Genomic DNA, 206,596 nt, shown 5'->3' with positions numbered 1-206,596 from the left:
GAAACGCCCGGTCCCATTCCGAACCCGGAAGCTAAGACCCACAGCGCCGATGGTACTGCACCCGGGAGGGTGTGGGAGAGTAGGTCACCGCCGGACATAAATTACGAGCAGGGCCCTGACAAACGACGTCAGGGCCCTGCCGCATTTAACAAACAAAACAACCACCACGGCACCCTCTCTCACATAACGCGGGCTTTTCACGATCGCTCTCTCACTTGATGTGTTCTCAAACCCAACGTTCTCTCGCCCGTCCATGAGCTAGGCCCAGCGGCAGCATCCCAACCAGCCGTCGTCGTCCGCCCTCGCATGGAAGAGCAACACATGGAACACAGCGCCAGCTGAGAGAGCGTCACCCAAAGACCGCATCAAGTGAGAGAGCGTCACCCAAAGACCGCATCAAGTGAGAGAGCGTCCTGGGGAGTGTGAAGATTGCCACGATGCTGTTGGCCGGCCCCTGCCCGGTCCTGCCTTGTTGGGCAACTCCACTAGAATTGATGAAGATGTACGGACTTCGAAGCGCTTGATTTCGGGTTGCGTAGGAAAACGAAACACGGATACGAGCGGCTGCAGTTGCGCCAGTGGTCGGCTCACAACAGGAGGAATCCACATGGCTGAGCACAACGGCGGCAACCGCGGCGGAAATGACCGCGGCGGGTTCCGCGGTAACAACAATTCGGGCGGTGATCCCCGCGGATTCCGCTCCCGGACCAATCGTGACAACGCAGGTTCCGACCGGTCAGCCGGCGGGGGAGAGCGTAAGCCTTTTGGCGACCGCGATAAGAAACCGTTCGGGGACCGCCCGCGCCGTGATGGTGAGGGGGACCGTCGCGGTGCCGCTGAGCGTAAACCCTTCAGTGGTGGTGAGCGTAAGCCGTTCGGCGACCGGGATCGCAAGCCTTTTGGCGACCGCGACAAGAAGCCGCTTGGTGACCGCCCGCGCCGGGATGGCGAGGGTGACCGCCGCAGCTTCGGGGGCGGCGAGCGTAAGCCGTTCGGTGACCGCGACCGCAAGCCCTACGGTGACCGCGACAACCGTCCCTTCAATGACCGCCCGCGCCGCGACGGTGAAGGCGACCGCCCGCGCCGGGATGGCGAGGGTGACCGCCGCAGCTTTGGCGGCGGCGAGCGTAAGCCGTTCGGCGACCGCGACCGCAAGCCCTACGGTGACCGCGACAACCGTTCCTTCAGCGACCGTCCGCGCCGCGACGGCGAAGGTGACCGCCGGGGGTTTGCCGGAGGAGAGAACAGGAAGCCCTTTGGCGACCGAAGCGACCGCCCCAGCCGCGGGGGTGAGCGCCAGGACCGGGGACCCCGCACCTTCGACCGGGACTCCAGCCGTGCCGCCGGTCCCCGCAGCTTCGACCGCGACGCCGGTCCCCGCACCTTTGGCCGGGACCGTCAGGAAGAGCGTCCGGCCCGCGTCCCGAATATGCGTGACCTTCGCAGCGCCAACCGCCCTGACCGTGAACGATCGCCTCAGATCGACGAGGATGTCACGGGCAAGGAATTGGACCGCGCCACTCAGCACCAGATCAAGACGCTTGAGGCTAACAGCGCCGAGTGGGTGGCACGCCACCTGGTGATGGCCGGCCGCTTGATCGACGACGAGCCTGAACTGGCCTTCCAGCACGCCCTGGCAGCCAGCCGGCGCGGCGGCCGGCTGGCGGCCGTCCGGGAAGCGGTGGGGCTCACAGCCTATGCTGCCGGCCACTACGGCGAAGCGCTCAGGGAATTCCGGACGTACCGCCGGATCAGCGGCTCCAATGTGCACCTGCCGGTGATGGCAGACTGCGAGCGTGGGCTTGGCCGTCCCGACCGCGCACTCGATGTGGTCCGGTCCGAGGAAGCCCAGGACCTGGACGCGCCAGGCAAAGCTGAACTCGCCATCGTGGCCGCCGGCGCTCGTGCCGACCTCGGCCAGCTCGACGCCGCCGTGGCGGAACTGGAGATCCCTCAGCTGGACATCAACCGGGCGTTCTCCTACAGCCCGCGCCTTTTCCGCGCCTACGCCGACGCACTCGCCGCCGTCGGCCGCACGGCTGAGTCGGAGAAATGGCAAAAGCAGGCCGTCGTGGCGGAAAATGCGCTGGGCCTTGGCGTTGACGAAGAACCCGACATCATCGACTTGGGCTGGGACGAGGAAGAGGAAGCCCGCGAAGAAAAAGAACGCCGCCGCCTCCTGGAGCGGGCATCCACCGCTTCGGGTGCTGCCGCTGAAGCATCTCCGGCAGCAGCAACGAACGCTGCCAGCACATCCACCGCAGCCGGCACGTCCACCGCTGCCAGCGAGGAGACGCCCGCTGGTTCCGGCGAGGCCGTCGAGGCCAGCATCGACGACCAGGAGCCGGATTACTTCGTATCCGACGACGCTGAGTCCGACGAGGACTCCGTAGAGACCGACGAATTGGACCACAACGGGGAGGACCTGCCGGACAGCACAACTCCGGAGGACCACCAGGATCGCCGGGAAGACTAAAGCGGATGACTGAAGCCACCCTGATTTCCCTGTTTGATGCACTGCTCGCGGATCTGGACGGAGTGGTCTATGCGGGCCCGCACGCCATTCCGGGTGCTGTGGAATCACTGCAGCAGCTGGAAGGCCTCGGAGTTGGCCTGGGCTACGTGACGAACAATGCGTCGCGCACCCCTGCCGACGTCGCAGCCCACCTCCGTGAGCTCGGCGCGCCGGCGGCTGACAACCAGGTGGTCAGCTCCTCCCAGGCCGCTGCGGAGCTGCTCGCCTCAGAGCTGCCCCCGGGTTCGAGGGTGCTGATCACCGGGAGCCCGGCGCTTGCGCAGGAGATCGAATTGGTTGGCCTGGTACCCGTGTACGGGCAGGACGAGGACCCGGTGGCAGTGGTGCAGGGCTTCAACCCGGCCATTGGCTGGAAGGAACTCGCCGAGGCAGCCTACGTGGTGTCCGCCGGGGCCGTTTGGGTGGCAACCAACACCGACATGTCCATCCCGCAGGCCCGTGGCATCGCGCCGGGCAACGGCACCCTCGTTGCCGCAGTCACCGCAGCCACTGGCCAAACGCCCCGCGTCGCCGGCAAGCCGGAAGCGCCGCTTTTCCACTCGGCCGCCAAGCGCCTCGCCGCCGAGCGCCCCCTCGTGGTCGGCGACCGGCTGGACACCGACATCCTGGGCGGCAACAACGCAGGATTCGCAACGGTGGCGGTACTGACCGGCGTCGACACCCGGGAATCCATCCTGGCTGCCAAGGCCGCCGAACGGCCGGACTACATTATCAGCTCCCTTCCGGACCTGTACCGCCCTTACCCGGCCGTCACGCAAGCCGACGGGACCTACACGTGTGGCGAGGCGACGGCGCGGGTGGCCAACGGTGCCGTGGGCATCATTGGCAGCCAGGACAACCTGGACTCCTGGCGGGCAGCGTGCGCAGCCTGGTGGGCGGCCACTCCGGACGCGTCCACGGCGCAGGCGCCGCAGCTCGTCTGGCTGGATCACTAGACTGGTTGAATGACTGAGCTGAGCACCCCTGACGAGTCCGCAGCAGCCCAGCCTTCCTTGGACTGGCCGCGGATAAACCACGACGAGGTGCCGGATGACCTGGTGCAACAGTCCCTGGCGCGTCTGGACGTTGTGCCCGGGACACCGGTTGCAGACCACGAAGCGGCCTACAGTGAACTCCACGACGAACTGCGCGCTGCACTGGACGCCGGCCCGGCTGAGCAAACCCGCCCGCGCCCTAACCTCCCGAAGAGTGGCGCCTGATGCCGTTGCGCCTTGACCAGGCATTGGTTGCGCGCGGCCTTGCCAGGTCCCGCACCCATGCCGCTACGCTCATCGCTGAAGGAAAAGTAAGTTCGGCCGGCCAGGTCCTCAGCAAGGCATCCCACCAGGTCCCGGAGGACAAGGACCTGGTGGTCCAGCATGATGAGCAGGACACCTACGTAAGCCGGGCGGGCCACAAGCTGGCCGGGGCCCTGGACGCCTTTCCCGACGTTTCGCCGGGCGGGAAAAGGTGCCTCGACGCCGGCGCCTCCACCGGCGGCTTCACTGATGTCCTGCTCCGGCGCGGCGCCGCCCACGTGGTGGCGGTCGACGTCGGGCACGGCCAGCTGGTGCCCCAGCTGCGGGAAGATCCCCGCGTGGAAGTCCATGAGGGGCTCAACGTCCGGTACATGTCGCCCGAAGACATCGGCGGCCCCGCAGCGCTCACGGTGGCTGACCTGTCCTTCATCTCCCTGACGCTGGTGGTCCGGCCCCTGGCCCTGTGCACCGAGCCGGGCGGTGACCTGGTACTGATGGTGAAGCCACAATTCGAAATCGGCAAGGACCGGCTGGGACGGACCGGCGTGGTCAATTCCGAACGGGAGCGCCGGATGGCAGTGGAAAAAGTGGCCCGGGCAGCCTTCGAGGCCGGCCTGGACCTCCGCGGCCTCGCGCAGAGCCCGCTTCCCGGCCAGGACGGAAACGTCGAATACTTCCTGTGGATAAAGCGCAGGATCAGCCAAGAGTTGCCTAAGATCGAAGAGCGAGACGCAGCCACCGCTGCCTTGCTCGGACGTATCTGGCACAACCACTAGAAGGCGGAACCTGATGAGCAGGCGTGTACTGGTCCTCGCCCACACCGGCCGTGAGGAATCGCTGAAGGCCGCCTGGGAGGCCTGCGCCCAGCTGCATGCCTCCGGCATTGTCCCGGTGATGCAGGAGTCGGAGCTGGATGACATGGAACGGTTCTTCGGGCACCTGTCCCAGCCGGTGGAAGTGCTCCACGACCACGTCCAGCTCCCCGACGTTGAACTGGTAATGGTTCTCGGCGGCGACGGCACCATCCTCCGCGCGGCCGAGCTGGTCCGGGAAGTGGACGTGCCGCTGCTGGGCGTGAACCTGGGCCATGTGGGCTTCCTGGCCGAGAGCGAGCGGGCGGACCTGGCCCAGACCGTTGAATGGATCGCCAGCCGGGACTACACGGTGGAAGAGCGGATGACCATCGACGTACAGGTGTGGGTCCGGGGACAGAAGATCTGGCACACCTGGGCCCTGAACGAGGCTGCGATCGAGAAGGCCAACCGGGAGCGCATGCTGGAAGTGGTCACCGAGGTGGACGAGCGTCCGCTCACCACCTTCGGCTGCGACGGCATTGTGCTGGCGACCCCCACGGGTTCCACAGCCTACGCGTTCTCCGCAGGGGGCCCGGTGGTATGGCCGGAGGTGGAGGCCCTGGTCATTGTCCCCATCAGTGCCCATGCGCTGTTCGCCAAGCCGCTGGTGGTATCGCCGCGCTCACGCCTCGCCGTCGAAGTCCTGGGCAGGACAGATGCACAGGGCGTGCTGTGGTGTGATGGCCGGCGTTCCGTGGACCTCCCGCCGGGTGCCCGGGTGGAGGTCACGAAGTCAGCCACCCCTGTACGGCTGGCACGGACCCATCAGACCCCGTTCTCGGCCCGGCTGGTGCGGAAATTCGAACTGCCCATCCACGGCTGGCGGGGGCCAGTCCCCAAGGCTGATGCCATCCACACCGGCCCCATCCCCATCGTCCGGACACCGCGGCCCATGCCGCCGCTTCAGCTGCCGCACACCGGGCAGCCGGACGTCGATCCCGATCCCTCAACCGCAAAGTGAACCATGCTTGAAGAACTGAGAATCCGTGATCTGGGCGTCATTACCGACGCAACACTGCCGCTGGGCCCCGGGCTGAGCGTGGTGACCGGTGAGACCGGCGCGGGCAAAACGATGGTGGTCACCGCCGTCGGCCTCCTCCTCGGAGCCCGTTCGGATGCCGGTGCCGTCCGGAGCGGCGCCAAGAGCGCAACTGCCGAGGCAGTACTGAAGCTCGACGCCGGGCACCCCGCCATCGCGCGCGCACTGGAGGCAGGCGCCGAGGCGGAAGAGTTCGACGGCGGAGCTGAGCTTATCCTCGCCCGCCGCCTGGGTGCGGACGGCCGCAGCCGTGCTTTCCTGGGCGGGCGGGCGGCTCCGGTCGGCGTCCTCGCCGAAATCGGCGAAACGCTGGTTGTGGTCCATGGCCAGTCGGACCAGATCCGGCTCAAGGGTGCGGTAGCCCAACGGGGCGCGCTGGACAAGTTCGCCGGGGAAACGCTGGCCGGGCCCCTCGCCGGATACCAGGACCTGTACCACCACTGGAAATCCATCCAGTCGGAGCTGGATGCCCTCCGCAGTGCCGCCCGGGACCGGCTTCGCGAAGCTGAATCGCTCGAGGCAGCACTGGCCGAGATCGACGACGTGGACCCGCAGCCCGGCGAAGATGAACTCCTCAAGGCGGAGGCAGTAAAGCTTGCCAATGTTGAGGAACTGCGGATTGCGGCGAGCACCGCCCACCAGGCTTTGATCGCCGAGGACTTCGGCGAAGCCGGTGACGCCACCACCCTGGTGGACGCAGCGAAGCGGACCCTCGAGCACGTGGCGGAGCACGACGCCGAACTCGGTTCCGCAGCAGCGCGCCTGGCCGAGGTGGGCTTCCTGCTGAACGACATCGCCACCGAACTGGCCAGCTACCAGGCCGGATTGGACAGCGAAGGACCGGAACGGCTGGCCGAAATCGAGGACCGGCGTGCCGTCCTGGCCAAGCTGATCCGAAAGTATGCCCCGTCCATCGACGAAGTGCTCCAGTGGGCTGAAAAAGCCCGCGTGCGCTTTGACGAACTGCAGGACGATTCAACCCGCATCGAAGCGCTGGACGCGGAAGTGGTGAGGGCCGAGGTTGACCTGCAGAAGCAGGCCGCTGCCATCACCAAGATCCGGACCAAAGCCGCCAAGGAGCTCTCCTCCCGCGTCAGCGCCGAACTGAAGGCCCTGGCCATGGCAGATGCGACCCTGGTGATCAACCTCGAGCCGACCGGCCAGTTGGGTCCGCACGGCGCAGACGAGATCAGTTTCCTGCTGCAGCCACACTCAGGGGCTCCGGCGCGACCCCTGGGCAAAGGGGCGTCCGGAGGCGAACTCTCCCGGGTCATGCTGGCCATCGAAGTGGTGCTGGCCGCCGTCGACCCCGTTCCCACGTTCGTCTTCGACGAGGTGGACGCCGGAGTGGGCGGACGCGCCGCCGTCGAAATCGGGCGCAGGCTGGCCATGCTGGCACGGCACGTCCAAGTGCTGGTGGTCACGCACCTGCCGCAGGTGGCGGCGTTCGCGGACCAGCACATCACTGTCACCAAAACCTCCGTCCGGGGAGCCGACGGCAAGACAGCCACCGGGTTCACTTCAAGTGATGTCCGCCTCCTTGACGGCCCCGAGCGGGTCCGAGAACTGGCACGGATGCTGGCCGGCCAGGAGGACTCGGAGTCCGCGCAGGCGCACGCCCAGGAGTTGCTGGACGACGCCAAACTGCTGCCACAGCGGGCGTAACCGCGCCCCACGTGGGGATTGTGCAACCGGGCCGCCCTTGCTGACGGGACGCCCGGACGGGCAGACTGGATCATTTGGGGAAGCAGTTCCCGACCCGTGGAAGGCTCATTTGATGATAGGCTCGAATTCCGTGGTGCAGCGATCAAATTCCCGTATAAATTCCCGGTTCCCGGGCTCGTCCAAGACGACCAAACACATCTTCGTAACCGGTGGTGTGGCGTCCTCGCTCGGTAAGGGACTGACGGCATCAAGCCTCGGTCATCTCCTGCGGGCACGCGGCTTGTCTGTAACTATGCAGAAGCTCGATCCCTACCTGAACGTGGATCCGGGCACGATGAACCCCTTCCAGCACGGCGAAGTCTTCGTCACCGACGACGGCGCCGAGACGGACCTGGACATCGGACACTACGAGCGCTTCCTCGACGAAAACCTTGAGGGCTCCGCCAACGTGACCACAGGCCAGGTGTACTCCACCGTCATCGCCAAGGAACGCCGCGGTGAGTACCTCGGCGACACCGTGCAGGTCATCCCGCACATCACCGATGAGATCAAGCGCCGGATGAGGCTGCCGGCCGAGGGCAAGAACGCTCCGGACGTCATCATCACCGAAATCGGCGGCACGGTGGGCGACATCGAATCCCAGCCGTTCCTCGAATCGGCCCGCCAGGTCCGCCAGGACATCGGCCGCACCAACGTCTTCTTCCTGCACGTCTCGCTGGTCCCGTACATCGGACCGTCCCAGGAACTGAAGACCAAGCCCACCCAGCACTCCGTCGCAGCCCTGCGCTCCATCGGCATCCAGCCCGAAGCGATCGTCATCCGCTCTGACCGCGAAGTGCCGGACGCCATGCGCGAAAAAATCGGCCGGATGTGCGACGTCGACATTGACGCCGTGGTGAACGCCGCCGATGCGCCCAGCATCTACGACATCCCCAAGACCCTGCACTCCCAGGGGCTGGACTCCTACATCGTGCGCGCCCTGGACCTTCCGTTCAAGGACGTGGACTGGACCAGCTGGGACAAGCTGCTCGAAGCCGTCCACAACCCCAAGCACCACGTGGAAATCGCCCTCGTCGGCAAGTACATCGACCTTCCGGACGCCTATCTGTCCGTCACCGAGGCCCTGCGGGCCGGTGGCTTCGCCAACGACACCAAGGTCAAGATCCGCTGGGTCCCCTCGGACGAGTGCGAAACCCGGGAAGGCGCCATTCAGGCACTGGACGGCGTCAACGCCATCTGCGTCCCGGGCGGCTTCGGCATCCGCGGCCTGGAAGGCAAGCTCGGTGCGCTGAAATTCGCCCGCGAGACCAAGCTGCCCGTCCTGGGACTTTGCCTGGGCCTGCAGTGCATGGTCATCGAGTACGCCCGCAACGTGGTGGGACTGGAGGGTGCGTCCTCCAGCGAGTTCGAGCCGGATTCGAAGTACCCGGTCATCGCCACCATGGAAGAGCAGCTCGACATTGTCGAGGGCAAGGGCGACCTTGGCGGCACCATGCGCCTTGGCCTGTACGAAGCCAAGCTCGACGCCGGTTCCGTGATCGCCGGTACGTACGGCAAGACCACCGTCAGCGAACGCCACCGCCACCGCTACGAGGTCAACAACAAGTACCGCGACCAGATCGCAGCCGAAGGGCTGGTCTTCTCCGGCACGTCCCCGGACGGCAAGCTCGTGGAGTTCGTTGAGCTTCCCGCCGACGTCCACCCGTACTACGTGGCCACCCAGGCGCACCCTGAGCTGAGCTCGCGCCCCACCCGGCCGCACCCGCTGTTCGCCGGGCTCGTGAAGGCAGCCCTGGACCACCAGGAGGGCTCCGACACGGCCGCCGGCCTGGATGCTGTTGCCCCCGAAGCCGAGCAGTCGGGTACGGTAGCCGCTAAGTAGTTCCGCACGACAAAAAGGACGGCGCGATGCCCGGTACACCTGAAGCCACCCCTGCAGTAAAGGTTTCGGATGCACCGAGCCCGCGCCGTCTTTTGTCTACAGAGAAGGTCTACGAAGGCCGGATCTGGGACGTGGTCAGCGATAGCTTCCAGCTGCAGGAAACGGGCGAGGCCCTCACCCGGGACTACATTGAACACCCGGGTGCCGTGGCCGTCCTGCCCATGAACGACGACGGCGAGATCCTCCTCCTCAAGCAGTACCGGCACCCCGTGGGCATGGACCTCTGGGAGATCCCCGCCGGGCTGCTCGATATCGAAGGCGAGGACTTCGTGGTGGGCGCGGCGCGTGAACTCGCCGAGGAAGCAGACCTTGCCGCCGGCACCTGGAACGTCCTGGCCGACTTCTTCAACTCGCCCGGTTCCTCCAGTGAGGCCATCAGGATCTACCTGGCTCGGAACCTCACCGAAGTCCCGCACCATGAACGCCATCTGCGGACGGACGAGGAAGCCGAGATCGAGTTTCACTGGATCAAGCTTGACGACGCCGTGGAGTCGGTGCTGGCCGGAAGGCTCCACAACCCGTCCGCCGTCGTCGGGATCCTTGCAGCCGCAGCCGCCCGCGCCGGGGGATATGCCAACCTCCGCCCCGCGGACGCGCCCTGGCCCGCGCACCCCAGCCAGCGCTGATGGTCCCTGGTCCCTCTGCTGAAGCGGCTCCCGCTGGGTTAGCTCCGGCTGAACTGGCTCCGGCGGGACCGGCAGCGCCAGGACCGGCCGCGTCAGGAGAGATACGTGACACCCCGACGCCGGCTTCCCCGCCAACAGCCATCGAGCGCGGCATCACCGACTACCTCCAGCACATGGGCGTGGAACGCGGTGTTGCCGCCAATACGCTGGCGGCCTACCGCAGGGACCTGGCCCGCTACTCCCGCTACCTGGCAGCAGCCGGATGCAGCCGCCCCGAGGACATCACCCGCCATCACGTAACCGGTTACGTCCGGGCGCTGACGGACGGTTCCGACGGCGGTTCGGCCCTTGGTGTGCGGTCGGCGGCGAGGACTGTGGTCGCCGTCAGGGGGCTGCACAAGTTCTGGGCCCTGGAAGGGTTCACGCCAACCGACCCCGCCAGCGACGTCCATCCCCCCATGCCCGGAAAACGGCTGCCGAAGGCCATCAGCGTGGACGAAGTAACCAGGATCCTGGAGGCAGCCGGCACCGACACGGCAACGGGCCTGCGCGACCGCGCCCTGTTGGAGTTCCTGTACTCCACCGGAGCGCGGATCAGCGAGGCCGTAGGCCTGGACGTGGATGATATTTCCCTGCAGGAGGCGGAAACCGGGCCAGCCATCGTACGGCTCTTTGGCAAGGGCTCCAAGGAGCGGCTGGTGCCGCTGGGGTCCTACGGCGCCCGCGCCCTCGACGCCTACCTGGTCCGGGGCCGCCCGCTGCTCGCGGCCAAGGGAAAGGGCACCCCCGCTTTGTTCCTGAATGCCCGCGGCGGCCGGATCAGCCGCCAGAGCGCCTGGACCATCCTGAAGGCCGCAGCCGAGAGAGCGAACATCACCAAGGACGTCTCACCGCACACCCTTCGGCACTCCTTCGCCACCCACCTGCTCGAAGGCGGTGCCGACGTCCGCGTAGTCCAGGAACTGCTGGGCCATGCGTCGGTGACCACCACCCAGGTTTATACCCTGGTGACGGCGGATACCCTGCGTGAGATCTACGCGGCAGCACACCCGCGGGCCCTCGGCTGAGCTTGCCCAAGCACGGCCCCGGCCGGCGCAGATGTACTGCCCGGGAACACCTAGAGCAGCGCCTCGATGGTCAGTTCCACCGGACCCAGCAGGAACGCCAGCGCCGACGTGCCCATCCCCGCGAGCAACATCAGTCCCGGATGCGCCAGGCCGAGCACCACCCGGCGCAGGCGCGGGCGGCCGCGGAGGAACGACTTCGGCACCCGCGAGAACGTGGGAACCTGCCGCCAGCCGCGAAGCCTCCGAAGGAACCACGCGCACCGGGCAACAAACGCCAGCCACAGGACGGCCACCACAACCGGGAACAGGGCTGCCATCAGCTGGAACCCCAGAGCTGTCACCTCACGCTCGGAATCTCCCGCCACGGCTTGGATGGTGGTGGAGATGGACGCACTTAGCACCACCGATATGGCCCACACGATGAATGCCGCAACGAGTGCGAGGAAACGCACGAAGAACAGGCCCAAAACCGATTCCCGGGCGGCTTTCACTTGCTGCCGGGGAGTCACGTGCAGCACGGCCAGGGTGCTGAGCAGTGTGGGCAGTGCAGCCGTGGCCACCAGCAAATACCACGTCCAGCCTGCCAGGTCCACGAATTCATCCCCGACAATCAGCACCGTCCAGAAACAGGCCCAGGCCCAGCCCCAGTACAAAGGGTTGCGCACCAGCCACTCCGGCAGGCGGGCGTCAATGGTCGAAATACGGGCCGGCCGTATCCCGGGTGCAGTTTCGGGAGCCACACGTAGAGCTTGGCATATTCAGCGCCCCGTGGCGCTTCCTCGCCGGCAACTCGCCAACCCCATAGGCTTGAACGCATGACTGCCGCAAGGGTGACTCTCTGCTTCCTGCTCCGTGACGGGGATTCGGGCCCGGAGGTGCTGCTGGGCCTCAAACGGACAGGCTTCGGCACCGGAAAGATCGTGGGTATCGGAGGACACGTCGAACCGGGGGAGAGCGAGGCCGAAGCCGTTGTCCGTGAAGTCAGGGAAGAAACCGGCGTGACGGTGCGCCAGGAAGACCTGGCGGACGCCGGCGTCGTGCAGTTCGTGTTCCCGGCCAAGCCGGCCTGGGACATGCACACCCGCCTCTTCACCGCCCGGCGATGGCTGGGGGAGCCGGAAGAAAGCGACGAGATCATGCCGCAGTGGTTCCAGACCGGCATCCTGCCGGTGGACCGTATGTGGCAGGATGCCGATCACTGGCTTCCAGTGGTGCTCGAAGGCGGCAGGGTCAATGTGGTGGTCACGCTGAACAGCGACAACGAAACCGTCGCGTCGTCCGTGAGCCTCCTGCCCTAGGCGTTAATGACCGACGGCGGGATGTCCACCTGCGTGGCCGCCCCCGCCGTCGTCCGCTCCGCCCTTCAGCCTACGGAACGTGCCGTTCCTCAGGACCGACGTATTCGCTCAACGGGCGGATCAGGGAGTTTGAATCCAACTGCTCCATGATGTGCGCCGTCCACCCGGTGATGCGGCTGGCGACGAACAGGGGAGTGAACGTGGCGGTGTCGAATCCCATCAGGTGGTATGTGGGGCCGGCGGGATAGTCGAGGTTGGGTTTGATGGCCTTGGCTTCGTCCATGGCCTTCTCCAGGCCCTGGTAGAGGCCCAGCAGCTCGGGCCGGCCGTAGTGGGCCACCATCTTGTCCAGGGCAGCCTTCATGGTGGGCACCCGCGAGTCGCCGTGCTTGTACACACGGTGCCCGAAGCCCATAACCTTCTTCTTCTGGGCCAGGGCGTTCTCCATCCACGTCTTGGCCCGGGCAGCCGCTTCCTCCAGGGACTCCTGCGGGCGGATGCCGATTTCATCGAAGGTGTGCATCACGGCCTCGTTGGCACCGCCGTGCAGCGGTCCCTTCAAAGCGCCGATGGCCCCCGTGACGGCCGAGTGCAGGTCCGCCAGCGTCGAAGTGATCACCCTGGCCGTGAAGGTGGAGGCGTTGAAGGAGTGCTCTGCGTAGAGGATCATCGAGACGTTAAACGCCTCAACAACTTCCGGTACCTGCTCCTCCCCAAGGGTCATCCACAGGAAGTTGGCCGAATAGCCCAGGTCGTCGCGTGGCTCAATGACATCCTGCCCGTGGCGGCGGCGCTGGTCATAGGCCACTACGCCCGGCATGGCCGAGAACAAGTCGATGGCTTTGGCCATGTTGGCCTCGCGGGAGGAGTCTTCCGCCAGCGGGTGCCGGGCGCCCATCACGGAGGCAGCGGTCCGGCAAACATCCATGGGATGGGAGCTCTCCGGCAGGGCATCGATCACCTGCTTGACCACCGGATCCAGGGCCCGGCCGGCGCGCTCCCGTGCAGTGAACTCCACCAGCTCCTGTTCCGTGGGAAGTTCACCGTTCCAGAGCAGGTAGGCCACCTCCTCGAAGCTGCACCTCGCGGCGAGCTCCTGAACCGGGTAGCCCCGGTACAACAGGGAATTGGTATCCGGGTTGACCTTCGAGACGGACGTGTAATCCACCACGACGCCGGCAAGACCTTTTTTGATGTCCTCTTCAGCCATGCTGAAACTCCTTCGTTCCTGTCGCCTGTTGTGCCGGCCGGAGCCGGCGCGGTTTTCCCTACTCCCCGGGGACCCGGAAATTGAACACTCCGCTGTCGAAGCGGTTGTAGCCTTCATAGTCAACAAGATCGTATAAGCGTGCGCGGGTGAGCATGCTGCCCACCTGCGCCTCCTGCGTGCCCTCAGCCTTGATCGCTTCCAGCGTACGCTCGGCAGCACCCATGGCACTACGGAGGAGGGTGACAGGATAGATCACCATGTTCACCCCGACGCCCTGGAGCTGGTCCACGGTGAACAGTTCGCTCTTGCCGAACTCTGTCATGTTGGCCAGGATCGGGACGTCGACGGCGTCGCGGATGGCCTGGAATTCAGTCAGGTCCTTCATGGCCTCCGGGAAGATGGCGTCCGCTCCTGCTTCCACGAGCGCCCGGGCCCGGTCCTGGGCTGCTTGGAGTCCGTCGGTGGCGCGGATGTCGGTGCGGGCCATAATGAGGAAGTTCGGGTCGCGGCGGGCGTCGGCGGCGGCCCGAATGCGCTTGGTTGCCGTCTCCAAATCCACCACGTTCTTGCCGTCGAGGTGGCCGCAGCGCTTGGGGTTGAACTGGTCTTCGATGTGCAGGCCCGCCAGTCCGGCGTTCTCAAGTTCCTGGACAGTGCGGGCCACGTTCATGGGTTCACCGAAGCCGGTGTCGGCGTCCACGATCGCGGGCAGGTCCGTCATCCGGGCGATCTGCCCGGCCCGGGTGGCGACTTCTGTGAGGGTGGTCAGCCCGATGTCCGGCAAACCAAGATCGTTGGCCAGGACCGCACCGGAAATGTAGACCCCGGGGAAGCCCTTCTCCTCGATCAGCCGGGCCGAGAGCGGGTTGAAGGCGCCGGGAAACTGCTGGATGGTCCCGGATGCCAAAAGCTCCCGGAACCGGAGACGCTTCTGCTCCGGCGTGACCTTGGAATACAGCATCAGAAAAGTCCTTTCGGTGCAGCACTCAAGTCGATCACGCCCGGTGCTGCCGTGATGTTCAGCTGGTCGAGTTCACCTGCCGCCAGTTCCGGCAGGCGTTCGACGGCGGCGAGGAACCGTTCGATTTCGGCTTCCTCCACGAGGCCGGCGGCCAGGGTGCGGAACTTGTTGATGTACTGCTCGCGGCCGAAGGGGCGGGCACCCAGGGGGTGGGCATCGGCCACGGCGATTTCCTCCCTGATCACAGTGCCGCCAGCCAGGGTGATCTCCACGGAGCCGCCGAAGGCCTTCTCGGCAATGTCCAGTGAGTGGTAGCGCCGGGTCCACTCGGGATCTTCCTCGGTGGTGACTTTCTGCCAAAGGTCCACCGTGTCCGGCCGGGCTGCGCGTTCGGGGGAGTAGGAGTCCACGTGGTGCCAGGCGCCGTCCTGCAGAGCCACGGTGAAGATGTACGGGATGGAGTGGTCCAGGGTTTCCCGGGAGGCGGTGGGGCTGTATTTCTGGGGATCGTTCGCCCCGGACCCGATGACGTAGTGGGTGTGGTGGCTGGTCCTGATCAGCACGGATTTCACATTCGCCGGATCAGTGGCCTCCGGGTGCTCGCGGTTCAGTTTCCGGGCCAGGTCGATCCAGGCCTGTGCCTGGTACTCGGCGGAGTGTTCCTTGGTGTAGGTGTCCAGGATGGCACGCTTGGCTTCCCCGGCTTCGGGCAGGGGCACCAGGTAGGAGGCGTCGGGACCGTCCAGCAGCCAGGCGATCACCCCGTCCTCGCCTTCGTAGATCGGCACGGGCGAGGTCTGACCGCGCATAGCCCGGTCTGCCGCCTCGACGGCCATCTTGCCCGCAAAGGCCGGCGCGTGCGCCTTCCAGGTGGAGATCTCGCCCTTACGGGACTGGCGTGTCGCCGTCGTCGTGTGCAGGGCCTGCCCCACGGACTGGAAGATGGTCTCGACGTCAAGCCCCAGCAGGGTGCCAATGCCGGCAGCTGCGGACGGGCCAAGGTGGGCTACGTGGTCGATCTTGTGCTTGTGCAGGCAGATCGCCTTCACCAGGTTCACCTGGATCTCATATCCCGTGGCGATGGCCCGCACCAGGTCCCGGCCGCTTGAGCCCACGTGCTGGCCCACAGCGAGGATCGGCGGAATGTTGTCGCCAGGGTGGGAGTAGTCGGCAGCCAGGAAGGTGTCGTGGTAATCCAGCTCCCGCACCGCCACGCCGTTGGCCCACGCCGCCCATTCCGGTGAGATGCGCTCGCCGATACCGAAGACCTTGGCGCCCTTTCCACTGGAGCTGGGACCATGAGCGAGGGCCTGCGCCCGGGCTGCCACGATCGGTGCCCGGTTGAGCGAAGCCACGGCCACCGAAGCATTGTCGATCACCCTGTTGATGACCATGTCGGTGACGTCGGCGGGCACCTCCACGGGGTCGGCGGCAACCCGGGCGATTTTGTGCGCAAGCTGTTCCTCGCGGGGCAGGTTTTCTTCGCTCTTGTAGACGCGGACGTGGTGTTCCTTGACCATGGTGCTCCTTTAGCGGGATGGATGGGTGGCTTTGATGTGGGACAGGCTGCGGTGCAGGTGGAGGGTGGTGGCTGCCTGCGCCAGGCGGGGGTTGCGGATGGCAATGGCCTCGGCGATGGCTGCATGTTCGGCTGCTGCGGCCGTGAGCCGTGCTGCGTCGTCTGCTGCGAGGCGGCGGATACGGACCAGGTGCACCCGGAGGCTGCGCATGGCCTGGGCGAGGTAGGAGTTGGAAATTGCGGCATCAACGGCGGAGTCCAGCCGGTCCACCAGCAGGTAATAGTCCTGAAGTGCGGGTGCGGGCCCGGTAATGAGTGACGGCGCTGCCCGGAATTCCGCCTCAAGCCTGCGGAACGTTTCCGGATCGCCCCGCTCGGCGGCCAGGGCCGCGGCCTTTCCCTCCAGCGTCTCGCGGAGCTCGAACAGTTCGTCGATATCCGCCAACGAGATGCCGGTGACGACGACGCCGCGGCCGCCTGCCGCCGTCGTCAGTCCTTCTGCCGTGAGCCGGCCCAGCGCCTCCCGGAGGGGCGTGCGGGAGACCCCCAGCCGTTCTGCCTGTTCCACCTCGGCAAGCAGGGCTCCGGGCTGGAGCCGCCACTGGACGATGTCATCGCGGAGTGCGGCATAGGCACGGTCGCTGGCTCGCACTGGCTGTCCCTTCGCTGGCATTGATCCCAGTGTATACACGGGAGGGGCTTTTGCGGCAGAAGTCGGCTCATATCCTTGATACATACGGCTCCTTGTATACACCTGGCTAGACGCCTACGAGATTCGGACAAGCTCAGGAATTACTGCCCGGTTAGCGGCCGCCCCAACGGTATTCGTTTTCCGGCCGCCCAGGGGTGCCGTAACGGGCGGTCCTGGACACCGTTCCGGCGTCCGCCAGATACTCAAGGTAGCGGCGCGCCGTGACCCGCGACATGCCGAGCGCATCCATGACCTCGGTTGCGGACACGGCGCCCTTCTGCAGCTTCATGAACTCCTGGACGGAGGCCAGCGTTGAAACTGAAAGGCCCTTGGGCAAGGGTAGCTCGGAGGGTGCACGCAGGCTGGCGAAGGCCTGGTCCACGTCGGTCTGGGAGGCTCCAGCCTTCCCGGACCCGCCCTGCGGGCCCGCCAGTTGCTGCCGGAACTGCTGATAGCTTGCCAGCTTGTCCGCGAAGGTCGCGTAGGTGAACGGCTTGATCAGGTACTGGACAACGCCGATGGCAACTGCGCTGCGTACGATGGCCAGCTCACGGACGGCCGTGATGGCGATGATGTCCGCCAGTATTCCCGCCGCCCTCATCCGCCGCGCGATGTCCAGGCCGTGAAGGTCGGGCAGGTTCATGTCCAGCAGGACAAGTTCCACCGGGTTTCCTGCCGCAGCAAACTCGTTGAGGAGCCGCAGGGCAGACTGGCCGTCCGGGGCGGTGCCGGCCAGTTCGAAGCCCGGCAGCCGCCCCACGTACGCTGCATGCGCGGCGGCCGCGATGGCTTCGTCCTCGACGACGAGGACCCGGATGTTGCTCACTGTTCGTGCTCCTTCTGTGCCGGCACCGCTGCGGGGAGGAACACTTCGAATTTGGCGCCGCGCCGTCCGTTGATGGTCAGGCTACCTCCCAGGCGCTGTACCGCCTGCCGCACCAGGGCGAGCCCGATGCCCCGCCCGCCGGGGCCCGCCGGCTTTGTACTGTATCCGTGGCGGAAGATGTTCCCGGCAACGGATGGATCAAGCGGCGCTCCGGAGTCGTGGACAGAGATGTCGAGGCCTTCCTCATCGGACTCCACCGTCAATTCCACCCGTCGTGGAGCGGGACCCTCCGCCGCGGCATCGATCGCGTTGTCCAGCAGGTTCCCCAGGATAGTGACCAGGTCCTGCACGGCTATGCCTGCCGCCGTACCCGGTCCCAGGGTGGCGACATCCAGCTGGACGCCCCGCTCATGGGCTTCGGCTACCTTGCCCATAACCAGCGCGCCCAGAACCGGCTCGTCCACTGAGCTGACCATGTCATCCGTTAGCTGCTGGCTGAGTTCAAGGTCCTTGGTGGCGAAGTCCAAGGCCTCTTGGGTGCGCCCAAGCTCCAGTAGTGAAACCATCGTATGGAGCCGGTTTGCATGCTCGTGGGTCTGCGCCCGCAACGCGTCGGAGAGGGTCCGCATGGTTGCCAGCTCGTTTCCCAGCGCCTCGATCTCGGTCCGGTCCCGCAGCGTGGCCACCGTGCCGTACACAGGGGTCCTGCCACGGCTGCCGGCGGTTTCCGGCCCCTTGGCAGGGGCCTGGTTCACCACCAGGACCCGGGATCCGGCCAGGACGATCTCGTCCTTGGCTGTGCGGCCGGACTCGAACAGGCCGCGGAGTTCATCATCGAGGGGAAGGTCGGCCAGCGATGGCGGTCGGGTGGGATCCCTGGTGCCGGCTTCATCAAGGCCCAGCAGTTCGGCTGCCTGGTCGTTGTACATAACAACACTGCCTTTGGTGTCGATAAGGATCAGGCCCTCACGCACCGAGTGCAGCACGGACTCGTAGTAGGCAAACAACTGCGCCAGTTGCTCCGGCCCCCAGCCCCGTGTGACACGGCGCAGATACCGGCCCAACAGCCAGGATGCCACGGAGCCGCCCACCAGCAGGGCGAGGCCGATGGCCAACAGGGCTGGCAGGCGGGCGGCGAAGGCAACATCCACGGTTCCCACAGTCACCCCGGCGGCCACCAATGCCCTGACCACACCGCCGGCATCCTTGACCGGAACGATGGTCCTTACGGACGGCCCAAGGGTGCCGGCGGTGACCTCGGTGAAGGTTTCACCCTTGAGTGCTGCGTCAACGGAGCCGATGTAGCTGCGCCCTATTTCCTCGTCACGCGGATGGGTCCAGCGGGTACGGTCCGGTGCCATGATGGTGATGAAGTCGACGTCGGCCGCGGCCATAACGTCACGCGTATAGGGCTGCAGGAGGGCCGTGGGGTCCGGAGCCGCAGCCGCTTCCAGAACCAGCGGATTTGCCGCCACCGAGGCCGCGATTCCTGCCATCCGCCGGCCGGCCTCGTCATAGGTACGGTCACGGGCGTCCACGTATGTGGCCGACCCAACGATGGCGATAAACGCCACCACAATCAGCAGGTTCGCCACGAAGAGCCGTCGGGCGATACTCCAGCGGTGGATCATCTGTACCTCCCAGCATCTTCCGCACAAATATGTGCTCCACGACCAATATGAACGCAACGGTGAGCTGGGTCACCACCTGCCCAATGATGGATATCACACCGGAGGACGCGTTCAGCCCAGAGATTGTGCCGCAGCGTCTATCAGATTATCCAAAGGAGACACATCATGGCTTCTCAACGAGGAGAGTCGCTTGACACCGTGACGACGCGGCGCAAGGGCATCGACAAATCGCACTACCTCTACATCGCTGTTATCGCCGCCGTCATCCTCGGCGCGTTGGTGGGACTGATGTTCCCTGAAGTGGGCAAGTCCATGAAGCCGCTCGGCGATGGCTTCATCAAACTCATCAAGATGATGATCGCTCCGGTCATCTTCTGCACCATCGTCCTGGGCATCGGCTCGATCGCGAAGGCTGCCACCGTAGGCAAGGTAGGCGGCCTGGCGCTGGGCTACTTCGTCCTGATGTCGACGTTCGCGCTCGCCATCGGCCTGGTGGTCGGCAACTTGATCCACCCGGGCGAGGGACTGAAGCTTGCCCCCTACGACCCCAACAAGAAGGCGGAAGTAGACAGCACCGTTGCCTTCCTCCTTGGCATCATTCCAGGAGATATTCCCGTTCTCCCCACCCTTTTTGCCGCAATCCTCGTAGGGTTTGCCCTCCAGAAGATGGGCCCGCAGGGCGCTCCCACCCTCAAGGCAATCGGCCACGGCCAGGTCCTCGTATTCCGCATCCTGATCATGATCATGTGGCTTGCCCCCGTAGGCGCCTTCGGTGCCATCGCCGCCGTCGTGGGAGCCACCGGATTCCAGGCAATTGTCAGCATGTTCACCCTGATGGCTGCCTTCTACATCACCTGTGCCCTGTTCATCGTCATCATCCTCGGCGGCCTGCTCAAGGTGGTCACGGGCGTCAACATTTTCAAGCTGATGAAATACCTGGGCCGCGAGTACCTGCTCATCTTTTCCACGTCATCATCAGAAGCTGCCCTGCCCCGCCTGATCGCCAAGATGGAACACCTCGGTGTCTCCAAGCCCGTTGTGGGCGTCACGGTGCCCACCGGCTACTCCTTCAACCTTGACGGAACGGCCATCTACCTGACCATGGCCTCCCTGTTCGTTGCCAACGCGATGGGCACGCCGCTTGACCTGGGCGCACAGGTCTCCCTGCTCATCTTCATGATCATTGCCTCCAAGGGTGCAGCCGGTGTCACCGGTGCCGGCCTTGCCACGCTGGCTGCCGGCCTGCAGGCCCACAAGCCCGAGCTGCTGGGCGGTGTGGGCATGATCGTGGGCATCGACCGGTTCATGTCCGAGGCCCGCGCCCTGACCAACTTCACCGGCAACGCCGTAGCCACCGTGCTCATTGGCACGTGGGTCAAGGAGATCGACGGCGGCCAGGTCACCCAGGTGCTCTCCGGTGAGCTGCCCTTCGACGAGCAAACCATGATTGCCGGCCACGCGGAGCCTGCAGTTAGTGAAACCGAAGCGCGGCCGGTGCCGGCGAACGCCTAGGCCCCAGCACCCCGCAGACACCGCAACTGCCCCCGCAGCCTTTCGCTGCGGGGGCAGTTGCGTGCCGGGGAAAAAAGGCAACCTTCGACCTCAGCTAGAGGGTCAAGGCTCAACATCCGGGGAAAGTCAAGTTGCCCGGAATACCGTGTCGGGCGCTGTAACCTTGGGGAGAAGAAGGAGCGTTGCTGGCCAGCCAGCGGCAGGAAATCACCGTCATCGAAAGTGTGGATAGATACGTGAGCAGCGAACAGGGTTCGGCAACTCTGGAGGGCACGCAATTCGACCTGGAAGACGCGGTGATGGGACCCACGGGGCGCCCATACCGCGAGTTCCCGGAACCTGCGCCCCTGGCCTCCCACGGTCCGGCCCGCGTCATCGCCATGGTGAACCAAAAGGGTGGCGTCGGAAAGACCACGTCCACCATCAACCTTGCTGCAGCGCTGGCCGAGTACGGCCGGCGCGTTCTTTTGGTCGACTTCGATCCGCAGGGCGCCCTGTCTGCCGGCCTGGGCGTGAATCCGCATGAACTCGACCTCACCGTGTACAACGTGCTGATGGACCGCAAGGTGGACATCCGCGATGCCATCCACCAGACCGGCGTCGAAAACGTGGACCTCCTGCCCGCAAACATCGACCTCTCGGCGGCTGAAGTCCAGTTGGTCAACGAGGTGGCCCGCGAGCAGGTCCTGGACCGCGCCCTGAAGAAAGTCGAAGACGATTACGACGTCGTCCTCATCGACTGCCAGCCGTCCCTTGGCCTTCTGACCGTCAATGCCCTCACCGCGGCGCACGGTGTCATCATCCCGCTGATCTGCGAGTTCTTTGCCCTCCGTGCCGTGGCGCTGTTGGTGGAGACCATCGACAAGGTTCAGGACAGGCTCAACCCCCGCCTGCAGGTGGACGGCGTGCTGGCCACCATGTACGACGCCCGGACGCTGCACAGCCGGGAGGTCATTACCCGGCTGGTGGAGGCCTTCGGCGACAAGGTCTTCGAGACCGTGATAAAGCGCTCCATCAAGTTCGCCGACGCCACCGTAGCCGCGGAGCCGATCACCAGCTACGCCGGCAACCACGTGGGCGCCGACGCCTACCGCCGGCTCGCCAAGGAACTGATCTCGCGCGGCGGCGCACCCTAGCTACCCGGTGGCCGAATCCAAGCCCGGCTTTGAGGTGCGGCTGGCCAACTTCACGGGTCCCTTTGACCTCCTGCTCGGCCTGATCGCCAAGCACCAGCTGGACATCACCGAGGTAGCCATCGCCACGGTGACCGACGAATTCATCAAGTACATCCGGAACCTGCAGAAGCTGGGCGAGGAGTGGGCCCTGGACGAGGCCAGCGAATTCCTGGTGATTGCCGCGACACTGCTGGACCTCAAAGCTGCCCGGCTCCTTCCTGCGGGGGAAGTTGAAAACGATGAAGACATTGCACTGCTCGAAGCCCGGGACCTGCTCTTCGCGCGGCTGCTCCAGTACAAGGCCTTCAAGCACGTGGCGGGACTACTCGGCGAAACCCTCCACCAGGAGGCCATGCGGTTCCCCCGGCAGGTCGCCCTGGAGGAACACTTCGCGGCCATGCTTCCCGAGCTGGTCTGGAAACACAGTCCGGAACAGTTCGCCCGCCTGGCCGAAGCCGCACTGCAGCCCAAGGCTCCGAAGCAGACAGAAGTAGGCCTGGCGCACTTGCACGGCGGCAATGTCAGCGTGAAGGAGCAGGCAGAAGTGATGGGCCTGCGGCTTCAGGTTGAATCACCGCTGACCTTCCGGGCCTTGATTGCCGATGCGGAGTCCACCCTGGTGGTGGTTGCACGGTTCCTTGCCCTCCTGGAGCTGTTCCGGGACAAGGCGGTTTCCTTCGACCAGCTGTCGCCGCTGGGGGACCTGGCCGTGCATTGGACTGCCGGGAACGGGGAATGGTCGGCGGAAAACCTGAGCGAAGAATTTGAGGAGCAGCTGTGACGGGGCAGGCAACAGAAGGTACCAGTGAAGGGGAGCCGGACGTCGCAAACCTTCCGGGTGGGGCCAAAGCCGCCCTTGAAGCGGTGCTGATGGTCATTGACCAACCGGCCACGGAGGAAGAACTGGCTGCCGGACTCGAACTTCCCGTTGACGGGGTCAGTGCCCTGCTTGCAGAACTTCAGCGGGATTATAGCGGCTATACTGTTAAAGCCCCGGATATGGATCAAGCCAGTGGAACTGGTTTCGGCTCCAGCCCCCGGGGTTTTGAATTGCGGAAGGTCGCCGGCGGCTGGCGGATCTACTCCCGTACTGAATTCGCCCCCATCGTGGGCAAATATGTGCTGGAGGGCCAAACAGCCAGGCTTACCCAAGCCGCCTTGGAAACGCTCGCGGTCATCGCATACCGTCAGCCGGTCTCCAGGGCCAGGGTTTCCGCAATAAGGGGAGTCAATGTTGACTCTGTCGTACGGACGCTCGCCCAGCGCGGACTCATCGAGGACTCGGGAACGGATCCGGAGTCCGGTGCGGTCCTCTACCGGACCACCTCATATTTCCTGGAGCGGATGGGAATCAGTTCGGTGGCTGAGCTGCCGCAGCTGTCCCCACACCTCCCGGGGCTGGACGGTATTGCGGAGTTCTACGACGCCGAAGGAATGTAGCCAGGGCACCGCCCTGGCGGCACGTAAGAGTACTTATAAGGGCAGATTATTTCTGCACGGCTGGTTAAGGTTGTCCTTGGACACCTTTCCGGTCAAAATATCGAAGGACGGGTCATGACACAGGCGGGACGCCAGGGTTCACCACGTAAAGGTTCGGGACGTGACGGTACCGAACGCAGTACATCACAGCGCAGCGCTTCACAGGGCGGTGCTTCCGGCGGCGGGTTCCGCGGCGGGGCCGCCAATCGTGGCGGCGGATTCGGCAGCGACCGCCCGCACCGCGCACCCAAGCCGCGCGAGGAGCGGTTTATCGATCCGGACCAGGCTCCGGCCGGTGGCCAGGGGGGCCGTGGAGCAACGGAACCCAAATCTGCAAAGCCTTCATCCCGGAAGCCTGCAGTACGCAAGCCGGGTGCCAAGAAGGCCCCGGGAACGCCGGGCGCGCTGAAGCCAAAGCCACGGACCGGTGCCCCGGGGGCGGCAGCTTCCCGTGCTTTCGGCAGCGAACGTTTCGGCCAGAACCTGGGTCCGGTCCGCCGGCCAAGCCGGAAGAAAGGTCCTCGCGGCGAGGTTCCCCAGTCGGAACTCCACGACGCGGACGGCGTGCGCCTGCAGAAGGTCATGGCCTCCGCGGGTGTAGCGTCACGCCGCGTCTGCGAGGAGATGATTGCCGAGGGCCGCGTGGAAGTGGACGGCCAGGTAGTCACCGAGCTCGGCGTCCGCGTTGATCCCAAGACCGCCGTCATCCACGTTGACGGACTGCGGATCCAGCTGGACGAGAACCTGGTGTACATGGTGTTTAACAAGCCCAAGGGTGTTGTCTCCACCATGGAGGACCCCGAGGGCCGCCCGTGCATCAGTGACTTCCTTCGCCACCAGCACGGCGAACGCCTGTTCCATGTGGGCCGGCTCGACGTCGCCACCGAAGGGCTGTTGCTGCTGACGAACGACGGCGAACTTGCCAACCGCCTGACGCACCCCTCCTACGAGGTGCCCAAGACCTACCTGGTCCAGGTCCGGGGGCCCTTCCCGCAGGGAATCGGCGCCCAGCTCAAGGAAGGCGTGGAACTGGAGGACGGCTTTGCCTCGGTGGATTCCTTCCGCCTCGTTGACTCCACTCCCGGCCACGTCCTGATCGAGGTCGTGCTGCACTCGGGCAAGAACCGCATCGTCCGCCGGTTGTTCGATGCCGTCGGATTCCCGGTCCTGCGGCTTGTCCGCGTCAAGGTGGGACCCATCGGTTTGGGCGACCAGCGCCAGGGAAGCATCCGCAACCTCGGCAAGCAGGAAGTCGGCCATCTGCTGGCATCCGTAGGGCTCTGAGGCATGTCCGCTTTCCACAGCCAGGGCCGCGGGCACCTGGACGGACCCGTGGTGGTGATCGGAACGGGGCTGCTGGGCACCAGCATCGGGCTGGGCCTGCGCGGCCGCGGCGTTCCGGTTTACCTGTCCGACCCTTCGCCCACCAACCAGGCGGTTGCGGTGGATATTGGTGCAGGCCAGCCCCTGGCCGGGCTTGCGGGTGCTGTGCCGCAGCTGGTGGTTGTCGCTGCCCCGCCGGATGTCACGGCGGATGTTGTGGCAAAGGCGCTGGTTGACTACCCGGATTCCGTGGTGGTGGACATCGCAAGTGTCAAGGCGGAGATCCTCTCGGCGCTGCGCAGCCGCGGCGTGGACCTCTCCCGCTATGTGGGCACACACCCTATGGCCGGTCGGGAAAAGTCCGGGCCGGTCGCAGCCCGCGGGGAGCTCTTCACCTCTATGCCCTGGGTGGTGTGCCCGTCGGAGGAAACCTCCGGCGCAGCCCTCCAGACGGCCCGTTCACTGGCCACGGACCTGGGGGCGGTTGTTTCCCAGTTCACCGCGGACGAACACGACGAAGCTGTGGCCCTGGTATCGCACCTGCCGCAGGTCATGTCATCGCTCTTGGCCAGCCGACTGCAGGGAACTCCGCTGCACGCGTTGTCCCTCGCGGGCAACGGACTCCGCGACGTCACCCGGATCGCTGCCAGTGATCCCTCCCTCTGGGTACAGATTCTGGGCGGCAATGCCGCCAAGGTGGTGGAGATCCTTTACGGCGTGCGGGAGGACCTCAACCGCCTGATCGGCACTCTGGAGGAGCCCACCGCACCGGGTGCCCGCCTTGACCTCGCACAGCTGATGAGTGAAGGCAATGCCGGCCAGGCCCGGATTCCGGGCAAGCACGGCGGACCTCCCCAGGCGTATTCGTGGCTTACCGTCCTGGTGGACGATAAGCCGGGCCAGATTGCCCGTCTCCTCACGGAAATCGGGGAGATCGGCGTAAACCTGGAGGACCTGCGCCTGGACCACTCCTCGGGCCAGAACGTGGGTATGGTGGAAATCTCCGTGTTGCCGAACAAGCATGACCACCTGATCGAAGCACTTAACGACCGCGGATGGCGGGTACTCCAGTAATGACACAAGAACTTCTTGACACCCTGCCTGCGCTCCGGATCGGCAGGCCGCTGGTGGTGGCCATCGACGGGCCGTCGGGCTCCGGAAAGTCCAGTGTCAGCAAGGAAGTGGCCCGCAGGCTCCGGCTCGCCTATCTGGACACCGGTGCCATGTACCGGGCATTGACGTGGTTCTGCGTCACTAAAGGCATCGACCTGGAGGACAGTGCGTCCGTGGAGCAGGCGTCTCGGGACCTGGTCCTGGACCTGAGTACAAGCCCCCAGGTGGAGTACGTCCGGGTGGACGGGATCGACGTCACCCACGCAATCCGTGAGCCTGCCATTTCATCCGCTGTCAGTGCCGTGGCCACCACCCTGGGAGCCAGGACCGAGCTTATCCGGCGCCAGCGCGAACTGATCGAAAAGCACCACCGCCGAATCGTCGTGGAAGGCAGGGACATCACCACCGTCGTTGCGCCCGGGGCTGAAGTGCGGATGCTGCTGACCGCCAGCGAGGAAGCACGGCTGCGCCGGCGCGGAATCCAGCTCGGCGGCACCCAGGATGCCGAGCAACTGGCGGCCCAGGTGACCCACCGCGACGCCAAAGACTCCACAGTGGTCAACTTCACGCAGGCTGCTTCCGGCGTGGTCACCCTGGATTCCTCGGATCTGGACTTCGACCAGACGGTTGCTGCGGCCCTCGTGATTGTGACCAAGGTCCTGAACCGTGACTGAGCCAATCGTCGGAAAGCCCAGGCCGGAGATCCCGTCCGGTTGGACCATGGCCTGGAGCAGGCCTGTTGGCTGGGCCCTTGACCACCTGGTGTACCGGACGTCCGTCACGGGCCGGGACAACGTTCCCACCGGCGGGCCGGTGATTTTTGCCGCCAACCACATCAGCTTCCTGGACGGGCCGGTGATGTTCGGCGCGTCGCCGCGGCCCATGCACATCCTGGTGAAACAGGAGATGTTCAAAGGCTTCCTGGGCCGGGTGCTGACAGCGTCCGGGCAGCTGCCTGTTGACCGCACGGGGGACCGTGCTGCGCTGCAGCGCTGCAAGGAAGTGCTCGACGCCGGACGTTGCGTCGGGATTCTTCCCGAAGGTACGCGGGGGAGCGGGGCAGCGGCCGACATCAACGGCGGCGTTGCCTGGCTCGCGCTGAACTCCGGCGCTCCGGTGGTGCCCGTCGCGATCCTGGGCACGCGCAAGGGCAACGAGCACCTCGATTCGGTGCCGCGGCCTGGCAGGCGTTTCCACGTCAGCTTCGGTAATGCGCTGACGCTGGGCCGCAGGGCCGGGGAAAGCGGGCGTGCTTCAATGGACAGGGCGGCGCTGGAGATCCGGGCCGCATTGTCAGGGCACGTGCGGGATTCCATCCAGCTCACGGGGCAGCCCTTGCCGGCGGCAGATTTTTCCAAAGACTTCACAGCAGTAGCCGGGACGCCGGCAGATGACCACTAAGGACAACGCAATGAGCGATACAACCCAAACTTCCGGCCACTCCGGCGCCGGCGATGACGAATACACCCCCTCCGGCACCGACCAGGTGGCCGAGCGGCTGGCGGCGATAGACGACGACGAAGCCGAACTCCGTGCTGCGTCACTCCGGGCCGGCCTGGAGGACTACGAGCTTGACGAGGACGACGCCGCGCTGCTCAGCGGTGAATACGACGATGAGGACTATGACGGTCCGGTCAAGCTCGATCCGGTCCTGGCCATTATCGGACGTCCCAACGTCGGCAAGTCCACCCTGGTCAACCGGATCCTTGGCCGCCGCGAAGCAGTGGTGGAAGACACCCCTGGCGTCACCCGTGACCGCGTGATGTACTCCGCCAACTGGAACGGGCGAAACTTCACCCTCGTGGACACCGGCGGCTGGGAACACGACGCCCGCGGCATCCACGCCCGCGTGGCGGAGCAGGCCGAGATGGCCGTGGAGCTCGCGGACGCAGTCCTGTTCGTCGTCGACTCCGCTGTCGGTGCCACCGCCACCGACGAAGGCGTGATGAAGATGCTGCGCCGCAGCAAGAAGCCCGTCATCATGGTGGCCAACAAAGTGGATGACTTCGCCCAGGAGGCCGACTCCGCTGCGCTGTGGGGACTCGGTTTCGGCGAGCCCTACCCGGTCTCCGCGCTGCACGGCCGGGGCGTGGCCGACCTGCTTGACCACGTGATGGATACCCTTCCCGAGTTCTCCACCATCGAAGGACTGGAACGTTCCGGCGGTCCCCGCCGCATCGCGCTGATCGGGCGCCCCAACGTGGGCAAGTCGTCCCTGCTGAACAAGCTGGCCGGTACCGAGCGCGTGGTGGTGGACAACACTGCCGGCACTACCCGCGACCCGGTGGATGAATTCATCGAACTCGGCGGACGCACCTGGCGGTTCGTGGACACAGCAGGCATCCGCCGCCGCCAGCACATGGCCCAGGGCGCGGACTACTACGCCTCCCTGCGGACCCAGGCCGCGCTCGAGAAGGCGGAGGTCGCCGTCGTGCTCCTCGCCGTGGACGAGGTCCTCAGCGAGCAGGACGTCCGGATCCTGCAGCTCGCCATCGAGTCAGGCCGCGCCCTGGTGCTCGCCTTCAACAAGTGGGACTTGCTCGACGACGAACGCCGGCGCTACCTCGAGCGTGAGATTGAACAGGACCTGGCCCACGTGGAGTGGGCGCCCCGCGTCAACATTTCGGCCAAGACCGGGTGGCACAAGGACCGCCTGGTTCCTGCCCTGGACCTGGCGCTGGAAAACTGGGACAAGCGCATTGCCACCGGCCGCCTAAACGCCTTCCTCGGCGAGCTCGTGGCCGCACACCCGCACCCCGTCCGCGGCGGCAAGCAGCCGCGCATCCTCTTCGGCACCCAGGCCTCGAGCAGGCCGCCGAAGTTCGTGCTGTTCACCACCGGATTCCTGGACCCCGGATACCGGCGCTTCATCACCCGCCGGCTGCGCGAAACCTTTGGTTTTGAGGGCACCCCCATCGAGGTCAACATGCGGGTGCGGGAAAAGCGCGGCAAGAAGCGCTAAGCGTCGTGATCTCCGCGACACACGGAGCTGCGAAAGCCGGAAAGTGTCACTTGCACCCTCCGGAATCGTGTAAGCTCTTCTAGGTGGTTCGGCCGGACTGCTGGTGGAAATTCCCGGGTTGGCCCGGGGATGAAGCACAGCGGAGAACGGCGGAACTAACGGGCTGTAGCGCAGCTTGGTAGCGCACTTGACTGGGGGTCAAGGGGTCGCAGGTTCAAATCCTGTCAGCCCGACCATAAAGGACCGGAACCACGCGGAAACGCGTGGTTCCGGTTTTTTGTTTTCGGCACTTATGGTTTTGCCCTACTTGAGGAATTTGGATGTCCTGCGGTCGGCCAGGATCTTGCCCTTCGTCTGGCAGGTGGGGCAGTACTGCAGTGCAGTATCGGCAAAAGATACCTCCCGCACGGTGTCCCCGCACACCGGGCACGGCTCGCCGGTCCGGGCATGGACCCGCATGTGGCTGCGCTTGACGTCTTTCAGGTCCTTGGGCGGCTTGCCGCTGGCTTCTGCCAGGGCGGTGCCGAGCACATCGTGGATGGAATCATAGAGGACCTGCACCGCTTCCCGATCCAGCGACTTTGCAGTTGCGAATGGTGAAATCCTCGCGGCGTGAAGAATCTCGTCACTGTAGGCGTTGCCAATGCCGGCGATCACGCTCTGGCTCCTCAGGAGCCCCTTGATCTGCTGCGAACTGCCGGCGAGGATTTCAGCCAACATGTCGGCGTCGAACGCCTCGGTGAATGGGTCCGGCCCAAGGGTGGCGATGCCCGGCACGTCCTGGGGATCCCGCACCACGTAGACGGCCAGGCTCTTCTTGGTTCCCGCCTCCGTGAGGTCGATGCCTCGTGGCCCTTCCGGGCCGGTAAAGGCAAAACGCGCCGCGATGTGGCCCTTGCCCATCCGCAGCTGTGCATCGGTGGGAGAGTCCGTGAAGCGCACCCAGCCCGCCCTGGCCAGATGGAACACCAGCGAGATCCCGCCGGTGTCGATGCTGACGAACTTGCCGAAGCGCCGCACTCCGGTCACGGTCCGGCCCTCCAACGCATTGAATGGCGGATCCGCTGTTTTGAGCACGGCGAAGGAAACGATCAGCACCTTGGTTACCGAAGTTCCCCGCAGGTGCTCATCAAGAAATTCAGCCAGGCCGGCCACCTCCGGAAGTTCCGGCATGGCTTACCCTGCCGCTTCCCGAAGTGCTGGAAGGGTGCGTGCGCTCATGGGTCCCATCTTGTCAGAATCCCCGGCGAACGCCCCGGCAGTTGTGCCTATACTTTCAGCGGCGGCCTGTTTGGGCCCCGTTGACATTGGTGTTCGACCCCATGAAAGGCCCCTGATGAGCAACATTCCCGAAGACCTGTCCTATACCGCCGAACATGAGTGGGTTTCTGCTCCCAGTGCCGACGGTGTGGTGCGGGTGGGTATCACCGACTTCGCCCAGGACGCCCTCGGCGATGTGGTTTACGCCCAGATGCCGGAAGTGGGCACCAAGATTACGGCAAACGAGGTTGTGGGCGAGGTTGAATCCACCAAAAGCGTCAGTGACATCTACGCGCCGGTCACCGGTGAGGTAGTGGCGCGCAATGAGTCCCTCGACACGGACTCGGCGCTGATCAACACCGATCCCTATGGCGACGGCTGGCTCATCGAAGTCAAACTTGCCGAAGCAGACGCTGTTGAGTCGTTGCTCAGTGCATCCGAGTACGAACAACAGGTAGGCTAAAAGCTATCCGGTAAATCCGGTTCGGCCAGCGGCGCAGACGCCACGTCTTCGCACGTCAGGCCGGATCGGGAGCCGGTGCCGGACCTGCGCGGCAGGCCCGGACGGCAAATGTTAATTGCAGGCGTCAGAGCTGCAGCGGAAGAGGAGGAATCCATGGCTGGCCACACACACAACCCTGCCGATGGGGAATACGGCAATGGTGCGGCCAGGGCGTCGGAGACCACCTCGATCCACCTCACCCCGGTGCGGGATGAACCCACTATCGCCCCCAAGCTGTCATCCGAAGAGCGCAATTCCGTCGAGGCACTGCCGGCTGGGTCTGCACTCCTCGTTGCTCACAGCGGCCCGAACGCCGGTGCCCGCTTCCTGCTGGACTCCGACGTCACCACCGCCGGCCGCCACCCCGACGCGGACATCTTCCTGGACGACGTCACGGTCTCCCGCCGGCACGTCGAATTCCGGCGTACCGCCCGGAGCTTCGAGGTAGTGGACAAGAACAGCCTGAACGGCACGTATGTTAATCACGACCGCGTGGACAGCGTCGAGCTCAAGTCCGGCAGTGAAGTCCAGATCGGCAAGTTCCGCCTCACCTTCTACCTGAGCCCTGCCAGCGCTGCAGGCCGCGGCTGATCCGGGGACCGCTGCCTGTGGCAATGGCACAACCGGAACGCCGGGGACCGCAGGTCCTGAACATTGGGGAAGTCCTCGCCCAGCTTAGCGGCGACTTCCCCGGCATGACAGCGTCAAAAATCAGGTTCCTCGAGGAAAAAGGGCTGATTAATCCCCGCCGCACCCCGGCGGGCTACCGGCAGTATTCCGACGGCGACGTGGAGCGGTTGCGTTTCGTCCTGGCTTTGCAGCGGGACCAGTACCTTCCCCTGAAGGTCATCAAGGACTACCTGGACGCCATCGACAGGGGAGAACGCCCCGAAAACCTGCCGCCAGGCGTTGTGGTGTCCCCGCGCATTGTCTCGGACGAACTGGCCGCTGAACTCCAGAGCCGGGGGCGCACGCTGACCGAAGAGCAGTTGCGCACCGAGTCCGGGGCCAGCGTACCCCTGCTCCAGGCCCTCCTGAGTTTCGGCCTCATCAGCCACTCCAACGGGCAGTTTGATGAACACGCCCTGCAGGTGGCCAGGGCCTGCGTGCAGCTGGAAAGCCACGGGCTCGAACCCCGCCACCTCCGGCCCTTCCAGGCAGCTGCTGAGAGGGAGTTCGGTCTTGTGGAACGCGCCGTGGCGCCGCTTGCTTCCCGCAAGGACGCCGCTTCCCAGGCGCGGGCGGCTGAGGCTGCCCGCGAAATCAGCGACCTCTGCCTCACCCTGCACCGGGCTCTGGTGCAGGACCACATCTCACGCATGGACATCTGATGATTGAAGTCGAGATCGTAGGCGTTCGGATCGAACTGCCTTCCAACCAGCCACTGGTCCTCCTGCGGGAGATGCACGGGGAACGCCACGTGCCCATCTGGATCGGCACCCCTGAAGCAAGCGCCATCGCCCTTGCCCAGCAGGGGGTGGTTCCGCCACGGCCCATGACGCACGACCTTCTGGTGGACGTGGTGGAGTCGCTGGGCCACTCCGTGGTCAGCGTGAACATTGTGGCGGTGGAGGACAACATCTTCTACGGCCAGCTCCAGTTCGAGAACGGCACCACCGTCAGTTCGCGCGCTTCCGATGCCCTCGCCGTCGCCCTTCGGGCCAAGTGCCGGATCTGGTGCGCGGATTCCGTGATGGACGAGGCCGGCGTTCGGATCACGGAGCACGATGAAGGCGAGGACACGGAGCCCGGCCCCACCGTCGACGAAGAGCGCGAACTGCGCCGGTTCCGGGAGTTCCTGGACGACGTGGAACCCGAGGATTTCGACGGCTAAGGTCACGTTAAGGTTAAAGTTGAGGATGAAAGTTTCGACACGCCTCTTCGAAGGGCCCAACGTCTTTGACCTTGGGTCCCCGCGGGCCTAACGTCTAAGTATCGAGTTCCCATTGCTTACAGCAGCCGCACAGGTCACACTGGAAGGTGCGCCCCGCGGAAATTACAGGCATGATCTTCATTCCTGTTAAAGCTGCTGCAGTTCTTCTCGGGGAGCTTATGACAAGGAGGATCCAGGTGAGTCCCAAAGGCGAAGCAGGCGGGCTGAAGCAGCCCACGGCCGGTGTTGCTGTGCCCGCAAGCGGTGCCCAGGGCCTCCTGTTCACCGAAGACCTGCCCGTCCTGGATGAAGACGCCGGCTACCGGGGTCCCACCGCCTGCAAGGCAGCAGGCATTACCTACCGCCAGCTGGATTACTGGGCGCGCACCGGACTTGTCGAACCCGCCGTCCGCGGTGCGGCCGGCTCGGGATCCCAGCGGCTCTACGGCTTCCGCGATATCCTCGTCCTCAAGGTCGTCAAGCGACTGCTGGACACCGGTGTGTCGCTGCAGCAGATCCGCACGGCCGTGGAACACCTGCGTGAACGCGGCGTGGAGGACCTGGCCCAGATCACGCTGATGAGCGATGGCGCCAGCGTTTACGAGTGCACGTCCGCGGACGAAGTCATCGACCTCGTCCAGGGTGGCCAGGGCGTGTTCGGCATCGCCGTTGGCCGCGTGTGGCGCGAGGTGGAAGGCAGCCTTGCGTCGCTCCCGAGCGAACATGCCACGGAGCAGCCCTTTCCCGACGACGAACTGAGCAAGCGGCGGGCAGCCCGCAAGATCAGCTGACGCTGCACTACGGGTTCAACTTAACAGCAGAGGCCGCTCTCCACGGGGAGAGCGGCCTCTGCTGTTGACGTTCCTTCTCCTACCTGGCCCGGCTGCGCAGGCCGCTGCCTACCGCCATCACGTTGGCCAGCAGGTCATCGAACAGGGCCGCGGCGGCCTTGGCTGAGTCGCCGGGCCAATGGTGCACCGGGTGGGCGGCGCCCTGGATTTGCTGCCAGTTCGCCTGTTCCGGGATTCGTGGGCTCAAAAGGAGCTCGCCGAACATCGACTCCATCTCTGCCAGCCGGTAGGTGTGCTCGGAGGACCCTGACCGCACCCGGTTGGCTATGATGCCGGCCGGTGAAAGGTTTGGCGCAAACTCCTGGCGGAAAAGCTGGATGGCCCTCATGGTCCGTTCGGTACCGGCAACGGAAAACAGCCCCGGTTCGGCAACGAGGGCCACCTTGTCGCTGGCTGACCAGGCCATCCGGGTCAGGCCATTCAGGGACGGCGGGCAGTCGATCAGGACGAGCTGGTAGTTGTCTGCGGCGGCCAACACCGAAGACAACCGCCGCAGGTCGCGGCGGCTGAGGTCCGGCCGGTCGTAGATTCCCGTGTAGGCAGAGCCGACGGCGACGTCCAGGACCGCTGAACCGGAGCCGTTGGAAGGGGCCCGTTCCGTCCAGCTGCTGCCCACCACATTCTCGGCGAGCTTGGCTCGGCGGGGGCTTTTGAGCATCCTGCCGATATCGAGCTGGTCGCCCGGCTGCACGCCCAGGGCGGTGGTCGCGTCTGCATGGGGATCAAGATCCACCACCAGCGTGCGGATGCCTGCGGCAAGGGCTGCAGACGCCAATCCTGTGGTGACGGAAGTCTTGCCGACTCCACCCTTGAGGCTGCTGATGCTGACTACTTGCACTTGAGAGACCAAAACCTAACGCCGGATGCCGTGTTGGGAGTAATGTTTGCTCCGGCAGTGCCGAAGCCGGACGGTCCTGCCGCCCTACTCATCATATGTGGATGCGTCGGCGATTCCTGCTTTAACGGGCGTCGGCATGGCACCAGCTATGCTGCCGGGGCGGTTTCTGCCCGGGCCGGCAGAAGAGCTCGGGACATGACGGGGAAATCTGTGATGGTTGCCACAAAGATTTGTGTTTGCCCTTATAGGTCCTAGACACTGTGACCACTCACCGATCCACCCGCAATGATGCAGGAGAAGTATGTTTTCCAAAGTTCTGGTGGCCAACCGCGGCGAAATCGCGATCAGGGCCTTCCGCGCCGGCTACGAGCTGGGCGCCAAGACCGTTGCCGTTTTCCCCCAAGAGGACAGGAACTCGATCCACCGCCAGAAGGCGGACGAGGCCTATCTGATTGGCGAAGAGGGCCACCCCGTCCGTGCTTACCTTGACGTTGCCGAAGTGGTGCGCGTAGCAAAGGAGTCCGGTGCGGACGCCATCTACCCCGGATACGGCTTCCTCTCAGAAAACCCGGACCTTGCCCGCGCCGCCAAGGATGCCGGCATTACCTTTGTCGGTCCGCCGGCCGAGGTGCTGGAGCTGGCCGGCAACAAGGTGGCAGCCCTGAAGGCTGCCCGTGACGCCGGTGTTCCCGTCCTGAAGTCCAGTGCGCCCTCCAAAGACCTGGACGAGCTCATTGCGGCGGCCGATGAGATCGGCTTCCCCATCTTCGCCAAAGCCGTGGCCGGTGGCGGCGGACGCGGCATGCGACGCGTGGATACCCGCGAGGCACTTCCGGAGGCCCTGCAGTCCGCCATGCGTGAGGCGGACGCGGCGTTCGGTGACCCCACCATGTTTCTGGAGCAGGCTGTCCTGCGCCCGCGGCACATCGAAGTGCAGATCCTGGCGGACGCCGAGGGCAACGTGATGCACCTCTTCGAGCGGGACTGCTCCATTCAGCGCCGCCACCAGAAGGTTATCGAGATCGCCCCGGCCCCGAACCTGGATGAAGGCATCCGTCAGGCGCTGTACCGGGATGCCGTCAAGTTCGCCAAGGCCCTGAACTACGTCAACGCCGGCACAGTGGAGTTCCTCGTCGATACAGTGGGTGAGCGTGCCGGCCAGCACGTCTTCATCGAAATGAACCCCCGCATCCAGGTGGAGCACACCGTCACCGAGGAAGTCACCGACGTCGACCTCGTCCAGGCCCAGATGCGCATTGCCGCCGGCGAAACGCTGGCGGACCTCGGCCTCTCCCAGGAGACAGTGAAGCTGCGCGGCGCGGCACTGCAGAGCCGCATCACAACCGAGGACCCCGCCAACGGGTTCCGGCCCGACGTCGGAAAGATCACCGGCTACCGCTCTGCCGGCGGAGCCGGTGTACGGCTCGACGGCGGCACTGTCTACTCAGGTGCCGAAATCAGCCCGCACTTCGACTCCATGCTGGTGAAGCTCACCTGCCGCGGCAGGGACTACCCGGCCGCCGTCGCCCGTGCCCGCCGCGCCCTTGCCGAATTCCGTATCCGCGGTGTCTCCACCAACATCTCCTTCCTCCAGGCGGTGCTCGACGACCCCGACTTCATCGCCGGGGATGTGGCCACGTCCTTCATTGACGAGCGCCCGCAGCTGCTCAAGGCGCGTGTCTCTGCCGACCGCGGCACCAAGCTCCTTACCTGGCTTGCTGAAGTCACGGTTAACAAGCCGAACGGCGAACTGACCGTGCACTCGAATCCTGCCAGCAAGCTGCCGTCCGTCAAGGACATGGAGGCAGCACCCGGCTCACGCCAAAGGCTGCTCGAGCTGGGCCCTGAAGGCTTCGCCAGGGCGCTTCGTGAACAGAACGCAGTGGCCGTCACGGACACCACTTTCCGGGACGCCCACCAGTCGCTCCTGGCCACCCGCGTCCGAACCCGCGACCTCGTGGCAGCCGGCCCGGCGGTTACTGCGCTCATGCCGGAGCTGCTTTCCGTTGAGGCCTGGGGCGGGGCAACGTATGACGTCGCCCTTCGGTTCCTGGGCGAGGACCCGTGGGACCGGCTCGCCGCCCTTCGCCAAGCGCTTCCGAATGTGTGCCTCCAGATGCTCCTCCGGGGCCGCAACACCGTGGGATACACGCCCTATCCGGAAGAGGTCACGGAAGCCTTCGTCAACGAGGCCGCGGCCACGGGCATTGATATCTTCCGCATCTTCGACGCCCTGAACGATGTCAGCCAGATGGCACCTGCCATTCGCGCTGTCCGGGCAACAGGCACCGCCGTCGCCGAAGTAGCGCTCTGCTACACCGGCGACATGCTGGATCCCGAAGAGACCCTTTACACGCTGGACTACTACCTTGGCCTGGCCCAGAAGATCGTGGACGCCGGAGCCCACATCCTGGCCATCAAGGACATGGCAGGCCTGCTCCGTCCCGCCGCCGCGGCGAAACTCGTCTCCGCCCTCCGGGAACGCTTCGACCTGCCGGTTCACCTGCACACCCACGACACCGCAGGAGGCCAGCTGGCCACCCTGCTGGCCGCCGTGGACGCCGGTGTCGACGCCGTGGACGTCGCCTCCGCATCGCTGGCCGGAACCACCAGCCAGCCGTCGGCCTCGGCGCTGGTCGCAGCGTTGGCACACACGCCGCGGGATACTGGCCTGAGCCTGGCAGCCGTCAGCTCGCTGGAGCCGTACTGGGAAGCGGTCCGCCGCGTCTACGCGCCGTTCGAGTCGGGCCTTCCGGGCCCCACCGGCCGTGTGTACCAGCACGAGATTCCCGGCGGGCAGCTCTCCAACCTCCGCCAGCAGGCCATGGCACTCGGACTGGGGGAGCGCTTTGAGGCGATCGAGGACATGTACACCGCCGCCGACCGCATCCTGGGCCACCTGGTCAAGGTCACGCCATCCTCCAAGGTGGTGGGCGACCTTGCCCTGCACCTGGTGGGCTTGAACGCGGACCCCGCGGATTTCAACGAGAACCCGCAGAACTACGACATCCCGGATTCAGTCATCGGATTCCTTTCCGGTGAACTGGGTGACCCTCCGGGAGGCTGGCCCGAGCCCTTCCGCACCAAGGCCCTCCAGGGCAGGAGCGTGAAGGTCCGCGACGTGGAGCTCAGCGCCGAGGACAGTGCCGCCTTGAAGTCCGACTCAAAGACCCGCCAGCACACGCTGAACCGGCTGCTCTTCGACGGACCCACCAAGGACTACCTGAAGAGCGTGGAGACGTACGGCAACATCTCTGTGCTGGACACCAGGGACTACCTCTACGGACTTCAGCGCGGCGCCGAGCACGAGATCCAGCTGGAGAAGGGCGTGAGGCTGATCGCGTCCCTCGAAGCCGTCTCCGAGCCTGACGAAAAGGGTATGCGCACGGTCATGTGCACCCTCAACGGCCAGTCCCGGCCGGTGGTGGTCCGGGACCGTTCGGTGGTCAGCAATGTCAAGGCAGCCGAGAAGGCCGACCCCGGCCAGCCCGGCCACGTGGCAGCCCCGTTCGCCGGTGCCGTTACCGTGGCCGTCAAGCCCGGCGACGAGGTCAAAGCCGGCGACACGGTAGCTACGATCGAGGCGATGAAGATGGAAGCGTCCATCACGACGCCGGTAGCCGGCAAGGTCGCGCGGCTCGCCATCTCCTCAGTGGAGCAGGTAGAGGGCGGAGACCTGCTGCTGGTCGTGGAGCAGTAGTGCACGGTAGCGAGTGATACGACGAGAGGGTCCTCCGTGCAGGAGGGCCCTCTCGTTTGTTTGCGGCAGTGGCTAGCGGCAGGCCTGATCCTCTGCGTGCTATTCCCCGCGCCCCGCTAAGGCCGCTTCGGGGCGAGCGGGGGCGCGGGGCCCCTTTACGCACGCTGCCGGATCGGGGCCCGCGTCCTACATCGGCGTCAGGAGCGTGGTGCCGAGTACATTTCCTCGATCACCGTCTCGAAGTCCTTCATCACCTGTGCCCGCTTGACCTTCATCGACGGCGTCAGGTGTCCTGAGGCTTCGGTGAAGTCAGCAGGCACGATCCGGAAGGACTTGATCGCTTCGGCCTGCGATACGGAGGCGTTCGCTGCGGTGATGAGGTCCTGGACAGCTGCTTTGACCACCGGGTTGTTGGCCGCATCCTCGAGCGAGGTGTCGGCCGGGAGGTTGTGGCGCTGCAGCCAGCCGGGCAGGGCTTCCTGGTCCAGGGTGACGAGGGCGCCAATAAAAGGCCTGTTGTCACCGACCACCAGCACCTGGGAGACCAAGGCATCGGCACGGATCTGGTCCTCAAGCAACGCGGGGATCACGTTCTTGCCGCCAGCGGTCACGATGATTTCCTTCTTGCGGCCGGTGATCCACACAAAGCCGTCATCGTCCAGGCGGCCAATGTCGCCGGTGCGGAACCAGCCGTCAGCGAAGGTTTCCGAGGTAAGGTCCTCCCGCTTGTAGTAGCCGCGCATCACGCAGACGCCCTTGGCGAGGATTTCGCCGTCCTCGGCAATCCGGACTGCGTTCCCGGGCAGCGGCTTGCCCACGGACCCGATCTTGATCAGCGACGGTGTGTTGACGGAGATGGGGGCTGTGGTTTCAGTCAGGCCATAGCCTTCGAGGACCTGCAGGCCGATGCCTTGGAAGAAATGGCCCAGGCGTTCACCCAGCGGGCCGCCACCGGAGACGGCGTGGGCGACGTGGCCGCCCATGGCAGCCCGCAGCTTGCTGTATACCAGCTTGTCGAAGAGGGCGTGGCGGAGCTTGAGGCCAAGGCCCACCCGCCCGTTCTGGCGCGCCTTTGAAAAGGCGATGGCAGTGTCGGCGGCCTTGTGGAAGATGGCGCCCTTGCCGCCGTCCTCGGCCTTGGTCAGCGCGGAGTTGTAGACCTTTTCGAAGACGCGGGGCACGGCAAGGATGAAGGTGGGCTCGTAGCTTTGCAGGTCAGCGAGGAGGTTCTTGATGTCCGGCGTATGGGCCACCGTGGTTCCGGCGGCCATGGCCAAAACTGAGATGAATCGTGCAAAAACGTGGGCCAGTGGCAGGAACATGATGGTCTTGGCGTTCTCATGGACGATCTCACCGATGATGGCGAGGGCGTTGTCCGAAAGTTCAACGAAGTTTCCGTGCGTTAGTTCGCAGCCCTTGGGACGGCCCGTGGTGCCTGAGGTGTAGATGATGGTGGCGACGTCGTCCAGGGTGGCCGTCGCGCGGCGCGCCTCGAGATCCGCGTCGCTGACGTCGCGGCCGGCTTCACGGAGGGCGTCCAGCCCCTGGCCTTCCAGTTGCCACACGTGCTGGAGCGCAGTGAGGCCCTCCGCCGTAACCGCCTGGCGGATCACGTCCTCATGGTGGGCTGCCTCGCCGAAGGCTGCCACGGCGCCGGAATCACCAAGGTTCCAGGCCACCTGCGACGGGGAGGAGGTCTCGTAAATCGGAACGGATACTGCTCCCGCAAACCAGATGGCAAAGTCCACCAGGGACCATTCGTAGCGGGTGCGGGACATGATGCCTACGCGGTCACCAGCAGCCACGCCGCTTGCCATCAGTCCCTTCGCCAGGGCCGAGACGTCAGCCAGGAAGTCCGTAGCGCGGATGTCCTGCCAGGCACCGGCGGAGCCGAGCCGCGAAAACAGTGCCGGGTTGCTGGGCTTCGCAGCCTGCCGCAATACCAGATCAGTGATGTTGGTTTCCGGTGGGACAACAACAAGAGGCGGAACACTGAATTCGCGCACTATAGCTCCTTTGATATCCGAAGACCCGCGCAGGGGTATGCCTAAAGACTAGTACGCCTGTACCAGGCCGTGCAGTATCTAAACCTACTGACGAGTAACTTTGGCGTCAATGGTGGATGGCGGTACATGCGGGGACGGCCTCCTTCACCCCCGGAACCGCCAGCCTAGAATGGTTGACTATGTATGCACCGCCCCCCGGCGAACAGGCCGGCCCCTTGCGACGACCGGTTCCGTGGAGGCGGCGCCCAACCACCGGCCGGAGCAGGTTGCGCCACGGCGAAGGCTTCCGCGAGCACCTGCGCCTTGGCCGGAAGGGCCTTGCCATCGGGATCGACATCGGCGGCACCAAGGTGGCTGCCGGCGTGGTGGACGCCGAAGGCAGGATCCTCAACGAAGCGCGCCGCTCGACGCCCGGCACGGATCCGCGGGCAGTGGAACAGGTGATTGTGGAGCTCGTGGAAGAGCTCGGCCGGGGGCACCGGATCTGGTCGGTCGGCATCGGTGCCGCCGGGTGGATGGACCTCGACGGCGGCACGGTACTTTTTAGCCCGCATCTCGCCTGGCGGAACGAGCCACTCCGGAAAAACCTGCAAAACCTGTTGCGCCGTCCCGTCCTGCTCGCCAACGACGCCGACGCCGCAGCGTGGGCGGAGTGGCGCTTTGGCGCCGGGCAGGGCGAAGCCCGGCTGGTGTGCATCACCCTGGGCACGGGAATCGGCGGAGCGATGGTGATGGACGGGCGGGTGGAGCGCGGCAGGTTTGGCGTAGCCGGCGAGTTCGGCCACCAGATCATCATGCCCGGCGGCCACCGGTGCGAGTGCGGCAACCGGGGGTGTTGGGAGCAGTACGCGTCCGGGAATGCGCTGGGACGCGAAGCCCGTATCCTGGCGCGGGCCAACTCCCCGGTGGCCCAGGACCTGCTCGCAGCTGTGGGTGGCAACACCGATACGATCACCGGAGCGATCGTCACAGAGTTGGCCCTGGCCGGCGACGCTGCTTCCCGGGAACTTATCGACGAAGTAGGTGACTGGCTCGGACTCGGGCTGGCGAACCTGGCCGCGGCGCTGGATCCCGGCCTGTTTGTTATCGGCGGCGGCCTCTGCTCAGCAGGGGACCTGTTGGTGGACCCCGCCCGAACGGCCTTCGCCCGCAACCTGACCGGCCGCGGCTTCCGGCCTGCCGCCGGCATTCAGTTGGCGGCCCTGGGACCGAACGCCGGCCTGATCGGGGCGGCGGACCTTTCCCGGGTGAGCAGCAGGGTCCGCGCCTGAGGCACTAGACGCGGGCGCCGTCGTCGTTCTCGTCTTTTTCCTGCGGGAGCTTCATGATCAGGTAGACCGTCCCCAGCACAAACACGGCCACGATGCCCACGATCGCGAGCATCGGTGCAGAGCGCCAGAACATGGCCGACAGCAGCAGGGCCACGGGCCCGCCCACCGCGGCCAGCCAGGCCAGCATGGTAAGCGGGTCGGTTCCGGCCAGGCTCGGCGGCTCCTCGGGAATGAATTCGTCGTCGTCCCCGTCCACGTCATAGTCGCGTGGCCCCGCGGCCGCGTTGCCGTTCGCGGCGTCACCGGTGGTGGCGGCCGTCTCCTGCCGCTCGGCGGCGGAAAGCTCGGTGGGGGCGGACCCGGCTAGTCCCAGGGGGTCGAAGTCCCGGAAGGTGGCGGACCTGCCCGCGGGAGCGGGAGTGCCTTCAGGCGCGTCCGGGTCGTCGCCATTGTCTGTGCCGGCAGTACCTGTACCGGCAGGGCCTGCCGGGGAGTCTGCTTCGAGGCGGGCCACGAGGTCAAGCCAGACGGCGTCGTCGTGGTTGGAGCCCTGATCGGGGGAGCCAGAGTCAGGCCTGTTCATGGGAAGCCTCCTGGACGGGCGCAGCTGAAGCGGACGCAGCGCCGGCAGTGGACACCACGCCGCGGATGAAGTCCACGGATCCCGCAAAGATTTGGTCGGCGTCGTTGTCCAGGGTGGCCACGTGGTAGCTGTTTTCCAGCCGGACCAGCTCAAGGGGCGCATGGGTGAGGCCGCGGCGCAGCGCCACGATGCTGGAGTCGGACACCACATGGTCAACCGTGGAGCGGTAGACCTGCACAGGAGCAGTGACCCTGGGCAGGATCCTGATGGTGTCCTTGAACATCTTGTTAAGTTCGTGGGCGGCCGCTACCGGAGTTCGGGGATAGGCGCCTTCATCCATGCCTTCTTTGAGGATGTCGTTCGCGATGGCCGGTGTGCTTTTCATGACGAGCTTCAGGATTCCGGCGAGCGGAGCGCGTGGATCGTCAATCACCAGCCCCGGATTTACCAGGACCACCCCTGCCACCGGACGTGTGGCGGCGATGCGCAGCGCCAGCGCTCCGCCCATGCTGAGGCCGGCGGCAAAGACGTAATCGCACTCCGCGTCCAGCTCCAGATAGGCGTCATCAAGTGCGGCATGCCACTGCTGCCACGTAGTCCGGGCCAGTTCCTGCCAACTGGTGCCGTGGCCCGGCAGCAGGGGCATGCGCACAGCGAAACCCGCGGCGGTGAAGGCATGGGCCCAGGTGCGCAGGCCGTGGGGGCTGCCGGTGAACCCGTGCGAGAGGACCACGCCGATCCGGGGCCCCTCGCCATTGAATGGACTGCTGTAGGGGCTGTGGTCCGGGCTGGAGGTCATGGGGTCTCCACTGAAGTGTTCTGGCGGGCGTGGGCATGGAAAAAGGCGCTGGATTTCGAAAAGATCTCCGGCGCATCCACGTCCAGCGTAGCCACATGGCCGCTGCTGGCAAGACTGACTACCTCTTCAAGCTGCGTGCCCAGGCGGTTTTTCAGTACTGCCAGCGAGGTGGGCGGGACTACTGCGTCCGTGTGCGACTTGAATACCTGCACGGGAGCTGTGACGCGGGGCAGGCCCCGGGTGGCAGCCCCGAACAGTTTCTTCAGTTCGTGCACGGCGGAGAGCGGTGTACGCGAATAGTCGCCGTCTTCGGTGACAACAGCTGTGGGCTGCTCTTCCTGGATGGGGAGGGTGGTCTTCTGGAAATACTTCAGCACGCCAATGACGCGTACCCGGCGGTCGTAGAAGCTCAGGCCGGGGTTCACCACCGAGACTCCTGCCACAGGGTGCCTGGAAGCAGTCAGCAGTGCGATGGCTCCGCCCATGGACAACCCGGCGACAAAACACGTATCCGTCCGCTCCGAAAGCTCCAGGTAGGCGCTTTCGAAGCTGTTGTACCACTCGCTCCAGCGCGTCCGGGCAAGCTGGCGCCAGGTGGTCCCGTGCCCGGGCAGCAGGGGAACGGTGACCGCGTAGCCTTGCGAAGCGAGGTGTTCCGCCCATGGCAGCACACTCAGGGGGCTGCCGGTGAAACCGTGGCAGATTGCCACTCCGATGCGGGCGTTGGCTCCGTGGCCGGGATAGCTGAAAGCGGCAGGACGGGACGGGATGCTGCTTTCGCTCATGACTCCATCGTGTCACTGTTCCCGGCAAATCTCACTAGAGTAGGGTTGCATTGAACTGCTGACCAGGCCCGACGCGGGGCCTGAGGGCTGCCTTCCGGAGGGGTTTCGCACGTGTTCTATTGGGTGATGAAAAGGATCTTCCTGGGTCCGGTGCTGAAGCTGCTTTTCCGCCCGTGGGTGAAGGGCCTGGATAATATTCCGGCGGAAGGCGCGGCGATCATCGCCTCCAACCACCTCTCGTTTTCCGACTCGATTTTTATGCCCTTGATGGTCCGCCGTCCGGTGGTGTTCCTGGCCAAGTCCGAGTACTTCACGGGCACGGGAATCAAGGGCAGGCTGACGGCCCTGTTCTTCAGGCTCACCAACCAGCTGCCCATGGACCGGTCCGGCGGTGCCGCGTCGGAGGCGTCGCTGAGTGCCGGAATGGACGTCCTCACGCATGGCGGGCTGCTGGGCATCTACCCGGAGGGGACGCGCAGCCCCGATTCGCGCCTCTACCGGGGAAAGGTGGGCGTTGCCAGGCTCGCTCTCAAGGCCGGAGTCCCGGTGGTTCCGGTGGCGATGATCGGTACGGACAAAGTGCAGCCCATCGGCAAGCGTCTGCCGAACATCCGCAGGATCGGCATGATCTTCGGCGAACCGCTGGACTTCAGCAGGTACCACGACCAGGCAGAGGACCGCCTGGTCCAGAGGCAGGTCACGGACGAAATCATGTTCGAGCTGATGCGGCTCTCCGGGCAGGAATACGTCGATGAATACGCGGCCGTGGTGAAGCTCCGGCTCGCGGGCAAGCCCGTTGACCCTGTTGCGGCAGCGGAACCCCTTGCCACCCCCGTGCCTCTTGACGGCACCCATGCCGGCCCGGATGCAGATGCCCCACATGCCGGTGCCGGGCACCTTGCCCCCGACCCCGGAAAGCAGCAGGACGACGGCGGGGCTGCCGCCACCGCGTAGCCCACTGGCTCCCACCTGCCAGTCTTCCGGGCCCGGCTGATGTCTGTGACGCCAAGGCCTGGATGCGTGACGCTGTGGTCTTCCGTGTGCCTGCGCGACCGTTAGTCTTAGAGGGTGACTGAGCTATCTGCAAAACCTGCCTTTTCGCTGTCCAGCACCGCCCAGAGCGGAGCGGCCAATTATCCCGGACTCGATAACTGGCGGGACCTGCCCATTTCCCAGCAGCCCAGCTGGCAGGACAGGGACGTATTCGATGCCTCGGTAAAGGAACTCTCCGTCCTTCCTCCGTTGGTCTTCGCCGGCGAGGTGGATGTCCTCCGCGAGCGCCTGGCTGCTGCTGCCCAGGGCAAGGCGTTCCTGCTGCAGGGCGGCGACTGTGCTGAAACCTTCGAAGCAGCCACGGCGGACAAGATCAGCGCCCGCGTTAAGACCATCCTCCAGATGGCAGTGGTCCTGACCTACGGCGCCGCGATGCCCGTCATCAAAATGGGCAGGATGGCAGGCCAGTTCGCCAAGCCCCGCTCATCCAACGATGAAACCCGCGACGGCGTGACACTGCCGGCGTACCGCGGCGACATCGTGAACGGGTACGAGTTTACGCCCGAATCCCGCGGCCACGACGCCGCACGCATGCTCCGTGCCTACCACACGTCCGCCTCCACGCTGAACCTCATCCGCGCCTTCACCCAGGGCGGATTCGCGGACCTGCGCTCGGTACACCAGTGGAACAAGGGCTTCACCGAGAACCCGGCCCACGCCCGCTACGAGTCCCTGGCGCGGGACATCGACCGGGCCATCATGTTCATGGAGTCCTGCGGTGCGGATTTCGAGGCGCTCAAGCGCGTTGAGTTCTTCGCCAGCCACGAGGCGCTCCTCCTGGACTATGAACGCGCCCTCACCCGGATCGACTCCCGTACCGGATTCCCGTACGACACCTCAGCGCACTTCCTCTGGATCGGGGAGCGAACCCGCGAGCTGGACCACGCGCACGTCGATTTCCTGTCCCGCGTACGAAACCCCATCGGCGTCAAGCTGGGCCCGTCCACCACCGGTGACGATGCCCTCCGCCTGATCGACAGGCTGGATCCGGAGCGCGAGCCCGGCAGGCTGACCTTCATCACCCGCATGGGTGCCGCCAACATCCGCGAGAAGCTGCCCGCCGTCGTCGAAAAGGTCACCGCCTCAGGCGCGCAGGTCCTCTGGGTCACCGACCCCATGCATGGCAACACCGTGACGTCCCCGAACGGGTACAAGACCCGGAACTTCGACGACGTCATCGACGAAGTGCGCGGCTTCTTCGAGGTGCACCACGCCCTGGGTACTGTTCCCGGCGGACTGCACGTGGAAATGACGGGCGACGACGTCGCCGAGTGCCTCGGCGGAGCTGATCCGATTGACCAGGAAGCCTTCCTGGACCGCTACGAGTCAGTCTGCGACCCCCGGCTGAACCACATGCAGTCGCTGGAAATGGCGTTCCTGGTGGCGGGGGCACTCGCCAAGCACTGACCTGTTCCAAGCACTGATGTCCGGCCGGCACCTGCGGTGCCTGGTGTAGGCGGGCCGGTCCCGCCTACACCACGGTCAGTGTGATGACCGATCCTTCAGGTACTTCTGTATCAACAGGGTCCTGGTCGCGGACTGTGCCGAAGAAGCCGCCCAGGATGTTGTTCACCTGCACCCGGAAGCCCAAGGCCTCAAGGGCCCGCTTCGCCTCCGTTGCCTGCTTGCCGATGTAGCTGGGTACCTCCACCATCCTGGGCCCCTTCGAGATGGTCAGGGTCACCGTTGCGCCGCGGGTGAGGGTCCCGTTGGCCGGGGACTGGCTGACCACGGCGCCCTCGGGGATGTTCCGGTCGAACACTTCTTCGCGCGCGACGTCAGCCTCCAGCCCGGCCGCTTCGATGGCGTCCCTTGCGTCAGCCTCATCCTGGCCCACTACATCGGGCACCGGGATCGGTTCGGGGCCCTTCGAGACCACCAGGTTGACGGGCGTTCCTCGCCGGGCAGGAGTATCGGCTGCCGGATCCTGCGACAGGACAAAACCCGCGGCTGCAGCTTCATCAAACTGCTCGGTAACAGTCCCAAGCGCCATCCCGGCGGCGTTGAGGCCGATCTTGGCTTCCTCCAGCGTGCCGCCCGTCAGCCCGGGCAGCGGGAAAAGCTGCGGACCCTTTGAGACAAACACCGAGACCGGCTGGAACTTCCGGATCTCCGAGCCGGCCGGCGGTTCAGTGCCCACCACCAGCCCGTTGGGAACGTCCTCGTCGAAGACATCCCTGGTGGTGGACCGGAACCCTGCCTGGTTAAGGAGCTCCTGGGCCTGTGCCACTGTCTTGTTTGCCACTGCAGGGATGGCCGCGGCCGAGCCGGGACCCATGCCGAAGAACCAGCCGGCACCTGTGGCCAGCAGCGCGGCGATGACCAGGACCACCACCCACAAGACGCCACGGCGGCGTGGGCTCCCTTCGCGGAGGTTCCGTGCCGGAGTGGCTGCAGCGCGGGCCCGGGCCTTCTCCTCCTCCTTGTCGGCCTTGCGCTGCGCCCGCTTGCTCATCGGTGCCGGCGCCGCGGCGGCCCACGGGGCATCGTCGTCCTTGTCGGGTGGAGTGAGAAGGTGCCGATGAGTGGACTCAGCGTGATGCGCCGCCCGACCGGGAGCCTGACCTGCCGGCGGCTGCAGCGGCTGGTACGGCGGCGCCGCGGGCCGGCCAAACGGCATAACGCTTGTTGGATTATTTGTGCGGGATATGACTTCGGTCCGGTTCTGGTTCCCGGCGGGGCCGCTGGTGTCCAGGGCCGCGGGAGGCTGCACGTCCAGTTCCCGATCGCTGAGGTTGGTTCTGATGTGGCGCAGTTCCTGGAGCAGCGCATTCCCGTCGATGGGGCGGTTCTCCGGATCGTTTGCCGTACACCACTGCACCAGTTCGTCCACCTCCGCCGCCAGGCCCGGCACCAGGGCCGAAGGAGGCCCGACTGCTCCATTGACGTGCTGGTAAGCCACCTGGATCGGGACCTCACCGGTGAACGGCTGTTGGCCGGTCAGCATCTCGTACAGCATGATGCCCACGGAGTACACGTCGCTCCGGGCGTCCGCGGATCTACCAAGGACGAGTTCGGGGGAGAGGTAGGCGACGGTTCCCAGCAGGGCGCCCGTACTGGTGGAGGTGGTGACTGCACGGGCCAGCCCGAAGTCGCCGATCTTGATTCTGCCGTCATCGGCTATCAGGACGTTCTCGGGTTTCACGTCCCGGTGGATGAACCCGGCCGCGTGGGCGGCGCCGAGGCCTTCCACCACGGGATCTATCAGCGCCAAGGCAAGCCGGGGCGGAAGCGCGCCCTTGTCCCTGATAACGTCCCGCAGCGTATGGCCTTTGATGTACTCCATAACCAGGTACGCGGTATGGGCGTCAGTTCCCTGGTCCAGCACTCCCACTACGTGGGGGTGGGACAGCCGGGCGGCAGCCTTGGCCTCGCGGCCCAGCCGGTCAAGGAAACTCTCATCGGCGGACAGGTGCGGGTGCAGCACCTTCAGGGCCACGTCCCGCTCCAACCGCTGGTCCGTCGCCACGTAGACAGTGGACATGCCGCCGCGCGCCAGCCTGGACCTGACGGCGTACCGGTTGTCCACCAGGGTTCCTACCAGGGGGTCTGACACGTGTTCCTGCACCCTACGATCGTAATCCAGCAATGAAACGGGTCCGAACCTATACCGGTCCGGACCCGTGCCGACTTCTCCCCGCCGCTCCCGATGCCGGGAAGCGGACCGCTGTCCTAGCCGAAGTTCTTCTGGTGTGCCTTGATGGCTGCGACGTAAGCCTTGGTGTCGTCGTACATGCCGTACTTGCTCACAGAATACTGGCCCTGATAATAGCCGGCGATGGCTGTGTCCCGGTCCTTGCTGGTGGCGAGGAGCTGGCGGATGATCGCCACCCCGGCCGTCGCATTGTCATAGGGATCAAGGAGGTTCAGCTTCCGTCCCACCAGGTCCGATGCCCACTGGCCCGAGCTGGGGATGACCTGCATGGTCCCGATGGCGTTGGCGGGGGATACCGCGCGCTGGTCGAAGCCGGATTCCTGGTGGGCGAAGGCGAGGGCGAGCGAAGGCTCGACGCCCATGGCGCGCGCGGTGTCAGCAACGATGCCGCGCATCTGCTCCCGGGAGGGGACGGGCGAAGCGTTCAGGAGCGCCTTGTTTTCGTTTGCCGAGCTCACCACGGCTGCGGGGTAGCTGAAGCCAAGGAATGAACTGGGCACCAGCGGCGTGACGGAGGCCGCTGGCTGCGGGGCCTGCTGGCCGGCGCCGGGAATGGCCAGCTTGTTGCCCGGGTAGATCACGGTGCCCATGTTCATGCGGTTGGCGGAGAGGAGCTCCGAAAGCTTGACACCGTGGCGCGAAGCGATGGCGGAAAGCGTGTCGCCTGCTTTGACCGTGTACGAGCCTGATGCCGGGGCAGGGGCGGAGGAGTTTGCCAGGGCCGGAGCGGGTGCTGCGGGGGCAGGAGCCGGGGCGGCCGGGGCTGGAGCGGCATCACCACCGCCGACTTTGACTTTCTGCCCGGGGTAAATGATGGAACGCATGTTGAGGTTGTTCCAGGCGAAGACGTCGCCCAGGCTCACCTTGTGCTTTGCAGCAATGGCACCGAGCGTGTCGCCGGGCTTCACGGTGTAGGTGGCACCGGCAGCGGCAGTGGAGGGGGCGGCGGGAGCAGCTGCAGGAGCGGGGGCTGCGGGCGCGGCGGCCGAACCTGACAGCTTGATCTTCTGTCCCGGATAAATGATGGTGTTCGCCTGCAGGTTGTTGAGCTTCAGGATTTCGCCCGTGCTCAGACCGAACCTGCCCGCAATGGCACTGATCGTGTCGCCCCGGGAGATCGTGTATTCAGCCGGTGCGGCCGGCTGCGCCGGCTTGAAGGCCGTGGGGATGGTAGTGGAGACGGACGAGGCCGGGATGACAGCCGCCGCCGTCGCCTGTGCTGCCGCCTGTGCTTTCATTGCCGCAGCCAGCGTGGCAGGCACCGCCCGGGCGGGCTGCTCCGCGGCGGCGGGCTGGGCGAGGGCCAAGGATGACAATACGACCGCTGGCAGCGCTGCCGTGGTGGCAGCGATCATAGGCAGACTCGGCTTGGGGGGCTGCTTGGGCGAGCGGGACATCGTCATGGAAAGAATCCTCTTCTCAACTGCGGGCGCGGGCGGGGATGCCGCTGTGATTCCGATACTACTGTGACTCGTGTTATTGCTGTTACGAATGTGATCTATGTGAATCTCTCACGAATTTGCAGTTAGCACAAGAAATCATGCATTACCTGCAAGAAGTAATTCGTGGAGTGTCCGCAGGTCAGGGCGGCTCCGGGAAATTTCCCGACTAGGCGCGGCGGTACGCCCCATGGCAACCTTGATCCGTGAGTAATGTAGAAAACCTCGTGGGCGAATGGTTGCCCTTGCCCGACGTCGCCCGTTTATTGGATGTTTCCATCACCAGAGTCCACAGTTTGCTGGATGAACATGCTCTGGCTGCTTTGCGGGTGGGAGAGCGGAATATCCGGTCGGTTCCGGCTGAATTCATTCAGGACGGCCAGGTGGTGGATAGCCTCAAAGGCACCATTGTTGTGCTGGCAGACGCCGGCTATTCGGACGAGGACCTCATCGTGTGGCTTTTCACGCCTGACGAATCACTGCGTGGACGGCCCATTGACGCCCTGCGGGAGGGCCGCAAAACGGAAATCAGGCGCAGGGCGCAGACCCTGGCCTGGTAGCTGTCCGGCTTTGCCTCCTGCTTTGTCCGCCTTCAGGAGGCGCGGCTGACGGTTGCTTCAGCCAGCCTCCGCAGGGCGGTTTTCGGCAGTTCATGCAGTGGAAGCGCCTCGAGGGCGTCGAATGCTGCTGCGCCGAATTCATTGATCAGGACTTCGGTGGCCTGCAAGGCTCCCGACTCTTCGATGATCCGGCGGATCTCAAGAATGTCGTCATCGGAGAGGTCGGGGCTGCCCAGCCTGGCGTCGATAAAGGCAGATTCGGCTGCCGATGCCTGGTCCAGAGCCAGCGCCACCAACACAGTCCGCTTTCCTTCGCGCAGGTCGTCGCCGGCGGGCTTGCCCGTGGTAAGTGGGTCGCCGAAGACGCCCAGCACGTCGTCCCGAAGCTGGAAGGCCTCGCCAAGGGGCAAAGCGAATGCCGAGTAGCCGCGGAGCAGTTCGTTCGAGGCTCCCGCCAGTGCTCCGCCGAGCGCCAGCGGATGCTCTGTTGAATACTTGGCCGACTTGAACCTGATGATCGACTGCGCCCTGCTGACGGCACCTGCGCGGTCCCGCACCGGGCCCGCAACTTCCTCCAGGATGTCCAGGTACTGGCCGGCCATCACCTCTGCCCGCATGAGGTTGAAGATCAGCCGGGCGCGGCTGCCGGCTGCGGCGTTCTCGCCGATATCCGTGAACGCCTCCTCGCTGAACGAGAGGCACAGGTCTCCAGTCAGGATTGCAGCAGCCTGCCCGAACCGCTCACTGTCCAGGGCCCAGCCGTGGGTCCCGTGGAGTTCGCTGAAGCGGCGGTGGACGCTGGGTCCGCCCCGCCTGGTGTCGGAGCGGTCAATGATGTCGTCATGGATCAACGCGGCAGCCTGGAACAATTCCAGCGCCGCTCCGGCCGTCACTACCTGCCGGGCCGCCGGCTCGCCGCCGGCGCCTCGCCAACCCCAATAGCACATTAGCGCCCGCAGGCGCTTTCCGCCGGTCACCAGGTTGGAGATGGAGCCCATGATGGGTTCGATGTCCGGTGAGATGGCGGACATAATGGACTGTCGGGAGGTGAGAAAGTCAGTCAGTTCACCTGCCACTGCCGCTACAAAGGCGGCCTGTTCATTCCTTAGCTGCTCAGCTGCCGTCACTTGGCTGACTCAGATGCCACGTTGGCGCCGATGGTGAAGGTGACAACACCGGCCGCTTCCACGGCGGAGAGATTGACGGTCTCATTGTCTCCCCGAACAAAGTCCTTCGAAGCTACCGCCCCCACGGCCTCGCCCGGGACTGCCTTGAACCCGCGGGCCTCCAGCTCCTTTGTGTAGAAATCCAGGACGGCAGCAGCGGGCGAGGTGACGGTGGCCACCAGGGCGGCGGTCGCTGGAGTCGACGCCTTGTCAAAGCTGCTGGACACCACGCTCGCGCCCGGCATGAGCGGCAGGAGCTGCTGGGGGAATCCTTCGACGACGGCGCCGACTGTGGCGGACGTGTTGGGCGCGGCGGACGGGCTGGGCGAGGCTGTCATGGTGGACTGAGCGGTTTCCGGCGCAGAAGCGGAGGCGGCGGGATCCGATGTTCCTGAGGGCGTTGGGCTGCAGGCAGCGAGGGCCAATGCTGCCCCGGCAGCGAAAGCCGCCCAGGCTGCTGGCTTAAGGTTTCCAATGACCGTCACAGGGACTTTCCTCCTGGTGTAGATGCCGGATTCAGCCTCCAGTTTAGTCAGTACAAAGCGATAGGATTGCAGCCGTGGGACCTGTGAGGACGAACGAGCCGGCCGGAGCAGGTCTCCAGCGCCGCCGGCGCAACTGCATTATGCACGTGGACATGGACGCCTTTTTCGTCTCCGTGGAACTCCGCACGCGGCCCGAACTGCGGGGCAAACCCGTCATTGTTGGCTATCCGGCGGAGCGCTCGGTTGTTTTGTCCGCGTCCTACGAAGCCCGGGCGTTCGGCGTTAAGTCCGCCATGCCTATGGCAGTGGCTATGCGCATGTGCCCACAGGCAGTGATTATCGAGCCCCGGCACAAGGTGTACTACGAAGTTTCTGCCGAGCTGATGGCGATCTTCGGCTCCGTCACCGAACTCGTCGAGCCGCTCAGTGTGGACGAAGCGTTCCTGGATGTCGGCGGTGCCATCCGCCGGCTGGGTCCGCCCCGAAGCATCGGTGAGCTCATCCGGAGCCGGGTGGCCGCGGACCTGGGCATCACCGCCTCCGTGGGAATCGCTGAGACAAAGTTTGTGGCAAAAATCGCATCCACCCGCTGCAAACCGGACGGCCTGCTCCTGATCGGGCCGGACGAAACAGTTCCCTATCTCCACAGCCTGCCGGTCGGGGCCCTCTGGGGCGTGGGCGCGAAAACCACGGACGTCCTGGCGAGGATGGGCATCAAAACTGTGGCGGACCTGGCAGCCACGCCGGTCTCCTCGCTCAAGAAGATGCTGGGCGCCACCGGAACCCACGTACACCAGCTCGCGTGGGGGATAGACCCGCGCCCCGTGACACCTGTCCGTCTTGAGAAGAGCATCGGGGCTGAGGAAACCTTCGCAGAGGACACCGCCGACGACGCCCTCCTCCACCGCGAGTTGCTGCGGCTTTCGCACCGTACTGCAGAGCGGCTGCGAAGTTCCGGAATGGTGGCCCGAACCATCGCCTTGAAGCTGCGCTTCGCCGACTTTTCCACCATCACGCGCAGCCGGACCGTTCAGACGCCCGTGGACAGTGCGCAGCTCATTTATGGAGTGGCGCTTCAGCTCCTGGACTCCGTGGCGAGGCCAATGGCTGTCAGGCTGGTAGGAGTGCGGGCCGAGCAGCTTGAAGAAGCAGCGCGGACCTCGCTCCAGCTGAGTATCGACCGCAGGGATGACAACTGGCGGGCTGCTGAGCAGGCCGTGGACCAGGTAGCACGCAAATTCGGTGGTAATCCGGTCCTTCCGGCCCGGCTTCTGGAGCCGGGCAGCGGCTCGGGATAAACGCGGCAAATAAGCGGCTGGAAGCGCGTCGGGAAAGTCATTGCCGTCTTTCAGAACCGCCCTGAACAAACTATCCTTATAGATACGAAGTTTTTGAGTGACGGACTTACTGCCGGACTCTCTTGGACATGCTCCCGCTCCGGCGTCTGCGTGCCAGGTTAGCGTTTTCGCCACAGCCGGCGGAGGCGGGAACCACTAAGGCATGCCGGACGTTATCCGAGCAGAAGTAGTGGCTGGGATCAGCCCGGACGTTGGCCTACAAAAGGAGGTCGTGATGCCGCTGTCGGAGCACGAACAGAAGCTGCTTGAGCAGCTGGAGAAGCAGCTTCACGAGGATGACCCAAAGTTCGCGAATTCCATGGGGTCGGACCCCGGGCGCTCGTGGTCAACGAGACACGTGGTGATCGGCGTCCTTTGTGCGCTGGCAGGTGTCTTCCTCTTACTGGTGGGCGTCACCCTCCAAAATATTTTTGTTGGTGTCCTGGGCTTCGTTGTGATGGGCGGCGGCGTCTACTTCGCCACGATGCGCAGCAGCTCGTCCGGCGCAAAGGGTGCCAAGACCGGCACGGGCAAAGCCGGCAAACAGCGGAGCTCGTTCATGAGCAGCCTGGAGGAACGCTGGGACGAGAGGCGCCGGGGCGAGCCGTAGCGTTAAGGAGCGCCCCTCATTCGGGGCGCCCCCCGATACCCCACTTCGCTCCCCTCGATGGGGGAGCGCGCGAAAAGACCCGCTTCGGCGGGTCTTTTCGCGTTTAACGGTGCTCCCAACCGGCAGCGGCCAACCGCGGCGGTGCATTTGGGTGCCGCTCAGGCGGCTAGCGGTCTGGCCGCGGTCAAAAGTCCTCCACTTCCCACCACCACCGCAATTCGGCGCGATTTAGCGGCTGAATTCCCAATAATTGCGCCTCCACGCACCCTTTTCGCGTTGACTGTGGTGGAAAGTGGAGTAATGTGGAGGACATAAGAGGGTGGTTGCAACATAGGGGATGTGCAGTTCCTGACATCGGACAGGCGGTGGGCCAGTGTTTCTGGGCACGCATTCGCCACGTCTGGATGAAAAGGGGCGGATCATTCTCCCCGCGAAGTTCCGGGAGGAACTTGCCAGCGGACTGGTTCTCACCAGGGGCCAGGAACGATGCATCTACGTCTTCAGCGAGAAGGAATTTGCCCGGGTTCACGAGCAAATGCGGGAGGCGCCAATCTCCTCAAAACAGGCGCGGGACTATATCCGCGTCTTTCTCTCTGGAGCCTCTGACGAGGTACCTGACAAGCAGGGGCGCGTGACCATTCCACCGGCGCTCCGGGAGTACGCAGGGCTCGGGAGGGAACTGGCCGTTATTGGCGCCGGAACCCGCGCCGAGATCTGGGACGCCCAGGCCTGGGATGAGTACCTCGCGGAGAAGGAGACCGCCTTCTCCGAAACCGATGACCCCATTCCGGGCATTCTCTGACCGGAACAGGGCAGCGGGCAGCTTTCTTGGTTGAGATCTCCAGCCGGCCCATCGGCAGGCCAACCTGGCTCACTTCCCCGGAGCCAGGCGGGCAGGACGATAGGCGCGGATGGGGATCTGGGCCAAGAACCCACCAGGTGACAACGACGGCGAGAGAGGACGAGGCATGAACGATCAACCGAAGCCCACGTCTGAACGCCATGTGCCGGTCCTACGGGACCGGTGCATCAATTTGTTGGCTCCCGGTTTTGAAGCCGCCAGGAGCCGCGGTGAAACACCGGTGGCCATCGATGCCACGCTGGGAATGGGCGGCCACTCCGAGGCCATGCTGCAGCGCTTTCCGGACCTGCACCTGATCGGCATCGATCGGGATGAAGAAGCCCTTGCCCTCGCGGGGGAGCGGCTGGCGCCCTTTGAGGCACGGACCGACCTGGTGCACGCCGTCTACGACGAAATCCAGGAAGTCATGGCCGACCTCGGCGTCGCCGAAGTGCACGGAATACTGATGGACCTGGGCGTTTCCTCGCTCCAGCTGGACGAGCGCGAACGCGGCTTTGCGTACTCGTTCGACGCCCCGTTGGACATGCGAATGGACACCAGCCGGGGCCAGACTGCAGCCGACGTCGTGAACAACTACAGCGAAGAGGAACTCGTCCGGATCATCCGGAAGTGGGGCGAAGAAAAGTTCGCCGGGCGGATTGCGAACAAGATCGTGGCCTCCCGGGCCGTCAAACCTTTCACCACAACGGGTGAACTGGTGGAACAGATCCGCGCCGTCGTTCCCGCTGGCGCGGCCAAGTCCGGCGGCCATCCCGCCAAAAGAACCTTCCAGGCCCTTCGGATCGAGGTCAATGAGGAACTCGACGTTTTGGAACGCGCCGTTCCCGCGGCCGTGGATTCGACAGCACTGGGCGGCCGCATTGTGGTCATGTCCTATCACTCGCTGGAGGACAAGATCGTCAAGGGCGTCTTCCAGGCCCGCTCCAAATCCTCTGCTCCACTCGGTTTCCCCGTAGAGCTGGAAGAACATAAACCGGAACTGAAGACCCTGACCAAAGGCACCGAGGTGCCAACCGCCGTCGAAATCGCCGAAAACCCCCGCGCCGCTTCAGCAAGGCTGCGTGCGGTGGAACGTATCCGAACCAGGAGAGCTTAATGAGCACAGCTGCCGTCAAGAACTTTCCCGTGGTTTCCGGTTCGGCCGCCAAGCAGCTTCCTGCGGGTTCGCCGGCCGGGCCGCGACGGAGCCGCACCCCCCTCTCCGTAGTCCGGACCGTTCCCCGCAAGCGCCGCGCCCCCTTCGTGGTGCTGTGCTTCGCCATGCTTGCCGTCGCCCTGATCGCCGTTCTTGTCCTGAACATTTCGGTGTCCACGGCGCAGTACCAGCTGGTGGAACTGCGCGCCAAGCAGAGCACGCTGACCAAGCAGAACCAGGATCTCACCCAGCAGGTCCAGAACTTTGAAGCACCCCAAAACCTTGCCGCTCAAGCAACGAAACTGGGTATGGTGCCTTCCACCGTGAAGGGCCAGATTGACCTGTCCACCCTGTCCGTCACCGGCAAAGCAACTCCCGCCGTCAAGGACGGCGCTGCCGGGGCCGTTATCCCGGCGCCCGCTGTCGCCGGGCAGCTGACAGTGGTTCCGCCGGCAACCAAACGCGACCCCCTGGAAGCACGGAAGCCTGTGGAGGACACGCCCGCAGCGGCCCCCTCCGGCACTGCCCGTGACGCAGCCACCGGCAATGCCCCGGCAGCTGCAGCTTCCGGCGCTGCCGCTGACGCCGCGCCCGCACAGACTCCGCCGTCGGCGGCTCCAGCAGCGCCGCCCGTAGAGCTTCACGGCGGATCGGTTCCGGCGCCCGAGCAGAAGGTACCCGGACAGTAGGCCGGCAGGTCTGACAGGCAACAAGGTCGAACAGCAAGGGATATCACGGTGGCGCAGAGGACCGGCAAGGCAAGAAGCGGCAAGGTACCCAACGCCAAAAAGCGTCTCCGCCTGGGCCTTGGCATGATGCTGACGCTCCTGCTGGTGGTGGGCGGGAAACTCTTCCTGGTCCAGGGACTCGACGTCGGGGGAATGGCCGAAGCCGCGCTTAATAGCCGCATGACACGGACCGTCCTGCCTGCCGAAAGGGGCAGCATCCTGGACTCCCGCGGCACGGTGCTGGCCAACAGCGTAATCCGCTACAACGTGGTGGTGGACCAGCGGGTGAACACCAAAACGGAAACGTTCAAGCGACTGGACACCGTGGACGGCAAAGAAAAACTGGTGGACGTCAGCCGGGACCAGGGGCTCACCGAGCTTGCCGCTGCCCTGGGCATGGAGAAGGACGCCATCCGGGACGCCGTCACTGGCGAGCAGCCCTATTACATTGTGGCCAAGGACGTGAAGCCGGATATTGAGGACCGGATTTCCAAGCTGCAGATACCCGGCATCGTCACCGAAGGCGTCAGCAAGCGGGTCTATCCCAATGGTTCCGTCGCGGGCGGAATCATCGGGTTCCTGCAGGACGGCGCTACGGGCCAGGCCGGTATCGAACAGACCCAGGACGGGCTGCTGAAGGGCGAGGACGGCGAACGCCTTTTCGAAATCGGTGCTGACGGCCTTCGCATCCCCGTGGGCGTGGATGAGCTGACTTCGCCACAGGACGGCAAGGACGTCAAGCTCACCCTCAACTCGGACCTGCAGTATTTTGCGCAGCAGGCCATCCAGAGCCAGTCGGACAAGCTCGGCGCCGAGTGGGGCGTCATCATTGTGATGGACGCCAAGACCGGCGACCTGGTGGCCATGGCCGACACCAATTCCCCTGATCCCAACGACCCCGGCCGGGTGGCGGCCAAGGACCGCGGGGTCCGTGCCGTCACAGCCGCATACGAGCCGGGATCCGTTGAGAAGATGATGACGGCAGCTGCCCTGATTGAAGAAGGCAAGGCCAAACCGCTGGATTCGTTTACCCTCGGACCCACCTACACCGTGGACGGGCAAACCTTCAGCGACTCCTTTGCCCATGGCACCGAGGAGCGCACCCTCGCAGGCATACTGGGCTACTCGATGAACACCGGCACCGTTATGGCCGGCCAGCGCCTGAGCAAGGAGCAGCGGTACGAGTGGCTGAAAAAGTTTGGCATCGGCGAGGCACCGGAGATCGGGCTGCCGGCCACAGCCTCGGGTATCCTCACGCCCTGGCAGCAGTGGGACGGGCGCCAGGAGTACACGGTGTTGTTCGGCCAGGGCGTGTCCCAGTCCACGCTCCAGACCGTGCGGGCGTTCCAGTCCTTAGCCAATAACGGGGTGATGCTGCAGCCCCGGCTCATCGACGCGTACATTTCCCCGGAGGGAACAGAAGAAAAGGTGCCGGCCGCACCGTCCCGCCAGATCGTGTCGGAGGACACGGCCCGGCAGGTCCGGGACATCCTCGAAAGCGCCGTCACCGAGGGGCAAATCAAGGACGCGGCCATCGACGGCTACCGGGTGGGCGCAAAGACGGGCACCTCCGAATCACCGTGCGACGACGGCAAATCCGGGTTCTGCGGCTACACCGCCTCGATGGTGGGTATGGCACCGATGGATGATCCGCGGTTTATTGTGGAGGTGGTACTCCAGCGGCCCAAGGGCAGCATCTACGGGATTACCAACGGGCCGGTCTTCCGGTCGGTCATGAGCCAGGCACTGCGGACTTACAACGTCCAGCCGTCCACAGGCGAACCGGCCCGGCTGCCCCAGTTCGCCAAGTAGCATCCGGGCACCAGCGGTCCGTACCAGCAGCACTACCGGTTCATCCATGCCGGGCACGATCCACTAGCACCATCGGAGATTCCTTGTCTGAGCTCAACCCGTCCGATAGCCGCGCCGTCCCGGAGGGACCGTCCGGCCAGGGCCGCTTCCGCCCGTCAACTGTTGAAGCGGTCCGGCTGGCAAACATTTGCGATGCCATCGGCGTCGCGGTTCCCGGCCCGGCCGCGGAGGTGGCAGTCACCGGGATCTCATTGAACTCACGTGCCGTGGAGCCGGGGGACCTTTACGTCGCACTCCCGGGCGCCGCCCGCCACGGCGCCGACTTCGTTCCGCAGGCCATCGAAGCTGGCGCAGTCGCGGTTCTCACTGACAACGCCGGCGCCAGGCTGCTGGCGCTGTCCACCGACATTCCGGTGCCGGTACTCATCGTGGACTCACCCCGCAATGTGGTGGGGCCGCTGTCCGCCTTGATCTACCAGAGCCAGCCGGGCGCCGGGCAGCCGCAGTTGTTTGGCGTGACGGGCACCAACGGAAAGACCACAACCACATATTTCATCAACTCACTGCTGCGCGCGCTGGGCCGGAAGACCGGGTTGATCGGCACCATCGAGATCCATGCCGGCGGCGATCCCATTCCCAGCCTGCTCACCACACCCGAATCTACGGATGTCCACGCGTTGCTGGCCCTCATGCGTGAACGGGGACTGGCAGCGGCGGCCATGGAAGTCTCATCCCACGCTATTTCCTTCCAGCGGGTGGACGGGGTGCTGTTCGATGTTGCGGGTTTCACGAACCTGACCCAGGACCACCTGGACCTGCACCTCACCATGGACGACTACTTCGCCACCAAGGCGCAGCTTTTCACGCCGCGCCGCGCGCGTGCCGCCGTGGTAACGGTCGACGACGAGTGGGGCCGCCGTCTTGCCGGCAGCCCGGAGGTGCCGGTCACCACCCTCGCCACCTCTGCCGGGACCGCTGCCGACTGGACGGTCACGAGGACTGCCGCACGCGGACTTGGTACAGAATTCACGCTGAGCGGCCCCGACGGCGCCGTGCTAAGAGTGCACACCGGCCTCCCCGGCAGCTTCAACGTTGCCAACGCGGCCCTGGCGGCGGTAATGGTCCTGACGGCCGGCGTGGACGCAAGTACGCTGCAGGCAGCACTGGACGAGTCGGACCCCTTCACCGTTGCGGTGCCCGGACGCATGCAGTTGGTTTCCGAAGCGCCCGCCGCAATTGTGGACTTCGCCCACAACACGGATGCGCTGGCCAGGGCCATTGAGGCGGTACGGTCCCCCCAGGCGGGCTCCAACCTCATCGTCGTGTTTGGTGCCACCGGCCAGCGTGACCAGGGTAAACGCCCTGCAATGGGTGCCATCGCCGCCCGGCTCGCGGACACCGTTATCGTCACCGATGACGACCCCCACGACGAGGACCCGGCTGCCATCCGCGCCGACGTCCTTGCAGGAGCCCTTGAAGCAAAAGAAAAGGACTCCCTGGCCTGTGAAGTCCTGGAGGTCTTCCCCCGTGCCGAGGCCATTCGCCGTGCCGTCGGGCTGGCACGGCCGGAGGACACCATCCTCGTGGCGGGCCGGGGCCACGAGGTGTGGCAGGAGGTCAAAGGCGTCAACCTTGCCCTGGACGACAGGGTGGAGCTGCGCAGCGCCTTGACAGCCAGGGGATTCAACGTTCTCCCAGACGACCGGATAGAGTCCTAGACCGAGATGATTGCATTTACTGCGGCGGAGATCGCCGAAATCACTAACGGGCGCCTGGACGCCGATCCCGGGATCACGCCCCTTTCGGTGGTCACGGACTCACGCGAATCCATACACGGTTCGCTCTACGTCGCAAAGCCGGGTGAGCACGCGGACGGTCACGACTTCGTGGCAGCCGCCTTCGCAGCAGGCGCCACGTTGGCTCTGGTGGAGCGTCCGGTGTCCGCGCCGGACGGGACCCCCTATCCTTCGGTGCTGGTTCCGGACGCCGTGCTCGCGATGGGGGCATTGGCGGCAGAGGCCGTACGCAGGATCCGTGCTGCGCGCCACCGGGAAGGCAGCGAACTCACAGTGGTGGGGATCACCGGCTCGGCCGGAAAGACCACCACCAAGGATCTGCTCGCAGGAATTCTCGCAACCCAGGGACAGACTGTTGCGCCGCAGGGGTCCTACAACGGCGAGATTGGCGTTCCGCTCACGGTCTTCCGCGCCGGAACAGACACGCGCTACCTTGTGATCGAGATGGGCGCCACCGGAATCGGCCACATCCGTTACCTCGCGGAGATGGTTAAGCCCGATATCGGCGTAGTGCTCGCCGTGGGAACCGCCCACGCGGGGGAGTTCGGGGGAGTGGACAACATCGCCCTGGCCAAGGGGGAGCTTGTTGAAGCCCTTGCCCCGGCAGGCACCGCCGTCGTAAACCTCGACGACGAGCGGGTGGCCGCAATGCGCGCCCGCACGTCGGCGTCGGTACTTGGATTTTCCGCCGAAGGCCGCGCGGACGCTGCCGTACAAGCGGTCAACGCCGACACCAATGCCGCGGGCCATCCCGAATTCGACCTCCAGTTGCCGGACGGCGAAAGCGGCCTGCACGTCAGCAGCCGCCTCATCGGCGCGCACCACGTAGGCAACCTCCTGGCGGCCGCAGCAGCAGCCTGGGCTGCTGGGGTGCCCGGACAGGCGATAGCCAACTCCCTCAGCAGCCAGACTGCCGCCAGCCGGTGGCGTATGGAGCGCACCGAGCGGGCAGACGGCGTCACCATCATCAACGATGCCTACAACGCCAACCCCGAATCCATGCGTGCCGCCCTGCGGACACTGGCGGACCTGGGCCGTGGCAGGCGTACCTGGGCCGTCCTGGGAGCAATGCTGGAACTCGGTGAGGACTCCATCAGGGAACATACCGCCGTGGGCACCCAGGTGGTCCGGCTCAACATCTCCCGCCTGCTGGTGGTAGGCCGGGAAGCCCGGGCGCTGTATGTGTCAGCGGTGCAGGAGGGCTCCTGGGGCGATGAATGCCTTTTCGCGGAAACAGTGGACGAGGCCTATGAACTGCTGGACTCCGAACTCCAGCCAGGCGATCTGGTGCTGTTCAAGTCCTCGAACAGCGTGGGACTTCGCCATTTGGGCGATCGGATAGCATTACCCCGACAAACCCCGCAACCCGCCGATGAAAGGAGCACTCTGCTGTGATTGCACTTTTGATCGGCGCCGGCCTGGCACTCTTATTCGCCCTGGTGGGGACGCCGCTCTTTATCCGGCTGCTGGTCCGCCGCGGCTACGGCCAGTTCATCAGGGACGATGGTCCCACCTCGCACCACACAAAACGCGGCACACCCACCATGGGCGGGACGGTCGTGGTGACGGCGGTATTGCTGAGCTACGGCCTCACCCACCTGATCATGCTGATGGTGAACCCGGACTCTCCGGGCCCCTCCGCTTCAGCCCTCATCCTGCTGTTCCTTATGGTGGGAATGGGCCTGGTGGGATTCCTGGACGACTTCATCAAGATCTCCAGGCAGCGCAGCCTCGGCCTGAACGCCAAGGCAAAACTGATCCTGCAGGCTGCAGTAGGCATCATCTTCGCGGTCCTTGCGCTGAACTTTCCCAACGGGGCCGGCGTCACGCCGGCCTCCACAAAAATTTCCCTGGTCCGTGACCTGCCCTGGCTGGACCTTGCCTTCGGCGGAACTGTCCTCGGGGCCATCCTCTTTGTGGTCTGGTCCAACCTGATAGTCACCGCCGCAACCAACGGCGTAAACCTGACCGACGGCCTCGACGGCCTCGCCGCAGGTGCCTCTGTGATGGTGTTCGGCGCCTACACGCTGATGGGAATCTGGCAGAGCAACCAGGCCTGCGGCTCACCCCGCGAGGCCGGCAGCGGTTGCTATTCCGTCCGTGATCCCCTCGACCTCGCGCTGCTGGCAGCCATCATGAGCGCCGCGCTGGTGGGCTTCCTGTGGTGGAACACTTCGCCGGCCAAGATCTTTATGGGCGATACCGGTTCGCTGGCCATTGGCGGCGCCATCGCCGGTTTCGCCATCCTGTCCCGGACGGAACTGCTGCTGGGCATTATCGGCGGACTGTTCGTCCTGATCACCCTGTCCGTCATCATCCAGGTGGGCTACTTTAAAGCCACCGGCGGTAAGCGGGTCTTCAAGATGGCCCCGCTGCAGCACCACTTCGAACTGCAGGGCTGGGCGGAAGTGACAGTGGTGGTCCGGTTCTGGATCCTGGGCGGGCTCTTCGTCGCTGTCGGGCTCGGCATTTTCTACGCTGAATGGGTTGTGCTGCTGTGACCGTTTCCTCACGCCTCAAAAACCTCACCAGCTGGGACTCGGACTGGTCCGGACTCCGGGTAGCCGTGACAGGCATCGGCGTCTCCGGTTTCGCGGCGGCCGACACCCTCATCGAACTGGGTGCCCGCGTGGTGGTGGTGGACGCCGCCACCAGTGCGACGGCCAAGGCACACGCAGAAACCCTCAAAATCGTAGGTGCAGCCGATGTGCTGCTCGGCGAGGATGCGGTTACCCGCATTCCCAGGATCGACGGCGAACTTCCCGAACTCATCGTGACCTCGCCGGGATGGCGCCCGGACCAGGCCCTTTTGGCAGCCGCCGCCAGGGCGCACATCCCGGTGTGGGGCGACGTCGAACTGGCCTGGCGCGTACGCGTGCGGGAAGGCCGCAAGACGGCGGATTGGCTCGCCATCACGGGAACGAACGGTAAGACGACCACTGTAGGCCTCACCGAATCCATGCTGCGCGCTGCCGGGCTGAAGGCCATCGCCGTCGGCAACGTTGGCACCCCTATCCTTGACGCCCTCCGGGATCCTGTGGAGTACGACGTCTTCGCCGTCGAACTCTCCAGCTTCCAGCTTCATTGGGCGGAGTCGCTCTCGCCTGTGGCCAGCGTCTGCCTGAACGTCGCCGAGGACCATGTTGACTGGCACGGCTCCTACGATTCCTACCTCGCCGACAAGGCGAAGGTCTATGAGCAGACCCAAAAGGCCTGCATTTACAACGCCGAGCAAATTGAAACTGAACGCATGGTGGAAAATGCCGACGTGATGGAGGGCTGCCGCGCCGTCGGTTTCACCACTGTCACCCCGGCCATCAGCATGCTCGGCGTGGTGGAGGGACTGCTCGTGGACCGGGCGTTCATCGCCGAACGCAAGGACAGTGCGGCGGAGCTTGCTTCGATGAGCGACCTGGGGGCCTTTGTGCCGCGGCACATGGTGGCCAACGCCCTGGCCGCCGCAGGGCTGGTACGCGCCTACGGGGTCGAGGCGAAGGCCGTGCGCCAGGGCATCCAGGACTACATCCCCGGTGACCACCGCATCCAGCCCGTTGCCCGCCAAAATGGTGTGCTCTGGGTCAACGACTCCAAAGCCACGAACCCCCATGCGGCGGCAGCCTCGCTGGCCACGTTCAGCAACGTCATCTGGATCGCCGGGGGCCTCTCCAAGGGAGTGACCTACGACGACCTGGTCCGGGAGCACGTCCAGCGGCTCAAAGCCGTGGTCCTCATTGGAAGCGACACCTCGGCACTCGCGGAAGCCCTCCAGCGACACGCACCGGATGTCCCCGTGATCATCCCGGGGACGGGTGAAACTGAAGAGGTGCAGACTGCCGAAGCGGCTGGTGCCGTCCAAACCGGCACTTCCGTGCCCGGTGAAACGGTGATGGCCAGGGCCGTGGCGTCAGCAGCGCAGCTCGCCGAGTCCGGCGATACTGTGCTGATGGCCCCGGCAGCTGCTTCCATGGATCAGTTCTCTTCCTATGCTCACCGTGGTGACACTTTCATCGAAGCTGTCCGCGAGCTGGTGGAAGGGCAGGCCCAGACCGGCGAGGAGTAACAATGGTCAGCACGCCAACGCGCCCGCAGCCAGCCAAACAGCAGCCAGTTAAGCAGCAGGCCGGCAAGCCACGCCCCGGCTCCTCTGCAACGGCCGGCGCGCGCCAGCCAGCGGCGACCGCCCGTCTCCGGACCGTCTACCGCCGGTTCTGGTCTGCGCTGGAGGGGACCGGGACCTCGCGGAACGGCTCCACGTACTACCTCATCCTGGGATCCACCCTGGCACTGACGGCCATCGGCATCATGATGGTGCTCTCGGCCTCCAGCGTTGAATCCATTGCTGCCGGTAAATCGCCGTACGGCGACGCCCTGAAGCAAGGCATGTTTGCCGCCATCGGCATCTTCACCATGTTTGTGCTGTCCCGGATCAATGTCACCTGGCTTAAGCGGCTCGCCTGGCCGGCGATCGGGGCGGCGGTGGTCCTGCTTGCCCTGGTGCAGGTGGTCGGCGACGAAGTCAACGGCAACAAAAACTGGATTGACCTCGGCGGCATCACCTTCCAGCCGTCGGAGGCGTCAAAACTTGCCTTGGCGCTCTGGATGGCGACGGTCTTGGCCATGAAGGGAAAGCTGCTCAGCCGGGCAGTGCATGTGTTCGTCCCGGCCGTTCCGATGGCCATCATTATCGTTGGCCTGGTCTTGGTCGGAAACGACCTCGGCACCGCCATGATCATCATGATGATCACGGCTGCCGCACTTTTCTTTGCCGGTGCACCTCTCTATCTCTTCGGCATCGCAGGTCTTGCGGCTGCCGCCGGAACGGCTGTTATGGCGGTGACCAGTTCAAACCGCATGTGCCGCATCACGTCCTGGTGGACAGGTGAGTCCTGCGCCAATGGCATCGACGCCAACTACCAGGCCACCAATGGGCTCTACGGCCTGGCCTCCGGCGGTTGGTTCGGGGTGGGCCTGGGGCAAAGCCGGCAGAAATACAGCTGGATCCCCGAAGCCCACAACGACTTCATCTTCGCCATCATCGGCGAGGAACTCGGACTGGTGGGCACCGTCGTCGTCCTCATCCTCTTCGCCATCCTTGGTGCAGCCATCTACCGGGTGGTGGTGGCGCAGGAAGGCATGTTCCACCGTGTGCTGGCCGGCACCATCATGGTGTGGCTGCTCGGCCAGGCGACTGTGAACATGTCAGTGGTGACCGGGCTGATGCCCGTTATCGGTGTGCCGCTGCCCTTCATTTCCTATGGCGGGTCCGCCCTGCTGATGTCCCTTTGCGCCATCGGAGTGGTGCTCTCCCTGGCCCGCGAGCAGATGGCCCCGGCGATCCGGCCCAAACGGATGCTGAAATTCAAGGCCAAGCAGGCCCGCGCCACGGCGCCCAAGAAGAAGACTGTAAGAAAGCGTGCCTAAGCCCCATATGACGTCCCAGAATCCCTCCATTGTCCTGGCGGGCGGCGGAACCGCCGGCCACATCAGTCCACTCCTTGCCATCGCGGCTGCCGTCCGCACGGCAGCGCCAAGCGCCGCCATCCTCGCGGTGGGAACACCGGCAGGAATGGAAACCCGCCTGGTGCCCGCCGCCGGTGTTGAGCTGGCGACGATCGACCGCGTGCCCTTCCCAAGGAAGCCTTCAGTAGACCTCCTTCGCCTCCCTGGCCGGCTCGGCGGCGCCGTACGGCAGGCCGGCGCCATCCTGGACAAGGCCGGCGCGGACGTCGTGGTGGGCGTTGGCGGTTACGTGTGCACGCCGATGTACCTCGCCGCACGGAAACGCGGTATCCCGATCGTGATCCATGAGGCCAACATCCGGCCCGGACTGGCGAACAGGGTGGGCGCCCTGTTCACCAAGCGCGTGGCAGTGGCTTTCGACGCCACCCCGCTGAAGGGCGCCCTGCACGTGGGCATGCCCATGCGCACTGAAATCTCGCACCTCGACCGCACGGCTGCCCGCACCGCAGCGCGGGAGGCACTGGGATTGGATGCAGCCAAGCCCACATTGATCGTCACGGGCGGTTCCTCCGGTGCGCAGAGCATCAACCGGACCATCGCCGCCTCCCTCGGGCAGCTGGCCGACGCCGGCATCCAGACCCTGCATATCACCGGGCGGGGCAAGTCAATCCTGGACGACGGCGGCAAGCCCCTGGCCGCCGACGGCTACCGGCAGGTGGAGTACATCGACGGGATGGAGCTGGCTTACGCTGCGGCCGATGTGCTGCTGGCCCGTTCGGGTGCGGCGACGGTGTGCGAGATTGCCGCTGTCGGTGTGCCGGCCGTGCTGGTCCCGCTGCCCATCGGCAACGGGGAACAGGCGCTCAATGCGGCGGGGCTCGTTGCCGCCGGCGGCGCCGTGCTCGTTGCCGACCGGGACTTCACATCCGGGTGGGTGGGCAGCGAACTCATCCCCCTCGTCACCGACAAGTCCCGCCTCGCCACCATGGCAGCCAATTCGTACCGGCTTGGCATCCGAAACGCCGACCAGCGCATGGCTGGTCTTGTCCTGGAAGCGGTATCCGCATGAGTTCCGTCAGTAACCCTGGCCTTGCAGCCCTGGGCAAGGTCCACTTCATCGGCATCGGCGGCGTGGGCATGTCCGCCGTCGCGCGGATCATGGTGGCCCGCGGTGTACCGGTGAGCGGCTCGGACGCCAAGGACCTCCCCGTCATGGCCGACCTTGCCGCTGCCGGTGCACGCATCGCCGTTGGATACGACGCAGCCAACATGGCGGACGCACAGACCGTGGTGGCCGGTTCCGCCATCCGGGCGGACAACCCCGAAGTGATGGCAGCAAGGGAAGCAGGTGTGCCGGTGCTGCACCGCTCCGTTGCCTTGGCCGCAACCATGGGGGAGGACGTGGTGGTGACCGTGGCCGGGACACACGGCAAGTCCACCACTACCTCGATGGTCGCCGTCCTGTTGCAGGGTGCCGGCCTGGACCCCTCCTTTGCCATCGGCGCCAATGTTCCGGCCCTTGGCGTCAATGCCGCGTCGGGAACATCAGGGATTTTTGTGGCCGAGGCAGACGAATCGGACGGGTCCTTCCTCAACTACCGGCCCAGGATCGCGGTGGTGACCAATGTGGAGCCGGACCATCTGGACTACTACGGCACCGCGGAGGCAGTCTATGAATCCTTCGACCGCTTCACTGCCCTGCTGCCGGCTGACGGCGTGCTGATCGCCTGCGCCGATGATGCCGGGGCCCTGGCCCTCGCAGAGCGGACCCGGGCCCGCAGCAACACCCGCGTGGTGCTCTACGGGACAGGCGCTGAGGCGGAGCTGGTGCTGCACGACGGCGGCCCCGGAGACGTTGCGGTGTCCACAACGGCCGGCAGCTTCCAACTGGAACTGCAGGTGCCCGGCCGGCACAACGCCCTCAACGCCGCGGCCGCCTTTGCCGTGGCCCTTGAACTGGGCGTCCAACCTGCAGTGGCCGCCGGTGCCCTGGCACAGTTCTCGGGGGCTTCACGGCGCTTCGAGCTGAAGGGCCAGGCGCGGGGCGTGCGGGTCTTCGACGACTACGCCCACCATCCCACGGAAGTCCGGGCAGCCCTTGCCGCGGCCCGCTCGGTAGCCGGCAGCCACAAGGTGCACGTCCTGTTCCAGCCGCACCTGTTCTCGCGGACCAGGGAATTCGCCCGTGAGTTCGCTGAGGCGCTGAACCTTGCCGATACTGCCTGGGTGCTGGATATCTACCCCGCCCGTGAGGATCCGATTCCCGGCGTCACGAGCCAGCTCATCGCCGACCACCTGGACGACGGCGGGCGGCTGGTCCAAGCCGCGGACGCCGTGGCAGCCCTCGCCGCCGCCGCCCGCGACGGCGACATCGTCCTCACGGCTGGCGCAGGTGATGTGACGGCATACGGGCCGCAGATCGTCGAGGCCCTGGGTGCCTAGCTCCCGCCGCCCCACGTATGCTTCCAGCGGCAGGCGTCCTGCCGCTGGGAACACTGCCGCTGGCAGCACTCCCGGCCGGAACCCGCACCCCGGCACCGCCAGCCGGGATGCGGGCAGCGGCCCTGACGTCATTTCGGCCTCGCGGCCGGTAGCCGACCCTGTTCCGCAGTCGCCCAAAGAGGCGAAGACAACCAGGTTCGCGGGCCGAAAGAAGGAAAACCCCGCGGAAACCTCCACGGCTTCCATGGGCCCTGCCGGGAATGTGCTGGCGTTTCCGGAACCCAAGAGCAAGCGGCGTAAACGGAATGTACTGGCCGTGGCGGGCACGTTGGTTGCGGTCGTGGCAGTACTGCTGGCCGCGGCGGTCTTTTCCCCGGTCCTTGCCGTGGACACGATCTCAGTTTCCGGGACCCGCCTGCTGACGCCTGCCCAGGTGCAGACTGCGCTGGAACCCCTGCGCGGGAAGCCCCTGCCCCAAATCACGGACGAGGAAGTCGGGCGCCTCCTTGAACCGCTGGTCCAGGTCAAGACCGTCTCCGCTGAAGCACGCCCGCCGTCGGGCCTTGCGGTAGAGGTTCGCGAACGCGTGCCCGTGGCGCTGGTCAAGCAGGGGGAGCAGTACCAGCTGGTCGACGTCGAGGGCATCCAACTGGCAGCTACCGCCGACCCGTCGTCCGTCTCCCTGCCGGTGATTGACGGCGGTGCCGGCACCATCGGCAAGGAGCTCTTCCGCGCCACGGCAGAGGTGCTGGGCGCCCTTCCGGCCGATGTGCTCGCGAAGCTGTCCAACGCGTCAGCACAGTCAGTGGACGCCGTGGAACTCAAACTTGTGGACGGCCAGACCATCATCTGGGGCAACGCGGGGGAGAAGGAACTCAAGGCCAAAGTACTCGCCGCCCTCCTCAAGGTGCCGGCCGATCCCAAAAACCCGGTTAAGGTGTACGACGTGAGCGTGCCCCGGCACCCGGTGACCCGCTGACGCGCTTTCTTTTCGGTATTAATCCGACACGCGGAGCCGGTCATTGAATGTGTGAACCAGAGGAAATACCGTCACAGACATGAGTTACTTGACATAACTATAACCTTCAACTCGAAGGTTAAGGTTGCAGGCACTAAGCTCTTCATCAGATTTAGCAATAAGACACGAACAAGGGACACGTAACGTGGCAGCTCCGCAGAATTACTTGGCCGTCATCAAAGTCGTCGGCATCGGCGGCGGTGGCGTGAACGCAGTCAACCGCATGATCGAGGTCGGCCTCCGAGGTGTTGAATTTATCGCCATCAACACTGACGCCCAGGCCCTGCTGATGAGCGATGCCGACGTCAAGCTGGACGTGGGACGCGAGTTGACCCGTGGCCTCGGGGCGGGCGCGAACCCTGAGGTGGGCAAGCAGGCTGCAGAGGACCACGCAGACGAGATCGAAGAAGTGCTCCGCGGGGCGGACATGGTCTTCGTCACGGCAGGCGAAGGCGGTGGAACGGGTACCGGCGGCGCTCCCGTCGTCGCGCGCATTGCGCGTTCCCTCGGCGCCCTCACCATCGGCGTGGTGACCCGCCCGTTCACGTTCGAAGGCCGCCGCCGTGCAGGTTCCGCTGAGGCCGGCATTGACGCCCTGCGCGACGAAGTGGACACGCTGATCGTGATTCCGAACGATCGCCTCCTCTCCATCAGCGACCGGAACGTCTCAGTCCTGGACGCCTTCCGCTCCGCTGACCAGGTGCTGCTCTCAGGTGTCCAGGGCATCACCGACCTCATCACCACTCCGGGCCTGATCAACCTTGACTTCGCGGACGTCAAGTCCGTGATGCAGGGTGCCGGTTCAGCCCTTATGGGCATCGGCTCCGCCCGGGGTGAGGACCGCGCAGTCAAGGCCGCAGAGCTCGCCATTGCCTCGCCGCTGCTGGAAGCCTCCATCGACGGAGCGCACGGTGTGCTCCTGTCCATCCAGGGCGGTTCGGACCTCGGCCTGTTCGAGATCAACGAGGCTGCACGCCTGGTCCAGGAAGTGGCACACCCGGAAGCGAATATCATTTTCGGTGCCGTCATCGACGACGCCCTCGGCGACGAAGCCCGCGTGACGGTCATCGCAGCCGGGTTCGACGACGTCAAGGCCACCTCACCGTCCATGGACCAGTCCCAGCCCCAGGTTGCCCCCCAGCGGCCGGCAGCCGTTGCGCCGGCACCCACCCAGGCCCCTTCCGCCGGCAACCATTCGATGAACGTCCAGCCGGTGCACGCAGGCGTCGGCGCGGCCGGCCTCAGCAACTGGGGGCAGCAGCGCCCCTCCGCTGTCCCCGCCGACTCAGGCTTCGACGTCGACCTCCCCTCCGTGGTGGAGCCGGACCTCACCGGCAGCCACTCGGATGACCTGGATGTCCCCGATTTCCTGAAGTAGGCCCCGGCTTGTTCCACTGGCGTACCGAAATCCGGCCCGGAGTGTCTGTCGCCTTTACTGACGCTGCCGCCGGAAACCTGGCACTGCACGTGGGCGACGATCCTGCAGAGGTGGCCCGGCGTCGAGCGGACCTGGAACGGACCATTGGCGTCGCCCCGCACCGCCTGCGGTTCATGAACCAGGTCCACGGCACCTCCGTGGCAGTCATGGCCCGGGAAAGCCCCGCACCCGAGGCTGACGCCATGGTTTCCCAAGGCCTTCCGCTGGCCGTGATGGTGGCCGACTGCATTCCTGTCCTGTTGGCAGGGGAGTCCGCGGAAGGGCCGGTGCTCGCTGCCGTTCACGCAGGCCGGCCCGGCCTGGCCAACGGTGTCATTCCAGCTGCGGTGGCGGGCATGGAGTCCTTCGGTGCCTCCGCCATCCGCGCCTGGCTGGGGCCGTCCATCTGCGGGAGCTGCTACGAGGTGCCGGCCGGGCTGCAGGCCGAGGTGGCCGCGGCCGTGCCGGCAGCACGAAGCACAACGTCGTGGGGCACCCCTGCGCTGGATCTGCCTGCCGGTGCCCGGAGCCAGCTGGAGCGGTTGGGCGTCAGCGTGGAGTACTGCGGGCCCTGCACGCTGGAGACGGACTCCCTCTTCTCCTACCGGCGGGACAAAAATACCGGACGCTTTGCAGGAGTGGTGTGGTGCCATGACTGACGCCGGGGCAGCCGGGGACGCACGGACCGGGGAGCTCAAAGTTCGGCTTGATGCCGTCCGCCGCCGCATCAGTGCGGCAGCGGTTTCTGCGGGCCGGGAAGGTAACCTGCCCACCTTGATCGTGGTCACCAAATTCCACCCGGCAGAAGACATTAGGCGGCTTGCTGCCCTGGGTATTACCGACGTCGGCGAAAATCGGGACCAGGAGGCGGCCGCAAAGGCAGAGCAGTTGGCGGAGTGCGGCCTTTCCTGGCACTTTGTAGGGCAGCTGCAGACCAAAAAGGCCAAGTCCGTGCTCCGGTACGCAGCAGCTGTTCATTCGGTTGACCGGCCGCAGCTCGTGGACGCCCTGGCCAAGGCAGCCGTGGCTGAACGGGACACTACGGGACGGGCACCGCTGGAGTGCTTTATTCAGGTCAGCCTGGAGGACGACGCCGGAACGCACCGCGGCGGCGCTGCTCCTGATGAGGTTGGGATGCTTGCAGAACGGATAGCGGCAGCCGGGAGCCTCAATCTTGCCGGTGTGATGGCGGTGGCCCCCTTGGGCGCCCCGCCCGGGCCCGCCTTCGAAAGGCTTGCCGCAGTGTCTGCCGGCCTCGTGGCCGACCATCCCGATGCGACTGCAATTTCGGCCGGCATGAGCCAGGACCTGGAAGCTGCCGTCCTGTTCGGGGCGACACACCTGCGAATCGGTTCCGATATTCTCGGATCGCGTCCTGCCGTGGGGTAGCGTCGGTCCTATTGGAAGTGATGGGCGGGGGACTCCAGTGCTGTCAAATCATTGGGCGGCCCGCTTAACGGACACGATTAGGAGTCGACCATGGCCGGCGCTCTGCGCAAGACAATGATCTATCTTGGGCTCGCCGACGGCGATGAACACTACGAGTCCGAGCAACAGACCACACGTAAGGATGAGGACGAAACGATGGAAGCTGACCGCGAGGAGCGCCGTGCACCTGCACCCGTCCGCGAGGTCAGCCGTGAAACGTCCTACACCCCTGAAGAGGAATACCGCGCCCCAGTGACCCCCATCAAGCGCGCGGCATCGAGCCGCGAGGAGACCAGCGGTCTCCGCCAGATCACCACCATCCATCCGCGCTCCTATAACGATGCCAAGCTCATCGGTGAGAGCTTCCGTGACGGAATCCCCGTCATCATGAACGTGACGGACATGGGCGAGGCCGACGCCAAGCGCCTGGTCGATTTCTCCGCCGGCCTGGTCTTCGGGCTCCGGGGGAGCATCGAACGGGTGACCAACAAGGTGTTCCTGCTCTCGCCGTCGTACGTCGAGGTCATCGGTGATGACAAAAAAGCCAGTGAGACCCAAGCCAGCTTCTTCAACCAAAGCTGAACAAATAACCTGACGGATGCCAGGCAGGGACACACCTGCCTGGCATCTGTGCTGAAATAGACGAGAAGCATCGGCTGGAACCGCGGTAACCACTATGGACATGGAGATATGAATTAAGTCATGGGAATTGTTTTCGGGCTTGTCTATCTCGCGCTTTTGCTGTTCTTTGTGGCACTGATCATCCGTCTGGTTTTCGACTGGGTCCAGATGTTCGCCCGTGAGTGGCGTCCCCGGGGAGCGGCGCTGGTGGCGGCGCACGCCGTCTATTCCATCACCGACCCGCCGCTCAACGGACTGCGCCGGCTGATCCCGCCACTGCGCCTGGGCGGTATCTCGCTGGACCTGGGATTCCTGGTCCTGTTCATCGCCGTCAGTATTGCCATGGGGATCACCAGAGGCCTCGCCTGATTTACCCGCCAGACCCAAGCAACGCACGGATGGAACCCGCCGGGAACCACCCTTGCAATGTGAAGAAATCTCGAGTTTGACACCGCAGTGTTGAATTAGAGGAACCAGTCCAACTTTAGGTACCGTAGTTTTGACGGCCGGAAGGCCTACTGACTAACTAGACCAGTGAGGTGACCAGATGGCTTTGACGCCAGAAGACGTTGTCAACAAGCGCTTTCAGCCGACCAAGTTCCGCGAAGGCTACGACCAGGATGAAGTTGATGACTTCCTGGACGAAATCGTTGTTGAACTCCGCCGCCTGAACCAGGAAAACGACGAACTTCGCAAGAAGCTCGCCGAAGCCGGGTCCAGCGTTCCCGCCAGCTCCGCCGCCGCACCAGTGGTGGAAAAGGTCCCCGCGCCCGTCAAGTCCGACAAGGACGAAGCACGCGAGAAGGCAGAAGCCGAAGCCAAGGCCGCCGAAGAGCGCAAGAAGAAGGACGTCCAGCCGGCCGCTCCGGCAGCTGCTGCTCCCGTTGCCGCCGCTCCGGCCGCCTCCACGGCCTCAGCCGAATCCGCCGCCGGCCTGCTCGCCATGGCCCAGCAGATGCACGACCGCCACGTCGCAGACGGACAGGCACAGAAGGACAAGATCATCGCAGAGGCGCAGATCGAAGCCAGCAGCCTCGTCAACGACGCCCAGGAGAAGTCCCGCAAGATCCTTGGCGCCCTTGAGCAGCAGCGTTCCGTGCTGGAGCGCAAGGTGGAGCAGCTCCGCGGGTTCGAACGCGATTACCGTTCACGCCTGAAGGCCTACATCGAGGGCCAGCTCCGCGATCTCGATGCCCGCGGCTCAGTGGCAACGCCGGAAGTCAGCGAAGCCAACTAATCCGGCAAGCACGTATTCTGAAAGCCGGTGGCTGGGGATTCCTCGGCCACCGGCTTTTGGCATTGACACAGGTCTTACAAATGAAAGCACCATGACTGACGAACTCGCCGCCGACCCGGCACGCCCCGTACCGCCTTCGCCCCGCCCCCGGAGGGCCGTGCTGCTGTCCCTCTTTGCAGGGTTCGCAGTTTTTGCCTACGTCCTGGACCAGCTGACGAAAATCTGGGTCACCTCCACGATGGTGGAAGGGGAACGGATTCCGGTACTGCCGCCGCTGTTGCACTGGTACTTCATCAGGAACTCGGGGGCGGCGTTCTCCATCGGAGAAAACGTCACGTGGGTGTTCTCCATCATCATGGCCGCCGTTGCCGTGGCCATCCTCTTCCAGGTTCGCAAGCTGGGCTCCAAATGGTGGTCCCTTGCCCTCGGCCTGCTGCTGGGCGGCGCGCTGGGCAATCTCACCGACAGGCTCTTTAGGGAGCCGTCGTTCGGCATGGGGCACGTCGTGGACTTCATCCAACTGCCCAACTTCGCGATCTTCAACATCGCCGACTCAGCGGTAGTGTCCGCCGTTGCGATCATCTGCATCCTGACGCTGCGCGGAATCGCCCTGGACGGAACCCGGCTTACCCATGAGCGCAAGGAGAAGTCCAGCGATGCCTGAGCGCGTCGTCGTCGCCGAAGAATTCGCGGGGTCCCGCGCAGATGCGGGCCTCGCCGGGCTGCTGGGAATTTCCCGATCCCTCGCGGCCACCCTGATCGCTGAAGGCAATGTCCTCAGCAGGGGCAAAGCACTGGGCAAGTCAGCCAAGCTCGTGGCCGGAGACGTCCTCCAGGTGAGCCTGCCGGAACGGCGTGACCCCCTGGAAGTCGTGGAGGAAGTTGTGGAAGGCCTGAAGATCCTGCTCGACGACGACGATTTCGTCGTCGTCGACAAACCCGTGGGTGTTGCCGCCCATCCTTCCCCGGGCTGGGTGGGCCCCACAGTGGTGGGGGGCCTTGCCGGGGCGGGGTACCGCATTTCCACCTCCGGCTCGCCCGAGCGCGCCGGCATCGTCCACCGGCTCGACGTCGGGACGTCCGGGGCGATGGTGGTGGCCAAGTCCGAACGCGCCTACACCGCCCTGAAGCGGGCTTTCAAGGAACGCACTGTTGACAAGGTCTACCACGCAGTGGTCCAGGGCCTGCCCGATCCGCTGGTGGGCACCATTGACGCGCCGATCGGCCGGCACCCGGGACACGACTGGCGGTTTGCGGTCATTGAGGACGGACGGCCGTCCGTAACCCATTACGAAGTGGTGGAAGCATTCGGCAAGGCGAGCCTCGTGGAGGTGCACCTGGAGACCGGACGCACCCACCAGATCCGGGTACATTTCTCGGCACTGCGCCATCCCTGCGCCGGTGACCTCACCTACGGCGCCGATCCCCGCCTGGCCGCCACCCTCGGCCTGACGCGGCAGTGGCTGCACGCCCGCGAGCTTGGCTTTGAACACCCGGTGACGGGCGAACCGGTACGTGTGGTCAGCGACTACCCGCAGGACCTCGCGTTTGCCCTGGAAGTGCTGGAGTCCGGGCAAGCCTAGCCAATTGCCAGCCGGACCAGCGCATAGAATAGTGCGGTGACTTCCAGCAACGACTCGTTTGTCCATCTCCACAACCACACCGAGTATTCAATGCTGGACGGTGCCGCAAGGCTCGGAGAGCTGTTCGACGAAACCGAACGGCTGGGCATGCCCGCCATCGCCACCACGGACCACGGCTACCTCTTCGGCGCCTTCGACTTCTGGAAGAAGGCCACCGACAAGGGGATCAAGCCGATTATCGGTGTCGAGGCCTACGTCACCCCGGGAACGGCGCGCGGCGACAAAAGCCGGGTGCGCTGGGGCGAGGAGCACCAGCGCAAGGACGACATCTCCGGCGGTGGCTCATACACGCACATGACGCTGCTCAGCTACAACAACGCGGGCATGCGCAACCTGTTCCGGGCGTCCTCCATCGCCTCCCTGGACGCGGTATTCGGCAAATGGCCGCGGCTGGACCGGGAACTGCTGAACACCTACTCCGAAGGGCTTATCGCCACCACCGGCTGCCCCTCCGGGGAGATCCAGACGCGCCTGCGGCTGGGCCAATACCGCGAGGCGCTTGAGGCCGCCTCCGAGTTCCGCGACATCTTCGGTGCCGAAAACTACTTCTGCGAACTGATGGACCACGGGCTGGACATCGAACGGCGGGTCACCGGGGACCTGCTCCGGCTCGCCAAGGACCTGAACCTTCCCCTCGTCGCCACCAATGACCTCCACTACACCCACGAGCACGACGCCAAGGCCCACGAGGCCCTGCTGGCCATCCAGTCCGGCTCCACCCTCCTGGAACCTACGTACGACAACGGCGGCTCCCGCTTCGCCTTCTCCGGCAGCGGCTACTACCTGAAGTCACCGCAGGAGATGCGTGAGCTCTTCCGGGACCACCCCGATGCCTGCGACAACACCCTCCTGATTGCCGAGCGGTGCGAGGTTTCCTTCAACACCGGGGCCAACTACATGCCACGGTTCCCCTGCCCGCCCGGCGAGGACGAAACCTCATGGCTGGTGAAGGAAGTAGCCAAGGGGCTCGAGTACCGCTACCCCGCCGGTGTTCCGGACGAGGTGCGGGCCCAGGCCGACTACGAGCTGGGCGTCATCACCTCCATGGGCTTCCCCGGCTACTTCCTGGTGGTGGCGGACTTCATCAACTGGGCCAAGAACAACGGGATCCGGGTAGGTCCCGGCCGTGGTTCCGGTGCCGGCTCGATGGTGGCCTACGCCATGCGCATCACCGACCTGGACCCGCTGCGCCACGGCCTGATCTTCGAGCGGTTCCTGAACCCTGACCGCGTCTCCATGCCTGACTTCGACGTCGACTTCGATGACCGGCGCCGCCCGGAAGTCATCGACTACGTGACCCGCAAGTATGGTGACGAGCGCGTTGCCATGATCGTCACCTACGGCACGATCAAAACAAAGCAGGCGCTGAAAGACTCCTCGCGCGTGCTGGGGTATCCGTTCAGCATGGGGGAGCAGCTGACCAAGGCGCTGCCCCCGGCCGTGATGGCCAAGGACATCCCACTGGCGGATATCCAGAACCCGGAGGCCAAACGCTACGGCGAAGCCGGCGACTTCCGGCAGCTGATCAGCACGGACCCGGAAGCCGCCAAGGTGTTCGAGACAGCGCTGGGCATTGAGGGGCTGAAGCGCCAGTGGGGCGTGCACGCCGCCGGCGTGATCATGTCCTCGGACCCGATCATCGACGTCATCCCCATCATGCGCCGGATCCAGGACGGCCAGGTGATCACGCAGTTCGATTACCCCACCTGTGAAGGCCTTGGCCTGATCAAGATGGACTTCCTGGGGCTGCGGAACCTCACGATCATTTCCGATGCCCTGGAAAACATCAAAATGAACCGCGGCATCGACCTGGACCTGGAGTCCCTGGAACTCGACGACGCCCCCTCCTACGAGCTGCTGGCCCGCGGTGACACGCTGGGAGTGTTCCAGCTCGACGGCGGACCGATGCGCTCCCTGCTCAAGTTGATGAAGCCTGACAACTTCGAAGACATCTCGGCTGTCCTCGCCCTGTACCGGCCGGGCCCCATGGGGGCGAACGCCCACACCGACTACGCACTGCGCAAGAACGGCATCCAGGAAGTCATCCCCATCCATCCCGAACTGGAGGAACCCCTCAAGGAAATACTCGGCGGGACCTACGGCCTGATCGTGTACCAGGAGCAGGTGATGGCGGTGGCCCAGAAGCTGGCCGGCTACTCGCTGGGCCAGGCAGACATCCTCCGCCGCGCCATGGGTAAAAAGAAGAAATCCGAGCTGGACAAGCAGTTCGCGGGCTTCTCCCAGGGCATGCAGGACAACGGCTACTCCATGCAGGCCGTGAAGACCCTGTGGGACATCCTGCTGCCGTTCTCGGACTACGCGTTTAATAAGGCACACTCTGCCGCATACGGCGTCATCTCCTACTGGACCGCGTACCTCAAGGCCCATTACGCGCCGGAGTACATGGCCGCGCTGCTCACCTCGGTGGGTGACGATAAGGACAAGTCAGCCATCTACCTGAACGAGTGCCGTCGCATGGGCATCACCGTGCTGCCGCCGGACGTTAATGAGTCCGCGTTGAACTTCACTCCTGTGGGCAATGACATCCGCTTCGGCATGGGCGCCATCCGCAACGTGGGCGTCAACGTGGTGGAAGCCATGGTGGCAGCCCGCGAAAGCGAGGGTGCGTTTACGTCCTTCAAGGATTACCTGATGAAGGTGCCGGCAGTGGTTTGCAACAAGCGCACCATTGAGTCGCTCATCAAGTCCGGCGCATTCGACTCACTGGGCCATCACCGCCGTGCCCTGGCGATGATCCATGAGGAGGCCATCGATTCGGTTATCACGCTCAAGCGGAACGAGGCGATTGGCCAGTTCGACCTTTTCGCCGGCTTTGAGGAGGCCGAGTCCGAGTCGTCGCTGAGCATCGATATCCCTGACCTTCCGGAGTGGGAGAAGAAGGACAAACTCTCCTTCGAACGGGACATGCTGGGGCTGTATGTCTCGGACCACCCGCTGCAGGGCCTGGAAGGCGTGCTGAGCCAGCACGCCGAAATGACCATCACGTCCGTCCTCGGCGAGGATGGGCCGCAGGACGGCGCCATCATCACCATCGCCGGCATGATTACGTCGCTCAGCCGGCGGATCGCGAAGGCCAGCGGCAACGCCTACGCCAGGGCAGAGGTGGAGGACCTGGGCGGTTCGATGGAAGTGATGTTCTTTGGCCAGGTTTATGGACCCATTGCCTCGGTGCTTGCCGAAGATCTGATCGTGGTGGTCAAGGGGCGCCTGCAGAAGCGTGACGACGGCGCGATCACCCTCAACTGCATGGAACTGTCCGTTCCGGACCTGAGCGAAGGGCTGAACGGACCACTCGTGATCACCATGCCCACCCACAAGGCCACTGAGGCTGTGGTCACGGAGCTGGGCGATGTGCTCCGGACGCACCGCGGGAACTCGGAAGTCCGCCTGCATCTGCAGGGCGACACCAGGACCGAGATTATGGGACTGCCGGTACACCTCCGCGTGAACCCGAGCCCGTCGCTCTTTGGCGACCTGAAGGTACTGCTGGGCCCCGCCTGCCTGGACGCCTGAGGGCTCCGGGCCTGAGGGGCTCCAGGGAGGGGCTCCGGGGGGGCCAGCAAACAGCAGCCGACGGCGGGAGTGAATCCCGCCGTCGGCTGCTGTTTGGAGGTGAACTGTCAGATCTCGTAGTCGAGCGGCACGGGCTGGCTGTAGCCGCCTCCGTGGTAGAGCAGCGGCGAGCCGTCCCCGCCCACCTGGCCGTCAACCACCTGGACCACCACAACCGCATTGTTCTCGAACGAGAGGCGCATCTGCACCTCGCCGATCAACCACCCAGCCACATCCTTGAGCACCGGCACCCCGTGCGGCCCGACATCCCAGTGGTCGCCTTCAAAGCGGTTGCCGGCCCCGGCAAACCGGTCAGCGAGTTGCTGGTTTTCCAGGCCGAGCATGTGGACCCCGAGGTAGGTGGTGTTGGCCACGGCCGGCCATGACCTGGAACTGCGCGCCATGTTGAAGGTGAAACGCGGGGGCTGCGCTGACAGCGACGCGACGGACGTGGCGGTGAATCCAAACGGCTTGTCCTGGTAGTTGACCGTGATGATGGCAACGCCCGCGGCATGGCGCCGGAACATCTCCCTGAACGTCCGCTCGAACGGTACGTCATTTACGGTCACTGGTACTCCTGTGGTGGATGGCTGCGTTCTCCTTCAAGGGTATGGTCCCGTTGGCCAGGCAGGGAATCTCTTGAAGCCCCACGTCCGGCCGTTAAGCCGCTGGAACAACTGTTAAGGTTTGTTGCATGACGAAAACAACCCGCCGGGTACGTCCGCGGTTGCCCTGGGCCCTGCTCGCGGTCCCGGCAGCGTTGGGCGTGCCCGCTGGAATCCTCTGGTGGATCCTGGCGCCCGGCGGCCTCAACCTCATCACCAGGGACCCGGCCCTCGGCGCCGGCACCAACCCCCAGGTGTGGCTGCCAAGGGACCTCACGCTGGCCGGGCTGCTGGTGTTCGCGGGGTGCCTCCTGGCGGTGTTCCTGGCGGACAAAAAGCGCCGGGACCCGCAGGCAGACCTGTTGATGGGGTTGGCCGGCGCCTTATGCGGCGCAGTCCTCGCCTGGCAGGCCGGGTTGCTGTCCGCGCAGCTGTGGGGGCCTGACGTGGACGCCTCGGCCAACGCCAGCATTGCCTTTTCGTTGCGCGCCCTGCCCGTGCTGCTGCTGTGGCCCACTGCCACTGCCGTAGCCGTCTTCGTGCTGGAGCTGATGCACCTCCTGGGCAGGAAGGACGACGGCGGCGCGGACAGTTCGCGGTCCGTTGCAGTTGGGCCCGTAAAATAGTGCGGTGACCATTTCTTCGGAGTTTCCCGCCGCCCCCGCCGCTTCCGCCGTTAGCTTCCGGACCGTTGACCTTCGGGGCCGGAACCTGACCCTCGCTGGACTTCGCGCTGCGGTGCCGCGCGCCCAGGGCCAGACGGTGGCCGACGCGGAGGAAAAGGTCCTCGACATCATCGCGGCCGTCCGGGAACGGGGTTTCGATGCCTTGGGCGAACTGGCCCTGCGCTTCGACGGGGTAGCGCAAAACCACCCGCTCGTCCCGCAGGAGGCCCTCTCGGCGGCGCTTCAAAAGCTGGATCCGGCCGTCCGGCGGGCGCTGGAGGAATCGATCAACAGGGCACGCCGGTTCGCCGACGGCCAGCGTCCGCGCAACGTGGAGGTCCAACTCGGGGACGGCGCGGTGGTCAGCCAGAACTGGGTGCCGGTGGCGCGGGTGGGACTCTACGTCCCCGGCGGCCTGGCCGTGTACCCGTCTTCGGTGATCATGAACGTGGTTCCGGCCCTCGCAGCCGGAGTGGAGTCCATTGCCCTGGCATCCCCTCCGCAGAAGGAGTTTGGCGGGTTGCCGCATCCCACCATCCTGGCGGCCGCTGCACTGCTCGGCATCACTGAGGTGTACGCCATCGGCGGCGCCCAGGCCATCGCCGCATTCGCCTACGGGGTGCAGGCGACGGAGGCCGGTCCGGCTTTGGAACCGGTGGATGTGGTGACCGGGCCGGGCAACATTTTCGTGGCCACGGCCAAACGCCTGGTCAAGGGTGCGGTGGGGATCGATTCCGAGGCGGGCACCACCGAAATCGCCATCCTGGCGGACTCCACGGCCCAACCTGCCCTGGTTGCCGCCGACCTGATCAGCCAGGCCGAGCACGATCCCAAGGCAGCCTCGGTGCTGATCACGGATTCCGAGGACCTCGCGGCTGCCGTACGCACGGAACTGAACCGGCAGGCCGTGGCGACGAAGCACTCCGGCCGGGTCCGCGAAGCACTGTCCGGCCCGCAGTCCGGAGTGGTCCTGGTGGACGACCTGGAACAGGGCATCGCTGCCTGCGACGCGTACGCAGCAGAACACCTGGAAATCATGACCCGGGACGCAGCCGGCGTGGCCGCCAGGATCCGTAATGCCGGCGCCATCTTTGTTGGGGACTACAGCCCCGTCAGCCTGGGGGATTACTGTGCCGGCTCCAACCACGTACTGCCCACCAGCGGCACAGCTGCCTTCTCGTCCGGCTTGAATGTCACCACCTTCCTGCGTGCCATCCAGGTAGTGAACTACAGCCGTGACGCCCTGGCGGAAGTAAGCGGCCACATCGTCAGCCTGGCCGGCGCAGAAGACCTGCCCGCCCACGGCGAGGCGGTGACGGCCCGGTTCCCAGGGGGCCAGGACCTGCCGGGCTCCGCTATCTAGTAGGACGCACCACAACATGTAGTAGTTACAGGCTTGTGATTAGGCTGCGCCGGGACGTAAACTAAGAGGCAGTACCGGGCTGCCTGTGCGTTGGCTCAGCGGTCATCAAGAAGCAAGCCACCAAGCGAAGATTATCCAGCGAAAGAAGGGACGCCATGTATTGTCCGTTCTGCCGCAACCCCGATTCCCGCGTGGTGGACAGCCGCATGGCGGACGACGGCTCGGCAATCCGCCGGCGCCGCCAGTGCCCCGAATGCGGGCGCAGGTTCACCACGGTGGAGACCACCAGTTTGTCCGTCATCAAGCGTTCCGGCGTGGGGGAGCCCTTTAGCCGCAGCAAGGTCATCAACGGCGTCCGCAAGGCCTGCCAGGGACGCCCCGTCAGCGAGGACGACCTTGCGCTGCTCGCCCAGGAAGTCGAGGAGCAGATCCGCTCATCCGGCGCCGCCGAAATCGACGCCCACGAGGTGGGACTCGTTATCCTCGGTCCGCTGCAGAAGCTGGACAAGGTGGCCTACCTCCGCTTTGCGAGCGTCTACCAGGCCTTCGAATCCCTTGAGGATTTCGAATCGGCTATAGCCCTGCTCCGCCAGGAAGCCGAAGAGGACGCAAAGGGTACTCCTGCCAAGGGCGGCAGAAGCTCCGAAAAGAGCGCACTGTAAGCTCCGGTGGTGGCAGTGGAGGGGAAGCCGCAGCCACCACCGGCACCACACCTGGCGCCCGCAAGGGGCCAGGCCGGCTACCTTCCCCCTGAAACGGGCAGCACGGCGCCGGTGATATAGCCCGCCTCCGCCGACATTAGCCACAGTACGGCGGCCGCCACCTCTTCGGGTTCAGCGCCCCTGCCGAGCGGAATGGTCGGGTTGAGCCGCTCAACGCGGTCCGGCATCCCGGCCGCGGCGTGCAGGCCGGTGTTGGTGCTCCCGGGCGCAACTGCGTTCACCCGGATGCCCTGCTTTGCCACTTCAGCCGCCAGGCCCGTGGTGAGCACATCCACCGCCCCCTTGGAAGCCGCGTAGTGCGCCCAGGTTCCGGGGGAACCTGCCTTGGTTGCCGTGGAGGAGATATTGATAATGGAACCGCCTGCGCCGCCCGCCCGATTGTCCAGGCGCCGCACCGCTTCCTGGCAGACGTAGATCAGCCCGGTGACGTTGACATCCATGACCCGCCGGATGTTCTCAGCGGGCACGTCCACGAGGTTCCCGATTAGGTTGCCGGTGATGCCCGCATTGTTTACTACTGCAGTCAGCGGCCCAAGCCGCACGGCGGCGTCGAACAGGGAGCGGACTGCGGTGGGATCGCTGACGTCGGCCTCGGCACCTACTGCCGTGCCGCCGCCGTCCGTAATGTCCTTTACCACCGCCGCGGCGCCGTCAGCATCGGCGGAGTAGTTCACCACCACGGCGTAACCGGTGCGGGCAGCCAAGCGGGCGGTGGCGGCACCGATGCCCCGGCTGGCACCGGTGACCACCATGACGCCGCGGGGGGCCGGGCCCGAAACGACGCTCACCGCTATTTTGCGAGCTTGTGTTTCAAAGCGATTTCGATGGCGGCGCCTACGATGCCGGCCTCGTTCCGCAGGACCGCAGGCACGATCGGCGTGCGGAGCTTGAGCTTCGGGAGGTACTCGTCTGCGCGCTTGGATATGCCCCCGCCCACGATGAACAGTTCGGGGGAGAACAGGAACTCGACATGGGAGAAGTAGCGCTGCAGCAGGACGCTGTATTCGTCCCAGGTGAGACCGTCCCTTTCACGGGCCACGGCGGAGGCCTTGGTTTCCGCGTCGTGGCCGTCGATTTCCAGGTGGCCCAGCTCGGCGTTCGGTACGAGTTTGCCGTCGAAGATAAAGGCCGAGCCGATTCCCGTGCCGAGGGTGATCACCAGAACCGTGCCGGCGACCCCTGCCCCGGCGCCATAGCGGGCCTCCGCGAGGCCGGCGGCGTCGGCGTCGTTGATGACCTCGACCGGACGGCCCAGGCGCGCCGTCAGGAGGCCGTCGATGTCGGTGTTGAGCCAGCTCTTGTCCACGTTCGCGGCGGAGTGGACCACGCCGTGCTGGATGATGCCGGGGAAGGTGACGCCAACAGGCGAGCCGGCAGCAGGCGCCTCAGGGCGTGCCGAGAGCTCGGAAACCACCAGTGCCACGGCCTCGGCAACCGACTCCGGGGTGGCCGGTTGAGGGGTGGGAACGCGGAACCGGTCACCCAACAGTTTGCCCTTCTTCAGGTCGACGATGCCGCCCTTGATTCCCGTGCCTCCGATGTCGATGCCGATCAGCGGGGCGTTCTTGTGCGACTTCTCGTCCTTCTTGGCCAATGGGTTTTCCGTTCGTGGCAGGGGCGGGCAGGGAGGGGCGGCGGGAAGCCGGTCCCGGTAGTTGCGTGGTCAACGGCGGTGGCTGACCGGTTACACGTGTTGGGAAGCTTGGGACTGCTGCGGGTCAGGGGAGGGTCAGGATCTCCGCCCCGGACTCGGTGACCAGCAGCGTGTGCTCAAACTGGGCGGTGCGCTTGCGGTCCCGCGTCACCACGGTCCAGTCATCGGCCCACATGTCCCACTCCACGGTGCCCAGCGTCAGCATCGGTTCAATGGTGAACACCATGCCGGGCTCAATCACTGTGCTGTAGGCGGGGGCGGCGTCGTAGTGGGGGATGATGAGCCCGGTGTGGAAGGCCTCGCCGACACCGTGGCCGGTGAAGTCCCGGACCACCCCGTAGCCGAAGCGTTTGGCGTAGGACTCGATGGCGCGGCCGATCACGTTGATCTCGCGTCCCGGGGCAACGGCCTTGATTGCACGGTTCAGGGATTCCTGGGTCCGTTCCACGAGCAGGCGGGACTCCTCGTCAACATCCCCTACCAGGAAGGTGTAGTTGGTGTCGCCGTGGACGCCGTCGATGTAGGCCGTGATGTCGATGTTGAGGATGTCGCCGTCGTTGACCACGGTAGTGTCCGGGATCCCGTGGCAGATGACCTCGTTCAGTGACGAGCACAAGGACTTTGGGAATCCCCGGTATCCGAGGGTGGAGGGGTATGCGTGGTGGTCAAGGAGGAACTCGTGGCCCACCTTGTCCAGCTGGTCGGTAGTGACACCGGGCTCGATGTGCTGGCCCACTTCAACGATGGCTTGCGCGGCGATTTTTGCGGCCACGCGGATCTTCTCGACGGTTTCCGCGGATTTGACCTCGGAACCGGTGAACTTCGCGGGTGCCGGCCTGCCCACATACTCGGGGCGGGGGATGGACGCCGGGACGGGACGCTGCGGGCTGACGGTTCCCGGGGTAAGGGTGCCGATGGGTGCAGTCGAGGCAAGGGAAGGCATAGATTGATCATATAAGGCACCACAGAACGCCTAACAACCGGGAACCGCGTCTGTCCCGCGTAAGGGTTTAAGTTACGCGCGTCACGCAGGTTCCTGCCTGCCGGAACGGGGAACAACGATGACTGAGTACTGGTACAACATCAAAACCCACGAGGTGGAGGAGGACCGGCTCTCGGACTGGAGCCAGCTGATCGGCCCCTACAAGACGAGGGCAGAAGCGGAGCACGCCCTGGAGAAGGTCCGCGCCCGCAATGAAGCCTGGGAAAAGGGCGACGACGACTGACGGGCACGCAGGGCAGGCCGGCCTGGCGCCGGCCTGCTTCCGGGGAACCTGCGCCTAGAAAGTGTGCTCAGGCCCTGGGAACTGGCCGGACCTGACATCCTCACCGTACGCCGCAGCCGCATCCAGGAGAGTGGTCCGCAGATCCGCGTACTGCTTGACGAACTTGGCCATCCTGCCGCCCCGGAGTCCGGCCATGTCCTGCCAGACCAGCACCTGGCCGGTGGTCTCCTTGCCGGCGCCGATGCCAACGGTGGGAACGGTGACGGCCTTATCCACTGCCGCCGCCGTCTCCGCGGGGACCATCTCCATCAGCACGCTGAAGGCGCCGGCATCCGCCAACGCCACGGCGTCGTCAATCAGGCGTTGAGCGTCGCTGCCGCGGCCCTGGACACGGTAACCGCCCAGCGCGTGCTCACTCTGCGGCGTAAAGCCGATGTGGGCCATCACCGGAATCCCTGCCTGCACCATGGCCCGGACCGTCGGCGCATAGTACTTGCCGCCTTCGATTTTGACGGCATGCGCCAGGCCTTCCTTCAGGAACCGCACGCCCGCGGCGACGGCCTGCTCGGGGGAAACCTCGTAGCTGCCGAACGGCAGGTCGGCCACAACGAGGGCCCGCTTGGCGGAACGTGCCACTGCGCGGCACAGGGGGAGCAGTTCATCCACGGTTACCGGCAGGCTGGTTTCATTGCCGAAGACATTGTTGGACGCTGAGTCACCCACGAGGAGCACCTCGATGCCCGCAGCGTCGAAGATTTCTGCCGTGTACTGCTCGTAGGCAGTCAGCATCGCGAACCTGGTTCCGTCGTTCTTGGCCTGCTGAAGATGGTGGACGCGCACCTTGGCTGGCTTCCGCTCTGAGGGCGGCGGCGCGCCCTGGCCGGGCCCGCTGCCGTAGGGGGCGGGGACGTCGGCGGACGTGCTTGAGTCAGGACTGTTGCTTGAGGCCATGGCATGAGCGTAATGCGGCACCGGCGGTCCTAGCTACAGGCGGTGTCTCCAGCATGGGTGATTCGCGTCATAAGGGAGGCGTCGGCCGCGGCCCGGGCAGGGGCTGCTGTTGGCGGGATTTCGCTGGCCGCCGTGTTAACGCTGTGTTACGCGGCCTGCAGGCTCCAGCATCGGCGTCAATTGCTTAGTACAGTGTTTGTGAACTGCTGCCGGCATTCTGCGGACCGGGGCATGGACGTTGACCGGAGAAGAGGCCATCATGGACCGCCAGCAAGAGTTTGTCCTGCGCACAATCGAAGAGCGCGACGTACGTTTCGTGCGCCTGTGGTTCACCGACGTCGTGGGTTCACTCAAGTCCGTGGCGCTGGCGCCGGCGGAAGTGGAGGGTGCATTCGAAGAGGGCCTCGGTTTCGACGGTTCAGCTATTGAAGGGCTGGCGCGTGTGTTCGAGTCCGACATGCTCGCGCAGCCGGACCCGTCCACCTTCCAGATCCTCCCGTGGCGCGGCGAAACCGAGCAGACGTCCCGCATGTTCTGTGACATCCTGACGCCTGACGGTGAGCCTTCCACCGCAGACCCGCGCAACGTCCTCAAGCGCACGCTCGCCAAGGCCGCGGACATGGGGTTCACCTGCTACACCCACCCTGAGATCGAGTTCTACCTCCTCAAGTCCCAGGAGCCAGGCCCGGACGGCGCACCGGTGCCGGTTGACGAGGGTGGCTACTTTGACCACGTCCCGGGCGGAGTGGCCCAGGATTTCCGCCGCACGGCGGTGACGATGCTGGAATCCGTAGGCATTTCGGTGGAGTTCAGCCACCATGAAGCGGGCCCGGGGCAGAACGAGATCGATTTGCGCTACGCGGATGCCCTCCAGACGGCGGACAACATCATGACGTTCCGGACAATCATCAAGGAAGTGGCGCTCCAGCAGGGGACCTACGCCACCTTTATGCCCAAGCCCTTCACCGCGCACCCCGGCTCCGGCATGCACACCCACTTTTCCCTGTTCGAGGGGGACACCAACGCTTTCTATGAGGCCGGCGCCGAATTCCAGCTGTCCAAGACAGCGCGCCAGTTCATTGCCGGCATCCTCAAGCACGCCCCCGAGTTCACTGCGGTGACAAACCAGTTTGTGAACTCCTACAAGCGGCTGTGGGGCGGCGGGGAGGCCCCGAGCTACCTGAGCTGGGGACATAACAACCGCTCGGCCCTGGTCCGCGTCCCGCTGTACAAGCCGGGCAAGGGCCAGTCGGCGCGGATCGAGTACCGCGGCATCGATTCCGCAGCAAACCCCTACCTTGCCTACGCCGTCCTGCTGGGCGCCGGGCTGAAGGGCATCGAGGAAGGCTACGACCTGCCGGCTGCCGCCGAGGACGATGTCTGGTCACTGAGTTCGGCGGAGCGCCGCGCGATGGGGCACGATCCCCTTCCGGCCAGCCTGCATGAGGCCATCCGCTCGATGGAGGACTCTGAACTGATGCCGCAGATCCTGGGCGAGCAGGTTTACGAACACTTCCTGCGGAACAAGCGTGCCGAGTGGCAGGACTACCGGCTCCAGGTGACGCCGTACGAGCTGCAGCGCAACCTGGGAATTCTCTAGGCACCGGTTGTGAGCCTCGCACGGCGCCTGATTTCGGCCGGCTTCAGTGACCTGGAGAAGGGCGAGCGGTTTCTGGCTGCCCGCGAGCTTGAAGGACTGGACGAAGAGCGGCTCTTTGCGGGGCTGCAGATGGCAGCCAGTCCGGACACAGCCCTTCAGTCCCTGGTGCGGCTGATCGAAAAGCATCCCGCCCTTCGGGAGTTGGCGGGCGCCGACCCCGAAACGAGTGAACCGCTGTACCGGGTGCTGGGGGCTTCGGAGGCGCTGGGGGAGTTCCTCATCCGCCACCCCGAACACCTTGACGCCTTTAATGTGCGTCCCAGCCCCGAGCCCCTGCAGGCGGATGCTTCGGCGCTGCGCGCTGTCCTCCTCCAATCGGTGGGCGCCGATCCGCGGGCAGCCCGACCCGTCGCCGGCGTCACCGGAACGGAGGCGTACGCCGCCCTGCGGACGGCCTACCGCCGGGGGGTGGTGGATCTTGCCGTCAAGGACCTGTGCGCGGCGGATCCACTGGATTTCCTGCCCCTGGCCGGCGGGGAGCTCGCAGACCTCGCCGGGGCAGCCATCGAGGCGGCCCTGGCTGTTTCGCGCGCCGAGGCAGCGGGCCAGTTCAGCGCCTCGGACGTGGCCGACGTCGGCCTTGCCGTCATCGGGATGGGCAAGTGCGGAGCGCGGGAGCTTAACTACATTTCCGACGTCGACGTCATTTACGTGGTCGAGACGGGCGGCCTGGAGGAGGCGCAGGGCAGTACGATTGGCACTGCCCTGGCCAGCGGGATATCCCGTGCGATTTCATCAGTCGCCAGGGAACCCGGGCTGTGGGAAGTGGATGCCAACCTCCGGCCGGAAGGGAAATCCGGTCCGCTGGTGCGCACCCTTGCCTCCCACGAGACCTACTACGCTCGGTGGGCGGAGAGCTGGGAGTTCCAGGCCCTGCTGAAAGCGCGCACCATCGCCGGTGATGTTGCCCTTGGCCGGCAGTACGAGGACGCCATCGCGCCGCTGATCTGGAGTTCGGCCAGCCGGGACGGGTTTGTTGAATCGGTGCAGGCCATGCGGCGCCGGGTTACGGAACACATCCCGCAGGCAGAGGAACAGCGCCAGATCAAGCTGGGCCGCGGAGGACTCCGCGACGTTGAGTTTACGGTGCAGCTGCTCCAGCTGGTCCACGGCAAATCCGACGAAACTCTGCGCCGGCGGGATACGACCTCCGCGATCGCCGCCCTGTCAGCAGGCGGCTACATCGGACGGGCTGACGCCGCGGCGTTCGACAATGCGTACCGGTACCTGCGCCTGCTGGAGCACCGCATCCAGCTCTTCCAGCTCCGCAGGACGCACCTGATGCCGGTCGGCGAGCCGGCCCTCCGGGCGCTGGCCAAAGCGGTTCTGGGGCCGTTTTCCAACGAGCGTCCGCATCCGGACGCTCTGCTGACCGCCTGGCAGAAAACAAAGCGCTCGGTGCGTGAGCTGCATGAGCGAATCTTCTACCGGCCCCTGCTCAACACCGCAGCTAAACTCAGCAGCGAGGACGCCAGGCTGACGCCCGAAGCCGCCCAGGGCCGTCTCGCTGCCCTCGGCTACCAGGACCCGAAGGGCGCCATGCGCCACATCGAAGCCCTCACCGCCGGGGTGAGCCGCAGGGCGGCCCTGCAACGGCAACTGCTGCCCATCCTGCTTGACTGGCTGGCCGAAGGCGTGGATCCCGACGCGGGCCTCCTCGCCTTCCGCCGGGTAAGCGAAGCCCTGGGTACCACCCACTGGTACCTGGGAATGCTCCGGGACTCCAACGCTGCCGCCGAGCGACTGTGCCACATGCTGTCAAATTCGCGCCTGATCGCCGACCTGCTGGAAGTGTCCCCTGAATCGGTGGCGTGGCTCGGCCAGGATAAGGACCTCGTCCCGGTGACGTTCGAGGCGCAGTGGCAGGAGATAACCTCCAAGATGTCCCGCCATGCTGATCCGGAAAGTGCCATGCGGCTGATCCGGCTGATCAGGCGGCGCGAGACGCTGAGGATCGCCATTGCGGACTCCTCCGGACTGCTGGACCAGGACCGTGTGGGGGCCGCCCTGGCAGACACCGACAGGGCCGCGGTGCTGGGCGCACTCCGCGTGGCCGAAGGAATCGTCTCCGCCAAGGGGCCACTGAAAACCGCTGTCCTGGTGGTGGCCATGGGCCGTCAGGGCGGCCGCGAAATCGGCTACGGGTCCGACGCCGATGTGATGTACGTCCACAGGGCACTGCCTGGGTTTTCGCAGGAGGAGGCACAGGAGCAGGCATCGCGGATAGTGGCGAAGGTTTCCAGCCTCCTGACCCAGCCGCTGAAGCCGGCCATTATGGCCGAACGGGTGCTGCAGGTTGACGCTGACCTGCGGCCGGAAGGCAAGAGCGGCGCGATGGTCCGCTCCCTGGACTCCTTCGCCGAGTACTATCGGCGCTGGTCGCTCATCTGGGAGGCGCAGGCGTTGCTGCGTGCACGGCCGATGGCGGGCGATGACGCCCTGGCCGCGGACTTCCTCGACCTCATCGATCCCATCAGGTATCCGGAATCCATATCGGAGCAGGATGTCCGCGAAATTCGGCGCGTCAAGGCAAGGGTTGAATCAGAACGCCTGCCCCGCGGGGCTGATCCAGCCAGGCACCTCAAGCTGGGCCGGGGCGGGCTCAGTGACGTCGAGTGGCTGGTCCAGCTTTTGCAGCTTCAGTATGCGGGCAAACTCGAGGAGCTGCGGACCACGTCCACCATCGGGGCGCTCGAAGCCGCAACCCGGGCCGGGCTGCTGGACAGGGACGACGCGGACTTGCTGGCGGCTGCCTGGCGTCTTGCCAGCCGGATCAGGTCTGCAAACGTCATCTGGAGCGGCAAGGCCTCGGACCTGCTGCCGTCCTCACGGCGTGACCTGGAAGCCGTGGCGCGGTGGTGCGGTTACGAACCCGGCCAGGCGGCGGTTTTGGAAGAGGATTACCTGCGCGTCAGCCGCCGGGCCAGGGCAGTCTTTGAGCGGGTTTTCTACGGCCACTGACCGGGCTGCTGCGCCTTGTTCGTCGGGAGTGGCTGACACTTGTCCGGGGCCGGTGCTAATTTGAGCCCATGGCTACCCAAATCTTTTTCAACCTGCCCGTCAAAGACCTGAATCGTTCCGTGGAGTTCTTCGCTGCCCTCGGCTTCTCCTTCAACCCGGACTATACGGATGAGAATGCCACGTGCATGATCATCAACGAGAATGCATATGTCATGCTTCTGGTGGATACCTTCTTCAAGACGTTCACGTCCAAGGACGTTGCTAACAGCAAGGACTCCGCGGAAGCGATCATCGCCTACTCCGTGGACAGCCGGGAAGCAGTAGATGGGGCCGTCAAGACCGCGCTGGCTTCCGGCGGGTCTCCGTCCGAAGACCCCCAGGACTACGGATTTATGTACAGCCACAGCTTCCAGGACCCGGACGGCCACCTCTGGGAAGTGATGTGGATGGATCCCGCCGGTCCGCCGGCCGATTCCGTGGCGGCTGATTCCATGGCCGCTGACGGGTCCGCCGGCCCGCAGCCCTGAGCGGCATGGACCACACGGTCTGGCTGATTTCGCTTCAGGACCTCGACGACGACGCACGTGCCATCCAGCTGGGCGCAGTGGCGGAGCTGGAACTCGGGCCGGGCCAGGAGCAGTTCGTCGGTGATCCGCTGCGGATGGTCCTGGCGGGGCTCGCTGAGGACTCCCGGCGTCCCTATGTGATTGAATTCCTCGGGCGGGCCGTCGGCGTGCTCACTTTGCAGGCCGGCGCAGCCCGGCTGGCGGGCTGGCCACATGACGATTCAGCCTGGCTGCTGCGGGGATTCCTGATCGACCGGCGGGAACAGGGCAAAGGCTTTGGTCCGCTGGGTGCTGCCGCCGCCGTGGCGGCCGCGGAAAAACTCAGCATCAGGCGCGGGTCCGGTGAGACCGGCGTCGTCCTTTCCGTCAACGAAGCGAATCCCGCGGGACTATCCGCCTACCGCCGCGCCGGCTTTGAGGACCGGGGGCAGTATACGGGGGGCTCTGCGGGACCCCAGCGGATCATGTTCCGCGGTTTTGACCGGCCCGCCGCACCGTAACGGGGCACGCCGGCGTTGCGCTCGGTCCCGTATTGCCCGAGTATGAGGATTGACGGTGTTCTTCAAACCTTGTTGGGGGGAAGGCTTGCAAAGTCTTCGTCTCGGGGAGCACTCGTCAGGGGATCCGGTTCCCGGTCTCAGCACGTCTGGAGCCGGATCCCCACCTTATACGCGTACTTTTGGGAAGCCATGAAGCGGATCAGGATTGCCCTGCCGGCCTTTGTCCTAATGCTCGCCGCGTGTTCAGCGCCGGTGCCCGCGCAAAACGGTCCGGCGGCGGGGCCGGCGGGCACAAGCGCGGCTTCACCCTCAACTACGGCAGAACGGGCAGCAATGCCCGCAGGACTGTACGGGCTCACTACAGCGTCGGGTGCCCGGATAACTTTCACGTTGCCGACACCTGCGGCAGACCCTGCCCTCGCGGCGATCGAGGCCTACAGAGTCAAGGTCGGAGCAGCGCCAATCTCCTACCTGGTAGCGGACGTGGACAACCGCGAGGGTACGGAACCAGTCAATATGTACATGGTGAGCGCCTTCAATAAAGAAGGACGTCAGTTCACGTTCTCCACTGTTGCCGATGCCATCCAGGGCTGGGCACCCACCTACAGCTACGACTTCAAGTGGTCTATGGGTGGCGAAGCCCTGGACGAGGCGGTAGGTGCCGGGTTGAAGCGCGAGGCCGATGACTTGTACAACGCGGACATAAGTAATGTGGACACAGCGGAGCGCACCACTGTCATCCTCGCGTCTTTAGACGCCGAACTCCCGACGGAGTTCGCCAGGGTCGCCGTACAGCTGTTAGGCGCGGCCGACGAAGAAGAAGCACGCCCGGCCCGTTGACGCCGCCCAAGCCGGGCAGGCAGCCGCAGCCCTGGCAGATCCGGACAGCAGGAAGGCCGGCCTCAGGGATTGAGGCCGGCCTTGCTGTAGAGAGATTTCCGCGGCGTGCTGGCGGATCATGCCCGCTTCAGCCGTGTGGTCCGGCTAGACGCCGTAGTAGAGCTCGAACTCGTAGGGGTTCGGGCGCAGCGACAGCGGACGGATCTCGTTCTCGTACTTGTACTCAATCCAGGTGTCGATCAGGTCCTGGGTGAACACGCCGCCGGCCTGCAGGAACTCGTTGTCCTCGCGAAGGGCCTCCAGGGCTTCCTCGAGTGTGCCCGGAGCCTTGGGGATGTCCTTGGCTTCCTCGGCGGGGAGCTCGTAGAGGTCCTTGTCGATCGGTGCCGGCGGCTCGATGCGGTTGCGGATGCCGTCGATCCCGGCCATCAGCTGGGCAGCGAATGCCAGGTACGGGTTGGAGGAGGGGTCCGGCGCGCGGAACTCGATGCGCTTGGCCTTGGGGTTGGTGCCCGTGATGGGGATACGGATACCGGCGGAGCGGTTGCCCTGCGAGTAAACCATGTTGACGGGAGCTTCGAAGCCCTTGACCAGGCGGCGGTAGGAGTTCACCGTCGGGTTGGTGAACGCCAGGACGGCGGAGGCGTGCTTGAGCAGGCCGCCGATGTACCAGCGTGCGGTGTCGGACAGGCCGGCGTAGCCCTTCTCGTCGTAGAACAGCGGCTCGCCGCCGTTCCACAGCGACTGGTGGCAGTGCATGCCGGAGCCGTTGTCGCCGAAGACCGGCTTGGGCATAAACGTCACGGACTTGCCCCAGGCGTCTGCGGTGTTCTTGATGACGTACTTGAACTTCTGCAGGTCATCGGCAGCGTGGGTCAGCGTGGTGAACTTGTAGTTGATCTCAGCCTGGCCGGCGGAGCCAACTTCGTGGTGGCTGCGCTCGACCTCGAGGCCGGCTTCGTCCAGGGCGACGCACATGGCGTCGCGCAGGTCAGCCTGCTTGTCCGTGGGGGAGACCGGGAAGTAGCCGCCCTTGACGGGGGTCTTGTAACCGAGGTTTCCGCCCTCTTCCTCGCGGCCGGTGTTCCAGTGGGCTTCCTCGGAATCGATCTTGTAGAAGCTGCCCTGCGGGGAGGACTGGTACTGGACGTTGTCGAACACGAAGAACTCTGCTTCGGGAGCGAAGAAAGCGGTGTCAGCGATGCCGGTGGAGGCCAGGTAGGCTTCGGCCTTCTCAGCCACGCCGCGGGGGTCACGGTGGTACGGATCGCCGGTGCGGGGGTTGACGATGGAGAAGTTCAGCGCGAGGGTCTTTTCCATGCGGAACGTGTCCAGGAACGCGGTGGTGACGTCCGGGATCAGCTGCATATCGGATTCGGCGATGCCCTGGAAACCGCGGATGGAGGATCCGTCGAAGAGCTGGCCGTTGATGAAGAAGTCGGCGTCAACGCTCTTGGCCGGGACATTGAAGTGCTGCTGGACACCCGGAAGGTCGGTGAAACGGATATCGACGAATTTAATGTCTTCGTCTTTGATGAACTTGAGGACCTCGTCCGCAGTCTTGAACATCTATGCTCCTAACGCATATGTAACTATCTGGCGTGAAAGCCATCTGATCCAGCGCAATCCAAAGCAGGGAAACGCCGCAGTGTTTCCCTGCTGAAAGTACCGCTGCAAATGTCTGCCGGTGGATTTGCTTGAAACTGCTAACAGCCTATGGACGCGGCATTTCCCGCCCGTGTCCGCATTGTTTCGGGCAGGTTACAGAATGCCCTGATATGGAAAGGCTATCCGCCGTCCACACTGTGGTCTAACCGCTTCCACAGTGTGGGCGAAGGAACCCGGTAAACTTGGACGGTGGTAGATCGCAAAGACATTGGCTCCTGGCTCACCGGCCCTGACACCTCGGGCATCTCCAAGTATCCGGGTGAGCGGCTTGGGTTGCCGGAGTCCGGATCCGGTTCCATTGCCCGGGCAGGGCGCAGGATCATCGCGATCATGATCGACTGGGGCATTGCGTTGCTCATCAGCAACTTCGCCTTTGGGGGCGACGCATGGGCCACCCTGGCGATTTTCGCCGTCGAACAAATCCTCCTGGTGGGCACGCTTGGCTACAGCATCGGGCACCGCGCCGCCGGCATCCACGTGGTGAAAGCCGGCGGCGGAGCGCCGGGGCCGCTGGCCGCGGTGGTGAGGTCGGTGCTGCTTTGCCTTGTGGTTCCCGCCGTCATCTTTGATCCGGACCACCGCGGCCTCCACGACAAGGCGATGGACACGCTGCTCCTGCGCCGGTAGGTGCCCCGGGGTTCAGACGCGGCTGGCTTCCTTCGCTGCCGGAACCTCGGCTGCGGCAGCCGCGAGGTACCCCCGCTTGCCGGCCCAGCGCTCAAACCAGAGGGTGGCAAACGGGAAGACGGCGGAAAGGCCTGCGAAGAGGGCCACCACGAACGGCCAGCGCTGCAGCCGCCAGAGTGCCAGCGCGGCGATCCCGTAGCCCACAAACAATGCGCCGTGGACGGGCCCGGCCACCTGCACGCCAATTTCCGTGGTGCCGGCGATCCACTTGAAGTACATGCCCACAAGAAGCGCCGCCCAGCTGAACGCTTCGGCGATCGCGAGGATCCGAAAGGCGCGGAGCACGGCATTCCTCACGGGAGACTCCACCTGGTCCTGTTTCGCCTGGTCCTGTTTGGCCTTGTCCTGTTCCACTTCGTCCTGTCCTGTAGTCGGTTGCGCCGTTGGCCGGCCATAAAAAAGCCCCGGTCCCGGCTCATGGCCGGACACCGGGGCGTGCGCTCTAGCGTCCGCGGTTGGGGCGGGCTTTGTAGGGGTCGATGCCCTTGGGGATGGGGAGACGGTTGCCCAGTGAAGCGATGCGCTTGGACACGGCATTCACCTCAAGCTTGGTCAGTTCCTTCTTCAGCTTGCCCATCTTCTTCGCTACCTGGCTGATGGGAACCTGGCCCTCGCCGCGGCCGCTCTCGATGACATGCACAGTGACATTGGGAAGGATCCGCGCCAGGCGCTTGCGTTCCGCGTCCAGCAGGGGCTTTACACGGTGCGTGGGGCCCTCGCTGACCAGCACGACGCCGGGACGGCCGATGGCGCGGAACACGGCGTCCTGCGTGCGCGGGTTGACGGCGACGGGCTGTTCCTCGGTGATCCAGCCGCGCCGAAGCGTTCCCAGAGCGGCGCCTGAGGCGCCAGGCTGGTTTTCGATCTGGGCGAAAGCCGCACGTTCCGCGCGCCGCGAGAGGATCAGCGTGGCTCCCAGCAGGCCCAGCGGGATACCGATGATCAGGCCCGTGATCCAGTTTTCAAGCCAGAAGCCCACCAGGAAGCTGACAGCCACAACGCCGAGGAAAACCAGCAGCATAAGCCACGGAACCATGGGGTCGTGGCGGCGGGTCATGGTGAAGACCTCGCCGATCTGCTTGAGCCGGCTGGGCTTCTTGACCTTTGCTTCTTTCGGCTTGCGGGAGAAGAGGCCACGCTTGACTGCGCTGGAGCCAGACGGAGTGGAGTTGCTGGAATCAGGGGATTTCGCCATAGTGACTTAATTCTACGTGACCAAAGCCCAAGGGCCGGCACCGAAGACTTCCGGTGCCGGCCCTTGGGGATGAAGAGTTTCCGGGGTCAGGAGTGGGCTGCGAGGAGGGAGCTGGCTTCCTGGCGGGTGGTGCCGGAGGACTCGATGTGGGCCAGTTCTGCCGGGATCTCCCAGCCCTTCTTGCGCATCGCGGTGGCCCAGAGCCTGCCGGCGCGGTAGGAGGAACGGACCAGCGGGCCACTCATGACGCCGAGGAAGCCGATCTCGGTGGCCTCGTCCTGGAGGTCCACGAATTCCTGCGGCTTGACCCACCGGTCCACCGGCAGGTGCCGCTCGGACGGGCGCAGGTACTGGGTGATGGTGATCAGGTCACAGCCTGCCTCGTGCAGGTCCCGCAGCGCTTCGGAGATCTCCTCGCGGGTCTCGCCCATCCCCAGGATCAGGTTGGACTTGGTCACCATGCCCAGGTTCCGGCCCTGCGTGATCACATCCAGGGACCGCTCGTAGCGGAACGCCGGCCGGATCCGCTTGAAAATCCTGGGCACGGTCTCGACGTTGTGCGCGAACACCTCGGGCTTGGAGTCGCAGATCGCTTTGATGTGTTCAGGTTTGCCGGAAAAGTCGGGGATCAGCAGCTCCACCCCGGTGCCCGGGTTCAGTTCGTGGATCTTGCGGACCGTCTCGGCGTACAGCCACACGCCCTCGTCCTCGAGGTCGTCGCGGGCCACGCCGGTGACGGTGGCGTAGCGCAGCTGCATCGCCTGCACGGACCTGGCCACCTTGGTCGGTTCGAACCGGTCCACCGGGGAGGGTTTGCCGGTATCGATCTGGCAGAAATCACACCGCCGGGTGCACTCGGACCCGCCGATCAGGAACGTGGCTTCCTTGTCCTCCCAGCACTCAAAGATGTTGGGGCAGCCGGCCTCCTCACACACCGTGTGCAGGCCTTCCTTCTTCACCAGGTTCTTGAGCTGGACGAACTCCGGGCCCATCTGGACCTTGGCCTTGATCCAGTCCGGCTTCCGCTCCACCGGGACAGCAGAGTTGCGCTGTTCAACGCGCAAAAGCTTCCGGCCTTCAGGTGCCAATGTCACAGTAGAGCTCCTTCGGGGGTAGCGATCAGGGCGTCTTCATTCTTGCGCAGTTCTTCGGTGATTCTGGAAACGAGGTCAGCCGGGGAGACGTCATAACCGGTTTCCTGGGCGATGGTTGTTACACCGGCATCGGTTATTCCACAGGCAATGATCTGCGTGTACGGGGCAAGATCGTTGTTGCAGTTGATGGCGAACCCGTGCATGGTGACGCCCTCATGGACGCGGATGCCGATGGCGGCAATCTTCCTGTCCGGGCCCTTCGCGTCTGCTGCGATCCAGACCCCTGCCCGGCCCTTGATCCGCACGGCCTGGATGCCGTAGTCCGCAAGGACATTGATGATGACCGACTCGAGGCGTTCGACGTAGTCGCGAATCCCCGCCCGGTTCTTCAGCTTGATAATGGGATACCCCACCAGTTGGCCAGGGCCATGCCACGTGAGCTTGCCGCCGCGGTCCACCGGGACCACCGGCGTGCCGTCGAAGGGCCGTTCGTGATCCTCCGTCCGTTTACCGGCCGTATAGACCGGGGCGTGTTCGAGGAGGAGTACCGTGCTCGGGGCCTTTCCGGCGACGACGTTGTCGTGGAGTTCGCTCTGGATGGCCCAACCGCGAGTGTAGTCGACAAAGTCCGGAGCAAGACCCAGCTGTGAAAACTCAAGAGTCATGGCATCCAGCTTAGACCTTGGGCGCCCACGCACCCGGTTTAGTGCTTAAGCTCACCGTGCACCCCCGGGCCTCGGCGGCAGCGGGCCTGGCGCCCCTGTGGATAACTTCTGCGCGCCGCGCCGGATTCGACTAGACATAGGTCATGGAAGATTTGCAGGGGATAACGGCTTCCGGTTATGCCGTAGGGCGGTTGCTTGGCCGCGGCGGCAGTTCCTCTGTCTGGCTGGTCCGGGAGGAACGGAGCGGCCGGGAGTTCGCCCTGAAGTACTTCCGTCCGCCCGCCCGCAGGTCGTCCCGAGGAACCGCGATGACCGAAGAAGGTATCCGGCGCGAGATCCGCATCCTGTCCATCCTCGATCATCCCCACCTCATCAAGGCCCACCACACTGTGGCGTTGGCCGGCGTGGAAGGCCCCGCCGCACTGGTCATGGACTACGTGCCAGGTGGCTCCCTCGCCGGCCTGATCGCTGCCAGGGGAAAACTCAGCGTGGGGGAAACAGTGACGGTGCTGACGCCCATCGCCCAGGCCCTGGCGTATTTGCATGGCAAAGGGTTCACCCATGCCGACGTCTCGCCGGGCAACGTCCTGTTCACCGCCCAGGGCAAACCGATGCTGTCCGACGTCGGCATCGCCCGGATGCTGGGGGATCCTGGCTCTGCAGCCGGTGCAGGCACACCCGGATTTCTGGATCCGGCGCCGGTGGACGCAGTTCGGGCAGGCCTTCAGCCCGAACGTGACGTCTATTCGGTGGCGGCGCTCGGCTGGTTCTGCCTCACCGGCCTGCCTCCGCAGCGGACGGCGGACCGGCCACCCTTGTCCCTCCTGCTTCCGGAGGTCCCCCGGGAACTCGCCGCCGCCCTGGAGTCCGGGCTGAACGAGGACCGGCGGCTCCGGCCCACTGCTGCCTCCCTCGCCACAGCCGTCTACCGGAGCGCATCACCGCTGCCGCTGGACCTGGCGCCTGCAGTCCACCCCACAGTCCTGCCGGAACTGGTAACACGCCTGCAGGCACCAACTCCACACAGGCTCGGTGAGCGGGTCCGCCGGCTGCGGCGCCGGCTGACGACGTCGGCATGGTCAGGCCCGTTCGTTGCCCCGGGAAAGCTGCCCTTCAGCGAGTCGAAGGCAGTCATGCCTCCGGCCCACCCTGGGAATCAGCGGAAAGGACGGCACGCCTCCCCGCCGGGTGGCCAGCCGATACGGCGGACCGCTCTTGCCGGAGCCACCGCTGCGGCGGTTGCTGCAGCCTGGTGGCTGTCCGGTGTTGGGGTCACCTCCGCCGGGCCTGATTCCCCGGCGGAGACGGCTGCCGGGGCAAACGCAACCAGGGTCCCCGAACTCCTACCTGCGGAAATACGCCAGCACGCCGGTCCCGTCGAGGCAGCCAGGCAGCAGGCGGCATCATCGGATCCCGCCGTGGCGGTCCACGGCCTCGCGGTGCTGAGGTCGCTGGCCCTCAGCACCGGACAGCTGGAACTCCTCGATGAGGTGAACCAGCATGGCTCGGCTGCGGCGGCAGCAGATAGTGAAATCAGCGGGCGGCTGCGCCAATCCGGCCGCATCCTGTCCGGATTCTCCACCACCCTGTCGCAGGTGCAGGCGGAGGAGGGCCGAAACGAAGCCGGCGCCGTGGTTGAGGTCACCTCAGCCGCGTCCGCCTACGAGGAAAAGGATGCCCAGGGCGTTGTGACTGCAAGGGGAGAGGCCGGTGCCGGGCAACGGCTTCGCCTGGTACTGGTCCTTGTCGACGGCAGATGGCGGGTCAGCGACATCCTTCCCGGAACTTGATGCCGGCGCCGAAGCGCAGGCAGGCAGGCGCCTACTCCTTGCCGGCTGCCCACTGCGCGGCCTGGGCAAGGGTTGGATGCTGCCAGGTGAAACCGGCAGAGGACAGCAGGGCGGGTTCCATGCGCTGGCTGGCGAGGAGTAGTTCGTCGGCCAGGTCACGCATCACCAGGCGCAGCACCGGGGCGGGTACCCGCAGCGCGGCAGGGCGGTGCAGGGCCTTGGCAAGCGCAGCCACCAGGGCGTTCACGTCTGCATCCTCGGGGGCGGCAAGGTTCACCGGTCCGGACAGCGGGGACTCCAGCAGGAAGAGGAAAGCTGCCGAAACATCGGGCAGGGTTATCCACGGCCAGTATTGGCGGCCGTTGCCGAGCGGCCCGCCAACCCCCAGCCGGATCAGGGGGAGAAGCCTGCCCAGTGCACCGCCGGAACGGCTGAGGACCACCGCCGTCCGCGGCACCACCACCCGCACACCCGGGGGAGCGGTGGCGGCTGCCGCTTCCCACTCGCCACAGATGCGGGCGAGGGTGCCGGCTCCCTGCGGCGCGTTTTCCCGAAGCACCGTGTTGCCGGCGTCGCCGTAGTACCCGGAGCCGGACTGGCTGATGAAGACAGGGGGCGGGGAATCGAGTTGGCGCATGGCCTGGGTGAGCGTCCGCGTGGAGTCCACCCGGGAGCTGAAAAGTTCGTCAATGCGCCGGCGGGTCCACGGCCTGTCCCCGATGCCGGCGCCCGAGAGATTGACGACGGCGTCGGCTCCGGCCAGTGCCATTGGGTCAAGTTCTCCGGCGGCCGGGTTCCACCGGACTTCCGTTGCCGATGCCGGCTCGCGCCGGACCAGGGACACGAGGTCGTGGCCTGCATCGCGGAAGGTGGCCGACATGTGGCTACCGATCAGACCGGAGGCGCCGGCGATAACTATGCGCATGGGGTCCATCACACCACGGCGGACGCAGCGGAAGCACCTCCAACAGGGGTAACCGGGGGTTGACTATGATCAAACGATGACCTCTTCGAGCTACTTCCGTTACCCGCACCTGCACGGCGATCTGGTCACTTTTGTGGCCGAGGATGACGTGTGGATTGCGCCCCTGGGTGGAGGGCGCGCCTGGCGTGTCTCCTCGCTCCAGCTGCCCGCCCGCAATCCCCGTTTCACCCCGGACGGACAGAGGCTGGTATGGACAGTGGTGCAGGGAACAGCACCGGAGGTGGTGTCCGCGGCAGTGGACGGCGGCGACTACCGGCAGCTCACCTACTTCGGCCACAGCACCACCCGGGTAAAGGGCTTTACTGCCAAAGGATCCGTCGTTGTCACCAGCGCCTTCCGCCAGGCCGAAAGCCGCCACACGCACGCCTACAGTGTCCCGCTTGAGGGCGGTTGGGCCGAGGAACTGCCCTTCGGGCCGGTGGAGTCGGTCGCCTTTGGCCCCGAAGTGGGCGATGAGCGCCCGGTGGTGGTGGGCAGCGTGCTGTCACGTGAACCCGCGTGGTGGAAGCGCTACCGCGGAGGCACCGCCGGAAAGCTGTGGCTGGACAACGACGGCAACGGTGAATTCGAACGCCTGCTGCCAGACCTTGACGGCAACCTCGCTGATCCCATGTGGGTGGACGGCCGCATCGCATTCCTGTCCGACCACGAGGGTTACGGCAACCTGTACTCGGTCCTTCCGAATGGAAAGGACCTGCGCAGGCACACGGACCACGAGGATTTCTACGTCCGGCATGCCGCCTCCGACGGAAAGCGCATCATCTTCGAGTCCGCGGGTGAGCTCTGGGTTCTTGCTGATCCTCGTTCCGACCCCGTGCGGCTGGACATCACGCTGGGTTCTGCTTCCCAGTCGCGGCGCCCGGCGCTGCTGAACACCAGCAAACATCTTGCCGCGGCAGTCCCGGATGGCGCCGGGGCGGCCAGCGCGGTCGAAGCGCACGGCACCATCCACTGGCTGCGGCACAAGGACGGGCCTTCCCGCATCATCGAAGCAACACCGGGCGTCCGTGCCCGCCTTCCCAGGCCTCTCGGCGACGGGCGGCTGGCTTACGTGGCGGACCACGACGGCGTCGAAGCGCTGTACATCAAGGACGTTGCCGCGCCGGTGCCCGGCAGAACAACGGAGGGGAGCGCCCAGGGGACATCCACCCCCGCCGCAGACCCAAGCAGCGTTACTGCTTCGGAGCACGGAAAGGACGAAGCCGCCGTAGCTTTGCCGCAGCCTGTTCCGGCCGCCGGGGCTGCGGTCCTGGCAGGCGCCGGTCCGGCTCCCACGGTCAGGGATGACCAGCAGGCAGACGTTGCCCCCGAGGACGCCCCCTCAGCTGCCGGGGCTTCTGCTCCCGCAGCAGCAACCCGCATCGCTTTCCCCCGCCCCACCCGCACCAGCTCCCTCGAAGCCAGCCCGGACGGCGGGTGGCTCGCACTGGGTACGTCCTTCGGCGAGGTGTACGCGGCCAATACGCGGACCGGGGAACTGACACTGGTGGCCAGCATCGGCGAAGGCACAGTGTCAGACCTGGCCTGGTCCGCGGACTCCCAATGGCTGGTCTGGTCCGAACCCGTGACCTCCTTCGGTTCCCGCAGCCGGCTCCGGCTGGCCAGGGTAACGGATCCCGGCTCCGGCCTGGTGGACGTTACCGACGGCCGCTTCTGCGACACCTCACCGGCCTTCACCCCGGACGGAAAGTTCCTGGCGTTCCTCTCCAACCGCAGCTTCGATCCCGTCTACGACGGGCACTCCTTTGACCTTTCCTTCCCCAGCCCCATCAAGCCGTACCTTGTAGCGCTGGCCGCTGACACGCCGTCACCGTTCGGCCCGTCCGTGGATGCGGATGCGGGGGAGGGCCGGGCAGGCGATTCAGCCGGGGAACCGAATCAGGAAGCTACGGCAGGAGTGCCGGAGGTCAGGGTGGACCCGGAAGGACTCGCCCACCGCGTCATCGGCGTCCCGGTACCCCAGGGCAACTACACGTCCCTGAAGGCAGCCGACGGCGCACTGCTGTGGCTCGACTGGGCCCTCGCCGGAGTCACCGGTGACGGCAAGGCAAGCCAGGACGACAAGGATGCCCGCCCCAGCCTTGCCCGCTTCGATCTCGCCCGCCGGAAACAGTCCACGCTGGTGGAGTCGCTGGACAGCTTCCGGCTCTCCGGCGACCGCACCAAAGTGGTGCTGATTTCCGACAAGCAGGTCAGCGTTGTACCGGCGGACAAGAAGGCTGACGAGGAATCAGGCGAGCTGGTCAAGGTGGACCTTGGCCGGATCCGGGTGATGATGGACCCGCTCAGCGTGTGGGGCCAGGCCTTCGACGAGGCATGGCGCCTGCAGCGTGACTTCTTCTGGACTGAAGACATGGCAGGGCAGGACTGGGAGTCCATCCACAAGCGCTACCGTCCCCTCGTTGACCGGCTGGGTTCCCACGACGACCTGGTGGACCTGCTGTGGGAACTGCACGGTGAACTCGGCACCTCCCACGCCTACGTCCGGCCCGCACCCGTCACGGAGAACGGAAGCCATGGCCAGGGCCGCCTCGGGGCCGACCTTGCCCTGACAGCGGCTGGCTGGGAAATCACCCACATCCTGGCCGGCGAGTCATCCGACCCCCTCGCAACGTCGCCCCTGACCCGGCCGGGCGTCGGTGCCAAGGCCGGAGATATCCTGCTGGCCATCGATGGCGTCCCGTTGTCCGCGACCGTGGCCCCGGCGATGCAGCTGGTGGGGGCGGCCGGCCGGCCGGTGGAGCTGACACTCCTCAACGGTACAGCGCACGGCGACAGCGCCGGCAGCCAGCGGCGGGTCGCCGTGGTACCCGTCAAGGACGAGGAGCGCCTGCGGTACCAGGAATGGGTTGCCTCGAACCGGCGAACCGTCCGGGAGGCCTCGGGAGGCACCTTCGGCTACCTTCATATCCCGGACATGATGGCGAACGGCTGGGCCCAGCTCCACCGCGACCTCGACACCGAAACGGCGCTGGACGGCCTCATCGTGGACGTGCGGCGCAACCGCGGCGGGCACACCTCCCAGCTTGTGGCTGAACTGATCGGCCGCAAAGTCACCGGCTGGAGCATGCCGCGGGCGGAGAAGCCACGGACCTACCCGCACCACGCACCACGTGGGCCGGTCATCATCCTTGCTGATGAGTTTGCCGGGTCCGACGGCGACATCATCACCCAGGTGTCAAAGCTGCGGGGCATCGGTCCCGTGATCGGAACGCGCACCTGGGGCGGCGTGGTGGGCATCGACAACAGGTTTGCCCTGGCAGACGGCACGGGTGTCACCCAGCCGCGGTACGCCACCTGGTTCGGCGGCGGTGTGGGCTGGAGCGTCGAGAACTACGGCGTGGACCCGGACATTGAGGTCACCTACCCGCCGCACGCCTACGCAGCCGGACGCGATCCGCAGCTGGAATACGGCATCGGGGCGCTCAAGGAGATGGTGCAGGAGCTTCCAACCGACCGTCCGCCGGCTCGCGAAGGCTACCGCCGCCTGCGCCCTGCGCCGCTCCCGCCGCGCGGCCAGCGCAAGTAGCCCCACAAGCACGGAAAAGCCCTGCCTGGCCGGAAACGGCCTGGCAGGGCTTTTTTTGGCGCGCCCCGAAGCGGATCAGGCTTCGAGCGTGGCGTCCAGGGTGATGTCGATGCTTGCAAGGGCACCGGAAACGGGGCAGCCGACCTTGGCCTCGGCAGCGATCTTCTGGAACTCGTCTTCCGAAATTCCCGGGATACGGGCGGACATGGTCAGGTGGCTGCCGGTGATGCCGGTGCCCGGCACGAACGTGACGTCGGCTTTAGTGTTGACTTCCTCCGGCGCGTGGCCGGCCTGGGCCAGGGCGTGGCTGAAGGCCATGGAGAAGCAGGCCGAGTGGGCTGCCGCGATGAGTTCTTCCGGGCTGGTCTTGCCGCCGGAAGCCTCGGTGCGGGCCTTCCACGTGACGTCGTACGTACCCAGGCCGGAGCTGTCCAGCGTGGTGTTTCCGGAACCTGACATCAGGTCGCCGTTCCATACTGTGTGCGCGGTGCGTGTTGCTGCCATAACCACTCCTCAAGTCGATTCGAACCGGGGCAGGCTGGTGCCTGGACCCGCCGTTTCCCATCCTAGGGATTCGGCACTCCAGGTGCACGGGTTGTCCGCTGTCAGAGGATTGTGACAGTGGCGTTAAAACGCCGACGGCGACGCCCCCGCAGAAAGGGAGCGTCGCCGTCGTAGGTGCAGATAAGAGCGGTTACTGCCAGATGGTGGCGATGGCGATGTTGAGCAGCGCCAGTCCACCCACGCCGTGCGCGAGGCCGGGGCTGACGGCCTCGCCCTTCTTGTACTTTCGGCGTCCGATGAAGGCCAGGACGCCGACAACCACGGCGATGACGAACTTGATGCCCAGCTTTGCGTAGTTGGCGTCCATGTCCAGGGCCGGAATGAGGCCCATCAGGATGACTCCGGTGAGCAATTGCGTCATGGCGCCGTCGAACTGGCGGGGGTGGACCGTGGGCTTTTTCATCTGCCCGATCCAGATTCCGACGATCATGGCCGCGCCGACGATGTGCAGGAAAACCACAATGTTATAGACGATGTTCATGGGACCAGTGTAGCCAGAGGTTCTACAGCTTGTAGTAGTTTCGGGATCATCCGGTGGCCCGTCCCCTCCATGGTTCTAAACGCATGGGTTGTTAAACGCCGACGGCGGTGCAGGCCTCGCGCTGGTCTCCCACCGCTGCCGGTACCGCCGTCGAACGTTTTAGTGCTTTACAGCCCCAGGTCTGCCTCGAAGGCGCCTTCCTCGAGGCGCGCCTTCAGCGTCTGGAGGAATCGGCCCGCGTCGGCGCCGTCCACCAGGCGGTGGTCGTACGTCAGGGACAGGTACATCATGGAGCGGATGGCGATCGAATCGTCACCATTCTCATCGGCAACAACCACGGCGCGCTTCACGATGGCGCCGGTGCCCAGGATGCCCACCTGCGGCTGGTTGATGATCGGGGTGTCGAACAGGGCCCCGACCGAACCGATGTTGGTGATGCTGAAAGTGCCGCCGGACAGCTCGTCCGGGCCGATCTTTCCGTCACGCGTGCGGCCTGCAACGTCGGCGATCTTGCCGGCAAGTCCGGCCAGGTTCAGGTTGCCGGCATCGTTGATGACCGGGACCAGCAGGCCCTTGTCCGTGTCCACGGCGATCGCCAGGTGCTCGGCGTTGTGGTAGGTGATTTCCTGCTTGTCCTCGTCGTAGGCAGCGTTGAGCTTGGGGTGCTGCTTGAGCGCCTCGGCGACGGCCTTGGCAATGAACGGGAGGAAGGTCAGCTTGACGCCGTTCTGGGCCTGGAATGAGTTCTTGGCGCGGGCACGGAGCTTGGCGACCTTGGTCATGTCCACTTCGTGGACCTGGGTCAGCTGGGTGGAGATCTCGAGGGATTCGCGCATGCGGCGCGCGATGACCTGGCGGATGCGCGGTGCTTTCTGCGTGGTGCCGCGCAGTGAGGAAACAGCGGCGTTGGACGCTGCCGGTGCTGATGCGGCGGGCGCTGCTGCAGGGGCTGCGGCGGGTGCGGCCTTGGCTTCAGCGGCTGCCATGACGTCCTGCTTGCGGATGCGTCCGCCCACGCCGGTGCCCGAGAGCGAAGCGATGTCCACGCCGTGCTGGTTGGCAAGCTTGCGGACCAGGGGAGTGACGTATCCGGATTCGGATCCACCGTTGGCGGCTGCGGCCTGCGCAGTGGCAGGCGCTGCGGCGGGTGCTGCCGCGGGGGCGGGTGCAGCCTGCGGTGCCGGCGCTGCCTTGGGGGCTTCCTGGGCCGGTGCAGCCTGCGGGGCTGGTGCGGGTGCTTCAGCCTTGGGGGCTTCCTGGACCGGTGCTTCGGTGGACGGTGCTTCGGCAGGGGCAGCGGCTGCGCCTGAACCGATAACAGCCAGGACGGAGCCGACCTCTGCCGTTTCGTCTTCGTTCACGCGGATTTCCTGAAGGGTACCGGCCACCGGGGACGGGATTTCGGTATCAACCTTGTCGGTGGAAACTTCCAGGAGCGGCTCGTCGACCTCTACGGAGTCGCCCACGGCCTTCAGCCAGCGGGTGACGGTGCCTTCGGTGACGCTTTCGCCCAGCGCCGGGAGGGTGACTTCGTGCCCTTCGCCGCCGGCTGCGGGTGTCTCCTGGGCTGCTGCCGGTGCTTCCTGGGCGGGTGCTTCCTGTGCAGGAGCCTGCTCGGCCGGGGCGGCTGCGGGAGCCTCTTCTGCCGGTGCTGCTGCGGGTGCTTCTTCGGCGGGCGCGCCGCCACCGGAGCCGTCGCCAATGCGTACCAGGGGAGCGCCGACCTCGGCGGTCTCATCCTCGGCAACCAGGATTTCCTCAATCACGCCAGCTACAGGAGAGGGGATTTCAGTGTCTACTTTGTCGGTGGAGACCTCGAGCAGCGGCTCGTCCACCTCTACCCGGTCACCTACCTGCTTGAGCCAGCGGGTGACGGTTCCTTCGGTGACGCTCTCACCGAGGGCGGGCAAGTTAACGGATTCAGACATGTCGTCCCCGTTCTCCTTATTGATCTTTAGTGCGGATGATTGCTGCCTTGTTGGAAGCCTAGTGCACCCGGCATTCCGTGCCGGGTGCACCGGGCCCTGTGGTGCGTGGGGAAACTAGCCGTGAAGCGGCTTGCCCGCGAGTGCCAGGTGGGCTTCGCCCATGGCCTCGTTCTGGGTGGGGTGTGCGTGCACCAGCTGGGCCACATCCTCGGGGTAGGCTTCCCAGTTCACGATCAGCTGGGCTTCGCCGACCTGCTCGCCCATCCGGGCGCCGATCATGTGGACGCCCACCACGGGGCCGTCCTTCTGGCGGACCAGCTTGACCAGTCCTGAGGTGCCCAGGATGGAGCTCTTGCCGTTGCCGGCCAGGTTGTATTCCTGGGTCTGCACCTGGTCCTCGCCGAACTTCTCCTTGGCAGCCTTTTCGGTGTAGCCAACGGTAGCGATTTCGGGATCCGAGTAGGTGACCTTGGGGATGTTGATGTCCTCAACGATCACCGGCTTCAGGCCGGCGATTTCCTCGGCCACGAAGATGCCCTGCTGGTAGCCGCGGTGGGCCAGCTGGACACCGGGGACGATGTCGCCGACGGCGTAGATGTTGCCGACGCCGGTGTGGAGGCGCTCATTGGTGATGACGAAGCCGCGGTCGATGGTGATGCCCGCTTCCTCGTAGCCGAGGTTGGCGGTGACGGGGCCACGGCCGACGGCGACGAGCAGCAGGTCCGCTTCGAAGGTCTTGCCATCCACCAGGGTGACCTTGACGCCGTCGTTGTTCTGCTCCACGCCCTGGAAGAACACACCAGTGGAGAACTTGATGCCGCGCTTCTTGAAGGCGCGCTCGAAGTTCTTGACGATGGTGGCGTCCTCGTTGGGAACCAACGAGGGCAGGCCCTCCACGATGGTGACGTCCACGCCGAAGGACTTCCAGACGGAAGCGAACTCGACGCCGATGACGCCGCCGCCCAGGATGATGGCGCTCTTGGGGATGGAGTCCATGGTCAGGGCCTGGTCGGAGGTGATGACCTTGCCGCCGATTTTCAGGCCGGGAAGGGTGCGGGAGTAGGACCCGGTGGCCAGGATGATGTTCTTGCCCTTGTACGCGGTGCCGTTCACCACGACGGTGTCGGTGCCCTGCAGCTTGCCCTCACCTTCGATGACGGTGATGCCCTTGGACTTGATGAGGCCCTGGAGGCCCTTGTACTTGCCGGCGATGATGCCGTCCTTGTACGCGTTGACGGCAGTGATGTCGATGCCGTCGAGGGTGACGTTCACGCCGTACTTGGCGGAGTCACGGGCGTGGTCGGCGAGCTCTGCAGAGTGCAGCAGCGCCTTGGTGGGGATGCAGCCGTTGTGGAGGCATGTGCCGCCCAGCTTTGCCTTCTCCACGAGGCCGACGGTAAGGCCAAGCTGTACGGCCCGCAGTGCGGCGGCGTATCCGCCGCTGCCTCCGCCGAGTACCAGGATGTCGAATTCTTGCGCAGTTGCCTGATCGGCCACTTAAACGCTCCCTCGCGTGAACGATGACGCGTTCTCCGCGCATCATCTGGTCTTGGAACTTGCACTGCCGTGATTATGTCAGCGTGCCTGTTCTCTTGCATTTGTGACTACCGTGGTTCACCTTAGCGAACCACTTATCCATGCTCCACCTTGGCGCCGCGTTTGTGGAGCGCTTGTGTCCAGTGTCACGCGGCCCTGCGGCACAGGGAACATCCCGTGCCGCAGGGCACCCGTGGCGGCCGGACTGGCCGGTGGCGTCAGGCCGCGGCGGCGAGGATGTCCTCTACATAGGCCACCAGGGTGCGGACGGTGCAGCCCGTTCCCTGCTTGTGGGTGTAGCCGTACGGGCTGCCGTTGTTGAAGGAAGGCCCGGCGATGTCGATGTGGGCCCAGGGGATCTGTTCCCCGTCCTTGCCCTTACCCACGAACTCGCGCAGGAAAACAGCGGCCGTCATCATGCCGCCGTGGCGTTCACCGATGTTGGCGAGGTCCGCAACCTGTGAGTCGATGCTGGGGCGCAGTTCCTCGGGCAGCGGCATGGGCCATACCAGTTCGCCTGCGCGGTCGGCTGCGGCCTTGAGCGGGCCGGTCACGCTGTCGGAGCCCATGACGCCGGCCGTGCGGTTGCCGAGCGCGATCAACTGCGCGCCCGTCAGGGTGGCGACGTCGATGATGGCATCCGGGTACTCACGGCTCGCGGCCACGATGCCGTCTGCCATGACGAGCCGGCCTTCGGCGTCGGTGTTCAGGACCTCAACGGTCTTTCCGCCGTACATGGTGAGGACGTCCGCGGGACGTGAGGCCGCGCCGGAGGGCATGTTCTCGGCAATGCAGAGCCAGGCGGTCGCCTTGACCGGAAGGCCAAGTCCGGCGAGGGCGAGGACAGTGTTAAGGACGACGGCGGCGCCCGCCATGTCGCTCTTCATGTCGCCCATGCCGAGGGCCGGCTTGATCGAGATGCCGCCGGTGTCGAACGTGATGCCCTTGCCGACAAGGGCGATCTTTGAGGTTGCCTTCGCGGGGGAGTATTCCACCTTGACCAGGCGGGGCTGGCGGGCGGAGCCCTTGCCTACGCCCATGATGCCGCCAAAGCCTTCCTTTTCGAGCCGCTTTTCATCCCAGACGGTGACCTTCACGGGCAGGCCCTTGGCCAGGTCCTTCGCCGCCTCCGCGAACGTTTCGGGGTAGAGGTGGCTGGGCGGCTGGTTGACCAGGGAACGGGTGGCGTTGACGGCCTTGCCGATCAGCCCGGCACGCCTCAGGGCTGCATCCGTCTCCTTGTGGCTGGCGAACTCAGTGAAGATGACGGCGTTCCCGACCGGATCCTTCAGCCCGTCCTTCGAGGAACGGAATTCGGTGAAGGAATAGGCGCCGAGGGCGGCACCCTCGGCAACTGCCTCGACGTCGGCAACTGACGCCGTCGGAAGGGCAAGGACAACCGTTGCGAGGCCGGCAAGCTGGCGGACAGCGGAGCCGGCCGCCCTGCGCAGTGCCTCTCCCGTGAGTGGCTGCGCAGCGGAGACCTTGCCGGTGCCGGCGAGGACCAGGATTCCGGCGCCCGTCTCCGGAAGGCCCGGGAGGCGGACGATCTGGTCTGCGGCGCCGGTGACGCCCAGGGACTTGAGGGACTGCGCCAGGGCTTCTGCACTCTTTGCGGTCAGCGGGTTGTCCAGGAGGACGGGCCCGTCAGTGCCCTTTCCCACGCCGATGACCACTGCGTCACTGGGGCTCTTCTTCAGGTCCCTTGAGAGGGTACTAAGGTTGATTTCAGTATTCTTGACCACAGGGATCAGTCCTCAATTCTCGAGAGATGTTCGGGCAGGGATGCATGTTCGGCGCTCTGCCATGGTTGCCCGGATGCTATCGTTCGGGACGCAGTCCGGGTGTCTGCAAGCCCGTCTGGCAGGCCAGTTCCGATCGTAGCCCGTCCCCGCCCGTGCCGGTGTATTTCCTGAGAGGTGCGCCACACCAGCGGCAGGAATGTGCGGCAGCCCTGGGGCGTTGTAGAAGATGTCCACCCGCACCTATGAAAGGAACATGCCGTGCTTGAACGGATCTCCGGCTCCCTGCTGGACCCTGACGCGCTCTATGCGAGCAACATTGAGCTGTTCCACAGCCCCGAACTCCGCGGGCTGGATTTGGTGATGGGCTTTACCGGGTTTGCCGATGCCGGTCACGTAGTGAAGCAAATCAACGCTGAACTGCTGGATACGCTCGACGCCGTGCCGGTTGCAGTCTTCGATGCCGACCAGCTCATCGATTACCGGTCGCGCAGGCCCCACGTGACGTTCGTCGAGGACCACCTGCAGGATTACCAGGAGCCGACGCTCGCCCTCTACCGGCTTGTCGACGGCCTGGGCAATCCCTTTCTGCTGCTGGCGGGGTTCGAGCCCGATCTGCAGTGGGAACGGTTCGCGCGGGCGGTGGTGGGCATCGTGGAGAAGCTGGACGTCAACCTGGTCACCTGGATCCACTCCATTCCCATGCCGGTGCCCCACACGCGTCCTGTGGGCGTGACGGTGCACGGCAACAGGCCCGAACTGATCGAGGGCATCTCGGTATGGAAGCCAACGGTGGAGGTCCCCGCAGCGGTAGGCCACATCCTGGAACTCCGCCTGGTGGAAGCCGGCCGCAACGTCGCCGGCTACGTGATCCACGTGCCGCACTACCTCGCGGAGGCGGAATACCCCACGGCCGCCGTCGCAGGACTTGAATACCTGGGTGCGGCCACGTCGCTAATGCTGCCCTCGGACAGGCTCCGCGAAGCCGGCCGCGAAGTCAGCCGCCAGATCGCCGAGCAGATTGATGCCTCTGAGGATGTCCAGCAGGTGGTGTCGCGCCTCGAATCCCGGTACGACGAAAAGGCCGAAGGCACGGTCCGCCGCTCGCTCCTTGCGGACGAAAATGACGAGCTTCCAAATGCGGATGTCCTCGGCGCTGCCGTCGAGGCCTACCTCGCCCGCGAAAACCCCGGCCAGTAGCGGAACCCGCTGCTGCCGGGGTGGCCACGGCTGTCCGGGCATAATGAAGGGGTGACTGCACCCCGCGCCTGGCTGATCTGGACCGTTGGTATTTTCGGGTACCTTGTGGCCGTTTCCCAGCGCACGTCCTTTGGTGTGGTGGGCCTGGAGGCCACCGAGCGCTTCCACGCCAGCGCGTCCGCCATCTCGTTCTTTACCGTCCTCCAGCTGCTGGTCTACGCAGGACTCCAGATCCCCGTGGGCCTGCTGGTGGACCGCTTCGGCTCACGCGCCATGATCGCCGGCGGTGCCGTCCTGATGGGCCTTGGCCAGCTCCAGCTGGCGTTCGCCGACAGTATCCCCGGGGGTGTAGCCGGACGGGTCCTGGTGGGCGCCGGGGACGCGATGACTTTTATCTCGGTGATCCGCCTGATTCCGCTCTGGTTTGCGCCCGCCCGGGTGCCGCTCGTGACCCAGTTGACGGGTATGTCCGGCCAACTGGGTCAGCTGTTCAGTGTCATTCCCTTCGCCTTCGTGCTTCACGCGTCGGGCTGGACCCCCGCGTTCCTGATGCTGGCAGGGATGTCCGGACTCGCCGTCGTCCTGGTGCTGCTGCTCCTGCAGGACGTGCCGCCCGGCACCCCGCGGCCGCAGGCACAGCAAGGCCTGAAGGCCACAGGAGCCTCGCTGGCCCGTGCGTGGCGCCAGCCGGGGACCAGGCTGGGACTGTGGAGCCACTTCACCATCCAGTTCAGCGGTACTGTCTTCGCGATGACCTGGGGTTACCCGTTCCTCCTTTCCGGGCAGGGCCTCGACGCCGGAACGGTCGCCGCCCTGATGGCGCTCTACGTGGCAACCGCCATGGCAGTGGGACCGTTCATCGGCCGGTTCGTTTCCCGTCACCCGCTGCGGCGTTCAACCATGGTCCTGCTGATCGCCGCTGCCACCGCCGGAGCCTGGGCAGCCGTGCTGCTGACTCCGGGGCGTTCACCGTTGTGGCTGCTGGCCGGCCTGGTGGTGGTGCTCGCCATCGGGGGGCCCGGCTCGATGATCGGCTTCGACTTCGCCCGGACCTTCAACCCCGCGCACCGCATTGGCACCGCGACGGGCATCGTCAACGTGGGCGGCTTCATCGCCGCACTGGTCGCGATTTTCCTGATCGGCCTGGTGCTGGACGTACTGTACGCAAGCGGGTTCTCCAACGGAGTCCTGTACGGGCTGGACCCGTTCCGGATCGCACTCAGTGTCCAGTTCCTGCTGCTCGGCTTTGGGGCCGCAGCAATGCTGGTCTGCCGCCGGAAGGTACGGCGGCAGATGGCTGCCCAGGGCGTCGTGGTCCCGCCGCTGCGCAGCGCGCTCGCCCGCCAGCGGCGCGAACACCTGGCCCGGCGCAGCCGGGCGGCCGCTTCAGACGACTGACTGGTCCTCCACAGGGCTGGCTGCAAGGCGGCGGTTTCCACATAGCTGCCGCCCTTACTGTCGAGTGACCCCTTGGCCGGCGAATGCTGGAGCCATGACATCTCCAGAACGGCTCACAGTCCGCGGCCCGGAAGACATCCTGGGTTTCATTCCCCACTCGCTGGGATACTGGCCGGCACGGAGCCTCGTGGCCATCACATTGCAGGGCAAAAGGGTTGGGGCCACCTTGCGGCTGGATCTTCCCGGGCCGGACGTCCTTGCCAATCCGGCAAAATTCCTGCGGGCCGTCCGGCGCTATCTCGAGGCGGACAAGGAGGCTGACGGCACATTGCTGGCGATCTTCACCAGCAATGGCGGTGCGACGTCGCCGTCGCGGTACGACGGTTTGCTGGCCGGCCTGGACTCCATGCTGGAAAGGGCTGGGATGCCAGTCCGGGAAGCCTGGTACGTCGGGGATGATTTCTGGCGGGAGGTGTGGTGCCTGGATGTTTTATGCTGCCCGCTGCCTGGGCGTCCCATCCAGCAAATCCGCGACAGCCTGCTCAACACCGAGATGGTGTTCCGGGGAAGCAGCATTGGACCGGCACCGGAACAGCGGCAGCCGGCCGGCCCTGTTCCTGCCCTCCATCGCGCCGCTGTGCTGGAAGCGGAGGCCGTGTGGCGGGCCCAGCTGGATCTTCGGCGGCAGAGCCGGCCGCAGTTTGCCGCGGTGCTGGGGCAGTGGGAGGCGGTGCTGGCCCGCCCGGCCGGGGACCTGCAACGCCCGTCCATACAGCGTGACGCTTTTCTGAGGGCCACGCTCCTGGTGCCCGCCTGGCGCGACGCCGTCCTCGTCATGGCGGCGGCGGGGAAAACAGCGGCGGCAGCCGGGGCTGAAGAGTTCGGGATTTTCAGCCAGGACGCACAGCTCGGGCCGATGGCACCAGGGGCAGAACAGACCGGGCCGGAAGAAATGCCATCCGCAGTGGATGGCACTGATTTGCCGTCCTTCGCACTGCCGGACCAGTGCGGGGAAGGCTTCCTGATGTCCGGCGGCCAGGAGGGTATTCCCGGCTACGGAAACGTCCTGATGGGACAGGAGCCGGCCGTTCCCCAATGGCACAGCCTTGACGCCCTGGACCTTGTCCTGGAGCACCTCGCCATGATGGGTGGGCCACCGGCCGCGGCTGCATTGACGGGGAGGGGCTGGATCGCGTGGTGCCGCGGCCGCGGCTCGTACTCTGCCGCGTACCTGGGGGAGGCGCTCGACATCGAGCCCGGGTACCGGCTCGCAGAGCTGCTGCTTGAATTGGTCCGCCGGGGTACGTTGTGCGGCTGGGCGGCGCGGAAGGAGGCTGCCTGGCAGAAATTCGGACCGGAAGCCGCCTGAAGGCGAAGACGGCAGGAAATGGCGGGTTAGGCCCTATTCCGGGAAATCGTGAGACAATGGAGGCCGAGACCCGGTTGGGTCCGTGTATCGAGTGCTTGTAGTGACCGCTTTGCGGGAACATTATGGCCGCTCCGGCAGTTCTATTTATAGACTCTGCCGGCCGTGGTGGTGCTTGGTTTCCACCACGGACTTGACAGGGTCATAGTGGTGTTGCCCGTATGGTGATTCCACAGACCACCGCTAGAAAGGTTTTCTGTGACCCCGTCTTCCACGAAGAAGGACCCCGCCGCCCAGGACGAACTGTCCGCCGAGGAGAAGCAGGCTGCAACAAACGCCAAGCGGGCCGCCACGCGGGCAGCCAACAAGGCTTCTGCCGGTGAAGCTGGTGCGGACGGCAAGCGTGAGCCCAAGAAGCGCGGGCCCAAACCCGGCGCGAAGGCTGCTGCTGAGGCGGCCGGTAAATCGGCCGGTGACACGGACGCTGATGACGTCGAAGAAGTCGAGGAAGACCTCGATGAGATCATCCTCGAAGGCCCTGATGTTGTTGAGGAGGACGCCGAGGCCGATCCCGTCAAGGGAGCTGCCGGCTCCGGCAAGGGCTTCGTCTACTCCGACGCCGATGACGACGACGCACCTGTCCAGCAGGTCATGTCCGCCGGAGCTACCGCCGACCCTGTTAAGGACTACCTGAAGCAGATCGGTAAGGTCGCACTGCTCAACGCCGAGCAGGAAGTAGACCTTGCGCTCCGGATCGAAGCCGGCTTGTTTGCAGAAGAGAAGATCGCTGCTGACGACGGCTCGATGGATCCGAAGTACAAGCGCGAGCTTGAATTCATCATCCATGACGGCAAGCGCGCCAAGAACCACCTGCTGGAAGCCAACCTCCGCCTCGTTGTCTCACTGGCCAAGCGTTACACCGGGCGCGGCATGCTGTTCCTGGACCTGATCCAGGAGGGCAACCTCGGCCTGATCCGTGCAGTGGAAAAGTTCGACTACACCAAGGGCTTCAAGTTCTCCACGTACGCCACCTGGTGGATCCGCCAGGCGATCACGCGTGCCATGGCCGACCAGGCTCGCACCATCCGTATTCCGGTGCACATGGTTGAAGTCATCAACAAGCTGGCCCGTGTCCAGCGCCAGATGCTGCAGGACCTCGGCCGTGAACCTACGCCCGAAGAGCTGGCGCTCGAACTGGACATGACCCCCGAAAAGGTCGTCGAAGTCCAGAAGTACGGCCGCGAGCCCATCTCGCTCCACACGCCCCTGGGCGAAGACGGCGATTCCGAGTTCGGTGACCTGATCGAGGACTCCGAGGCTGTTGTCCCGGCGGACGCCGTGAGCTTCACGCTCCTGCAGGAGCAGCTTCATTCCGTGTTGGATACGCTCTCGGAGCGCGAGGCCGGAGTGGTGGCCATGCGGTTCGGCCTCACTGACGGACAGCCGAAGACTTTAGACGAAATCGGCAAGGTGTACGGAGTCACGCGCGAGCGTATCCGCCAGATCGAATCCAAGACCATGTCCAAGCTCCGCCATCCCTCGCGGTCGCAGGTGCTGCGGGACTACCTGGACTAGAAGCCGCACTCATCACAACCGGCCCGCCGGCTGCCGTACCCGTAACGGGCGCGGTACCCGGCGGGCTGCTTTGCTTAACTCACCTTAAAAAGATTGGGACCCCACCTTCCGGCGGGGTCCCAACAGCTTCAGCCAAGCTAGTCGATTTCTACGGCGGCCTTCTCGTGAAGCTTCCCCGTCTCATCGTGCCAGTCGGAGCTCAAAGGCTTGAGCGTTGCCTCAACTGCACGGGCGTGGTGGCCGCAGAAAAGAAGCTCACCACCGGAGGACTCCAGTACAACCCGGACATATGCCTGGGCTCCGCAACGATCGCACCTGTCCAGTGCGTTGAGTGTGCGGTCTGCCACTGCTGTTGTCATGTCGGCCTCCTTAGTAGATCAGTACGTCTATATAACCAGCATTCGTAACAAAACCATCGCAAGGATGGGACAAGTTCGCTGTGCGCGTAGCCGCAAGAATGGATCAAGATCGCACCACGGCCCCGCGGGAAGTGCCACGTGGCATGGCGCACACGCCCCGGCAGGTGTGGCAGTCGGTACTGCCGGGCCGGGCCGACTACCCTTGGAAGAGCGATCCCAGCCCGCTGTTCCGTCCCTGAAGGAGTTCATCACCAGTGGCACCAAGTTCTGATTACACTGCCCGGCACCTGTCTGTACTGGAGGGCCTCGAAGCCGTCCGCAAGCGCCCGGGCATGTACATCGGCTCCACTGACTCCCGCGGCCTGATGCACTGCCTTTGGGAAATCATCGACAACTCGGTGGACGAGGCGCTGGCCGGATTCGGCCACGACATCAAGATCATCCTGCACGCGGACAACTCCGTGGAGATCCACGACGACGGCCGCGGCATCCCCATCGACAAGGAACCGAAAACAGGGCTCACCGGCGTCGAGGTGGTCTTTACCAAGCTCCATGCGGGCGGGAAGTTCGGCGGCGGTTCGTACACTGCTTCCGGTGGCCTGCACGGTGTGGGTGCCTCCGTGGTCAACGCACTGTCCTCCCGCCTCGATGTTGAGGTGGACCGGGGCGGAAAAACGTACAAAATGTCCTTCCGCCGGGGCGAGCCCGGGCGCTTCAAGGACGCAGGGTCCAAAATTGATCCGGCCGCGCCGTTCACTGCGTTCGTGGATGACTCGGTGCTGGACGTGGTGGGCAAGGCCAAGCGGGGCGTCACAGGAACCAGGATCCGCTACTGGGCAGACCGGCAGATTTTTACCCCGGACGCAAAGTTTTCCTACGACGAACTCGCCGCGAGGGCCCGGCAGACGTCCTTCCTGGTGCCCGGCCTCAAACTGACGGTCCGCGACGAGCGAAAAGTCCCGGGGACGCCGGGCGAGTCCGGACCCCACGAGGAGGTCTTCCACCACGATGGCGGCATCTCCGAATTCGTTGAGTTCCTTGCCGCCGATCCCGCCGTCACCGATGTGTGGCGGCTGCACGGCTCCGGAAAGTTCAAGGAGACGGTTCCCGTGCTGGACGAACGGGGGCACAGTCAGCTCGCCGAGGTAGAGCGCGACTGTGAGGTCGACGTGGCGCTGCGGTGGGGGATCGGCTACGACAGCACGGTCCGGAGCTTCGTTAACATCATCTCCACGCCCAAGGGCGGAACCCACCAGTCCGGCTTTGAGCAGGCCCTCGTCAAGACCTTCCGCAAAGCAGTGGAAAACAATGCCCGCAAACTCAAGGCCGGCAACGACAAAATCGAAAAGGACGACATCTTCGCCGGCCTCACCGCCGTCCTGACGGTCCGCCTTGCTGAGCCGCAGTTCGAAGGGCAGACCAAGGAGATCCTGGGCACCTCCGCAGTGCGGGCGATCGTGGCCAAGGTCGTGGAGCGCGAGGTCAACGCCAAGCTCACCTCCGCCAACAGGAACGACAAGGCACAGTCCGCCCTGCTCCTGGAAAAAATTGTGAACGAGATGAAATCCCGCATCTCGGCACGCGTGCACAAGGAAACGCAGCGGCGCAAGAACGCGCTGGAAACCTCGTCCATGCCCACCAAGCTCGCTGACTGCCGGACGGACGACGTCGAACGTTCCGAACTTTTCATTGTGGAAGGCGACTCGGCGCTGGGAACCGCCAAGCTGGCGCGGTCCTCGGACTTCCAGGCCCTGCTGCCCATCCGCGGCAAGATCCTTAACGTCCAGAAAGCCTCGGTGGGGGACATGCTCTCCAACGCCGAATGCGCGGCCCTCATTCAGGTGGTGGGGGCAGGGTCCGGACGCAGCTTCGACATCGCCGCCGCCCGCTACGGCAAGGTCATCCTGATGACGGACGCCGACGTGGACGGCGCGCACATCCGCACGCTGCTCCTTACCCTTTTCTTCCGCTACATGCGCCCAATGATCGACGAGGGCCGGGTCTTTGCCGCCGTCCCGCCGCTGCACCGGGTAGAAGTGATCAACGCCGGCCAGAAGGCCAACGAAATGATCTACACCTACTCCGAAGCCGAGCTGCACGTGCTGCTCGCGAGGCTGGCGAAGGAAGGCAAGCGCTACAAGGAACCCATCCAGCGCTATAAGGGCCTGGGCGAGATGGACGCTGAACAGCTGGCCGAGACCACCATGGACCCGAGGCACCGTACCCTCCGCAAGGTGGGTATCGAGAACGCCAAGCAGGCGGAGGAGATCTTTGACCTGCTGATGGGCTCGGATGTTTCGCCGCGCAAGGATTTCATCATCGCCGGCGCCGCAAGCCTGGACCGGGAGCGCATCGACGCCTGACGGCACGTGGGGCCGCAGCCGCAGGCCCGTGCAGGAGGCTGTTTCACGCAGTACGACGGCGGGCGTCAGCCCAGCAGGCCTGGCACCACCAGCAGGGCCGTCGGCAGGGCCAACAGGAGGACACAGCCGGCCAGCACCAGGCTGCGGATGGTGGAGGGCAGCTCCGGCTGCGGGGAGAGCAGCCGGCTGACCCGTGACGCGGTGGTGCGGGCCGAGTCCGAGCCGGATGTTCCGCCCGCGGAATCCAACCCGGCCAGGGCCAGGCCCGGTGCGCCGGAACGAATTTCCACGCCACCGGCAGCCGCTGCCGAACCGCTGGCCACGATGGCGATGGCCTTGATAAGCGTGGCCTTGCTTTCGGTCTTGAGCGCGACGTCGTCGGCCAGCATTTCGATCAGGGAGTTGACTGACTCCTGGGCGAGGCGGGTGGTAGGCAGCCAGGGCAGTGCCTGGCGCCAGGCGGCGAAAGCCCACAGCAGCAGGTGGTGCCGCTGGCTCAGGTGCGCGTTTTCGTGGATCAGCACCGCGCGGAGTTCAGCCGGCTCAAGGGCTGCCATCAGGCCATCGGACAGCACGGTCACGGAGCGCGCGCCGCCGGGGAGGCAGTAAGCCACAGGCGAATCGTGGTTGATGACCAGCGTCCCGGTTCCTTCGGCGGAGGGAGAAGCAAGGAGCGCGAGAAGCTCGCGGTGCCGCCGCCGCTGGCGTTCGATCTTGTAATACGTCAGCAACAGGGTGAACACGAGGTGGGCCGTCAGAAGGGCCGCGGCGGACAGCGCGAAGATATGCCAAAAGCCCAGGGCGGTGGTGGGGGCGTTGAAAAGCACCATCCCCGCCAGCGCCCGAAGTCCGGCGATGAGGTTATCGCCGATGGGTTCCAGACCGTACACCAGCATGGCGCCGATCATGGACAGCCCGCCGGCCAGTGCTATGGCCTGCCACAGCAGCATGGCCGTAAAGGGGGAGCGCGCGGGCCAGTTCGCCCTCGATAGGAGGATAGGTACCGGCCACGCCAGGACTATCGCAAGGACCGCCAGCAGGTACGAGGCCCAGAACATGGTCCGTTAGAGGTGGCCCAGCAGTTTGCGCAGAGTCTCGGCTTCACCTTCGGAAACGGATCCGATGAAACGTGCCAGCACGGCCTCGCGGTCCGGAGCCGACCCCAGTACCTCGTGCATCAGCTCGGCGGTGTGGTCCTCACGGCTTGACACTGCCTGGTAGCGGTGCGGACGGGTGCCCCGCTCGCGTTCCACCAGGCCTTTTTTCTCCAGCCGGGACAACACGGTGAGCACCGTGGTGACGGCGAGTTCCTTGCCCTCGTGCCCGGCCGCACCATCCTGGCCGACCGATGTCTGCGCGAGCCGGTCCCGCAACGTGTTCGCGGTGGCTGCTTCATGGCCCGCCCAGAGCAGGTCCATCACTGCCCGTTCCAGTTCACCAAGACTAGCCATTGCACTTTTCCTTTGTTTCCCCGCACCGCAACCGGAGGGCTGCGGTGACTTCATGCGTGTGTTCCAACTTTCCAACTACAGGATCCAATTTACCCCGATTCCCCGCCACTTTCTACATGGGGTAGAACAGGAGGTCCCTACCTGCGATGAAGAGTCCGGCGGAGGGTGGCGCAGCGCGTTTTACTCTGCAGCCGGCACTGTTCTACACTTTGTAGAAGTTAGAGTTTCTACAGAACGTAGAAAACCTGCATTGGCTGACAGTAGGGACCGCCTTGGACGCTTTGGACGCTCTGGAAATTGCACGCTGGCAATTCGGCATCACCACCGTTTACCACTTCATGATGGTCCCGCTGACCATCGGCCTGGGGCTGGTCGTGGCTGTGATCCAGACTGCCTGGCACCGCACCGGAAAACCTGAATACCTCCGGATGACCAAGTTCTGGGGAAAGCTCTTCCTCATCAACTTCATCATGGGCGTGGCCACCGGCATCGTCCAGGAATTCCAGTTCGGAATGGCCTGGAGCGAATACAGCCGCTTTGTGGGCGACGTCTTCGGTGCGCCCCTGGCACTCGAGGCGCTCCTGGCGTTCTTTGTCGAATCCACCTTCCTGGGCCTGTGGATCTTCGGCTGGAAGCAGCTGAAGCCGGCCGTCCACCTTGCGTGCCTCTGGATCGCGGTGGTGGGCTCGGTGTTCTCCGCGTACTTCATCATCGTGGCAAACAGCTGGATGCAGCACCCCGTAGGGGTGGAGATGATCGACGGCCGGCCTGTGATGACGGACGCCTGGGCAGTCTTCACCAATAACACCGCGCTCGTTGCAGTTCCCCACACGCTGTTCGGCGCCCTCGCTGTGGCCGGCGGCTTCCTGCTGGGCATCGCCTGGTACCACCTGTGGCGGAGGCGGCGCGACGGCGTCGACACCGTGGGTCCTGACGGCAAGGTGGTCCCCGGTGAGGCAGGGGACATCCCCGGCCGTGACAGGAATGACCACAAAGTCTGGATCCGGTCCCTTCGTATCGGCGCAGTGGTGGCCATGATCTCCTTCGCCGGGACCGCCCTCACCGGAGACCTCCAGGGCAAGCTGATGTTCGAGCAGCAGCCCATGAAAATGGCGGCGGCAGAAGCCGCCTGCCACGACGGCACCGGCTTCTCCGTCCTGAGCATCGGCAACCTCGGTTCCCAGAACTGCGATGACATCGTGGCCCTGATCGAGGTCCCCGGCATCCTTTCCTACCTGGCCAAGGGCGACTTCACCACCGAAGTCCAGGGCGTCAACAGCCTCCTGCCCCAGTACAAGGAGGCCTACGGAACGCACCTGCCGGACAACCCCATCTACGGCGAACGTGCCGGCCAGGAAATCGACTACCTTCCGGTCATGGAGGTCACCTACTGGGGCTTCCGCATGATGATCGGGTTCGGCGGGCTCGCCGCCCTCGCGGCCCTGGTGGCCCTTTGGCTCACCCGCAACGGAACAGTCCCGGAATCCCGGTGGCTGATGCGCCTCGCCGTCTTCGGAATCCTCGCCCCCTTCGGAGCCAACGCAGCGGGCTGGATCTTCACCGAGATGGGCCGCCAGCCGTTTGTGGTGGCGCCCAACCCCGATCCCAACGGCATCGACCAGGTCTTTATGTTCACCGCGGCCGCTGTCTCACCCGGTGTCACCGCCGGGGAACTGCTGGCGTCACTCATCACGCTCACGGCCATCTACGCGTTGCTGCTGGTGGTGGAAGTGAAACTGCTGGTCAAGTACATCCGGGGCGGCGTGGTGTCGGCCATGCCGGAGCTGGTCCACGCACCCTTCGACGAAAACGAGGACGCCACCCCCGGCCCGGGCGGGCAGGGCGGCGGCAAATCCGCCGATGACGTCCTGGCCTTCGCCTACTAGTCCCCGCCAATAGACCGCGCCAAGAAGAGCAGAGGAAACGAAAAATGGAACTGCTGCCAACCATCTGGTTCATCGCCATCGCGGTGCTGTGGACCGGCTACCTCTTCCTTGAGGGCTTTGACCTGGGCGTGGGGATGCTGATGAAACTGTTCGCCCGGGACAACACCGAACGCCGCGTGCTGCTCAACACTGTCGGCCCGGTCTGGGACGGCAACGAGGTCTGGCTCCTGACCGCCGGCGGTGCAACCTTTGCCGCGTTCCCGCTCTGGTACGCCTCCCTGTTCTCCGCCCTGTACCTCCCGCTGCTGGTGGTACTGGTTGCCCTGATCTTCCGGGCCGTGGCCTTCGAGTACCGCGGCAAGGTGGACACGGATCAGTGGCGGGCCAGGTGGGACTGGGCCATCGCGCTGGGATCCTTCTTCGCGGCCTTCGGCGTGGGTGCAGCCCTGGCCCTGACCACCACCGGCCTTCCCCTGAACGCCAACGGGGACCGCGAAGGCGGGCCGCTCGCCTGGTTCAACGGCTACGCGGTTTTGGGCGGACTCGCCGTCGTCGGGTTCTCGCTGGTACACGCCCTCGCCTTCCTGGCACTGAAGACCGACGGCGACGTGCGGCACCGTGCGCGGAAGTGGTTTGTCCGGCTGCTTCCCGCCCTGCTCCTGCCCATTGCGGGCTGGGCATTGAGCATCCAGTTCCTCGACGGCAAGGCCTGGACCTGGGCGCTGGTGGTGCTGGCGGTTGTTGCGGCGGCTGCAGCCTGGGCGATGGCCCGCAAGGGGGCGGAAGGCAAGGCCTTCGTGGCTCTGGGAGCCTTCCTGGCGCTGGGTTCGGCGTCCATCTTTGGCGCTGTGTTCCCTGTGGTGCTGCCATCCACGCTGAACGGGGCTTTTGACCTGACCATTTCCAACGCTTCCTCCTCCGACTACACTCTGGGCCTTATGAGTGTTGTGGCAGCGTTTGGCCTGCCCCTGGTCATCGCGTACCAGGCCTGGACCTACTGGGTGTTCCGGAGGCGGGTCAGTGCCGCGCACATTCCGGAAGCCCATAGCTTCCTGCCGGCCATCGCCGCCAAGGCCTTCACCACCAAGGGCTGACATGCGTCCAACTTTCCCGGCCGGCCCCGCCACCCGTTCAGCCATCTACTGGCTGGGACTCCTCGCCGCCCTCAAGGCGTTGTCGCTGGTCCTCATCGGGCAGGCTGTCGCCTCGGCCCTCGCCGGCCTCGCGGCGGGAAACCCGGCCTGGGCGGACCAGATGGCAGTTGGCATGGCGGGGGTGGTGCTGAGGTCCCTCACCGTGTGGGGGCAGGCAGTGGCATCCCGCCGCGCCGCCCTGGGCATCAAGGAGGAGCTGCGTTCCGGTTTGCTGGAAAGGGCGCTGCGCAATGGTGTCCGCGGAACAGGACCGGCCGACGGCGGACTGGCAGTGCTTGCCACCCGCGGACTGGACGCGCTGGACAGCTACTACACCCAGTTCCTTCCCGCACTCGTGAACTGCGCGGCCATCCCGCTCCTGGTGGGGGCCCGCATCCTCTTCGCCGACTGGGTGAGTGCAGTAGTCATCGTCCTGACCGTTCCGCTGGTGCCGCTGTTTATGGTGCTGATTGGCCGCTACACGGAGGACAACGTCCGCGAGGCACAGGCGTCCCTTGCCAGGCTCTCCACCCACATGCTCGAACTCGCCAAGGGACTGCCGGTCCTGGTGGGCCTGGGCCGCGCCACCGCCCAGCGCAGGGCACTCGAGGAAATCTCCGAGGAATACCGGGGGCGCACCATGGGAACACTCCGGACCGCATTCCTCTCCGCGCTTGCCCTGGAGCTCATCGCCACCATCTCCGTGGCCGTGGTGGCTGTTTTCATTGGCGTTCGACTCGTCCACGGCGATATGCCGCTGGAGGCCGGCCTGCTGGCCCTGATCCTCGCACCGGACTGCTACCTGCCGCTGCGAGAACTGGGCACGGCCCACCATGCCAGCGACGATGGCCGGGTGGCGCTCGCCGAAACAACTGCAGTGGCTCATGCGCCGGAGCCGCAGCCGATTCGGACAGCCCCGGCCGGCAGGCCTGGCGCGCCCATTACCGTCAGCGGTCTTACCGTGAAGTATGAAGGACGGTCCCTGCCCGCCGTCGGACCGCTTAGTTTCAGCGCACCGCAGAGCAGGATCACCGCGCTCGATGGACCCAGCGGCGCCGGCAAAAGCACGGTGCTGGGCATACTGGCCGGAACCGTCGGCCACGGAGCTGGCACCACGGTCAGCGGCACCATCACGGGCCTGGACCGCACCAGGATTGCCTGGGTACCGCAGCATCCGGTCATGGTGGCGGAGACGGTACTCGACGAGATTGTGCTCTACCTGTCGGGCGGTTCCGGCATCCAGACAGTTGAACAGAGGCGCCAGGGAGCTGAAGCCGCAGCCCGCGCGTGCCTGGTCCGGGCTGCAGCCGGACACCTTGCTGCGAAACATCCTGCGGAACTGAGCCCGGGGGAGCTCCGCCGCGTGGCCCTGGCGCGCGGCCTGGCGCGGATCGAGGCCGGCGCCACCGTCCTGCTGCTGGATGAGCCCACGGCGCACCTGGATGACGTATCTGCGGCATTGGTGGAAGACACCATCAGGAAGCTCCGGGGACAGGTGACTGTCATCCTGGTGGCGCACGAGGACCGCACCCGTGCCCTCGCGGAACACCTGGTGCCGGTGGGAGGGCACGGTGCCGCGGTCGCGGCCGCCGGACACCCCGCGGATGTTGAGGAATCCCTCCCGCATAGTGTGAGCGGGAACGCGCCGGCACCTCCTGTGCCCGATTTACCTGCGGGGGATCAGCCGGGCTCTGCAGAAGCTCCGGCTGCAAGCGGCAGAGAGCACGGCGCAGACAAACACGGTGCCGCCCGGTTGCTGGCTGCACTCCTGGCGCCCGTGCAGGGCAAGTTCGCCGCCGCGGCCCTGGTGGGCACCCTGGCATCGGTGTTCGCCGTCGCCCTGTCCGGCCTGTCCGGCTGGCTCATTATCCGCGCCAGCGAGCAGCCACCCATCCTGTACCTGCTGACCGCGATCGTTGGGGTACGGTTCTTCGGAATCGGCCGCGCTGTGCTCCGGTACTGTGAGCGGCTCCTCCTGCACGATGCCGTGTTTGCTGCCCTCACGCAGTTGCGGGGCCGGCTGTGGGAGTCCCTGAGCCGGCGGGCGCTGCCGCTCCGCCGTCTGTTGCAGGGCGGCAACGTCCTCGGAACGGTGATTGACGACGTCGATACCGTCCGCGACCTCCTGCCGCGCGTTGTCCTGCCGCCGGTCACGGCGCTCGCGGTTTCAGGCCTGGCCCTGGTCACCACGTTCTTGCTGGTTCCTGCAGCGCTTCCTGCGGTGATCGCCGCCAGCGTGGCGGGCCTCCTGCTCGCTCCGGCAGCCGCACTCTGGGGCGACCGCAAGTCCGCCACCGCCGAGCAGCTTCTCCGCTCCGGGGTCCTGCGCCGAGTTTCGGCAGCCCTTGACGCCCGTGCCGAACTCCACGCCAACGGCGCAGCTCCCCGCGTCCTCAACGAACTGCAGGCCCAGGACCACGAGGCCACCAAGGCTTCCCAGCGTTCGGCCTGGGCAGACGGGCTGGGACAGGCCATCACCACCGCAGCGTGCGGTGCCGCCGCCCTGGGTGCTGCCCTGCTGGCGGGCCCGGCGGTCCTCGCCGGCCAGCTCGCGCCGGCGACGGCCGCCGTTGTGGTCCTGCTGCTCCTGGCTTTGGTGGAGCCGTTCGCAGCAATGACGACGGCGGTGCGCCAGTTCCCTGCGCTGCGGACAGTGATGCAGCGCGTGGCTGCGTCCGGGGCACTGGAGACGGAAACCCGGAACCCTGGCGTGCGGGATGATCCCCAGGAAGCCAATGGCGACGGCCTGCAGACTGTTCCTGCCCGCCCGGGCGGCCGTCCCGGCGTCGAACTGGCAGGCCTCTCAGCCGCCTGGCCCGGCGGTGCTCTCGTGTTCTCCGGCCTGGACGCCGTGGCGGAACCGGGGAGGTGGCTGGCCGTCACCGGCCCATCGGGGTCGGGGAAGTCCACGCTGCTGTCGGTGCTGCTCGGCTTCCTGCCGGTTGCCGCCGGACGGGTGGGCGTGACCGGGCGGGCTGCCTGGTGCCCCCAGGAGGCCCACCTGTTTGATTCCACCATCCGGGGGAATCTGCTGCTGGGCCGGCCCGGCTCAGGTAACGGAACCGCCGGAAGCGGGAAAGAAACCGACAGCGACATGACAGCTGCGCTGGCGTCGGTGGGCCTGGCCGGCCTGCTGGGGCGGCTGCCGGCGGGCCTGGACACACGAATCGGTCCGGGCGGGGCGTTCCTCAGCGGTGGGGAACGGCAGCGCCTGGCCGTGGCCCGTACGCTGATGACCGGAGCGGAGGTAATCCTGCTGGATGAGCCAACGGCCCACCTGGACGCCGAGTCGGCCCGGGCCATGCTGGCGGACCTGCGGCAGGGACTGCGTCACCGGACCGTCGTCCTGGTGACGCACAACCCGGCCGACATCCGGGCCGAGGATGAACGCCTGGTGCTTGCACCCGGTCCCGGAAAGACAAGCGAAGGGCACACCCCTCCTGAGCGCCAGGGTGACCACCTTGTGGCGTCGTTGGCGGGGGATCAGCCGTCCACGTCGTGAAGGTGATGGACCACGTCGTGCAGGAAGTACTGGGAAAGCGTCAGGACGGTGAATTCCGAGCCGTTGCTGCGCAGCCCCTTGCGTCCCCACTCCGATTCACGGACGGCCGCGAATGATTCCGCCGCCTGCTGTCCTTCAGCCGTAAGCTCGGCACTGACTACCGCGGGGTCGGCGCTGGCGTAGTCCTGGTCGATGGCCGTCTGGTCCTGGTCCCAGTTGTCGAACCGTGCGTCGTCCGAATCGAGCATGAGGTTCAGCCGCTGGTCGAAAAGGCTGAACACGTCGCGGACGTGGCAGGCGTACTCCAAAGCGGACCAGGTGTGGTCGTCGGGTCGCTCAGCCACGCCAGGCCGCCGCAGCACGGCGCGCCAGCGGGGGAGCAGGCTCCCGATACTGCCGGGGACGGTGGACGGCGTGGCGGTGGAGGCATCGAACGAGCATTCCGGGCAAGGACGGGTGAGGACCCAGGTCCAGTCCTTTTCATCAGGCACGATAGGCATGAGAGCAGTCTAAGCGGGATCGGGCCAGGCCATGGCGGGGCCTACCACCTCGACCGGCTGGGACAGCGGGATCCCCGAACCGTCACGCCGGCCGTGCTCCTGAGGCAGGGACCGGGCCACGCCGGCCGCCGAGGAAGCCTTCGCGGGGCCGTGGCCGGCCCATGCCAGCAGCAGCGTATCCTCGCCCTTCAGGAAGCGGTGTGCCCGCACTCCGGCCGTCGCACGTCCCTTCGCGGGGTACTCGGAGAACGCCGTCACTTTGGCGGTACCCGGTGCCGTGCCGGGCAGCGCCCCCGTGGTGCCGGCGATGGTCACCACCACGGCGGTCTCGTCCTTGGGCTGGACGGCGCCGAAGAAGAGAACGCGGTCATCCGCAGCGAGCTTGATTCCCGCCATTCCGCCGGCCGTGCGCCCCTGCGGCCGCACCACGCCGGCGCCGAACTTGAGGAGCTGGGCCTGGCTCGTGAGGAAGACGAGTTCGGCATCCTCCGCTCCCGCCGGCGCGACACCCACCACATGGTCCTTGTCCTTCAGCGCAATGACTTCCCAGTCCTCGCGGTTCAGCGGGTAATCCGGCTGCACCCGCTTTACCACTCCTTGGGCCGTGCCGATGGCCAGCACTTCGTCGAGCGGGGCGAACGCCACCAGGGTTTCCCCCTTCAGCAGGGTGATGAAGTCCTTGGCCGGAACGCCGCCGGCGAGGTTCGGCAGCCCGGATACCGGCGGCAGGACGGGCATGTCCATCACCTGCAGGCGGAGCATGCGCCCCTGCGAGGTGACGGCGGCGATCTCGCCCCTGGCGGACGTCTTGACGACGGAGGTGTACACGTCGTGCTTGGTCCTGGGCCCCGCCTCTGCCAGAGGTTCCCGGTTGCTGGTGCGGGCTATCTGGCCCGAGGCGCTCAGGATGGCCCAGCAGGGGTCGTCGGCGATTTCCAGCGCCAGCGGGACTGCCTTGCCCTTCTTCCCGTTGGTCAGGGCCAGGTCGGCCGCGACAGTGGGGGACACGGCCTCGGATTCGAGCAGCACGGTCCGCCGCGGGGTGCCGTGCTCTTCGGCGATGGCGCCAAGTTCGTCCGACACCAGGGTCCGGAGGCGTTCCTCGGAGCCGAGGATGGCCTCGAGTTCAGCGATCTCACGTCGCAGCTCGTCCTGTTCCTTCTCCAGCTCAATCCGCGAGTACTTGGTCAGCTGCCGGAGCCGCAGCTCCAGGATGTAGTTCGCCTGGATTTCCGTGAGGTCGTAGATGGACATCAGCCGGGCCCGGGCGGCGGCCGCCTCATCCGAGGACCGGATGATCTGGATGACCTCGTCGATGTCCACAATGGCGATGAGGAGGCCTTCCACCAGGTGCAGGCGGTCCTTCTTCTTCCCCAGCCGGAAGACGGTCCGGCGGCGCACCACGTCGATCCGGTGGTTCACGTACACGGTCAGCAGCTGCACCAGGCCGAGCGTCTGCGGCTGGCCGTCGACCAGGGTGACGTTGTTGATGCCGAAGGAGTCCTCCATCGGCGAATAGCGGTAGAGCTGCTGGAGCACCGCGTTGGGGTTGAAGCCGTTCTTGAGTTCGATCACCAGGCGCAGGCCGTGCTTGCGGTCCGTCAGGTCAACGATGTCGCTGATGCCGGTCAGCTTTTTGGAGTTGACGGCGTCTTTGATCTTCTCGATGACCTTTTCGGGGCCCACCATGTAGGGGAGCTCGGTGACCACCAGGCCGGTCCGGCGCGCGGAAAGCTGTTCCACCTCCACCTTGGCCCGCGTCTTGAAGGACCCGCGGCCGGTGGCGTAGGCATCACGGATACCGTCCAGTCCCACAATCCGCCCGCCGCTGGGCAGGTCCGGCCCGGGAACGAAGCGCATGATGTCGTCCAGCGTGGCGTCCGGGTTGGCGATCAGGTGGCGCGCAGCGGAGATGACCTCCACAAGGTTGTGCGGGGCCATGTTGGTGGCCATGCCGACGGCGATGCCCGTGGCGCCGTTGACCAGCAGGTTGGGGAACGCGGCAGGCAGGACGTCCGGCTGGGTGAGCTGGTTGTCATAGTTGGGGACAAAGTCCACCACGTCCTCATCGAGGTGGTTGGTGAGGGTGAGGGCAGCAGCCGCAAGCCGGGCCTCGGTGTACCGTGGGGCGGCAGGGCCGTCGTCGAGCGATCCGAAGTTGCCGTGCCCGTCAATGAGCGGCAACCGCAGCGAGAAGTCCTGGGCCATGCGCACCATGGCGTCATAGATGGCCGTATCGCCGTGCGGGTGCAGCTTGCCCATGACCTCGCCCACCACGCGGGCGCTCTTGACGTGTCCCCGGTCCGGGCGCAGGCCCATGTCGCTCATCATGTAGAGGATGCGGCGCTGCACCGGCTTGAGGCCGTCCCGGGCATCCGGAAGCGCCCGCGAATAGATCACCGAGTAGGCATACTCCAGGAAGGAGCCTTCCATTTCGGAGGTGACATCGATATCCACGATGTTCTCCGTGTAGGGGGAGCTGTCATCCACAGCGGGGGCGGAACTTTGGCGGCGGGCCATGAGGGGTGGTAAATCCTTCTTCGGTACTGTGCAGCTGACGGGGGTGTGCTGCGGAAGTTTTTGGCTAGGCTAAGCCTATGGTGGATCAGCCCGGGGACGGCGAATATCCGGAACATTGGGAAGCCGATGTCGTGCTGCGGGACGGCGGAACAGCCCACTTAAGGCCGATTCATCCCTCCGATGCCGACGCTGTCCAGGCCTTCCACGTGGGGCAGTCGCAGGATTCAATCTACATGCGGTTCTTCGCCTTCAAGGCCAGGCTGTCCAGCAAAGAGCTCAAGCGCTTCACCGAGGTTGACTACAAGGACCGGGTAGCTTTCGTCATCACCATCCGCGGCGAAATCGTGGGAATTGGACGCTACGACCGGCTTGACGACCCCACCGAGGCGGAGGTGGCGTTCAACATTGCCGACTCCCACCAGGGACGCGGAATCGGCTCCATCCTGCTGGAGCACCTGGCCGCCGCTGCACACGAAAACGGGATCCGGCGCTTCAGCGCCGAGGTACTGCCGGAAAACCGGAAGATGCTGACGGTATTTTCCGAGGCCGGCTACGACGTCCGGCGGCATTTTGACGACGGCGTCGTCAGCCTTGAGTTCAACATCGACCCCACGGAGAAGTCGCGTGCCGTGATGGAATCCCGGGAGCACCGCGCGGAGGCGAGGAGCGTGCGGGACCTGCTGACGCCGTCGTCCATTGCCGTGATCGGCGCCAGCCGCAAGTGGGGGACCGTCGGCTACCAGCTCCTGGAGCACATCATCGAGGGCGGTTTCAGCGGCCCCGTCTACGCCATCAACCCGGAAGCGCTGGAACTCGCCGGCATGATGTCGTTCGGGAAACTCTCCGAAGTCCCGGATCCCGTCCAGCTGGCCGTCGTCGCCGTCCCCTATGAAGAAGTCCCCGCCGTGGTGGCGGACTGCGCCGCCGCCGGCGTCAGGGGGCTGGTGGTTGCCTCTGCAGGCTTCGCGGACGACGGCGAACGCGGCCTGCTGCGCCAGCGGGACCTGGTGCGGCAGGCCCGGGCAAGCGGCATGCGGGTGATTGGGCCGGCGTCGCTGGGAATCGTGAACACCAACCCTGACGTGTCATTGAATGCTTCCATGGCGCCCACCTTGCCGCTCCGGGGCGGGCTGGGCCTGTTCAGCCAGTCGGCGGCCATCGGCGTCTCGCTGTACGCCGCTTCCAGCCGGCGGCGGCTGGGCCTGTCCACGTTCCTGTCCGCCGGCAACCGGGCCGACGTGTCCGGCAACGACATGATGCAGTACTGGGAGGACGACCCCGATACGACCGCCGTCGGCCTCTACCTCGAGTCCATCGGCAACCCGCGCAAGTTCTCCCGCCTGGCCCGGCGTCTCGCGCGCACCCGGCCCGTCATCGTGGCCAAGTCCGATGCCATGGGGCTGCGCCTGCCGCCCGGGCACGCCGTGAGGACAACCCAGGCTCCCTCCGGCGCCCTGGACGCGATGCTGCGCCAGTCCGGAGTCATCCGGGTGGAAACCATTGAGCAACTGGTGGACGTTGCCCAAGTGGTTTCGGCGCAGCCGCTCCCCGCCGGTCCGGGACTGGCCATCTTCAGCAACTCCCAGGCGCTGGGCAAAGTGGTGGCGGACAGCGCGGCTTCCCAAGGCCTCGTCGCCGCAGAACTGATCACCGGCGTGGACCTCGACGCCGGACAGTCGATTGCCCTGCCCGCCCTGCGGGCCACCCTGCTCAAGACACTCGAGTCCGACGCCGTCCACTCGGCTGTGGCGGCGCTGCTCCCTGCCCGCGGGCTGACCGTGGACAGCATCGCCGAGGTACTGGCCGAATGCTCGGCAACAGCCGGAAAGCCGGTGGTGGCTGCCTTTACCGGCATCCTTGACCCGTCCATATCGGTGGAGGGAATGCTGGGGTCCCCGGAACGCGCCGTCCCCTGCTTCTCCAATCCGGGGGCTGCTGTGGCTGCGCTCGCCGCCGTGGCCCGCTACTCGGAATGGGTGTCCCGGGACCAGGGGCATTTCGTGGAACCCGAAGGGTGCAATCCCGAGCTTGCCCGGGCGGAAATCGAAGCCCTGCTCCGGGATGTCAAAGGCGAGCAGCTGAAGAAGCTGGACCCGGCAGCCGCGGCCTCACTGCTGGGGCATTACGGAATCAGGGTGCTCCCTTCGGTGGGCTTTGATAACGCCGACCAGGCCGTTGAGGCTGCGGATGCCCTGGGCTGGCCCGTGGTGCTGAAGACTACCGATCCCGCGCTTCGGCACCGGCTTGACCTCGGCGGGGTGCGCCTGGACATCCAGGATGCGGAATCGCTGCGCCAGAACGTGCTGCAGATGCGGCGCGTGCTCTCCAACTACGGGGACCCCGCGCTGGAAGTACAAAGCATGGCGCCGGTGGGGCAGGCCTGCACGTTCCGGGCCATCGAAGATCCGCTGCTGGGCCCGGTGATCTCGTTCGGGCTCGCCGGGGACGCCGTGAACCTGCTGGACGACTGGGCGCACCGCGTCCCGCCGCTCTCCGCCGCCGACGTCGACGACTTCATCCGCGCCCCACGGGCGGCCCAAAAGCTGTTTGGCTACCAAGGCCTGCCGGCCGTGGACGTCAAGGCACTTGAGGACCTTGCCGGCCGCCTCGCCTGGCTCAAGGACAACCACCCCGAAATCGCCCTGGTGGAACTCAACCCCGTCCTGTGCGGCACCTCGGGAGCCACCACCCTTGCTGCTGACGTCCGCATCGGCAATGCCGCCCAGCGGACGGACAGCGCGCGGCGGGCCATGCTGGGCTGACGCGGTTAGCAAGTGACCGGCCGATCTGTGAAAATGGGGGAATGAGCTCACAGCCTCCCGCGTCGGCGCCCGAAACGCCCGGCAATGAAACCCAGGCAGTCCGCCAGCACAGCTCACACAGCCACAGCGCCCAGGGCCAGAGCCTGGAAGGCGCGCTGCAGAAGGCGGGCTTCTACCCCCGCCTCGTGGCCGATGTCGTCGATGACGCCTTGGACGGCCGCGACTGTGTTGCCCACCTTGTGCACCTGGAAACCCACTTCGACCGGGCTGAAGTCCGGCGGCACATCACGGTATTGGTGCTGACCTCGGACATGCTGGTGATCACCCATGTGGACGACCAGCAGCTGGACGAGGCCGGCGAGCAGATCGTCGCCCAAATCTCCACTGAATCCGTTCCCGTGGCCCAGATCCGGTCTGTCGTGCTGAGCTACATGTACGCCCAGCCGCAGAACTACAAACCCTCCGACCCCGTGCGCGAGGTAACGCTGTCCATCGCATGGTCCGGTGGCCAGCGGCTGGACATGGGTCCTGCCAGCTGCGGCGATCCGCAGTGCGAAGCCGACCACGGCTACAGCGGGACCATTGCGCAGGAGGACATCGTCCTGCGCATCAGCGCCGAGGCGGACGGCCTGCAGGCAGTTCAGGACGCCAAGCTCTTCGCCCGTGCACTTCGTGCCGTGAACACCGGTTCCCCGGCCCCGCAGCCCCACGTGCAGTCGATGCCGCCGCGGCCGCGCCCAGGAGTATTCGGCAACCGCCTCAGCCGCGGGCACCAGCAGCGCTGATGCCCGAAGACCGCCACCCGAACCCTAACGTTTCCGCCCGGCCCCAGGTTGTCCTGCCGCCAGCGCCTGCCTACGGTCAGCGCTCCATCGCCGACGTGCTCACCAGCGCCGCGGCAAGCCTGGGGGTGGACGGGTTTGAGAATACCCTTGGCCTGCCTGCCGCCTCCCGCGTGTGCGTGGTGCTGGCGGACGGCCTGGGCCGGAACCTGCTGAAGCAGAAATCGGCCCACACACCTTTCCTGCGTTCAGTCATCCAGGCCGGGCAGGGCGCTGTTCCCGTCTGGCTCGATTCCGCGTTCCCTTCCACCACCGCAGCCGCCCTGGCCAGTTTCGGCACCGGTCTCCCGCCGGGCCAGCACGGCATGGTGGGTTATGACGTGCTGGACCCGGAACAGGACAAGGTAGTCAACCTGCTCGGGAACTGGGATGCCGGCGTTGACCCCGCTACGTGGCAGCCCTTTCCCACCGTGCTGGAACGCGCGGAGGGACACGTGGACGTCACCACCGTCAGCCTGCCGCAATTTGGGGGCTCGCCCATGACCCGCGCCGCCTTGCGGGGCGGCAAATTTATCTCGGCCACCACGGCGCACGCCCGGACAGAAGCCGCGACCGAGGCCATGTCCGCCGCCAATCCCGCGCTGATGTACTTCTACCTGAACGAGCTGGACAAGGCCGGGCACCGCTACGGCTGCCAGTCCGAGCAATGGGAGCACCAACTCGAAGAGCTTGACGCGACCATGAAGCGGCTCAACTCTTCCCTGCCGGCCGGCACCACGATCCTGCTCACCGCGGACCACGGCATGCTGGACGTTCCTGAGCAGCAGCGCATCGATTTCTCCGCTGAGCCTGCCTTGGTGGAAGGGGTCCGGCATACCGCAGGGGAGCCGCGAATGGTCCATCTCTACCTTGAACACGGTGCAGGGGAGGACGTCCGGGACCGCCTGCTCTCGGCATGGCAGGCACGCTTCGGAGGGCAGGTCTGGGCATTCACCCGCGAGGAAGCACTCGCTGCGGGCCTGTTCGGCACGGTCCGTCCCGCCGTCGAGGGCAGGATCGGCGACATCATGATCGCGGCGAGGGACGCCGTCGCCCTGTACGACACACGCCGCGTCCGTCCCAGCGCCATGGAAGTGGTGGGCCAGCACGGCTCGCTCACCAAAGCCGAGCGGGAGGTCCCCCTGCTCTGCTTCACGGCCGGCGGCAAGAGTTCCCGCCGTGGCTGAACTGGTCTTTTTCTCCGGCACCATGGACTGTGGAAAGTCCACCCTGGCCCTGCAAATGGACCACAACCACCGGGCCAGGGGACGCGGCGGAGTGCGCTTCAGCCGCAACGACCGCGCCGGTGAATCGCGCATCTCCAGCCGCCTGGGCCTGCAGACTGACGCGGTGGAAGTGGTGGACAGCACCGACTTCTGGGAGGAAGTCATGCTGCGGCGCACGCAGGGGCAGCGGGTGGACTACCTGATCTGCGACGAGGCCCAGTTTTATACGCCCGAGCAGGTGGAACAGCTGGCGAAAGTCGTGGACGAGATCGACGTCGACGTGTTCGCGTTCGGTATTACTGCCGATTTCCGTACCCGGTTATTTCCCGGTTCCCAGCGGCTTGTGGAACTTGCGGACAGGGTGCAGGTGCTGCAGGTGGAGGCGCTGTGCTGGTGCGGCCGGCGCGCCACCCACAATGCCCGGACGGTCGACGGCGTGATGGTCACCGAAGGTGCGCAAGTTGTGGTGGGCGACGTGGACATGGCGGGAGACTCCGCCGCGGCACCCGTCGGCGGCGACCACGTCCCCGTTGTGGGCTACGAAACGCTCTGCCGCAGGCATTACATGCGGCGTGTCACCGCGCATGGCGCCGCTTTGATGGGCCAGCAGGACCCGCTGTTGCCGTTCGAAGTCGACGCCTGCCTGTGGCGTGGATTGGGCGGAGCCGGACCTGCCGGGGCTACCGGGGCTTAGAGCCGGAACACGGTTGCGCTTCTGGCACCGGCACCTGAGGCAGGTCTGACGCCACCTCCTGCCCGCTGGGAGTTGCTGAGCTTTGGTACCAGAGCCATTTTGCCGCTTGCTGCTCCTTCGTCGCTCCCATCCAAGCTACACAAATGACCACGGCACCTTCGCTGGACTTCGGGCGAGGCCAGCTGCGGCCTGCGGGCCACGCCGCGACGCGCGGTTACTGGCTGCCTTGACGCGCCGTTTCCCTAGAAAAATCCAAAAGTTTTTTCCTGAGCCCTGGGTAGGGGCCCTGTTTTGTCAGACCCCCTCGCCATGATGGGGGTATGGATACGAACGCGGCAGTGGCACAGGCGGAGGCGGCCGTTGTGGCTGCTGTCGCTGCGTTCATGGCGGCGCTGGTTGGCGGCGATGTTGCTGTTTCCGGTGCCACTGGCGGGCCCGGCGCCGCGGGTGTGCCTGCGACCGCAGGTGCGCGTGATGCTGGGGCGGGGTTTGATGATGATCCGTTGCAGCGGGTTGCTGATGGGGCTTTGGATGTCCTGGCCGCGGTGGCACGGTCGGAAGCGAAGCTGGCGGCCCTGAAGGCACAGGCCGTGGCGGTGTTCGCGGAAGCCGCGAAAGCGCTGAACGCTCCGGCGCGGTCGCCGTGTGAGGTGACGGCGCAGGAGCGGAGCCGGGTGGCGGAGGTGGGGTGTGTGCTGGCAATCGGGGACCGGGCCGCCGGTGCCCTGCTCGCCGACTCCCATGCCCTCACCACTTCCCTGCCCCGGACCCTGGCTGCTTTGCAGGCCGGGACGGTTTCCTGGGCGCACGCCCGGACCATGGTGGACCAGACCGCGAGCCTTGACCCTGCCGGGGCGGCGGCGTTGGAGGCGCACTTCCTGGACCCGGACAGGCCGAAACCGGCCGCAGCCGCCACGGTCGGGGAGATGCCGGCGTACCGGTTCAAGGCCAAGGCCCGGGCCTGGCGGGAACGCCACCACCCGGAGAGCCTGGAGAAGCGGCACGCCAAGAGTGTGGCGGACCGGCGGGTCGAGTACTGGCTTGATGGTGACGGGATGGGCTGGGTCGCTGCCCGCCTGCCCGCGGACCAGGCGTCCGCCATCTGGGACCGGCTCACGGCGGCAGCGCGGGGCTTGCAAGGCCCTGCCGAGTCCTGCACCCTCACCCAGCTCCGGGCCGATGTCGCTGCGGGCTGGCTTCTGGGCGGCACCACCACCAAGATCCCCGCACCCCGGGCGCAGGTGCTGGTCACCGTGCCGGTGTTCTCGTTGCTGGGTCTGACCGATGAACCGGCGACGCTGGACGGGTTCGGCCCGATCCCCGCCTCGATGGCACGGAACCTCGTCGCCAACGGGGCCAGCTCGTTTTACCGTGTGCTGGTGGATCCGCGGGACGGGGCACCGTTGGAGATCGGCCGGACCAGCTACCGGCTGACCAAAGCCATGCGGAACTGGCTGCGGCTGAGGGACGGTAAATGCCCGTTTCCCGGCTGCAGCAACAACTCCCTGGACAACGAAGCCGACCACCTCCTCGCCTGGCACCAAGGCGGCACCACCGGAATATCCAACCTGGGCCAGCCCTGCCCCAAACACCACAAACTCCGCCACACCAGCGGCTGGAAACCCGCCCCCGCCACCCCAACCGAACCACCCGGCTGGACCTCACCCACCGGCCGGCACTACAAAAGCGAACACCAGAACTGGGAACCACCAGTGTGGCCGGAATGGCTGGCGCCGGAGTGGATGGCGGACGGGCAACACGCTGATGGCGGCGTTCAACGCCAACGAATGTCTCATCCGGCTTTGCCCCATCTGGACCTCGAGCTGTCCAATATGTGTAGCAAAAATCCAGGCCTGCCGGAACAAGGCATGCCTTCTTCCGAAACCGAATATGAGGACCCGCACCTTGAGGACCTGCCGGACTTCGACATTCCTGAGGACCCCGGCCTGCCCGAAGACGAACTGCCCGAAGACCCGTTCGCCGAGTGGCACCTGATGCTGGCCTTAGCGGCCCACTCCTAGTCAGGAAACACAGAACCCATTGAAACCTCAGGCTCCGACATTTTGCAGCTGGAGCGCTAGTCGCCCCGCGTACCGAAGACGATCTCGTCCCAGGAAGGGACGCTGGAGCGCTTGGGTCTGCCCGGCTGGCGCTCAGGGGCGCCCGTCTCCGGAAGCTGGCCCGTAACAGGGGAGTTGTCTTCGTTGCGCGGAGCTTGCCGCCGAGGATTCCCGCCCAGCAGCTCGTTCAAACCTCCGCCACTAACAGGACTGCCGTCGGTGTTGCCACTGCCATCACGGGTGCCGCTGGCGTCCGCGTCCCCGGTTTCGGGGCTGCTGCCGGAGGGCCTGCGGGGGGACGCCACAATGGTGATTTCGCGTGTATCAGTACTCACGCCGTCGTGCAGCTTCAAAGCGTCTTCCATGGCGTCCCGGTGCGGGGGAATGAGGCTAAGCCGGGACAGCATCGAAGGCCTGGCGTCGCGGCGTCGGGTAAAGGAGTTGGCCTGCGCGGCAGGGGCTTCGGGGGTGTCATCCTGCGACTCGTCGCCGGACTCTTCCGGTTCAGGTGTTACTTCCGATGGCCTGGGGTGGGCAGCGGGAACGCCGTGGGTCAGGAGCAGGGCCAAGGCGTCGTCAGAATCCTCGTCGACGCCCAGTCGCTGTCCGCGGCGCGAACGGAGCATGTCCAGGAGTCCGTCCGATTCCTTGCCGTCCGCCGGCTCGGCTTCGGGACCAGGCCGGGGTGAAGAACGCGCAGAGTCGGCGTCGGCTTCGAAGTCGAAGGGGCGGTCGGAGACTGCAGAGAGCCTGCGGGCGGGGACGGGTCCATCCAAGGGCTCGAGTTCGCTGAGCTGCTGCGCCCACCGGTTCGCGTTCTGCAGGGATCTCCTGCCAGGACTGAAAGTCCATAGGGCAGGCGGCTCCTCACCGACGCCGGCCGTACCGCCGGTGTTGGCCTCGAAGCTGGCCGAGACCGTCCAGGTTCCGTCCTGGCGCCGCCAGGAATCCCACTCCACGGTGGATGGATCAATGCCATGGGCGGACAGCCGGTGCGCCACCATGTCACCGAGCGACGCCGGATTGTCCCCAAAAGCGGACCGGTAGATGTCGTGACCTGGCGAGGGTGAGGCGACCTCGACCTTCCGTGCCTGCTGGGCGACGTACTCGCGCTCCGCCAGGACGGGTCCCTCGTAGCGTTCCACCTTGGCCAGCGGCAGGCCGGAGAGTTCCGCCACGTCCGCAGCAGTCGCACCTGCCCGGATCCGCGCCTGGATGTCCCTTGGCGACATGGGAACGGGAGACCGCTCGGCCGGCGGCCTTCCGGCCGACCTGGTCGCGGTCCTCAGCGCTTCGTCGATCGGCAGCTGGAACATCTCGCCGCCGGCACCGCTCAACAGGAGATGCGCCCCGTCGTCGTGTACGCCTACAAGCCGTAGATCCTGCATACAAATCCTCCACCCTGGCATTACTATCAATCGAAACTCTGCCACCCGCTGATCCCGTTTTGGCTCAAGGGGCAGGGCGCGCCGCGATATTCCGGACCGGGCATGGCTATAGGGGCTTGCCCGAGGACGGGAGGGATCCGCCGCGGCCGGGCACAAACCAGGGACATCCGGCGTTATGAAGGGTTGTTCACAGGCAGGCAAAAGGAAGAGGGATACGGCGACCATGGCCACCGATTACGATGCGCCGCGCAAATCTGAGGAAGAGCTCGGAGAGGATTCCATCGAAGAGCTGAAGACCCGGCGCTCTGACAAGCCCGTTGCGGTGGTGGACGAGGACGAAAGCGATCTTGCCGCCGGCTACGAGCTGCCCGGCGCAGACCTTTCCGGCGAAGAACTGACGGTTCAGGTGGTTCCCGCCCAGGCAGATGAGTTCACTTGTTCTTCCTGCTTCCTTGTTCGGCACCGCTCCCAAATCGCCCGCGAAAAGGATGGGCGCTTCTACTGCAAGGAGTGCGAAGGCTGATCCCTGAGCAGGATAAAAGCAGCAGCCAGCAAGTCGAGTGAGCCGGCAAGCCGAGGTGGATTTATTACGACGGCGACATGCGGCCTGGCGGGCGGGCGGGTCACCGGCGTGACAGCGCCGCAGTCAATTCATCCGGGTGCCGCGTGGAGGTCAGCCAGTATGGGGTTTGGTCCGCGGGATCCGTAATTTCGATCCTGACCACGGGATCGATCCACCCGCGGATGCAGAGGTAGGCCAGGGCGTTCAGCCGGGTCCCGCGTTCGGCTGTTGCTTCCGGACCACGGAACGCCTCAACGGCACCCACGAACCTGCGCTCGATGGTGGCCCGGCCAACCGACAGGGAGTCGTCCGTGACCACGATGGCCGGGGTGGACAGGATCAGGAGAACAGCCATGATGGCGAACAGCACCCCGGCGGCCGTGAAACCTGCTGCTGTGCTGATGGGCGCAAATACCAGGATGCCCGCTCCTGCCACACCCGCAGCAATGATCCAGATCCATACGTTGGGCCAGAGCTTCTCCCTATAGATCACCGCAGCCCCGGTAGACGGTTTCGGGGGAACGGGCGCAGAGGAGCTTGATTCGGGCATATGCCCAGCTTTCCATCTTTGTCCAGCTATTTCATCTTGGGTGGAAGCGCTCCTGTGCCGCATCCCGTTCCCCGGCGCTGCCGCTACCGGGAGCTTGCCCTAGGACTGATTTGGGGGCGCGGGTTAGAGTGAGTGACTGTGACTGATCATCCCGCCACAGTAGATACTTTCCACGTTGAAGCCACCGCAGCCGGCACCGCTGCGCCCGCCGTGGCTTCAAGTGCTCCCACCCTGCAGATCCAGCTGAAGATGCTGGATCCGGACCTGGAGGCCCCGTCCTATGCCCACCCGGGCGACGCCGGCGCTGACCTTCGTGCCCGCGTGGACGTTGTACTCCAGCCGGGGGAGCGGAAGCTGGTCCCAACGGGAGTGGCCATCGCCCTTCCTGAAGGCTTCGTCGCACTGATCCATCCCCGTTCGGGCCTGGCCACGAAGCACGGGCTTACCATCGTGAACGCACCTGGAACCGTGGACGCCGGCTACCGCGGCGAGATCGCTGTCACCCTCCTGAACACGGATGCGAAGCAAAGCATCGAACTGGCCCGCGGCGATAGAATTGCGCAGATGGTAATTCAGCGCGTGGAGTACGCGCAGTTCATCCCCGTCAACGAATTGAGCGAATCGGTACGTGGCACTGGAGGTTTCGGCTCCACCGGCGGCTTCAACCTGCCGGAAGCCTGACCCTTATCTCTTCCCTCACCCGTTCTGCCGTGCCGGCGCTTGCACGCCGGACGGCAACAGAGCACTACGGCGGGACCCCCACGGGCCGGACCGGCAAAACTTCACACATAAGGAGAAACCCCAATGGTCTTTGGGCTCGGCAGGAAAGCCAAGAAGGAACAAGCAGCCGAACCGGACGAATTGTCCGCTGAGGCAGAGACTGCGGAAGAGGCAGTGGACAGTTCCGGAAGCCGCTCGAACGGCCCTTTCGACGACTCTGAAATTAGCCGCCGCGATGGCTACGTTGACCTGGGCGCGCTCCTGATCACCCCCAGCGAGGGCCTCCAGCTCCGGCTCGAAGTGGAAGAGGCCACGCAGCGCGTCGTCGCGGTCACCCTGGACCTCAACGGCTCCAGCCTCCAGCTCCAGGCCTTCGCAGCACCCAAAAGCGAGGGGCTCTGGGACGAAATCCGCGAGCAGATCGGCCAGTCCGTGGGAGTCCAGGGCGGACAGGTCGAGGAGGTCGAAGGCACGTTCGGAACCGAACTCGTGGCCAAGCTGCCCGCCGGACTGCCGGACGGCAGCCAGGGCTACCGGGTGGCACGCTTCATTGGAGTGGACGGCCCCCGCTGGTTCCTGCGCGGCGTACTGGGTGGACCCGCGGCACTGGAACGCCCTGCGGCCGAACCCCTCGAAGCGCTGTTCCGCCAGGTGGTTGTGATCCGTGGCGACAGCCCCATGCCGCCGCGCGACCTGCTGCAGCTCCGGCTGCCCAAGGACGCCACCACCACGCCACCGCCTGCTGCCCCCGCACTTCAGGAACCTGAACGTGGTCCTGAAATTACACAGATTGGCTGACAACGCGCCCGGGGGAGCTCCGCTGAACGGAAGCGACGATGTTCCACTCAGCCGGCTGCCGGACAAAGGCCGTGTGGTCTGCCGGGGCCGCATCGAATCGGTGACCTATGTTCCGGCGGACCAAACGGCGGCCTTCAGCGCCATGGTCTCTGACGCCGATCCCCGCGAAGCGGAAGCGGGGGCCGCGGCCAGTCCCCGGGGGCGGCTTCGTGTGGTGTGGCTGGGACGGCGGCGCGTGCCGGGCATCGACGCCGGCACCGAAGTGCGGCTTAAAGGGATGCTGTCCCGTGTCGACGGCCTGCCCACCATGTTCAATCCACGCTACGAAATACTGTCCCGCCAGGAGAACGAATGACTGCCTCTGAGCCCAACCCGTCCTCCGGTGCAACAGGTCCGAACGGCGCAGCCCCTCACGGCACTGGTCCGAAAGGCGTTGACCAGGACAAGCTGCCGGACGGTGTGCGCCAGGAACCCTCCCCTGTAGCTGGCCTCGCTGCAGACTACGCCGCAAAAGCAGGGCTGCACCGGACCCATGACGGCCGGGTGGATGTGCTGCGCAGCGCCGGTGGTGTCCAGGGCATTGCCGAAAGCATCCTTCCGGGACTGCTGTTCCTCGTGACGTACACCATCACCCAGGACCTCACAATCTCGCTCGTGGCCGCTCTGGCTATCGCCGCAGTGTTCACTGTGGCCAGGCTGGTGCAGCGGCGTCCCCTGACACAGGCGCTGGCCGGCGTCGTGGGTGTGGGCATCTCCGCCTGGCTCGCCAACACCACCGGAAAAGCCGAGGACTTCTACCTGCCGGGCTTCTTCACCAATGCGGCCTACATCGTGGCAATGATGATTTCGATCCTCGTAAAGTGGCCGGTGGCCGGTTTGCTCTTCGGGTTCATCCGCAACGAGGGCCTGGACTGGCGCAAGGACCCGGCCCGGCTCAAGGCGTACCGGCTGGGCACCTGGATCATCGTGGCAGTCCTGGTGCTCAGGCTTGTGGTGCAGGTTCCCCTCTACCTCATGGGACCGGAAGGGTTTGCGGCGCTGGCCACCACCAGGCTCCTTATGGGTGCGCCCCTGTACATCCTGGGAATTTGGATCGCATGGCTCGTCACCAAGCCGGCCCCGGTTGACGAGGCGGCGGACGGCGCGCCTGCGAAAGGCTAGCCGCCTACCCGTCGAACCCGTCGTCCTCGGGGCCTTGCTGCTCCAGGTGCCCCGCGTCTTCCGCAGGCCTGGGCTGCGGAGCTTCAAAGGAGTCGGGGGAGAGTAGTCCCCGCAGCTCGTCCTCGGCGGCGATAGTGGTGACGAAAAACAGTTCGTCACCGCCGTCAATCACGTCGTCCCGGCTGGGCGTAATGGGGGCGTGGTCCCGAAGGATGGCTACCAGCGTGGAGTCCTCCGGCCAACGGATTTCCCCTACAGTCCGCCCTATCACGTGTGAATCATGCGGAACGGTGAACTCCACCAGTGAGGACACGCCTGTCTGGAGGGTGAGGAGCCGGACAAGGTCGCCGATCTCCACAGCTTCCTCCACCAGGGCCGTCATCAGCTGCGGCGTGTTGACCGCGACGTCCACGCCCCAGGAATCGTTGAACATCCAGTCGTTCTTTGGATTGTTGACCCGGCCCACGGTTCGGCCAACGCCAAATTCGGTCTTGGCCAGCAACGAAACAACAAGGTTCACCTTGTCATCACCGGTGGCCGATACCACCACGTCCGCGTCCTCAACCCTGGCGCCCTGCAGCGTGCTCAGCTCGCACGCGTCGCCGACCAACCAATGGGCGCCGCGGAGTCCGCTCCGTCCAATAACCTCCGGCTTCAGGTCGATCAGGAGGATTTCATGCTTGTGCGCCAGCAATTCCCTGGCGATGGACGAACCGACACTGCCGGCCCCCACGATCACGACTTTCACTGAAACTCCTTGGCGGGGGCTTTGGCCAGGATCTGGGCCACCTGGGCGCTGCGGTCAACCTGCAGCATTGCGTGCACGGTATCGCCGTCCTGGAACGCGGTACCGGCGTCGGGCAATAATCCTTCGCCGAACCGGGTGAGATAGGCAATGCGGATGTTCGCCGCTTTTTCGATGCTGCTGATCCGGTGGCCGATCCAGCCGGCGTCGAGGTCAAGCTCGGCGAGCACCAGGCGTCCGGAAGGCTCCCGGAAGTCACCGGCCAGGTGCTGTTCCGGAAGGATGCGGCGCAGCACCTGGTCCGCGCTCCAGCGGACCGCCGCCACCGTGGGAATCCCCAGGCGCTGGTAGATCTCGGCCCGGCCGGGATCGTAGATCCGGGCCACGACGTGCGGCACGTGGAACGTCTCCCGGGCAACCCTGGTGGCCAGGATGTTGGAATTGTCGCCGCTCGAGACCGCGGCAAAGGCGTACGCGTCGGCCACGCCGGCCTGCTTCAAAGTGTCCCGGTCGAAACCGACCCCGGTCACCTTGCGCCCGGTGAAACCCTGGCGGAGCCTGCGGAAAGCGCGGTCGTCCTGGTCAATGATGGCTACGGAGTGCCCGGCGTCTTCGAGCGTATGCGCCAACGTCGCCCCCACCCGGCCACATCCCATGATCACGAAATGCGCCACGAGTATCTCCTCTGTATCTTTCCCCACGGTCCTGCCGCTAGAACTCTACCGTCAGCGTCCCGGATCCGGCTGTCCACAGGCTGTCATGACACAGCCCGGGAATCAGACTAGCTTTGTGGAGTGCTGACAATATTGAACGCCGCCAAGCGCGTGCTCGTGGGCAGGCCGTTCCGGAACGACCGGATGGCCCATACGCTGCTTCCCAAGCGGATCGCACTTCCGGTCTACGCATCCGACGCACTGTCCTCCGTTGCCTACGCGCCCGATGAGATCCTGCTCACCCTGGCGCTGGCAGGTGTCAGCGCAGTGGCGTTTTCCCCCTGGGTGGGACTGGCCGTCATGGTGGTCCTGCTGACGGTCGTAGCCTCCTACCGGCAGAACGTCCACGCGTACCCTTCCGGCGGCGGGGACTATGAGATCGCCGGCGAAAACCTGGGGAAGTACGCCGGCCTCACCGTGGCATCGGCCCTGCTGGTGGACTACGTCCTGACTGTGGCGGTCTCAATGTCCTCGGCGGCCTCCTACGTCACCACGGCCATCCCGGCCCTCCACGGTCAGCAGGCCCTGATCGCCACGATCGGTGTGGTGATCCTTGCGCTGGTGAACCTGCGCGGCGTCAGAGAAGCCGGCAGCGTGTTCGCCGTACCCACCTACATCTTTATGGCATCCATCCTGGGCATGACGGCGGTGGGCATTTTCCAGGCGGCCACCGGGCAACTGGGGGAAGCACCCTCCGCCGCATTCACCATTGTTCCGGCGCCCGGCTTCGACGAAGGACTGGTGGGGCTCGCGGGCGCCTTCCTCCTGCTGCGTGCCTTCTCGTCCGGCGCCGCGGCACTCACCGGTGTGGAAGCAATCAGCAACGGCGTGCCGAATTTCAAGCCGCCGAAAAGCAAGAATGCGGCCACCACGCTGCTGCTCCTGGGCGTGATCGGCGCATCCATGCTCGCAGGCATCATGTACTTGGCCAACGCCACCAAGGTCCACATCGTGCTTGACCCCGCCACCGAGTTCCTGCTGAACGGCAGTCCGCTTCCTGAGGGCTACATCCAGACCCCTGCCATCAGCCAGATCGCCCAGACCATCTTCGGCCCCGGATCCGTCCCGTTCTACATTGTGGTGGCCGCCACCGGCATCATTCTGGTGTTTGCCGCGAATACCGCCTTCAACGGCTTTCCGGTGCTCGGCTCCATCCTCGCCCAGGACGGCTACCTTCCGCGCCAGCTGCGCACCAGGGGCGACAGGCTGGCCTTCAGCAACGGCGTCCTCGCCCTCGCCGCAGGCGCGCTGGTGCTCGTCCTCGCTTTCAACGCGGACGTCACCAAGCTCATCCAGCTGTACATCGTGGGTGTCTTCATCTCGTTCACGGCCAGCCAGCTGGGAATGATCCGGCACTGGGGCCGCCAGCTTAAGCTGGCCAGGGACAAAGGCGTCCGACGGCGGATGTTCAAGTCCCGCGCCATCAACAGCATCGGCTTCGGCATGACCGCCCTGGTCCTGGTCATCGTCCTGGTCACCAAATTCGAGCAGGGCGCCTGGCTTGCCCTGCTTGCCATGTTCGTCCTCTTCCTCATCATGTGGAGCATCAGGGCCCACTACGACAACGTGGCCAGGGAACTGGCGGTGGATGAGGACTCGTCCCCGCGTGCACTGCCCACCCGGGTGCATGCCGTGCTGCTGGTGTCGCATGTTCGCAAGCCCGTTCTCCGGGCCCTGGCCTACGCGCGGGCGTCCCGGCCGTCAAGGCTGGATGCGGTGACGGTGGACATCGACCCCGAAGAAACCGCAGGCACGGTAGCCGACTGGGAGAAGCTTGACATTCCCGTGCCGCTGACTGTGCTGGCCAGCCCCTACCGCGAGACAGTCACCCCCATCATGGAGTACGTCAAGCAGATGCGGCGTGACTCCCCGCGGGACCTGATCGTGGTCTACATCCCCGAATACGTCGTGGGCAAGTGGTGGGAACAACTCGTCCATAACCAGACCGCACTGCGCATCAAGACCCGGCTCCACTTCGAACCAGGCGTTATGGTGGCCAGCGTTCCCTGGCAGCTGAAATCATCCGAAGAAGCAAAGAACCTGCAGGACATCCAATGATTGCAAAGACACAAAACCAGCCGGCACTGACCGGAGAAGCGGGCACGGAAGTAGTGCTCGACGTCGGACCGGTGGCTCACGGCGGCCATTGCGTCGCCAGGCACGAAGGCCGCGTCATTTTTGTCCGGCATGCCATCCCGGGCGAAAAAGTGCGGGCGCGGCTGACGGACGCCGACGACAAGGCCAAGTTCTGGCGCGCCGACGTTGTTGAGGTGCTCGAAGCCTCACCGGACCGCGTGGACCACTTCTGGCGCCCTGCGGATTCGCGCCGCGCCTGGAGCCACGGACGTCCGCCTGTCGGCGGTGCGGAGTTCGGCCACATCACCCTGGCCCGCCAACGCAGCCTCAAGGCAGACGTGCTTGCTGAACAGCTCAAGCGGCTCGCCGGCGTCGAACAGCTCCCGGACGGCTGGGACGGATCGGTGGAAGCCGTGGGCCGCCCCACCCCGGCGCCGGATGCAGGGGCCGAGGCAACAGGCGCCGGCCGCGACGGCCTCCGCTGGCGGACGCGGGCAAGTTTCTCGGTCACCCCCGGCGGCAAGCTGGGTATGCATGCGCACCGGTCGGGGCACATCATCCCCATCCATGAGATGCCGCTGGCCATCGACGCCATCAACAACCTCGGCCTGTGGGACCTCGACCTGCAGGGCGTTGACCGCGTCGAGGTGGCCGCACCGGCGAATGGCTCGCGGCCTTTGGTGCTGCTGGCAGCGGCCGAGGGAACCAAGCCCAAACGCCTGAGCGCGATTGCGGCCCAGCTTCCGGCTGACGTTTCCGTTGCCTCCTTCGACCCCACCACCGAGGAGGTGCAGCAGGTGCGGGGCCGGTTGTGGGTGCAGGAATCCGCCGCAGGCCACGAGTACCGCGTGACCGGCGCCGGGTTCTGGCAGATCCACCGCGACGCGCCCGGGACACTTGTGGGGGCTGTCACAGAATTCCTGCAGGGCGGCGGCTTCCTCCACCTCGGCGCGGTGGTGGCCGACCTTTACGCGGGAGCCGGCCTCTTCACTGCCGTCCTGGCCGATGCGGTGGGGGAGACGGGTTCCGTCCTCTCTGTGGAGGGCGCTCCCGGAACCAGCCGGGACGCACGGAAGAACCTGCACGCGGCACCCCAGGTGGAGATTGTCCAGGGCCGCGTCGAGCGGGTCCTGCGCCAGAAACCGCGGAACTTCGACGCCCTGATCCTGGATCCGCCCCGGGCCGGCGCAGGAAAGGCCGTGGTGAACCAGCTGGTTGCGGCGCGCCCGCGCGCCATTGCCTACGTGTCGTGTGATCCGGCGTCGTTCGCGCGGGATGTGGGTTACTTCCGGCAGGCAGGTTGGGAGCTTGCAGGCCTTCGGGCCTTCGACCTCTACCCCCACACCCACCACCTGGAGACAGTTGCACTGCTGACTCCGGGTCCCTGATACCGGAACCGGGATCGACTACTATGGCGGTAGTAGTCCCACGTCGCGCTCCGTAATCACGGCCGGCCGTGTGCAATTTTCAGGCCCCGCACTAATTAGGGCCTCCTAACTAGCAGGCGGTCAACCGCGCGACAAAGATGAAACTGTTGCGAGAGGAGTCCTGCGATGAGCACTGTGGACAGCTTCGGTTCAAAAGGCAAACTTAATGTAGCCGGAACCGATTATGAAATTTTCCGGTTGAACTCCGTTGAAGGTTCAGAAAACCTTCCGTTCAGCCTCAAGGTATTGCTTGAAAACCTGTTGAGGACCGAGGACGGCGCGAACATCACTGCCGATCACGTCCGCGCCTTGGCAGGCTGGGATCCCAACGCCCAGCCCGATACAGAAATCCAGTTCACGCCAGCCCGCGTGATCATGCAGGACTTCACCGGCGTTCCCTGCGTGGTTGACCTGGCGACGATGCGTGAAGCGGTCAAGGAACTGGGCGGCGACCCCAAGCGGGTGAACCCCCTGGCACCGGCAGAGATGGTGATCGACCACTCGGTCCAGATCGATGCCTTCGGCAACTCCGGGGCGCTGGAGCGCAACATGGAGATCGAATACCAGCGCAACGGGGAGCGTTACCAGTTCCTGCGTTGGGGCCAGACGGCGTTCGACGACTTCAAGGTGGTTCCCCCGGGAACCGGCATCGTGCACCAGGTCAACATCGAGTACCTGGCCCGCACCGTGATGACCCGCGAGGTTGACGGCGCCCTGCGCGCCTACCCGGACACCTGCGTTGGCACCGACTCACACACCACCATGGTCAACGGCCTGGGTGTGCTCGGCTGGGGCGTCGGCGGCATCGAAGCCGAGGCCGCGATGCTGGGACAGCCCGTCTCCATGCTGATCCCGCGCGTTGTGGGCTTCAAGCTGACCGGATCCATCCCTGCCGGCGCCACCGCAACCGACGTGGTGCTCACCATCACCGAACAGCTCCGCAAGCACGGCGTCGTGGGCAAGTTCGTCGAGTTCTACGGCGAAGGCGTGGCCGCTGTGCCGCTCGCCAACCGCGCCACCATCGGCAACATGAGCCCGGAATTCGGTTCCACGGCTGCAATGTTCCCGATCGACGACGTCACCCTGGACTACCTGCGCCTCACCGGCCGCTCAGACCAGAACGTGGCCCTTGTTGAGGCTTACGCCAAGGAACAGGGCCTCTGGCACGATCCTTCCCGCGAGATCAAGTTCTCCGAGTACCTCGAACTGGACCTGTCCACCGTTGTTCCGTCCATCGCCGGCCCCAAGCGCCCGCAGGACCGGATCGAACTGACCGAGGCCAAGGACGAGTTCCGGCACGACCTGAAGAACTACGTCTCGCACGAGGCCGACGCCGGTACCCTGGACGAATCGCTTGAGGAGACCTTCCCGGCCTCCGACTCGCCTTCCTTCACCGCCGGAACCACGCACATCTCCGACACAGACCGGGAGCCCCCGAAGTACTCGGCAGGCCACGGGGGAGCGGGCCGCATCTCCCAGCCCGTTCCGGTCAAGATGGCTGACGGCCGCGAGTTCGAGCTGGACCACGGTGCAGTCACCATCGCATCCATCACGTCCTGCACCAACACGTCCAACCCGTCGGTCATGCTGGCCGCCGCGGTCCTGGCCCGCAACGCCGTCGACAAGGGCCTCACGTCCAAGCCGTGGGTCAAGACCTCTGTTGCACCGGGCTCCAAGGTTGTAACGGACTACTACGAGAAGTCCGGCCTGACCCCCTACCTGGAGAAGCTCGGCTTCTACATCGTGGGCTACGGCTGCGCCACCTGCATCGGCAACTCCGGCCCGCTGGAAGCCGAAGTGTCGGAAGCCATCCAGGCGAACGACCTCGCCGTCGCGGCTGTCCTCTCGGGCAACCGCAACTTCGAAGGCCGCATCAACCCGGACGTCAAGATGAACTACCTGGCCTCCCCGCCGCTGGTCATCGCCTACGCCCTGGCGGGTTCCATGGACTTCGACTTTGAAACCGACGCGCTGGGCCAGGACCAGGCCGGCAACGATGTCTTCCTTAAGGACATCTGGCCGAACCCGGTTGAGGTCCAGCAGGTCATCGATTCCTCGATCGACAAGGAAATGTTCGCCAAGGGCTACGAGGGCGTCTTCGAGGGCGACGACCGCTGGAAGGCGCTCGACACGCCCGCCGGTGACACCTTCGCGTGGGATCCGAACTCCACCTACGTCCGGAAGCCTCCGTACTTCGAGGGCATGCAGGCACAGCCTGAGCCGGTCAAGGACATCACGGGCGCCCGCGTGCTCCTGAAGCTGGGCGATTCGGTCACCACCGACCACATCTCCCCGGCCGGTTCCTTCAAGTCCGACACCCCTGCCGGCCAGTACCTGCTGGCCAACGGCGTGGAGCGCAAGGATTTCAACTCCTACGGTTCCCGCCGCGGCAACCACGAGGTCATGATCCGCGGAACGTTCGCCAACATCCGCATCAAGAACCAGATCCTGGACGGCGTCGAAGGTGGCTTCACCCGCGACTTCACCCAGGAAGGCGGCCCGCAGGCCTACGTGTACGATGCCGCGCAGAACTACCAGGCAGCCGGCACCCCGCTGGTGGTCCTGGCAGGCAAGGAATACGGTTCCGGTTCCTCCCGTGACTGGGCTGCCAAGGGTACCGCCCTGCTGGGCGTCAAAGCTGTCATCGCCGAGAGCTACGAGCGCATCCACCGCTCCAACCTCATCGGCATGGGCGTCCTGCCGCTGCAGTTCCCGGCCGGCGAATCCGCTGCCACCCTGGGCCTGTCCGGCACGGAGACGTTCTCGGTTGAGGGCGTGACCGCCCTGAACGAGGGCACCACGCCGAAGACGCTCAAGGTCACCGCAACTGGCGAGGACGGCAGCACGACGTCGTTCGACGCCGTCCTGCGTATCGATACCCCGGGTGAAGCGGATTACTACCGCAACGGCGGCATCCTGCAGTACGTGCTGCGCCAGATCTCCGCGAACTAGCGGTAACTGCTTAGCAGGCACCACCTTCCGAAGCCCCGGCCGGTCACCGACCAGCCGGGGCTTCGGCTTTGCTGGTGCGTCTGGTCCTGCGGACCGAGGCGTTAGAGTTAAACGGCACGTCTACCACCCGAAGGAGGGGTCATTGGGAATCTTGGACACCATCCGGAATCCGCAGGACCTGAACGAGTTGTCCGAAGAACAGCTGAAACAGCTGGCTTCGGAGGTCAGGGATTTCCTGATCACGAACGTCTCCCAGACGGGCGGGCACCTCGGTCCCAACCTGGGCGTGGTGGAACTGACGCTTGCCGTGCACCGCATCTTCGACTCGCCCCGCGACAGCATCGTTTTTGACACCGGCCACCAGTCGTATGTCCACAAGCTGCTGACCGGCCGCCAGGATTTCAGCACCCTGCGCCAGGAGGGCGGCATCTCCGGCTACCCGTCCCGTGCCGAATCCGAGCACGACATCGTGGAAAGCTCGCACGCCTCATCGTCGCTGTCCTGGGCCGACGGTATCTCCCGCGCCCGCCAGCTCACCGGTGAAGGCGACCGGCATGTCGTTGCCGTCGTCGGAGACGGTGCCCTCACCGGGGGCATGGCCTGGGAAGCCATTAACAACATCGCCGCGGACAAGCGGCGCCGCGTGGTCATCGTAGTGAATGACAACGGCCGCTCTTACGCCCCCACAGTGGGTGGCTTTGCCGATTACCTCGCGTCCCTGCGCCCCACCATTGATTCCTTCCGCACCACGCCGGCGTACGAACGCGCCTTGGACTGGTGGAAGAAGAAGCTCCAGGACGGGGGCCCAGCGGGCCAGTTCACCTACAAGAGCCTGCATGCCATGAAGAAGGGCATCAAGGACTGGTGGGCGCCGCAAGGCATGTTCGAAGACCTCGGCATGAAGTACATCGGCCCGGTGGACGGCCACAATCTCGAGGCCATGGAGCACGCACTGGCCACGGCAAAGCACTACGCAGGGCCCGTGATCGTGCATGCCATGACCGAAAAGGGCCACGGCTACGCTCCGGCGCGCGCGCATGAGGCGGACCAGTTCCACGCCGTGGGCATCATCGACCCCGAAACCGGGGAACCCACCGGCACCGCCGGGGCCCAGTCCTGGACCTCCGTTTTCGCTGACGAGATCGCTGCGATCGCCGATGAGCGGAAGGACGTCGTCGGCATCACCGGCGCCATGCTCATTCCCGTGGGCCTGCACAAGTTCGCGGCCCGGCACCCGGACCGGGTGATCGACGTCGGCATCGCCGAACAGCACGCCCTGACCTCCGCGGCCGGTATGGCCTTCGGTGGCCTGCACCCCGTGGTTGCCGTCTACGCCACCTTCCTGAACCGGGCCTTCGACCAGCTCCTGATGGACGTTGCCCTGCACAAGGCCGGCGTCACTATCGTCCTGGACCGCGCAGGCGTCACCGGGCCGGACGGCGCCAGCCACCACGGCATGTGGGACATGTCCATGGTCCAGATTGTCCCGGGCCTCCACTTGGCCGCACCCCGTGACGCGAGCAGGCTGCGCGAGGAACTCCGCGAAGCCGTGGCCATCAGCGACGCTCCCACAGTGGTCCGCTTCTCCAAGGGATCCGTCGGCGCCGAAGTCGAAGCGCTGGAACGCCTCAGCGACGGCGTGGACATCCTGTCCCGCAGGCCCAGCGGTTCCACCGAGAATGACGTCCTGATCATCTCCGTGGGCGCCATGTCCGAGCTCGCCCTCGACGTAGCCAACCGGCTTGGCGCGCAGGGCATCAGTACCACGGTGGTGGACCCGCGCTGGGTTCTTCCCGTTCCGCGGTCCATCATCGCGCTGGCATCGCACCACCGCCTGGTCATCTGCATCGAGGACGGCGTGCGTGCCGGCGGCGTCGGCTCCCGGATCCGTCAGGAGATGCGCGCAGCCGGCGTGGACACCGCCCTGAACGAGGTGGGCCTGCCGGTTGAGTTCCTGGACCACGGCACCCGCAGCCAGGTGCTGGAACGTGTGGGCCTGACTGCCCAGCAGATAACGCACGACGTCGTTGCCCAGGTTCTCGGGACAAAGGTCCCCTTTGCGCGTCCCCTGCCAGGCCAGCAGCACCCCACCACCGGCAGCCTTCCGATCCTGTGAGGGGAGAGGACCTACTGAAGTATCCGGGTGTGGTGGCCGAGCCGGAAGCTGAGGACCAGGCCGGACCAAGCCGCGAACCGCGGCACCTTGAGCCCGGCCAGCTGGTGGTCGCCCGGAACAGGAAATGGAACGGCAAGGCGCACTGGGTTGTCCCCGGGCGCTACCTGGGCGAGGACCGCCACGGCTGGTGGATCTTCCAGGGAACCAACGAATTCTGCTCCCGTCCCGGTGCCGCCTTCTACACCAGGTCCGACGCCGTCCTCCTGGTCCCGCGCGAAGGCGACTGGGTGGCCACGTTCTATGACAACGCCCACCCCGGCGGTGTACGGATCTACATCGACCTGGCCGTGGCACACGAATGGCACCGGATCCGGCCGGGCGTCACGGAGTTCCACGTGATCGACATGGACCTGGACGTGGTCCGGACAACAGGCCGCGGCGTGTTCATCGACGACGAGGACGAGTTCGCCGAACACCGCGTGTCCATGGATTACCCCGCAGCCCTGGTGGAAACACTCGAGGCCTGCGCGGACCAGCTTTACCAGGCCGTCGAGGCACAGCAGGCACCATTCGACGGCACCGACGTCGAATGGTTTACAAAGGGACGGTTATGAGCGGCATTGTCAGGGTCTACAAACGCGACGAAGAGGGCACCCTCCATTTCCGGGAGGCCTGGTTCGATGAGGATTACAACCAGTTCGTGATGAATTACGGGGCTGTGGGGCACCAGAGCAAAACCGAGGAGACCGACGTACCGGACCCGGAGGCAGCCGAGGGCCTTTTGGACGCATTTGCAGTCCAGTGCGCCGAAGACGGATACGCGGAAATTCCGGACGAGGAACAGTTCTGGGTTGTGGCCCAGTTCGCGCTGAAAACCCGGGAGGGCACCGACAGGGACCGCTACCTCGAAGAAAAGGCAACGGACGCGCTGATCAGCCATCTCGCCTGGCGCGGACTCGGCACGGTGGAACGCTCTGAATTCACTGACTACAAACTCAACATCTTCTGTCTCTGCCCGGACGTCAACAAGGCAGTCGCCGCCATCAAGGTCTGCAGCCGCGGCGAGGACCTGGACTTCACCAAGCTCAGCATCGGCGCAGCGCCCTACAGCGATCCGCAAAACTTCAAGCTCAAGCACTCGGCCAAGCCCGCCAACACCTTCAGCCTCTAGGAGCGTATGTGACCACCTACCGCCGCGTCGGAAAGTCCGGCCTCACCGTCTCCACCGTCGGGCTGGGCTGCAACAACCTGGGCCGTGCGAACACTGCCACCGAGACGCAGGGGGCCACGGACGCGGTGGTCCGCGCGGCGGTGGATGCCGGGATCACCCTGTTCGACGTCGCCGACACCTACGGCCGGGAACCCGGCCTCAGCGAAACGATGCTCGGCAAGGCCCTCGGCACCAGGCGGGCCGAGGTCGTCGTGGCCACCAAGTTTGGCATGGACATGAAGGGGGCCAGCGGCCCGGACTTCGGTGCCCGTGGCTCGCGCCGCTACATCATCCAGGCGGTGGAGGCCTCGCTGCTGAGGCTGGGCACCGACTGGATCGACCTTTACCAGTTCCACACCCCGGATCCGCTCACTCCCATCGACGAAACCCTGTCCGCCCTGGATGCCCTGGTCACCAGCGGCAAGGTCCGCTACATCGGACACTCCAACCGGGCCGGCTGGGAGATCCCGCAGGCGGAGTACGTGGCCCGCGAACTGGGTAGCGCCCGCTTCATCTCCGCCCAGAACCACTACAACCTCCTGGACCGAAGGGCCGAGCTTGAGGTAACGCCGGCCGCAGCGGAGTTCGGACTGGGCGTCCTGCCGTATTTCCCCCTCGCCAATGGCCTGTTGACCGGCAAGTACGCGCCCGGCCACGCCCCGGACGGCTCCCGGCTCAGCCACACCCGCACACATTTGGTCCACGACGCCGACTGGGACCAGTTGGACAGCTTCAGCAGCTTTGCCAGGGAACGCGGACTGACCGAGATCCAGGTTGCGTTCTCCTGGCTGGCAGCACAGCCGGCCGTGGCCAGTGTCATCGCGGGCGCCACAAGGCCCGAACAGGTCCGGCAGAACGCGGAATCAGCGGACTGGCTTCCCACGGAAAAGGACCTCGCCGAGCTGGACAGTATTTTCCCTCCCGCCCCGAAGGTAGCTCTGTTCTAGGACCGTCATGACCGCCTTCCTGCTCGACGTGGACACGGGTATCGACGACGCCCTGGCCCTGGCCTACCTTGCCGCCCTGCCTGACGCCGAGTTCGTCTGCGTCACCGCCACCCCCGGAAACGTTGACGTGGACCAGGTGGCGCGCAACACCCTGGCCCTGCTGGAAATTTGCGGCCGCAAGGGAGTGGAAGTGGCCATAGGTGCGCGCGAGCCGCTGGCCATTGAGCTGCTGACCACTCCCGAAACGCACGGTCCGCAGGGCATCGGCCACGCCGTCCTGCCGGAACCGGCCGGCCAAGTCTCGGAGCGGAACGCCGTCGACCTGTGGGTGGAGCACGCGAGGGCCCGTCCGGGGGAGCTCACCGCCCTCATCACCGCACCCCTGACCAACTTCGCGCTGGCCCTGCGGAAGGAACCCCGGCTGCCGGAACTGTTGGCCAAAGTGGTGATCATGGGCGGCAGCTTCTACCACCAGGGCAATACAACGCCCACCGCGGAATGGAACACGCACGTGGACCCGCACGCGGCCAAGGAAGTCTATGCCGCGTTCCAGGGCCGGCCGCTGGAAAAGCTTCCCATCGTCTGTTCACTGGACACCACGGAGCGGATGGAGCTCCACCCCGCGCATGTCCGCCAACTGGCTGAGGCGGCCGGGGCAACGGTGCCTGAACTGGTGCTGCCGGAACAGCCCGAGGGCCAGCCCAGCACGTCGGACAACACCTTGATCCGGCACCTGTCCGATGCGCTGCGGTTCTATTTCGAGTTCCACCGCCACTACGACCAGGGTTACCTGGCCCACGTCCACGACTACTTCGCCGCAGGAGTTGCCGCCGGCACGCTCGACTTCGAAGCCCGTCCGGCAACTGTGGACGTGGAAACCGGCTCCCGGATGCTGATCGGCACCACCGTGGCTGACTTCCGCGGGCTCTGGGGCCAGCCGCCAAACGCCCGTGTCGTGTCCACCAACTATCCGGAAGCTGCGTTCCGGGAGCTGGTGTCCGCCGTCGGGGGCCTCGCCCGGCGTCTGGGCTGAGCCCAACAACCTTCGCAAAGCCCCCGGACTGCCGCGGTAGAATAGTCCGCGGACCGGACAGGCGCAGCTGCCTGGCGGCAGCTGCCGAGGTGACATAGGCAGCGTTCCATTCCGGCCCCGGATTCCCGGGCCGGCCGTGCGCACCCCGAAGGAACTCCATGTCATCGCCCTCCCTGACGCTTCCATCTCCGGCACCGGCCGCCGCCCGCAAACGCCGGCTGCTGGAAATCCTCGGTGCCCTGGCCATCGCCGGCACCTACATCTACCTGGTCCTCAACCAGCCCACCGACATCACTGGCGGGCCGGGAAGCGCCTCCGCCCTGATCGCCCTGTCCGGTTTCCTCGTGGGCGCCGTTCTGCTCATCGTTGCTGTCCTGCCGGCCCTGCCGACGTCCACCGTGGTGCTGATCCCCGTTGCCCTGGTGCTGAACATCGTGCTCGGCCAGTTCGTGGGCAGCACCCTGGTCCCGTTCTACCTCGATGCGATCGGTACCGTACTGATCGCGGTCCTCGCGGGGCCGGCGGCCGGCGCGGCAACCGGCGCGTTGAGCAGCATCGTCTGGTCCTTCTTCAACCCGACGGTGCTGCCCTTCGCTGCCGGCGCCGCACTTATCGGCTGCCTCGCTGGCGTGGCTGCACGCTACGGACTCTTCCGCCGTTTCTACCTCGCGCCCGTAGCCGGATTCGCTACCGGGATCATCGGCGGCGTCGTGTCCGCCCCGGTGGCGGCCTTCGTCTTCGGCGGCACGTCCGGGGTTGCCACCGGAGCCATCGTCAGCGCCTTCCGCTCCATGGGGGACACCCTGCTCGCCGCCATCACCAAGCAGGCCCTGATCTCCGATCCCATGGACAAAGCCATCGTGTTTACCGTGGTGGCCGTGCTGGTCTACGCCCTGCCCCGCCGTGCAACGCTGCAGTTCCCGTTTGTCCGGCGGCACCGTGTGCTGGCCGGACGGACTCCCGGACAGGACTCCTGACCTCCTGCCCATGCGACTGCATCCGCTGACATCCCTCGCGGCTGCCGGCAGCACGGCGGTGATGACGACGGCGGCAGCCAGTTGGCCGCTGTCCCTCGCCGTGATCGCGGGCGCCCTCGGCCTTTCGGCCGTGGTAGGCACGCTCCGGCGGCTCCTGCCTGCGGCAGCTGCCGTGCTGGTGCCGCTGTGTTTGTCGTTGCTGGTCCTGCACGGCCTGTTTTTCCCGGAAGGGCAAATCATCCTCGCCCAGTGGGGCCCTGCGCGCGTCACCGCTGAAGGGCTTTCCTTTGCATTTGAGCGGGCGGCGCAGGTTTCGGCTGCCGTCCTGGCCCTGCTGGTGTTCTCCGTCAGTGTCAGCGTGCCGGACCTGGTCGCGGCGCTCTCCGCGAAAGGCGTGCAGGGCCGGTTTGCCTTCGTGCTGGCGTCAACCCTGACCCTGCTCCCGGCTATCACGTCCCGGCTGGACCGTATCCGGCAGGCCCAGGAATCCCGGGGGCTGGTGATCCGGCGCGGCCTGTTGCACCGGATTGCCGCATTCCGGCTCCAGGCGGTTCCGCTGGTCTCTGCTTTGGTGGAAGACGCTGCCGTCCGCGCCGCGGCCCTGGAGGCCCGCGGATTCGGCGGCACCGGCCACCGCACCAGCTACCGGGACGTCCCGGATCCGGTTGTGGAGCGTTGGCTCCGTGTCCTGCTGGTGCTGGCCGCGGCGGCTGCCGTGGCGGCCCGGTTGTGGCTGGCGGGTGGCTAGGTGAAGACCTCCAATGCCCTCGCCGCCAGCATCAGGAGTTTTGCCTTCCACGACGATGACGCGCCAGTCCTGCGCGGCGTGGACGTCTCATTTGCCCCCGGGACGTACACCGCGATCCTCGGCGGGTCCGGAAGCGGTAAGTCTACGCTTGGCCGGCTCCTTGCGGGCTGGTTGTCTCCCGGAGCAGGCGGAAGCCTGGCAGGACACCTCGAACTCGCGGGAACCCGCCTGCACTTCAACGGAACCGCGCACGACCCCCGCATCGACCCTGCCAGGTGGGGTGAGCGGGTGGGTTTCGTTCCGCAGGACGCCTCCACCGCCCTTTCCACGGTCCGCGCCACTGTGGCCGAAGAACTGGCGTTCGGCCTGGAGAATGCCGGTAGGGACCGGGCCGCCATGCGCGAAGCCGTAGATCGCACCGCGGGCGTGCTGGGACTTGCCGGGCTGCTGGAACGCCACCCGGGCACGCTTTCCGGCGGCCAACTGCGGCGCCTGGCCATCGGCTGTGCAGTCATACTGGAGCCCGCGGTGCTGGTCCTGGACGAGCCCTTTGCCTCCCTTGACACAGCCGGGGCGGGCGAACTAGCGCTGCTGCTCCGCAAGCTCGTGGACGGCGGGACCGCCGTCGTCGTCCTGAGCCAGGCGATCGATGAGGTGCTGCTCGAGGCCGACGGTTGGATTGTCCTGGACGCGGGCACCGTCGCGGTGAGCGGCGCACCCGCAGAACTGATGACGGCGCCGGAGCGTCTGCCGGCCGGCATCCGGCGGCCGGTTGCAAACAGGAATTTCAACATGCCGGCGTCCCGGGCAGCCGCCCGCCAGGTGAGGGCTGCTGCTGCCCCTGTCCTGGAGCTCCGCGGCGTCCACTTCTCCTACCCGGCCACAGCAGGCCGCGGCAGGAAAGCCCGGGCAATCAGTGGTAAAGCCGGCGGGCAACAGCACGGCACCGTGCTGCAAAGCATCGACCTTGTGCTCCAGCCGGGGGAGATCGTTGCCGTGACCGGACCGAACGGTGCGGGTAAATCCACGCTCTTACGCCAATTCAACGGACTGCTGCAGCCCACGTCCGGCTCCGTCCTCGTTAACGGGAAGGACATTGCCGGACTGCCGGTTGGGGAGGTGGCCGCTTCCGTGGGGCTTCTCTTCCAGAACCCGCGCGACCAGCTCTTCGAACGGACTGCTGCCCGTGAGGTCCGGTTCGGCCTCGACCGCCGGTTCGGTGCAGGCGAGGCGGCGGAAAGAACCGCTGCTGCCCTGGCCGCCGTAGGTCTATCCGGGGCTGCCCACGACCACCCGGCCGAGCTGCCGGCGTCAGGGCAGCGGCTGCTGGCGCTGGCCACGGTCCTCGCCCGCAGGCCGTCGGTTATCGCCCTGGACGAGCCCACGGTTGCCCTGGACGGTGACGGCCTGGCTGTGCTGGACAAGGCAGTACGGTCCGCCGCAGCGGCGGGTGCCGCCGTCGTCCTGGTCACCCACGACGTCCCCTACGCCCGCACCGCGGCGGACCGCCTGTTGACGCTCGAGGGCGGGCGGCTGCCGGGAGGCTGACGCGGTCAAGGCAAGCAGCCCCGTCCAAGGCAAGGGGCTCCGTCCGGAAGAACCGGACGAAGCCCCTGCGCTGGTGAACGAACTCCTGGGCGGGGCAGGCCAATCTCAGCTGGCGGGCCGGCCTGTTGGGGTCCCGGCGGGCCGGGACGCCACACCCGGCGGAAGGAACCGTTTGCCGTTGACTCGCTCGGAGGCGCCCACCCGGTCAAGGTAGGGTGTGATGCCGCCCAGGAACATCGGCCAGCCGGCGCCGAGGATCATGCAGAGGTCGATGGCTTCCGGCCCTGCCACCACCCCTTCCTCCAGCATCAGGCCGATTTCCTCGGCGAGGGCATCCTGGGTGCGGCGCAGGACTTCGTCGGCGCTTGAGGGGCTGGTCCCGAAGGACATCAGTGACAACGTGGACTGTGGAATCTCCTGTGCGCCGTTCGGACCGGGGGCCCACAGGCTCTTCACTCCGTTGTCGATCAGTTTCTGCAGGTTGGCAGAAACGGTAAACCGATCACCAAACGCGGCGTGCAGCGACTCCTGGACGTGTTGGGCAACGGGAAGCCCCACCATGGCGCCGAGCGTGAAAGGTGTCATGGGCAGGCCCATGGGCCGCAACGCGTTGTCCGCCACCTCGGCGGGGGTTCCCTCATCAAAGGCGGCCGTCACTTCGCCCATCAGCCGCAGCAGAATCCTGTTGACGACGAACGCCGCGGCGTCCTTGACAAGCACCCCGGTCTTTTTGAGGGACTTGGCCAGCTCAAAGGCGGTGGCCAGTACGGCGTCGTCGGTCTTGGGGGCGCGGACGATTTCCAGCAGCGGCATCACGGCCACCGGGTTGAAGAAGTGGAAGCCCACCAGCCGTTCCGGGTGCCGGAGGTCCTCTGCCATGGCCGTGACGGACAAGGAGGACGTGTTGGTGGCCAGAATGCATTCCTGCGTAACAATGGCCTCGAGCTCGGCGAACACCTGCTTCTTGACGTTCAGCTCTTCAAATACGGCTTCGATCACGAAGTCGGCATCGGCGAAAACGTCCTTGGAAACGGAACCTGTCACCAGCGCCTTCGTGCGGTTGGCGGCGTCCTGGCTGATCCGCTTCCTGCCCAGGAGCTTGTCCACTTCGGCGTGGACGTAGCCCACCCCTTTGTCCACCCGGGCCTGGTCGATGTCTGTCATGACCACCGGCACCTTGAGCTGGCGGGCGAAGAGCAGTGCCAGCTGGCTGGCCATCAGGCCGGCGCCAACGACGCCCACCTTCGTGACGGGCCGGGCCAGCTTGCGGTCGGGGGCGCCGGCCGGGCGCTTGGACCGCTTCTGGACCAGGTCCAGGAAGGCGTAAACGGCGGCGCGGAACTCGTCGGTCTGCATGAGTTCGGCGAGGGTTTCGCACTCCAGCGCCGCGGACTCGGTCTGGCTCATGGTGCGGTTGGCTTCGAGGATGTCCAGGACCCTGGCCGGCGCCGGTGCTGCGTTGGACGTTTTGGCTTCAACCAGTGCCCGCCCGGCAGCTACGGCCGCCGCCCAGCGGGCTGCGGTGTCCGGATCTGCGGGCTCGACGGCGTTGGGGCGTTCCGCCGCCACCTCGCCTGTGATGACTTTCGCGGCCCAGGCGAGGGACTGCTCCAGGAAATCCGCAGGCTCGAACATGGCGTCGGCGATGCCGAGCGAGAAGGCTTCCGGGCCGCTGAGAGTCCTGTTGTTGCTCAGGGGGTTTTCGATCATGACCTTCACGGCGTTTTCCGGGCCGATCAGTCGGGGCAGAATGTAGACGCCGCCCCAGCCGGGCACCAGCCCTATGAAAGCTTCCGGCAGCGCCAGTGCCCCCGCTCCCGTGGACACTGTGCGATAGGTGGATTGGAGGGCTATCTCCAGGCCGCCGCCCAGCGCTGCGCCGTTGATGAAGGCGAAGCTGGGCACGCCCAGGTTGGCCAGGGTGCTGTAGACCTCGTGGCCCAGTTGCGCCATCCACAACCCGTGCTCGCGTTTGTCCAGGGTCTTAACAGTAGAGAGGTCTGCGCCGGCCACCAGGTAGTAGGGCTTGCCCGTGACTCCCACTCCCACGATGTCGCCCCGGCGTGCCCGCTCCCGGAGTTCCTCGAGCACCGTGCCCAGTTCCACCAGCGTGTTGGGCCCCAGTGTGGTGGGCTTGGAGTGGTCCAGGCCGTTGTCCAGCGTAATGAGGGCGAACGTGCCGGGGCCGGGCTTTCCGGCCGGGCCCGGGAGTTCGATGTCCTGGACATAGGAATGCGTCACGGTTTCATGGGGGAAGAGGTCGGCAAGCTTGGTGAAATCTGCGGCGCTCATGCTGCTCCTTCGGAAACGGCTTCGGTGATGGCGGATTCCGCTGGCCGGGCTCCGCTGTAGTCGGCGTGGTGCGGGTTCTCCCAGATAACAGTGGCACCCATTCCCAGTCCCACGCACATGGTGGTGATCCCGTAACGGACCGAGGGGTCTTCCTCGAACTGCCGGGCCAGCTGGTTCATGAGCCGCACTCCGGATGAAGCGAGGGGGTGGCCCACCGCGATGGCTCCGCCGTAACGGTTAACCCGGGGATCGTCGTCGGCAATGCCGAAGTGTTCCAGGAAGCTCAGCACCTGGACGGCGAAGGCTTCGTTGATTTCGAACAGCCCGATGTCCCCGATGGAGAGCCCCGCATTCTTCAGGGCCTTCTCCGTGGCGGGAACAGGACCGATGCCCATCACCTCGGGCTCAACGCCGGCGTAGGCGTAGCTAACCAGGCGCATGCGGACCGGCAAGCCCAGTTCGACGGCGGCTTCGGCCGATGCCAGGATGGCCGCAGTGGCGCCGTCGTTCAGGCCTGCCGCGTTTCCTGCGGTGACACGGCCGTGGGCGCGGAACGGGGTGCGGAGGCTGGCGAGGTCAGCCAGGGTAGTGCCGGGGCGCGGCGGCTCATCCACCGTGTTCAGGGTCCAGCCCTGGCCGGGCTTCAGGGTTGCTACCGGCACCAGGTCCGGCTGGATCTTGCCGTCGCGGCGGGCTTCTTCAAACTTCTCCTGCGACGCCACCGCGTATGCGTCCGTCCGTTCCTTGGTGATGGAGGGAAAACGGTCGTGCAGGTTCTCGGCGGTGTTGCCCATGTTCAGCGCTGCCGGATCGACGAGCCGCTCGGACATAAACCGCGGGTTGGGGTCCGCCCCGGAGCCCATGGGGTGGTTGCCCATGTGCTCGACGCCGCCGGCGATCACAACGTCGTAGGCGCCAAAACCGATCCCGCCTGCGGTGGAGGTTACGGCCGTCATGGCCCCGGCGCACATGCGGTCGATGGCAAACCCCGGAACAGTACGGGGGAGTCCCGCGAGAAGGGCCGCTGTCCGTCCGAGGGTCAGGCCCTGGTCCCCGCTTTGGGTGGTGGCCGCGATGGCCACTTCGTCGATGCGTGCCGGCGGCAGCGAAGGGTTCCGGCGCAGCAGCTCGCGGAGGCACTTCACTATCAGGTCATCGGCCCGGGTGCCGGCATAGATGCCTTTTTCTCCCGCCCGGCCGAAGGGCGTGCGGAGGCCGTCGACAAAAACGACGTCCCGGACAGTGCGGTTGGACGCGCTGCTTCCGTTGTTGCTCACGTGTAACTCCTCATCGAGACGTAGGCGTCAGTGCGCGCCGCATGGCGCAGGCAGCTGAACGGCAGTACCCCCGATGTTACTCGCGAGTAACTTAGGCCGCAAGGCCCGGGATTGAAAGGACGCTCTCGCACTTAATGCACATTATTGGCAAACGCTCTCCCACTCTCTTTGAAAAAGTGAGAGAGCGCTGTCAATATTTGTCCATCAACTGAGAGAGCGTTTGGGTTTGGGAGGCCGTGGCCGTCAGCGGGACCTATTGGCGGGCTGCCGGAGCGGCGTCCGGTTTGGGTTCCTTCGGCGGCAGCGGCTGCGGGTTGAGGAAGGCGTGCGTGATCAGTGGCGCCGCAAGTTCCACCTGCCATGCGCGTGCGCCGAGGGCACGCAGTTCCGCCGCTACTGATTTTTCGCTGATCTCCGCAGGGGGCCGCCACGCCACCCGGCGCAGGTAGTCGGGGGTCAGTAGGTTCTCCAGGGGAAGGTTCAGCTGGTCGGCTTTCTCCTGCAGCAGTGGCCGGGCGGTGGCCAGCCGTGCAGCAGCCTCAGGGTCGCGGTCGGCCCAGACCCGTGGCGGCGGCGGCGCATTAGTGGCCAGGTGCAGCGGCGGAAGCTCTTCCAGGTCCCGGGCCGTCGCGATGCAGCGCAGCCACCGGGGAGCTTCGCGCTGCGCCGCCCGCCCGTGGAAGCCCTTGGTGCCCAGCAGTTGGGGCACCGTGGACGGCATGGCCTTGGCCGCGGCCACTAAGGCAGAGTCCGGGATGAGCCTTCCAGGGGCAACGTCCCTCTTCTGCGCCAGGGAGTCCCGTTCCAGCCACAGCTCCCGGACGGCCGCCAGCTGCCGCCGGTCGCGGATCTGGTGAAGGCCGGACGTTTTCCGCCAGGGGTCCACGCGCGGCGGAGCGAGTCCGGCATCCAGGATCGCGGCGAACTCCTGCTGCGCGTACTCCAGTTTGCCGTCGGCCTCCAGCAGTTCAATGAGCTCTTCGCGCAGTTCGGTCAGGACCTCGACGTCCAGTGCGGCGTACCGGAGCCAGGGTTCGGGAAGGGGCCGGGTGGACCAGTCGGCGGCCGAGTGCTCCTTGGCCAGCCCGAATCCCAGCAGCTGTTCGATAACGGCGGCAAGGCCTACCCTGGGCAGGCCTGCCAGGCGGGCGGCCAGTTCGGTGTCAAAAAGCTTGTCCGGCCACATGCCGAGTTCGGACAGGCAGGGCAGGTCCTGGCTCGCCGCATGCAGGATCCATTCGACGCCGCGGAGGGATTCGTTGATGATGGCCAGGTTGTCGAACGGTTCGGGGTCGATCAGCCAGGTTCCGGCGCCTTCGCGGCGGATCTGGACGAGGAAGGCACGCTGCCCGTAGCGGAAGCCGGAGGCGCGCTCTGCGTCAACGCCGGCCGGACCAGTCCCGGCGGCGATGGCGGCTGCGCACCTCTCCAGCCCGGCTTGCGTTTCGATGACCAGCGGAACGCCGTCGCGGGGCGAATCGAGCTCGACGATTTCGGGGATGGAGCTGTCAAAGCCTTCCACCGTGATCTGGGGTGCGGTATCAGCAGCCGGAGCGCCGGCCGTGGTGTTTTCCGGATTGTTAGGGGTCATGATGCCTTTAGTTTACCGGCCGGCCGGTTCCGGACTGCCTTTCGGGCCGCGCCGCGCCCGCCACTGGACATCCGGCTAGGTCCGGCGCCGGTGCGGGAGCGGGGTGACACCCTCGGGGAGCGGCGGTAAACCGGCGAAAGTGCACACCATGTCGGACCAGGCTTCGAGGTGTGCCGTCACGTCCGAAGTCGCGGGGGTCCAGGAGGCGCGCAGCTCAATGTCGATGGAGCCGGGCCGCTCCGCAAGTGTTCCGAAGCTTTCGGACAGGACCCTGGTGGCTGTGCCGCCGGCCGCTCTGTACGGTGCCTTGTGGTTCTCGAGCGCCTCCACCAGCCACGTCCATGCCACCGTTCCCAGCATCTCGTCGTTGCCCATCTCCGGCTCCAGCTGGGCCCGGATGTAGGTGACGATGCGGAACTCGCCGTCCCAGACTGCAGAGCCTTCGGGGTCGTGGAGCAGGATGAAGCGGCCCGTGGCCAACTCTGTGTCGTCGTCCGCTGTTCCCGACGCGGCCGCCAGCGCCATGGCGGCCGGGCCGTGCAGGGGAGTCGCGGTGCCGGGCCCCGGTGCCAGGACTTCCGCGCCAAGCGCTACGGCGAAGGGCGCCAGCCGTGCAGGCGCGGGAATCTCCGCCAGGTGGAGTTCCCCGCGGCACTGGGCTTTCCTGAGGGTTCCCAAGGCGTGGAGAAATTCCGGGGGAACCTTGTCAAGTGCGTTCACCTTCGCAGGTTACGCAACCATGCTGGTGACGGCGGGAAGGCTCGCCGTCACCAGGCGCCGTCTAGCTGGACTGCCCGCTGCCGTCAGCGCGGAGCTCATGGCGGATTGCTGCCACAAAGGCATCAATGTCCTCCTCGGTGGTATCGAATGAACACATCCACCGGACTTCCCCGGCGGCCTCGTTCCAGTCATAGAAACGGAACGATTTCCGCAGCCGGTCCGCCACCCCTTCCGGCAGGATGGCAAAGACGCCGTTGGACTCGGTTTTCTGCGTCGGCTGCACGCCGTCAATGGTGTCGACGGCGGTGCGGAGCCTGGTGGCCATGGCGTTTGCGTGGGAGGCGGACCGCAGCCAGAGGTCACCTTCCAGGAGGGCGATGAACTGGGCCGACATAAAGCGCATCTTCGACGCCAGCTGCATGTTCATCTTCCGCAGGTACACCAGCCCATGGGCGGCCTCCGGGTTCAAGGCCACCACCACTTCACCGAACAAGAGCCCGTTCTTCGTGCCGCCAAAGGAAAGAATGTCCACGCCGGCGTCGCGGGTGAAGGCCCGCAGCGGGACCTGGAGGTGGGCCGCCGCATTGGCCAGCCGGGCGCCGTCCATGTGCAGCTTCATCCCCTTGGCATGTGCGTGGTCCGCGATGGCCCGCACCTCTTCCGGCGTGTAGCAGGTTCCGAGCTCCGTGGTCTGCGTGATGGAGACGGCCAGCGGCTGGGCGCGGTGCTCGTCGCCCCAGCCCCAGGCCTCCCGGTCGATCAGTTCGGGTGTGAGCTTGCCGTCCGGGGTGGGGACATGCAGGAGCTTGATGCCGCCAATCCGTTCCGGCGCGCCGTTCTCGTCCATGTTGATGTGGGCGGTGGAGGCACACACCACGGCGCCCCAGCGGGGGAGCAGCGACTGCAGCGACAAAACGTTGGCGCCCGTTCCGTTGAAGACCGGGAAGCATTCGATGCCGGGCCCGAAGTGTTCCTCCATCAGTTCCTGCAGCCTGGCGGTGTAGTCGTCTTCCCCGTACGAGACCTGGTGGCCGTCGTTGGCGGCGGCAAGGGCCACGAGGACCTCCGGATGTACCCCGGAGTAGTTGTCCGAGGCGAATCCGCGGATGGTGGGATCGTGCAGCCGGGTTCCGGCGGCAGTTTCTGCTGTTGTTGTCATGGCTTTGCTCACGCTTTCAGTCTAAATACAGTCGGGCGCCCTGCAGGCAGGGAACCGACTCTCAGGGGGCCAGCACGAGCCGGCTGCCGTTCAGGCCGCCGGCCGGGGTGTCGAAGAGTCCGACGACCGCGCGGGCCAGGTCTTCGACGTCAGTTGCGCCGGGAAACTTCCGCTCCGGGTGGTTCCGGCGCATCTCATCGTCCACGAGGGCCTTGACCACCAGGACGACGGCGGCCGCCTCCCCGCGACCGGTGTTCCCGGCAGAAGCGTTGGCGGCAGGGTGGTTGCCTGCAGTCTCCTTTCCGGCAACGGCGTTGGCCCGCCGGAAGCCGTCCGCCATGGCCATGGTCCACGCTTCGGCTGCGGCCTTGGCAGCAACATAGCTGGCAGTGGCCGCCGTCGGCTTGGCCACGGCGGTGGAGGACACCATTGCGAAGCGGCCGTAAGGGGACGCAGCGATATCGTCGAAGAAGATGCGGGACACGTTCCGGAGCGTGGTGATGGCGCCGCGTTCCAGGAAATCCCAGTCCTCGTCTGTCTGGTCGGCAATGCCTGTGGCGCCACGCCAGCCGCCCACCAGGTGGATGACGGAGTCAATGGTGCCGGCAGAGGATGACACGTCCTTGCGCAGTTGCCGCACGTCCTCCAGCCGGGACAGGTCGCACACAAGGCCCGTGACGCCGTCGCCCGCCTTTTCCGCCGCGGCGTCGATCCTTGCCTGGTCCGAACCCACGGTGAAGACCCGATGGCCTGCGGCGTGAAGCGCCCGGGCGACGGCGATGCCGGACGCTCCGCTGCCGCCGGTCACCAGGACGTTCAGGCGCGGGGCACCAGGCGTCCCGGCTGCAGCCCTGTCCGGTGCCTGGTTCCCCGACTCTTCTGTCACAGTGCGGAAGCTCCGGTGATGCCGGCAGTCGACTCAATGACAGGGCGCATCTTTTTCTCCAGTGCTTCGTAGAACATGGACAGCGGGAACTCGTCATCCAGCACCTGGTCCGTCAGGCCGCGCGGCGGACCGGCCAGGGCCAGCGCGTCAGGGCCCTTCGCCCAGACGGAAGCCGGGTTGGGCGTAACGGTAGCCGAAACCAACTCGTACGCCGCGATCCAGTGCGCAGTTTTCGGGCGGTCGATGGAGCGCCAGTACAGTTCGTCGATGCTGGCACCCAGGGCGATGACGGCGTCAGCTACTTCGTCCCAGTCGATGGTGAGCCGGGTGTCGGTCCAGTGCAGGACATGCTGCTGGTGCAGCCAGGCGAACAGGAGCTGGCCGCCCAGTCCGTCGTAGTTTCGGACCCGGCTGCCGGTAATGGCAAAGCGGAAAATCCGGTCGAAGATGATGGCGTACTGCACCAGCTTGGCATGGCGGCGGGCTTCCGGATCGGCGTCCTCGTCCTTCTCGATGCGGACAGATTCACGGAAGGCCGTCAGGTCGCAGCGCAGCTCTTCGAGGGAGTACAGGAAGTAGGGCATCCGCTGCTTGATCATGAACGGATCGAACGGCAGGTCGCCGCGCATGTGGGTGCGGTCGTGGATGAGGTCCCACATCACAAAGGTTGCTTCCGTCAGGTCCTGGTCGGCGAGCAGTTCCGCGGCACCCTCGGGAAGTTCCAGGCTGGTGGTCTCGGCGGCCGCCTTGAGCACGCGGCGGAACCGGGCAGCCTCGCGGTCAGCAAAGATGGCGCCCCAGGTGAAGGTTGGGGTTTCACGGACGGCAACGGTTTCGGGGAACAGCACCGCGGAGTTGGTGTCATAACCTGCGGTGAAATCCAGGAAACGGATGGGGACGAACAGCTTGTTCGAATATTCCCCAGCCTCCAGGCCGGCGATGAACTCAGGCCAGATCACCTCGATCAGGACTGCCTCGACCAGCCGGTTGCTGCTCCCGTTCTGGGTGTACATCGGAAAGACCACCAGGTGCTGGAGCCCGTCGCGGCGCTGTTCCTGCGGCTGGAAGGCCAGGAGCGAAGACAGGAAGTCCGGGACGTTGAAGCCGTTGGCTTCCCAGGCGGAAAAGTCCGCGCAGACTGCGTCCAGGTAGGCGGCATCATGCGGAAAGGCGGGGGCCAGGACGCGGACGGCGTCCACGATGTCACCCACGTACCGGGAGGCTTCTGCATGTGCGCCGGCGTCGGGGATGGAGCCGTCCTTAACCTGCAACGACTGGATGGAAGAGGCCGCGGCCTTAAGCCGGAGCCAGTCCTGGTTGTCCGCGGTTATGCCGGTGGGGGCGGTGATCAGTGTTTCGGTCATCGTCGGCTGCCTTTCTGGTTGCTTGCTATCTACGGTGAGCGTAGCAAGCAACCAGCAGGACTAATGTGAAAAGGGACCTAGCCTAAGAAACCCTTGTGCTCGCGGCACTCTTCACGGCTTGCAGGCCCAGCGTTCAGCAATGTCAGGCTTCCATACCTGCGCCGCTGACGTGCGGTTTTTCCTGCGGGACTAGTTTCAGGGAGACGGAGTTGATGCAGTAGCGCTGGTCCGTGGGCGTACCGTACCCCTCGCCGTCGAACACGTGCCCCAGGTGGGAATCGCAGGTGGCGCAGCGGACCTCCACGCGGTCCATGCCCAGGGTCCGGTCATGGATGTAGCGGACGGTGCCTTCAGCCAGTGGTGCCCAGAAGGAAGGCCAGCCGCAGTGGGAATCGAACTTTTCGTTGCTGGTGAAGAGTTCGGCGCCGCATGCGCGGCACTGGTACACACCCGCCGTATGGGTGTCCCAGTATTCACCGGTGAAGGGGCGCTCCGTCCCGGACTGCCGTAGCACGTGATATTCCTCCGGCGTGAGCTCCTCGCGCCACTCGGCGTCGCTCTTTTGCACGGTGGGCTCGGCGGCGGGGGACTCCGGAGCCGGATCCGTGGCCTTGTTACCGAAGATGCTGTTTCCCAGAATGTTGTTACCGAAGATGCTCATAGCCTTGTCAACGCTCAGGAGTCGCCGATAAATCCCGAACCTGCGTACAGGTGCAGGACGGGGAGGCCCAGCTGGTCCTGTGCCTTATTGGCCCAGTCGGTGTGGAACGTATCTGCCACTGCATGCGGCCTGGTGATCACCACAGCCTGCGCGGCGCCGGTTTCCTTGACTTTGGCTACCAGGCCCTGGACCGCCCCGCCGTCCACTACTTCGCCCGTGACGCCTCCGCCCAGTCCCGCCAGCGAGGCCAGTGACACTGCCAGCGTTTCGGCTGCCTGCGCCCGTTCCGTGGCGGGGTCCGGAGCGTGGGATGTCAGCTCCCGGAATGCCTTGGCAATGTCCAGCATGGAGAGGTTTTCGAGGAAGTCCACCAGCAGGTGCCGCTCAGTGTTTGCCGGTACCAGCACCACGAGCCGGGTGTCAGAACCATCCACCAGGCGCTCGATGTTCAGGCGGTCGTCCGCCCCCAGGGGTTCTTCGGTCAGGATGACGATGGGATCACTCATGGCCTTAGCCTAGTCCCGTGCCCGTGGTGCTGCACTCCTTCGCCGGTGCAGGCAATTCCCACCGGCCCGCCGGAAATACGGGCTCTGGGTGGTAGGACGGTAAGAATAGTTTCATGGCACTTTTCCAGCAGACCGGTCCTGCCCCAACTCCCCGTACCCCGGATTCCGGAGCGGGCATGTCGCTGCGGACGAAGTGGGCGATTGGCGGAGCCATCGGGGGCGGGGCATTGGCGGGGTTGCTGGCCACCGGATCGTCGGCGTTGGCCGTGTATTTCGCCCGCCGCGTCATCACGCCGGCCAGGCAGCGGGCATCGGACCAGGAAGTGCTGGCCGTGATCCGCGACGGCCAGAGGCAGCAGGTGATCCTGGCTGCCAATGAGGACACCACCGTTGACGGTGTGTACGGATTCTTTTTCGACGGCGGCAAGGGGCACGCGCGCATCGGCCGCATCGTCTCGTATTCGCCGGCTGAACGTACGGTGTTGCGCGAAGTTGAAGCGGTCTACGCGGGAGACCTCACTGCCGCGCGCTGGGGGTGGTGGAGCGGCGCCGTCTACCCGGACCCCGCCGCCGCCGGACTTCCGGCAGAGGACGTGGTGATCGAAGTGGACCGGGGGCAGGCACCCGCCTGGCTGGTCCGCGCCGGTGGCACCGCACGCACCTGGGCTGTGATGGTCCACGGACGCGGGGCCAGCAGGCAGGAGGCGCTGCGCGCCGTCGGGCCCGCGCTGGAGCTGGGCCTGACCAGCCTTTTGGTGTCCTACCGCAATGACGGGCTCGCCCCATCGGCCGACGACGGGCGCTACGGCCTGGGTTCCACGGAATGGCGGGACATCGAGGCAGCGATTGAATACGCACTTGCCAACGGGGCCGAGGAGATTGTCCTCTTCGGCTGGTCCATGGGCGGTGCCATCTGCCTGCAGGCTGCTGACTTGTCCCGTTACCGCCATTTGATCCGGGCCATGGTGCTGGATGCACCGGTCACCGACTGGGTCAATGTGCTCGCCCACCACGCGCAAATCAACAGAATCCCGTCACTCGTTGGCCGCTACGGGCAGCTTATGCTGGGGCACCCGCTCGGGCGCCGGCTCACGGGACTCTCCGCGCCGGTGGACCTGAAGGTCATGGACTGGGTTTCGCGTGCAGTGGAACTGCGGACTCCCACGTTGATCATCCACAGCGTGGACGACGAGTACGTGCCCTACGGGCCGTCCGCGCTCCTGGCTGAGCGGAATCCGGACATGGTGACCTTTGAGGCTTTCAACCATGCGCGGCACACGAAGGAGTGGAACGTTGATCCTGCACGGTGGGAGAGCGTGGTGAAGGCATGGCTGCGGCAACAGCTTGCGCCCCGCCTGAATCCGGGTGGGATCCAGGCGGGATAAGGCACGGTTTGAATCGGCATGTGCCGGGGATGCTCAACCGCTGGGAAGCGGCTTCAGTAGCCGCCGGGCGTGTCTGGAGGGGTGAAGGGGTCCGCGTAGTTGGAATGGGTGGGATGGTCGCGTTGAGAGAGGCGTTCTGACCACCGGGCGCCGTGCGGATCAACTTTCCCGCAGTACGCGCAATGCCGCGTGAAGTTACCGTCGCGGTCCGCTTCGGCCACCCAGTGGTGCCCAAGGTTTGTCTTGCACATCAGAGTTTTGAGCATGAGGTCCGTCCAAGTAAACATATGGCTCCACCCGCGGCGGGGACGGCTAATGGCGCGACCTTCCCTACCGCCCCTGCTCTGCGGTGATGCCGGTGCAACGATTATAGGCCCGCAGCGAGACGATTGACCGTGCGGTTCCTACGAGGCGGACAGCGAACTGATGGGAGCGGTGACGGCGTCAGTGAGGCGAATGAGGTCGGCAGGAGCGAGCTCGATGTCCAGGCCCCGTTTGCCTCCCGAAACCAATAGCGTTTCCAGCGCCAGCGCGCTGTCATCAAGCACGGTAGGGGAGGGGAGCCGCTGGCCGAGCGGCGAGATGCCGCCCAGCACATAGCCGGTGCGGCGCTGGGCTGCAGCGGGGTCGGCCATGGCGGCCTTCTTGGCTCCCAGTGATGACGCAAAGGCCTTAAGGTCCAGGGTGCCGCTGACGGGTACGATTCCGACCGCCAGCCTGCCCTCCACCTCGACCATCAACGTCTTGAAAACCTTCGACGGATCAATGCCCAGCACCTCGGCTGCTTCCGCCCCGTAACTGGCAGCGGAGGGGTCGTGGGCGTAGGGGTGCAACACAAAGGGAACCCCGGCTGCTGCCAGTACGGCGGTGGCCGGAGTTCCCTGTGATGCGTTTTTGCGTGCCATTGATGCCCTGCGTGGCTAGGAGCGCACGGCGGACGAAGCCGCGACCTTGCGCTTGATCCTTCCCAGCATTGCCGTCATCCCCCGCATCCGCAGCGGGGTGATGGCGCGGGTAAGGCCCAGCAGTTCAGGCATGTCATCAGGCACCGAGAGGATCTCCTCGGCGGACAGCCCGTCCAGGCCTTCGTGCAGGACGCCGGCAAAGCCGCGTGTGGTGGGAGCCTCTGCAGGAGCCTTGAAGTAGAGCCGAACGGTGCCGGACGTGCCTCCGCCTTGCTCCGTCTCGATGGTCAGGAACAGAGGGGACTGGCACTCCACCACCTGCTCGAGCAACTCGGGGTGGTCCTTGAGCCGCTCGGGCAGGTCCGGCAGTCCCTGGGAGAACTCGAGCAGCAGCTGCAGGCGCTCGGGCTCGGACAGGGCCTGGAAGTCGTCCACAATGGCCGCCAGGGCGGAAGGCAAGGCTTGAGTAGTCATCATTCCAAGTCTACGCAGGTAGCGCTGGCCGTGCGCCGTCAGACCCCGACGGCAACGGGAAAGGATCCCCGTTCCGCGCCCTTGGCGATGGGCACCCGCACGGCATTGCCCCACTCGGTCCACGAACCGTCATAGTTGCGGACAGAGTCAAAGCCCAGGAGGTACTTAAGGGCGAACCAGGTGTGGCTGGAACGCTCGCCGATGCGGCAATAGGCCACGACGTCGTCGCCCTCGCTCAGGCCCGCCTCGCCCAGGTAGAGGGCTTCGAGTTCTTCACGGCTGCGGTAGGTTCCATCGGGAGCGGCTGCCCGCGCCCACGGAATGGAGGCAGCAGTGGGAATGTGGCCGCCACGCAACGCACCTTCCTCGGGGTAGGCCGGCATGTGGGTGCGCTGGCCGGTGTATTCCTCAGGGGAGCGGACGTCGATGAGCGGCTTGCCCAGGTGGGCCAGGACATCTTCCTTGAAGGCACGGATCGGAGCATCGTCGCGCTCAACAACCGGGTACTCGCCCCTGGCCGGGGCGGGCTTCTCGGTGGTCAGCTCCCTGCCCTCGGCAATCCACTTGTCCCGGCCGCCGTCGAGCAGCCGCACGTCCTGGTGGCCGAAGAGGGTGAAGACCCACAGTGCGTAGGCAGCCCACCAGTTGGACTTGTCACCGTAGATGACCACGGTGCTGTCGCGCGAGATGCCCTTCGACGCCGCCAGCTCAGCGAATGCGGCGCCGTCCACGTAGTCGCGGGTCACTTCATCGTTCAGGTCGGTGTGCCAGTCGATCTTCACTGCGCCGGGGATGTGTCCGGTTTCGTACAGGAGCACGTCTTCGTCAGACTCCACCACGATCAGCTGGCCGCTGGCCACGGCTCCGTTTTCGATGGCCGCAGCAAGCCATTCAGTGGAAACCAGGCGCTCGGGGTGGGCGTAGGCTGCGAACTTCTCGTTTTGTTCAACTGGGTAGGACATATCTTTGCCTTTCATCGAGAACACGGCTGATCCGCGGGACCGGCATGGGGACCTCCTCCCACCCTAGCCACGGTCCACGGCGATGTCCGTTTTCAGTTAACAGGAGGAAATGTTGCCTTCGTCACGCTGGCCGGCCGGGTAGCTCCACGCCACCCGAAGCGGGCGTTGGTTGCCGGTATCCTTTCTGGGGACGAACCACCAGCAGAACGGACCACCTTGGTACAGATCGAACAGCTTGCCGCCCGAACTCCGTCAGTATCGGTGGATGAGCTCCTGAAGGGTTTCTTTCCCTCGCCGCGTTTCGGCCAGGTCTCCTTTGCGAGTTACCGCCCGGATCCCAAGCAGCCCAGCCAGTCCCATGCAGTCCGGGCCCTTGAAGGATTTGCCGGCGGCGTCGGGGCAAATGACGGAGGGGGACTGTTCAAGAAACTGTTCGGCAAGAAGGACACGTCCCGCGCAGGGATCTACCTGGACGGCGGGTTCGGCGTAGGAAAGACGCACCTGTTGGCCTCCCTATGGCACGCATCTCCGGGGCCCAAGGCTTTCGGCACATTTGTGGAGTACACCAACCTGGTAGGCGCCCTGTCCTTCCGCAAGACCGTGGATGCGCTGAGCGGTTACAAGCTCGTTTGCATTGACGAATTTGAGCTCGATGATCCGGGCGACACCGTGCTGATGTCGCGGCTGATGCGCGAACTTGCCGACGCCGGCGTCAAGCTTGCTGCCACCTCCAACACCCTGCCTGGCTCGCTGGGTGACGGCAGGTTCGCCGCGGTGGATTTCCAGCGCGAAATCCAGGTCCTGGCAGACCAGTTCGACGTTATCCGTATCGATGGGGAGGACTTCCGCCACCGCGGACTGCCGGCAGCCCCGGCGCCCCTTAAGAACAGTGAGCTGTCCGCGCACATGAAAGCGGAGTTCGACGGCAAGACGGTGGCGCAGGACGAGTTCAGCACCCTCATCGCCCATCTGGCCGGCGTGCACCCCAGCCGCTACCGCCAGCTGATCGACGGCATCGACGGCGTGGTCTGGCGCAACGTGGCAACCATCACCGAGCAGGCCGTGGCACTTCGGTTCGTGGTGCTGGCTGACCGGCTCTATGACAAAGACGTGCCCATCCTGGCCAGCGGTGTTCCGTTCGATCAGCTGTTCACCGAGGAAATGATGACCGGCGGCTACATGAAAAAGTACTTCCGCGCTGTCTCCCGCCTCAACGCCCTGGCCCGGGAGGGGCAAAACCACGAACCGTCCTAGGGTTGCCGGCGCCAGCCACCGGCCGCCGTCGTCCGTTCCGTAGACGGAAGCCGCTGCTCCATAGGTGGAAAAGGTGCCGGACGGCGGGGCCTTAAACGCCAAAGGTGCGGGTGCCGCCTCCCGGCGGGACCCGCACCCCCTTGACGTACTAGGGCAAAGCCCTGGCCAAATCCTTTTTACGGAGCCTTGTCAACCGGCGGAACCGGGTTGACCGGCGGAACCGGCCCGGGGGCAGGTGCCTGGCCCGGAGTTCCGTTCTGGTCAACGAGCTTGGAAGCGCCATGCTGGATCTTGTTGACGTGACCTGAGTACTTGCCTCCGGTCTTGGTGTCGACGAAATCGCCGGCCTTGGTGATGCCGTTCTTGATGGCCTGCTCGTTACCGCGGATAAGACCCTGAGCCTTGCCCTTTATGTCGCCAATCAGTCCCACGAGCACCTCCCTTCAATCGCGGAGCCAGGTCGCTCCTCCGCATCCGATCCTAGCCCTGCAGGCGGAGCCGTGCCAAGGAAATCAGGGGCTTTGGGCGTTCGCCCGCAGCGGATTGAGTTGCTGCCTCCTGTGCGGGGCAATGGCCGCAGGGCAAGAAAAAAGCAGCTCCGGGGAGCTGCTGAATGTGGGCGATACTGGGATCGAACCAGTGACCTCTTCCGTGTCAGGGAAGCGCGCTACCGCTGCGCCAATCGCCCGGAACCGGAAGCCCGGCTTATGGGATTGTAAGGAGTAAGAGAGCGGACGACGAGATTCGAACTCGCGACATCCACCTTGGCAAGGTGGTGCTCTACCAGCTGAGCTACGTCCGCATATGAAGTACGTTCCGGCCGCGGCCGGTCGAACTGCATGAAGCAAGTTTCCTTGCTTGGTGGGCGATACTGGGATCGAACCAGTGACCTCTTCCGTGTCAGGGAAGCGCGCTACCGCTGCGCCAATCGCCCATGTTTATCCGGAACACACCGGAAACCATGGTTTTCACCGAGGTGGGTACGGGATTCGAACCCGTGTATACGGCTTTGCAGGCCGCTGCCTCGCCTCTCGGCCAACCCACCGTGTAAGCGCCGATTCAAAAGAACCTTTGCCGTGACAGTGTCCTGCGAGCGGACGACGAGATTCGAACTCGCGACATCCACCTTGGCAAGGTGGTGCTCTACCAGCTGAGCTACGTCCGCATTTTGGAGGGCCGATTCGCTGCCGTTCCCGGCATTTCCTCGCTTTCCAACGAGTAAAAACAATATAGGAGGTTCCGGGATTCTCCAAATCGCGCCAGCTTCATGAATGGCCAATGGCGCTGCTTCCCTGCAATGGCGCGGAATTCGCTGAGTTACAGACGTGTAATTCGCGACGGCGACTGGTGGCGCTGGGCGCGATGGCTGAGTTTGGACAGGGCTGGCATGCGAATCACTCTGCGCAGGCCTGCCCCCTTTTGTCCTGTCCGTTCACGGCTTGGGTTGCCTGGCGAGGTGCCCCTTTTGCTGCCGGTTTGCGGTCGGTTGGTGCCGATTTCCGAAATGGCTGCAGGGTCGGCTAACATTCAAATGCATCAGGGCGATTGGCGCAGTGGTAGCGCGCTTCGTTCACACCGAAGAGGTCACTGGTTCGAACCCAGTATCGCCCACCGCATATTGGTCCGTTTCCGCTCATCTGCAGCGGAAACGGACCTTTTTTGTGCGCCCGGACACGATGTCAGCCCCCTGTGAAAGAGTCTTTCCTATGACTGCTCCACTTCTTGCCCACGCCACGGAATACGGGCGGATGTACGCCCGGTCCACCTCCGAGCATTTCTCCGTGCCGTCCATCACCACAGTGATCGGCCAGCAACCGCACGGGCTCGACGGCTGGTTTGGATACATGGGGGCCAGCAGCCTGGCGAAGGATCCGCTGCTCGCCGACTGCCTCGGCAGCCCTGCCAAAATCAAGCAGGCCGTCAACCGCGCGGCCAAGGCAGCGGAAACGTACCGGGACGAGGCCGCCAGGCGCGGGGACCGCGTGCACTACTACTGTGAGCAGGTGGCCCTGCGGGCGCTGGGCCGGCCGCATGCCATGAAGGAAGCCCGGGAGGCACTGGCTGCCAACGGCGAAGAAGCCTTCGCCGTCCGCTTCGATGAATGGTGGGAGCTTTACCGGGTGGAACCCATCGCCCCGGAGATCACCGTCTGGAACAACGCCGTAGGCTACGCAGGCACCCTCGACCTCGTTGCCCGGATCAACGGCAGGGTCTGCCTCATCGACTACAAGACCAAGGGCACCACCCGGGACGGGCTGGTCAAGCCGTTGGACGACAAAGTGGTGATGCAGCTGGTGGCCGGCATGAAGGCGGAAGAGAGCCTGGTAGATCCGGAGGCCGGGACCTGGGAGCCCTGGAAGTACGGCGACAACCCCGTCCTGCTGGCCGTGGCCATTGGCGAGACCGAGGTCCGTCCGGTCCGTGCCAACCCTGAGGTCCTTAAGCACCACTGGTGGAAGTTCTGCGCCCTCCGGCGTGTCTGGGAATTGTCGGCGGACACGATTTCCGCTGGCGCCGCGCTGCTGCCCATTGCCCCGCCGCCGCTCGCACAGGTACAGACCGTCTAGGCGTTGCCTGCATCCAAGGTGTCTGCGCCTAAACTGGATAGGTTCCCGTTACCGCCAACTGTAAGGAAAAACAGCGCATGGCTATTCTGAATATCCGCATCATCGGCGATCCTGTGCTCCGCACAGTTGCCGATCCTGTGACGGAATTCGGGCCTGAGCTGGCCAAGCTGGTGGCGGATATGACGGAAACCATGGAAGACGTTGACGGTGCCGGCCTGGCCGCGCCCCAGGTGGGGGTGAGCCAGCGCGTCTTTACCTACCGCATTGACGGCGTGGAAGGGCACATCATCAACCCTGTGCTGGAAAACAGCGAGGATTTCCAGCCCGACCAGGTGGAAGGCTGCCTGTCCATCCCCGGTCTTGGCTTCCCCGTGCGCCGTTTCCGCTCCACCCGTGTCACCGGCGTGGACATGCACGGAAACCCCGTCACGGTCGAGGGCGAGGGCATGCTGGCGCGCTGCTTCCAGCATGAGAACGACCACCTGGACGGAATCCTTTACACGGACCGCTTAGAGGGCGAGGACCGGAAAGCTGCCCTGCGCTCCATCCGCAACGCCAACTACGACTCCGTCACCGAACGGACGACGGCGAAGCGCGCCAAATCGGTCGGCTCAAGTTTCGGCGGCGCTGCCTCCGGGTCCAGCTTCGGTGCCGGCGCGGCTGGTGCCAACGGGTGAGGGTCCTTTTCGCGGGGACTCCCGCCGTCGCTGTTCCGTCCCTAAATGCGCTCGTCGAAGCAGGTTTCGATGTTGCTGCAGTCCTGACAAGGCCGGACGCGCCAATAGGGCGCAAACGCGTGCTGACGCCCTCGCCGGTAGCCGCCCGTGCCGCGGAGCTCGGCATTGAGGTCATTCACGCGGCACGGATTGACGCGGAAACCACCGCCAGGATTGCTGCCGTTAGCCCCGATGTGGCTGCGATCGTCGCTTACGGGGGGTTGGTTCCCGCCGCCGCGCTCGATATCCCGCCGCACGGCTGGATCAACCTGCACTTCTCGCTCCTTCCCGCCTGGCGTGGCGCCGCTCCGGTGCAGCGTGCCGTGATGGCCGGTGACGACGTCACCGGGGCGGTGACGTTCCAATTGGAGGAGGGCCTGGATACCGGGCCAGTTTTTGGCACCCTCACGGAAACGGTGGGGCCGGAAGATACCGCGGGGGAGTTGCTGGAGCGGCTGTCCCACAGCGGGGCAGTGCTCCTGGCCCAAACCCTCTCTGCCATTGACGCCGGCAAGGCAGCAGCCGTTCCGCAATCCGGCGAGGTTTCCCTTGCCCCCAAGCTGACCCTCGATGACGGCCGCCTCGACTGGAAACACCCTGCCCTGGCAATCGGGCGGCAGGCGCGGGGTGTCACTCCCGAGCCCGGAGCCTGGACCGTGATGGACGGCCAGCGCATCAAGCTGGCTCCCGTACGGCTCCGGCCGGACGTTTCCGGCCTCGCGCCCGGATACGTCTCGCTGCAGGGCAAAAGCGTGCTGGTAGGAACCGGCTCCCATGCTGTCGAGCTGACCCGGATCCAGCCGGCCGGCAAAAAGATGATGGCCGCTGCCGACTGGGCACGCGGTATGGCTTCCCTTGAAAGCGTGGTGTTCGAATGAGCGGGTCCGGCGGCAATCAAGGCGGTCGCGGCAAAGCCGGCGGCGGAAAGGGAGGCGGCGCCGGAAGCGGCACCGGAGCCGGAAGCGCCGCGGGCGGCGGGAGCGGCGGCCAGCGCGGTGGCCGCGGCCAAGGAGGGCCCCGTGATTCGAGCAACCGAAACGCCAAGGGGCGGGAACGGAACCGCAGCGCCCAGCGCAGTTTCACCGATAACGCCCCTTCCCAACGGACCCGCAGGGCGGATCCCGCCCGACTGGTGGCCTTCGAAGTCCTGCGCGCGGTAGCCGCCGAGGACGCGTATGCCAACCTTGTGCTGCCCGCACGGATTCGGCACCACGGGCTGGACAAACGGGACGCGGGTTTTGCCACTGAACTCAGCTACGGGGCGCTCCGCGGCCAGGGAACCTATGACGCCATCCTTGCCCGGTGCGTGGACCGGCCGCTGGAACAACTGGACCCGGCCATCCTCGACGCCCTTCGGATCGGAGCGCACCAACTGCTGGCCATGCGCGTCCCGGCGCACGCCGCGCTGGACCAAACCGTCGGCCTGGCCCGTGCAGTCATCGGCGCTGGACCATCAGCCCTCATCAATGCCGTCCTCCGGAAGGTCACTGCGCACACACTCGAGGAATGGCTTGAGCAGTTGGTCGCCGGAGAAACTGACCAGACCAAGGTGGCCTCCCTCCGTTACGCCCATCCGGAGTGGATCGTCCGCGCCATGCGCCAGTCACTCGTGGCGCACGGGCGCTCTGCCTCAGAAATCAACGACCTGTTGGAAGCGGACAACGCGGCGCCGGTGGTCAATCTGGTGGCCCTGCCCGGCATCGGCAGCCTCGACGAGGCCCTGGAAAACGGAGCCACGCCCGGCGAACTGGTGGAAGGCTCGGCATTGTCCAGCGGCGGAGACCTCGGGCGGCTTGCCTCCGTCCGGGAGGGCAGCACCAGGGTGCAGGATGTCGGCTCGCAGCTGGTGGCGCGCGCCATGGCAGCCGTGGACCTGGGCCGGAACAGTGGCTCCGATGGCGAAAGCCCTGGTGAGGCGTGGCTGGACCTGTGCGCCGGGCCGGGTGGCAAGGCAGCACTGCTCGGTGCGCTGGCCAGCCAGAGGGGCGCAACCCTGCTGGCGAATGAACCTGCACCGCACCGCGCCAAGCTCGTGACGCAGGCGCTTTCGGCCGTACCGCGGGAAACGTGGCAGGTCCGTACGGGTGATGGCCGCGAGGTGGGCACGGAGAAGCCTGAGTTCTTTGACCGGGTACTCGTAGACGTCCCCTGCAGCGGGCTGGGCGCGCTCCGGCGGCGGCCGGAGTCCCGCTGGCGCCGCACGCCCAAGGACCTGGCAGACCTCGGCCAGCTCCAGCGCGATCTCCTCAAATCTGCCTTGGCCGCCGTCCGCCCGGGTGGAGTGGTTGCCTACGTGACCTGCTCGCCCCACCCCGCCGAGACCACGGCCGTGGTCACGGATGTGCTCCGCAAACGCGATGACCTTGAACTGCTGGAGGCCGGCCAGGCTTTGGACAGCGTCAGCCTGCCGGGCAACCTCGGCGCCGGGCATGATTCGACCGCGCAGCTGTGGCCGCACGTCCACGGCACCGATGCCATGTTCCTGGCCCTGATCCACAAGAAGCCCTGAGTCCCGAAACCCTAAGCCGCGAAAAGCCCTGATCCGCAAAAAAGTCTTGGTTTCTTGGAGGCCCTGTTCGCCAGGGCTTGACCGGCAAAGAGACCTGATCCGTGAAAGGTTCCCACTGTGACGCAATGCTGCATCAACCCGAGCATCCTGTCCGCCGATTTCGTCAATCTTGAGGCTGAGCTGCAGCGGATCAGCAACGCGGACGCGGTGCACGTGGATGTGATGGACAACCACTTTGTGCCCAACCTCACCATGGGCCTGCCGGTGGTGCAGCGGATCCAGGCCGTAAGCCCGGTGCCCCTCGACGCGCATCTGATGATTGCCGATGCCGATCGTTGGGCACCCGGTTTTGCAGATGCCGGCCTGGCATCAGTCACCTTCCACGCAGAGGCCGCCATTGCGCCCATTAAACTCGCCCGCGAACTGCGGGCCAGGGGCGCCAAAGCAGGAATGGCGCTTCGGCCCGGTACGCCCGTTGAGCCGTACCTGGACATGCTCCCCGAGCTGGACATGCTGCTCATCATGACGGTGGAGCCGGGATTCGGCGGGCAGGCGTTCCTGGATGTGACCCTGCCGAAAATCCGGCGTGCCAGGCGGGCCATCGACGGTTCGGGGATCGCCGTGGCCATCCAGGTTGACGGCGGCATCACCGAAGACACCATTACCCGTGCAGCCGAGGCCGGCGCCAACGTCTTCGTTGCAGGTTCGGCTGTGTACGGTGCCGAGGATCCGGCCGCGGCAATCAACCGTCTGCGGGAGGCAGGAAGCCAAACGTTACGCGCGGCGGCGGAATAGCAGGGAGCCGTACGCCGTTATGGCACAATAGCAACACACATACGTGCTCCGGGGTCGGTGTAAGTCCGAACCGGCGGTGACAGTCCGCGACCCGCGAGCCGGTGGTTTTCCTTCGGGAGAATCCCGGCGGACGGTTGAACCGGTGAAATTCCGGTACCGACAGTTAAAGTCTGGATGAGAGAAGCACGTACAGCTGTTTCTGCGGCGTCATGAGACGCCGCGGCCTTCTGCTGTCGTATACCCCCGGAGCCATCGCGGTTCTAGAGGGAAGGAACGACACAAGCACTATGAACCTGCTGCGATGGCTCTTAAACGCCACAAATCCCGCTGCCGCCATACCCGGCAGCACCACCATCGAGGCTCCCGCATGACGGCCGGAGTTGTTACTGCCTTTACTGCCGCCGAGACCGCTGCGATGGACACTGCCTTGAACGCAGCCCTGCAGGGGCCCCGCGGCGCGAACCCCCTGGTGGGGGCCGTCGTCGTCGATTCAGAGGGCCGCGAACTCGTCACGGGTTACCACCGCGGGGCAGGTACCGCCCACGCCGAAGCAGATGCGATAGCCCAGGCGGCTGCCGCAGGGCTTGATCTGTCCGGCTGCACCATGGTGGTGACCCTGGAGCCCTGCAACCACGTCGGCCGTACCGGCCCTTGCTCCCAGGCGATCATCGCCGCCGGAATCACCGACGTCGTCTATGCCGTGGACGATCCCCACGACCCGGCCGCGGGCGGGGCCGCCACCCTGAGGGAGGCGGGGGTGCGCGTGCGCAGCGGACTGGCTGCCGGCGAAGCACTGGACCTTAACCGCCGGTGGTTTGAGGCGGTGGCGGCAAAACGCCCGTTCGTCACGCTGCATATCGCGCAGACGCTGGACAGCCGGATCGCAGCAGAGGACGGCACCAGCCAGTGGATTTCCAGTCCCGAATCCCTGGCGGACAACCATGCAATCCGCGGCCGCATCGATGCAATCCTCGTGGGAACCCAGACCGTGTTGGTGGACAACCCCCGCCTTACTGCCCGCAACGTCGCAGGAACCCTTGCCCGGAAACAACCGCTGCGGGTCGTGATGGGACTGCGTGACATCCCGGCGGACGCCGCCATCCGTGGAAGCGACGGCCTGGTAACGCACCTTCCGACCCGCGACCCCCGGGAGGCGCTCTCCTCCCTTTACGGGTCCGGCATCCGCCACCTTATGGTCGAGGGAGGATCGCGCATCCTTAGCGCATTCCTCGCGGCCGGGCTCGTTGACGAACTCATTGTCTACCTGGCCCCCACGCTGCTTGGATCCGGAACCCCGGCCCTCACCGGCCTGGGAATCACCACCCTCGCCGACGCGCAGCAGTGGGAATGGGACCCGTCCGACGGCGGCGCTGTCCGGACGCTGGGCCGGGACCTTCGACTCCACCTTCGACCGCAACGCGCCGTTGCCCTGGAACCACAAACCACACTTCACCCACAACCGTCCCGCGCCACCGCGGAGCAAGCCCAGGGAGGCTACTGATGTTTACCGGAATTATTGCCGAGCAAGGGCACGTTTTGTCCGTCGAGCGGGACGGAGATGCCAGCGCCACCGTCCGGCTGTACGCGCCGGGCTCCACCGAAGGGCTCGCCCTGGGCGGGTCCGTCGCCGTCAACGGCGTTTGCCTCACCGCCACCGAGATAGACGGCAAGGAATTCAGCGTGGACGTTATGGGGGAGACCCTGGTCCGCAGCACCATCGGCGAGTTGGCTCCCGGTGACGCCGTCAACCTTGAGCGCTGTGTCCCGGCCGGCGGCAGGATGGACGGGCACGTAGTCCAGGGCCACGTGGACGGCGTCGGCGTGCTGCTGGAACGCGAGCCGCTTGGCAACTGGGAAAGGCTTCGTTTCGGGGTGCCCGGGAACCTGGCCCGCTATATCGCGGAAAAGGGATCCATTGCCATCGACGGCGTCTCACTCACCGTCACCGCCGTCAGCCCCGCAGCTGAGCAGAGCCCCTGGTTCGAGGTGGGGCTCATTCCCACCACTCTTGCCGAAACCGGGCTCGGCGCCAAGAGCACCGGCAGCCGGGTGAACCTGGAAGTGGACGTCCTGGCCAAGTACACCGAACGCCTCCTTGCGTTCAGCACCCCAGCGCCCGCCGCTGTTGAAGGAGGAGCACGATGAACGCCGCAGTCCGGTTCGAACCCGCAGTTGCCCCCGCCGCCGCCAGCACCCGGACGGACAAAGCCCCAGGGTTGAACACCATAGAGGAAGCCGTCCGGGCCATCGCCGCCGGCCGGCCCGTGCTGGCCGTGGACAACGAGGACCGGGAGAACGAGGGCGACATCATCTTCGCCGCCCAGCACGCCACTCCGGCATTAATGGGATGGACCATCCGGTACAGCTCCGGCGTCATCTGCGTACCGCTGTCAGGCGACCGCGCGGACGCCTTGGCGCTGCCTCCCATGGTGGCGGTCAATGAGGACGCCAAGGGCACTGCCTACACCGTTTCCTGCGACGCCGCCATCGGCGTCAGCACAGGAATCTCCGCGACGGACCGGGCCCTCACAGCCAGGGTCCTCGCGGATCCGCAGTCCGAACCGTCGTCCGTGACCCGCCCCGGGCATATTTTTCCGCTGCGTGCGGTTGACGGTGGTGTGCGGGAACGTCCTGGCCACACTGAGGCCGCCGTGGACCTGTGCCGCCTGGCCGGCCTGGAAGCTGCGGCTGTCATCGCCGAAGTTGTTTACGACGATGGCGAGATGATGCGGCTGGATGGGCTCCGTGCCTTCGCCGCGGAACACGGATGCCCCCTGATCTCAATCCAGGACCTGGTGGCGTACCTTGAGGCAGCGGGCACGTCGGCTGACAGCAACGCCCGGGCAGGACGCCAGGGCGGAGAAGAGGAGATACGATGACGGCTTCCGGAGCTTCGGGAAACGGCCACCACCTGCGCGATTCGGGCAACGGCCACCCCAGGACCACGCCTGCCAACGGCCATCACCAGGCAGAGTCCGGCAACGGCCCGGTACCCCATCCCGTCAGCGGCGGACCTATCGTCCAGCTGCCCACGGCTTTCGGCGACTTTATCGCCCAGGCATGGATAGACCTGGAGACCGGTGCCGAACACCTTGCCGTCAGTTCCCCCAATCCGCCCAAAGACGGCCAGGCCCCGCTGGTCCGGCTGCACTCCGAGTGCCTTACCGGCGATGTCTTCGGTTCCTACCGCTGCGACTGCGGCGAGCAGTTGGCCTACGCGCTGGAAATGATCCGTGAACATGGCGGAACCCTGCTGTACCTGCGCGGACAGGAAGGCAGGGGCATCGGCCTCGCCAACAAGATTAAGGCTTACGCGCTGCAGGAGGCCGGGTTCGACACCGTGGAGGCCAACGAACAGCTGGGCCTGCCCGTGGACGCCCGGTGCTACAAAGCAGCCGCCCAGGTGCTGGCCGAGATGGGGCTGCACGAAGTCCGGCTCCTGAGCAACAACCCGGACAAGCAGAACAGGCTGGCGAAGGCCGGCGTCAAGGTTGTTGAAATGGTCCCCACCGAGGTTCCGTCCCGCGACCAGAACATCCGGTACCTGCAGACCAAGAAGGACCGCATGGAGCACCGCCTGGTTCTGGGTACCCACGTAGGCCTCGCAGTGCCCGTCACAACCCCTGATACTTCCTTTGCCCACGAGCAAGACTGACCCACCAACAAGACTGAACGGAACAGCACTTACCTATGAGCGGACACGGCGCCCCCGATATCGACCTCACCACCCTCAACCTGGCCGAAACGTCACAGCTCCGGCTGGCCATCGTTGCCGCCAGCTGGCACACCCAGATCATGGACGGGCTGCTGGACGGAGCCCTGCGCGCAGCGAAGGACGCCGGCATCGCCGAGCCCACGGTCCTACGCGTCCCGGGCAGCTTTGAGCTGCCTGTAGCTGCCGCGCGGCTGGCACCGCACTTCGACGCCGTCGTAGCCCTCGGCGTCGTCATCCGCGGCGGTACGCCGCACTTCGAGTACGTCTGCCAGGCGGCGACGTCGGGCCTCACCGATGTGAGCGTGCGCACCGGAGTTCCGGTGGGCTTCGGCGTCCTGACCTGCGACACCGAACAGCAGGGCCTGGACCGTGCCGGCCTCCCCGGCTCAAAGGAAGACAAAGGCCACGAAGCCGTTACCGCGGCACTTGCCACCGCCGTCGTCCTCAAGCAGTACGGCAACTAGCACGCCGGCGCAGGCGGGCGCGTGTGTGTTCACTCACATCGCGCCCGTCATGCAACGGCCCGACAGGCGCCCTTCGTGCCGCAGCAAGTAGGCTGGAGGGCGTGAAGAATTTCGAGACGCTGTTCGCTGAACTCAGCGAGAAGGCAGCCACCCGCCCGGAAGGCTCCCGCACCGTCGCTGAATTGGACTCCGGTGTCCACGGCATCGGCAAGAAAGTTGTTGAGGAAGCAGCCGAAGTATGGATGGCTGCCGAATATGAATCCGATGAAGCCGCGGCCGAGGAAATCTCCCAGCTGCTGTACCACCTGCAGGTTTTGATGCTCGCCAAAGGCCTGACCCTGGAAGACGTCTACAAGCATCTGTAGCCACCGGTCCGGCGCGCCTTTGCCGCCGGTGCCCGCCGTGGCCCGCATTGCCTGAATACCTAGACCTCCTGAATCCAGAAAGATTTCCCATGCTGCGAGTAGCCGTCCCCAACAAGGGTTCCCTGTCCGAAGCCGCCTCTGCCATGCTGTCCGAAGCCGGCTACCGCCAGCGCCGCGATACGCGCGAACTGGTCATGGTGGACCCGGACAACGACATCGAATTCTTCTTCCTCCGTCCGCGCGACATCGCCGTTTACGTCGGGCAGGGAACGCTCGACGTCGGCATCACCGGCCGTGACCTGCTGCTGGACGCCGAGGTGGAAGCCGAAGAGCTGCTGCCGCTGGGCTTCGCTGCCTCGACCTTCCGCTTCGCCGGGCCGGTAGGGGATTTCGCCAAAGTTGAGGAGCTGGAGGGCAAGCGGCTGGCCACAAGCTATGACGGCCTGCTCCGCGGCTACCTCGCCGAACGCGGCGTCAACGCCAAAGTGGTCCGCCTGGACGGTGCCGTCGAATCCTCCGTGCGGCTTGGGGTTGCGGACGCCATCGCGGACGTCGTCGAAACCGGCAACACCCTCAAAGCGGCCGGGATGGAGATTTTCGGCGAGCCGATCCTCAAGTCCGAAGCCGTCCTGATCCGGCGGACCGAAGAAGGCGGTGCCGCAAACGGCACAGCCAAGGAAATCGAGGTCCTGATCCGCCGCCTGCAGGGTGTCCTGGTGGCCCGCCAGTACGTTCTGATGGACTATGACATCCGCAAGGAACTTGTTGAACAGGCCGCTGCCCTGACGCCCGGCCTGGAATCACCTACGGTCTCTCCGCTGCGCGACTCGGACTGGGTTGCCGTGCGGTCCATGGTGCCCAAGAGGGAAACCAACCGAATCATGGACGAGCTGTACGATCTTGGCGCCCGCGCCATCCTGGTCAGCAGCATCCACGCCTGCCGCATCTGATTCCGCACGCACCGCTGCACCAACGCACCCCAGAATTCCAGGAGTTCCCATGGCAGTAGCCGTACGCGTCATTCCGTGCCTCGACGTGGACGCCGGGCGCGTCGTTAAGGGCGTCAACTTCGAGGGCCTCCGCGACGCCGGCGACCCGGTGGAGCTGGCCCACCGGTACGACAACGCCGGCGCCGACGAGCTGACCTTTTTGGACGTCACCGCATCCTCGGGCAACCGCGAAACCACCTTTGACGTGGTCCGCCGGACCGCCGAGGAAGTATTCATTCCGCTGTGCGTGGGCGGCGGGGTCCGCGGCGTGGCAGAAGTGGACAAGCTTCTCCGCTTCGGCGCGGACAAGGCATCCATCAACACGGCAGCCGTGGCGCGGCCCGACGTCATCGACGAGATCACCCGGCACTTCGGTTCCCAGGTCCTGGTCCTGTCGGTAGATGCCCGCCGCACCCGCCCCGGGTCCCAGCCCACGCCGTCGGGATTCGAAGTAACCACCCACGGCGGCCGCACCGGCACGGGGATTGACGCCATCGCGTGGGCAAAGGAAGCGGCGGACCGCGGCGTGGGGGAGATCCTGCTGAACTCCATTGACGCCGACGGCACCAAGGACGGCTTCGACCTGGAACTCATCCGCCTGGTCCGGGCTGCCGTCAAGGTGCCCATCATCGCTTCCGGCGGCGCGGGGGAGCCGGCGCACTTTCCGCCCGCCGTCGCGGCCGGCGCGGATGCAGTGCTGGCCGCATCCATCTTCCACTGGGGACCGGATGACATGATGTCGCAGGTCAAAACGGCCATCAGGGAAGCCGGCTTCGAAGTCAGGTAACAGTTCCGGATAAAAGCAACGTGAGGTCATTTCCTGCCCAAAAACCTCGGATTATTGGGCCGTAAGTGACCTCGCGTTGGGCTTTAAAGCCCTACTTCAAAGGACTGCAGGAGGGCGACGGCGTCCGGCTGGCCTTCGAAGGTGACCAGGGCATGGCGGGTGCGGCCGTGGGCGTGCATCAGCAGTTCGCCCGGCTCGCCAACGATGGCCACCGAAACCGGTGCGCGCTTGGCAACGTGCCGCGGTCCCGAGGGCCGGACCAGGACGATGCCAAGATCGACTCCCCGGTAGAGGATGGCGGCGCGCTTGACGAGCTCATCCCACAGGGCGTCCGAATAGGCTTCGTCCAACGCCCGCGGTGCCCACCGGTCCACGGCGCGGCGCACGTCTTCCGTATGCACAAAGTACTCAATCAGGTTGGCGCTCTCATCCAGTCCCTTGATGTTCATGGGCGAGAGGGCCGGCGGCCCGGCACGGAAAGTGTTCACCAGCCGGGCGTAGGCATCCGCGGTGGTGACCTTCGCGGCCAGCTTGGCCGTGGCCTGGTCTGATGCCTTCGCCAGGCGCTTGATGATCAGCCCCAGCCCCACGGCGGCTTTGCGTTCGCGCAGGTAAAGGTGCGCAGCAAGGTCCCGGGTGCGCCAGCCTTTGCAGAGCGTGGGCGCGTCGGGACCCGCCGCAAGGAGGGTTTCGGCCAGGACTTCTCGGGACGGGTCGACGAAATGCATCACTTGTGAAACTAGCACGAGAGCCGCGCAGTTGGGCAGCGTGGCCGGCGGGGCACGCGTGCCGTTGTTCACACAGGAATTGGGGCATGGCCAAGGCACTAGACTTGACCTGATGTCTGAGCAGCCCGCCCCCGCCCCAACCACTGATTCCGTCGTGCCCGCGGCGCCGCCGGAAGCACCGGACGGAACGTCGTCCACGCCGGCAAGTCCGCTCCCAGCCGAGCTGGCCGCGGCCCTCAAGCGCGACAGCGCAGGCCTGGTGGCCGCCATCGTGCAGCAATTCGACACCAACGAGGTGCTGATGCTGGGCTGGATGGATGACGAGGCGCTGCACCGGACCATGACCAGCGGACGGGTCACCTTCTTCTCCCGCTCCCGCCAGGAGTACTGGCGCAAGGGAGACACCTCAGGGCATGTCCAGTGGGTAAAATCCGTGGCCATGGACTGCGACGGCGATGCGTTGCTGGTGCGCGTGGACCAGGTGGGCGCCGCATGCCACACAGGCACCCGAACCTGCTTCGACGGCAGGGACCTGGCCGTCAGCACAGGCCACGCAAGCTGACACTCTTCACCGCAGGTTGCTGCGGAACGCGGGGGAGGGCTGGCCACCCCTGCAAGCACACCACCAGGCGCCGCGCAGCCGGCCCTATGAGAACAGGCGGAACAACATAGCCATGCAGGACCTTGGAATCATCAGCCCGGGCCTTGAGGAGTTCCGGGAACTGGCTGGCCACAGCCGCGTCATCCCTGTACGGCTCAAGGTACTTGCCGACGCCGAGACGCCTATTGGTTTGTACCGGAAGCTTGCGCAGGGCCAGCCCGGAACGTTCCTGATGGAGTCCGCTGCAGTGGGCGGGGCATGGTCCCGCTACTCGTTCATCGGCGCCAGGTCACGGGCAACACTGACCACCAAGGACGGGAACGCGCACTGGCTGGGCGAGCCGCCAGCGGGCGTCCCGGTGGACGGCAGCCCGGTGGATGCCGTCCGCGACACCATCGAAGCCCTCCGCACGGACAGGTTCGATGGCTTGCCGCCCTTTACCTCCGGCTTGGTGGGTTTCCTGGGCTGGGAAACCGTGCGGCACTGGGAGCGCCTGGTGAGCCCGCCCGAGGATGACCTGCAGCTGCCGGAGATGGCGCTGAACCTCGTCACCGACATGGCTGTGCACGACAATGTCGACGGCACGGTGCTGCTGATCGCCAACGCCATCAACTTCGATGACAGCTCCGAACGCGTGGACGAGGCCTGGCATGACGCCGTGGCGCGGGTCAAGGCGCTCCTGGCCAAGGTCAGCACCCCGGTGGCGCAGCCCGTCTCGGTTGTGGCGCCGGCGGCGCTGGACTTTGCCTCCAGCGTCCAGGAGCGCTGGGATGAAGCCGAGTACCTGGCTGCGCTGGACCGCGGCAAGGAAGCCATCGTGGACGGCGAGGTGTTCCAGGTGGTGATTTCGCGCCGCTTCGAGATGGAGTGCAAGGCCTCCGCCCTGGATGTGTACCGGGTGCTGCGCAACACCAACCCCAGCCCCTATATGTACATCTTCAGCCTCGAGGACGCCGAGGGCCGGGAGTACTCGATCGTCGGGTCTTCGCCCGAGGCCCTCGTGACCGTCACCGGTGAAGAGGTCATCACGCACCCCATCGCCGGATCCCGCCCGCGCGGCAAAACCGTCGAGGCGGACAAGGCACTCGCCGAGGAGCTCCTGGCGGACCAAAAGGAACGGGCAGAACACCTGATGCTCGTGGATCTCTCCCGCAACGACCTTTCCAAGGTGTGCGTGGCCGGAACCGTGGATGTCACCCAGTTCATGGAGGTGGAACGCTTCAGCCACATCATGCACCTCGTCTCCACCGTGGTGGGCCAGCTCTCGCCGAAGGCGAAGGCCTACGACGTCCTGAAGGCCACGTTCCCGGCCGGAACCCTGTCCGGAGCCCCGAAGCCCCGCGCCCTGCGGCTCCTCGACGAGCTTGAACCGCACCGCCGCGGCATCTACGGCGGAGTGGTGGGCTACCTGGATTTCGCTGGCGACATGGACATGGCCATCGCCATCCGCTCCGCACTGCTCCGTGAGGGCCGGGCGTACGTCCAGGCCGGCGGAGGCATCGTGGCTGACTCGGTGAACCCCACCGAAGCCCTTGAGACTGTCAACAAGGCTGCGGCTCCGCTCCGCGCGGTGCACACGGCCGGCTCGCTGCAGAACATCTCGGCGGACACCTTGCCGGGCGGGACCGGTTCCTGATGTCCGGCCTGGATCCGGCAGCAGGCCGGGCGGCCACCGCCAAAAAGAACTCCCCCACCCCTGCCTGGGCACGAAAGTCGACGCTGGTCCTGCTCGTCGCCGTTCTGGCGTTGGCAGTATTCGGCACCACCACCCAAACATGGATGACGGTCACGCTTGACCCCAATCAGGTGGGCCAGGCCGGTGCCGTGCAAACGGCGCTGGAGGTCCAGGGCAGCAAGGCCGCCACTGCCGTCACAGCGCTGGCCCTGGTGGCTCTCGCGGGCGGGCTCGCCGCCGCGATCGCCGGCAGGATCGCACGTTGGATCATCACGGCCATCATCGTCCTGGCGGCGGCCGGGATCGTTGCCGCCGCGGCCACGGTCCTGGCCAATCCGCTGGCCGCATCGCAGGGGGCCATCGCAGCCGCAACCGGGATCACCGGCAGCCAGGCGCACGTGGCCGTGACGGCTTTCCCGGTGCTCGCCGTCGTCGCCGGTTGTTTGCTGGCCCTGGCAGCCCTGCTCATCATCCCTGCCGGGCGGTACTGGAAGACCCGGACAAAATATGACGCGCCCGCGGCCGGCAGTGCGGCCCCGCCGGCAGGTCCGGTGGACGAGATCGACAGCTGGGACCGGCTCTCCCGCGGCGACGACCCCACCTGAGGCGTCCCGGCCCTGGGCCGGCGCCGCGGGCACGCCGCCGATACGCGGCCACCGGCCAATAAATGGCAGAATGTAAGCAGTATCCACCCTGAGGAGATTTTCCATGAGCAAAGCACCTGCGTCCGTTTCCAAGTCAGGCACCCGCACGGTAGCCCCCGGCGCCATTGACCACAGCCAGGAACTCGGCCACGGCAACAGCCCCGCGGCCTGGACCTGCGTCATCGTGATGCTGGTGGGCGCCCTCATCATGTCCATCGCTTTCGTCATCGCCAACACCCCCATCTTCATCGCCGGCGGCGGCGTGATGGTGCTTGGGCTGATCCTCGGCTTCATCATGCGCAAGGCAGGCTACGGCGTCGAAGGCAGCAAGCTGAAGAACTCCGGCCACTGATGGCAACTGTTCTCGATGACATCAACGCCGGTGTCAGGGAGGATATGGACGCGCGGAAACGCCTCGTTTCCCTCGCTGAACTCAAGGACCGGGCCCAGGCCGCAGCGCCTGCCCGCGACGCCTGGGCCGCCCTCGGCGGTACCTCTCCGTCCCGGGAACAGCTGAAAGTCATCGCGGAGATCAAACGCCGCAGCCCCTCCAAGGGCGACCTCGCCGCGATCGGCGATCCCGCCTCCCTCGCACGGCAGTACGCCGACGGCGGCGCCTCCGTCATCAGCGTCCTCACCGAACAGCGTCGCTTCAACGGGTCACTTGCGGACCTCGATGCCGTGCGCGCCGCGGTTGACGTTCCGCTGCTCCGCAAGGACTTCACCCTCGACGAGTACCAGATCTGGGAAGCCCGCGCCCACGGCGCGGACCTGGTCCTGCTGATCGTGGCGGCCCTCTCCGACGCACAGCTCACCGAGTATTCGGCGCTCAGCTCCGAACTCGGCATGAACGTGCTGGTGGAAACGCACACCGAAGAGGAAATTGAACGGGCCGTCGCCGCCCAGGCGCGAATCATCGGTGTCAACGTGCGGAACCTGAAGACGCTCGACGTCGACCGTTCCATCTTCGCCTCCTTGGCGGGGCTGATTCCGGCCGAGGCCCTCGTGGTCGCGGAGTCCGGCGTCCGCGACGTGGACGACGTCACGCACTACGCCGCCAGCGGCGCCAACGCAGTCCTGGTGGGTGAGGCCCTGGTGAGCCACTCCACGCCGCGTGAGCGGATTGCCGAATTTACGGCGGCCGGCGCCGCCGCCATCGCCGCCCGCGGCTGACCGAAACGCCCCTGCACACCACTGTGGACAGGGGCTGTTTGCCGCCCGCGGATCTGTCCCGGCCCCCAGCCGGGATACCACACTTACTGAACGACCTACTGGAACAGGACGGGACTGATGGCTGACGCACCCTCAGCGAACGCTGACAACAACGCCGCGGAAGCATTCCTGCAGGGCGGCTCCCTCAAGCACGCCCCGGGACCCTACTTCGGCAGCTACGGGGGACGCTGGATGCCGGAGTCCCTCATCGCCGCGCTGGACGAACTCGAGGAGACCTTCGACAAGGCCAAGGAGGATCCCGAGTTCCGGGCCCAGATCGCGGACCTGAACAAGAACTACTCCGGCCGTCCCTCCCTCCTGACGGAAGCAAAGCGCTTCTCCCAGCATGCCGGGGGAGTCCGGATCTTCCTCAAACGCGAGGACCTGAACCACACCGGTTCACACAAGATCAACAACGTCCTTGGCCAGGCCCTGCTCGCCAAGCGCATGGGCAAGACCCGCGTCATCGCCGAAACGGGCGCAGGACAGCACGGCGTGGCCAGCGCCACCGCCGCCGCCCTCATGGGCCTGGAATGCGTGGTCTACATGGGCGCGGAGGACTGCCGGCGCCAGGCGCTGAACGTTGCGCGCATGGAGCTCCTTGGCGCCACCGTTATCCCCGTCACCAGCGGCTCGCAGACCCTCAAGGACGCCATTAACGACGCCCTGCGGGACTGGGTGGCAAACGTGGACAACACCCACTATCTCCTCGGCACCGCAGCCGGCGCGCACCCGTTCCCGGCCATGGTCCGGTACTTCCACGAAGTAATCGGCGAGGAAGCCCGCGCCCAGATCCTGGAGCAGGAAGGCAGGCTCCCTGACGCCGTCTGCGCCTGCATCGGCGGCGGTTCCAACGCCATCGGCATCTTCCACGGTTTCCTTGACGATCCGTCGGTCAAGATCTACGGCTTCGAGGCAGGCGGCGACGGCGTGGAGACCGGCCGCCACGCGGCCACCATCACGCTGGGCAAGCCCGGCGTTCTGCACGGCGCCCGCTCCTACCTCATGCAGGACGACGACGGCCAGACCATCGAGTCCCACTCGATCTCCGCCGGCCTCGACTACCCGGGCGTCGGCCCGGAGCACTCCTACCTCGCCGACATTGGGCGCGTCAGCTACGAGCCGATCACGGACAGCGAGGCCATGGAAGCGTTCCGGCTGCTGTGCCGCACTGAAGGCATCATCCCCGCCATCGAGTCCGCGCACGCCCTGGCCGGCGCCATCAAGGTGGGGCAGCGGCTTGCAGACGAAGCCGCCGCCGGCGGCGGGACGGCGCAGGACAAGATCGTGATCGTGAACCTTTCCGGCCGCGGCGACAAGGACGTGGCCACCGCAGCCGAATGGTTTGACCTGTTGGACAAGGATTCCGCCGAGTCGGAAATCGGCAAAGAGGGGGAGCAGCTGTGACCACTGCACAGACCATCAGCAAGTCAGCGGCGGCAATCGACAAGGCCCGCGCCGAGGGCCGCGCCGCCCTCATCGGCTACCTGCCAGCCGGTTACCCGAGCGTGGAACAGACAATCGCCGCCGGTATCGCGCTGGCGGAAAACGGCGCAGACCTCATCGAGATCGGCATCCCCTACTCCGATCCGGTTATGGACGGCCAGGTCATCCAGGCCGCCACCACGGAGGCGCTGGCAAACGGCTTCGCGGTGCGCCAGGTCTTTGACGTCGTGGCAGGCATCACCAGCAGGACCGACGCCGCCGTCCTGGTCATGACCTATTGGAACCCGGTGGTCAGGATGGGTGTGGACGAGTTCTCGCGGCGCCTGGCGGAGGCTGGGGGAGCCGGGCTCATCACCCCGGACCTCATCCCCGACGAGGCCGCCGAGTGGATGGAAGCGTCGGACAAATACGGCCTGGACCGGGTGTTCCTTGTGGCACCGTCCTCCACCACCGAGCGCATGCAGCGGACCGTGGACGCCAGCCGCGGCTTCGTCTACGCGGTGTCCATCATGGGCGTCACCGGCGCCCGGACCTCGGTCAGCACGGCGGCCAAGGACGTGGTGGCTGCGGCCCACGCGGCCGGCGCCGAGCGCGTCTGCGTGGGACTCGGCGTCTCCAACGCCGGCCAGGTCCGCGAGATCGCCGCGTACGCCGAAGGCGTCATCGTGGGCACGGCGTTGGTAGCCGCAATCCGCGACGGGGGAGTGGACGCCGTCGCTGCGCTCACTAAGGACCTCAGCACCGGACTGAGCCGTGACACCGGACTGACAGAGGAAGAAGCCTAATCCATGCAGACCTTCCTTCAGGCAGCCGCCATGGTGCCGGCCAGCATCCCCAGCCCGGACTGGTCCGGCTTCGACATTCCCCTGCCATGGGGGACGCTGCGCATCCACGCCTACGCCCTGTGCATCCTGGCAGGCATCGTGGTGGGCCTGTGGCTTACCTCGGCCCGCTGGGCAAAGCGCGGAGCACCTGAAGGCAGCGTCTGGGACATCGTCGTCTGGGCAATCCCGTTCGGCATCATCGGCGGCCGGCTTTATCACGTCGTTTCGTCCCCGGACGCCTACTTCGGTCCCGGCTTCGACGGCACCGGGGACCTCTCCCTGATCCCGCAGATCCAGCGGGGCGGCCTGGGCATCTGGGGCGCCGTGGTCCTGGGCGTGGTGGGGGCATGGATCGGCTGTCGGCGCAGCGGGGTCAAGCTGAGTGCTTTCCTTGACGCCGCCGCACCCGGGCTGCTGCTGGCCCAGGCCGTGGGGCGCTGGGGCAACTGGTTCAACCAGGAACTGTTCGGCGGCCCCACCACCCTGCCGTGGGGGCTGGAGATCGACGCCGACAACGCCAATTTCCCCGCCGGTGTCGCTGCCGACACCCTGTTCCACCCCACGTTCCTCTACGAATCGCTGTGGAACCTGGCCGGCGTCGTCATCCTGCTCGCCCTGGACCGGAAGTTCAACTTCCGCCGCAGCAGGCTGTTCTGGCTCTACGCGATGTACTACACACTGGGCCGGGTCTGGATCGAAGCCATGCGCATCGACGACGCTGAGCAGATCTCGCTGTTCGGCATCACCACCCGCCTCAATGTATGGACCAGCATCTTCGTTTTCCTGGCAGCCCTTGTGGCGTTCATCCTGCTGGGAAGGAAGAAGCGCACGGAGCCGGACAGTGTATACCTGGAGGGCCGGGAACCGGCGGAAAACCATGAGGCGGAGCCGGATAAAAACGCTGTTTCAGCGTCCGGCGATCGGGTCCGTGATACGGACACCGTTGTCTCAGATAGTGGTTCGCGTGATAATCTCCCTGATAACCAAAGCGGTTCCCGGCGTGCTTCCGTCCCCACGGAAGAAGCCGAGGCTGCGCCGGCAGGCCCCAAGCCAGGACCGGATGCAAACGCTGCCGGAAGTTCCGGCAGCACGGCCACAGGAACCGCGCCGGAAGCCGGCGCTACCAAGTAGCGCGCAGGCCAGGCAGGGCAGCAGAGCCACCGCTCGAAGCGCCCAATCACCACAGTGTCGTGGCATCGGGGCCGCCCTGGACAGCATAGAGCTGCTGCCCAGTGTTGCCCGGGGCAGGGGCCTGCGTAACTGTTAGTTCAGCAGGCTACGCTGACCTACAATTTCCAGTAATCAACACTTTGTTGTGCCCATAACCGCGGCGCCGACGAGTGGGGCCAACGGTGTCCCTTCCATACGCACGATCAGGAGGAAGGACGTCTCCCATGAGCCAAACTCTTCACACTCCCAGCTGGTCCGAACCGGACCAGCCTGAGGTTGCCATGTCGCCGTTCAAGCGCTTCGCCGCGCTGCCGGAGGCAAGCGGGCTGTACAACCCGGAGCAGGAGAAGGACGCCTGCGGTCTTGCGATCATCGCCACGCTCCGAGGTGAGCCCGGGTACGACATTGTGGACGCCGCCCTCACCGCCCTGCGCAACCTGGAGCACCGCGGTGCCGTGGGCGCTGACGAAGGCACCGGTGACGGCGCAGGCCTCCTGATGCAGATCCCGGATGAGTTCTTCCGCGCGGTCACGGAGTTCGAACTTCCCGCCCCGGGCCAGTACGTTGCCGGCACCGCCTTCCTCCCCGCCGAACAGCGCGAGGCCGACGCCGCCAAGGCAGGCATCGAGGGCCTCGCGGCTGACGAGGGCCTAAAGGTCCTCGGCTGGCGTGAGGTGCCCATCGTCGCCGACCTCGTCGGTGCCATGGCTCGCGCCTGCATGCCCTACTTCTCCCAGCCCTTCCTGGCGTCCGCCACGGGCGAGGAGCTGGACCGCAACGAGCTGGACTCCCGCGCCTGGCGGATCCGCAAGCGCGCCCAGAACAAGTTCGGCGTCTACTTCCCGTCGCTGTCCTCGCGGACCATCGTCTACAAGGGCATGCTCACCACCGCCCAGCTCGAGCCGTTCTACCCGGACCTCTCGGACAAGCGCTTTAAGACCAAGCTCGCGATCGTCCACTCGCGCTTCTCCACCAACACTTTCCCGTCCTGGCCGCTGGCCCAGCCGTTCCGCACCATCGCGCACAACGGCGAAATCAACACGGTCAAGGGCAACCGCAACTGGATGCGCGCCCGCCAGTCCCAGCTCGCCAACCCGCTGCTGGGCGACTCGCCGGAAGAGCTGTACCCCATCTGCACCCCCGGCGCCTCGGACTCCGCGTCCTTCGACGAGGTAGCCGAGCTGCTGTGGCTCTCCGGCCGCCCCATCACCCACTCGATCATGATGATGATCCCGGAGGCGTGGGAAAACCACGCCACCATGGACCCGGCCCGCCGTGCTTTCTACGAGTACCACTCCCTGCTCATGGAGCCGTGGGACGGACCGGCAGCTGTTTCCTTCACCGACGGCAACCTGGTGGGCGCGACCCTGGACCGCAACGGCCTGCGTCCGGGCCGCTTCTGGATCACCGAGGACGGCCTGATCGTCTTCGCCTCCGAGGTGGGCGTCATCGACGTCGAACCCTCCAAGGTGGTCAAAAAGGGCCGCGTGTCCCCGGGCAAGATGTTCCTGGTGGACACCGACGCCGGGCGCATCATCGACGACGAAGAGGTCAAGGCGGAAGTCGCTGCCGCCAACCCGTGGGCGGAATGGGTCAAGGACAACCTGATCGACCTGAACGACCTGCCCGAGCGCGAGCACGTGGTCCACACCGCCGCGTCGGTGAACATCCGCCAGCGCACCTTCGGCTACACCACCGAGGAACTGAAGATCCTGCTGGGCCCGATGGCCCGCACCGGTGCAGAGCCGTTGGGCGCCATGGGTTCGGATACCCCGGTGGCCGTGCTGTCCAAGCGTCCCCGGCTGCTCTTCGACTACTTCGTGCAGTCCTTCGCGCAGGTGACCAACCCGCCGCTGGACGCCATCCGCGAAGAGCTGGTCACGTCGCTCACCTGTGCCATCGGCCCCAACGGCAACCTCCTGGACACCAAGCAGGTCCGCCAGCCCCAGGTCCAGCTGCCGTTCCCGGTCATCAACAACGACCAGCTCGCCAAGATCGCCAACATTGAAGATGCCGACGGCAACCGCGTCGCGATGAAGGTCCGCGGGCTCTACCGCCCCGAAGGCGGCGAGAACGCGCTCCGTGCCCGGCTGACGGAAATCTGCGAGCAGGTATCCGGCGCCATCAACCGCGGCGTGCAGTACATCGTGCTGTCCGACCGTGATTCGAACGCGCAGTGGGCGCCCATCCCGTCCCTGCTCCTGGTCAGCGCAGTGCACCACCACCTGCTCCGCAGCGCCAACCGGACCAAGACTGCTCTGGTGGTCGAAGCCGGCGACGTCCGCGAGACGCACCACGTCGCAGTCCTGATCGGGTACGGCGCGTCCGCCGTCAACCCCTACCTGGCCATGGAATCGGTGGAGCAGCTCATTGCCGCCGGCGACGTTACCGGGGTCACCCCGCAGGACGGCGTCTACAACCTCATCAAGGGCCTGGGCAAGGGCGTCCTGAAGATCATGTCCAAGATGGGCATCTCCACCGTTGCGTCCTACACCGGCGCCCAGACTTTCGAAGCGCTGGGCCTGGGCCAGGAACTGGTGGATGAATTCTTCGCCGGCACCCACTCGCAGCTTGGCGGCGTGGGCCTGGACGTCATTGCGGCCGAGGTTTCGGCACGGCACCAGATGGCGTACCCCGAGGGCGGCATCGAGCAGCCCCACCGTCCGCTCCTCGGCGGCGGCGAGTATCAGTGGCGCCGCGACGGCGAGCCGCACCTGTTCAACCCGGAGACCGTCTTCCGGCTGCAGCACGCTACCCGTGAGCGCCGCTACGACATCTTCAAGGCGTACACCAGGGGAGTGGACGACCAGTCCCAGAACCTGATGACCCTCCGCGGCCTGCTCAAGTTCAAGAATGAGCGTCCCGCGGTTCCGCTGGAGGAAGTGGAGCCGGTTTCCAGCATCGTCAAGCGGTTCTCCACGGGCGCCATGAGCTACGGCTCCATCTCCCAGGAGGCCCACGAGACGCTGGCGATCGCCATGAACCAGCTGGGCGGCAAGTCCAACACCGGTGAAGGCGGCGAGGACGTGGAGCGCTTGCTCGACCCGAAGCGCCGTTCCGCGGTCAAGCAGATTGCCTCCGGCCGTTTCGGTGTCACCAGCCTTTACCTGACCAACGCCGACGACATCCAGATCAAGATGGCGCAGGGAGCCAAGCCCGGCGAGGGCGGCCAGCTGATGGCTCAGAAGGTCTACCCGTGGGTGGCCCGGACCCGGCACTCGACGCCCGGTGTCGGACTGATCTCCCCGCCCCCGCACCACGACATCTACTCGATCGAGGACCTCGCGCAGCTCATCTACGATGCGAAGCGCGCCAACCCCTCGGCCCGTGTGCACGTGAAGCTGGTGTCGGAAGTCGGGATCGGCACGGTGGCATCCGGCGTGACCAAGGCGAAGGCCGACGTCGTGCTCGTTTCCGGCCACGACGGCGGAACCGGCGCCTCGCCGCTGAACTCGCTCAAGCACGCCGGTGTCCCGTGGGAGCTGGGCCTCGCCGAGACCCAGCAGACGCTGATGCTCAACGGTCTGCGCGACCGCGTTGTGGTGCAGGTGGACGGACAGCTCAAGACCGGCCGTGACGTTGTGATCGCTGCGCTGCTGGGCGGCGAGGAGTTCGGCTTCGCCACCGCCCCGCTGGTGGTGGAAGGGTGCATCATGATGCGCGTCTGCCACCTGGACACTTGCCCGGTGGGTGTGGCCACGCAGAACCCGGAGCTCCGGGCACGCTTCAGCGGAAAGCCCGAGTTCGTGGTCAACTTCTTCGAGTTCCTGGCAGAGGAAGTCCGCGAAATCCTGGCTGAGCTGGGCTTCCGGAGCCTGGAAGAGGCCATCGGCCACGCGGAGGTCCTCGACGCCCGGGATGCCGTCAACCACTGGAAGGCCGACGGCCTGGACCTGGATCCGATCCTGCACGGGCTGGAGTTCGACGACGACGCCCCGCTGCGGAACATGACTGGCCAGAACCACGAGCTGGACAAGCACTTCGACCAGCGGCTGATCACCATGGCAACTGAGGCCCTCACGGACCGCAGCCCGGTGAAGATCTCGGTGGACGTGATCAACACGGACCGTTCAGTGGGCACCATGCTGGGACATGTGGTCACCAAGACGTTCAGCACGGACGTCCTGGCCACGGACACCATCGACGTCACCCTCAGCGGCACCGCCGGCCAGTCCCTGGGCGCCTTCCTGCCCGCAGGCATCACCCTGCGGCTGTTCGGCGACTCCAACGACTACGTGGGCAAGGGCCTTTCCGGCGGGCGCATCATCGTCCGCCCGGACCGCACCAACGTCTTCAAGGCCGAGACCAATGTCATCGCCGGCAACGTGATCGGCTACGGCGCCACGAGCGGCGAGATGTTCCTCCGCGGCCAGGTGGGCGAACGCTTCCTGGTCCGCAACTCGGGCGCCACCGCCGTCGTCGAAGGCATTGGCGACCACGGCTGCGAGTACATGACCGGCGGCCAGACCCTTATCATCGGGCGCACCGGTCGCAACTTCGGTGCCGGCATGTCCGGCGGCACCGCCTACGTCCTTGACCTGGACGCTGCCAAGGTCAACAAGGACGCCCTGCAGTCCGGTGAACTCCAGCTCCGCGAGCTGGATGCCGAGGACCGCGACATCGTGCACGGCCTCCTGGTCAAGCACGTTGAAGAAACTGATTCCCAGCTGGCCGCGCGCCTCCTCGAGAACTTCGATGACACCGCTGCCCGCATTACCAAGGTGCTGCCGCGCGACTACGCGGCTGTGCTGCAAACCCGTCTCGACGCCATCGAAGAGGGCCTGGACCCCGACGGCGAAGAAGTGTGGTCTCGAATCCTGGAGGTAACCGGTGGCTGATCCACGCGGATTTTTGAAAGTACGTCAGCGTGAGACCCAGCCGCGCCGTCCCGTTCCCGTCCGCATCATGGACTGGAAGGAAGTGTACGAGGCGCAGGAGAAGGGCACCCTGAAGGCCCAGGCCGGCCGCTGCATGGACTGCGGCGTGCCGTTCTGCCACCAGGGCTGCCCGCTGGGCAACCTCATTCCCGAGTGGAACGACCTCATGTGGCGGGACAAGGGCGAGGAAGCCATCGAGCGCCTCCACGCCACCAATAACTTCCCTGAGTTCACCGGCCGGTTGTGCCCCGCCCCGTGCGAGGCGTCCTGCGTGCTGGGAATCAACCAGCCTGCCGTGACCATCAAGCAGGTGGAAGTCTCCATCATCGACGAAGCCTGGGACAACGGCTGGGTCAGCCCGCTGCCTCCCGCACGCCTGACCGGAAAGACCGTTGCCGTCGTCGGCTCCGGGCCTGCCGGGCTGGCCGTCGCGCAGCAGCTGACCCGCGTGGGCCACACCGTGGCCGTGTACGAGCGCGACGACAAGATCGGCGGCCTGCTGCGCTACGGCATCCCCGACTTCAAGATGGAAAAAGAGCAGGTCGACCGCCGCATCGAGCAGATGAAGGCGGAGGGAACCCGCTTCCGCACCGGTGTAGCCGTGGGCACGGACGTTACCTGGGAGCAGCTGCGCAGGCGCTATGACGCCGTCGTGGTCTGCACCGGCGCCACCGTTCCGCGGGACCTGCCCATCCCGGGCCGCGACCTCGAAGGCGTGCACTTCGCCATGGATTACCTGGTTCCCGCGAACCGCGTGGTTGCGGGGGAGCCGGTGGAGAACCAGATCCATGCCCAGGGCAAGCACGTTGTCATTCTTGGCGGCGGCGATACCGGGGCGGACTGCCTGGGCACGGCGCACCGCCACGGTGCTGCGTCCGTCACCACGCTTGCCATCGGCAAGCAGCCGCCTTCAGAGCGGGCGGGCCACCAGCCGTGGCCCACGTTCCCCACGCTCTTCGAAATGGCCAGCGCGCATGAGGAAGGCGGCGAACGCACCTACCTTGCCTCCACCGTGGAGTTTGTCGGTGAAAACGGCAAGCTGACCGGCGTCAAGGTGGCCGAAACGGAATTCGTGGACGGTAAGCGGCTGCCCAAGGCCGGTACGGAGCGGATCATCCCTGCGGACCTGGTCTTCCTGTCCCTGGGCTTCACCGGGGCCGAGCCCGCAGGCATCACCGAACAGGTCAGCGCAGAGTTCGACGGCCGCGGCAATGTGTCCCGCGACGGTTACTACATGACGAACACCGAGGGTGTCTTTGTTGCCGGCGATGCCGGGCGTGGCCAGTCCCTGATCGTCTGGGCCATCGCCGAGGGACGCGCCGCTGCAGCAGCAGTGGACAAGTACTTGATGGGCAGCACCATCCTGCCCGCACCCGTGGCGCCCACCGACCGGGCCATCGCCGTCCTCTAGTGCAGCATCGAGGGTTCACCTCCACGACAACTTAACCAATGCAAGAGACCAATAGGGTAGGTATATGAGACGCGCAAAAATTGTGGCTACGTTCGGCCCGGCAATTGCCAGCTACGAAAACACCCTCGCGGTGCTGGAGGCCGGCGTTGACGTCGCCCGTATGAACATGAGTCACGGCGACTACTCCGTGCATGACAACACCTACGAGAACGTGCGGAAGGCTGCAGCCGATCTTGGCAAGGCTGTGGCCATCATGGCCGACCTGCAGGGACCCAAGATCCGCCTGGGCCGGTTCGTTGACGGTCCGCACGCCCTTGCCGTGGGTGACACCTTCACCATCACCACCGAGGACGTCCCTGGCACCAAGGACATCTGCTCCACCACGCTGAAGAGCCTGACCGAGGACGTCAACGTGGGCGACGCCCTGCTGATCGACGACGGCAAAGTGGCCCTGCGTGCCACGGCTGTGGACGACGTCAAGGTTGTAGCAGAGGTGACCGTGGGCGGCATGGTGTCCAACAACAAGGGCATCAACCTTCCCGGTGTTGCCGTCAACGTCCCCGCACTGAGCGAAAAGGACGAGGACGACCTCCGCTGGGCCATGCGCCGCGGTGTTGACCTGGTGGCCCTGTCCTTCGTGCGTGACGCCTCGGACATCGCCCGCGTGCACGAGATCATGGACGAGGAAGGCCGCCGCGTGCCGGTCATCGCCAAGATCGAAAAGCCGCAGGCTGTGGAGCAGCTCCCCGAGATCATCGACGCGTTCGATGCCATTATGGTGGCCCGTGGCGACCTTGGCGTAGAGCTTCCGCTGGAGGAAGTGCCGATCGTCCAGAAGCGTGCCATCGAACTGGCCCGCCGCTGGGCCAAGCCGGTCATCGTGGCAACCCAGGTCCTGGAATCCATGATCGACAACCCCCGCCCCACCCGCGCCGAGGCCTCAGACTGCGCCAACGCAGTCCTGGACGGTGCGGACGCTGTTATGCTCTCCGGCGAGACCAGCGTGGGCAAGTACCCGATCGAGACGGTCAAGGTGATGGCCCGGATCATCGAGTCCACCGAGGTCCACGGCCTTGAGCGCGTTCCTCCGCTGGGCACCAAGCCCAAGACCCGCGGCGGCGCCATCACCCGTGCCGCCGTCGAAATCGCCGACCAGCTGGACGCCAAGTACATCTGTGCTTTCACCCAGTCCGGCGACTCCGCGCGCCGTCTTTCGCGCCTGCGCCCCATCAAGCCGGTCTTCGCGTTCACTCCGGTGGAGCAGGTCTGGAACCAGCTGGCGCTGACCTGGGGCATCCAGCCGGTGCTGGTCCAGATGGTGGATCACACCGACGAAATGACCGCACAGGTTGACCGCAGTCTCCTGGAGATGGGCCTCGTTGACGATGGCGACCTGGTGGTTATTGCCGCCGGGTCGCCTCCCGGAAAGGCCGGCTCCACCAACTCCCTCAAGGTGCACAAGGTGGGCGACCTCGCCGACTCCACACGTGTTGGCGAAGCCGCCAGCAACAAGGAAAAGCTCGGTCCCTGGCCGGAAAAGAAGAAGAAGGCCTAGGCTTTCGGATAAGAAAAGGACCCCTGCCGGTTGGCAGGGGTCCTTTCTTCTGTCTATGACAGTGCAGTTAGTTGACCTGGTTGATGATGGTCTCTGCCACTTCGCGCATGCTAAGGCGGCGGTCCATGGAGGTCTTCTGGATCCAGCGGAAAGCTTCCGGCTCTGTAAGGCCCATCTTGGTGGTGAGGAGGCTCTTGGCGCGTTCCACGAGCTTGCGGGTGGCGAACTGCTCCTGGAGGTCGGAGACCTCGCTTTCGAGGGCCTTGATCTCCTCGTGGCGGGAGAGGGCGATCTCCAGGGCCGGGATGAGGTCGGCCGGGGTGAAGGGCTTGACCACGTAGGCCATGGCGCCGGCATCGCGGGCGCGCTCGACGAGTTCCTTCTGGCTGAAGGCGGTCAGCAGCACCACGGGGGCGATGCGGGCCTTGACGATCTTCTCTGCTGCGGAAATGCCGTCCATCACGGGCATCTTGACGTCCATCAGGACCAGGTCCGGCTTCAGCTCTTCAGCCAGCTGGACGGCCTTCTCGCCGTTGTCTGCTTCGCCGATGACGTCATAGCCTTCGCCGCGCAGGATTTCGATGATGTCGAGGCGGATGAGGGTTTCATCCTCGGCCACAACGACGCGGCGCGCCGGCTGGGACGTGGGTTTTGACTCCGTCTGTTCAGTCACGGGATCTCCTTGGAAAGGTACGGCGGGGACATCACTATCTTAGGTGCGCCCGGTCCTGTACTTGATCTGCATGGTCAGGTGCGGCGTCGGCGGCGCGATTCTGGAATTCAGCCTATCTGCATGTAGAGTAATTCCGCGTACGTGAAACGATCGCGTTGCTCACAATCAGCTGTGGGCGTAGCCTTTTGCTTCATGTAATCCGCGCCCGAGTGGCGGAATTGGCAGACGCGCCGCACTCAAAATGCGGTATCGAAAGGTGTGTGGGTTCGAGTCCCACCTCGGGCACGACGTTTTCCCTCGTCAGAGGCGAATTTGCTTTGACGTGTGTACAAAGCTTGCATTGCGTCCAATGACGGGTTGGGTTGCGGACTGTGGCTTGGCCGCCGCGTGGCCTATTCAGGTGTGTGGGTGGCGGGTTCAGTGCCCTGGCCGGTGGGCCCTCCGCCTGCTCCGACTGTGTTCTGGCGCTTCCTCGTTCCGGTTTTCTCGGTAGGACCGGGTGTGCCCTGCACCTGAACATGAGCCGGGGGAGCGGGAACGACATGACTTCGGGGACTTTTCCTTTCGGACCTTCGTGCGCGGCTCTTCCCGGGTGATCAGGAGCGCTGCCCCGGGCGTCTGCCGTGCCAAAGAAGTGTTGACAGTGTCAACACTTACATCTGCTTTAGGGAACGTGCACGTGCCTGACTCTCACACCTGTCAGGTTGGGGTGTAGCTCATCAAGAAAAGGCAACCTCCTACTCACTCGCACGAGCAGCCGGTATTCGGACTTAAATTTGTCCTCAAGGCTTAATGACCGGTGCGGAACCAAGTTGTCGCGTCCTCTGGTTCACGTTCACACGATCTATTGGCGGGACTCCCGAGTTGTGCCGCATGGCACTCCGTGGTTGATGCGAACGGTGTACTTGCCGTAATGGCGTTGTATGACCAAAATTCCCTGCCTGCGTTCAAGAGCGGCGGGTATTAGCCTGCTGATCGCACGTTGAGCTTCTCGTCTGTGCTTTTGAAGTCCTCGATAGCGATGACTTCAAGGGACAGCGGAAAGCGCCGGGTTTGGGAACAGACCGCCTGACACTCTTGTCCAAACCGCCTGCTGCTTGTCAGCCCTTTCGGCGGTAGACCCTGCCGAACGACTTGCCAAGATCCCGCTCAGTCCGACGCGCTCCTCGGCGCCTTTGCCTTTCGGCCCAGGCTTGCTTGATTAACGAGTTCTGTCATCCATGGCCGGTGCCCGCGGTGGTACACGACTCCGTCGGGCAGTCCCCTGACGGAGGGGACCGAATTGGCAATGTCGATGGTTATTCGGCCGTCGCCCAGGGGAGCGTTCGTGATGTGCAGGTCGCCGTATGACTTTGGAAGAACGGGATCCAGCCAGAACCCTCCGCGGGAAACGTGAGTGTCATACCGCATCAGGCTAGTCACCAGCAGGATTGGAGTAGTCGCCGCCCACGCCTGCGGGGAACAGGCTGTCGGGTAGGGCACCGGTGCGGTGAACTCGTCCCGGCTGAAACCGCAGAACAGCTCGGGCAGGCGGCCGTCCGAGTATTCGGCCGCCTCGAGCAGCGCTGTGGAGATCCGTTGTGCTTCCGCCGTGAAGCCGTAGCGCAGAAGGCCGGCCATAATGAGCGCGTTGTCGTGGGGCCAGACGGATCCGTTGTGGTAGCTCACGGGGTTATAGGCCCCCATGTTACTGGCCAGGGTCCTTACTCCCCAGCCGCTGAACATTTCCGGGGACATCAGATGGTTGACAACCCGTGGGGCCTTGTCCTCATCTACGATGCCAAGCCACAAACAGTGGCCCATGTTGGAGGCGCATGAGTCAACCTGCCGCTTCTGCCCGTCGAGGGCGACGGCGTAGTATCCGCGTTCCGGAATCCAGAACTGCTCGTTGAACTGTTTTTTCAGCTGCTTCGCCCGCTCGGCGAGCTCGTCACCGAGAGTGACGTCGCCGTCGTCGTAGGCCATCCAGGCACGGGCCGAGTAAGCGGCGTAGACATAAGCCTGCACCTCACAGAGTGCGATTGGTGGTGCGGCTAAAGAGCCGTCGGCGAAGTTGATGCCATCCCAGGAGTCCTTCCAGCCCTGGTTGATCAATCCCCCTGGGTTGAGACGTTCATATTCAACGAACCCGTCACCGTCTTTGTCTCCATAATCCCGTATCCAGTCCAAAGCCCTGTCCGCATGGGGCAGGAGGGCGCCGATGATGTCTTTGGCGAATCCCCAGCGGCTGACTGATCCTAGGGTCATTACGAACAGGGGAGTGGCGTCTACGCTGCCGTAGTAGATGGACTTGCCTCCCAGGGATAAACCGCTGGATACATCGAGCCTAACTTCATGCAGGATCTTTCCCGGCTCCTCCTCGCTTATGGGGTCAACGACGGTTCCTTGCCGGTCTGCCAGTGTCTGGAGCGTCCCCAGCGCCAGGGACGGGTCCACGGGCAGCGCCATTTCAGAAGCCCATAGCGAGTCGCGGCCGAACAGGGTCATGAACCATGGCGCCCCGGCGGCCACAACCACCCGCTCCGGGTAATTCGGGTCCTCAATGCGAAGGGCACCTAGATCGTCATAACTGCGTCGCAGGGTCCGTTCGATGGAGCGGTTTCCCATCTGCAGCACGGGGATCTTCGCCACCCACGCCTGCCGGCGCCGGTCGCTTGGCGACAGTCCGTCCTCCTCAGTGTGGGCGAACGCGGCGACAGCGGCGCCCTCGGTGCGGGCTCTCTCAGAGTCGGGCATGACAGTGAGGACCGTGCTCCACTGC

The 206,596-nt window shown here is 65.6% G+C and carries 177 protein-coding genes, 8 tRNA genes, 1 rRNA gene, 1 pseudogene and 1 riboswitch; of the genes and pseudogenes, 123 read left to right on the top strand and 64 right to left on the bottom strand.

Going from position 1 to position 206,596, the window contains the following annotated elements; all coding sequences use genetic code 11:
• The 10 genes from rrf to xerD form a co-directional block, all read left to right on the top strand.
• Positions 1 to 96, top strand: a 5S ribosomal RNA gene (gene rrf, locus AC5RUQ_RS18870); the annotation flags it as partial.
• A 511-nt stretch (positions 97 to 607) separates the two neighbouring features.
• Positions 608 to 2,476 carry a hypothetical protein gene (locus AC5RUQ_RS18865; RefSeq protein WP_493948826.1) on the top strand — a complete coding sequence of 623 codons (1,869 nt, stop codon included), beginning with the start codon at positions 608 to 610 and terminating at the stop codon, positions 2,474 to 2,476.
• 5 nt (positions 2,477 to 2,481) lie between these two features.
• Positions 2,482 to 3,471, top strand: a complete 990-nt coding sequence (locus AC5RUQ_RS18860; protein WP_493948825.1) for an HAD-IIA family hydrolase — start codon at positions 2,482 to 2,484, stop codon at positions 3,469 to 3,471.
• Between the two features lie 9 nt (positions 3,472 to 3,480).
• The gene (locus tag AC5RUQ_RS18855; protein WP_493948824.1) at positions 3,481 to 3,735 is read left to right on the top strand and encodes a hypothetical protein; all 255 of its coding nucleotides are present in this window, start codon (positions 3,481 to 3,483) and stop codon (positions 3,733 to 3,735) included.
• A complete protein-coding gene (locus AC5RUQ_RS18850; RefSeq protein WP_493948823.1) occupies positions 3,735 to 4,550 on the top strand; it encodes a TlyA family RNA methyltransferase in 816 nt (271 codons plus the stop codon). The genes AC5RUQ_RS18855 and AC5RUQ_RS18850 overlap by 1 nt, the downstream gene beginning before the upstream one ends.
• 13 nt (positions 4,551 to 4,563) lie before the next feature.
• On the top strand, positions 4,564 to 5,589 hold the full coding sequence (locus AC5RUQ_RS18845) for an NAD kinase (protein WP_493948822.1): 1,026 nt from the start codon (positions 4,564 to 4,566) through the stop codon (positions 5,587 to 5,589).
• Between the two features lie 3 nt (positions 5,590 to 5,592).
• Positions 5,593 to 7,332, top strand: coding sequence for a DNA repair protein RecN (gene recN / locus AC5RUQ_RS18840; RefSeq protein WP_493948821.1), 1,740 nt, complete (start codon positions 5,593 to 5,595; stop codon positions 7,330 to 7,332).
• A gap of 112 nt (positions 7,333 to 7,444) precedes the next feature.
• The gene (pyrG, locus tag AC5RUQ_RS18835) at positions 7,445 to 9,214 is read left to right on the top strand and encodes a CTP synthase (RefSeq protein ID WP_493948820.1); all 1,770 of its coding nucleotides are present in this window, start codon (positions 7,445 to 7,447) and stop codon (positions 9,212 to 9,214) included.
• Between the two features lie 26 nt (positions 9,215 to 9,240).
• The gene (locus AC5RUQ_RS18830; protein ID WP_493948819.1) at positions 9,241 to 9,900 is read left to right on the top strand and encodes an NUDIX domain-containing protein; all 660 of its coding nucleotides are present in this window, start codon (positions 9,241 to 9,243) and stop codon (positions 9,898 to 9,900) included.
• Positions 9,900 to 10,967 carry a site-specific tyrosine recombinase XerD gene (gene xerD / locus AC5RUQ_RS18825; RefSeq protein WP_493948818.1) on the top strand — a complete coding sequence of 356 codons (1,068 nt, stop codon included), beginning with the start codon at positions 9,900 to 9,902 and terminating at the stop codon, positions 10,965 to 10,967. The genes AC5RUQ_RS18830 and xerD overlap by 1 nt, the downstream gene beginning before the upstream one ends.
• A gap of 50 nt (positions 10,968 to 11,017) precedes the next feature.
• On the opposite strand, the gene AC5RUQ_RS18820 is transcribed toward xerD, so the two are convergent.
• Complete coding sequence (locus AC5RUQ_RS18820; RefSeq protein ID WP_493948817.1) at positions 11,018 to 11,707, bottom strand: hypothetical protein; 690 nt, start codon at positions 11,705 to 11,707, stop codon at positions 11,018 to 11,020.
• 75 nt (positions 11,708 to 11,782) lie between these two features.
• Here AC5RUQ_RS18820 and AC5RUQ_RS18815 point away from each other — a divergent pair, with 75 nt between their 5' ends.
• The gene (locus tag AC5RUQ_RS18815; RefSeq protein WP_493948816.1) at positions 11,783 to 12,265 is read left to right on the top strand and encodes an 8-oxo-dGTP diphosphatase; all 483 of its coding nucleotides are present in this window, start codon (positions 11,783 to 11,785) and stop codon (positions 12,263 to 12,265) included.
• Positions 12,266 to 12,335: 70 nt separating this feature from the next.
• Here the strand turns inward: AC5RUQ_RS18815 and AC5RUQ_RS18810 are convergent, their stop codons facing one another.
• From AC5RUQ_RS18810 to AC5RUQ_RS18785, 6 genes and pseudogenes are all read right to left on the bottom strand, one after another.
• Positions 12,336 to 13,475: a bifunctional 2-methylcitrate synthase/citrate synthase gene (locus AC5RUQ_RS18810; RefSeq protein ID WP_493948815.1), complete on the bottom strand. Its 1,140-nt coding sequence runs from the start codon at positions 13,473 to 13,475 to the stop codon at positions 12,336 to 12,338.
• Between the two features lie 58 nt (positions 13,476 to 13,533).
• A complete protein-coding gene (gene prpB, locus AC5RUQ_RS18805) occupies positions 13,534 to 14,436 on the bottom strand; it encodes a methylisocitrate lyase (protein WP_493948814.1) in 903 nt (300 codons plus the stop codon).
• Positions 14,436 to 15,956, bottom strand: coding sequence for an MmgE/PrpD family protein (locus AC5RUQ_RS18800; protein ID WP_493948813.1), 1,521 nt, complete (start codon positions 15,954 to 15,956; stop codon positions 14,436 to 14,438). Before AC5RUQ_RS18800 ends, prpB begins: the two co-directional genes overlap by 1 nt.
• Positions 15,952 to 16,607 (bottom strand): annotated as a pseudogene (locus AC5RUQ_RS18795) (GntR family transcriptional regulator); the annotation flags it as partial. The gene AC5RUQ_RS18800 and the pseudogene AC5RUQ_RS18795, both read right to left, overlap by 5 nt.
• 151 nt (positions 16,608 to 16,758) lie before the next feature.
• Entirely contained in the window at positions 16,759 to 17,472 is a 714-nt protein-coding gene (locus tag AC5RUQ_RS18790) for a response regulator (RefSeq protein WP_493948812.1), read from the bottom strand.
• Positions 17,469 to 19,103 carry a sensor histidine kinase gene (locus tag AC5RUQ_RS18785; RefSeq protein ID WP_493948811.1) on the bottom strand — a complete coding sequence of 545 codons (1,635 nt, stop codon included), beginning with the start codon at positions 19,101 to 19,103 and terminating at the stop codon, positions 17,469 to 17,471. The genes AC5RUQ_RS18790 and AC5RUQ_RS18785 overlap by 4 nt, the downstream gene beginning before the upstream one ends.
• A 165-nt stretch (positions 19,104 to 19,268) precedes the next feature.
• Here AC5RUQ_RS18785 and AC5RUQ_RS18780 point away from each other — a divergent pair, with 165 nt between their 5' ends.
• From AC5RUQ_RS18780 to AC5RUQ_RS18735, 10 genes are all read left to right on the top strand, one after another.
• Positions 19,269 to 20,615 carry a cation:dicarboxylate symporter family transporter gene (locus AC5RUQ_RS18780; RefSeq protein ID WP_493948810.1) on the top strand — a complete coding sequence of 449 codons (1,347 nt, stop codon included), beginning with the start codon at positions 19,269 to 19,271 and terminating at the stop codon, positions 20,613 to 20,615.
• Between the two features lie 236 nt (positions 20,616 to 20,851).
• Complete coding sequence (locus tag AC5RUQ_RS18775; RefSeq protein WP_104045332.1) at positions 20,852 to 21,751, top strand: ParA family protein; 900 nt, start codon at positions 20,852 to 20,854, stop codon at positions 21,749 to 21,751.
• Between the two features lie 7 nt (positions 21,752 to 21,758).
• Positions 21,759 to 22,571, top strand: a complete 813-nt coding sequence (locus tag AC5RUQ_RS18770) for a segregation and condensation protein A (protein WP_493948809.1) — start codon at positions 21,759 to 21,761, stop codon at positions 22,569 to 22,571.
• Complete coding sequence (gene scpB, locus AC5RUQ_RS18765; protein WP_493948808.1) at positions 22,568 to 23,230, top strand: SMC-Scp complex subunit ScpB; 663 nt, start codon at positions 22,568 to 22,570, stop codon at positions 23,228 to 23,230. Before AC5RUQ_RS18770 ends, scpB begins: the two co-directional genes overlap by 4 nt.
• 114 nt (positions 23,231 to 23,344) lie before the next feature.
• Positions 23,345 to 24,553, top strand: a complete 1,209-nt coding sequence (locus tag AC5RUQ_RS18760) for a pseudouridine synthase (RefSeq protein WP_493948807.1) — start codon at positions 23,345 to 23,347, stop codon at positions 24,551 to 24,553.
• A gap of 3 nt (positions 24,554 to 24,556) precedes the next feature.
• Positions 24,557 to 25,666, top strand: coding sequence for a prephenate dehydrogenase (locus tag AC5RUQ_RS18755; RefSeq protein ID WP_493948806.1), 1,110 nt, complete (start codon positions 24,557 to 24,559; stop codon positions 25,664 to 25,666).
• The gene (gene cmk, locus AC5RUQ_RS18750; protein WP_493948805.1) at positions 25,666 to 26,379 is read left to right on the top strand and encodes a (d)CMP kinase; all 714 of its coding nucleotides are present in this window, start codon (positions 25,666 to 25,668) and stop codon (positions 26,377 to 26,379) included. The genes AC5RUQ_RS18755 and cmk overlap by 1 nt, the downstream gene beginning before the upstream one ends.
• Before the next feature lie 46 nt (positions 26,380 to 26,425).
• Positions 26,426 to 27,106: a lysophospholipid acyltransferase family protein gene (locus tag AC5RUQ_RS18745; protein WP_493948832.1), complete on the top strand. Its 681-nt coding sequence runs from the start codon at positions 26,426 to 26,428 to the stop codon at positions 27,104 to 27,106.
• 10 nt (positions 27,107 to 27,116) lie between these two features.
• Positions 27,117 to 28,667, top strand: a complete 1,551-nt coding sequence (der, locus tag AC5RUQ_RS18740) for a ribosome biogenesis GTPase Der (RefSeq protein WP_493948804.1) — start codon at positions 27,117 to 27,119, stop codon at positions 28,665 to 28,667.
• Positions 28,668 to 28,826: 159 nt separating this feature from the next.
• Positions 28,827 to 28,903: transfer RNA gene (locus AC5RUQ_RS18735), tRNA-Pro, on the top strand.
• Between the two features lie 67 nt (positions 28,904 to 28,970).
• Here AC5RUQ_RS18735 and AC5RUQ_RS18730 read toward each other — a convergent pair.
• Positions 28,971 to 29,840: an Fpg/Nei family DNA glycosylase gene (locus AC5RUQ_RS18730; RefSeq protein WP_493948803.1), complete on the bottom strand. Its 870-nt coding sequence runs from the start codon at positions 29,838 to 29,840 to the stop codon at positions 28,971 to 28,973.
• A 163-nt stretch (positions 29,841 to 30,003) separates the two neighbouring features.
• Between AC5RUQ_RS18730 and gcvH the strand changes: the two genes are divergently transcribed.
• From gcvH to AC5RUQ_RS18705, 5 genes are all read left to right on the top strand, one after another.
• Positions 30,004 to 30,390 carry a glycine cleavage system protein GcvH gene (gene gcvH, locus AC5RUQ_RS18725; protein WP_163162994.1) on the top strand — a complete coding sequence of 129 codons (387 nt, stop codon included), beginning with the start codon at positions 30,004 to 30,006 and terminating at the stop codon, positions 30,388 to 30,390.
• 153 nt (positions 30,391 to 30,543) lie between these two features.
• Complete coding sequence (locus AC5RUQ_RS18720) at positions 30,544 to 31,020, top strand: FHA domain-containing protein (protein ID WP_163162996.1); 477 nt, start codon at positions 30,544 to 30,546, stop codon at positions 31,018 to 31,020.
• Between the two features lie 23 nt (positions 31,021 to 31,043).
• Positions 31,044 to 31,760: a transcriptional regulator FtsR gene (ftsR, locus tag AC5RUQ_RS18715; RefSeq protein ID WP_493948802.1), complete on the top strand. Its 717-nt coding sequence runs from the start codon at positions 31,044 to 31,046 to the stop codon at positions 31,758 to 31,760.
• Positions 31,760 to 32,263: a bifunctional nuclease family protein gene (locus AC5RUQ_RS18710; RefSeq protein WP_138135016.1), complete on the top strand. Its 504-nt coding sequence runs from the start codon at positions 31,760 to 31,762 to the stop codon at positions 32,261 to 32,263. Before ftsR ends, AC5RUQ_RS18710 begins: the two co-directional genes overlap by 1 nt.
• A 236-nt stretch (positions 32,264 to 32,499) precedes the next feature.
• Entirely contained in the window at positions 32,500 to 33,093 is a 594-nt protein-coding gene (locus AC5RUQ_RS18705) for a MerR family transcriptional regulator (protein ID WP_493948801.1), read from the top strand.
• A 79-nt stretch (positions 33,094 to 33,172) separates the two neighbouring features.
• Here the strand turns inward: AC5RUQ_RS18705 and AC5RUQ_RS18700 are convergent, their stop codons facing one another.
• Positions 33,173 to 33,991 (bottom strand): ParA family protein, encoded by an 819-nt coding sequence (locus AC5RUQ_RS18700; protein ID WP_493948800.1) that lies wholly within the window; start codon positions 33,989 to 33,991, stop codon positions 33,173 to 33,175.
• Between the two features lie 301 nt (positions 33,992 to 34,292).
• Here AC5RUQ_RS18700 and AC5RUQ_RS18695 point away from each other — a divergent pair, with 301 nt between their 5' ends.
• Complete coding sequence (locus AC5RUQ_RS18695; RefSeq protein ID WP_493948799.1) at positions 34,293 to 37,691, top strand: pyruvate carboxylase; 3,399 nt, start codon at positions 34,293 to 34,295, stop codon at positions 37,689 to 37,691.
• A gap of 197 nt (positions 37,692 to 37,888) precedes the next feature.
• On the opposite strand, the gene AC5RUQ_RS18690 is transcribed toward AC5RUQ_RS18695, so the two are convergent.
• Positions 37,889 to 39,697, bottom strand: a complete 1,809-nt coding sequence (locus tag AC5RUQ_RS18690; protein WP_493948798.1) for an AMP-dependent synthetase/ligase — start codon at positions 39,695 to 39,697, stop codon at positions 37,889 to 37,891.
• A gap of 179 nt (positions 39,698 to 39,876) precedes the next feature.
• On the opposite strand from AC5RUQ_RS18690, the gene AC5RUQ_RS18685 reads away from it, so the two are divergent.
• A complete protein-coding gene (locus tag AC5RUQ_RS18685) occupies positions 39,877 to 40,968 on the top strand; it encodes an ROK family glucokinase (protein WP_493948797.1) in 1,092 nt (363 codons plus the stop codon).
• 4 nt (positions 40,969 to 40,972) lie between these two features.
• On the opposite strand, the gene AC5RUQ_RS18680 is transcribed toward AC5RUQ_RS18685, so the two are convergent.
• From AC5RUQ_RS18680 to AC5RUQ_RS18670, 3 genes are read right to left on the bottom strand one after another with little or no spacing between them, the layout of a single operon-like run.
• Positions 40,973 to 41,551, bottom strand: coding sequence for a hypothetical protein (locus tag AC5RUQ_RS18680; protein WP_493948796.1), 579 nt, complete (start codon positions 41,549 to 41,551; stop codon positions 40,973 to 40,975).
• Positions 41,538 to 42,350 (bottom strand): alpha/beta hydrolase, encoded by an 813-nt coding sequence (locus tag AC5RUQ_RS18675; RefSeq protein ID WP_493948795.1) that lies wholly within the window; start codon positions 42,348 to 42,350, stop codon positions 41,538 to 41,540. Before AC5RUQ_RS18675 ends, AC5RUQ_RS18680 begins: the two co-directional genes overlap by 14 nt.
• The gene (locus AC5RUQ_RS18670; RefSeq protein ID WP_493948794.1) at positions 42,347 to 43,135 is read right to left on the bottom strand and encodes an alpha/beta hydrolase; all 789 of its coding nucleotides are present in this window, start codon (positions 43,133 to 43,135) and stop codon (positions 42,347 to 42,349) included. The genes AC5RUQ_RS18675 and AC5RUQ_RS18670 overlap by 4 nt, the downstream gene beginning before the upstream one ends.
• A 111-nt stretch (positions 43,136 to 43,246) precedes the next feature.
• On the opposite strand from AC5RUQ_RS18670, the gene AC5RUQ_RS18665 reads away from it, so the two are divergent.
• Positions 43,247 to 44,089, top strand: coding sequence for a lysophospholipid acyltransferase family protein (locus tag AC5RUQ_RS18665; protein ID WP_493948793.1), 843 nt, complete (start codon positions 43,247 to 43,249; stop codon positions 44,087 to 44,089).
• Positions 44,090 to 44,203: 114 nt separating this feature from the next.
• Complete coding sequence (locus AC5RUQ_RS18660; protein ID WP_493948792.1) at positions 44,204 to 45,595, top strand: class II 3-deoxy-7-phosphoheptulonate synthase; 1,392 nt, start codon at positions 44,204 to 44,206, stop codon at positions 45,593 to 45,595.
• Positions 45,596 to 45,659: 64 nt separating this feature from the next.
• Here AC5RUQ_RS18660 and pknB read toward each other — a convergent pair whose 3' ends face one another.
• Together pknB and AC5RUQ_RS18650 are read right to left on the bottom strand one after the other, a co-directional pair.
• The gene (gene pknB, locus AC5RUQ_RS18655; RefSeq protein ID WP_493948791.1) at positions 45,660 to 47,756 is read right to left on the bottom strand and encodes a Stk1 family PASTA domain-containing Ser/Thr kinase; all 2,097 of its coding nucleotides are present in this window, start codon (positions 47,754 to 47,756) and stop codon (positions 45,660 to 45,662) included.
• Between the two features lie 104 nt (positions 47,757 to 47,860).
• On the bottom strand, positions 47,861 to 49,246 hold the full coding sequence (locus AC5RUQ_RS18650) for a lytic transglycosylase (RefSeq protein ID WP_493948790.1): 1,386 nt from the start codon (positions 49,244 to 49,246) through the stop codon (positions 47,861 to 47,863).
• 242 nt (positions 49,247 to 49,488) lie between these two features.
• On the opposite strand from AC5RUQ_RS18650, the gene AC5RUQ_RS18645 reads away from it, so the two are divergent.
• Entirely contained in the window at positions 49,489 to 49,842 is a 354-nt protein-coding gene (locus tag AC5RUQ_RS18645; RefSeq protein WP_205484251.1) for an Rv2175c family DNA-binding protein, read from the top strand.
• Positions 49,843 to 49,874: 32 nt separating this feature from the next.
• On the opposite strand, the gene AC5RUQ_RS18640 is transcribed toward AC5RUQ_RS18645, so the two are convergent.
• Together AC5RUQ_RS18640 and AC5RUQ_RS18635 are read right to left on the bottom strand one after the other, a co-directional pair.
• Positions 49,875 to 50,969, bottom strand: a complete 1,095-nt coding sequence (locus AC5RUQ_RS18640; RefSeq protein WP_493948789.1) for a polyprenyl synthetase family protein — start codon at positions 50,967 to 50,969, stop codon at positions 49,875 to 49,877.
• Positions 50,966 to 51,493 (bottom strand): hypothetical protein, encoded by a 528-nt coding sequence (locus tag AC5RUQ_RS18635; RefSeq protein WP_493948788.1) that lies wholly within the window; start codon positions 51,491 to 51,493, stop codon positions 50,966 to 50,968. Before AC5RUQ_RS18635 ends, AC5RUQ_RS18640 begins: the two co-directional genes overlap by 4 nt.
• Positions 51,494 to 51,567: 74 nt before the next feature.
• On the opposite strand from AC5RUQ_RS18635, the gene dinB reads away from it, so the two are divergent.
• The 23 genes from dinB (at position 51,568) to dnaE (ending at position 78,573) form a co-directional block, all read left to right on the top strand.
• Positions 51,568 to 52,791, top strand: a complete 1,224-nt coding sequence (gene dinB, locus AC5RUQ_RS18630; RefSeq protein WP_493948787.1) for a DNA polymerase IV — start codon at positions 51,568 to 51,570, stop codon at positions 52,789 to 52,791.
• Positions 52,792 to 53,065: 274 nt separating this feature from the next.
• On the top strand, positions 53,066 to 53,440 hold the full coding sequence (locus AC5RUQ_RS18625; RefSeq protein ID WP_493948786.1) for an SCO2097 family morphological protein: 375 nt from the start codon (positions 53,066 to 53,068) through the stop codon (positions 53,438 to 53,440).
• 373 nt (positions 53,441 to 53,813) lie between these two features.
• Positions 53,814 to 54,242: a division/cell wall cluster transcriptional repressor MraZ gene (mraZ, locus tag AC5RUQ_RS18620; protein ID WP_493948785.1), complete on the top strand. Its 429-nt coding sequence runs from the start codon at positions 53,814 to 53,816 to the stop codon at positions 54,240 to 54,242.
• A 166-nt stretch (positions 54,243 to 54,408) separates the two neighbouring features.
• Positions 54,409 to 55,398: a 16S rRNA (cytosine(1402)-N(4))-methyltransferase RsmH gene (gene rsmH, locus AC5RUQ_RS18615; protein ID WP_493948784.1), complete on the top strand. Its 990-nt coding sequence runs from the start codon at positions 54,409 to 54,411 to the stop codon at positions 55,396 to 55,398.
• Positions 55,398 to 56,126 (top strand): cell division protein FtsL, encoded by a 729-nt coding sequence (gene ftsL / locus AC5RUQ_RS18610; protein WP_493948783.1) that lies wholly within the window; start codon positions 55,398 to 55,400, stop codon positions 56,124 to 56,126. The genes rsmH and ftsL overlap by 1 nt, the downstream gene beginning before the upstream one ends.
• A 48-nt stretch (positions 56,127 to 56,174) precedes the next feature.
• Positions 56,175 to 57,977 carry a peptidoglycan D,D-transpeptidase FtsI family protein gene (locus AC5RUQ_RS18605; protein WP_493948782.1) on the top strand — a complete coding sequence of 601 codons (1,803 nt, stop codon included), beginning with the start codon at positions 56,175 to 56,177 and terminating at the stop codon, positions 57,975 to 57,977.
• Between the two features lie 83 nt (positions 57,978 to 58,060).
• A complete protein-coding gene (locus AC5RUQ_RS18600) occupies positions 58,061 to 59,695 on the top strand; it encodes a UDP-N-acetylmuramoyl-L-alanyl-D-glutamate--2,6-diaminopimelate ligase (RefSeq protein ID WP_493948781.1) in 1,635 nt (544 codons plus the stop codon).
• A 6-nt stretch (positions 59,696 to 59,701) separates the two neighbouring features.
• Positions 59,702 to 61,168: a UDP-N-acetylmuramoyl-tripeptide--D-alanyl-D-alanine ligase gene (locus AC5RUQ_RS18595; protein ID WP_493948780.1), complete on the top strand. Its 1,467-nt coding sequence runs from the start codon at positions 59,702 to 59,704 to the stop codon at positions 61,166 to 61,168.
• Positions 61,165 to 62,274 carry a phospho-N-acetylmuramoyl-pentapeptide-transferase gene (gene mraY / locus AC5RUQ_RS18590; RefSeq protein ID WP_163163036.1) on the top strand — a complete coding sequence of 370 codons (1,110 nt, stop codon included), beginning with the start codon at positions 61,165 to 61,167 and terminating at the stop codon, positions 62,272 to 62,274. The genes AC5RUQ_RS18595 and mraY overlap by 4 nt, the downstream gene beginning before the upstream one ends.
• A complete protein-coding gene (gene murD / locus AC5RUQ_RS18585) occupies positions 62,256 to 63,833 on the top strand; it encodes a UDP-N-acetylmuramoyl-L-alanine--D-glutamate ligase (RefSeq protein ID WP_493948779.1) in 1,578 nt (525 codons plus the stop codon). Before mraY ends, murD begins: the two co-directional genes overlap by 19 nt.
• A gap of 2 nt (positions 63,834 to 63,835) precedes the next feature.
• The gene (gene ftsW / locus AC5RUQ_RS18580) at positions 63,836 to 65,194 is read left to right on the top strand and encodes a putative lipid II flippase FtsW (protein ID WP_493948778.1); all 1,359 of its coding nucleotides are present in this window, start codon (positions 63,836 to 63,838) and stop codon (positions 65,192 to 65,194) included.
• A gap of 7 nt (positions 65,195 to 65,201) precedes the next feature.
• The gene (gene murG / locus AC5RUQ_RS18575) at positions 65,202 to 66,302 is read left to right on the top strand and encodes an undecaprenyldiphospho-muramoylpentapeptide beta-N-acetylglucosaminyltransferase (protein WP_493948831.1); all 1,101 of its coding nucleotides are present in this window, start codon (positions 65,202 to 65,204) and stop codon (positions 66,300 to 66,302) included.
• Positions 66,299 to 67,675, top strand: coding sequence for a UDP-N-acetylmuramate--L-alanine ligase (gene murC / locus AC5RUQ_RS18570; protein WP_493948777.1), 1,377 nt, complete (start codon positions 66,299 to 66,301; stop codon positions 67,673 to 67,675). Before murG ends, murC begins: the two co-directional genes overlap by 4 nt.
• Entirely contained in the window at positions 67,668 to 68,654 is a 987-nt protein-coding gene (locus AC5RUQ_RS18565) for a cell division protein FtsQ/DivIB (protein WP_493948776.1), read from the top strand. The genes murC and AC5RUQ_RS18565 overlap by 8 nt, the downstream gene beginning before the upstream one ends.
• A 184-nt stretch (positions 68,655 to 68,838) precedes the next feature.
• Positions 68,839 to 70,071: a cell division protein FtsZ gene (ftsZ, locus tag AC5RUQ_RS18560; RefSeq protein WP_493948775.1), complete on the top strand. Its 1,233-nt coding sequence runs from the start codon at positions 68,839 to 68,841 to the stop codon at positions 70,069 to 70,071.
• 8 nt (positions 70,072 to 70,079) lie between these two features.
• Positions 70,080 to 70,769 (top strand): purine nucleoside phosphorylase YfiH/LACC1 family protein, encoded by a 690-nt coding sequence (locus AC5RUQ_RS18555; RefSeq protein WP_493948774.1) that lies wholly within the window; start codon positions 70,080 to 70,082, stop codon positions 70,767 to 70,769.
• Positions 70,762 to 71,499: a YggS family pyridoxal phosphate-dependent enzyme gene (locus AC5RUQ_RS18550; protein ID WP_493948773.1), complete on the top strand. Its 738-nt coding sequence runs from the start codon at positions 70,762 to 70,764 to the stop codon at positions 71,497 to 71,499. Before AC5RUQ_RS18555 ends, AC5RUQ_RS18550 begins: the two co-directional genes overlap by 8 nt.
• 90 nt (positions 71,500 to 71,589) lie before the next feature.
• Positions 71,590 to 72,120 (top strand): cell division protein SepF, encoded by a 531-nt coding sequence (locus tag AC5RUQ_RS18545; RefSeq protein ID WP_256247445.1) that lies wholly within the window; start codon positions 71,590 to 71,592, stop codon positions 72,118 to 72,120.
• Positions 72,121 to 72,240: 120 nt separating this feature from the next.
• Positions 72,241 to 72,528: a YggT family protein gene (locus AC5RUQ_RS18540; RefSeq protein WP_163163054.1), complete on the top strand. Its 288-nt coding sequence runs from the start codon at positions 72,241 to 72,243 to the stop codon at positions 72,526 to 72,528.
• A 178-nt stretch (positions 72,529 to 72,706) separates the two neighbouring features.
• Positions 72,707 to 73,396, top strand: coding sequence for a DivIVA domain-containing protein (locus AC5RUQ_RS18535; RefSeq protein ID WP_430228452.1), 690 nt, complete (start codon positions 72,707 to 72,709; stop codon positions 73,394 to 73,396).
• A gap of 91 nt (positions 73,397 to 73,487) precedes the next feature.
• The gene (gene lspA, locus AC5RUQ_RS18530) at positions 73,488 to 74,060 is read left to right on the top strand and encodes a signal peptidase II (protein ID WP_430228453.1); all 573 of its coding nucleotides are present in this window, start codon (positions 73,488 to 73,490) and stop codon (positions 74,058 to 74,060) included.
• Positions 74,053 to 74,979: an RluA family pseudouridine synthase gene (locus AC5RUQ_RS18525; protein ID WP_163163060.1), complete on the top strand. Its 927-nt coding sequence runs from the start codon at positions 74,053 to 74,055 to the stop codon at positions 74,977 to 74,979. Before lspA ends, AC5RUQ_RS18525 begins: the two co-directional genes overlap by 8 nt.
• Positions 74,980 to 75,015: 36 nt before the next feature.
• Positions 75,016 to 78,573, top strand: a complete 3,558-nt coding sequence (gene dnaE, locus AC5RUQ_RS18520; protein WP_493948772.1) for a DNA polymerase III subunit alpha — start codon at positions 75,016 to 75,018, stop codon at positions 78,571 to 78,573.
• A gap of 107 nt (positions 78,574 to 78,680) precedes the next feature.
• On the opposite strand, the gene AC5RUQ_RS18515 is transcribed toward dnaE, so the two are convergent.
• Positions 78,681 to 79,181 carry a flavin reductase family protein gene (locus AC5RUQ_RS18515; protein ID WP_163163064.1) on the bottom strand — a complete coding sequence of 167 codons (501 nt, stop codon included), beginning with the start codon at positions 79,179 to 79,181 and terminating at the stop codon, positions 78,681 to 78,683.
• Positions 79,182 to 79,306: 125 nt separating this feature from the next.
• Here AC5RUQ_RS18515 and AC5RUQ_RS18510 point away from each other — a divergent pair, with 125 nt between their 5' ends.
• The 3 genes from AC5RUQ_RS18510 (at position 79,307) to nrdR (ending at position 81,907) form a co-directional block, all read left to right on the top strand.
• Positions 79,307 to 79,843, top strand: coding sequence for a hypothetical protein (locus AC5RUQ_RS18510; protein ID WP_493948771.1), 537 nt, complete (start codon positions 79,307 to 79,309; stop codon positions 79,841 to 79,843).
• A 4-nt stretch (positions 79,844 to 79,847) separates the two neighbouring features.
• Complete coding sequence (gene hisD / locus AC5RUQ_RS18505) at positions 79,848 to 81,245, top strand: histidinol dehydrogenase (RefSeq protein ID WP_493948770.1); 1,398 nt, start codon at positions 79,848 to 79,850, stop codon at positions 81,243 to 81,245.
• Positions 81,246 to 81,400: 155 nt separating this feature from the next.
• Positions 81,401 to 81,907 (top strand): transcriptional regulator NrdR, encoded by a 507-nt coding sequence (gene nrdR, locus AC5RUQ_RS18500; RefSeq protein WP_493948769.1) that lies wholly within the window; start codon positions 81,401 to 81,403, stop codon positions 81,905 to 81,907.
• A gap of 77 nt (positions 81,908 to 81,984) precedes the next feature.
• On the opposite strand, the gene AC5RUQ_RS18495 is transcribed toward nrdR, so the two are convergent.
• From AC5RUQ_RS18495 to map, 3 genes are all read right to left on the bottom strand, one after another.
• A complete protein-coding gene (locus AC5RUQ_RS18495; protein ID WP_493948768.1) occupies positions 81,985 to 82,755 on the bottom strand; it encodes an SDR family oxidoreductase in 771 nt (256 codons plus the stop codon).
• 2 nt (positions 82,756 to 82,757) lie between these two features.
• On the bottom strand, positions 82,758 to 83,561 hold the full coding sequence (gene ppgK / locus AC5RUQ_RS18490; protein ID WP_493948767.1) for a polyphosphate--glucose phosphotransferase: 804 nt from the start codon (positions 83,559 to 83,561) through the stop codon (positions 82,758 to 82,760).
• Positions 83,562 to 83,685: 124 nt separating this feature from the next.
• Positions 83,686 to 84,564, bottom strand: coding sequence for a type I methionyl aminopeptidase (gene map, locus AC5RUQ_RS18485; RefSeq protein ID WP_493948766.1), 879 nt, complete (start codon positions 84,562 to 84,564; stop codon positions 83,686 to 83,688).
• A gap of 118 nt (positions 84,565 to 84,682) precedes the next feature.
• On the opposite strand from map, the gene AC5RUQ_RS18480 reads away from it, so the two are divergent.
• Positions 84,683 to 84,847 (top strand): SPOR domain-containing protein, encoded by a 165-nt coding sequence (locus AC5RUQ_RS18480; protein WP_493948765.1) that lies wholly within the window; start codon positions 84,683 to 84,685, stop codon positions 84,845 to 84,847.
• Positions 84,848 to 84,901: 54 nt separating this feature from the next.
• Here the strand turns inward: AC5RUQ_RS18480 and panB are convergent, their stop codons facing one another.
• Positions 84,902 to 85,798, bottom strand: a complete 897-nt coding sequence (panB, locus tag AC5RUQ_RS18475; RefSeq protein WP_493948764.1) for a 3-methyl-2-oxobutanoate hydroxymethyltransferase — start codon at positions 85,796 to 85,798, stop codon at positions 84,902 to 84,904.
• Positions 85,799 to 86,057: 259 nt separating this feature from the next.
• On the opposite strand from panB, the gene glnA (AC5RUQ_RS18470) reads away from it, so the two are divergent.
• From glnA (AC5RUQ_RS18470) to AC5RUQ_RS18450, 5 genes are all read left to right on the top strand, one after another.
• On the top strand, positions 86,058 to 87,398 hold the full coding sequence (gene glnA, locus AC5RUQ_RS18470) for a type I glutamate--ammonia ligase (protein WP_163163079.1): 1,341 nt from the start codon (positions 86,058 to 86,060) through the stop codon (positions 87,396 to 87,398).
• A 9-nt stretch (positions 87,399 to 87,407) separates the two neighbouring features.
• Positions 87,408 to 90,419, top strand: coding sequence for a bifunctional [glutamine synthetase] adenylyltransferase/[glutamine synthetase]-adenylyl-L-tyrosine phosphorylase (locus tag AC5RUQ_RS18465; protein ID WP_493948763.1), 3,012 nt, complete (start codon positions 87,408 to 87,410; stop codon positions 90,417 to 90,419).
• A 68-nt stretch (positions 90,420 to 90,487) separates the two neighbouring features.
• Positions 90,488 to 90,946, top strand: a complete 459-nt coding sequence (locus tag AC5RUQ_RS18460) for a VOC family protein (RefSeq protein ID WP_493948762.1) — start codon at positions 90,488 to 90,490, stop codon at positions 90,944 to 90,946.
• A 5-nt stretch (positions 90,947 to 90,951) separates the two neighbouring features.
• On the top strand, positions 90,952 to 91,485 hold the full coding sequence (locus AC5RUQ_RS18455; RefSeq protein WP_493948761.1) for a GNAT family N-acetyltransferase: 534 nt from the start codon (positions 90,952 to 90,954) through the stop codon (positions 91,483 to 91,485).
• 189 nt (positions 91,486 to 91,674) lie between these two features.
• Complete coding sequence (locus AC5RUQ_RS18450) at positions 91,675 to 92,325, top strand: hypothetical protein (RefSeq protein ID WP_493948760.1); 651 nt, start codon at positions 91,675 to 91,677, stop codon at positions 92,323 to 92,325.
• 144 nt (positions 92,326 to 92,469) lie between these two features.
• Here the strand turns inward: AC5RUQ_RS18450 and glnA (AC5RUQ_RS18445) are convergent, their stop codons facing one another.
• Positions 92,470 to 93,894, bottom strand: a complete 1,425-nt coding sequence (glnA, locus tag AC5RUQ_RS18445; RefSeq protein WP_139028876.1) for a type I glutamate--ammonia ligase — start codon at positions 93,892 to 93,894, stop codon at positions 92,470 to 92,472.
• A 288-nt stretch (positions 93,895 to 94,182) separates the two neighbouring features.
• Between glnA (AC5RUQ_RS18445) and AC5RUQ_RS18440 the strand changes: the two genes are divergently transcribed.
• The gene (locus AC5RUQ_RS18440; RefSeq protein ID WP_256247460.1) at positions 94,183 to 94,620 is read left to right on the top strand and encodes an RDD family protein; all 438 of its coding nucleotides are present in this window, start codon (positions 94,183 to 94,185) and stop codon (positions 94,618 to 94,620) included.
• A gap of 12 nt (positions 94,621 to 94,632) precedes the next feature.
• Here AC5RUQ_RS18440 and AC5RUQ_RS18435 read toward each other — a convergent pair whose 3' ends face one another.
• The 4 genes from AC5RUQ_RS18435 to lipB form a co-directional block, all read right to left on the bottom strand.
• Positions 94,633 to 95,034: a DUF3817 domain-containing protein gene (locus AC5RUQ_RS18435; RefSeq protein ID WP_493948759.1), complete on the bottom strand. Its 402-nt coding sequence runs from the start codon at positions 95,032 to 95,034 to the stop codon at positions 94,633 to 94,635.
• 88 nt (positions 95,035 to 95,122) lie between these two features.
• Positions 95,123 to 95,875 carry a DUF4191 domain-containing protein gene (locus AC5RUQ_RS18430; RefSeq protein ID WP_458778853.1) on the bottom strand — a complete coding sequence of 251 codons (753 nt, stop codon included), beginning with the start codon at positions 95,873 to 95,875 and terminating at the stop codon, positions 95,123 to 95,125.
• Between the two features lie 86 nt (positions 95,876 to 95,961).
• The gene (lipA, locus tag AC5RUQ_RS18425; protein WP_493948758.1) at positions 95,962 to 96,969 is read right to left on the bottom strand and encodes a lipoyl synthase; all 1,008 of its coding nucleotides are present in this window, start codon (positions 96,967 to 96,969) and stop codon (positions 95,962 to 95,964) included.
• Positions 96,966 to 97,634 carry a lipoyl(octanoyl) transferase LipB gene (gene lipB, locus AC5RUQ_RS18420; RefSeq protein WP_493948757.1) on the bottom strand — a complete coding sequence of 223 codons (669 nt, stop codon included), beginning with the start codon at positions 97,632 to 97,634 and terminating at the stop codon, positions 96,966 to 96,968. The genes lipA and lipB overlap by 4 nt, the downstream gene beginning before the upstream one ends.
• Before the next feature lie 143 nt (positions 97,635 to 97,777).
• Between lipB and AC5RUQ_RS18415 the strand changes: the two genes are divergently transcribed.
• A complete protein-coding gene (locus tag AC5RUQ_RS18415; protein WP_493948756.1) occupies positions 97,778 to 99,424 on the top strand; it encodes a serine/threonine-protein kinase in 1,647 nt (548 codons plus the stop codon).
• A 31-nt stretch (positions 99,425 to 99,455) separates the two neighbouring features.
• Here AC5RUQ_RS18415 and AC5RUQ_RS18410 read toward each other — a convergent pair whose 3' ends face one another.
• Positions 99,456 to 100,349, bottom strand: coding sequence for a TIGR01777 family oxidoreductase (locus AC5RUQ_RS18410; protein ID WP_493948755.1), 894 nt, complete (start codon positions 100,347 to 100,349; stop codon positions 99,456 to 99,458).
• A 76-nt stretch (positions 100,350 to 100,425) separates the two neighbouring features.
• Here AC5RUQ_RS18410 and AC5RUQ_RS18405 point away from each other — a divergent pair, with 76 nt between their 5' ends.
• Positions 100,426 to 103,938 carry a S41 family peptidase gene (locus tag AC5RUQ_RS18405; RefSeq protein WP_493948754.1) on the top strand — a complete coding sequence of 1,171 codons (3,513 nt, stop codon included), beginning with the start codon at positions 100,426 to 100,428 and terminating at the stop codon, positions 103,936 to 103,938.
• A gap of 75 nt (positions 103,939 to 104,013) precedes the next feature.
• Here AC5RUQ_RS18405 and AC5RUQ_RS18400 read toward each other — a convergent pair whose 3' ends face one another.
• From AC5RUQ_RS18400 to AC5RUQ_RS18380, 5 genes are all read right to left on the bottom strand, one after another.
• Complete coding sequence (locus AC5RUQ_RS18400; protein WP_493948753.1) at positions 104,014 to 104,442, bottom strand: OsmC family protein; 429 nt, start codon at positions 104,440 to 104,442, stop codon at positions 104,014 to 104,016.
• Between the two features lie 190 nt (positions 104,443 to 104,632).
• Positions 104,633 to 104,983, bottom strand: a complete 351-nt coding sequence (locus AC5RUQ_RS18395) for a hypothetical protein (RefSeq protein ID WP_493948752.1) — start codon at positions 104,981 to 104,983, stop codon at positions 104,633 to 104,635.
• Between the two features lie 167 nt (positions 104,984 to 105,150).
• Positions 105,151 to 106,911: a 2-oxoglutarate dehydrogenase, E2 component, dihydrolipoamide succinyltransferase gene (sucB, locus tag AC5RUQ_RS18390; RefSeq protein WP_493948751.1), complete on the bottom strand. Its 1,761-nt coding sequence runs from the start codon at positions 106,909 to 106,911 to the stop codon at positions 105,151 to 105,153.
• Between the two features lie 114 nt (positions 106,912 to 107,025).
• Positions 107,026 to 108,408, bottom strand: a complete 1,383-nt coding sequence (lpdA, locus tag AC5RUQ_RS18385; protein WP_493948750.1) for a dihydrolipoyl dehydrogenase — start codon at positions 108,406 to 108,408, stop codon at positions 107,026 to 107,028.
• 257 nt (positions 108,409 to 108,665) lie between these two features.
• Positions 108,666 to 110,192, bottom strand: a complete 1,527-nt coding sequence (locus AC5RUQ_RS18380) for a leucyl aminopeptidase (RefSeq protein WP_493948749.1) — start codon at positions 110,190 to 110,192, stop codon at positions 108,666 to 108,668.
• Positions 110,193 to 110,450: 258 nt separating this feature from the next.
• Here AC5RUQ_RS18380 and AC5RUQ_RS18375 point away from each other — a divergent pair, with 258 nt between their 5' ends.
• The 4 genes from AC5RUQ_RS18375 (at position 110,451) to AC5RUQ_RS18360 (ending at position 115,728) form a co-directional block, all read left to right on the top strand.
• A complete protein-coding gene (locus AC5RUQ_RS18375) occupies positions 110,451 to 111,389 on the top strand; it encodes a proteasome assembly chaperone family protein (protein ID WP_493948748.1) in 939 nt (312 codons plus the stop codon).
• Positions 111,390 to 111,440: 51 nt separating this feature from the next.
• A complete protein-coding gene (locus AC5RUQ_RS18370) occupies positions 111,441 to 112,787 on the top strand; it encodes an MFS transporter (RefSeq protein ID WP_493948747.1) in 1,347 nt (448 codons plus the stop codon).
• Between the two features lie 94 nt (positions 112,788 to 112,881).
• Positions 112,882 to 114,156: a DUF4192 domain-containing protein gene (locus tag AC5RUQ_RS18365; RefSeq protein WP_493948746.1), complete on the top strand. Its 1,275-nt coding sequence runs from the start codon at positions 112,882 to 112,884 to the stop codon at positions 114,154 to 114,156.
• A gap of 255 nt (positions 114,157 to 114,411) precedes the next feature.
• Complete coding sequence (locus AC5RUQ_RS18360) at positions 114,412 to 115,728, top strand: RNA polymerase sigma factor (RefSeq protein WP_163163118.1); 1,317 nt, start codon at positions 114,412 to 114,414, stop codon at positions 115,726 to 115,728.
• Between the two features lie 137 nt (positions 115,729 to 115,865).
• Here the strand turns inward: AC5RUQ_RS18360 and AC5RUQ_RS18355 are convergent, their stop codons facing one another.
• Entirely contained in the window at positions 115,866 to 116,087 is a 222-nt protein-coding gene (locus AC5RUQ_RS18355; RefSeq protein ID WP_013600696.1) for a DUF7455 domain-containing protein, read from the bottom strand.
• A 254-nt stretch (positions 116,088 to 116,341) separates the two neighbouring features.
• Here AC5RUQ_RS18355 and AC5RUQ_RS18350 point away from each other — a divergent pair, with 254 nt between their 5' ends.
• Positions 116,342 to 118,450 carry a DNA gyrase/topoisomerase IV subunit B gene (locus tag AC5RUQ_RS18350; protein ID WP_493948745.1) on the top strand — a complete coding sequence of 703 codons (2,109 nt, stop codon included), beginning with the start codon at positions 116,342 to 116,344 and terminating at the stop codon, positions 118,448 to 118,450.
• Between the two features lie 65 nt (positions 118,451 to 118,515).
• Here AC5RUQ_RS18350 and AC5RUQ_RS18345 read toward each other — a convergent pair whose 3' ends face one another.
• Both AC5RUQ_RS18345 and AC5RUQ_RS18340 read right to left on the bottom strand, forming a co-directional pair.
• Positions 118,516 to 119,508, bottom strand: a complete 993-nt coding sequence (locus tag AC5RUQ_RS18345) for a M56 family metallopeptidase (protein ID WP_493948744.1) — start codon at positions 119,506 to 119,508, stop codon at positions 118,516 to 118,518.
• A 6-nt stretch (positions 119,509 to 119,514) separates the two neighbouring features.
• Positions 119,515 to 119,901, bottom strand: coding sequence for a BlaI/MecI/CopY family transcriptional regulator (locus AC5RUQ_RS18340; protein ID WP_163163124.1), 387 nt, complete (start codon positions 119,899 to 119,901; stop codon positions 119,515 to 119,517).
• 281 nt (positions 119,902 to 120,182) lie between these two features.
• Between AC5RUQ_RS18340 and AC5RUQ_RS18335 the strand changes: the two genes are divergently transcribed.
• The 3 genes from AC5RUQ_RS18335 to cydD are packed head-to-tail and all read left to right on the top strand — an operon-like array spanning position 120,183 to position 126,422.
• Positions 120,183 to 121,787 (top strand): cytochrome ubiquinol oxidase subunit I, encoded by a 1,605-nt coding sequence (locus AC5RUQ_RS18335; RefSeq protein ID WP_493948830.1) that lies wholly within the window; start codon positions 120,183 to 120,185, stop codon positions 121,785 to 121,787.
• A 44-nt stretch (positions 121,788 to 121,831) separates the two neighbouring features.
• On the top strand, positions 121,832 to 122,881 hold the full coding sequence (cydB, locus tag AC5RUQ_RS18330; RefSeq protein WP_493948743.1) for a cytochrome d ubiquinol oxidase subunit II: 1,050 nt from the start codon (positions 121,832 to 121,834) through the stop codon (positions 122,879 to 122,881).
• Between the two features lies 1 nt (position 122,882).
• On the top strand, positions 122,883 to 126,422 hold the full coding sequence (gene cydD / locus AC5RUQ_RS18325) for a thiol reductant ABC exporter subunit CydD (RefSeq protein ID WP_493948742.1): 3,540 nt from the start codon (positions 122,883 to 122,885) through the stop codon (positions 126,420 to 126,422).
• Here cydD and AC5RUQ_RS18320 read toward each other — a convergent pair.
• Positions 126,404 to 126,922, bottom strand: a complete 519-nt coding sequence (locus tag AC5RUQ_RS18320) for a DinB family protein (RefSeq protein ID WP_493948741.1) — start codon at positions 126,920 to 126,922, stop codon at positions 126,404 to 126,406. The genes cydD and AC5RUQ_RS18320 overlap by 19 nt on opposite strands.
• A gap of 9 nt (positions 126,923 to 126,931) precedes the next feature.
• Positions 126,932 to 129,442, bottom strand: coding sequence for a DNA gyrase/topoisomerase IV subunit A (locus AC5RUQ_RS18315; protein ID WP_493948740.1), 2,511 nt, complete (start codon positions 129,440 to 129,442; stop codon positions 126,932 to 126,934).
• A 77-nt stretch (positions 129,443 to 129,519) separates the two neighbouring features.
• Here AC5RUQ_RS18315 and AC5RUQ_RS18310 point away from each other — a divergent pair, with 77 nt between their 5' ends.
• The 5 genes from AC5RUQ_RS18310 (at position 129,520) to AC5RUQ_RS18290 (ending at position 136,966) form a co-directional block, all read left to right on the top strand.
• Positions 129,520 to 132,204 carry a bifunctional acetate--CoA ligase family protein/GNAT family N-acetyltransferase gene (locus AC5RUQ_RS18310; RefSeq protein WP_493948739.1) on the top strand — a complete coding sequence of 895 codons (2,685 nt, stop codon included), beginning with the start codon at positions 129,520 to 129,522 and terminating at the stop codon, positions 132,202 to 132,204.
• Positions 132,205 to 132,245: 41 nt separating this feature from the next.
• Entirely contained in the window at positions 132,246 to 132,989 is a 744-nt protein-coding gene (locus tag AC5RUQ_RS18305; protein ID WP_493948738.1) for a DUF5998 family protein, read from the top strand.
• Positions 132,989 to 134,212 (top strand): alkaline phosphatase family protein, encoded by a 1,224-nt coding sequence (locus AC5RUQ_RS18300; protein ID WP_493948737.1) that lies wholly within the window; start codon positions 132,989 to 132,991, stop codon positions 134,210 to 134,212. The genes AC5RUQ_RS18305 and AC5RUQ_RS18300 overlap by 1 nt, the downstream gene beginning before the upstream one ends.
• Positions 134,205 to 134,945 (top strand): thymidine kinase, encoded by a 741-nt coding sequence (locus AC5RUQ_RS18295; protein ID WP_493948736.1) that lies wholly within the window; start codon positions 134,205 to 134,207, stop codon positions 134,943 to 134,945. The genes AC5RUQ_RS18300 and AC5RUQ_RS18295 overlap by 8 nt, the downstream gene beginning before the upstream one ends.
• 320 nt (positions 134,946 to 135,265) lie before the next feature.
• On the top strand, positions 135,266 to 136,966 hold the full coding sequence (locus AC5RUQ_RS18290) for an HNH endonuclease signature motif containing protein (protein WP_493948735.1): 1,701 nt from the start codon (positions 135,266 to 135,268) through the stop codon (positions 136,964 to 136,966).
• A 56-nt stretch (positions 136,967 to 137,022) separates the two neighbouring features.
• Here the strand turns inward: AC5RUQ_RS18290 and sepH are convergent, their stop codons facing one another.
• On the bottom strand, positions 137,023 to 138,393 hold the full coding sequence (gene sepH / locus AC5RUQ_RS18285; protein WP_493948734.1) for a septation protein SepH: 1,371 nt from the start codon (positions 138,391 to 138,393) through the stop codon (positions 137,023 to 137,025).
• A gap of 223 nt (positions 138,394 to 138,616) precedes the next feature.
• Here sepH and AC5RUQ_RS18280 point away from each other — a divergent pair, with 223 nt between their 5' ends.
• Entirely contained in the window at positions 138,617 to 138,916 is a 300-nt protein-coding gene (locus tag AC5RUQ_RS18280) for a DUF4193 domain-containing protein (RefSeq protein WP_163163146.1), read from the top strand.
• 100 nt (positions 138,917 to 139,016) lie between these two features.
• Here AC5RUQ_RS18280 and AC5RUQ_RS18275 read toward each other — a convergent pair whose 3' ends face one another.
• On the bottom strand, positions 139,017 to 139,505 hold the full coding sequence (locus tag AC5RUQ_RS18275) for a DUF3093 domain-containing protein (RefSeq protein ID WP_493948733.1): 489 nt from the start codon (positions 139,503 to 139,505) through the stop codon (positions 139,017 to 139,019).
• 138 nt (positions 139,506 to 139,643) lie between these two features.
• Between AC5RUQ_RS18275 and dut the strand changes: the two genes are divergently transcribed.
• From dut to AC5RUQ_RS18255, 4 genes are all read left to right on the top strand, one after another.
• The gene (dut, locus tag AC5RUQ_RS18270; protein ID WP_493948732.1) at positions 139,644 to 140,186 is read left to right on the top strand and encodes a dUTP diphosphatase; all 543 of its coding nucleotides are present in this window, start codon (positions 139,644 to 139,646) and stop codon (positions 140,184 to 140,186) included.
• A gap of 123 nt (positions 140,187 to 140,309) precedes the next feature.
• Positions 140,310 to 141,023: a DUF3710 domain-containing protein gene (locus AC5RUQ_RS18265; protein ID WP_493948731.1), complete on the top strand. Its 714-nt coding sequence runs from the start codon at positions 140,310 to 140,312 to the stop codon at positions 141,021 to 141,023.
• Entirely contained in the window at positions 141,016 to 141,378 is a 363-nt protein-coding gene (locus AC5RUQ_RS18260) for a single stranded DNA-binding domain-containing protein (protein WP_493948730.1), read from the top strand. Before AC5RUQ_RS18265 ends, AC5RUQ_RS18260 begins: the two co-directional genes overlap by 8 nt.
• Positions 141,375 to 142,184, top strand: coding sequence for a DUF3159 domain-containing protein (locus AC5RUQ_RS18255; RefSeq protein ID WP_493948729.1), 810 nt, complete (start codon positions 141,375 to 141,377; stop codon positions 142,182 to 142,184). Before AC5RUQ_RS18260 ends, AC5RUQ_RS18255 begins: the two co-directional genes overlap by 4 nt.
• Positions 142,185 to 142,188: 4 nt before the next feature.
• Here AC5RUQ_RS18255 and AC5RUQ_RS18250 read toward each other — a convergent pair whose 3' ends face one another.
• On the bottom strand, positions 142,189 to 142,932 hold the full coding sequence (locus AC5RUQ_RS18250) for a potassium channel family protein (RefSeq protein ID WP_493948728.1): 744 nt from the start codon (positions 142,930 to 142,932) through the stop codon (positions 142,189 to 142,191).
• Entirely contained in the window at positions 142,929 to 143,603 is a 675-nt protein-coding gene (locus AC5RUQ_RS18245) for a potassium channel family protein (RefSeq protein ID WP_163163158.1), read from the bottom strand. The genes AC5RUQ_RS18250 and AC5RUQ_RS18245 overlap by 4 nt, the downstream gene beginning before the upstream one ends.
• 120 nt (positions 143,604 to 143,723) lie before the next feature.
• Here AC5RUQ_RS18245 and AC5RUQ_RS18240 point away from each other — a divergent pair, with 120 nt between their 5' ends.
• From AC5RUQ_RS18240 to AC5RUQ_RS18190, 11 genes are all read left to right on the top strand, one after another.
• On the top strand, positions 143,724 to 145,700 hold the full coding sequence (locus tag AC5RUQ_RS18240; RefSeq protein WP_493948727.1) for an APC family permease: 1,977 nt from the start codon (positions 143,724 to 143,726) through the stop codon (positions 145,698 to 145,700).
• A complete protein-coding gene (locus tag AC5RUQ_RS18235; protein ID WP_493948726.1) occupies positions 145,697 to 147,106 on the top strand; it encodes a class I SAM-dependent RNA methyltransferase in 1,410 nt (469 codons plus the stop codon). The genes AC5RUQ_RS18240 and AC5RUQ_RS18235 overlap by 4 nt, the downstream gene beginning before the upstream one ends.
• A 165-nt stretch (positions 147,107 to 147,271) precedes the next feature.
• Positions 147,272 to 150,097: an aconitate hydratase gene (locus AC5RUQ_RS18230; RefSeq protein WP_493948725.1), complete on the top strand. Its 2,826-nt coding sequence runs from the start codon at positions 147,272 to 147,274 to the stop codon at positions 150,095 to 150,097.
• A gap of 142 nt (positions 150,098 to 150,239) precedes the next feature.
• Positions 150,240 to 152,213 (top strand): 1-deoxy-D-xylulose-5-phosphate synthase, encoded by a 1,974-nt coding sequence (gene dxs, locus AC5RUQ_RS18225; RefSeq protein WP_493948724.1) that lies wholly within the window; start codon positions 150,240 to 150,242, stop codon positions 152,211 to 152,213.
• A 29-nt stretch (positions 152,214 to 152,242) separates the two neighbouring features.
• A complete protein-coding gene (locus AC5RUQ_RS18220) occupies positions 152,243 to 152,827 on the top strand; it encodes a DUF402 domain-containing protein (RefSeq protein ID WP_493948723.1) in 585 nt (194 codons plus the stop codon).
• On the top strand, positions 152,824 to 153,384 hold the full coding sequence (locus AC5RUQ_RS18215; RefSeq protein WP_493948722.1) for a hypothetical protein: 561 nt from the start codon (positions 152,824 to 152,826) through the stop codon (positions 153,382 to 153,384). The genes AC5RUQ_RS18220 and AC5RUQ_RS18215 overlap by 4 nt, the downstream gene beginning before the upstream one ends.
• Before the next feature lie 8 nt (positions 153,385 to 153,392).
• A complete protein-coding gene (locus AC5RUQ_RS18210) occupies positions 153,393 to 154,370 on the top strand; it encodes an aldo/keto reductase (protein ID WP_493948721.1) in 978 nt (325 codons plus the stop codon).
• Positions 154,371 to 154,377: 7 nt separating this feature from the next.
• Entirely contained in the window at positions 154,378 to 155,403 is a 1,026-nt protein-coding gene (locus AC5RUQ_RS18205; RefSeq protein ID WP_493948720.1) for a nucleoside hydrolase, read from the top strand.
• Between the two features lie 158 nt (positions 155,404 to 155,561).
• Positions 155,562 to 156,380: an ECF transporter S component gene (locus tag AC5RUQ_RS18200; RefSeq protein WP_458778813.1), complete on the top strand. Its 819-nt coding sequence runs from the start codon at positions 155,562 to 155,564 to the stop codon at positions 156,378 to 156,380.
• Positions 156,381 to 156,390: 10 nt separating this feature from the next.
• Positions 156,391 to 157,128, top strand: coding sequence for an energy-coupling factor transporter transmembrane component T (locus AC5RUQ_RS18195; protein WP_493948719.1), 738 nt, complete (start codon positions 156,391 to 156,393; stop codon positions 157,126 to 157,128).
• Entirely contained in the window at positions 157,129 to 158,676 is a 1,548-nt protein-coding gene (locus tag AC5RUQ_RS18190) for an ABC transporter ATP-binding protein (protein ID WP_493948718.1), read from the top strand. It begins immediately after the preceding gene.
• Between the two features lie 105 nt (positions 158,677 to 158,781).
• Here the strand turns inward: AC5RUQ_RS18190 and AC5RUQ_RS18185 are convergent, their stop codons facing one another.
• The 9 genes from AC5RUQ_RS18185 to AC5RUQ_RS18145 all read right to left on the bottom strand — a co-directional run bounded on the left by AC5RUQ_RS18185 (position 158,782) and on the right by AC5RUQ_RS18145 (position 169,132).
• Complete coding sequence (locus tag AC5RUQ_RS18185) at positions 158,782 to 160,968, bottom strand: 3-hydroxyacyl-CoA dehydrogenase NAD-binding domain-containing protein (RefSeq protein WP_493948717.1); 2,187 nt, start codon at positions 160,966 to 160,968, stop codon at positions 158,782 to 158,784.
• Positions 160,965 to 162,245 carry a thiolase family protein gene (locus tag AC5RUQ_RS18180; protein WP_493948716.1) on the bottom strand — a complete coding sequence of 427 codons (1,281 nt, stop codon included), beginning with the start codon at positions 162,243 to 162,245 and terminating at the stop codon, positions 160,965 to 160,967. Before AC5RUQ_RS18180 ends, AC5RUQ_RS18185 begins: the two co-directional genes overlap by 4 nt.
• Before the next feature lie 253 nt (positions 162,246 to 162,498).
• Entirely contained in the window at positions 162,499 to 163,836 is a 1,338-nt protein-coding gene (locus AC5RUQ_RS18175; RefSeq protein ID WP_493948715.1) for an HRDC domain-containing protein, read from the bottom strand.
• Positions 163,837 to 163,911: 75 nt separating this feature from the next.
• On the bottom strand, positions 163,912 to 164,556 hold the full coding sequence (locus AC5RUQ_RS18170; protein WP_493948714.1) for a DUF3000 domain-containing protein: 645 nt from the start codon (positions 164,554 to 164,556) through the stop codon (positions 163,912 to 163,914).
• Positions 164,557 to 164,617: 61 nt separating this feature from the next.
• Positions 164,618 to 165,715, bottom strand: coding sequence for a threonine aldolase family protein (locus AC5RUQ_RS18165; protein ID WP_493948829.1), 1,098 nt, complete (start codon positions 165,713 to 165,715; stop codon positions 164,618 to 164,620).
• A gap of 61 nt (positions 165,716 to 165,776) precedes the next feature.
• A complete protein-coding gene (locus AC5RUQ_RS18160; RefSeq protein ID WP_493948828.1) occupies positions 165,777 to 166,535 on the bottom strand; it encodes an SDR family NAD(P)-dependent oxidoreductase in 759 nt (252 codons plus the stop codon).
• Between the two features lie 62 nt (positions 166,536 to 166,597).
• Entirely contained in the window at positions 166,598 to 167,965 is a 1,368-nt protein-coding gene (locus AC5RUQ_RS18155; protein ID WP_493948713.1) for a DUF6421 family protein, read from the bottom strand.
• Between the two features lie 142 nt (positions 167,966 to 168,107).
• Positions 168,108 to 168,626: a peptide-methionine (R)-S-oxide reductase MsrB gene (msrB, locus tag AC5RUQ_RS18150; protein WP_493948712.1), complete on the bottom strand. Its 519-nt coding sequence runs from the start codon at positions 168,624 to 168,626 to the stop codon at positions 168,108 to 168,110.
• A 14-nt stretch (positions 168,627 to 168,640) separates the two neighbouring features.
• Positions 168,641 to 169,132 (bottom strand): hypothetical protein, encoded by a 492-nt coding sequence (locus tag AC5RUQ_RS18145; protein WP_493948711.1) that lies wholly within the window; start codon positions 169,130 to 169,132, stop codon positions 168,641 to 168,643.
• 176 nt (positions 169,133 to 169,308) lie between these two features.
• Between AC5RUQ_RS18145 and AC5RUQ_RS18140 the strand changes: the two genes are divergently transcribed.
• Positions 169,309 to 170,517, top strand: a complete 1,209-nt coding sequence (locus tag AC5RUQ_RS18140; protein ID WP_493948827.1) for an alpha/beta hydrolase family protein — start codon at positions 169,309 to 169,311, stop codon at positions 170,515 to 170,517.
• A 53-nt stretch (positions 170,518 to 170,570) separates the two neighbouring features.
• On the opposite strand, the gene AC5RUQ_RS18135 is transcribed toward AC5RUQ_RS18140, so the two are convergent.
• The 4 genes from AC5RUQ_RS18135 to AC5RUQ_RS18120 form a co-directional block, all read right to left on the bottom strand.
• Positions 170,571 to 170,768, bottom strand: coding sequence for a hypothetical protein (locus AC5RUQ_RS18135; RefSeq protein ID WP_493948710.1), 198 nt, complete (start codon positions 170,766 to 170,768; stop codon positions 170,571 to 170,573).
• Positions 170,769 to 170,921: 153 nt separating this feature from the next.
• The gene (gene ybaK / locus AC5RUQ_RS18130; protein ID WP_493948709.1) at positions 170,922 to 171,422 is read right to left on the bottom strand and encodes a Cys-tRNA(Pro) deacylase; all 501 of its coding nucleotides are present in this window, start codon (positions 171,420 to 171,422) and stop codon (positions 170,922 to 170,924) included.
• A 15-nt stretch (positions 171,423 to 171,437) separates the two neighbouring features.
• Entirely contained in the window at positions 171,438 to 171,896 is a 459-nt protein-coding gene (locus tag AC5RUQ_RS18125) for a SufE family protein (RefSeq protein WP_430228389.1), read from the bottom strand.
• A gap of 38 nt (positions 171,897 to 171,934) precedes the next feature.
• The gene (locus tag AC5RUQ_RS18120; protein ID WP_461174670.1) at positions 171,935 to 172,858 is read right to left on the bottom strand and encodes a sulfurtransferase; all 924 of its coding nucleotides are present in this window, start codon (positions 172,856 to 172,858) and stop codon (positions 171,935 to 171,937) included.
• Positions 172,859 to 173,074: 216 nt separating this feature from the next.
• On the opposite strand from AC5RUQ_RS18120, the gene zapE reads away from it, so the two are divergent.
• The gene (zapE, locus tag AC5RUQ_RS18115) at positions 173,075 to 174,112 is read left to right on the top strand and encodes a cell division protein ZapE (protein ID WP_493948708.1); all 1,038 of its coding nucleotides are present in this window, start codon (positions 173,075 to 173,077) and stop codon (positions 174,110 to 174,112) included.
• A 176-nt stretch (positions 174,113 to 174,288) separates the two neighbouring features.
• Here zapE and AC5RUQ_RS18110 read toward each other — a convergent pair whose 3' ends face one another.
• The 6 genes from AC5RUQ_RS18110 to AC5RUQ_RS18085 all read right to left on the bottom strand — a co-directional run bounded on the left by AC5RUQ_RS18110 (position 174,289) and on the right by AC5RUQ_RS18085 (position 175,277).
• The gene (locus AC5RUQ_RS18110) at positions 174,289 to 174,543 is read right to left on the bottom strand and encodes an antitoxin (RefSeq protein ID WP_493948707.1); all 255 of its coding nucleotides are present in this window, start codon (positions 174,541 to 174,543) and stop codon (positions 174,289 to 174,291) included.
• Positions 174,544 to 174,728: 185 nt separating this feature from the next.
• Positions 174,729 to 174,800 (bottom strand) — tRNA-Val (locus tag AC5RUQ_RS18105).
• Positions 174,801 to 174,841: 41 nt separating this feature from the next.
• Positions 174,842 to 174,914, bottom strand: a tRNA-Gly gene (locus AC5RUQ_RS18100).
• A gap of 57 nt (positions 174,915 to 174,971) precedes the next feature.
• Positions 174,972 to 175,046: transfer RNA gene (locus AC5RUQ_RS18095), tRNA-Val, on the bottom strand.
• Between the two features lie 40 nt (positions 175,047 to 175,086).
• Positions 175,087 to 175,157, bottom strand: a tRNA-Cys gene (locus tag AC5RUQ_RS18090).
• A 47-nt stretch (positions 175,158 to 175,204) separates the two neighbouring features.
• A tRNA-Gly gene (locus tag AC5RUQ_RS18085) sits at positions 175,205 to 175,277 on the bottom strand.
• Positions 175,278 to 175,651: 374 nt separating this feature from the next.
• Here AC5RUQ_RS18085 and AC5RUQ_RS18080 point away from each other — a divergent pair.
• The 14 genes from AC5RUQ_RS18080 to hisF all read left to right on the top strand — a co-directional run bounded on the left by AC5RUQ_RS18080 (position 175,652) and on the right by hisF (position 187,019).
• Positions 175,652 to 175,723, top strand: a tRNA-Val gene (locus AC5RUQ_RS18080).
• A 95-nt stretch (positions 175,724 to 175,818) separates the two neighbouring features.
• Positions 175,819 to 176,679 carry a cytochrome gene (locus AC5RUQ_RS18075; protein ID WP_163163190.1) on the top strand — a complete coding sequence of 287 codons (861 nt, stop codon included), beginning with the start codon at positions 175,819 to 175,821 and terminating at the stop codon, positions 176,677 to 176,679.
• A gap of 77 nt (positions 176,680 to 176,756) precedes the next feature.
• The gene (gene def / locus AC5RUQ_RS18070) at positions 176,757 to 177,356 is read left to right on the top strand and encodes a peptide deformylase (protein ID WP_493948706.1); all 600 of its coding nucleotides are present in this window, start codon (positions 176,757 to 176,759) and stop codon (positions 177,354 to 177,356) included.
• On the top strand, positions 177,353 to 178,273 hold the full coding sequence (gene fmt / locus AC5RUQ_RS18065) for a methionyl-tRNA formyltransferase (protein WP_493948705.1): 921 nt from the start codon (positions 177,353 to 177,355) through the stop codon (positions 178,271 to 178,273). Before def ends, fmt begins: the two co-directional genes overlap by 4 nt.
• Positions 178,270 to 179,904, top strand: coding sequence for an RsmB/NOP family class I SAM-dependent RNA methyltransferase (locus tag AC5RUQ_RS18060; protein WP_493948704.1), 1,635 nt, complete (start codon positions 178,270 to 178,272; stop codon positions 179,902 to 179,904). Before fmt ends, AC5RUQ_RS18060 begins: the two co-directional genes overlap by 4 nt.
• A 117-nt stretch (positions 179,905 to 180,021) precedes the next feature.
• Complete coding sequence (rpe, locus tag AC5RUQ_RS18055) at positions 180,022 to 180,699, top strand: ribulose-phosphate 3-epimerase (protein WP_493948703.1); 678 nt, start codon at positions 180,022 to 180,024, stop codon at positions 180,697 to 180,699.
• 39 nt (positions 180,700 to 180,738) lie between these two features.
• Positions 180,739 to 180,890: riboswitch (FMN riboswitch) on the top strand.
• Between the two features lie 176 nt (positions 180,891 to 181,066).
• On the top strand, positions 181,067 to 182,200 hold the full coding sequence (gene ribD, locus AC5RUQ_RS18050; protein WP_493948702.1) for a bifunctional diaminohydroxyphosphoribosylaminopyrimidine deaminase/5-amino-6-(5-phosphoribosylamino)uracil reductase RibD: 1,134 nt from the start codon (positions 181,067 to 181,069) through the stop codon (positions 182,198 to 182,200).
• Positions 182,200 to 182,844, top strand: coding sequence for a riboflavin synthase (locus tag AC5RUQ_RS18045; RefSeq protein ID WP_493948701.1), 645 nt, complete (start codon positions 182,200 to 182,202; stop codon positions 182,842 to 182,844). The genes ribD and AC5RUQ_RS18045 overlap by 1 nt, the downstream gene beginning before the upstream one ends.
• Positions 182,841 to 183,578 (top strand): 3,4-dihydroxy-2-butanone-4-phosphate synthase, encoded by a 738-nt coding sequence (gene ribB / locus AC5RUQ_RS18040; RefSeq protein ID WP_493948700.1) that lies wholly within the window; start codon positions 182,841 to 182,843, stop codon positions 183,576 to 183,578. The genes AC5RUQ_RS18045 and ribB overlap by 4 nt, the downstream gene beginning before the upstream one ends.
• A complete protein-coding gene (gene ribA, locus AC5RUQ_RS18035) occupies positions 183,575 to 184,354 on the top strand; it encodes a GTP cyclohydrolase II (protein ID WP_493948699.1) in 780 nt (259 codons plus the stop codon). Before ribB ends, ribA begins: the two co-directional genes overlap by 4 nt.
• A gap of 35 nt (positions 184,355 to 184,389) precedes the next feature.
• Positions 184,390 to 184,878, top strand: coding sequence for a 6,7-dimethyl-8-ribityllumazine synthase (ribH, locus tag AC5RUQ_RS18030; protein WP_493948698.1), 489 nt, complete (start codon positions 184,390 to 184,392; stop codon positions 184,876 to 184,878).
• A gap of 101 nt (positions 184,879 to 184,979) precedes the next feature.
• On the top strand, positions 184,980 to 185,243 hold the full coding sequence (locus AC5RUQ_RS18025; protein WP_015936881.1) for a phosphoribosyl-ATP diphosphatase: 264 nt from the start codon (positions 184,980 to 184,982) through the stop codon (positions 185,241 to 185,243).
• A gap of 89 nt (positions 185,244 to 185,332) precedes the next feature.
• Positions 185,333 to 186,193, top strand: coding sequence for an ATP phosphoribosyltransferase (gene hisG / locus AC5RUQ_RS18020; protein WP_163163209.1), 861 nt, complete (start codon positions 185,333 to 185,335; stop codon positions 186,191 to 186,193).
• 49 nt (positions 186,194 to 186,242) lie between these two features.
• Entirely contained in the window at positions 186,243 to 187,019 is a 777-nt protein-coding gene (gene hisF, locus AC5RUQ_RS18015; RefSeq protein ID WP_163163211.1) for an imidazole glycerol phosphate synthase subunit HisF, read from the top strand.
• A gap of 83 nt (positions 187,020 to 187,102) precedes the next feature.
• Here the strand turns inward: hisF and AC5RUQ_RS18010 are convergent, their stop codons facing one another.
• Positions 187,103 to 187,747: a TIGR03085 family metal-binding protein gene (locus AC5RUQ_RS18010; RefSeq protein ID WP_493948697.1), complete on the bottom strand. Its 645-nt coding sequence runs from the start codon at positions 187,745 to 187,747 to the stop codon at positions 187,103 to 187,105.
• Between the two features lie 112 nt (positions 187,748 to 187,859).
• Here AC5RUQ_RS18010 and hisI point away from each other — a divergent pair, with 112 nt between their 5' ends.
• From hisI to pyk, 11 genes are all read left to right on the top strand, one after another.
• Complete coding sequence (gene hisI, locus AC5RUQ_RS18005; RefSeq protein ID WP_493948696.1) at positions 187,860 to 188,309, top strand: phosphoribosyl-AMP cyclohydrolase; 450 nt, start codon at positions 187,860 to 187,862, stop codon at positions 188,307 to 188,309.
• A 112-nt stretch (positions 188,310 to 188,421) separates the two neighbouring features.
• Entirely contained in the window at positions 188,422 to 189,984 is a 1,563-nt protein-coding gene (locus AC5RUQ_RS18000; RefSeq protein WP_493948695.1) for an anthranilate synthase component I, read from the top strand.
• Positions 189,984 to 190,628: a Trp biosynthesis-associated membrane protein gene (locus tag AC5RUQ_RS17995; protein WP_493948694.1), complete on the top strand. Its 645-nt coding sequence runs from the start codon at positions 189,984 to 189,986 to the stop codon at positions 190,626 to 190,628. The genes AC5RUQ_RS18000 and AC5RUQ_RS17995 overlap by 1 nt, the downstream gene beginning before the upstream one ends.
• Positions 190,629 to 190,731: 103 nt before the next feature.
• Entirely contained in the window at positions 190,732 to 191,019 is a 288-nt protein-coding gene (locus AC5RUQ_RS17990; protein WP_458778783.1) for an HGxxPAAW family protein, read from the top strand.
• Positions 191,019 to 191,840, top strand: coding sequence for an indole-3-glycerol phosphate synthase TrpC (gene trpC, locus AC5RUQ_RS17985; RefSeq protein ID WP_493948693.1), 822 nt, complete (start codon positions 191,019 to 191,021; stop codon positions 191,838 to 191,840). The genes AC5RUQ_RS17990 and trpC overlap by 1 nt, the downstream gene beginning before the upstream one ends.
• A 117-nt stretch (positions 191,841 to 191,957) precedes the next feature.
• Complete coding sequence (gene trpB, locus AC5RUQ_RS17980; RefSeq protein ID WP_493948692.1) at positions 191,958 to 193,286, top strand: tryptophan synthase subunit beta; 1,329 nt, start codon at positions 191,958 to 191,960, stop codon at positions 193,284 to 193,286.
• Positions 193,283 to 194,110 carry a tryptophan synthase subunit alpha gene (gene trpA / locus AC5RUQ_RS17975; RefSeq protein ID WP_493948691.1) on the top strand — a complete coding sequence of 276 codons (828 nt, stop codon included), beginning with the start codon at positions 193,283 to 193,285 and terminating at the stop codon, positions 194,108 to 194,110. The genes trpB and trpA overlap by 4 nt, the downstream gene beginning before the upstream one ends.
• A gap of 3 nt (positions 194,111 to 194,113) precedes the next feature.
• Complete coding sequence (gene lgt / locus AC5RUQ_RS17970; RefSeq protein ID WP_493948690.1) at positions 194,114 to 195,280, top strand: prolipoprotein diacylglyceryl transferase; 1,167 nt, start codon at positions 194,114 to 194,116, stop codon at positions 195,278 to 195,280.
• 263 nt (positions 195,281 to 195,543) lie between these two features.
• Positions 195,544 to 200,157 (top strand): glutamate synthase large subunit, encoded by a 4,614-nt coding sequence (gene gltB / locus AC5RUQ_RS17965; RefSeq protein ID WP_493948689.1) that lies wholly within the window; start codon positions 195,544 to 195,546, stop codon positions 200,155 to 200,157.
• Positions 200,150 to 201,607, top strand: coding sequence for a glutamate synthase subunit beta (locus AC5RUQ_RS17960; protein WP_493948688.1), 1,458 nt, complete (start codon positions 200,150 to 200,152; stop codon positions 201,605 to 201,607). The genes gltB and AC5RUQ_RS17960 overlap by 8 nt, the downstream gene beginning before the upstream one ends.
• Positions 201,608 to 201,671: 64 nt before the next feature.
• Positions 201,672 to 203,162, top strand: a complete 1,491-nt coding sequence (pyk, locus tag AC5RUQ_RS17955) for a pyruvate kinase (protein ID WP_493948687.1) — start codon at positions 201,672 to 201,674, stop codon at positions 203,160 to 203,162.
• A gap of 67 nt (positions 203,163 to 203,229) precedes the next feature.
• Here the strand turns inward: pyk and AC5RUQ_RS17950 are convergent, their stop codons facing one another.
• On the bottom strand, positions 203,230 to 203,835 hold the full coding sequence (locus AC5RUQ_RS17950; protein ID WP_163163231.1) for an ANTAR domain-containing response regulator: 606 nt from the start codon (positions 203,833 to 203,835) through the stop codon (positions 203,230 to 203,232).
• Positions 203,836 to 204,038: 203 nt separating this feature from the next.
• On the opposite strand from AC5RUQ_RS17950, the gene AC5RUQ_RS17945 reads away from it, so the two are divergent.
• A tRNA-Leu gene (locus AC5RUQ_RS17945) sits at positions 204,039 to 204,120 on the top strand.
• Between the two features lie 864 nt (positions 204,121 to 204,984).
• Here the strand turns inward: AC5RUQ_RS17945 and AC5RUQ_RS17940 are convergent.
• Positions 204,985 to 206,596 (bottom strand): amylo-alpha-1,6-glucosidase (locus AC5RUQ_RS17940; RefSeq protein ID WP_493948686.1); only part of this gene is annotated, 1,612 nt, incomplete at its 5' end.

It is taken from the genome of Arthrobacter sp. MDT2-3, assembly GCF_059090465.1.
Note: the sequence above shows the minus strand (reverse complement) of the source record. Positions and strands in the feature narration are given on the sequence as shown.

Bases quoted from the DNA above. Each gene is read 5' to 3' on its own strand.
- AC5RUQ_RS18730 (WP_493948803.1), bottom strand. From the start codon at position 29,840: ATGCCGGAACTTCCGGAGGTGGCCGGCCTGGCTGAATTTCTTGATGAG.
- cydD (WP_493948742.1), top strand. From the start codon at position 122,883: ATGCGTCCAACTTTCCCGGCCGGCCCCGCCACCCGTTCAGCCATCTAC.
- AC5RUQ_RS18060 (WP_493948704.1), top strand. From the start codon at position 178,270: ATGAGCGGGTCCGGCGGCAATCAAGGCGGTCGCGGCAAAGCCGGCGGC.
- AC5RUQ_RS18685 (WP_493948797.1), top strand. From the start codon at position 39,877: ATGTATGCACCGCCCCCCGGCGAACAGGCCGGCCCCTTGCGACGACCG.
- AC5RUQ_RS18415 (WP_493948756.1), top strand. From the start codon at position 97,778: ATGGAAGATTTGCAGGGGATAACGGCTTCCGGTTATGCCGTAGGGCGG.
- AC5RUQ_RS18480 (WP_493948765.1), top strand. From the start codon at position 84,683: ATGACTGAGTACTGGTACAACATCAAAACCCACGAGGTGGAGGAGGAC.
- hisG (WP_163163209.1), top strand. From the start codon at position 185,333: ATGCTGCGAGTAGCCGTCCCCAACAAGGGTTCCCTGTCCGAAGCCGCC.
- ribH (WP_493948698.1), top strand. From the start codon at position 184,390: ATGAGCGGACACGGCGCCCCCGATATCGACCTCACCACCCTCAACCTG.
- AC5RUQ_RS18345 (WP_493948744.1), bottom strand. From the start codon at position 119,508: ATGTTCTGGGCCTCGTACCTGCTGGCGGTCCTTGCGATAGTCCTGGCG.
- AC5RUQ_RS18810 (WP_493948815.1), bottom strand. From the start codon at position 13,475: ATGGCTGAAGAGGACATCAAAAAAGGTCTTGCCGGCGTCGTGGTGGAT.
- AC5RUQ_RS18675 (WP_493948795.1), bottom strand. From the start codon at position 42,350: ATGACCTCCAGCCCGGACCACAGCCCCTACAGCAGTCCATTCAATGGC.
- murD (WP_493948779.1), top strand. From the start codon at position 62,256: ATGGGTTGTGCTGCTGTGACCGTTTCCTCACGCCTCAAAAACCTCACC.
- rsmH (WP_493948784.1), top strand. From the start codon at position 54,409: ATGAACGATCAACCGAAGCCCACGTCTGAACGCCATGTGCCGGTCCTA.
- AC5RUQ_RS18320 (WP_493948741.1), bottom strand. From the start codon at position 126,922: ATGCCTATCGTGCCTGATGAAAAGGACTGGACCTGGGTCCTCACCCGT.
- AC5RUQ_RS18010 (WP_493948697.1), bottom strand. From the start codon at position 187,747: ATGCATTTCGTCGACCCGTCCCGAGAAGTCCTGGCCGAAACCCTCCTT.
- pyk (WP_493948687.1), top strand. From the start codon at position 201,672: ATGAGACGCGCAAAAATTGTGGCTACGTTCGGCCCGGCAATTGCCAGC.
- AC5RUQ_RS18845 (WP_493948822.1), top strand. From the start codon at position 4,564: ATGAGCAGGCGTGTACTGGTCCTCGCCCACACCGGCCGTGAGGAATCG.
- AC5RUQ_RS18405 (WP_493948754.1), top strand. From the start codon at position 100,426: ATGACCTCTTCGAGCTACTTCCGTTACCCGCACCTGCACGGCGATCTG.
- AC5RUQ_RS18310 (WP_493948739.1), top strand. From the start codon at position 129,520: ATGGTGGATCAGCCCGGGGACGGCGAATATCCGGAACATTGGGAAGCC.
- AC5RUQ_RS18135 (WP_493948710.1), bottom strand. From the start codon at position 170,768: ATGTGCAAGACAAACCTTGGGCACCACTGGGTGGCCGAAGCGGACCGC.
- AC5RUQ_RS18195 (WP_493948719.1), top strand. From the start codon at position 156,391: ATGCGACTGCATCCGCTGACATCCCTCGCGGCTGCCGGCAGCACGGCG.
- AC5RUQ_RS18755 (WP_493948806.1), top strand. From the start codon at position 24,557: ATGTCCGCTTTCCACAGCCAGGGCCGCGGGCACCTGGACGGACCCGTG.
- msrB (WP_493948712.1), bottom strand. From the start codon at position 168,626: ATGAGCATCTTCGGTAACAACATTCTGGGAAACAGCATCTTCGGTAAC.
- AC5RUQ_RS18865 (WP_493948826.1), top strand. From the start codon at position 608: ATGGCTGAGCACAACGGCGGCAACCGCGGCGGAAATGACCGCGGCGGG.
- recN (WP_493948821.1), top strand. From the start codon at position 5,593: ATGCTTGAAGAACTGAGAATCCGTGATCTGGGCGTCATTACCGACGCA.
- lspA (WP_430228453.1), top strand. From the start codon at position 73,488: ATGACTGACGAACTCGCCGCCGACCCGGCACGCCCCGTACCGCCTTCG.
- hisI (WP_493948696.1), top strand. From the start codon at position 187,860: ATGTCTGAGCAGCCCGCCCCCGCCCCAACCACTGATTCCGTCGTGCCC.
- AC5RUQ_RS18280 (WP_163163146.1), top strand. From the start codon at position 138,617: ATGGCCACCGATTACGATGCGCCGCGCAAATCTGAGGAAGAGCTCGGA.
- AC5RUQ_RS18300 (WP_493948737.1), top strand. From the start codon at position 132,989: ATGCCCGAAGACCGCCACCCGAACCCTAACGTTTCCGCCCGGCCCCAG.
- AC5RUQ_RS18125 (WP_430228389.1), bottom strand. From the start codon at position 171,896: ATGACTACTCAAGCCTTGCCTTCCGCCCTGGCGGCCATTGTGGACGAC.
- AC5RUQ_RS18140 (WP_493948827.1), top strand. From the start codon at position 169,309: ATGTCGCTGCGGACGAAGTGGGCGATTGGCGGAGCCATCGGGGGCGGG.
- ribB (WP_493948700.1), top strand. From the start codon at position 182,841: ATGAACGCCGCAGTCCGGTTCGAACCCGCAGTTGCCCCCGCCGCCGCC.
- prpB (WP_493948814.1), bottom strand. From the start codon at position 14,436: ATGCTGTATTCCAAGGTCACGCCGGAGCAGAAGCGTCTCCGGTTCCGG.
- lipB (WP_493948757.1), bottom strand. From the start codon at position 97,634: ATGACTCTTGAGTTTTCACAGCTGGGTCTTGCTCCGGACTTTGTCGAC.
- AC5RUQ_RS18510 (WP_493948771.1), top strand. From the start codon at position 79,307: ATGACGAAAACAACCCGCCGGGTACGTCCGCGGTTGCCCTGGGCCCTG.
- ftsR (WP_493948802.1), top strand. From the start codon at position 31,044: ATGGCACAACCGGAACGCCGGGGACCGCAGGTCCTGAACATTGGGGAA.
- AC5RUQ_RS18430 (WP_458778853.1), bottom strand. From the start codon at position 95,875: ATGGCGAAATCCCCTGATTCCAGCAACTCCACTCCGTCTGGCTCCAGC.
- sucB (WP_493948751.1), bottom strand. From the start codon at position 106,911: ATGTCTGAATCCGTTAACTTGCCCGCCCTCGGTGAGAGCGTCACCGAA.
- AC5RUQ_RS18120 (WP_461174670.1), bottom strand. From the start codon at position 172,858: ATGTCCTACCCAGTTGAACAAAACGAGAAGTTCGCAGCCTACGCCCAC.
- ybaK (WP_493948709.1), bottom strand. From the start codon at position 171,422: ATGGCACGCAAAAACGCATCACAGGGAACTCCGGCCACCGCCGTACTG.
- AC5RUQ_RS18855 (WP_493948824.1), top strand. From the start codon at position 3,481: ATGACTGAGCTGAGCACCCCTGACGAGTCCGCAGCAGCCCAGCCTTCC.
- AC5RUQ_RS18000 (WP_493948695.1), top strand. From the start codon at position 188,422: ATGCAGGACCTTGGAATCATCAGCCCGGGCCTTGAGGAGTTCCGGGAA.
- lgt (WP_493948690.1), top strand. From the start codon at position 194,114: ATGCAGACCTTCCTTCAGGCAGCCGCCATGGTGCCGGCCAGCATCCCC.
- AC5RUQ_RS17990 (WP_458778783.1), top strand. From the start codon at position 190,732: ATGAGCAAAGCACCTGCGTCCGTTTCCAAGTCAGGCACCCGCACGGTA.
- AC5RUQ_RS17995 (WP_493948694.1), top strand. From the start codon at position 189,984: ATGTCCGGCCTGGATCCGGCAGCAGGCCGGGCGGCCACCGCCAAAAAG.
- AC5RUQ_RS18155 (WP_493948713.1), bottom strand. From the start codon at position 167,965: ATGACCGAAACACTGATCACCGCCCCCACCGGCATAACCGCGGACAAC.
- sepH (WP_493948734.1), bottom strand. From the start codon at position 138,393: ATGCAGGATCTACGGCTTGTAGGCGTACACGACGACGGGGCGCATCTC.
- AC5RUQ_RS18850 (WP_493948823.1), top strand. From the start codon at position 3,735: ATGCCGTTGCGCCTTGACCAGGCATTGGTTGCGCGCGGCCTTGCCAGG.
- AC5RUQ_RS18550 (WP_493948773.1), top strand. From the start codon at position 70,762: ATGACTGACGCCGGGGCAGCCGGGGACGCACGGACCGGGGAGCTCAAA.
- pyrG (WP_493948820.1), top strand. From the start codon at position 7,445: ATGATAGGCTCGAATTCCGTGGTGCAGCGATCAAATTCCCGTATAAAT.
- AC5RUQ_RS18200 (WP_458778813.1), top strand. From the start codon at position 155,562: ATGTCATCGCCCTCCCTGACGCTTCCATCTCCGGCACCGGCCGCCGCC.
- AC5RUQ_RS18720 (WP_163162996.1), top strand. From the start codon at position 30,544: ATGGCTGGCCACACACACAACCCTGCCGATGGGGAATACGGCAATGGT.
- AC5RUQ_RS18340 (WP_163163124.1), bottom strand. From the start codon at position 119,901: ATGGCTAGTCTTGGTGAACTGGAACGGGCAGTGATGGACCTGCTCTGG.
- AC5RUQ_RS18290 (WP_493948735.1), top strand. From the start codon at position 135,266: ATGGATACGAACGCGGCAGTGGCACAGGCGGAGGCGGCCGTTGTGGCT.
- AC5RUQ_RS18760 (WP_493948807.1), top strand. From the start codon at position 23,345: ATGACACAGGCGGGACGCCAGGGTTCACCACGTAAAGGTTCGGGACGT.
- AC5RUQ_RS18175 (WP_493948715.1), bottom strand. From the start codon at position 163,836: ATGACCCCTAACAATCCGGAAAACACCACGGCCGGCGCTCCGGCTGCT.
- AC5RUQ_RS18455 (WP_493948761.1), top strand. From the start codon at position 90,952: ATGGACCACACGGTCTGGCTGATTTCGCTTCAGGACCTCGACGACGAC.
- AC5RUQ_RS18460 (WP_493948762.1), top strand. From the start codon at position 90,488: ATGGCTACCCAAATCTTTTTCAACCTGCCCGTCAAAGACCTGAATCGT.
- AC5RUQ_RS18650 (WP_493948790.1), bottom strand. From the start codon at position 49,246: ATGACGATGTCCCGCTCGCCCAAGCAGCCCCCCAAGCCGAGTCTGCCT.
- AC5RUQ_RS18365 (WP_493948746.1), top strand. From the start codon at position 112,882: ATGACATCTCCAGAACGGCTCACAGTCCGCGGCCCGGAAGACATCCTG.
- AC5RUQ_RS18670 (WP_493948794.1), bottom strand. From the start codon at position 43,135: ATGAGCGAAAGCAGCATCCCGTCCCGTCCTGCCGCTTTCAGCTATCCC.
- murG (WP_493948831.1), top strand. From the start codon at position 65,202: ATGACGTCCCAGAATCCCTCCATTGTCCTGGCGGGCGGCGGAACCGCC.
- AC5RUQ_RS18215 (WP_493948722.1), top strand. From the start codon at position 152,824: ATGAGCGGCATTGTCAGGGTCTACAAACGCGACGAAGAGGGCACCCTC.
- panB (WP_493948764.1), bottom strand. From the start codon at position 85,798: ATGGCCTCAAGCAACAGTCCTGACTCAAGCACGTCCGCCGACGTCCCC.
- AC5RUQ_RS18355 (WP_013600696.1), bottom strand. From the start codon at position 116,087: ATGACAACAGCAGTGGCAGACCGCACACTCAACGCACTGGACAGGTGC.
- AC5RUQ_RS18205 (WP_493948720.1), top strand. From the start codon at position 154,378: ATGACCGCCTTCCTGCTCGACGTGGACACGGGTATCGACGACGCCCTG.
- AC5RUQ_RS18230 (WP_493948725.1), top strand. From the start codon at position 147,272: ATGAGCACTGTGGACAGCTTCGGTTCAAAAGGCAAACTTAATGTAGCC.
- AC5RUQ_RS18275 (WP_493948733.1), bottom strand. From the start codon at position 139,505: ATGCCCGAATCAAGCTCCTCTGCGCCCGTTCCCCCGAAACCGTCTACC.
- gltB (WP_493948689.1), top strand. From the start codon at position 195,544: ATGAGCCAAACTCTTCACACTCCCAGCTGGTCCGAACCGGACCAGCCT.
- def (WP_493948706.1), top strand. From the start codon at position 176,757: ATGGCTATTCTGAATATCCGCATCATCGGCGATCCTGTGCTCCGCACA.
- map (WP_493948766.1), bottom strand. From the start codon at position 84,564: ATGCCTTCCCTTGCCTCGACTGCACCCATCGGCACCCTTACCCCGGGA.
- AC5RUQ_RS18535 (WP_430228452.1), top strand. From the start codon at position 72,707: ATGGCTTTGACGCCAGAAGACGTTGTCAACAAGCGCTTTCAGCCGACC.
- AC5RUQ_RS18265 (WP_493948731.1), top strand. From the start codon at position 140,310: ATGGTCTTTGGGCTCGGCAGGAAAGCCAAGAAGGAACAAGCAGCCGAA.
- AC5RUQ_RS18780 (WP_493948810.1), top strand. From the start codon at position 19,269: ATGGCTTCTCAACGAGGAGAGTCGCTTGACACCGTGACGACGCGGCGC.
- ribD (WP_493948702.1), top strand. From the start codon at position 181,067: ATGACGGCCGGAGTTGTTACTGCCTTTACTGCCGCCGAGACCGCTGCG.
- AC5RUQ_RS18540 (WP_163163054.1), top strand. From the start codon at position 72,241: ATGGGAATTGTTTTCGGGCTTGTCTATCTCGCGCTTTTGCTGTTCTTT.
- AC5RUQ_RS18625 (WP_493948786.1), top strand. From the start codon at position 53,066: ATGCCGCTGTCGGAGCACGAACAGAAGCTGCTTGAGCAGCTGGAGAAG.
- AC5RUQ_RS18545 (WP_256247445.1), top strand. From the start codon at position 71,590: ATGGCCGGCGCTCTGCGCAAGACAATGATCTATCTTGGGCTCGCCGAC.
- glnA (WP_139028876.1), bottom strand. From the start codon at position 93,894: ATGTTCAAGACTGCGGACGAGGTCCTCAAGTTCATCAAAGACGAAGAC.
- AC5RUQ_RS18860 (WP_493948825.1), top strand. From the start codon at position 2,482: ATGACTGAAGCCACCCTGATTTCCCTGTTTGATGCACTGCTCGCGGAT.
- ftsL (WP_493948783.1), top strand. From the start codon at position 55,398: ATGAGCACAGCTGCCGTCAAGAACTTTCCCGTGGTTTCCGGTTCGGCC.
- AC5RUQ_RS18305 (WP_493948738.1), top strand. From the start codon at position 132,246: ATGAGCTCACAGCCTCCCGCGTCGGCGCCCGAAACGCCCGGCAATGAA.
- AC5RUQ_RS18165 (WP_493948829.1), bottom strand. From the start codon at position 165,715: ATGACAACAACAGCAGAAACTGCCGCCGGAACCCGGCTGCACGATCCC.
- AC5RUQ_RS18075 (WP_163163190.1), top strand. From the start codon at position 175,819: ATGACTGCTCCACTTCTTGCCCACGCCACGGAATACGGGCGGATGTAC.
- trpC (WP_493948693.1), top strand. From the start codon at position 191,019: ATGGCAACTGTTCTCGATGACATCAACGCCGGTGTCAGGGAGGATATG.
- AC5RUQ_RS18315 (WP_493948740.1), bottom strand. From the start codon at position 129,442: ATGGCCCGCCGCCAAAGTTCCGCCCCCGCTGTGGATGACAGCTCCCCC.
- cmk (WP_493948805.1), top strand. From the start codon at position 25,666: ATGACACAAGAACTTCTTGACACCCTGCCTGCGCTCCGGATCGGCAGG.
- AC5RUQ_RS18680 (WP_493948796.1), bottom strand. From the start codon at position 41,551: ATGAACAGGCCTGACTCTGGCTCCCCCGATCAGGGCTCCAACCACGAC.
- AC5RUQ_RS18710 (WP_138135016.1), top strand. From the start codon at position 31,760: ATGATTGAAGTCGAGATCGTAGGCGTTCGGATCGAACTGCCTTCCAAC.
- AC5RUQ_RS18595 (WP_493948780.1), top strand. From the start codon at position 59,702: ATGATTGCATTTACTGCGGCGGAGATCGCCGAAATCACTAACGGGCGC.
- AC5RUQ_RS18410 (WP_493948755.1), bottom strand. From the start codon at position 100,349: ATGCGCATAGTTATCGCCGGCGCCTCCGGTCTGATCGGTAGCCACATG.
- ribA (WP_493948699.1), top strand. From the start codon at position 183,575: ATGACGGCTTCCGGAGCTTCGGGAAACGGCCACCACCTGCGCGATTCG.
- AC5RUQ_RS18255 (WP_493948729.1), top strand. From the start codon at position 141,375: ATGACTGCCTCTGAGCCCAACCCGTCCTCCGGTGCAACAGGTCCGAAC.
- AC5RUQ_RS18400 (WP_493948753.1), bottom strand. From the start codon at position 104,442: ATGGCAGCAACACGCACCGCGCACACAGTATGGAACGGCGACCTGATG.
- nrdR (WP_493948769.1), top strand. From the start codon at position 81,401: ATGTATTGTCCGTTCTGCCGCAACCCCGATTCCCGCGTGGTGGACAGC.
- AC5RUQ_RS18525 (WP_163163060.1), top strand. From the start codon at position 74,053: ATGCCTGAGCGCGTCGTCGTCGCCGAAGAATTCGCGGGGTCCCGCGCA.
- cydB (WP_493948743.1), top strand. From the start codon at position 121,832: ATGGAACTGCTGCCAACCATCTGGTTCATCGCCATCGCGGTGCTGTGG.
- ftsW (WP_493948778.1), top strand. From the start codon at position 63,836: ATGGTCAGCACGCCAACGCGCCCGCAGCCAGCCAAACAGCAGCCAGTT.
- gcvH (WP_163162994.1), top strand. From the start codon at position 30,004: ATGAGCAACATTCCCGAAGACCTGTCCTATACCGCCGAACATGAGTGG.
- AC5RUQ_RS18695 (WP_493948799.1), top strand. From the start codon at position 34,293: ATGTTTTCCAAAGTTCTGGTGGCCAACCGCGGCGAAATCGCGATCAGG.
- AC5RUQ_RS18045 (WP_493948701.1), top strand. From the start codon at position 182,200: ATGTTTACCGGAATTATTGCCGAGCAAGGGCACGTTTTGTCCGTCGAG.
- AC5RUQ_RS18830 (WP_493948819.1), top strand. From the start codon at position 9,241: ATGCCCGGTACACCTGAAGCCACCCCTGCAGTAAAGGTTTCGGATGCA.
- AC5RUQ_RS18395 (WP_493948752.1), bottom strand. From the start codon at position 104,983: ATGAACATCGTCTATAACATTGTGGTTTTCCTGCACATCGTCGGCGCG.
- AC5RUQ_RS18815 (WP_493948816.1), top strand. From the start codon at position 11,783: ATGACTGCCGCAAGGGTGACTCTCTGCTTCCTGCTCCGTGACGGGGAT.
- AC5RUQ_RS18745 (WP_493948832.1), top strand. From the start codon at position 26,426: ATGGCCTGGAGCAGGCCTGTTGGCTGGGCCCTTGACCACCTGGTGTAC.
- glnA (WP_163163079.1), top strand. From the start codon at position 86,058: ATGGACCGCCAGCAAGAGTTTGTCCTGCGCACAATCGAAGAGCGCGAC.
- AC5RUQ_RS18800 (WP_493948813.1), bottom strand. From the start codon at position 15,956: ATGGTCAAGGAACACCACGTCCGCGTCTACAAGAGCGAAGAAAACCTG.
- AC5RUQ_RS18185 (WP_493948717.1), bottom strand. From the start codon at position 160,968: ATGAGCGCCGCAGATTTCACCAAGCTTGCCGACCTCTTCCCCCATGAA.
- hisF (WP_163163211.1), top strand. From the start codon at position 186,243: ATGGCAGTAGCCGTACGCGTCATTCCGTGCCTCGACGTGGACGCCGGG.
- trpB (WP_493948692.1), top strand. From the start codon at position 191,958: ATGGCTGACGCACCCTCAGCGAACGCTGACAACAACGCCGCGGAAGCA.
- AC5RUQ_RS18785 (WP_493948811.1), bottom strand. From the start codon at position 19,103: ATGATCCACCGCTGGAGTATCGCCCGACGGCTCTTCGTGGCGAACCTG.
- xerD (WP_493948818.1), top strand. From the start codon at position 9,900: ATGGTCCCTGGTCCCTCTGCTGAAGCGGCTCCCGCTGGGTTAGCTCCG.
- der (WP_493948804.1), top strand. From the start codon at position 27,117: ATGAGCGATACAACCCAAACTTCCGGCCACTCCGGCGCCGGCGATGAC.
- AC5RUQ_RS18145 (WP_493948711.1), bottom strand. From the start codon at position 169,132: ATGAGTGATCCCATCGTCATCCTGACCGAAGAACCCCTGGGGGCGGAC.
- murC (WP_493948777.1), top strand. From the start codon at position 66,299: ATGAGTTCCGTCAGTAACCCTGGCCTTGCAGCCCTGGGCAAGGTCCAC.
- AC5RUQ_RS18235 (WP_493948726.1), top strand. From the start codon at position 145,697: ATGATTGCAAAGACACAAAACCAGCCGGCACTGACCGGAGAAGCGGGC.
- AC5RUQ_RS18450 (WP_493948760.1), top strand. From the start codon at position 91,675: ATGAAGCGGATCAGGATTGCCCTGCCGGCCTTTGTCCTAATGCTCGCC.